The organism is Cupriavidus sp. WKF15, from assembly GCF_029278605.1.
Taxonomy (GTDB): Bacteria; Pseudomonadota; Gammaproteobacteria; order Burkholderiales; family Burkholderiaceae; genus Cupriavidus.
On the sequence record NZ_CP119574.1, the window covers coordinates 742078 to 904440 of the forward strand.

Sequence of the window (162363 nt, forward strand, 5' to 3'; positions counted from 1 at the left end):
TAGATGACAGAAAGGATTTCGTAAATTGCATTTTCGCTGTCGAACGGGCCAAGCCGGCAGATGCACGCCGTCGGGTCAACCTCCGCAAAGTACCAATTGCGGGGGCTGCCGTGATAAATGACGATGACGGTAGTGGGATAATCTGTTGGCATTTTCCTCACCTTTTCAAGAAGGCCGGTACGATACCCGGAAACCCCGGAAGAAATCACTTCAAATCGGCATAGAGGTCCAGTCAAAGAGACTGGCCAGTCACGCGATTAGTCCGGTCAATCCGGAAGGAAAATAACGGAGTGTCGCCGGCGAGAATGGGACGCGGATTCCCTGCGTTCAATCGGCAGCAAGCACTGCATCGGATTATGGCACGGACTGTGCGCTGGCGGACGGCGCCCGTCTCGAGTGTGAGCTATATATAACCTTGGCCGCCAATGCCGATGTAAATTCCCCGGATTGCTGGTTGAACAGTACATTGGTTTCGGTTTGCCCCAACAGCAACAGTATCAACAGAACAAGCAAGCCAACTGCCATCCATTTATCCCGTGAGAACCAGTAAGGCTTCGCAATGGCCCAGAATCGAGTCCACAGATGACGGCTGGAAGCGCCAATACTGTTCTCATACGCTGGACTGATCTCCATCACAAAGTGCATCTACATTCTGATCCTGGCGGTGCCGATCTATGCATTTTACTATTATGTTAGAAATAAACTCGGCATTCGCTGGAGGCGCTGGCTGACCAACCACTATCTGGACGGATATTTCAAGGACAGGATTTTCTACAAACTCAATTCAGATGCCACGATGGACAATCCGGATCAGCGGATGACGGAGGACATCAATACGTTTACGCAGCAGTCTCTATATTTTCTGTTGGTCAGCATGGGTGCGCTGCTGCAACTCATTGCATTTAGCAACGTCCTGTGGTCGATCTCCAGGTCGCTTGTTCTCTTTCTTGTTCTCTACGCCGTCGCTGGCACCTCGATATCGATATATTTCTTCGGGCGAGTCCTGATTGGTCTGAACTTTTATCAGTTAAAGCGGGAGGCGGATTTTCGATTCAGCCTGATCCGAATTCGTGAGAACGCTGAGTCTATTGCGTTCTATCGGGGTGAAGCTCAAGAGTCTTTTCATGTGCGGGGCCGTTTTGAACAGGCCTTCCGCAACTTCAACAAACTCATCAACTGGCAGCTGAATCTGAACTTGTTTCAGTATGGCTATGGCTTCCTGACCATCATGCTGCCCAGCGCCATTGTCGCTTCGCGCGTCCTTTCGGGCGAGCTCGAAGTCGGTCGCGCCATTCAGGCTGCCGGTGCGTTTGCGGCCATACTGAGCGCATTGGCCGTGATCGTTGACAATTTTGAAAACCTGAGCCGATTTGTGGCGGGGCTGGATCGACTGGACACATTCTCCATCTCCCTGACCAGGAAGGCGGCAGCCTCCCCGAATGCAGGGGGCACGATCAAAGCCATGCAGGACTCCCGCCTGGCGCTAGCACATGTCACCTTGCAGACGCCGAATCATGAGAGGACGCTGGTCAGGGACTTGACCGTGTCGATCAACCCGGGAGAGGGGCTGCTCATTGTCGGTGCCAGCGGAGGTGGGAAGAGTTCTCTGATGCGCGCGATCGCGGGCTTGTGGAGCTGCGGCACGGGATGCATCATGCGGCCCAAGCCGGACGAAATGTTGTTTTTGCCGCAACACCCTTACATGGTGGTCGGCAGCCTGCGCAACCAGCTGCTGTATCCGAACAACCATGATAGGGAGATATCCGACGAGGAACTCCTGCTGCTGTTGGAGATGGTCAACCTGCCGGATATCGTCGGCAGATTTGGCGGGCTGGACGCGGAGCTGGATTGGGGCAAAGTGTTGTCCGTTGGAGAGCAACAGCGCCTCACGATCGGGCGTGTACTCCTCGCAAAGCCGCGCTATGCCATGCTCGATGAGGCTACCAGCGCCTTAGATATTGGCAACGAGGAAGGTCTGTACTTGCAGCTGGCCCGTATGCCGACGACGCTTGTCAGCGTCAGTCATCGACCCACACTCCTTAAATATCACCACCAGGTTCTGGAGTTGCCCGGGGACGGGAGATGGCAACTGCATCCGACCAGAGACTACCGCTTTGACTGGTAGTGCCTCCCAAGGATCCGCTTCATCCGGCCAGGGCAAGCTGCGACGCGCAGACCCTGCAGACCGTACCACATGCCGCCTTGCCGCGCCGCCAGTCATCCAATGTGGTGTTGACCGCTACCGTACAGACGTTTCCGTGTCGTGTGTGACAAAGTGGCACTACCCCTGCGAATAGCCATGGGCACCTCGCATGGTATGTCCGCGCGGACAGATTCACATCGCGCCTGCAATTCATGCAGGGGAATAGTTCAAGGAGCGCATTATGAATAACATCATCTGGCTTGTCGGGGCCGTCGTCATCGTTTTGTTCGTGCTTGGATACTTCGGATTGAGATAGAGCTTTCTGGAGCTCGGACAGATCTTTGAGGCTTATCGACGCCGAAACTGTTGCGAAGGAGCCGGCGATGCACTTCGGTTTGCTTAGTCTCCCCTGGTGGGGTTACCCGCTTGTGACGCTGGGCTTGACCCACGTCACCATCGCGTCGGTCACGATTTTCCTGCACCGTCACCAGGCCCACCGCGCCCTCGATCTGCATCCCATCGCCAGCCATTTCCTGCGCTTCTGGCTGTGGCTGACCACCGGTATGGTGACCAGGGAGTGGGTGGCGATCCATCGCAAGCACCACGCCAAGTGCGAAACCCCGGAAGACCCGCACAGCCCGCAGTTCTACGGCATTTGGCGAGTGCTGTTGGAAGGTGCCGAACTCTATCGCAGTGAGGCCAGGAACGCTGCAACGCTGGAGAGGTATGGGCACGACACCCCCGATGACTGGATTGAGCGCAATCTTTATGCGAAGCACGTCGGGCTAGGGATCGGCATCATGCTGGTGATCGACCTGGTACTGTTCGGCCCGATCGGACTGAGCATCTGGGCTGTGCAGATGCTGTGGGTCCCGTTCTTCGCTGCGGGCGTGATCAACGGCATTGGGCACTACTGGGGCTACCGCACGTACGCGCCAAATGACACTTCCACGAATATCGTGCCGTGGGGCATTCTGATCGGCGGCGAGGAACTGCATAACAACCATCATGCCTACGTCAGCTCAGCCAGGCTGTCCAGCAAGTGGTGGGAAATTGACCTTGGTTGGGTGTACATCCGCTTGCTGGTGGCGCTCCGTCTTGCCAGGGTACGCAGGGTGGCGCCAAAGATCCGCTTCAATCGGGCCAGGACAGGCTGCGACGCGCAGACCCTGCAGGCCATCTCCACGCACCGCTACCACGTACTGGCCAAGTTCGCCAGCACCCTGCGGAAAACCGCATTGGGGGAAATCCGCACCCTGCGGGCTCGTGCCCTACTGGGTCTGAATGAGGCCAAGGCGAAGGAAGCGCTCAAGCACTGGCTACAAGGGGAGGCGGGCGCCCTACCGGCGCGTGAGCGCGCAGTCCTGCACCAGGCCCTGCATGCCAGTGCGTTGCTGCGCACCGTCTACGCGATGCGCCAAGACCTCACCGCGTTGTGGAGCCGCTCTGCCATCCCGGAGGAGCAACTGGTCAAGCAGCTGGAAGACTGGTGCCGGCGCGCCGACCAAAGCGGAATCCGCGCGTTGCAGGAGTTTTCCGGGAAGCTCCGCTGCTATGCCTGACTATTGGGAGACATGAAATGACATTGGGAACAATACTATTGATCGTGCTCATCTTACTGCTGATCGGCGCGTTTCCAGCCTGGCCGCACAGCCGGGGGTGGGGCTACGGTCCCAGCGGTGGTCTTGGGCTGGTGCTGGTAATCCTGCTCGTACTGTTGCTGATGGGCAAGATATAGCGCGTTGCGCCGAGGTCGCGCTACTGACGCCGTTCATGAGGCAGTGAGATCCACGTTCTCTTTTTTCAAGCAATAGAGCTTGCATTCGGGGGGATTCTCGAATCGGATCGAACTTCGAGAGGGATTTTCGCATTGTCATTCATCTGGAGGGCCTAGCCATGACATACCTAAACCGTCTTTCCACCTTTTTCCTAACCGTCCTGATGGCCTTTTCCCTGGGGTGCGCATCGACGCCCAAGCAAGAAGGGACTGGAGAGTATGTCGACGACACGGTCCTTACCACGAAAGTAAAGGCGGCAGTTTTCAATGAGCCGACCTTGAAGTCCGCCGAAATCAACGTCGAAACCTTCAAAGGTGTTGTCCAACTGAGCGGCTTTGTCAGGTCCCAGGCCGACGCCAGCAAGGCAGTCGAGGTTGCACGTGGCGTCAAGGGGGTGAGGTCGGTCAAGAATGACATGCGGATCAAATGACAGTCGCTGGCCGCGAGCGATTGCCGGTCTGCGCCTGCCGTCCACCGGTGAGTGCGCGGGTACCGTTGCCACGTGTAAGTGATCACGCGATGGATACGCCTCAAAGCAATTGCCTGACCGCAGGCAAGGTTGAACCGGTTCGTCGCAACCGAACGGGGGGCGTCGCGTAGATCGCGCTACACGGTGAGCTTGGTCGGAAGCGGGTGAGTGGGCCCTACCATGACGCAGTTGGCTGGTCGGACTCCGAGATATTTGCAATTGACGGAGGCAGCCTTGTTTCTTGAGTGGATTCACCGGTGCGATAGGCTGGGCAGGATTGCGGGATGGCTGGCGATCTCGCTTGCCGTCGCGGGCGGATGCAGCGTGTTGCCGACCATTGTCCCGGATATGAGGAGCCGCCCCGACCAGCCCGTCCAACTCGGGGGCGCGCACGGTCCGCTTTCGGCCCAGCAAAGCAAGGAGATTCTCAGCCGCCTCAAGAGCCACGGCGATGAAACCAATATCTTTGATCGGCATCTGGCGCTCGAAGCGGCCATCGTCGGCAGCCCGTTGGTGGTGGGTAACAAGGTGCTTCTGCTGCAGGACGGTCCAGCCACGTTTCAGGCCATGTTTGCCGCTATCCGCAGTGCGAAAGACCATATCAACATGGAAACCTACATTATCGAAGACGATGCGGTAGGGAATCGCTTTGCCGATGCGCTGATTGAGAAGCAGGCCCAGGGTGTACAGGTGAATCTCATCTACGATAGCGTGGGGGCGATCAACTCGCCGAAGGAATATTTCAAGCGCCTTTCCGACAGCGGCATCAAGGTGCTGGAGTTTAATCCGGTCAACCCGATGTCCGCAAAAAAGGGGTGGGAGGTCAATCAACGCGATCACCGCAAACTGTTGATTGTCGATGGTCGGATCGCGTTCCTTGGCGGGATCAACATCAGCAGCGTCTATTCCAGCGGATCGTTCAGGCCGAAATCCAGGCCTCGACCCGATGGAAGCCCGCCCTGGCGTGATACCCACCTGAAAGTGGAAGGGCCGGTGGTCCGCGAATTTCAGAAGCTGTTTCTGGCAACGTGGGGTAAGCAAAAAGGGGAACCGCTTGCGCCGAAGAATTATTTTCCACAACTCGGCAATACAGGAACGGAGGTCGTGCGCGCCATCGGCAGTTCGCCTGATGAGCCCTACAGTCTCATCTACGCGACACTGCTGTCGGCAATCGGCAGCGCGGTAACCAGCGTGTATTTGACTAACGCATATTTCGTTCCCGACCCGCAGTTGCTAGCCGCGCTCAAGGATGCCGCAGTTCGCGGTGTTGATGTCAAACTCATCCTCCCGAGCAAGACCGATTCGTGGCTGGTGTTCTTCGCCGGACGCTCCTTTTACGACGAGCTGTTGCGCTCCGGCGTAAAGCTCTACGAGCGGCGTGACGTCCTGTTGCATTCGAAGACAGCGGTTATCGACGGTGTCTGGTCCACCATCGGTTCGACCAACCTCGACTGGCGCAGCTTCTTGCACAACGACGAGGTCAACGCCGTCGTCCTGGGGCAGGAGTTCGGGGCGCAGATGCAAGCCATGTTCGAGGTGGACCTCGCCGCATCCAATCCCATCACGCTTGAACAATGGAACGACCGTTCGATCGGTATGCGTATGAAGGAGATGACCGCGCGCGTGTGGGCTTACTGGTTGTAGATTGCATGACTGGTATGCCCGAAAGATAGGGGCGGCAGCCCCTGGCCGGCACCGATGTGACACCGGGTCTCACGTCGTCATGTGTGCAGGCTATGCTCGGTCTGTGGGAGTTGTCCGACGCGAGTTTCGGAATTTGGATTCTGACGCCAGGCATGCAAGCGATGTAGTCTCTTTGCAGGGCCTTCGAAAAATCGCGGCTGGAAATGCCAATACGCAACGCTGAGAAGTCCTGCTACGGATAGGGAGTGCGACATGATGACTAAATGGCTATTCGCTGCCTTGTTTGGGATGATGGCTATCGCGCCGGGAGGAGCTGTACTGGCACTAACCGCGCCTGCCGCGGGTTCGAAGGCAGACTACGACGCCACAGTGAAACAGGCCGACGCTGACTACAAAGCCGCCAGCGCCAAATGCGGCGGCATGAAGGCCAACGCCAAGGACGTTTGCAAGGCGGAGGCCAAGCGCGATCGGGATGTCGCGAAGGCGAACGCCGAAGCCATGCGCGACGGCACAGCCCAGGCCCAGGCAAAGGCGCACAAGGTCAAGGCCGATCGAGACTACGACGTGGCTAAGGAAATGTGCGGCGACAAGAAGGGCAACGCCAAGGACGTTTGTGTGAAGGAAGCCAAGGTTACCCACGAGAAGGCGCTTGGAGCGGTCAAGGTCGAGAAGGCCGCCGACACCGGCACCAGCAAAGATGTCGCCGAGGCTCGCCGCGACGCCAAGAAGGACACCATGGACGCCAAGTACCAAGCCGACAAGGAGAAATGCGATGCCTTGTCCGGCGATGCCAAGGACAAGTGCACGGCCGACGTGAAGGCGAAGTACGGCAAGTGATCGGGCAGGGCTGGCGCCAGAATGCGAGCGCTGCGAGCAGCTTGGGCCGACATCATGGTTCTGATGTTGGCCCCTTTGGCTAGAGCACGCCAAGGAGTATGCAGGCGCAACAAGGGATGTGTTCACGGATGCCAGCAGCATCAAGGCGCCGCGCGATCCCTATACCGATGGTGGCAAGGCGGGTACGTTCGATTCATACACCGATGGCACGCGGATCGGCAAGGCTGACCCCGTTTACCGACGGTGCCTATGAAGGGTAACAAGATAAGATGCTCCGCCTCGACAACGCGGGTTGAACAACGATTGACGTGGGCACTGATTCGTGAAGACTGTTCTATTAGGAGGGCGTGACGGGCTCTGGTCCAAACCGGAGGCTCGGCTATTTTTACGAGCGCGAGCGCGCAATGAGTAAACTTAGACCCATCGACTGGTTCTTCAGCGGCCGCCAATTTGACCAAGAAATCAGTGTGATGTGCGTGCGTTGGTACCTGCGTTACAAGCTCAGCCTTCGAGACCTCGTTGACATGATGGCCGAGCGAGGTCTGTCGCTTGCGCACTCGGCGACCACGCGCTGCCTCAAGTGCTTCACGGCGGAGTTCGTCACGCGCTGGAATCGGTTTGCGAGCTCCGCTGTTCGTTCATGGCGTGTCGACGAGACGTATGTGAAGGTCCGTGACAAGTGGGTCTATCTTTACCGTGCGGTTAACCGAGCAGAAGAGACGGTCGATTTCAGGCTCAGCGCCAAGCGCGATGTCGCTGGCGGCAGGCCTTCTTCGCTAAGGTCATCAGGAGTCCAGGGGATCGTAGCCGCTTCGCATTCCAATTGCGACACAACTTGTCGACGAGCCCGCGATCCCAATCTCAAAAACCCTCCGCATTTTCGGGATGTTAGGTGGGCTGAAAAATAACCGCCCGCAGAGCGGTTCTGGCGCGTTCGTGGTCATCGTGGTCGATGCTGGACCGGCACGATCGGCCAGAGCATTGCCATGATTACTCCCTTGAACGCAGCTTTGAAGGTGTCGGCCTTTGGGAAGCCTCGGAAGACTCTCGCGTATCCAAGGCCGAACCACATGCCCGTTGCGACGGAGACGAGCGAGCTAGGCTCAAGGACGTATCCCAGCAGATGGTTCAGCCCACCGTGGACCACGAATACGGCGATGAGGGCACGAATGTATGGCATGTTCTTCTTCCTGGCAATTTGGAAAATTCTCGGCAAGCCAGAATGAGGCGTTTTCCTTGTTGCGCAGACGACGCGCCTATGTTTGGCCTTATACATCTCGTAATATCTGCCCAAGTCCTCAAAGGCGAACGTAGTGCGCGAAACGCGTCTGACGCTTTGCAATTGGCCACCGATATTGTCTGTCAAGAATGCTCAGGAAGGGCCGAGCATGAAACATGCATGAAGTTTAGGTAGACAAAGCTACAAAATCGATGTGCATACTCTGGCGCATCGAGGCGTGATGGTGGTGGCCTGCGCCGCCGGCGGTGTGGCTTTTTCGACTCCTTGTATGATCGTGCGGTGGGGACACCGGTGGCGTGGGTCGCAGCGAGACGATGCGACGTGTCTATCCCGGCGTCCTGCAAGTTGCTGCCTTCATGCCCATGAGCCTCGCGCGTCACGTTAACGCGTGACCCACTGCCACTGTGAGCGCGTGCATGGCGATGCGGCGAAAACGGCGACGAAAAGCTGGGCCAGTGGCGACGTGGATGAGTAGTCCGCCGGCGATTTGGGTGGGACCAGTTTGCCCTCGACGGTGCGCACCCTATTTGCCCCGGGGGCAACTGAGCATCAACACCAAAATTTGACCTCTCAGCAGGCCTGGTATCGGCTCATCATTGCTCGGTTCAGCGAGGTGCGCTCGCCATGGCGGGGCGTCTCCACAGGCACTAAAGTGAGCTTAGGTTGCCCATTGAGGGAATGGTGCGGCACTGCGACCGCAACATCGCCAACGGTCTGGTAGTGGCGAGGAAAATCATGATTGAATCAACTGATCCGAAGGCTGTGGCTTCCGTTGCAGGCAATATTCCCGTGAAGCGCACGCCGAAGACAGCTCGTTACGCAGCATTGTTTGCGGTACTGCTATGTTCAGCCTATCAATATCCCGCCTTTTCGCAATCGATTCATATACAGATTCTGGGCATTCGAAGCAGCACAGGCATGGTGGCTTGCACTCTTTTTGAATCGCCAGTCGGATTCCCCGCAGACTATCTGCATTCAGCGAGGAATATCATGTCAGTAAGGGTTAAGAGCAATCAGGCGCAATGCAATTTTGAAGGAATTCCACCGGGAACGTATGCCATAGCCGTCGCACATGATGAGAATATGAATGGTAAGCTGGATACAAATTCGCTTGGAATTCCTACCGAAGGATATGGTTTTTCAAATGATGCCGTAGGATGGCTCGGCGCACCGCCGTTTTCCGCTGCCAGCTTCTCCTACGTTGGGGGTGATTTGAGTTTGACGATTAGATTGCATTACTGAACACGCTTGTTAATACATAGCTTCTATGCAATCGAGTTTATCGATTAATGCCTTCCGGTCTCCATAAAAAGTTAGATACCATCCTGATTGACGTCAGGGTGGTAAGATCCAAAGATCAAACTGCCAGAACTAATTACGGCAATTGAATCAAATAATCAGAATTGATTCTGACCGGATATTCGCCAGAAAGCGGGTGAAATCGTACTCGTGCTTCCGCTGAGCACTACTTTTTTATCCACTGACCTTCAGGAGTCTTGACAAAGGATCCGGGCGCCGCCTTCTCTATGGCTTTCTGTCCTGCGAGGATCGCCACTTGCTCCAGAGTGGCGCCGTTCTTCTTGGCAATGGCGTCGTACGCCGCGCGGCGCTTCGCATTGATATCCGCGGCAAGTTCCACTGCGTCCGGGGTCGCCTTGACAACACCCAGATAACCATCTGGTTGCTCCCCCACGAGCCCCTGTGACTTGGCACTATCCAGGCCCAATGCCATGGCAAGCGTACTGCCAGACAGCAGTAGCACTGCCATCAATCGTGTCGCCATTTTCATGGTTGGCTCCTAGAACAATGTGCGGTCTTCACTGATGAGTTTATCGACATCTTTTTCCACCTTGAGGCGGATCTCGTGATCAATCTTCACATTCAGATTGATGGTGATCGGGTCTTTGGGGGCCTCAAGGGCGATCCGAGGCGTGCAGGCAGCCAGAGGCAGTAAAGCGACAAGTAAAACAGGTTTCATGGCGTGTCCTCCACGTCATCGCTGCGCGAGCCTTCTGCAGGCATCCGGTTCAGTACCCGCCGGGAGACATCATCCCCAATGCGCAAGCTGCGCAATAGCTCGAACACGTTCTCCCGGTGCGTGTAGTTTAGTACGATTGGCAAGCTGGTCTTCTGCGAGTTCTGGCCTTTGATGGTGACCGCGGCATCCAGCCAGCCGTCCGGTTTCATATTCAGACGCGCCTCGAATTCGTCAATCGCCAGATTGCTCAGGGCATCGAGCGCCAGTGCCACCGCGCGATTGGATTGGCCCATCGCGCTGACCCCGGCAGATGGCAAGACCTTGAGTAACAGGGGGCCCTCGTTGCTGACGCGACCCGACTGCAAGGCCAGGGAGTCCTTTGTCAGTTGTAGCGGCAGATTGCCGCCCACGCGGCCAGCGAGTTGAACGGTCGGGTTCGGATCGCTTTGCAGCGCGGCCACCTCTGCGAGGTTAATGCGGCTGATGGTCACGGCCTGAAACTGAGAGGACGGCCATTGCAAGGTGGCGGCGTGCATATGGCCTCCTAGCACGTCGGCGGAAACATCGACGGCGTGCCAGGTGGTCAAGTCAGATTGGAACGTCATGCGGATATTGCGCACCAGGGTGCCCACATCCAGTTCGGCGAGCATGATCGGGCCTATGCTTGTGAGCGTTACGCCATTTCTGTGCAGTTCAATATGCGCAGCCCCATTGCCACCCGTGGCCAGAATGCCTCCCCAGTCCAGCGCCAGCCCGGACACGAATATGTCGCCTTGCAGCCGCCAGTCATCCTGCCACTGCCAGTGGCCTTGGCCATGGAGCATGCCTTGCTTCAAAGTGAAGCCCAAGCTGCGGCTCATGGATGCAGACAGCGGTGTCCTGATCTCCATCATGCCCTTCGCTCCAGTGTTCCTTCCGCGGCCAGCCAGCTCTGCGGTCAGGGTCAGCTCGGATTGCCAGGCCGGCGCACGCAGCGTGGCCCTGCCTTGCTGCCCGGCGACGGCGATTTTCCCGGTGACGGCAGGCAGTACCCAGCGCGTCGCAACGACGCCCTCCGCCTTGACCTCCAGACTGCCGAATACGCCTTGGGGCCCGACGCGCAAAGGCGCTGTGGCGACCACGGCGATCGGCTTGATCAATGTCGTTCCGACCAGCCCGTCGGCTATCGTTGCGCGACTGCCAGTGCCCAGGTACCACTGCCCATCCTTGCCAAACCAGGATGCGACGAACTTCAGGCCCCCGCCCCGTGCATAGAAGGGGAGCCGCGAGTCGCCTTCAACCGTACCTTCCCAGCGCCCTCGTGCAAGGCTGGCGCTGAGCGCCCCCGTGAAGGGGGCGTTGCCATAGTGGCCATTGAACTCCGCGCGCGCGGTCCAGCCCGGCGCCTGGAAGCCGGTCACCGGCACGCGCACTGCCAGCAACAAATCTGGTCCTCCGACCGTGAGGCTGGCTGGTTCCCCCGCCAGCCCGGAGGCTTCGATGCGGCCTTGCCAAGACCCGGTCAGGTCGTATCCGGCGGTTTTGCCTGCCAGGTCAACCCGTCCTTGCCAGTTCCACTTGGCTTGCTGCCAGGCCAACCGGCTGTCGACGGTTTTGACTTCCAGATCGCGATACTGAAGCTCGGCCGAGATTGCGCTTTCACCGGCCAACGCCAGCGGCAGTGTCAAAGGCCGAGGCCAGCGCAGCAGAAGCCCCTCGGGGAGTTGTATCGACGCCGGCAACAGTTCCAATTCTTGCCGATTCCAGCGAATAGGCACTCTGCCAGCTAGCGAGGGCCCGGCCAGCGTCAGCATGCCCTGGCCGCGTGCTACGCCGGTGCCCTCGGTATCCAGGGTCAGCACTATGGTGCCTTGCGGGCCTGCCGCTCGCAGGTTCAGGCGCAGGGACTCCACCCCCTCCAGATTGCCGCTGGCCCGTAGCACTTGCCGGGCTTCCAGGCTCCAGTCACCGCCGAGCGTCAACGGTGCCCCCAGTTCGGCATTCAATTGCCATTTTTTCGCGGCGAGGCTGGCCTCGAGCCTCATGTCGGACCGTTGAGACTGGCCGCGATAACCCAGCTGTTGCCCCTGTGCCTGCAAATCGCCGTCCAGTCGGCTGGCTTGCCACAACCCATGGCCCGTGAAGGTCAGCGCGCCCATGAGCCTGGGCGCGATGTCAGCCACCTGAATCTGGCCCTGCGCGCTCCAGCGCCCGGAAATGCGGTCATAAGCAGCGGTCGCATTGCTGTGCTGATACTTTCCCCATACCTGCCAGCGCTGCTCGCGCTGGCGGACGGTGAGTGCTATCGGCGGCAAGCCGGGAATGGAAAGTGCATCGATGATGAGATCGAATGGCGGCGTCCATGGGGGAGGCCGTGTCTCGCCGCCAGCTTGGCAGTTGGCCAGGCTCACGCTGGCTACGGCGATCGTCACGGGCCGCCAGTCGGTGATCCGCAATCGTTCGCCGCGGGCCTGCACGCAGCCGTTTTGTATCCTTTGCCAATGCGCCAGCTCCAGTCCGCTCTGCCAACCGAGCCCCTGGACACGTACACCGAGCGCAAATGCCGTGATCACCACCGCCAACAACATCCACACTGGCAGCAGCGCCAGGATGATCAACCAGACATCGTTGCGACGCAAGAATGCAAGCGTTGGAGAATATTGCCGGGAGAGGAGCATGTCGCAGCCCATCTACGTTATTGAGCGGACACTGTGATTCTTCCCTTGCCTTGGCAAACAGGTTCTATGTTCCCACGTCGCCAGGAAGTAGCTCAGGATCGACCGCATTCTCGGTTCTGATTGTGGCCAGACATGCGTCAACCATACTCCGAACCGAAGTGGCATAGTGATTGGCGCCAATTGCGCTCTGGAGCGTTTCGCTCCACTGATCGGTATCACCTCTTGGCCAGAGGCCGACGACGATCCACGCATCTGGGAAGCGCTGCTGCACGCGCCGGACAAGGTAGCGCAAGTGGGACGGGATGCCTTCAATGTTCAAATAAAAAATACACACAATCGTCGGCGCGGTGACCACCATACCTTGCATCCGGGCGCGCGAGGCAGCGTCATGAGGGACAACCCTGCAATCCAGATCGTGCTTGCCGAGGAGCTGGACGAGAATGCTCGACGCCAGTTCGTCAAGCGGGCCCCGTCCCGCGATGCAAAGGACGTGGCCGTCGGCGCTACGCGCGGGTTGCGTTGCGATACCCGGCAAGGGGGGGCAGGGACCTGGCTGGTGCGAATCCTGTTCAGTGATGTACGGTGCCAACGTCGCCGCGTGGTCACCAGGCCCGCCTGGATTCGGTTCAATGTCGGCAATGCTCTCCAGACCTTCGACAAGATCGTTCAGCGTAGTTTCTATTCGCGCCAGTTGGGCGGCTGTTACCACGCCGCGCAACACGTCGCTGGCTGCAAGCTGCAATCCCTTGATGGCGACCTCATCGTAGTACGAGGAGAGGGATCGGTCGCGCAGCAGAACTTCGGCTTGCTCGAGTATCTCATCCGGATCGCCGGCCAGCGCTCGCTGGTAAAAGTTCTCAACTGGCGTGAGCGTCGGCTGGTCACCCAGCAGCACGTCGAGGATTTCGAGTCCGCCGACATGCCGGCCGAGGACTACCAGGCAGAGCGTCAGCGGGGTGGACAGGATAAGCCCGACCGGGCCCCATATCCAGCTCCAGAAGATCGCGACAACAACAACGGAAAACGGCGAAATGCCGGTGCTATGGCCATATAGCATCGGCTCGATGACTTGACCGGCCAGTAGTTCGACGATTACGAAAAGCGCCAGTGACCAGATCGCCATCGACCAATCAGGACTGACTGTTGCGGCGATGGCGGTAGCCAGAACCGCGACAATCCAGATTCCCACATAGGGCAAAAGGCGCAACAGTGCGGCCAACATGCCCCACAGCACCGGACTTGGTATGCCAATCAGGAAGAGCCCGGTCCCGATAGCAACGCCAACGCCAGCATTGACAGCGAATTGCGAAAGGAAGTACCGGCTGAGGCGCCGCGCAGCGTCATCCATCGCCGTGGTGGTCCGGTGCAAATCGCCCGACCCGAACAGCCGGATAGCCCGATCCCTGAGGTCATCGCGCTGTAGCAAGATGAAGATGCTCACGATGAATACGATGAAGGCGGTCTCAAGCGGCTCGACGACAGGGGAGAGCACTTGCCGTGCCAGATGAAAGGCGCTAGAAGCCGGCTCGATCGCCTCGACCGGACGCGCTGCGGGGCGCTGTGCCTGCGATGAGGCGGAGCGGGGCTCGCGAGCTACTTGTGGCAAATCAACGGTTACCTGCTGAAGCGCCCTGCCAGCGGTGCCGGCCATACTGCTGAGCTTTCCAATTGTCAGGCGATGCACGGTGTTGATTTTTTGTTCGATGGTGGCCTGATAGCGAGGCATGTCGACGGCGAGCGCCGTTATCTGGGCGACAATCACGCCGCCTAGCAAGACCAACACCGAAACCGAAATTGTCACGGCGACCAGAACCGAGACGATCCGGCCGAGCTTGATACGACAAAGGAAGCTGACCAGTGGCGTTACCAGGACACTGAGGAAGACCGCGAGCGTGATGGGGATCAGAACGTCTCGCCCAAGATAGAGCCCGGCGACAACGGTCACACCGATGGCGAGCCTGATCAGGCCATGCAGGCTGGGGGACTCGGAAACCTTAAGATGCGCCACTTGCCTCGCGGGGCGCGGTTCAGCCGGTTCAGGCATGATCACAGGCTCGCAGAAAATCTGCCACGCCGCATGTCACCCTGCCCGCCTGCACGCGTCAGGATGATGCGTGCAGGCGACCAGGTCGGGAAGGGTCAGGGAGACGATGCGGCTGGCCTCCTGGCCCGGTGCGGGTGATAGTCCGCTGCGAAACTGTTCAGGATGCGCTGCGCATGCCGCGATCAGAGATCCAGTTCCCGCTCGTGCCGGCCTGCCTTCCAGTACGGGGCGGCGCCATAGTACTCGTGGATACTGGTGGCCCATTGCTGATCCGCCATGCTCGGCCAATGATCGTGATCGAAGCCTGGTGCGGCTTCCAACTGCTCCCTGTCTATGCCCAGCACAAAGCTCTTGCGTACGGTGTCGAGTGTCAGCGCCGACCAAGGCACGGCGAACAGTTTGGTTCCTACGCCCAGAAAGCCACCGAATGACAGCACCGCATAAGCGATTTGCCCGCGGGGAACATCCAGCATGATGTGATTGATCTTGCCGAGCTTGTCGCCGCTCGGACCAAGAACCACATTCCCGTCTAGCGTGTCGGCCGCCATGATGACTGGGCCGGGGCCGGAGTTGTCGGACATGTCGTTGCCGACGATGGTGGCACGGGGGCCGCTGCTTTGATGTTCCATTTCATAAACGTTCATGGTGTGACTCCAGGTATGGTGGGTAGTAGCCCATCGGACAGGCGTTGGGCGCCGGCCCGGGCAATCGGTCAATGCGTACCGGTTTTGCCCTTGCGTTGTGCAGCCGGCCCGGCGCCCGAGGGTTGGCTTTGACTGCCGGCAGCCAGCTTCCAGTCTGTTTCGTCGCGCAGCGTACTGACCTGTCGTTCCGCGTGCATGGCGGCGCCCGGCGAGATGGGATCGCTCGCCGGAAAAGTCATCTCCAGCGATGCATCCACGGCGGCCTGATAGGTATTGCCCTCCTCGGGGGCAGGCTGTGAGGCGCAGCCACCGGGCTTTGGCTTGCGGTGCTGTGCGGAGGTAATTGCCCTGTGCATGATTGCTCCTGTGTTGGTGTGAACCGGCCAGTAGTCGTTACGACCACCGGCAAGGTACGACACAGCCTCTCCGGCCGAACGAGGCGTGCCAGGAACCCGCCAACCCGTCAGGACTTGTGGATGCCCAGATGGTTCTCCACCGACGTCACGCCGGATACGCCCTTGGCCACGTCGGTTGCCATCTGCCGTTCCGTCGTGGTTGGAACGCTGCCGGTCAGGCGTACCACGCCTTCGCGTGTGCGTACATGGATGTGCACCGAGCTCAGGTCCTTCCGATCAATCAGGCCGGCCTTGACCTTGGTCGTGATCGCCGTATCGGAAAGGCCCTCGCTGACGGTCTCATGCGTGGGGTTGGGGTTCGTGACCGAGGCAGGCGGTGCTGCCTGGCCGAGGGGAGCGTAGAAGCCGGCAGTGAGCGCAAGCAACGCTGCGCCGGTGGCAAACGCGATGGAGTGGGTGGATCTCATTTGAACTACCTCGATTGGGACGAAAATTAGTGATTGCAGGCGCGGAGTGTCCCCGGGGTATGCGAACCGCCCTGAACAGGCAGTCGCGCGCCGTGGCATCACGAAGGAAGCATTCCTTCATCACGCAGCCCCGACAGACCAAGGCTGAGGCCAATCGATGCTGAAGTCGGTACGCTGGCGGACAGGCAGGCGCTTCAGAGGCGCATCAGGCCAACGGCACGGGCCACCGCATCCCGGTACGGCACCGTACCGACAGGCGACAGGCGCATGCCTATCGTCGCAGCATTGGCGCATCGCCATGCCGTGCCTGATGACGGCACGCCGACGATCCTACGGAATGTGGAACGGGTGGGGAAAGTGAAAGAAGCCAGTCAAGTGCAGTGCTGAGGATTTCGCCCCGGCCTGCATAGGCACACTGGACGACAAGCCTGGCATTCCCAGCCATCGGCCGTGTGGCCGAGGGCTGGGAGCCGCCCACGAGTCACCAACGAGCCGCTCAATGACTCCGGCGCGGATGGCTGCGGCCTTCGCGCCTCGATTCCGCTTCCGTCGCTTCACAGGGGTGCAGATTCCAGGAGATCCAGATTGGACCCGATGATTTCCCCCGGCCTTCCTGCTACCGGTCTGGATGAGCTTTGCATCAACACCCTGCGCTTCCTGTCGGTGGACACCGTGCAGAACGCCAACAGCGGCCACCCGGGCATGCCGCTGGGTGCGGCACCGATGGCCTACCTGCTCTGGACCCGCTTTCTCAGACATCATCCGGACAACCCGCACTGGTTTGACCGCGACCGCTTCGTGCTGTCCGCGGGCCATGGCTCGGCCCTGCTGTACAGTCTGCTCCACCTCGCCGGATATGCACTGCCGCTCGAACAGTTGCGGCGCTTCCGGAAATGGGGAAGCGTCACGCCGGGTCACCCGGAGCGAGGCCTGACGCCAGGGGTAGAGGTCACGACCGGTCCGCTCGGGCAGGGCTTCGGCAACGGTGTGGGCATGGCCATCGCGGAGGCCAGCCTGGCGACGCGCTACAACCGCGACGGGTTCGACATCGTCAACCACTTCACCTATGGCATCGTGAGCGATGGCGACCTGATGGAGGGCGTAGCCTCCGAAGCGGCTTCGCTGGCGGGGCATCTGCAACTGGGCAAGCTGATCTACCTGTATGACGACAACGCCGTCACGCTCTCCGCCGGTACCGGCATGACCTTTACCGAAGATCGCGCGCAACGCTTCGCGGCCTATGGCTGGCACACCGAACGTGTGGAAGACGGCAATGACCTGGACGCGATCAGCCGGGCGCTGCATACCGCTCGCGCCGAGACGAGCCGGCCGTCACTGATTCTGGTGCGCACGCATCTTGGCTATGGGTCTCCCAACAAACAGGACAGTTTCGAGGCACATGGCTCGCCGCTTGGCGCGGAAGAAGTGCGGCTGACCAAGCTGAACCTTAACTGGCCGGAGGCACCTCCGTTCCATATCCCCGAGCCGGCGCGACTCCACTGGCGTGAAGCAGGGGCCCGAGGGAGACTTGCCGAAGCGGGATGGATCGAGAAATTCTCCGGCTACGAGCAGGCCTTCCCAGCGCTGGCGCGTGAACTGAAGCAGCGCATGCCCGGCGCGGCGGCTGGCGAGCCGGCGGGCTGGGAGGCAGGTTGGGAAGCTACGGTCCCACACTTTGACGCGGACGATAGCGGCATGGCTACGCGGACAGCGTCGGGAAAGGTCATGAATGCCATCGCTGCGCATTACCCTGCGCTGATCGGCGGCTCGGCTGACCTGGACCCATCGACCTACACGGCATTGAAAGGAGCCGGCGACTTCGAGCCGACCAGTCTCTGCGCGCTTGATCGCCAGGGTTCCAGCGGCGGGGGCTGGAGCCGCGCCGGGCGCAACCTGCATTTCGGCGTGCGCGAGCATGCAATGGGCGCGATCATGAACGGTATCGCCGCGCACGGCGGCGCGGTTCCCTTCGGCGCAACCTTCCTGATCTTCTCCGACTACATGCGCCCGTCCATCCGTCTGGCCGCGCACATGGGCCTGCATGTCATCTACGTTTTCACGCATGACAGCATCGCGCTGGGCGAGGACGGGCCTACGCACCAGCCGGTGGAGCAGCTTGCCAGCCTGCGCGCGATGCCTCGCCTGGTGGTGATCCGTCCCGCGGACGCCAATGAAACCGCCGTTGCCTGGCGCGTTGCGCTGGAATCCACCGATCATCCGGTGGCGCTGGTGCTCACACGGCAGAGCGTTCCCACGCTCGACCGCGCACGCTTTGCCGACGCGGACGGCTTGCGCCGCGGCGCCTATGTCCTGTCAGATGCCCCGAACGGCAAGCCGGAACTGATTCTGATCGGCACCGGTTCGGAAGTTTCACTGGTCCTTGCCGCGCAGCAGGACCTGGCGCAGCGGGGCGTCCAGGCGCGCGTCGTCTCCATGCCGAGCTGGGAGCTCTTCGACGCCCAGCAACGGTACTACCGCGAAGCGGTGCTGCCTCCCGCATTGCGCGCGAGGCTGGCGGTGGAGGCGGGCGTCTCGCAAGGCTGGGAGCGCTACGTTGGCGAGCACGGCGATGTAATCGCGGTGGACCGCTTTGGCGCTTCTGCGCCGGGCGCGGCGCTGATGAGCGAATACGGCTTCACGGTGGAGAACGTCTGCAGGCGCGCAACGCTGTTGCTGGGTGTGTAGCGGTCGGGCCTCAGCCCTTGAGTGCGGTATCGACGATGGCCTGGGCCGCTTCCACCACGCGGCGCAGATGTTCCTCGCCGCGAAAGCTCTCCGCATAGATCTTGTAGAGGTCCTCGGTGCCGGAAGGCCGCGCCGCGAACCAGCCGCTTTCGGCGATGACTTTCAGCCCGCCGATGGGCGCATCATTTCCCGGCGCCCGTACCAGGATGCGCTCGATGCTTTCACCCGCCAGTTCCGTGCTTTTCACCTGTTCCGGCGAGAGTTCAGACAGAATCGTCCTTTGCGCCAGCGTGGCGGGCGCCTCGACGCGGGTGGAGAGCGGATCGCCCAACTCCTGCGTGAGCTTGCGATAGATCTCGCCCGGATCGAGGTCAAGGCGTGCCATCATCTCGGCCGCGAGCAGGCATGGCGCGAGGCCGTCCTTGTCCGTCGTCCACACGGTACCGCCCAGGCGCAGGAAGGAGGCGCCCGCGCTTTCTTCCCCGCAGAAAGCCAGGCTGGCGTTCCGCAGCCCCTCGCAGAACCATTTGAAGCCGACCGGTACCTCGTAGACCTTGCGGCCAAGCCTGTCACAGACGCGATCGATCATCTGGCTGCTGACCACGGTCTTGCCCACGCCTGCGGCGTCGGGCCACATCGGCCGGTGCCGGAAGAGATAGTCGATGGACACCGCAAGATAGTGGTTCGACGCAAGCAGCCCCACGCTCTGCGTGACGATGCCATGCCGGTCGTGGTCGGTGTCGCAGGCGAAGGCGATGTCGAAGCGGCTCTTCAGTTCGAGGAGGCGCCGCATGGCATAGGGCGACGACGGATCCATGCGGATCTGGCCGTCCCGGTCGACTGACATGAAACGGAAGGTCGGGTCGACTTCGTCGTCAATCACCGTCAGATCCAGGCCATAGCGCTCGCCAATAGCGCCCCAGTAGTGGACGCCAGCGCCACCGAGCGGATCCACGCCAAGGCGGATGTTGGCGGCGCGAATGACCGCCATGTCGATGACCTTGCCGATTTCACTGACGTACGCATCGAGATAGTCGTACCGCCGCGTCGTGGGCAGGCGCATGGCGCGCTCGAAGGGCATCCGCCTGACGCCCCGCAACTCCCGCCGCAGCAGCTCGTTGGCCCTGGCTTCGATCCAGCTGGTGGCGGCGGCATCGGCGGGGCCGCCGTTGGGCGGGTTGTATTTGAAACCACCGTTGTCGGGCGGGTTGTGTGACGGTGTGACGACAATGCCGTCGGCCAGGCGGGTGGTGCGGCCGCGGTTGTGCGTAAGGATGGCGAGCGAGACCGCCGGCGTGGGTGTGTACTCGTCATGTTCTGCGAACATCACGTCCACGCCATTGCCCGCCAAGACCTCGAGCGCGCTGGCGCTGGCCGATCTCGACAGCGCATGTGTGTCGATGCCAAGAAAGAGCGGGCCATCGTAGCCTTCCCCGGCGCGGAACTCGCAGATGGCCTGGGTGATGGCGAGCACATGCCATTCGTTGAAGCTGCGCTCCAGTGACGAACCCCGGTGGCCCGAGGTGCCGAATGTCACGCGCTGCGTGGCGACGGACGGGTCTGGCACATCCGTGTAGTACGCAGTCATCAACTGGGGAATGTTTACCAGGACCGACGGCGGGGCCGGCTTTCCCGCAAGAGGGCTGATGTTCACGATATGGCCCCTTGGGTGGCGCCGCCAGCATCGCACCGTATGGGGCCGGTGTCGTGCAGGCTGGCGCGTTCAAATATTCCCACCCACTCGACATACTGCCGCGCGATGCGTGAAATGGCCTGCTGGCGCGAGATCGTCTTCATGCCGAAGTCGGCAACGGCATCCAAGAAAGTGGTGCGTCCCACTGCAAAGCCGATGAGGCCCGGCACCGGCGCGGCGGCTTCGAGCCAGTTCATGACCTTGTGTTCGTCGGCGCCCCGTCCCAGCACGATGCACCCGACCTGGCCTCGGCCATCGCGCCGGACCAGGTCGACCAACTCCTCGTAGTGCTTGCGGCAATCGAGTCCCTCGATCTTCCAGACGTCGGGCTCGATGCCGGCATCCTGCAGGACACGGATCGCCCCGCGCATTAGTGCCGGCCTGAGTTGCAGGTCGTAGACTGTCTTGTCGGCCTGCACCTCGTCCATCTGCTGCGTAGTGGCCGGCACCAGCAACTCGAGCATGAAGCGCTGCGCGGACTTGCGGCAGTAGTCAGTCAGTTGCCTCAGACGCGCGGTCTGCCGCCTGTTGAGCGCAGCGTTGCCTTCGGGGTTGTAGCGCACCAGCACCTTCGCGAAGGTGGGTCGGAACGCCTCAATATGCCGGGGAAATTCGCTTCCGTACTCGAATTCAAACTCGTCCGAGTCGCTTTTCTCCACCGATACCGCAGTGATATAGCCATCCCTGACCGCGTCGCGGAGGACCGCGGCGCCAAATTCTTCGTCGACGAGAATGCCAGCCCGGGATGCGGGCACACCGTTGTCGATCGCTTCCCCGAAGCCTTCGTAGATGAGCCGCTTGCTGTCGATGATGGTGTCGCGCTGCTCGGGTGTCAGCGGCGGCCGGAATCCGAACATGCCGCTCACATAAGACTGGCGATGGTCGAAAGGCAGCAGGTAGAGCGGTGTGTCATAGCCTAGTTTCATGATCTATTCTCCCGGAGTCGGCGATAGCGGCGAATCAGGGCGTTGGTGGAGCTGTCGTGCGTCAGCGTAGGGTTCTTGCCGTGGTCGAGTTCCGGCAGGATGCGCTGCGCAAGCAGTTTGCCGAGCTCCACCCCCCACTGATCGAATGAGTCGATGCTCCAGATCACGCCTTGCGTGAAGACGCTGTGTTCATACAGTGCGATCAGCGCGCCGAGGACCTCTGGTGTCAGCCGCCTGGCCAGAATGACATTGGTCGGCCGGTTGCCCTCGCAGACGCGATGCGGCACCAGCCAGGCCGGCGTGCCCGCGGCGCGGAGCTGTTCCGCGCTCCGCCCAAACGCCAGCGCCTCTGCCTGCGCGAAGAGGTTGGCCAGCAACATGTCATGGTGGCGGCCAATCGGGTTCAGCGGCTGGCAGAAGCCAATGAAGTCGCAGGGCACCACATGGCAGCCCTGGTGGAGGAACTGGTAGAACGAGTGCTGCCCGTTGGTTCCCGGTTCGCCCCAGTAGATCGGGCCCGTTGGCGCATCGACCGGCGTGCCGTCCTGCGTGACATGCTTGCCATTGCTCTCCATGGTCAGTTGCTGCAGATAGGCAGGCAGGCGCTTGAGGTACTGCTCGTAGGGCAACACTGCCACCGCCTGCGCACCAAGGAAGTCCGCGTTCCAGACCGCCAGGATGCCCATCAGCACCGGCAGGTTCAGCTCGAATGGTGTGTAGCGGAAATGCTGGTCCATGGCGTGGAAGCCGGAGAGCATCGCGCGAAAATTCCGCGCACCGACAGCGACCATGGTTGACAGGCCAATGGCGGACTCCATCGAGTAGCGCCCGCCGTCCCAGTCCCAGAAGCCGAACATGTTTGCCGTATTGATGCCGAACTCCGCTACACCCGCGGCATTGGTCGAGACGGCCACGAAATGCCGCTGCACCGCCAGCTCATCGCGCAGCGCATTCAGGCACCAACTGCGGGCGGATCTGGCATTTGCCAGCGTTTCGAGCGTGGTGAACGTCTTGGAACAGATGATGAACAGCGTTTGCGCGGGGTCGAGGTCGTGCGTGGCCTCGGCAAAATCGGTGCCGTCGATGTTGGAGACAAAGCGGAAGGTCATGTCGCGCCGGCTGTAGTGCCGCAGCGCCTCGAATGCCATGACGGGACCCAGGTCGGAGCCGCCGATGCCGATGCTAATGACATTGCGGATGGCAAGCCCGGTGTGGCCGCGCCAATTGCCGTTCCGCACGCTCTCGGAGAAGGCCGCCATATGCGCGAGCACTTCGTGCACGGCGGGCACCACGTTCTCGCCGCCGGTCTCGATCCGCTCGCTTGCCGGCGCGCGCAGCGCAACGTGGAGCACGGCCCTGCGCTCGCTGGTATTGATCCGCTTGCCGCCGAACATGGCTTCGATCTGCCCGGGCAGCCCGCATTGGGCGGCGAGTTGCAGCAACAGGCGCATGGTTTCAACGGTGGCGCGGTTCTTCGAGTAGTCGAGGTAGAGCCCGGCGCCTTCGGCAACCATGCGCTCGCCACGGCTCGGATCGTCGGCAAAGATCTGCCGCAGATGCAGGTTTTCCACTTGCTTGTGATGCACCGCCAGGGCTTGCCATGCCGGCAGCGTGGATAGTTTCGGAAATGAGGATACCTGCTCATGCATGACGGTGAACTCCGCAGGATTTGCCCTGTGCAGACGCGGCTCTGGCATCGGCCGCCCGTGCGGCGTCCCGCAGCGCCGGCAAGCCGTAGTGCAGCAGGTCGCCAATGCGCTCGATCGTCAGGTCAGGTGCAGGTGTGGCATTCCGGGCGTCCAGCGCATGCCGGTCGTTGGCATAGTGGCCCTGGCGTGGGAAGACAGTGACGACGCGGTCCCGCCATTCACGCTTCATGGTCGCCAAGATGCGTGGCTTGTCGTCAACCAGCACGTAATGCTGCGCCGGATGGCGTTGCTCGATGTCGTGCAGCTTCGTCTCCTTGTGCACATAAACCAGGACCCGCCCGCCCACCGCCTGCCACAGGCCGGAGCGTTTGAGCTTGTGTGGCTGGAGCACCACGTCGCCGTCGGTGAGCAGGACCGTGTTGCCCCATGCACCCAGATACTCGATGACATCCATGGCTGCCGGATACAGCCGGGCCGCAAACGGGTAGTCGAGCAGGAACGCGGACAACTGAAGCACGCCCATATCGTTGGCGACCTCGAAGCGCAGGCGCTGCACCGCGCCGAGGTAGTCGGCATAGCCAAGCTCGGTGCGCAGGGACTCAAAGATCTGCCAGTAGCGAATGCGGCCCGCGATGCCCAAGACGTGGTCGAGTTCCGCCTCCAGATCGGCTTGCAGCCGGTCGTTGTCGAACAGCGTGTTGTCGCAGTCCAGCAGGAAAACCGGTTTGGCCTCGTTCGTCATGGCAGCACCTCCTGCGCGGTGGGGTTGTGCCACTGGTCGCCGTGAGCCAGGAGATGGCTGGCTGACGGCGGTCCCCAGGTGGCCGGTTCGTAGGGGGTGAGCGGCACGGCGTCGTTGAGGATCGGGTCCACCACACGCCAGGCCGCCTCGATCATGTCGCCGCGCGTGAACAAGGCCGCGTCGCCGCGCAACGCGTCGCCAAGCAGGCGTTCGTAAGGTGTCATTCCGCCGCCGGCGTGGCAGCGTGCGACCAGTGCCGTTGCCGTGCCAGTCATCCGCTCGCCGGGAACCTTGGTGCGCGCGCCGATGGTGATCGCCACATCGGGGCTGAGGCGGAAGCGGAAGTAGCTCGACTGGCCGGCACGGGGGACGTCGAAGACGGCAGGCGAGGGCGGCCTGAGCTCGACCGTCACCTCGGTGCAGGTGACCGGCAGGCACTTGCCTGCGCGGATATAGAAGGGAACTCCGCTCCACCGCGCGTTGTCCACGTGCAGGCGCAACGCCGCAAACGTTTCTACCTGCGAATCGGCCCTGACGCCGGGCACCTCGCGATTGCCGCGGAACTGGCCGCGCACGGCTTCGCCCGGTGCGACAGGGCGCATGGCGCTCAGTGCGCGCAGCTTCTCGTCGCGAATGGCATCGGGGCCGCCATCCAGCGGCGGCTCCATGGTGAGCAGCGCCAACACCTGCAAGAGGTGGTTTTGCACGACGTCGCGTATCGTGCCCACCTCGTCGTAGAAGGCGCCGCGTCCCTGCACGCCGAATGCCTCCGCCATGGTGATCTGCACATTGGCGACATGGTCACGATGCCAGACGGGCTCGAGAAAGCTGTTGGCAAAGCGGAAATAGAGCAGGTTCTCGACCGCTTCCTTGCCGAGATAGTGATCGATGCGGAAGATCGCGTCTTCGGCAAGGCGAGCGAGCAGCGTGCGGTCGAGCATCTGTGCCGAAGCCAGGTCGCGCCCGAAGGGCTTCTCGACGATGACCCGCGCGCCTTCCGCGCAGGACGATGCGGCCAGGCCACGCGTAACGGGCTCGAACATGCCCGGCGGGATGGCGAGGTAGTGCAGCGGCCGGCTGGCATCGCCCAGGGCCCGGCGCAATTGTTCATAGGTGCTGCCGTCGTGGTAATCGCCGCTGATGTAGCGCAGCCGCGCTGCCAACCGCTCGAAGGTGGCAGCATCCACGGTGCCGTGTTGCGCCAGGCTGTCGCGCGCGCGCGCGCGGAACTGGTCCACGCTCCAGCCGGAGCGCGCCACGCCGATGACGGGAAGGTCGAGATGCCCGTCCCGGGTCATGGACTGCAGCGCGGGGAAGATCTGCCTGTAGGCCAGGTCGCCGGTGGCGCCGAAGAAGACGAAGGCGTCGGAACGGAGGGAAGTCAGCATCATTCGCCCCCCGCTTTGGCCGCTTTCTCGACATGGCCGCCAAAGCCGTAGCGCATGGCAGACAGCAGCTTGTTGGCAAAGTCCGCGTCCCCGCGCGAACTGAAGCGTTCGAACACCGCTGCGCTCAGGATCGGCACCGGCACGGCCTCGTCCAGCGCGGCGGCAATCGTCCATCGGCCTTCGCCCGAGTCCGCCACGCTGCCGTTGAACCCCGCGAGGTCCGGGGCTGCCTGCAGGGCTGTGGCGATGAGATCGAGCAACCAGGAACTGATCACGCTGCCGCGGCGCCAGAGTTCGGCGATCTCCGGAAGATCCAGTTCGTACTGATAGTCGGCCGGGTTGCGTATTGGCGTGGTTTCGGCATCCGTGCTGCTTGCGCGCTTGCCGATGTCGGCGTTGTGCAGGATGTTCAGCCCTTCCGCATAGGCGCCCATGATGCCGTACTCGATGCCGTTGTGGACCATCTTGACGAAGTGTCCGGCGCCATGCTGGCCGCAATGCAGGTAGCCCTGTCCCGCGGTGCTGTCCGGCGTCTGCCGGCTGGCAGTTGGGGGCGCCGCATCCGCGCCCGGGGCCAGCGCGGCGAAGATCGGGTCGAGATGGCGCACCACCTCTTTCTCGCCGCCGATCATCAGGCAGTAGCCGCGCCGGAATCCGGCCACACCGCCGCTGGTGCCGACGTCCACGTAGTGGATTTGCCGCGCGGTCAGCTCGGCGCCACGGCGGATGTCGTCGCGGTAGCAGGAATTGCCGCCGTCGATAAGGATGTCGCCGGGCTCAAGCAGCGGGGCCAGCAGCGCGAGGTCGTCATCGACGACACCGGCGGGCACCATCAGCCAGATCGCGCGGGGCTTCTGCAGCGCGGCCACCAGCGCCTCCAGGGACGAAGCGCCGACGATGCCGGGACGCACGGCAGCCTCGATCGCCTCCGCCCGCAGGTCATACACCACGCATGCGTGGCCGTGTTCCGCCAGACGCTGCGCCATGCTGGCGCCCATGCGCCCCAGTCCAATCATGCCGAGCTGCATCTTGGCTCTCCCTGGTTCAAAGGCTGGTTGCGGCCGCCGTCACGCGGAATACGGACCACTGCCACATGCGGCTTGCCGTCGTCCACCAGAGGAATTGCCGGTTCCTGCCGTTCGGTACCGTCAATGGTCAGTTCCGGGCCGCCGTCGGTGCTGTTCGGCAGGACGGTGATGCGATAAGGCGTCTCGCCAAAGCGGTAGTCCACTTCAAACGAAGTCCATGTAGCTGGTACGCATGGCGTCACATGCAGGCGGCCGGACACGAGTCGCAGGCCCAGAAGCGATTCCACGATGAACTGGTACATCCAGCCGGCCGCGCCCGTGTACCACGTCCAGCCGCCGCGCCCATCGTGCGGCGCGCAGGCGTAGACGTCCGATGCCATCACGTAGGGCTCTGTCCGATAAACGGCGATGGCGCCGGCCGACGCGGCGTGCCGGATCGGATTGAGCATTTCGCAAAGCTGCCAGGCCCGCCCGGCATCGCCCAGTGCGGCGAATGCCATCGCAACCCAGACCGCCGCGTGCGTGTACTGCCCGCCGTTCTCGCGAACACAGCGCGGGTAGCCCTGGATGTAGCCCGGATTGGGCGCGAAGCGTTCGAAGGCGGGGGCAAGCAGTTCGATCAGCGCGGCATCGCGCCGTACCAGATGCCGGTCGACGGCATCCATTGCCCGGCGCGCGCGCTGTGGGTCGGCGGCGCCGGACAGCACTGCCCAGCTCTGCGGGATCGAATCGATGCGGCATTCCGTGTTTTCGGCCGAACCCAGCGGCGAGCCGTCGTCGAACCAGGCTCGCCGATACCAGTCGCCGTCCCACGCGCAACGCTCGATGGCGGCGCTCAGGCGGGCGGATTCGTCAAGACAGCGGCGGGAGAACGCGGAGTCATCGTGCACCAGTGCGAGCTTGCTGAAGCGTGTCAGCACCGCGCAAAGGAAAAAGCCCAGCCAGACGCTCTCGCCCTTGCCGCCCGCGCCAACCAGGTTCATGCCATCGTTCCAGTCCCCGGAGCCCATCAGGGGCAGGCCGTGCGCGCCGAAGCGCAGGCCGTGCTCGACGGACCGCACGCAGTGCTGGTACAGGCTGCCCGCTTCCGCTGCTACTCGTGGCAGCTCGTAGCTGGAATCCTGACCGTCCTTCAGAGCGCTGCCTTCGAGAAATGAAACGGACTCGTCAAGCGCGCTGGTGTCTCCGGTAGCCTCCACGTAGCGACAGGTCGCCAACGGCAGCCACAGGTAGTCGTCCGAGCAGCGTGTGCGTAGTCCGCGCCCCGTCGGGGGGTGCCACCAGTGCTGGACATCGCCTTCGCGGAACTGGCGTGCGGCGCTGCGCAACAGGTGTTCGCGCAGCAGGTCCGGCCGGGTGTGGACCAGGGCCATCACGTCCTGCAACTGGTCCCGGAAGCCAAAGGCACCGCTTGACTGATAGAAGGCGGTACGCCCCCATAGCCGGCTGGCCAGCACCTGGTACATCAGCCAGCCGTTGGCGAGCACATTGAGCGCCCGATCCGGGGTCCGGACTTGTACGGCGCCCAGGTTATGCCGCCAGTGGCGCCTGGTCGCGGCGAGTGCGCGGCGCGCTTGCGGGGCGCCGCGCAGGCGCGCGATCAGGGCAAGGGCATCGCCCTGATCGTGCCCGGCACCAAGACGGAAGACAACCTGGTGAGCCTGCCCGTGGGCCAGCCCGAAGCCGATGCGGATCGCGGCGCAAGGGTCGAGCCCTGCACCCACTGCACCAGAGAGCGTCGGCTCGGACATCGCCGCGGGATGTCGCAGCGATCCGTTGCGGCCAAGAAAAGCCTTGCGGTCGCTGCAGAAGGACCGTTCTTCGATGCCGTCGGCATCGAAAAAGGCAGTGCGTCCGGCAAAGTCCGTGTTGTAGGTATTGCGGGCCAGCAGTACTCCACTGCCGGGTGCCAGGCTGGTGACGACGTGCATGCGTGTTTTCTCGCGCAGATCGCCGAGCACCCATTCCAGGTAGCCGGTGACGGAGAGGCGGCGTGCCCGCCCCGAACGATTGCGCACCGTCAGGCAGGCAAACTTGACCGGCTCGTCATGCGCAACGAAGACACACAGTTCGGATTCGATGCCGTGCTCGCTGTGGCTGAAGACGCAGTAGCCCATGCCGTGCCGAGTTTCATATGGCGTTTGCCCGCCGCATGGCAGCAGCGTGGCAGACCAGAAGCGGCCGTTTTCCTCGTCGCGCAGGTAATAGGCCTCGGTGTTCGCGTCGCCTACCGGGTCGTTCGACCATGGCGTGAGGCGGAATTCCTGGGCATTCTCGCACCAAGTGGTGGCACTGCCGCTCTCCGAAACCACGCTGCCAAACGTCGGGTTCGCCAGCACATTGATCCATGGCATGGGCGTGGGGCTCGCGGTGTCCACCGTGATCGCATACTCGCGTCCGTTGCGCGTAAAGCCACCCAGCCCGTTGGCGAACAGGCGTCCGTCGCAGTAGCGCGGGCGTTGTCGTGTCGGCCCGTTACGCGCGCCGGCGGCGGCGCTGGTTTCACGGCCCGATTCTTCCTCCGGTGTCGCATCGCGCGCCGGGACGGGGGACTCGATCTGCGAGGCTCTGGCGTCGTCGCTATTATCGATCACGACACGGGCGGCCGTTTGGAGCAGGATCATGTGTGCGTCGTCGATCGAACCAGCTGGCAACACGTAGATGCCGGCGGGCTGGCCGATGGCGTCGGGGCCACCGTGGGCGCCGGCAATGGCCGCGATTCGCTCCTTCAGCAAAGGCCCACGGCCATCACACTCCTCGCCGACGATAACGAGGTCGGTCGCCAGCCCGTGAAGCCGCCAGTAGCCATGCGCGGCGACAAGCCGGCTTGCCTGCGCGAGGTTCTGCGGCTCAGTCAGCCGCAGCAGGACGACCGGCAGGTCGCCAGAGATGGCATTGCCCCATAGGTCGGACTGGCCCAGGCGGTTGCTGGCGAGGATGTCCGGCGCGGCGCGCAGCGAGCCATCGCCATAGATCACCGAAGCGGCCAGGCGCAAGTAGAAACGGGCGTCGGCTTCGCTGGCATGGAGCCGGTTCAGGACATCGCGGCTATAGGCAGGGGCTGTGGCGAGGGCCGCGTCGCGGAACTGCAGCTCCTGGCATCTTGCGAGCAGCGCCATGCATGCCTGGCGGGTTGCCGCGACACCGCTGACCAGATCGACAATGACGGTCTCCCCCGGACCCGGGGCGATCGGGCAACGTATTGCGGCGACCGGGTCGAGCACGGAGCCGGCGCAGCCCGATAACGGCGCGTTCCCATGCATCGCACAAGGATCCGCGGCGTCGCGGGTGCGCCCGATGAAGCGCGCGCGATCGGTTTCGTAGCTGAGGTGGTGCGGGTTCGTCAGGCTCGCTGCGGCGGTGAGCAGGTGGAACATCCACGGCGTCGGCTCCCGCGGCGTGCGTTGCCGCCGGGTACACAGGATCGCCTGATGACCGGTGTCGATTTCCGTTTCGATGAACAGCTTGTTGAAGGCCGGATGATCTGCGTCTTCCGCCGATGCGGCCAGCGCGATTTCGGCGTAGCTCGTCAGGTCAAGTTCCCTGCGCAGAGCACTGTGGTTGGTGACGTGAATCCGGCGTACTTCCATGTCGTACTGCGCCGAGACGGCGATCTCGGTGGTTGTCTCGATGTCGCCGTCGCGGCGGTGGAAGATCGCGCGGCCCTCTGGGAAGCTGACTTTCCAGGTGTCCGCCCGTCCCGCGGTGGGCTGGTAGGTGCAGGACCAAAAGTGCCCGCTCGCCAAGTCGCGCACGTAGCAGAAGCTCCCTCGGTTGTCGCAGGTCGGATCGTCACGCCAGCGGGTCAGCGCGAAGCCATTCCAGCGGCTGTAGCCGCCGCCTGCGCTGCTGATCATCACGTGATATGTGCCGTTGGACAACAGTTGCACGGCAGGGGTCGGCGTGTCCGGCTCGTCAAGACTGCGGCACGCCGTTAGCGGACCTGGTGCGGTCGGCGCGAGAGCTTCGGAATATGGAGATCCGTCATCTACCTGGTTGGCCATGGTGATGCGCCTCGTTGCTTGGCCCGGGGCGCGCGAGCAGACAGCATGTAACAAGCAAGCTACTGCAATGAACGAAACGTTTCGGTCCGCTAACGTACCGTTGCAGAAGGGCCGTGCGAAATCTGTTGGAAAGGTCCGGGATGCGCGGACCCGGCGATCAGTCCAGCCATCCTCCGCTGAAGTCAGCGCGAAGCAGGCCGGCCTTGATATATGGACATTCCCGCATGAGTGCCCAGATTCTGCCGCTCAGATAGTTCTCGATCATGATGACCGTCGGACCTTCATTGATTCCGAAGTGATATTGCGACACCCATCCCGCCGCTCTAGCTGGCTCGCATGGGTAAGTCGGATTGAACGACGCCTTGAAGCCGTAGGGATTGGTTTCACAGAGCCGGAGCCGGCTGAAGTGCGCGATGGTCGGCAACACAATGTCGGGGGCAAAGGGCAGGGATGCCACCACGGCCCACGGCGCGAGGGTGCCGTCATCGGGGCCGTAGGGAACGCCGCGCGCAATGTAGTCGAAGAACGTGCGCGGCACGCCGTTGATCGTCCGGGTCACTGCGCCGGGGCCGTCGCTGGCGGTCGTGCCCCAGCAGAACTCGCCGTATTGTTCGAAATCCAGCGGATTGCGGATCGCGTACTGCTGCTGCACCAGGGTCGCGCGGCGGCTGTTCTCGAAGTAGTCGCATTGATGCCGCAGCATGAATGCATCGCGGATGCCGCGAAAGTCCACCCATGCGTGGGATAGCTGGTGGGTGAACAAAGGGCCGGCATACAGGTATTCGATGCCGTAGACCGTCTTCCAGCAATAGCTTGCGACCCACGCCAGATAGCTTTGCGCGGGAATGGGAAACGTCGGCGAACCAAGCGCGAGGAGGTACAGGATCAGCGCCTCGTCATAGCCTTCCCAGTGCCATTTCAGGAATCCGTGTTCGGGCGTCCAGCCATGGCACAGGAGCGGTTTGGCCCCGAGCATCCAGTGCCAGTCCACCCGTTTGTAAAGCATGTCGGCCAATCGCCTGATCTCGGCCTCGCCTGCGGTCTCCTCCTGGAAGAACGCGGCCGCTGTCAGGATGCCCGCCATCAGGATGGCGGTGTCCACGCTTGACAACTCGCACAGCCACGCCCGGCGGCCGGACGTCATGCTCAGAAAATGATAGTAAAAGCCCTTGTAACCGCTGGCATTGGGCGCGGTGCTCTGCTCGCAGCGGGCCAGGAAGTGCAGCGTTGCCAGCGTGCGCTGCATGGCGTGGTTGCGCGACATGAAATGGTGTTCGACGCCGATTGGGTAGACCGTAAGCGCCATGCCGATAGCCGCAATGCTGGCTGGCCACTCCAGGCACGTCTTGTCGAACACCATGCCATTTCGCGGGTTCGCCTCGTTCACGAAATATGCAAACGAATCCCTCTGCAACGCGTGCAGCATCTCGATTTCTGTCATCGTCCTGGCGACTTTGGCAGTTGTCATGGCCGGTTCTACCCCCATCAGGGCCCGGAACCAACGAAGCGGCATGCCTCGGAGGCTTCCCCGCGCCGAGCGCTGCTGCCGCAAGCTGTCCGAAGGATGTTCCTGTTTCGCTGTCTGTAACCTGTTCCGGGAAATCATGCGGTCCGGAGGCGTACAGTCCGCAGAATATTTCGTTGAATCACTGTCTCGCTGCGCTCAGGTGCTGGCGCCGGCTGGCAAGCGCGATGAAGGCTGTTCCGGACTGTCCGTCGTCGTACCGACAGGAGGAGATGCCGCGACTAGTCTTTCGTAGAGGCTGGCAGAGGCATGTCAGGTCCTCCTCAAGGAGCAACATCATGAACCAGGCGCAGATGCAGGTCCGCGTCGCGCGGGCAAAGAACATCGTAAGGGAAATCATCGCCAGAGAAGCACGCGGTGAGGCCGTGGATTCGGATGTCAAGTTCCAGCAACCCATCGTCTCCACGCTAGCCGCGCATGGCGATGCAAAGGAGGTGGCCGTGACACAGCGATCGCGTTTCATGTGGTACATGGGCCGGTAGCGTACAGACGCTGCCGGCATTGCGCAGGACCATGGTCAATGCCGGAAATTTCGGCTGCGCGACCTTCGATAACCACTGCATATGGGCGTATGGGCCCTGGAATATTGCCTGTGTTCTGAATCGCAGTGAGACCGCGCCACTTTCAATCTTGCGCCGCGGCAGCGAAGGGTCGTGCCGCATCGTGGTTTCAGAAGGAGACCAAGATGCGTGCCTTTCTCTGTATTTGCCTTGCTGTACTGTCCGCAACCCTGGCGAGTTGCTACTGGGGGCCGCCCCCGGGGGGGGAACGCGGCTACTGGAGTGGTGATGGCGGCCATCATGAGGCTGGCCGTGATGACGGTTGGCGGCGCGAAAGCCGCTACTAATCCCTCGGCAGGGCGTGTGAGCCGACTTTACGTGATGCTGTGATGCTGGCAAAGAGGCCGGTACTCGGGTACTACGCGCCTCTACCAGCAAAAGCGGTAATCCCGCGAAGTATGCAGCGCCCAATCCCCGTCTCCTTTCAGTTCCAGCACCTGCTTGTGATACTTGAGCAGGGTGGGGCGGTGGCTGACGCTCACGAGCGTTGTCGAAGCGGTCGACAACTGCAGGTAGAGGCGCTCTTCGTTGCTGATGTCCAGCGCGCTCGTGGCTTCATCCAGCATGGCGTAGCGCGGTCTGGCGAACAGCACACGGGCAAAGGTAAGGCGCTGTTGCTCCCCGACGGAGAGCACCTTGCTCCAGTCCAGATCCGAATCGAGTCCGCCAAACCTTCTCGCGATATCAGACAGATTGACCATCTCGAGCAATTGCAAGAGTTCATCGTCTGCAACCTTCCGATCCTTGTGGTTAGGGTACAGCAACTGGCTGCGCAGGCTCCCCAGCACCATATAGGGATGCTGCGGCAAGAACAGTATCTGCTCAGCTTCCGGCCGCACTATGCGTCCGGTTCCGCAATTCCACAGGCCTGCCATCGCGCGCATCAGCGAGCTTTTTCCACCTCCGCTCGCGCCCACGATCAGCAGTCCCTCGCCGGGGCGGATTGATACGGTGAGATCCTTGATGAGCGTCCTTTGGCGGTTTGGCGTCTGCAGGGTGACGTGCTCCAGTGCAAGGTGGACGTCTCGTTGCGCCTCGATTCTGCCTCCTGCTGGGCGAAGCTCTTCCGGCGGCTCATCGAGGGAGCTCGAGAATGTGTTCAGCCGGTCCATCCCGGCGATAAACCGGCTGAGGCTTTCGAAGTTGTCGACGATGACGGCCAGCGCAGTCAGGATCGCTGCAAATGCACCCGCGGCCTGGATTGCTCGCCCGACTTCAAGTTCTCCGGAAATGACACGTGACGCGACAATGGCGCTTGGCAACATGATGGTCAGAAATCCGTAACCATACTGAAACAGGTTAAGGTTGAATTGCCATCTGATCAGCTTGTTGAAGTTGGTGAACACATGATCGAATCGTCCTCTCACGTGCGAGGACTCATGCGCCTCGCCACGATGGAAGGTAATCGATTCTGCATTCTCGCGGATCCGGATCAGGCTGAAGCGGAAGTCTGCCTCTCTGCGTAGCTGGTAGAAGTTCAGTCCGATCAACACCTTTCCGAATACGAGCGCTGAAATCAGCGTCCCGGCTACTGCGTAGAGGGCCAGGAAGTAGACCAGCTCGCGGGAAATCGACCACAGGACGCCGCTGAAGAGCAAGAGCTGCAACAGTGCGCCAAGGATGAGCAGTGAAAAGTACAGAGACTGGCGCGTGAAGGTGTTGATATCCTCAGCGATTCTCTGATCCGGATTGTCAACTGCCGGATCATAGTTGAGCTTGTAGTAAGTGTGGTTTTCGAAGTATCTGTCGAGATATTGGTTCGTTAACCAGCGACGCCAGTGAACGCCAAGCTTGTCTCTGACGTAATAGTAGAAAGCGTAGACAGGCACAGCCGCGATCATGACCGTGAAGCACATTGCGATGGCGTGCCAGAACCTGACGGTATCCTTTGCCGCGAGTGCCGATGTGAACTCCCCGGTCTGGTTGTTGAACAGGACATTGACCATGGTCTGGGCAAACAACAGCAAGATCAACAGAACGAGGAAACTTCTGGCCTTCCATTTTTCCTGCGAGTACCAGTAAGGCCTCGCGATCTTCCAAAATCGAAGCCATAGGTTGCTGCCATCGATTTCCATGATGCCTTGCCCGGATGCAGTGGGCGCATGCCAGTCGGACGCCCACTGCCTTTTTCTCGGCGCCGGTGTTACCTGGTGCGGGCGTCGGGATTCCTGAACCCATTCCTTAACCAGTTCAGCTGACTTCAACGCGGAACAATGATCACGGTGCCGTCTGATGCAACGCCTCTGGTGCCTGGACTGCCGGTATTACCCTTTGAGCCGGTACTGCCGGTTGCGCCCGTATCGCCAGTCGCGCCGGTGTATCCGGTTGCGCCAGTGTCGCCAGTCGCCCCGGTCCGTCCGGTAGCCCCGGTGTAACCGGTAGCGCCCGTGTTGCCGGTGTTGCCAGTATTGCCTTGAGGTCCGGCCGGGCCCGTACATGCCATGACGGCGAGTGTCATCAGTGTTGTGACAATCAGATTTGCATATTTCATCACAGTTCCTTCCTCGTAGCTGACTTGAAGCGCCCGCGGGATTGCGGACAATCTTCCAGGCTGGATCGGCCTCAACGCGTAACATGCAGAGGCAGGCAACACACTCGGACGTCACCAGGCTTGTGGCCAGTGACAGGTTGCCTTTGCACGGTGCCCCGGAGGACCCAGGGATAGCGAACCGCCATCACATGTGACACTAGACTGAAGCTGTCTTAGTGTCGGTACGGTAACGGGCATGCACTGCAAGGAGTTCCATCGCAAGGAGCGTGACTTGTCCGCGAATGCGCGGTAGATCGTGGCGCTTGCGGCCTCGATCTTCCCAATCGGCTGAGATTTAGCACCGTGATCATGGAAGCCTGCGCCTGCACCGACCATATGGCGCACAACCTGGCCGCCGTCGGCCATTAGGTCAAACTCATCTAGTCGTAGTTCGTGCGGCCCTTCGTCAAGGCCAAAAAGAACGACTTCGTTGATGCTAGGCGATCTGCGAAGCGGCATCGCGCCGGTCCGTGCGTTGGTGTGCCCTGAGACGGAATCGCAGCAGACGCTCTCGGCGCTGCACCGAGTTCGTGAGTCCCTGATCCGCGACCGTACCAAGGAAGACCGCCGACGTCGCTGAACTCCTGCCCCGTCGCTGGTACGCTCTCGCTGCATAGCCCTGTCCAGAGGGGTTCAGATCGACCAAGCCCTTGGCGGGGGCCACCTCTATTTGGACTGCGAGTTTTCTCACTGCCGCCCTGCGGCGTATCAACGGAGAGTCGTTCGCCATGGCGCGTTGTTTGCGTACCGCAGGCTATGGCGGCATTGAGCCGAGATTGGAGAGGGTAATGGGACAGCAAACGCACAAACCGCAGCAAGGGCAGGATGTTCCTGATCTGCCGTCCGATGGGCAGTCTTCAGAAGAAGCACAGCCCATGCATGATGAAGGTTTGGGAAGGCCTCAAAGACAGCCCGGTCAGGTTGATATCGGTGTCCCTGCTAAAGGCGATGCAGGCAAGGACGCCTAGTCCAAGAGCGACCTTCGAAGCTCAATCGCCGGATGTCGCCTGATGGCGGCTTCCAACCGGCTGGGCACTTCCGCCGATTGGCAGTCGCCAGTGGAAAGTGGGTGCAGCGTTTCGAAGACGCCGCTGAGACCTTGTTAGCGAGTGTTGCTGCGCAGGTCATCGGAGAAGACGCTCTCCGCATATCGTTCTTTCAAGGAGCGAGTCTGAAATACAGTCGGAATCTTCAAGTGTAGTCCGCCGTGTCCGCTAGAAGTGCGCTTTGCAGCCCGATCGAGATGCCACTTTTCGGGCAAGCGATATGCCAGTTCCGCGGCGCAGGCGTGCGCGCCCAACTCGTGAAGATCATTCCTTCTTCTCCTCCTAGCGTATATTGGATCCCTGCCATTACGGCGCGTGAAACAGCAACTTCTGATGAACCGGCCTGAACGGGGTTGCCTATATGAACGAAGATCTCGCACAGCTACCAAGTGAACTCGCTGATCAGTTTACAGAGCCTCTACTGCGCTTCTTTCGCATTGAGGCGATGGCCGGCGCCATCCTGTTAGGTTGCGTGGTAGTTGCACTGTCGTTCGCCAATTCGAAGTGGTCGCCTCAGTACTTTGCACTCTGGGAGATGCGAATCGGGTTGTCGCTGGGGGACATTGAATTTTCTCGCTCGCTTCAGCACTGGATCAACGACGGTTTGATGACGCTCTTTTTCTTTGTCGTCGCACTTGAGCTCAAACGGGAAATAACTCTCGGGGAACTCCGTGACCCACGACTGACGATGTTGCCACTGGCCGGCGCGATCGGGGGAATGATAATACCCGTCGGACTGTATTTGCTACTTGTCGGGGGAGGGCCGAGCGCCGCGGGGTGGGGTACGGTCATGTCGACGGATACTGCCTTCGTCATCGGTTGCCTCGCATTGCTCGGTCGCCACGTGCCAGAAAGCCTGAGACTGTTCCTGCTGACACTTGCGATTTTTGACGACATTGCAGCGATTCTTGTAGTGGCCATTAGTTATGGAGATGCCTTACAGTGGATACCTCTAGCGATGGGGGGGCTGGGCGTTGCCGTCATAGCAGGCATTGGGTGGTTCGGTATCCGGAGCATTCCTCTTTATTTTACTGTTGGCCTCGGTGTCTGGGTAGCGCTAGACGCGTCGGGAATTCACGCGACCCTGACAGGCGTGATCTTGGGATTGATGGCACCCGCACACAGTTGGGTCAGCGATGATCGTCTGCATGCCATCTTCAACCGCGTGGTTGCCTATCCACCTGGAAAACACTGGGGTGGTGATACGGCCGGGCGACGCGATCTCCAACGGGCCGGGGTGGCAGCGCGAGAAGTGTTGTCGCCAATTGAGCGGCTCGAGATCATCCTTCACCCATGGATTGCCTTCGCGGTCATGCCGCTGTTTGCGCTGGCAAATGCGGGGGTAACGTTTGTTCCTGACAGGTTCGATTCTGCCCTCGCGATGGCTATCTTTGTCGGCTTCGTGGTTGGAAAGCCCGTTGGTATTGTAGTGCTGAGCGCTCTCGCCGTGAAACTGCGCGTGGCAAGGCGTCCCCACGACTTGCCTTGGCGGATTTTGACAGCCGGCAGCACTCTGGCGGGAATTGGTTTCACAATGGCGCTATTCATCGCGGGATTGGCATTCAGCTCGGAACTCCTTGGCTCCGTCAAGGTTGGCGTACTGGCGGCTTCGCTGGCTTCAGCCATTGCCGGTATGCTGGGTCTGATATGTTTGTCCACATCGAATCGGCGCTGAGACGATCGTTGCTGTGCGGCGCATCCGGCAAGGCGGTTTTCCCATGTATAAGCATCGACCTGGATGACATCGCCTTGCAGGCCGATGGCCTGCAAGGCGTTATTAAGGCTAGCGTTGAAGGTTTGTGACAGCCGGGCCAGGTTTTCCCCGCCGTCGGCCGAGGCGATGCCTTTTGGCGATAGTCCGACATTCGGGACATTGATTACTACGACATGCGTGGCGCCGTTCTGGACGATCTGTCCGACAAGTTGAGCCAAGGTCGTTGCCGCCGTCTGCACGGTCTGCGCCGCAGACGGCAGCGCTCCGGCGCGAAGCACGTCATTCGAGCCTGCCCAGACCAGCACCAGTTGGTTGGCCTTGAAGCTTCCGTGGGCGGCCATATAGCTCGATACCTGCTGGTTGACGGGCATTTCGATATTGCCGATCACGTCAACGAGAAAATCGTTCAGGTTGGCCGGCGTCTCCACCGTGGCGCCGCCCTCTGCATAGCCGAGGCCGCTTTGCGAGTCAGTTCGTGAGTGATGTCGATCGTAAACGCAGCGCTTAGCGTACCGCCGTAGTATTGCGCAATACTCTGAGTCCACACCTAGCCCGGATTGGTCGTGAAGCGACCCCCGCCGATCACACTGGCGATTGGTGCAAAGGTCCCGAGGTTCGACAGGCTGTCGCCGAACGACACAACTTGCAAACAAATTAATGCCGCCCTCCAGGGTTGTCGCGCCACTACCGATATTCGAGCCGCCGCCCCCGGCCGCAAGCGGTAAGCAGCAAGGTCACCGCAGCAAGAATTCAACAAGTACTTTGACATGGCTTCCTTGCATACTCCCCCTGGCCGGCCCGGCTCCGGCGAACGCCGGTTACAGACGTGCCGGGTCGCACTGCACACGCCTACGCGGCCGTCTTGAGGGGCATCACGGGTCCGGCCGGAGCTACCGCGTCGGCCAGTTCCGCGCTGGCCACCGCAAAGGCCAGCGGCGCCGGGTTCATGCTGTCGACCATCGAGCTCGGCATCAGGATAGTAACGCCGCGCTCCTTGGTAGTCTCGTAGATGATGTTCATCGCACGCAGTTGCAACGCCTGCGGATGGCCATCGTAGGTGCTGGCCGCTTCCACGAATTTGGCGGCGATGGCGGCCTCGGCGGAGCCGAGGATAACGCGGGCCTGCTTCTCGCGCTCGGCCTGCGCCTGGCGCGACATCGCATCCTGCAAGGCTTCCGGTATGGCGACGTCGCGGATCTCCACCGAGGTGACGGAGATGCCCCACGCGGCGGTCTTGGCGCCGATCTCGTCGCGCAGTTGCTGGTCGGCTGCGCGGCGGTCGGATAGTAATGCGGAGAGCATGGAAGAGCCGATCATCTCCCGCAACGAGGTCTGGGCAACCCGATCAATCGCCTGCAGGTAATCGGTGATGGCCAACGCGGCCTTCTCGGCGTCGGCCACGTGCCAGAAGATGATGGCATCGACGTTGACGGGCACAGTGTCCCTGGTCAGTGCCTGCTCGGCGTTGAAGGCGGTGGTCTGGATGCGCTCGTCGATGATAGCGGTGACGCTGTCCACCACCGGGATGATGAAGAACAGGCCGGGGCCCTTCACGCTTTGCAGTTTGCCTGCGCGCAGAATGACAAATTTCTGCCAAGTGTTGGCCATCTTCAGGGTAAAACCGATCAGTACCGCCGGCACGAGGAAGGCAATGCCGAACAGGGGATTCGCGAACGTACCGACCAGCACACCTGTGCCGAGACAGATCAGCACCAGGAAGGAGGTGATAGGGTTCATAAGAAGGGTGCGCCTCACGCTATGGATTAGATGCGCAGGCGGGCCATGGCGATGACGCCTTGTCCTGTGGCTGCGGCCGCATGTCCGGCGCCCGCCCGGGTGGCGGGCCGGACATGACGACAGCGTGGCCCGTCCGCCGCCGCGTGTCTGTACGCTGACGGACCGGCAACGTGGCAAACACGCGCGCCGTCTTGCGGCCTTCCTCCGCGCCACCGGTACGCCACCGTACCGACTCGCGCGCCTTGACCGCCCAGACTGATTTGGTCCGCTACCTTTTTTGCCGCCCTCCGGTCGGCGCTGGCAGTCTCCCGTGCGTGGGGTCGGATGTGGGGACGCTTTCCATCCGGCCACGCCGGCAAGGAGTCTCACCATGAACAAGCACGACGTGGTCATTGCAACCTTCGACGATCATCTCCACGCGGACGCCGCGGTGAAGAGGCTGATTCACGGTGGCTTCGACATGAAACACTTCAGCGTGGTCGGCAAGGGCTATCACTCGGAAGAGAAGATCGCGGGCTTCTACAACGTCGGCGACCGCATGAGATTCTGGGGGCGTTACGGTGCCTTCTGGGGTGGCCTGTGGGGCCTGCTGTTCGGCGGCGTGTTCCTGACCGTACCGGTACTGGGGCCGTTGGTCGTGCTCGGGCACCTGGCGACCATCGTGCTGTCGGTCATCGAGGGCGCGGTGGTGGTGGGCGGCTTCTCGGCCCTGGGCGCGGCGATTGCCAGTATGGGCATTCCGAAGGACAGCATTGTCAAGTATGAGACGGCCATCAAGTCAAACCACTTCCTGGTGATGGGCCATGGCAGCCCCGACGAGATGGCCCGGGCCAGGGCTGCGCTGGAAGGCTGCGACCCAGCCGATCTCGACCTGCACCAGGCACTGATGCCGCACGCAGTGGCACCGCAAGACGTTCCCGTCACACTCTGAATCTTGATTGGGTGCGTCGGAACGGGGCGGCAGCAAGCGCAAATGGCACCAGGCCAGTTGCTGATGATTGCCGGTTGCGACTCGCATTTTAAAGTATCCACGAAGCAGTTGATTCACGAACTGGGCGGTGTAAGCATCGACGAACACAACGACCTGATGCCGAACTTCAGGTGGGTGTGATTGCCTGGATTCCGGCTATCTACAACGACACGCCTTCGACTTCGTCGATTCCAGTCTCGATCTTTTGAAGGATGCCAAAGCGACCAGGAGATGAGCATGCAACGCACCACAGAGTACAGAGGTTTTGCGATACGCGTTAATTTGCTGAAGACCGCTGAGGGGATGTTTGATACGTGGTTCCAGATCAAGGGGCCAACTAGAGTTCGTGGTACAGGCTACGGGACGCGCCGCAAGGTGTCCGGCTCTCCGTTTTCACGCCGCTGGGCGCATTTGGTGGGCGAGCTCGCCGGACGGGCGTCCATAGATGAGATCCTGGATGTCGATGCATTTTGAAGAGGGGCGGGCGAGCGACCTGATGGTCTCGTCTTTCGCTCTGGCGACGTCCGGACCCCGCGAAAACGTCCTGCATCACGGGGCTCGTCAGCATCAATGTGCACGGATGCTGTGCCCAGCCGTTGGCGCTAAGGAAACGCTGCTAAATCAGTGCGCGAGTCATCGCGGCATTGAGTAAGTGCGTTGTCATAGGCATCCCATGATTCATGGTCCGGTGATGAAGCGACAGATCAGTTTTGCGGAAGCAGAAAGCCACGGCAAGAAGCGGGTGACGCGCCGTCAGCGCTTCCTGACGGAGATGGAAAACGTTGGCACTAGCACGCTTTGCTGCGCGGGTGACTTGACCGGCACGAACCACATGTGGGGGCGGCTCGCCGCTTCGCAGGTCGCTTCGGCATCGAGTAAGTCGTTCTTTACGTGAACGCCGCCTTTGCGGTAGGGGGCGACAAACTGCGGTGGAATCAGACGTGCGCGCGCAGCTTGCGTGCCCAGTAGTGCGCCGCGCTGCAAGCCTCCATCGCAACCAGGCACGGTTCCAGATTGGCAAACCAACTCACGAATCGCTCGCGCCGAATCGCTTTGTGCACCACGACACGCCCCGCGGCGTCGACCGCATGAATCTGCATGACGTTCTTGGCCAGATCCACGCCAACATGTGTAATCTTTTCCATGATTTCCCCCTTTCCACAAAAAGGTTGTGTAGCACTTGCCATGATGTCACCAGGCGGTGCCGATCTGGTGATTGGGAGGTCCTTACCAATTCAGTGGTTTCTGGGCCGCCTGCCGGGCGGGCATACCGAATGTGCAGAGCCGGGTTTCCAGGTGAGGGCCGGCGGTCTATGGTGACTAGGAGGCCGGAGAGGGCGAGCGGAGCCGGTGCGAGACCAAGCCAGGGCTTGCCCTCCGCCTCTCTCCCTATCTCTCTATTCGTTACACGACTACACAGGAGAACACCATGGATTCGTCAGCATCCCCGCGCCGTATCGTGATCACAGGCGCTGCCGGTGCGCTAGGCCGGGCCGTCACCCAGGCGTTCGCGGACGAGGGGGCCCGACTAGCCCTGATCGACCGGAGCGTGGACGTCCTGAGGGCGCAGGCACCGGTCCCCGAGGCTGCCGACTGGCATTTGCTGCTGGCGGCCGACGTGACCTCGCCGGACAGCATGGCGGTGGCGGCACGCACCATTCTCGATGCGTTCGGCGGTGTCGACGTACTGGTGCACGTGGCTGGCGGCTTCGAGTTGGGCGAGCCCGTCTCTGCGCTCAGCCGGGAGTCCTGGATGCGGATGATGGATCTCAACGCCTGGTCGCTGGTGGCCGTCACGCAGCACTTGGTGCCCGCCATGCTCGCCCAGCGCGCCGGCAAGGTGGTGGCGGTCACGGCGCGTGGCGCGGCCAGCGGGTCCGCCGCGATGGGCGCTTATTGCGCGTCCAAGAGCGCGCTGCAGCGTCTGGTGGAAAGCTTGTCGCACGAGGTGCGCAGGGGCGGCGTCAACGTCAACAGCATCGCGCCGAGCATCCTCGACACCCATGCTAACCGCGCGGCCATGCCGGCCGCCGACCCGAGCGACTGGGTCTCGACCGCAGCGGCGGCATGCGCCATTGCCTTCCTCGCATCGGACGCCGCGCAGGCTATCCATGGACAGCACCTGGTTCTGGACGGGTTGAGTTGATCCGCGGCCGGCACGTGGGCCGGCGCGGCACGAGGCTTCCCGCAGGGATTCCCTAGCCCCGGCAGGCGCAAGACCTGCGCGGGACGCTGCGTCCATGTTGCACAGGTAGGCAACTGCGAGACCGCGCCAAAACCAATGGGATGGACGCCCCACTCGAACGGCATCGGTGTGCCAAAGTGGAGTTGCATACCACGTAACCGTCAGCGGAACCCGTTTGGCGAGCGACGGTAAGCGGTTGGAGCTACAGATCGACGACCTTGCGCAGTAGCGCGAAGGAGACGCGCCACTGGCCTTCATTCGGGTCGCATTCGATGGAGGCGGTCTTCTGGTTGACGCGCACGATGGTGCCGATGCGCTCGCGCAGGTGCTGGTCAGTGAAGCTGACGGTGTCGCCGACCCGGAAGTCCGCACGCTGCGCCCGGGGCGGTGGTGGCGGTGAAGCGTGCGGCGGTTGCTGCGCAACAGTAGTGGGCTCGGCGAGCACGGCGGCGTAGGGCAGGATCCAGTGGCGGCCACTGCTGGTGTCCTGGACCACGGCCTGGGTCTGACGCAGCTCGAGGATGCGCCCATGGCGCACCGGCTGGGTGAGATCGTCGGCGACGTAGCCCACAGCCATACCGATATGCAGGTGCCTGCGAACCTCGAGGATACGCTTGGGGTCGTTGATCATCCGCCCGACGGTCAGATACAGGCGGTACAGGTCGGCACTTGGGGCCAGGCGCAGGGCGTCAAGGATATCCATGACGCGCAGTGTAGCGGTTAGCGCGCCAGCGGCAGCAGTTCGTGGACCTGGCTGATCGGGTGGGCCGGCAGGCGCTCCAGCGTGTCCTTGAGCCAGCCATAGGGCTCGATGCCGTTCAAGCGACAGGTGCCCAGCAACGAATACATCGTGGCTGCGGCGCGCCCGCCGCGCGGTGAGCCCGCGAACATCCAGCTCGCCCTGCCAAGGGCAAATCTACCTTCCAGTCATCATCGATTGAGCGCTTGGCAAACTGGGGGCGTCCATGTAGGAGGCTGACGACCGGACCTCTGCTGAGAGCCATTGACCCATTTACGGTCACGGCGATGCGGTTTGTTTCTCCCTTTGAACGGCGCTTGCCGAGGCCCAGAAATCTCACGGCCATTAGCGTCTCCAACCTTGCCCTCCAAACGGTCTTGCACGTAGTGGCGCACCCGTGCGTTAGCCACCAGTGTCGACGGTTTGCATCTGGCGCGATTCTTCCCAGCGCAGCCATGCGCGCATGGCGAACTGCTGGGTGCAGCGCGCCAGTTCGAAGGTGGGGTCGTTCTGGTCTGGCATGGTGGGACTCCTGTAGACAATCGGGGCGGCCTGCCACGGGGGCGCAGGCCAAAACAAGTCTAGGGGGGCCAGCCTGGCGGGTATTGACGTATTGGAGGTGACCCGCTTTTTCGGACAGTGCCTATCTTGAGTAAGCAGGAGGTGCACCATGCCGAAAACGCGCCCACCGTACAGTGCGGTCTTCCGTCAGCAAATGGTTGACTTGGTCCATGCAGGTCGCCGTCCGGAGGATCTGGCCAAGGAGTTCGAACCCACGGCCCAGACGATCTACAACTGGGTTGCCCAAGCGGATCGCGATGCCGGCGTTCGTCAGGACGGCCTGACCACGGCGGAGCGCCAGGAACTCACGCGGCTGCGCCGTGAGAACCGGCAACTCAAAATGGAGAGGGAGATACTTGCAAAAGCCGCGGCCTGGTTTGCCCGGGAGACCGACACGCTGCCCGACAAGGGTTCGAGTTCATGAAGGCAAATCAGGACCGCTTTCCGCTGTCCACCATGGCGCGGCTGCTTAAGGTCTCGCGCAGCGGCTTCCATGCATGGATGGAACGACGTCCGAGCGCTCATGCCGTGAGTGACAAGCTGTTGCTCGCGCAAATCCGTGAGATTCACGCCCGCTCGCGCGGTACCTATGGGATGCCACGTGTGCATGCCATGCTGCTGCGCCAAGGTATCCACGTCGGGCGCAAGCGCGTGGCGCGTCTGATGCGTGAGGCCGGCCTGCGCGGGGCTTGCCGGCCGCGCTTCATTTGCACCACCCACCGTGCGCCAGCGGGCAGACCCGCGCCCGATCTGGTGCAGCGACACTTCTCTGCCGATGCGCCAAATCAGCTGTGGGTCGCCGATGCGACATACATTCCGACCGTTGCCGGCTTTTACTATCTGGCTGTCGTGTTGGACGTGTACAGCCGGCGCATCGTAGGTTGGGCCATGGGTAGTCATCTGCGCACCGCACTGATGCTGCAAGCGCTGGACATGGCGCTGGCGCAGCGACATCCCAGCGCAGTGATTCACCATTCGGACCAGGGCTGCCAATACACGTCTGTTGCCTTCGGGCGACGTTGCCGCGAGGCCGGCGTTCAGCCTTCGATGGGCTCGGTGGGCGATGCCTACGACAACGCCATGTGCGAGTCCTTCTTCGCAACGCTCGAATGCGAGCTGCTGATGCGTTCGCGCTTCGCCACGCACGACGACGCCCGTCAGGCATTGTTCACCTGGATCGAGGGTTGGTACAACTCGCATCGCCTGCACAGCGCACTGGGATATCGGTCTCCGCAGGAGTTTGAAAAGCTTCCCGTCAATGGCATGAATCCGGCGCTACACCGGGCATACACTGCCCCATCACAAGGAGAAAACCCATCGACATAAAATTCCAATGCGAATCTGTCCGATGAAACGGGGCAACCCCATATCGCAAGCAGGGCGCAACGCGTCGGGCGGTACGGCATGGTCAAGTCGCGCCTGCGCGAGACGGCCAGCGAAACCAGGCCGATCAGGAGGCCGACGCTGAAGATGTGCTGCGCACAAGGCTGCGCTCGCAATGTCGGTGGATGGATTCAAACGTCAAGCCGAGAAGTATCAAGAGGAGATAACCGCGGAAGTCTTCTTGGAAATACGCACCAATCCAGCCAATGGCCGTGCTGTCGAACCGGCAGTCAGCCAGCCGTGGCTAGGATCCACCAAATTTGACATAACACCCGATCAAAGAAACATTCTTTGCCGTGATGTCAGAGGCGGAAGGTACCCGAGCGGCTGGCCGGCGCCGTCCCTGTCTCAGTCGTCCGCCGACGCGCCCGCGCCGGAAAGGGGAGCAAAGTCGAAATGGGCAGCGGCATATATGGCATTGCACGCCCAGACTTCGTCCCCGTGCTTATCGAAGATGACCCATTTGCCGTTGCTGACGCAGTGCGCGCCTGGGAAAACCTCGTCATAGCCGTTCTCACCGTCCAGCGGGAAGGGCGCGTGGGGCGTGGCCCAGTAGTGGCCGCTTCGTAGAGGTGCGATTGTCTTTGGCATGCTCGTCAGGCCCGGTGCGGGGCTACACAAGGCGCAGTTCCGACCCTGCTATGACGTAACGGAGGCGGTGTCAATCCCGCAACGGCGTAGCATCGTTTTGTGGCAGCTTCGTGTAATCTCGCCACGCATTACCTCCTGCTGGCCGTTGCAATTTCCATGGCACGATACCTTCAATTTGTGGCGCGGGCCTGCTGCGTCGGTGCCATCATTGTGATCGTCGCCATCGTCTCCCGGCAAGTCTATCTTCGTAGCGCCGTGGAAGCCGGCACAGCCGGCGGGGATGAGGAGCCCGCGGCTAAGATGTTGATCAGTTGCGAGACGGTGCACAACCGCCTTCACAACCGGCACAGTTCCCCGGACACGGCGGATGCTGACGAGCCACCACGAGCTCGTTGCAGGGAGTCTTGAAGCCAGTGCTCTCGCATTCCACCACTGCCCTTCAACGCCAGGGAAAACCACCGCGGCCGCGGGGGGCATTGTCACTGAGCTGTGTCGTCCCGCTTCGTGGGCACCACCCGTTCGTTCAGGCCCAACCGGTAGAGTGTTGCACCCACTTGCGTCAACAAGGCCCGTTCTTTCCCCGCGATCGTAGAATCGGCCAACAGCACGTAAAAGGCGTCGGCCAAAGCTTTCGCTCAAGCGCATCAACGGACGGTTTGTCCCACTCGTGTAGTAGAAGTGCGGGGTCGAGGTAGTCGATCTGTTGGGACACAGGCGCAGTCTGCGCGGCGATAGGACGCGCTGGTTCCAACCCGACGCGCTGAGCTCGGCGCAGCAGGCGTTCGCCGATCGCATCGAAGCGCTACGAAATGCGCTCAACCGCGACCTGTTTCTCGGCCTGATCGGCAGCGAATCACACTACGCGGTATATCGGCCAGGCGCCGCATATGCACGCCACCTCGACTGCCTGCGTAACAACGTCAGCCGCGTGATTTCCGCTGTGTTCTACCTCAACGAAGCCTGGCAGGACGCCGAGGGCGGTGCACTGCGGCTCTACCTTGCCGATCACGCATATCACGACGTCTTTCCGCACGCCGGAACGCTGCTGCTGTTTCTCTCGGCACAGTTTGAACACGAGGTGCTGCCCGCCACGCGCGATCGTATGAGCGTTGCATGCTGGATGAGGCAGCGGGTGTAACCCGAGGCGAGTGCGCAGCTACGATTAACGATCCATCATCACGCCCTGGCGGATCAGGTTGACGATAAGTTGTCGGATTTCGTTAGTGTCCCTATCAGCACGGTGCCGATGGCATATGTGCGAAGCCAACGCAGCTCGCGCTGCCTCACATCAAGGAAAAACGGCGGAAACGGGTCCTGGTTCCGTTCTCGCCAACCTTCCCAGGCTTCTATCTCTACTATCCAAGCCGGCGCAACCAGTCGACCAAGCTCAAAGCGCTGGTGGAGTACGTCAGTGGTCGACGCTCTTGATGCGACGGATTTCGTCACCAACTGCTCGAGGTTGCAAGCGTGCGCGCCTGATCTCTCCTGGCACAAGCTCGGACAGATGTGCGCTTCCCGTCGTGGGACCGCGACTGATTGCGGAAACACAATTATCTGCGCGAGACTGGCCGTACAGAGCAAGCAGCCGGGGATGATCATGACTTCTCGAAATATCCACGTCATGCCGGATCACGATCGAGGCTGGGCTGTAACCGTGGAAGGCCCGAACGGAGCCACCGTCCTGTACCCAACGGAAGCCGAGGCAATCGCTGCTGGTACGGACGCGGCGAAGCAGGACGGGGTCGAGCTCTTCATCCATGACCGTGATGGCCGGATCCGTGAGCGCAATTCCTTCGATCCTGTGAAGCATTGCCATTCATGACGACGCAGATCCTCTGGGTGAGCCGCGCCGCCTCCATGGCGCAGCCTTGTCCACTAGCAGGATCGGCCGATGCCTCGCCCGCGTCCGCGCTGGGGCGCGAGCGCCGCGAGGCGGAAGGGTCCAGTCGCGATGCTAGGAACAGGGACCCTCCCGCCTGCAGCCATACGAAGATATGGGTTGGACGAAATAGTTCCCTTTGCCGAAGACTAAGGATGCTCTGCACAATTAGCCGGCGGATGTGCTTGCAATGAATCGTCGAGCCAGCGAGCATGTAGCGCATGAAGCAAACTGACCTTGGACTGAACTTGTCGACCAAGCGCACCCGCAAGCGCGAATTTCTGGACGAGATGAACCGCGTGGTGCCGTGGGCCGATCTGGTGATGCTGATCGCTCCGTACGCCCCGGAGGGCAAGCGCGGCCGTCCCCCGTTCGCGGTCGAGGCAATGCTGCGCATCCACTTTCTTCAACAATGGTTCGGCCTGTCGGACCCGGCGATGGAAGAAGCGCTGCACGACGTGCCGCTGTATCGGGAGTTCGCCGGGCTGGACAACTGGACGGTGAGGCTGCCCGACGAGAGCACCATCCTGCGGTTCCGTCACCTGCTGGAGAGGCACAAGCTGGCCGCTCAGATTCTCGCGCTGGTAAACGACATCCTTCGCGACAAGGGATTGATGCTGCGCGCGGGCACGGTGGTGGACGCGACGCTGATCAGCGCACCGAGTTCGACCAAGAATGCGTCGGGCGAACGCGACCCGGAGATGCACCAGAGTAAGAAAGGAAACCAGTGGTATTTCGGCATGAAAGCGCACATTGGCGTGGACGCCGAAAGCGGGCTGGTGCACACGGTGCGGGGCACGGCTGGCAACATCAACGACGTGGTTGAGGCCAACAGCCTGCTGCATGGCGAGGAAACCGACGCGTTTGGCGATGCGGGTTATCAGGGCGTGGAGAAGCGTCCTGACGCGCGGGCGGACGTGAACTGGCACGTGGCGATGAAGCCAGGCAAACGTCGCGTTCTGGACCAAAGCAAACCGCTTGGCGCGCTCGTCGATCAAGTCGAGCGAATCAAGGCGGGCATCCGGGCCAAGGTCGAGCATCCGTTCCGGGTCATCAAGCGGCAGTTCGGCTACACCAAGGTCCGCTATCGAGGGCTGAGGAAGAACACCGCGCAAGTCATGACCTTGTTCGCGCTGTCCAACTTGTGGATGGCGCGCGGCAAACTGCTGGCTGCTGAGGCATGAGCGCGTTTCAGGCTCATGCCGATGCCTCGCGCGTAGCCCGCGAGTGCTGCTCCGCGCGTGCCAGACAGCTTCGCCCCGGGCTGACAGGTTGGCGTCGTGGCGCATTCAGCTTCCTGTTAAACGGCCAAGCACACTCGATTCGCGTTTGTGCAGAGCATCCCTAAGCGCGTATGCTTGGGTTGCCAACCGGCAATCAATGCAGCAGGAGTTTCTCATGGCAAAAAGCCAACTACGCGGCAACCGTGAAGCGAAAAAGCCGAAGCAACCCAAGAAGCCTTCCGTACCGGCAACCCCGTTCAGCACGGATCAGTCGCGGGTTCGGAACGACGGTCTCGACAAGAGGAAGTCGTAAGCCCCCCCGGCAAGGCGCAAAATTACCGCAGGGCGATACCTCTGCATTCAACGAATGCCGACCGATGAGGGAGGCACACCATGATCCACCCTGACACAGGCCCTACTTTCCGAGGCCTGCCACTTACCGCCGAGCAAGACTCGGAGGTTCGCCACTATCGGAACAGAAAAACGAGGCTTGGCAAGCCATGGGATACCCCGGAACTACGGGGGATGCTCGAAGACATGTTGCTGCCGCCGAAGGCCGAGGATGGTGATTGGGAGGATGTTCTTCTGGGGCCGTCGGCTGCCGCGGAACGCGCGGCATCGTTCGTTGACGAGGCCATGGAACCGATTGCGGCATACGAGGATTGGAACGCCGCCATGGAAATCGAAGGGATGAAAGGCGAAGCGCGCTGATGCCGCTTACCAGGTGGAGATGGCGCTTGTCGTTGCGAGCGGCAGGCCAATCCCGGCAGCCGGGTCGGCCATTGGCTGGATTTCGATAAAGGGCCGCTTCGACTCGACCTTGCCGAATATGGCGGCAAACGGAATGTCGGCGGCATCGCGGCCGGTGCCGATGCGCAGCAGGCCGGTCGGAATGGATACCCCCGAGGGGTCGAGCAGGTACCATCCGCCCGACAGGAACACTTCGACCACCGCGTGAAAGTCCGGCGCGCCCATGGCAGGGTCCGCGCCATAGTCCACGCTGCTGGACATACGGGCGGGAATACTCAGGGCGCGGCAGATCGCGATCATCAGGTGGGAAAAATCCCGGCAAACGCCGGTACGCTCGACAATCGTATCGATCGCCGAGGTGCACTCATTGGTGGATCGCGAAAGAAAGCGCACATGGTTGCGCACCCACTCCCGAATCGCATACACGCGCGAATAGCCGGGGCGCATGCCGCCAAACTCGCGCATGGCGAACTCCATCATGCGGTCGGATTCGCAATACCGGCTCGGCGCTAGGTACGAAAGGACATCGAAGGGGAGTTCGGCGACGGGTACCTCCGTGAGTGACATACCATCGTCCAGGCGATGATCGATGTCCACCACAGCTTCATAGCGGATGGCCAGCGGGCCCTTGTTCGCACGTATCCTGAGCAGGCGGTTGCATAGTGGATCCGTGTGGCGAGCGGCGTCAACCGGTGGCGTGAGCGTCAGACGCTCGGAGACAACGGACTGTCTTGCGGTCTTCGCAGCTTCGACAATCAACAGAAAGTCTCCTGTGGGATCCAGGATCTCATAGGACAGGTTCACCGAGTACCGAAGGCGGTTCATTGCTGACCTTGTGTCGACATGGAGGCGGAGACGGTGTCGGCCGCGTGAACGGCTCTGACCATCCATTTCAGTGTAGCGCTAGAAGCGGGCGACCCGTCCGCGCTAGCGGGCACCGCAGGTGCTTGGCGCAGCGTCTGCCTGACCAATTTGTAAGCGGGTTAGGACGGTGTGCATCGCCCCCCTATACTGCTAGTTGCAGCGTTTCAGAAGCCAGGTGCTTCTGGTTCGCTTATCACTCGTTTCCGGGCCTTCCCCCTCGATGACGTCTTAGGACTGGTGACTCCTGAAGTCACTCACGGGGATCCCTGGAAAATTCATGCAAGATGCCACGCGGCGACCGCCGTTCGCCCAGTCCCTCAGTAGTCAAGTCAGTCAGTCTTTCGCCGGGATCGATGCAACCGATGTCTGGCGAGGGAGACTCTTCTCCGCAAGACCGATCGCAAAGTTGGCCTCCGCCTTTACTGCTGCTCTTCCGCGTTTCAGGCTGGCGGAGCCGTGCTCTCATCGTGATGACGATGCCGTAACGATTTCCAGAAATGCGATATGGGTGGAAATGATTACCCGCTGGCAATGGAAGATCGGTGCCCACGACGGTGACAATTTTTCAACACTGCCGTCACTATGCCAGCCTCACAAGCGATGAAGGAAGATATCGTGCCGAAAGAATCTGCAGACACCACTTACCGGGACATACATGTCATACGCCTGCTACGCGACTGCCAGGTCGGCAGGCCGCCGAAGGGAAACACCCAGCGATTCGGCGTCATGCGATTGGCAGCGTCCAGATGGCGTCAGGCAATCACGCTGCTGATTGACTGGGATCGTGCTGTCAACGAAGGATGGCCAGACCTGCGGTCACCGTCCTGCACCCGAACCAGGGCCATCAGGAGCATCGGTCGCAGTCATCAAGCAAGCATCCGCCGGCTCGCCGGAAATGGAAACTGAGATTGCGTGAGGTAACTTCATGCGTACGCTGCTGTATTTCAATCTGAGAGACAACGCCACCGCGCGACTGGCACAAGCGCGATTGGGCGATTTGTCCGGCACCCCGACACTCGTCGCAGGGCCGTGGTTTGTCCAGCGCGACAATCAGCCCGTCGATGGATTGCCGACGATCGACGTCGGTCAGACTACGTACCGCGAAGAGGCGGCGATCACTGGAATTTTCATCGGCGCGATCGTCGGCGCGCTTGTCATCTTCAGATACGGCGTTTCCGCCGGCGCCGGTGCCACCGCCGTTGCGTATGTTGGTGCTGTCACGCTTGGCGCGATGATCGGATGGTGGGTCTCCGGATTGGTCGGCGGCAAGATCAGCCGCCTTGAACTGTGGCCGCAGAATGCGCAAATCGCACCGGGCCATTTGCTGATGATCGTCAGTTGCGATTCGCGATCGAAGGAAACCCTGAGGCAGATCATCAACGAACTGGGTGGCGTTGGGGTCGACGAGCATAGTGACCTAATGCCGAGTTTCAGATGGCTATGACCGCCGCTTCGGATCGACCGTGTCGATGCGCTACCGGAAACGTACGTTACGCGGGCTGAACGAGAAGGGGAAGCCCGAACTGCCTCCAGGAAGTTTGACGGCTAAATCACAAAGTGCCCATGGTTGGATCCTGCTGCTTTGGACTCACATCAACTTTAATTCCTACTTGGTCGAGCATTACGTTGAAAAACTCACAGCTGGAAGATTGAAGACGGCTATGGATCGCGTGACGGAGTATCGAGGGTTCGATATCCATGTCGATCTCCATATGGCATCCAGGGACATGTTCGACGTCTGGTTCCAGGTTGAGGGACCCATGAGTCCGCCAGGTGTCGCAGCGATTGGTAAGCGAATCAAAGTCTTTGGCGGGCCATACTCCAGACGTTGGGCTTACCTCGTGGCGGAGCTGGCTGGGCGGGCCGCCGTAGACGTTATTCTTGGACCGGATGAATGAACGGAGGCCGAGAGCGGAGGTTAGATATGCAAAAGAGATATGGGCGCTGAACCACGTTCGGCGCCCATTCGGCCTTGAACAGGCAGTGACCGCCGGCGCTACGGCGTTGTCAACTTGCCGAACAGGGAACGAGCTGTCGGCAGCAGGCGCCATCGCTCCGAAAGCAGTTGACGAATTTTGGGCCACTTTAGTGAATTCATGCCAGGCAGCGAGGTGTTTGCGATAGAGCGAGGCACGCAGCAGATTGACCCGTATGCAGTTCCCCAACGCGCCACGCGGGGAAGGCCATCATGCGCTGCAGAAATCTAACGGTGCGTTCAAGCGACTCAGGATCGGCACCCAAAAACCCCTTGGGCCGTACCTGCGAGCGCCGATGAACTGACTGACTTGGCGAGCTACTTGATCTCCGACAGGGGCGCGTCCATCAACGGCGGAATGATTGTCGATCCATCCCTGCGGGTGTGCGCCTGCATGCCCGGAACACTCTGCGCCTGAGGCTGCGCGCAGTGCGGCGTCGCATTTCATGTTCTTTGAGGAGAATCGTTTTGCGCATACGCAGCCAAAAGGACTTTGCCTCCGGCCTGATGTTTATTCTGGTCGGTCTGGGCTTTTCCTGGGTCGCACGCGGCTATTCCATGGGAACCGCCGCCAAGATGGGCCCGGGGTATTTCCCCTTTCTGCTCGGGCTGGTACTCGCCGTCCTCGGTGCGCTGGTGCTGATCGGCTCGCTGTCGAGCAAGGGTGAGGAAGACCACCTGGCCCGCTGGGACCTGAAAACCCTGATGTGGATCCTGGGATCGGTGGTGCTGTTCGGCCTGCTGCTCAAGCCGCTCGGCATGGTGCTGTCGGTCTTCCTGCTGGTACTGGTCTCCTCGATGGCCAGCCACGAATTTAGCTGGAAGGGTGCGCTTCTCAACGGCGTGGTGCTAGTGCTGATCAGCATGGGCGCCTTCGTGTACGGCATCAATCTGCAGATGCCGGTCTGGCCGGCTTTCATTACGGGTTAAGGAGACGGCCAAAAATGGAACTATTCGAACACCTGGCTCTTGGATTCTCCACGGCGCTAACGCTGCAGAACCTTGCCTACTGCTTCCTCGGCTGCGTGCTCGGTACGCTGATCGGCGTGCTGCCGGGCATCGGGCCGCTTGCCACCATTGCGATGCTGCTGCCGGTAACCTACACGTTGCCGCCGGTGGCCGCGCTCATCATGCTGGCCGGTATTTACTACGGCGCACAGTACGGCGGCTCCACGACCGCCATCCTGGTCAATTTGCCGGGTGAATCGTCATCGGTGGTCACCACTATCGACGGCTATCAGATGGCGCGGCGAGGACGAGCGGGGGTGGCGCTGGCCACAGCAGGCCTGGGCTCCTTCTTCGCCGGTTGCGTGTCCACGCTGATCCTGGCCGCGTTCGCCACGCCGCTGTCGGAACTGGCGTTCAAGTTCGGTCCCGCCGAATACTTCTCGCTTATGTGCCTGGGCCTGATCGGCGCCGTGGTGCTGGCCTCGGGCTCACTGCCCAAGGCGGTCGCGATGATCGTGCTGGGGCTGCTGCTGGGGCTGGTCGGTACCGACGTCAACTCGGGGGCCGCGCGCTTCAACTTCGATGTGCCGGAGTTGACTGATGGCGTCGATTTCGTCGCGCTGGCCATGGGCATGTTCGGTTTCGCGGAAATCATCGCTAACCTCGAACAGAAAGAAGACCGCGAGACCTTCACCGATCACGTCACTAACCTGTGGCCCTCCAAGGCGGACTTCAGGCGCATGGCGCCAGCAGTGCTGCGCGGTACCGCGCTAGGCTCCATTCTGGGCATCCTGCCCGGCGGTGGCGCGGCGCTCGCTTCGTTCGCAGCGTACTCGCTGGAAAAGAAGACCTCGAAGTACTCGCATGAGTTCGGCAAGGGCGCCATCGAAGGCGTGGCAGGTCCGGAATCGGCCAACAACGCCGCGGCGCAGACCTCTTTCATCCCGTTGCTGACGCTGGGCATCCCGCCCAACGCCGTGATGGCGCTGATGGTGGGCGCGATGACCATCCACAACATCCAGCCAGGCCCGCAGGTCATGACCAGCAACCCGGCGCTGTTCTGGGGCCTGATCGCCTCGATGTGGATCGGCAACCTGGTGCTGATCATCCTGAACCTGCCGCTGATCGGGATCTGGGTCAAGCTGCTGCAGGTACCTTACCGCTTCCTGTACCCGGCCATCCTGGTGTTCTGCTGCATCGGCGTCTTCTCCGTCAACAACCAGACCTTCGACGTCTTTACCGCGGCTGGGTTCGGTGTGATCGGCTACCTGTTCATCAAGCTTAAGTGCGAGCCGGCACCGCTGCTGCTGGGCTTCGTGCTCGGACCGATGATGGAGGAGAACTTCCGCCGGGCGCTGTTGCTGTCGCGGGGTAGGTTCACCGTGTTCGTGACCCGTCCGCTGTCGCTCGGCCTGCTGATCGCCGCGGCTATGCTGGTGGCCGTGGTGGCGCTGCCGTCGATCAAGGCCAAGCGCGAGGAAGCGTTCCAGGAAGAGTAGTGCCCAAGCGCTAAGGACCTGCGCCGGCCTGTGGTTCGCGGGTAGGCTGGTCGCTGATCTCGGCGCGGTTGTTCACGCGCGCGCTGGCCTTGACGAACACGTGCTGGACGTTGGCCAGCTCTGGGGGATCGGCCTTCGCGGCTGGGTAGCTGCGTACCTGGTCGGTGACAATCTTGCGCGGTGCCGGGCAAGATCGCAGCCCCGCTGGAAGAAGCGTTTGGCGGCGGCCTTGTCGCGCCGCTTCTGCAGCAGGAAATCCAGTTCGATGCCATGCTCGTCGAACGCCCGCCACCGCAAGTAGAGGGTCGGCCGGGATATGCCTGCTTCCAGGTGAGTATCCAATCGGGCAGGTAGTCCTATTTCACCCGCCGCCCCAATAGCACGCAGGATCTCATTCGGACTTATCGAAGATGCCGGCTTCGAGATCTTTCCTGAAATGCTGAACCCAATCGGTTTCATAGCCGATGGGGTATTCCCTTGTAACTTGTGTCGATCGTCTGGTTACCGTGACGTAGCCCTGTAAACCGAAGTTCTCGTCGCCTTTTGGGTCAGTCGTATCCGTTTCCAGGAGTTCGAAATCATCTGCTGCCAGACCATTATGCTGCAAGGTCGCAAGAAAGTCCTGTTGTTCATCCAATTCGATCAGTCGCATCGTCGGCCCCTCACTGGTCAAAGGGGGCGAAAACCGAAACTCTCTTCCAACGATTCGAGTTTCATGTCAGCCCTCTTATGTGTATGCAGCCATGGGTGATGCCTACGACCCGCTCGGCTTACATCACGCCACCTTGACCTCAATGCGGCTCGGTTGCGCGTATTCGGCTTTCGGGATGCGCAGCTTGAGTACGCCGTGGTTGAACTCGGCGACGACCTTTTCGGCATCTAGTTCCTTGGATAGCGTGAACACGCGCCCGTAACGGGGCAGGGAAACCTCCGCGTGACTGGCTTCCATGCCTGCCGGCAGATCCAGGACGACTTCGCCCTTGATGGTCAGGATATCGCCTTGCACCTGCACGACCAGCTTGTCCTTGGGTACACCCGGCAGATCGGCGTACAGGGTGATGCCTGCGGCGTCCTCGTACACATTCACTGGCGGCATCAGGGCCGCTTCAGTGCTGCCAGTGTCAGCTTGCTTGGTGACAGCAGCATTTTCGCTCATGGCCAGATCCTCCTCGCTCACTGGATGCTGATTTGGCGCGGCTGCGCGGCTTCGACGCGCTGGATGCTGATGTGCAGCACGCCGTCGCGGTACTTGGCCTCTACGGCATTGGGATTCACGTCGTTTGGCAGGCTCACCACACGGCGGAAGCGGCCGGCGAAGCGTTCATCGATATGCACGGAGGTTTGCTCGTCCTTGTCGGGGAGATCGGACTTGCGCTCGCCGACAATGGTCAGCACGTTCTTCACTAGCTGCACGTCCATGCTGGCCGGATCGACGCCAGGGGCAAAAGCGTAGATTTCCACCGAGTGGGGTGTGCCGCCTACATTCATGGCCGGAAAACTGACCCGACCGCGAATGCTGGGAGACAGCCCGAATGGCTGCTGCAACTCGCGCTGTAGGCGTTCCAGTTCTGAGAATACGTCACGGGGAAACAACGATCGATACAACATGTTTGCCTCCATTCGCTTTCGCGCGGGCGCCATAGTCTGACGCCCCCGGTTGCAATGGTAAGGCTTCGCCTGGGGATTTCAAGTTCTTGATTTGACTGATATTCGCCATCATTCTGGAGGTGACCCGCTTTTTCGGACAGTGCCTATCTTGAGTAAGCAGGAGGTGCACCATGCCGAAAACGCGCCCACCGTACAGTGCGGTCTTCCGTCAGCAAATGGTTGACTTGGTCCATGCAGGTCGCCGTCCGGAGGATCTGGCCAAGGAGTTCGAACCCACGGCCCAGACGATCTACAACTGGGTTGCCCAAGCGGATCGCGATGCCGGCGTTCGTCAGGACGGCCTGACCACGGCGGAGCGCCAGGAACTCACGCGGCTGCGCCGTGAGAACCGGCAACTCAAAATGGAGAGGGAGATACTTGCAAAAGCCGCGGCCTGGTTTGCCCGGGAGACCGACACGCTGCCCGACAAGGGTTCGAGTTCATGAAGGCAAATCAGGACCGCTTTCCGCTGTCCACCATGGCGCGGCTGCTTAAGGTCTCGCGCAGCGGCTTCCATGCATGGATGGAACGACGTCCGAGCGCTCATGCCGTGAGTGACAAGCTGTTGCTCGCGCAAATCCGTGAGATTCACGCCCGCTCGCGCGGTACCTATGGGATGCCACGTGTGCATGCCATGCTGCTGCGCCAAGGTATCCACGTCGGGCGCAAGCGCGTGGCGCGTCTGATGCGTGAGGCCGGCCTGCGCGGGGCTTGCCGGCCGCGCTTCATTTGCACCACCCACCGTGCGCCAGCGGGCAGACCCGCGCCCGATCTGGTGCAGCGACACTTCTCTGCCGATGCGCCAAATCAGCTGTGGGTCGCCGATGCGACATACATTCCGACCGTTGCCGGCTTTTACTATCTGGCTGTCGTGTTGGACGTGTACAGCCGGCGCATCGTAGGTTGGGCCATGGGTAGTCATCTGCGCACCGCACTGATGCTGCAAGCGCTGGACATGGCGCTGGCGCAGCGACATCCCAGCGCAGTGATTCACCATTCGGACCAGGGCTGCCAATACACGTCTGTTGCCTTCGGGCGACGTTGCCGCGAGGCCGGCGTTCAGCCTTCGATGGGCTCGGTGGGCGATGCCTACGACAACGCCATGTGCGAGTCCTTCTTCGCAACGCTCGAATGCGAGCTGCTGATGCGTTCGCGCTTCGCCACGCACGACGACGCCCGTCAGGCATTGTTCACCTGGATCGAGGGTTGGTACAACTCGCATCGCCTGCACAGCGCACTGGGATATCGGTCTCCGCAGGAGTTTGAAAAGCTTCCCGTCAATGGCATGAATCCGGCGCTACACCGGGCATACACTGCCCCATCACAAGGAGAAAACCCATCGACATAAAATTCCAATGCGAATCTGTCCGATGAAACGGGGCAACCCCATTCTTCCGAGGTGAAGAGCAGCGCGAGACCGGAAATGGGAACACGCATGGAGTTCCAGGACTACAAAACGCTGGGGGTGGCACGCGATGCCACGGCGGAGGAAATCAAGAAGGCGTTCCGCAAGCTCGCGCGCAAGTTCCATCCGGACGTTTCCAAAGAGTCGGATGCAGAACTGTGCATGAGGCAGCTCAACGAGGCCTACGCCGTGCTCTCCGACCCTGAAAAGCGCGCCGCGTACGCTCAATTGGAGCGAGGCTATCAGCCTGGCCAGGAGTTCCGTCCGCCGCCGGACTGGAACACCGGCTTCGACTTCTCCAGTTGGGGCTTCTCGCCCCAGGAAGAGGCCGATTTCAGTGACTTCTTCGCCGAGCTGTTTGGCCATGTCAGGGGCAGACACCGCGGCTTCCATGCGCACGGCGGCAGCTTCCAGTCACGCGGTGTGGATCACCACGCCAAGGTGCTGCTGGACCTGGAAGACGCCTTTACCGGCGTCACTCGTCAACTTTCGCTGCGGGTGCCAAGCATGGACGCCCAGGGCGTGGTGCAGCTCACGAGTCGGACCCTCAGCGTGAAAATTCCCAAAGGCGTGCGCGAAGGTCAGCTCATCCGTCTGGCCGGACAGGGAGCGCCGGGGATCGGCGGTTCGCCGGCAGGGGATCTTTTTCTGGGCGTGCATTTCAAACAGCATGACCAACTGAAAGTGAAGGGGCGAAATCTACACCTCACTCTGCCGGTGGCGCCATGGGAGGCGGCGCTGGAGCTGCGGCGGGCGGTCAATGCGGGGCAGAGTGTGTAGTTTTACCGGATCGAATAGCCCAGCCGGTTATCCGGGGGTACGTCCCCTCCCTGCGTCAGTGGGGTGTAGCCGCGCTCGCTGGCTTCGCTGGCACTCCAGGCGATAGAGGCGGCGGCTGATCCTCTGCTGGCTGTTGCGACATCCTAGGCGGCTCCGGCGCCGGCGGCAAGAGATGATGCGTTTGGCGCGTGGAACAACCTGCCAAGAGCAGCACGACAAGCACGGTCATCACGGCTGGACCGTTACGCACTTTTTGTTGGGACATGCAGGCGTACCTCCAGAGGCATGCGCTTCATCAAGCCTAGACTACCTCGAATTGGGGTATTTTCCCCATGGTGGGTGATTCCTTTATCGCTATTGCCAATGATTGGAAAGGCCCGTCAAACCCGGTGAGGAGGGCGGTGGGCGAATACCTGCCGGGCGCATCGGGGTCGTCTCATGCACGGAATGGGCGGTGGCGATGCGTAGTCTAACTGCTCAAAGGCGTCAGGAAGTGGCGATGAGCACATGTATCAGGAGCCTCACAATCGGTGCGGCCATGTTGCTGGCCGGGTGCGTGGTAGTTCCAGCTTATGATGGCTATGGCTATCCGGCCTACGGCACCTATTCCTACGAGCCTTACTATCCTGCTTACCCCTACGGGCCGTACTACAACTACGGCTGGTGGCCTGGCTTCTATGGAGGCGCAGTCTTCTTCGGTGGCGGTGGCCATGGCGGGAGACACCACGGCGGCAGCGGGGGGCACGGTCACTGAGCTGTGTCGCCTCGCTACTTGAGCACCGCAATCACCCGTTCATTCAGGCCCAACCGGTAGAGTGTCGCGCCCACTTGAGTCAACAAGGCCCGTTCCTTCCCCGCGATCGCCGGATCGGCCAACAGCACCGCCAAGCCGGAGCGTCTTCGACCTCCAATTCCGTCGCTTCGTCCAGCGCCAGGCGCTCGAAACGTCACCTGGGTCCATCGTGGTTCCATGCTGCTTCCTGCGCCAGTCTAGCCGACGAGGCGGTCGTCAGGCATGATACTGTGCATCCATACAGTATCAATCTGGCCGCACCATACTTCACGAACCCGATCCGCGGCCGCCTCCGCCACCGCCGGCGGTCTGCTACCGCAATGCCGAAGGGCTCAACAGGGACGGGCACGGCGAGATGCCTGCCTGGCTGCAGCGCACGGTCAATGCGGGGCAGAGCGTGGAGTTTTTCCGGATTGGATAGCTTCGACAGCGGATTGGCCTGGGGCGGTCGTCTGGTGATAGTGGATTTAGCATGGGCCCGAGGCCCACGCCAGGTAGGCGAGGGCGATGACCAGCAGGCAGGAGCGGCCAGTATCCCGTAGTACCGCGCTCTGTGGCATGGCTGCTCCGGGTGCCCCGGTAGGTGAAACAGCCAGTTCGCGTGGCGGTCAGCGCGTGCACATTCCATACTGGAAGTGATCGCCCCCGCCGGAATGCAGCGATGCTCGTGGGGACGAGTTTTCGTCTCCGCCTTCCGAAAGGAGGTATCCCATGTGCTACCGGATTCGTGATCTGGATCGCCCGCGAGAGAAAACGGCCCAGCAGCGGCATACCCCGACGAGCTTGTCGCCTCGCTCTCGCCTCAACGAGCGCTGGGCGGCGTTGATGGCGTGGCTGCGTCCGTCTCCAAAAACAACCAGCCCGGTGACGGCCACATCCTTGGAGCAGGCCGAGCCGGCTGAGGCCGCGGCGAAGCCGGTCCCTCGGCCCATTGACCAGGCTTGCACCGTCGCCAGCACCGCCCGCGAGCGGGAGGCCGAGACGGCGTAGCCCGTCACTGTGTTGCGTCACCCCATCGTCCAGACCAAGAAGGCCGAAACCGCGCCGTCGCCGATGATGAAGGAAGTGCAGCGCGAAGAAGCCCACAAGACCGCACTCCAGTCGCCCGCCGAAACCCCAGTAGCGGCCTGAGCATCAAGTAGTGTTGTGGCGCAGGCTTTCATGGCGGCCACGATCGGGCACAACGAGAGTCGTATTACTGTGGTTGGCCTGGGCTTCTCCGCACTGCGCTCACGCTTCGCACCTGGCCTGACCGCCGTGGGCTCGCAGGCGCCGCAACTGCAAGGCTCTCATCTTCCATATCGCTGATATGTAAGGCATCGGTAAGGGATCGAATCATGGCATTCATCAAACGTAGCGATAAAAAGAAGAAGCCTTTCAAAAAGGAAAGCTCGCTGTTCAAGCGCAAGCGCTATTGCCGCTTCACCGTGGCTGGCGTGGAACAGATCGACTACAAGGATCTGGACACCCTGAAGGACTTCATCGGCGACAATGCCAAGATCACGCCCGCTCGCCTGACTGGCACCAAGGCGCACTATCAGCGTCAGCTCGATACGGCCATCAAGCGCGCGCGCTTCCTCGCGCTGCTGCCCTACACGGACCTGCACAAGCACTGACTGCCCAGGCCGTTAAGGAAAATACGATGCAAGGAAGAAATTATCAGGCTGGGCTGCTTGGGTGACATCGTTCGCGTGAAGGACGGCTACGCCCGTAAGTTCTGATCCCGAACAAGAAGGCCCGCCGCGCTACGCAAACCGCCATCAGCGAGTTCGAAGTCAAGCGCGTCGAACTGGAAAAGGCTGCCGCCCAGAAGCTGGCCGCCCGTGCAGGCCGAAGGCGAGAAGCTGAACGGCCTGACCGGAAGTCCGATGTGGGCGTCTGCCAGTTCGATTCGGTCACCAACGCAGGCATCGCCGAAGCCCTGGGCACCCAAGGCTCATGGTCAAGAAGGCCCAGGTGCGCCTGCCCAACGGCCCGCTGAAGCTGGTGGGCGACCAGGTCAGCGTTGCGCTGGATACTGACGTGGCGGTCGACGTGACCGCGTCCGTCCTGGGCGAACACGTCTAAGCATTGGCATTGCCGCCGGCAAGGGCTCTCATTCCGGGGCGGTGGAGGGTGTCAGCGAGAGAAGGCAGAAGCGTTCGCTTCTGCCTTTTCTTTGGGTGCGCCCGGCAGGGCGCGCCCATGCCTGCGGCCGGGTTGGGGGCACTTGGCAGCGCGACTTCGCGGGATCGGGTGTGCATGACAGCAGCGACGCTCGTGCTTGAACCGATTTTGCAACTCAATACACCGAGGACGCCAGTAGGGAAGGGAGGGTGACTGCATCGATCGCCCGTGACACACGATGGCGCCCGAAGCGGGCGACTGAGGCCTCGTCCGCTACCGGCTCCTGCAACAGGCTTTCATCGGTAGCTTGTGTGAAACGTAAGGATACCTCTCATGGCAGGTGATTGCCGCGCCCTCAGGCTGCCATCTAGCGGCGTTTATCGTCGGTCCGTCCAGGGTCATGCGGGAATGGTCGTTATGGAACTTGTTGATGATGGGCCGGAGCTCTTCCTTGACATACTCACTGTAGCGATAAAAGAGAGGACCGAACCGACCTCTGCGCAGGTCGCTGTTGCCCAGCAACCAGTCGGTGACGGGAAAGGTGAGGTTCATGTACTTCATCCGGGCATGTTGCGCACGAATCAATTGTCGTGGACGTGACAGCAATAGTGGAAGGTCTCATAGACCAGGTACCGGGCCACCATTGTCAGAGGAGATGCTGGACGGCCCGCCGGGCGAGCCGAGCGCCGAGGTCCGCGTGCTGGCCGCGCCCGAACGGCAACTGGCGCGGTGGGCAAACTCAACGCGGGGCGCGAGATCGACGGCCACTGGCCGGTGGCCGTGGCGTCCGAAGCGGAGGCGCTGCTGTGCGGGGCCATGACAAAGCTGGGTTGGTCCGCCCGTTCGTACTTTTGAGTGCTAAAGATATCGCCCGCATCATTGCGGATCTCGACCGCGCCGCGATCCTGCAGGCCGCCAACGTGGCCGAAGCGATCAATACCGGCGCGCGCTGCGCTCCTCGTAGGATGGCGGCGGTACCGCCACTGGCGGTTCCGCCGGTGGTGGTGGATGCTCGATCGGCGGCAAGTCCGGCGGAATGCCCGGGGGCGGCGGCTCCTCGATCGGCGGCACTGTATGGGCCGGCCGGTGGCGGGACTGGGCAAGCGGCGTCAGGAAGGTGCGCATGGGATGTCTCCGCGATGGCGATCTGCCTTCATTGAAGCAAACCCGCCACCCGAGTGCCACCAGCACGCTCATGCCCCCGCATATAAACTCAGGCGGACTGCCTGCGCACGAAGAAGAGCGCGGCGCCTACCGGCACCAGCACGTTGCCGAAGACGCGGTTCTGCCGGCGCACCGCGCGCGCATTGCGGAATTGCCTCTGCATGCGCGAGGCCAGCACGGCGAGATAGCACGGTGTTCGCACTATGCTTATGCGGCGCGCATAGATGTGCTGGTGTTCGAGTCCCCGTCGATATCGGGCGGCTCGGCTCGCCGAGTTTCTTTTGAGATGAAGCGCTCGAACAGTAGTGCTTTCCGAGTCGGTCATGGCTTTCGACGCCGCGACGGCCGATGAGCCGGTCAATCCGCGCCAGGCCCGTCATCAGCCACTGGGCGAAGTCATTGAACTGCTCGCTCTTGTTCGTCGGCGCGTGAATCGTGCGACGCAGCTCCGACTCGTTCAGGTACTTCAGCAGGAACAGCGTGCGGACGACGCGGCCGAGTTCGCGGAATGCAAAGTACAGCTTGTTCTTGGCACTCGCTGAGCCCAGCCGCCGCAGGATGGTCGACGGGGTCATTGTTCCGGCTTTGATCGAGACCGCCACCCGCAGCATGTCGGGATAGCGGCGCTGAATCAGATTCCAGTCGATGGGCTGGCGGCAAAGGGACTCGATGTGAGCGCTTTTCCGGCGCTGGTCCGCCTTGAACAGCACCATTCCCTTGATATTGCGCATGCGCGGCATCAGGTTGATGCCCACCAGGTAAGACAGACCAAACACCGGCCCGCTTTGCGCCTGGGTGTCGCCATGAATGGTGACGGGTTGGATGTCGGAGCCATTGTGGATCAGCCCGTCCAGGATGTACACGGCCTCATGCACACCGCATGGAATGAAGTTGCTGAAGAGCGCGATGTACATAGCTTCGGTTCGATCCGGCAACACTTCGCGTTGAAACGGCACCTGCTGCGTGCTTTGCTCGCAAGCACCTCGCTGCGAGATTCGCTGCCTGGCACGAATTCACTGAAGTGGCCCAAAATCCATCCACTGCTTTCTGAGCAGTGGTCCGGCCGGCCACAGCCTTGCCTCGCTATCGGCAAGTTGACAACGCCGATGGCCTTGCAGACGTATGCGGGAAGTAGACTAAGCGCCATGCCGGCAGGCCGTCATGGCGCGGTTTGGCAGGCGGGGAGGGCGCCGGCTGGGCTCAGCGGCAGGCGAGGCGGCTCTGCACTTCGCGCGCGCCCAGCCTGGACATATCCTCGTTGATTTCCTCGAACACCACCTTTTGCACTTCCTTGCCAAGGTGCTCGCGCAGCATGCCGAGGAATTTCGGCGAGGCGGCGAGGCGCAGCTTGTCATAGCGCTGCTCCGTGCGTGCCTGTTCAAGATACTGGGTCAGCATGCGGGCGAACTCTTCACGCCCCTTCTCGGCCTGATCGACCCGCGTCGCCATCGAGTGCATGGGCTCACCCTTGCCGGCAAAGCGCCCCTGCGCATCGTCGCGCAGTTCGCTGTCCTTGGCCCGGCCAAGCGGATTGACAAAGTCCTGGATCTCTTCCATATCCCTTTCCATCCCATGCGCCTGGAAGATCCGCGCATGGCTGCCATCTGCGGCTAGCGTCCAGATTGTCGTCATCACTCGCTCCTTTCGTGGCGGCAGTAGCGATGTAACAAGGATAGGTTCGGGCCGGGCGATCGTCCCGGCGGCTTCGCAACGCCAAGGGGGATGTACGGTATCCCGTGCGGCCCCCCCGATGCCGCTATCCGCCGAGGATCGTGCGGGCCGCATTTCGCAGCGCCTGGTCTGAGCCGAGGGGCGCCGCTGGCTCAGTAGTTGTCCATCAGACACGCCCGATGGACAACGAGGGCATCCGTCCATGCCAGCGAGAAAATTCCTCGGTTTGCCACTTAGCCCTCACTTAGCCCCCGGTTTGGCGCGGTCTCCTGCCTGCTCCCTGTCTGGACGGCTTTCTGAGTGGCGTGGATGGCAGGGGGATGACATCGGGGGGAGGGGCGCGTTCATTCCATCTTTCTGAAAGGTAACCAGTTCAGAAGCGCACAATTGATGTCCTTGCGGGGCTTGGCTGACACGCGCACCATAGCGCCAAGAGAAGGGGATGGGGCGTTCTTTGGCCATGCTATGAGGCGAGAAGATGGATCTCCAAGGCTTCACGTACTACAGAGACCACTGGTATGAAGCGTCCGCAACATCTCCAGATGAGTCCGGACCATGGCAAGGCGAGGTGACGATCTGCACGAAAGCGACAGATGGAAAGCCGCTGAAAATCTTCGATCGCTATCCTGTCCCTGGCAGTTTCTTCAGCGAAGGGGAGGCGTGGCGGCACGCTACCGATTGGGCCAGGAAGCTGATTGACGAGCGCTGTGGCTAGCGCGCGCACTTCCGAGAGCTCGCAATGGAATACCGATACAGCGGCCGTGATATGAAAGACACAGCTTTCCTGGCCGCCCGAGGAACACGCAAATGGGTACCGAATCCCCCGCAGGCGATCTGGGCACCGCAGCGCCCAGGTTCTCGCTGCCCGCCACCGACGGCAGGACGCTTACGCTCGACGACGTGCGCGGCGAGCGTGGCGTCGTCGTGGTGTTCATGTGCAACCACTGCCCCTACGTAAAGAGCGCGCTGGCACGGCTGATCCGCGACGCGCGCGATCTCGCGCCGCTCGGCATCGGCATTGTGGGCATCAACGCGAACGACGCGCGCATCTATCCTGAGGACTCGTTCGACCGGATGGTCGCGTTCGCGGCAGACGCCGGCTTGCCGTTTCCCTATCTCTATGATGAGACGCAACAGACGGCCCGCGCATATGGTGCGGTCTGCACGCCCGAGTGCTTCGGCTTCGATGCGAACCTACGGCTGTGTTACCGGGGTCGCGTGGACGCGTCGCGCAAAGACCCGCTGGCCGGTGCGCCGCGCGACCTCTTCGAAGCGATGCGGCAGGTCGCGCAGACCGGCGAGGGTCCCGCGCAGCAACACCCGGCCTTTGGCTGTTCGATCAAGTGGAAGCTGGAAACCTGACGCCGCAGAAAGTCCAGGTGCGATACGGTCTGGCCGCTCGCGGCATTGGTGGACCGCCCGCGCAACGCATCGGTGCGGCGACGCGCGCATTCGACCTCGTGGCCGCTAAAGCGATGCGATGAACTCATTCCATGGAGTCCCTAGCAGGTGAGGTGCAGGACCGCGTTCGTGCCGCCGGGGTGCTTCTCGAGCGTCGCAATGGCCTTGGCGGTGGGCGCAATAACCAGTTTCACGTGGTGATTCTTGGCCTCCTGCTTCACCTCATCCATGACCGGCAATGCCCCGCTGCCTGTGCCAATCACTAGCCGGCTGCAGTTCCAGGGAATGTCTTCCCTGACCGACAGCGGCGTATGCCCGAAGGCCTCGTGGAATGGCTTGGATGGCCCCTTCTTGCGCTTGCGGACCTTGCCTTGGTCGATGACTACATCATGCTCGTACGTTATGCCATCAATGCGGATGGAGCCGAAGGAGAATGCCTCAAAGCGCATACGCACCTCCACAGTGGCCATGCCGAGCGACGGACCGGCACGATCCACGATTATTGTAGGTCGCCAGAACCCGCCGGACTCCGCCACTCTGCCAGATGCCGCCAGCCTGATTTGCACCTGGCATGATCGTCGCCAAGAATCATTAATGTCAGCGTCCCGTTTGCGCTAGGTTTTCGCTTGTTCTGACACTGACAGGATGGGCTGCAGCTCTATATTCGTACATGGACTCCCGCCTATGAGCAAGGGTGGTTTGCACTTTGAAGGTCACTACTGCGTCCGTACATTCGGCTTCTGACGTGTCGCGTGTGGACACGAGCCATCATGGAAATGTGCGCGCTTGCTCCTCATCGGCCTTCTGGCTTCGAAATGCAGCCGTCGGATAAATCAGGATCTGCAAGCGCCGGTCCGACCGGTTCGCCATGCTTGCCACTTCTTGCACAATCGCTAAGGAAGTGAAGCGTACTAACAACTAACAATGGCGCTGTCAACTTGGCGGTAGTGAGACAAGGCAGTGCCACGCGGGACCACTGATCAGAAAGCAGTTGACAGATTTTGGGCCACTTCAGTGAAATCACGCCAGGCAGCGAATCTCGCAGCGAGGTGTTTGCGATAGAGCGAAGCGCGCAGCAGATGCCGCTTGACGGCGAAGTGCTGGCGGATCGGACCGAAGCTCGAGAGGAAAGCCTGCGTACGATCAGCCAGCCGGAAACCGCGCATGCGCCGTTCGCGTTCGCGTGTTGGCTGGTGGCTGTTCTCGGCGCGGTTATTCACGCGAGCGCTGGCTTTGACGAACACATGTTTAACGTTCGCCAGTTCGGGAATCTCGGCTTTGGCTGCTGAGTAGCTGCGCAACTGGTCGGTGACAATCTTGCTCGGTGTCTCGGAACAAGCTGCCAGCACACTCTTGAAGAACCGTTTCGCACCAGCCTTGTCCCGGCGTTTCTGCAGCAAGATGTCGAGTTCGGCGCCATGCTGATCGACGGCACGCCACAGCTAGGTAGGGTGCCGCGCAGCGTCACGAACACCTCGTCGAGATGCCAGGTTGAGCCCGGCTTGCGGCGTGCGGATCTGACGCGATGCGCAAAGCCCGCGCCGAATTTGTCACACCAACGCCGGATCGTTTCATAGCTGACGACAACGCCACGCTCAAACAGCAATTCTTCGATATCGCGCAGGCTCAGTTGAAAGCGAAAGTACCAGCGCACCGCTTGGCTGATGACCGCCGCCGGAAATCGATGGCCGTAATAGAGCGACTTTGCGCCACCAGCCGTTCGTTCAGGCCCAACCGGTGGAGTGTTGCACCCACTAGGGTCAACAGGGTCCGTTCTTTCCCCGCGATTGCCGGATCGGCCAAAAGCACCGCCAAACCGGCAATCGCGTCGTCGACCTCCAATTCCGTTGTGTCATCCAGCGCGAGGTGCTCGAAATCTCGTATCACGTCATCTGGGTCCGTCGTGACTCCATATGGCTTTCTGTGCCAGTCTAGCCGACGACGCGGTCGTCAATGAGCGTGCGAAGCGATCCGCTAATGGCCACATGGCGGACGTGGAGGCTGGGCCGGCCCTCTTGCGAATCATGTTTGCTGGTTGCAGGCTCTGACGCTGCGCCGGCCGCGACGGCTCGAAGCGGGAAACGGGAGAGAATGGACCTCTGCAGGTCATGGTCGGTCCGGCGGCGGACCTCAGGCCGGCGCGGTCGTGCTCGCGGTGCATACGAACCAGCAGAGGTGGCCAGCTACTGCGGGCGGCAAGGGTGAACGCCGGCGTGAAGAGACGGCTGAGGGTCAGCGGAAAGCGCCAGCAGCGCGTACAGACGGCCAGCAGCAAGGACAAGGGCGAAGCGGCGGTAGGCCACCAACTGTGGCCATCCACGCTACCGGTACACCAGCACAGGGATCGCGCAATGCGTCAGCACCTTCTGCGTTTCACTGCCCACCAGCAGTCCCTCAAGGCCGCGACGTCCATGCGATGCCATGAAAATCACATCGCAGCCGTGCCGGTTGGCGGCCTCGATGATCTCTTTGTACGGCGTCGTCGTGATCGCCGTATCGGTGCTGCAGGCAACGCCAGCCGCCTGCGCGGCGGTCACGACCAGGTCGAGCCTCGCCCTTGCCTCGATCGCTGCATGCTCCTCGAACGCCTTGCGGGTCTGGTGGCCTGAGTCGGACGATGTCAGGAAGGGGTACTCATTCATGCAAGTGAACGCCGTAATCTTTGCGCCCATTGCCTTGGCAAACTCGATTGCAGCGGCAACGGCCTTCCCGGAAAGGTCAGAACCGTCGGTGGGTACCAGTACGTGCTTGAACATGGCTTCTTCCCTATGTTGTCCCAAGGTCAATTCTATCGACAGTTGCATGCTTGAGTTGGGAACCATAGTTGGTCGGCACTGCTTTCAGATGATCGGTGGCGTGCTTTTCCTGGACTGGACCTCCGTCACCCCCTTTGCCCGCTGGCTCCGCGTTAAGCAGGGCCCGGTGCCCCCCGTTCAGAGGATGAACTCATCTAGGCTATCAACCTATGATGCCAGCGGCGTCGTACCTTTAAGGGAGGGCAAAATTTGCCATGTATCGAATACACAGGTGGGCAGAACACATTGCAGCCGCAGCCCTTGCTCCGGGAGAGGCAACACGCATTCAGCGTGGCGTGCGCGACAACGTCAAACTCCGTCGGCAGTTGTGGCCGGCGACCTCCGTGCGGCCGGCTATATGGGCAGTGACACCACTGCAGGTGCAATAGCAGTCATTACGCGAGCGGATCTGGTCCACTTCTTGTCGAGCACGGCGACGACCATCAGCCCAAGCGACGGGCTCAGAATCAACGAGAAGATAAACCATACGGCGCCGGAGCGTCCCAGTGCGTTGGCAAAAAGGCCAACCGCGAAGGAGCAGGTGATCCAAGCAACAATTGCAAACATGGCGGTCCATGAGTCAAAGTGATCGCCACGCGAAACGGCGAGCCACCAGTATGGGCACTACTGCAATCAGTAGCACTTGGGGAAAGGCATTAAGGGAAAGCGCTAAATGGAGATTGCGCCAACGCGGGGGCAGACGACCGGGCTGCTACCGAGTGGCCAATAAGGCACCTACAAGGGCGATGGGCAGGCGTTGAACAATCCTCGAGGGAGGAAACCGCGGGTGCAGACTATTCGCTGGAAGCCGTAGCAAGTCGCCAGCCGACACCCAGAGCTGCGAACGAGCCGAAGCTACCGCGCTTCCTCGGTGTCAGTACTTGTCTGTCCTGCGTAACCAAATCGCTTGATGACAGATTTGCACCCGACCTGGGCCGTTAGAACGACTCCATCCAGTGCCCTCCGCTTGGGCCGGCACGCGACTGGCCATTTTCAAGAGCCGAACACCCGTGACCGACCCTGAGCCATATAAATGCGCAGTGCCGAAGGGCTGAGTCGGCCGAGATGCGGTCATCCGCTTTGTAAGTGTCGATGGCCGTATTCTGGCGATAAAAAGGGCCGACAGCGCAGACACTTCGCCCCAGGAAGGCGAAAAGAGCCACTTTGCCGCCAGTCAAGCCGGGGAGTTACTGCGCAGTCAAATCCCGACGTTAAACCCGGCACCACGGCCCTTGCATGGGACACCATTGGGCTCTAAGTTGGAGACATCCGCCCCTGTGATGGCAGGGCCGCAGTGTGCAACCGGAGACAATAATGACAACCCCGATTTCTGTCGTAAAAACAGCCTATGAAGCGTATGGGCGCGGCGACGTCAATACCATCCTCGATCTGGTGGCCGACCAGGTCGACTGGAAGATGGTAGGGCCACCTCAGATTCCCTACACGGGGCAGCGCAACAACAAAGCCGAAGTCGCCAGCTTCTTCGCGCAACTCGCACAGGCGGATGACACGGAAATCTTCGAACCACGCGAGTTTATCGAGTCAGGTGAGCATGTGGTTGTACTCGGCTTCCTACGAGGGACCACACGTCCTGAAGGTAAGCTGGTTGAAACCGAATGGCTGCACATCTTCACGGTCGTCGACGGCAAGATTCGGCGCTGGAAGGGTTTTGCCGATACGTCGCTCCGCTTTTTATAAGGTATGACTGGCAATCTTCCGCCAGCCGGCTGCCTACCTGAGATCGCATTTGGCTTTGCCATTTTCCTAGCTTCCGAGGACCCGCAACGAGAAATCGCATACGGGCTTTCGTGTCTTTCCCCCGAACACACCGGCCGATTCGTTGCGATGTATTTATGTCGCGAAATATGGCGCCAGGTGGTCGTCCGTTTGTCCTCGAAAGTCCGTTAGCTTGGCAGGAGTCGACATTCGAACGCCCGAGTGATCGCGGGACCAGCGACCCTTCATGGCCGTAGGGGGTTTTTGCCGGTCGAAGTGAGTCCGGCCGGCCTCATTGGCTCCAAAGCGAACCCATGACAAAGTAAGATATTTCCCACCCATGATGCTGCGGCCATGCACTTCAATGATGGCAGAATGGCGTGTGTCCGCTCTTCCGGTCACTGGATTGCCGCGAAGGCACGCCTCGCGAGGTTAATGACATTGTGCTGACCCTTACAGACGTCTCCAAGACATACAACGGTACTCGGCCACGCACCGTTCTCCGTGGAGTCAGTCTTGCGCTGGACGCCGGCGAATATGTCGCCGTCATGGGCGAATCGGGCGTCGGCAAGTCAACGCTGCTACACCTGATTGCCGGCCTGGATCGGCCCGACAGTGGCCACATCCAGTTCGACGGGCATGATCTGGGCACGCTGGGCGACGATGCAGCAACCTTGCTGAGGCGGCAAAAGATGGGCTTTGTGTTCCAAGCCTTTCACGTGCTGCCGAATTTGAGCGCTGCGCAGAACGTGGCTCTGCCGCTGTTATTGAATGGAATCGAGCGGGAAAACGCGGCGGCGCGCGTTGCCGAGATGCTCGCTGCGGTTGGGCTCGAGGGGCGCGAGGACAGTTTGCCGCGCGAGCTTTCCGGTGGGGAACTGCAGCGGGTTGCCATTGCGCGTGCCCTGGTGCACCGACCGATGCTGCTACTGGCAGATGAGCCGACTGGCAATCTTGATCACGATACGGCTGCGCGGGCCCTGAGCCTGCTGCGCGAACTGGTCAACGCAAACGGCACGGCCGCGATTATCGTCACGCACTCGGCGCTGGCTGCGGCGACCGCAGATCGCGTCTTGCAATTGACGCCAGGCGGATTGATGCCGCTGGGGGCACAGCCGCCCACGAACGCGGTCGCCTGAGCCATGCGAACGCCGCGCTCACTCGGCCTTGCACTGCTGCTCGGCGAATTGCACGCCCATCCCGGACGTGCCATCGTAGGCATCCTCGCCGTGGCCATCGGTGTGGCAATGGGCTATGGCGTGCATCTGGTCAACCACGCTGCGCTGGCGGAGTTTTCCCAGGCGGTGCGCTCCTTGATGGGGAGTGCTGATCTGGAGATCCGCGGGCCGCGCACGGGCTTCGACGAATCGCTCTATCCGCGTATCGCGCGCCTGCCGGAGGTGGCGGCGGCCAGCCCGGTGGTGGAGGTCGATGCGGGGGTGCCAGGGCGCACCGGTGCGCTAAAGCTGTTTGGCATTGATGTGTTCCGGGCGGCGCCCCTGGCACCCAATCTGATCGGGCGGCCGGTAGAAGAGCGCGCGGGCAAACTCGACGTTCTCGATCCCGACGCCGTGTTCCTTTCGCCGGCGGCGCTGAGCTGGCTCGATCTTAAGCCCGGGGACCCGCTCAACGTGCAAGTGGGGCTCACCCCGCTTACGCTGCGTATTGCCGGCACGCTGCCGGCGGCGGGCGAGGGCCTGCGACTGGGCGTGATGGATATCGGTGCGGCGCAATGGCGCCTCGACCGGCTTGGCCTGCTGCAGCGGATCGACGTCAAGCTAAGGCCGGGAGTGGACACCGACAACTTTGCGCAAGCGCTGGCCGCGCTGCTGCCGCCAGGCGTGGTGGCGGGTTCGCCCCAGGACAACGTGCGCCGAACATCCAGCCTGTCGCGCGCCTATCGGGTCAACCTGAACGTGCTTGCTCTGGTGGCATTGTTCACTGGCGCCTTCCTGGTGTTTACGATGCAGGCCGTATCAATGCTACGGCGGCGCTCTCAGCTGGCACTGCTGCGCGCCTTGGGGGTGACGCGCGCTGGTCTCCTGCGGCTGCTGCTGGCGGAAAGCGCGGCTCAAGGCGTATTCGGCGCGATACTCGGCCTGGCGCTTGGCTTCGCCCTCGCCGCTGCGGTGCTTGCTTATGCAGGCGGCGATCTGGGCGGTGGCTACTTTGAAGGTGTACGGCCCAAGGTCCGCTTCGATGCGCTGCCAGCACTGATCTTTTTCGCGCTCGGCCTGTCGGCGGCGGTACTCGGCAGTCTCGCGCCGGCATGGGAGGCCGCCCGCGCGCGGCCGGCGCAGGCGCTCAAGGCAGGCGATGAGGAGACAGCGCTCAAGCGGCTGCGCTCGCCGTGGGCCGGGCTTGCTGCGATGGCAGCCGGTTTTGCGTTGACCCCACTGCGGCCGGTGGCGGATCTGCCGGTCTTCGGTTATGCCGCGATCGCCCTGTTATTGGTGGGCGCAATCCTGCTGATGCCACGGCTGGCGCATCTCGTGTTCGGCTTGCTGCCTTCTTCGCAACGGGCTGTACCGCAGCTTGCCCTGACCCAACTTGCCGGAGCACCGGGCCGCGCGTCGATCGCCCTGGCCGGCATTGTCGCCAGTTTTAGCCTGATGGCCTCGATGGCGATGATGGTGACAAGCTTCCGCATCTCGGTGGACGATTGGCTTCAGAATGTCCTTCCGGCTGATCTCTATGTGCGTGCTTCGTCAGGCGGCGATAGCGCGTATTTCTCGCTTGACGACCAAGCGGCCATCGCCGGCGTTCGTGGCGTTGCGCGTGCCGAGTTTCTTCGTTCGAGCCAGATCCTGCTTGATCCCCAGCGTCCCCCCATAACGGTCATCGCCAGGCCAATCGATCCGCGCAATCCGGGCGCGCGGTTGCCGCTGACGGCCGCGCCCGTCGCGGGGCAGCCTAGTGATCCGCCTGCGGTATGGGTCAGCGAGGCGATGGTCGATCTCTATGGCTTTCGCCCGGGGCAACGTATCACGCTGCCGCTGCAGGGGCGGTCCGTCGCCTTCCTCGTAGGTGGCGTGTGGCGCGATTATGCACGCCAGTATGGTACGGTGGTGATCAGCCAGGATGTTTATCGGCTGCTCACGGACGATCGGCGCGTCACTGACGTTGCCTTGTGGCTGGAGCCGGGCACCGGCCCGGCACAGGTCAAGGAGAGGCTGCGCCAGCGCGTCGCCGGCGGTGATCACATTGTCTTCGCCGAGCCCGGCGAGATTCGTACCATCACTCTGAAAATCTTCGACCGCAGTTTTGCGGTGACCTACTTGCTGGAGGCCATCGCGGTTGCGATAGGCCTGTTCGGCATCGGCGCCAGCTTCAGCGCGCAGGGCTTGGCGCGCGCGCGCGAATTTGGCATGCTGCGTCATCTCGGCTTCATGCGTTGGCAGATCGGCGCGATGCTGGCGTTGGAGGGCGCGTTATTGGCTCTGCTTGGCGTGGTAGCCGGTCTTGCGTTGGGATGGGCTATCGCCTTGATCCTGGTTCACGTTGTCAACCCGCAGTCGTTCCACTGGACTATGAACTTGCATGTGCCTTGGGCATTTCTGGGCCAGGTGGCGAGCGCGGTGGTGGTGGCGGCCTCGCTGGCCGCGCTGGCGAGCGGTCGGCAGGCGATGTCGCGGAGCGCCGTGCGCGCGGTGCGGGAGGATTGGTGAAGCGGCGCTCATTCCTGCTGCTATTGCCGGGTTTCGGTGTGGCGGGTGTGGCGCCAGGTGCAGCGCCCGCTTATCCGCCCGTCGACGCAGGTCGAACCTTGACCTTCCCGCGCGACCACGGCGCGCACCCCGACTATCGTACCGAATGGTGGTATGCGACCGGCTGGCTGCAGACGCAGGCAGGAGCGCCGCTCGGCTTCCAGATTACGTTTTTCCGCACACGCCCGCAGTTCGATCAGGCCAACCCAAGCCGCTTCGCACCTAAGCAACTGCTGTTCGCCAATGTCGCACTGAGCGATCCCGTAGTCGGCAAGCTCCAACACGACCAACGCGCGGTGCGCAGCGGCTTTGGCCTTGCGCTTGCCGATACATCCGACACCGACGTGTACATCGACGACTGGTCGCTGCGCCGCGATATGGCGGGGCGCTACCGAGCCAGATTTCACGCACGGGATTTTGCGCTCGAGCTGTCAATGGAGCCAACCCAGCAGTTGATGCTACAGGGCGACCGGGGTTACAGCCGCAAGGGCCCTCTGGCGCGCCAGGCGAGCTACTACTACAGCCAGCCGGGACTCAAGGTGAGCGGCAGCTTGAAACAGGGCAGCCGGCAGGAAGCCGTGCGCGGTACTGCCTGGCTGGATCACGAATGGTCGTCGACCTTGCTGGCCGATGAGGCTGTCGGCTGGGACTGGCTCGGCCTCAACCTGGATGATGGCGGTGCGTTGATGGCCTTTCAGATCCGGGACAAGGCGGGGCGCAAGTTCTGGGGAGGCGGCACGCTGCGCGGCGGTGACGGCCGCGTGCAGGTACTCGCTCCTGAAAAAGTCAACTTCATGCCGGTGCGCCGTTGGCGCTCGCCGCGTACAGGCACCAGCTATCCAGTGGCCATGCGTTTGGAAGCAGGCGATCTCACGCTCGAACTGATACCGCTGATGGATGATCAGGAACTCGATAGCCGCGCCAGCACCGGCGCGGTTTATTGGGAGGGCGCGGTGACTGCGTTGCGGACGGGTAAGGCGGTGGGACGTGGCTATCTCGAATTGACCGGGTATTTCCAGCGGATCAATCTTTGACTTGAGGCACGTTCCCGGGCAAATTGAGCAGCCGGTTGGAGCACCCGCCGGCGGCACCGCTTGCAGTAAACCAGATGGCTCTGACCGACTGAGGCCGTGTGGAGACGTCTCTCGAGCCGCACAACGTGCGTCCCTTTCCTGGCTCTGCTGATCAAGCAAACACTTCGATCGCCATAGCCCAGCACGCCACATCGGATCACCCCGCGGTTTCCTCCCTCACAGCGTCGGGCCGAGCGCGCTGAAGCCGAAGCGGCATTCGTGTGCTAGTTGCTGGCAGAGTTGCGGGTGGGCGTCGCCTGAGCGAGACGGTGGTGCGGGGCGGCGCAAGGCCGGGCGCCGATCGGACATACGCTTGATGTACGAGATCACCTCGTCAGCCGACGAGAGGTCTGGATAGCGGCGGCCGACATCGCGAAGATTGTCCGGATGCGGTCCTTCCTCGATATCGCCCACGCAGGCCGGTACGAGAACCCCATTGGAAGCTGTCGATCGTCGACGCACGGATACAGCCGCTGGTATTGCAACCGGTGATGATTACGGTCTCGACGCCCTCACGGATGAAGTAAGGCACGACCGGCGGCTGATAGAAGATTGACGGGCCAGACTTGCAGACGACGATGTCTTAGTTCTTGTCGTGGCTTCTCGGACCCAGCTCCGAGCTGGGATGGTCCAGCCGGAATTGCTCTCGCACTGCCGAAATCTTCCAGTGAGGCATGTCGCGCTCGGACTTGTACGCGGTGAAGCAACTGGCGACAGGCATGTTGTGCTGGCGTGCGACGTCGAGCAGCCGTGCCGTGTTCTGCAGGCCGCGCATGACCAGTGGCACCGCCTAGTTCCGATCCTCGCGCAACATGGGCGTTTCACGGACTCGGGGCTAATGAGACGCCTGGACGGCCTGCGACCAAGATACGCCCAATCCGCTATCATAAGCCTCCCAGTTATGATGAATCCGTCTAACTGCGTATCTTCGATATAAGGAGGGCGATCGAGGCGTACCAAGGCTTTTTTGTGCTCAGCCGGGAGAATGGCTCGAAGGCAGAACAGGATGGATGGTCGGCTTTTGAAGGGTGGGGCAGCTATCGATGCCGCAAGCCTGTCACGCGTCGTCAGATGGTCGAAGAAGTTCTAGTGGGCGCAGCGCATGCACAGCGCGTTGGAGCACCCGTATCAAGTCTTCCAGTTCCTCCACAATGGTCTCGGCCTGCTCGACCAAGGTTGGATTCGTTGCTCCTGAGACGAGACTGGCACCATTGAGAACCGTATGGGCCATGCCATGTAACTGGAGTAAGTCGTCGCGAATACCTTCTGGCTCGCACAATCGGGTTCGAATCGTATCGACGAGGTCCACAATGCGCAGGATCTCGCGGGTGTCGAAACTGTCCTGCAGGCGACGTAAGGCCTCAGTGTCAATCGGGCCATAAGGGGTCTGCGTGTTAGGCATGGCGTGGTTTCCGAACGGAGAATGCTGGGGCAGCGAAAAGACTGTCGCGGATCCAGTCCTCAGGAGTCCGCTCAAGGTTTAGCTTGTAGTCGCCAAAGCGCTTGATGTTGCTGGTGAGATATGGGCTGAGGAAGCCGATATCGTCCACGTCGACCTTGATACCGTCCTTCTCCATGGCACGAAGCGCCTGCATCATGTCGGCGGTGTTCTGAAGGATCACTGCGGAGGCGATCAGATCGTTGTAGCGCAATCGCTTTTGCTGCTCGTCGGGATCGTTCACAGGCAGTACATCGCCGCCGAACGAGAACCACTTGGCAAAGCCATTGTAGGACTCGATCTTGTTGGTCGTCGCTGTGATTTCCTGGCGCAGCTCGCGGCTGCCGATCCACTCCAGCAGAAACACGGTGCGAACAACCTTGCCCAGTTCCTGGGCGGCCAGCAGGAGGCGATTCTTGCGACTATCCGATCCCAATCGGCGCAGCAGTAGGGGAGAGGATATGGTTCCGGCCTGGATCGACAACGCGACCTGCATCAGATCCTGCCAGTGAAGGGCGATCAGGTCCCAATCCACCGCGCCCGAAAAAAGGCGCTCAATATGACGATACTTGAAGGTGGGATCGGCTCGGAAAAGTTTCAGATCCTGCCAGTTACGAATCCGCGGCATCAGGTCGATGCCAAGCAGGTAGGTAAAGGCAAAAACGGCAGCTGACTGGCCCTGGGTGTCGGCATGCACCGTGTCTGCCTCCACGCTCAAGCCGGCCTTGAGCAAGCCCTCGATGACGTAGACAGCCTCCCACACGCCGGGCGGGATGAAGTGTCGGAATACGGCGATGTAGTTGTCTGCGACATGCCGGTAAGCCACCGCGCCCTTCTTGCGGTAACGGAAGTGGTAGCCCGTGAGCAGGTTATTGTCGTAGAAGTCGTATTGCGTGCCGTCAGCCGCCACGGTCTTACCGTCCCCCCAATGCTTGGGCAGGTCGAGCTGGAGATACAACTCGATCAGCTCGCGCTGCGCGGTTTCAAGCCGTTCCAGACTCATATGCCGCCGATTGACGAATGACATCATGTGCGGCGTCACCCGTTCGCCCATGTGGCGAGCTGCTTGCGTGGGTCCGAGATTGCAGCCCATCGCGAAGATCGTCAGCAAGTAGCGCTCGGCGGCGTGGCGGATCTTGGGATCGCTGCCTGAAAGCGGGCCGAAGTGGCGCGTGAAGTGGGTCCAATGCTCGATGTTGGCCAGGACGTCCAGCAGGTTGCGGTTCGGCATGTGGCGGATCAGCGTCTGCTGAAGCTCAAGCGCGCTGGCGGGGATTTCCTTGGCGACAGTCCTGCGGAGTACCGGCTCGCCGTTGCGGCCAATGGTGACGTGCTGACGCTTATCCGGAAAACTATCGTCCAGGTTCTGTGCCGTGGCGGCCAACCACTGACGTAGGTGTGCAACGAAATCCTGCGCGTTGGTCGGCATCTCCAGCTTGGCGCAGTAGTCAGGGAGGCGGCGCTCGCATTCACGCCAGGACAAAAGATGCAGCCGGTAGTCGGCATACGCGTCTGAGCCGACGACACAGAGGTCGCCAGAGCGCAATTCGCTGGCCATATGCGAAAGTACGCAGAGCTCCAGATGGCGCCGATTGATGCCTGGCGCCAGATTGTCGGAGCGATATACGAGCTTGCGCCAGCGCTCCGAGGCGAAGCTCAGATCGACGTCGGTGGCAAGCCACTCGCGGTGTAGAGCCGCATTCTTCAACACCACGGCCAGTGCGGCCAGCAGGGTGCACGACTGGCTGGTTGACTGCCACTTCAGCACTTCGGCCAGGCGCAACATTACCGAGCGGTGCGGGCGAAAATGCCGCCACAAAAGGGGCAAGTAGTTGTTCCCGCTGAAGGCGCGGACCTCGGCGCAGCTCTCGCGTAGAGGCTCCAAATCGCCTGAGGGGGCAAGAAGGCGCCGTACCTCTACGCCGATCTGAGCATCGTCCTCGCCCTCGGCGACGATCTCGACTACGCCATCGAGCAGCGCGACGAGCTTTTCCATTTGCGCGCGCCGGCGGGATTGGATTTGCTCCAATTCCTCCCGTGCCCGCTTGTGGATGGCGCTCATGCGCCGGATAAACATTTCGGCGAGATCGTCCCGTACCCGTACCCGCATTTGATTGAGCAGCGCCACCATCAGCGTATAGCGCTTCTCCGGCAAGGTCTCCTTGAGATTGGCCGCGTCCAGGCTCATGGCCTGGCTCGCCAAGGACCGCAGCTTCGAAGCCGGTACGTCCGCCACGGTCTTGGAAAAGTCGCCAATGGTGTCCAGCCAGGTCAGATGCTCGATCAGCAGAGTCAGGTGCTTGCGCGAGGGACGCAGCGCGTGGCGCTTGATGTTGTGATAAGAGGTCTGACGGGTCGCCAGGTCTCGGGTCAGCAGCCGGTCAAGCCGGTGCCGCTCGTCCTCGGACAGGCGTCGTGTGATACGGCGAAACAGGGCCGTTTGCGTGCGAGCGTGGACCTGCTCGACGATGGCGTCTAACGTGGAAAAAGATGGCAGTGGAGGTGACCCGCTTTTTCGGACAGTGCCTATCTTGAGTAAGCAGGAGGTGCACCATGCCGAAAACGCGCCCACCGTACAGTGCGGTCTTCCGTCAGCAAATGGTTGACTTGGTCCATGCAGGTCGCCGTCCGGAGGATCTGGCCAAGGAGTTCGAACCCACGGCCCAGACGATCTACAACTGGGTTGCCCAAGCGGATCGCGATGCCGGCGTTCGTCAGGACGGCCTGACCACGGCGGAGCGCCAGGAACTCACGCGGCTGCGCCGTGAGAACCGGCAACTCAAAATGGAGAGGGAGATACTTGCAAAAGCCGCGGCCTGGTTTGCCCGGGAGACCGACACGCTGCCCGACAAGGGTTCGAGTTCATGAAGGCAAATCAGGACCGCTTTCCGCTGTCCACCATGGCGCGGCTGCTTAAGGTCTCGCGCAGCGGCTTCCATGCATGGATGGAACGACGTCCGAGCGCTCATGCCGTGAGTGACAAGCTGTTGCTCGCGCAAATCCGTGAGATTCACGCCCGCTCGCGCGGTACCTATGGGATGCCACGTGTGCATGCCATGCTGCTGCGCCAAGGTATCCACGTCGGGCGCAAGCGCGTGGCGCGTCTGATGCGTGAGGCCGGCCTGCGCGGGGCTTGCCGGCCGCGCTTCATTTGCACCACCCACCGTGCGCCAGCGGGCAGACCCGCGCCCGATCTGGTGCAGCGACACTTCTCTGCCGATGCGCCAAATCAGCTGTGGGTCGCCGATGCGACATACATTCCGACCGTTGCCGGCTTTTACTATCTGGCTGTCGTGTTGGACGTGTACAGCCGGCGCATCGTAGGTTGGGCCATGGGTAGTCATCTGCGCACCGCACTGATGCTGCAAGCGCTGGACATGGCGCTGGCGCAGCGACATCCCAGCGCAGTGATTCACCATTCGGACCAGGGCTGCCAATACACGTCTGTTGCCTTCGGGCGACGTTGCCGCGAGGCCGGCGTTCAGCCTTCGATGGGCTCGGTGGGCGATGCCTACGACAACGCCATGTGCGAGTCCTTCTTCGCAACGCTCGAATGCGAGCTGCTGATGCGTTCGCGCTTCGCCACGCACGACGACGCCCGTCAGGCATTGTTCACCTGGATCGAGGGTTGGTACAACTCGCATCGCCTGCACAGCGCACTGGGATATCGGTCTCCGCAGGAGTTTGAAAAGCTTCCCGTCAATGGCATGAATCCGGCGCTACACCGGGCATACACTGCCCCATCACAAGGAGAAAACCCATCGACATAAAATTCCAATGCGAATCTGTCCGATGAAACGGGGCAACCCCACAGTTCGATCTGACGCAGGACCAGCGCATCGATCATCGCGTTGATGATATCTACCGGCTGGTCCATCGTTTCGGCGGCGTCGCGCGCCGCGCGAATAGTAACCTCGTTGGCATCGGTGCCGAGGTAGGCCTGGATCCCAAGGAACTCTCGCACGGCCCTGTAGTGCCGGAACAAGGTCGGCGACACCTTTCGGTCGTAGCCAAACTTCGTACCTGAGCTCAGGCCGGCGCTGATGCGCACCAGCTCCGTCACGCTGGCGGGAATCGTGTCAAGGTCCGGGAAGTGGTGTAGCTGCTGAAACACCTTCAGGAGCACCAGCAGACCAAGTCGGGATTCTTGCCCGCGTGTGGACCGGGTCGCCCAGTCCAGCTCTTCCGCGCTTGGTGTGTAGCAGGCCCGCAATTCCTTGAGGGAAAAGACCTTCGGGAAACGCGGGTAGGCGGTACGCTCGACGGTGGCCATACAGGATCTCGGCAATCGCTGAAAGGCCGGCCAGCCTAGCTGGGCTAGGTGACAGTTTGCTACTTATTTCCAAAAGTAATTATTATTTGTATTTATATAACCAGGAGGCTTATGATAGCCGTTTGGGCGTATCTTGGTCATAGGCCGGCAACGCACGTCGATATTGGCACGTGAGATCGAGCCAGGCCGGACGGCACACGTCCACCGCCGCGCGATACGCGTTCTATGGCACCACCCGAAAATGCTCGATTGACTGGCCCGCGCTTACGGCGCGCTGTAGCCAGTTTTGATTAAGGCGGCCGGCTGGCGCCACGTTGCCTAGTCTTTTCGCTGCTAAGCAGCGCGTAGACCGAATGTGGGGCCAGCGCCGACACTAGCGGTGTTTGTGTTTCCGTGCGGATCGATACGGTGAGATCCCACCCGCAGGGCGAATAGGGTGCCCCACTCGAAAGCGGCTAAGGCCGCTGACGGTCCTCTGCCTCCAGAGCGGGTGCCACGTGCGGCCAAGTCGAGTCGTGATTTGGTCGGGAAGACGATCGGACTAGACTCCCAAGACCGCAAGGTTCCGGTGTGAGTGCCCCCGTTATTGGTGGTCAAAACAAGCTTGCGACGACCTACCGCTCAGTCCAGACGACTCGCCTCCGCGCCCACACCCGCACCATGCGTAGAGCCGTTCCAAGACCCCTAAGCTTCCAACATAGAGGGGCGGGTTCTTCCAGTCGCTCGGCAAGAACGAAGACTGATACCGCGACCATCAGCGGCAGATGCACCTGTGATGGAACCAAGGGCAGCATCATGAGCGCCCAACACGCGGCTACGCACGACATACCGTAGGAAAGCCCATATCGCCACGCATCGCGATCGGCAGCGAGTCCAAAAGCGGCGAGCGCAGGCCGGCGATGGCAACGGTTGAGGCCCCATTGCTTGGCCGGCGATATCTGCCAGAAGGTCGCGATGCAGATAGCGACGATCAAGCCCGCCGCCTCAGAGCGGAATGCAAGGACCGCCGCCTGAGACAGGATGGATGGCAGCGGGGCCGCCAGCGTCCATGCTGCTGCGTACCCCACCAAGAAGAGTCCCATCGCACGCACCCTTCTCTTGGCAAAGCTGCGCGCACGGATGTGCTTCAGCGGCTCTGCGAGGAGAGGCCCCATCATGGCGGCAACCATGAGTGCCCAGGCACCTGCGCCGGCAACGACCTTCTCAAGAGCGAACCGCGACGGAGCAAGGGCTGCGAGCGAGCCCGCGCGAAACGCGTCGGACGAACAAACCAACCCCAGCTGAGGCTCTGTAGCGCCGAGCACCAGGATTGACGCCCAGGCTGTGGCGCTGAGCAACGCCACAGCGATTGCGCAATGGTCCGCGTGGCGCGCAACCGCCCCCATGACTGACCTCAGTTACCCTGCCTGAACACGCTCACCCGACCAACGGTCACATTCGCACTCTCCGGTACAGGATGCACTGGGACAAGTCGGACACTCAGCGCGCCGACAGGAAAGTTGCCCGCCAGGTGCATGGCGTCGATGATGTGGCTGATATCGAGCACGTAGGTAAGACCGTCTCCCGCGTGAGTGTCGTCAGCCACAGACGCGCTGCTCGCGCCGAACAACGCGATGCTGCCAGCCTGCAGTTCGGGATGCTGCGCAGGGTCAGCGCTGCTGGGCAAGTTGACGTACACCTTGAACGCCACCGCATCGTTGTTGGAGCGGACGTTCTCCAGATTCAGAAAAACACGGTCAGGAGCGCTCGGCGCTGCAGCCGCAATTGCCTGAAGGCTCGCAGCCACCTTCCCGCTGATCGATGCATCCAGCGCGACTGCGGTTTCTGCCTTTGAGCCAACAAGGCGGACAGCTTCCTTGTTGGCCCCGAGCAGTTCGGCCGTGGCTGATGCGGTCATGGTTTGGCTCCTTGCCAATGCATGGGCAGCCTCCGGCGACGCCCCGAGTCGCTCGAGACGCAGTGCCGGATGCGGCAGCCCGGTTGGGAGCGACGTGTCATCGTAAGCGTACCCTAGCTTGGCGATGTCGGTCATCTGTTCGGGCGTAAACGTCCAATCTGCCTCTTCGGACTTGGGAAGGACGAACGGATCCCTACCCGCGACTTCAGGTCCTTTGAGCCAGTTGGGAGAGGACGGATCCGCGTGGCTGGCAGAGGTTGTTCGCCAGACCTGCCACAGGCGGTCAATGTTGCAATGATGCAGCCAAAAGATGGGGTCGAGTCCAGCGGTGTCGGGCAAGGACATCAGGCCCTCGACACCCGACTGCGGGCTCGCACCGCCCACCAGCCCATGCACCCAATCGTGCGGCTGGCTTTCGATGCCTCCATGTGTCTTTCCCCCATGCATGAACCCAGTAACCACGCCGCCGAAGCCTGGGCTGATGCCGGTAGGCGGTCCTGCGAATTGAGAGTCACCCAATGCTGCTAGGGATGCTCTGCACAATTAGCCGGCGGATGTGCTTGCAATGAATCGTCGAGCCAGCGAGCATGTAGCGCATGAAGCAAACTGACCTTGGACTGAACTTGTCGACCAAGCGCACCCGCAAGCGCGAATTTCTGGACGAGATGAACCGCGTGGTGCCGTGGGCCGATCTGGTGATGCTGATCGCTCCGTACGCCCCGGAGGGCAAGCGCGGCCGTCCCCCGTTCGCGGTCGAGGCAATGCTGCGCATCCACTTTCTTCAACAATGGTTCGGCCTGTCGGACCCGGCGATGGAAGAAGCGCTGCACGACGTGCCGCTGTATCGGGAGTTCGCCGGGCTGGACAACTGGACGGTGAGGCTGCCCGACGAGAGCACCATCCTGCGGTTCCGTCACCTGCTGGAGAGGCACAAGCTGGCCGCTCAGATTCTCGCGCTGGTAAACGACATCCTTCGCGACAAGGGATTGATGCTGCGCGCGGGCACGGTGGTGGACGCGACGCTGATCAGCGCACCGAGTTCGACCAAGAATGCGTCGGGCGAACGCGACCCGGAGATGCACCAGAGTAAGAAAGGAAACCAGTGGTATTTCGGCATGAAAGCGCACATTGGCGTGGACGCCGAAAGCGGGCTGGTGCACACGGTGCGGGGCACGGCTGGCAACATCAACGACGTGGTTGAGGCCAACAGCCTGCTGCATGGCGAGGAAACCGACGCGTTTGGCGATGCGGGTTATCAGGGCGTGGAGAAGCGTCCTGACGCGCGGGCGGACGTGAACTGGCACGTGGCGATGAAGCCAGGCAAACGTCGCGTTCTGGACCAAAGCAAACCGCTTGGCGCGCTCGTCGATCAAGTCGAGCGAATCAAGGCGGGCATCCGGGCCAAGGTCGAGCATCCGTTCCGGGTCATCAAGCGGCGGTTCGGCTACACCAAGGTCCGCTATCGAGGGCTGAGGAAGAACACCGCGCAAGTCATGACCTTGTTCGCGCTGTCCAACTTGTGGATGGCGCGCGGCAAACTGCTGGCTGCTGAGGCATGAGCGCGTTTCAGGCTCATGCCGATGCCTCGCGCGTAGCCCGCGAGTGCTGCTCCGCGCGTGCCAGACAGCTTCGCCCCGGGCTGACAGGTTGGCGTCGTGGCGCATTCAGCTTCCTGTTAAACGGCCAAGCACACTCGATTCGCGTTTGTGCAGAGCATCCCTAGGTTGACCTCACTCAGCTCAACGAAGACCTTCCCATCATTATTGGGCCCGTAGCGCTCGGGAACGTAGAGGGGATTGTCACCGTTGCCGTCGGGCCAGTTCGGTGAGCTGAATGCGGGGGGCAGCTTGTCCTGACCAGTTTTGAAGTAGTTCCAGTAAGGCAGAGCCCACTGGGGATCTCCCCCAAGCCGAACGACATCAGCCCGGACGACCGCTTCAAAGGCGAGAACGTAGCCGCGATGCCACGGCAAGAAGAACCAGCTCCCATGCTGGCACTGCTTCCAGTACGGCGAAAAATCGACGGGGTCACCTTTCTTCCAATAGCCCACTCGCTCCCATTTCTTCTTGTCGATTCCGTGGGTTGCTGCCCAGAAGCGCCAACTCTTCTTGTCAGTGAAGGCACGCGCCTTCATGGATTTAACTGCCCTGCCGTACCAGAGGATGGGCTCCGCCCAATCTGAGCCTAGCTCCCATACGTTCTTGCGAGTGAATGACATGCTTGTCTCCCGGCGATTGCTTATTAGCGGCAAACTAACCCGACGCGGTTCACTCTTGGAGCACTTGAAGCAACGTCGAACCTATCGGCGTACCCAAGCCAGTGCATGCATCCCAGCCCACGGTTGCCGGATAGCCTTCGATCGTTTGCTTGATGCCGTTCGTTCCCACCTTAACATCGGTGAACGCCTGCGGATTCTGGTAGAGCTTCGGGTTCACGAACCCGAGGTTCTTGCCGTAGGCCTGATTGAGCTTGGCGATGAGGCAGGCCGCAAGCGGTGTCACGGCACTCGTCCCGCCGCTCGGGGCGTCGAGGCCTTGCACGCGGGTGCGGTAGTTGTCCGCAGTCATGGCAATATCCGGACAGCCGCGCCCGGCTATCGGTTTGCCGAGAATCTTCAGTCCCGTCTGATAGTCCGGCACGCCGAAGACAGTGCTGATACCACCGCCCCCCGCCCAGCCACCGCCGCCGAACACTTGCACATCGAACCGCGTGCCGTCATTCCAGACCACGTCGACGTTGCTGTCGATTTGTGTCCCACCGCAGCACAGCACCATCGGGTCAGAAGCGGGATGGTTCACGTGAATGCCTTTGTCCCAATGCGCCGCATCCAAGTCCGCAACTCCGTGATCACCGGAGGCAGCGCAAACAGTGACACCCAACACCGCTGCCGCAGCGAAAATCTCGCTGTAGGCCTCGATACTCTGCTGCGTCAGGAAGTCATCCGGTTCGCCCCAGCTGATCGACACGACGCTTGGCGTGCGCGCGTTGTCGTGCACGGCTGCTCGAATGGCGTCCTGAAAGCCGCTGTCACTATTCGGCGCAAAATATACCGCCAGCTTGGCACCCGGGGCCGCGACGCCCGCAACCTCGATATCGAGCATCACCTCGCCATCTGCCTGACCGTGCGGCGTTGGGTGGTTCACACCGTGATCGACCGACACTGCGACGACCTCCGGCATCGGTACGCCGGCATCTGAGAAGAAGATCTTCAGGTCATTGTGGCTATAGCCTCCTCCGAGTTCGATCAGAGCGATGCACTGACCCGCACCATCCAGCTTGGTCGAACCTGATGTCGTGGGGAATTTGTAGCGGTCGGCGAACACGCTGGCGAATTCGCCAAGGCTTGTCGCCGCGGCGCTACTGGTCGGCATCGACCTCCTCGGCGCCCGGTGCTTGGGGCGCGTGTCGAATCCGAAGATACCAGTCACCAAATCCTTGAGCTCCGCGGGCAGCAAGATCTCCCCGCGGCGCCCGCGATACACCCCGCTGGCATGCTGGTACATCTGAACGTCGGCACGGAAGGCCGAAAGTGCGTCCCGCAATGTGCCCTTTAGGACTACTCGCCGCGTGCCCTCATCGCGCTCCGCCACACGGAGGTGGTGCTTGTTCGCGTACAGCTCCACCTTGTCCAGGTCGTCAGCGTTGGCGCCGTAAGTCCTCGCCAGATCTTCGCGCGACATGTAGGTTCGCTCTTTCAGCGGCTGAGCGCTGATCTTCTTGATCTCTTCCGCAAGCTCAGCAAGGTTCCCTCGAGATCTCACTTTCACCGTTAGCGCGATGATCTGATTGAGGTCAGCAGCACCGACCGGTACAGAATTAGGGAGCAATTGTCTGGTACTCCCCTTCAACAGCACCCATTGCGCCGCGGGGCCTGATGGAGCGTTTGCCATGATGAGCCTCCAGGATCCGTTGTGCCCTGAATCAAAGCGAGATGGCAGGCAGCGAGCACGTGGTATCAGGGCACGGGAAACCCACGTCGAAACAACTGCCTTTAGCGAAAATAATCAACTATCAAGCATTGTGGTGGGTCCATAGCCGCCGTCGTGAAGTCCTCCGTGTTGTTGCTTACTCTATCAGTGAGATGCCGAGCCAGTTGCACCGTCACTTCACCACGGCACCTGCGGGAGCCCGCACATCGAAGGTGGCGTCGAAGAGGATTTCACAAGCGCACTCCCCAGTCTCAACAACGTTCGCCGAGTCAACGATCCCGCCGAGTTGTCGGGCGGCTTGCACCGGGTCGCCGCCAGCCGGGCTGTTGTCCACCGACTGCGTCACCACGACAACCGCCCACTTGCCGTCGGGCTCGTTCACTGGAAGAGGGAAGGTCGCGGTGTAGTAGGTCGACGAGCCTTTCCAGCGATCAATGTCGATACGGCGCTTGTCAACGCATACCTCAGCCAGATAGCACTCTTCCTGCTTCGCGTCGAGGATCACACGGATGATCTCGGGGCCGGCCAACTGCAGCACATGGACCACTCCCGCTGCGGCAGGCGAATCGGCCTGGTCAACCTCGTTGCCGTTTGCGCTCAAGGCAGTGGCACGAACGGGCTTGCCTCGATGGAAGATCTTGAGCTCCACATGCGTGCCAGGTGGACACGCGAAGGCCAAGGGACGCGGCGGCAGACGAAGGGCCGTCACACCCGAGGGATTCCCCGGTCCCGGGTCCAGCAGCACCGAGGCATCCTCGCCGATGAACACGAACGGAGGCGCGACGATCGGGAAATTAACTACTGCCAACCCCGCCACCGGGTGCGTAAAGCCGTGCAGGCATACAGGCGCGCCGTCCATACCGACCTCGAGGCGCTCGCAAATGGCGCCAGGAAGCAGCACGCGCTGCACCAAGCGAGCCGGGTCCTTGATCGGGAAACTGTGGGCCACGACGAATCGCTCACGATTGTGATTGCCTGCAGGGGTCCACACTTCGGCGCAGATTCGAATGGTGTCGCCGCCCGCGTAGACCGTTCGATTAGTGAAGACACGCTTGCCCACGAGGACATGCTGGTTTGGTAGCGCTTGTAAAGTGGACACGTTGGTGGATCCCGCGCTCGTCATCCGTGTGTAGTCCCACTTCGTGCGCGTCGTCCAGTGACGGCCTGGAAACGGAATGCGCGGCACGTCGGCTTCGATGAGGATCTGCTCGCGGTAGGTGGTCACCGCCGCGGCGGGTACCGCACTGACACGCTGACCCCAACGACTTGGGTCTTCCGCGTCCGAGGCGGCTGCAGCGGCCCAGGCGCCGGCGGCTGCGGCCGTGAGGATGCCTGTCAACGGCGAAGGTGCCGTCCAGAAGAACAGATGCGACAGCGGTCCGCCGCACGCCAGCCACTCAACGGCACCGCCGAGGTAGTCCGTGACCGGTGTGAAGGGTTGAATGGCGTCGTGCCCGGTATCACTTCCGTAGACATGTGCGTTGGATAGCGCCATCGATGCGCCGCTTGACAAGTCGAAGCAGATGCCACCCAGCGTGCCGTAGCTCGTGGGGAAGGACATGAAGCTGCCCAGGATGGAAGTCGAGGTTCCGCCCACGAGCGGGTCTTCTTCTCTAGATCCGCGGTCACCCGTGGGGCGGTGGCTGGACGGACATGTCGTGCGACGGGCCAATGTCAGGGGCAGAACGTCGGTCCTATAGCCCTCGACCTGCGGCGCGACCGGCTCGCTACCCATTTTGCGGACATCGGCGAGCGAGGTGAGCTTGGTGCGCACGTGGTATTGCAGGACAGCCTCGAGCGTGGGCTTGCCGCCGACAAGCTTGAGTCCATAGCCCACGGAGACAATATTGGGATCGTTTGCCAGCCGCCGGGACTCGGACGCGGCAACTTGCTCCAGAGGCACTCGTTTGGCGGTCGTCGCCATGGCTACCCCCTAGGCGAAACGTATGGACATGGCCGTCAGGACGTCCTCGATTCGGCACGCGATCGCATCCGCGCCGTCCGAGCCAGCATGATTGAGGCCAATCACGGCATGACTGCCCTTCTGAAACCACAGCGAGCCGGAGTCGCCTGGGCATGACAGGGCTGCTCCAGTCTCGTCGGGGTCGAACCTGAGCTGGTTGAGGAAGTAGATGGTGCTGCCATCGTCCTCCGGTCCACGGGGCTGCACGGGGACGACGCCAGACATGAGCAGGCCGGTGCTTGTGCCGCTGCGCGCGCCGGATTTGAACGCTCGCACGGCGTCTTGCGCTGCGGGATCGCCGGGATGATCGGCGAGATTCTGGAACACGGCGGCTATCTGCGCGTTGGAGAGGAATGTCCCGGGTGTATCAATGTGGCCCCCGAGGGCTACGATAGGCATTGCAGCGGCCTCTCCCGACGCGGCGTCAAGGGCCGAGAAGATTGCTGGCGTCAGTCCGCGATTCCCGTTCAGCGTCACCACCGCAGCGTCAACCGAGCCCGGATCGGACGCAAGCGGGGAGGTTGCTGGTTGAGACTTGAGCGCGTTGAGCACCGATCGAGTCAACGTGCCGATCACCCGGTCGTCGCTACGGTTCACGAGGTCGGCGCCCCCCGATACCGCTGCGGCGATCGAGAGAATGATCGCGATGATGATGAGCAGCACCTTCCACCATGGATCCTGGAACGGGATGGGTCCAAACTGGCCGGTGAACGGTTGCAGGTAGTCCACGGCGTAGTCGATATCCGCGGGCCACACGAAGAATCCCAATCCCTGATCGTTTCCACCTGTCCAGTCTCCGCCTCCGTCGCGCCCGCCACCATCGCCTCCAGTTCCGCCTGGGCAGCAGCACGCCATCAGACGCCACAGGGCACAAAGGTCAACGTCCTTGCCATCGAGGAAGGCACGCAACCGCTCACGCACCAGTTCCAGCGTGCGCCGATCGCAGCCGACAAATGAACCGGCGCCACCACCTGTCGCGCCGCCGCCCGGCGTTCCGACGCCCTGGTCTGACGTGCCTCCCAGACCCAGTCGTCGTGCAAGGTCGACGGCGCGCTTGAAGGTATTGAGATCGATCACCATCCGTTTGATCGACGCCGTGAGCTGTCCCTCGTCGCAGCGCGACACGAACGCCGACCGCGCGGAGTCGAAGGTCGTGCGCGATACCGACATGGGAGCTCGTGCGGCTTTGTTGATCAGGGCGATGTCCTCCGCCCCCTGATCGGTCAGGACCTGAAGCTCAACCCAGTGCTTGCGCACAATGGCCTGAGACACGTCGACCTTGAAGTAGATTCGCCGCGACTGCCAGAGGCCAAGGCCGCCTGCGGCAACGCGGCCACCGACCACTGACTGCTCGAGCGCTTCCTGGTCCTTGGTGGACCAAAGGTCGATCACGACAACGCCGGCTGCGGCAAGCCACGTACGGCAGCGGTCCGTCAAGCCCACGCGTGCACTGGGCGGCCATGGAAGCGTCCAGATGTTCTGAACTTGCACGGCCATGAGATATCGCCCCAGAGTGGCCTCGAACACACCTTCGGGGATGGCTTGAAGCGTGCCGGGCATGATGGCAAAGGGGGAAACCGGTTGTGCCGCCATACCCAGCTTGTCTAGGCTAACCACCAGGTCGTTGAAGTCGCGGTCGCTGGATGGGGTGGTGTTGTCCTCTGACTCGATGACCCACGAGTAGTGTGCCCCCGCGATGGATGAGGCGCCGCGCACCCAGCTTGGCTGCCAGCCATGCTGCCCATCGTTGTGCTCGACGGTGAGCGTCCACGGGGTCTGGCCGTTGCCGAATACGTCAAGCACTGCTCCGGGATTGCCAGCCAGTGTCTGCGTACCAGCCAATGTCCCTTGAACCGAAATTCGCTCGCCCCAGCTTGCATCGCGGCCAGTTACCGTGATGCGCCAGTCGCCGACAAACATCAGTTGCGTCGCATCCGCCATTCCATCCTCCATCGCAATGCGCCGTCGCTTGTCGCCGGAAGCGTTCAACGGCCGCTTTACAGCAACGATTGTCCGTCAGGGGTCGCAGACCTCCTACCGTTCGGCACACCTCTACCGGGGATTGTGCCCGTGCGGAATTAGCGAGGCCTTTATTCCTTTATTCCCGTTCACAGGTGCCGTTCGTCCAGTCAAATGCGACAATAACTGATTTGCCAAGCAGTTTTCGGCCAGGCCATTGACCTGGCAGAGGTCCCCCAACCTGTGGGCGGAACGGCAGCGTAGGAATCCGCCATCAGATCTTGGATGCCATGCTCCATAAGCCAGCGGCGGAGCCAGAAGCCACCGCGGCCGGCCCGCCTCATAGCAACCGCAGATTGGCACGTCCGTTCCCAGCCGGAAGTGTCCTTAGGTGTTTCATAAAGGCTTCGCCAATGCTCAGAAAGGACCTCATTCGATCAAGTTCACGCCGGAATATGCTTGGCTGTCCAACTCACGGAATCCAACGTCATGGTAGGGATTTGTGGCTTCTCCATTCTGGACGAGTACACCGAGGCATGTGCATTTTTCGAACTTCGATTCTTCTACTTCCGCGATGTACTGACCGGCCCACACTGCTCCATCCTCGGCCTCAGCATAGTAGTAGAACCATCTATTACTGGTTGGATTCGCTCGTGTCTCTGTCTCGCCAGGGTCTAGATTAATCCACCCAAGGACATCCCAGATGTCTCCGCAATCGTTACAAACAAAATCTCGGCGCATGTAAGCGACGTAGACTTTTTGATTGTAAGAATTAGTGAATGTTATTTCGGATCGCCCGGTTGACATGATTCCGCCTCATTGTCGAGACTTAATAAGTTTGGTAGCAAGTGTCTCTCGCGTGATTTTTTTTTCGGTCGTCCCGACGCAACCGTTGATCACCGTCGGTTTCAGTTTCTCGTTCCAATATCCCGTTATATTCGAAGCCTTGCTTGTGATGCGCAATATTTTCGCGCGCCCCAAAACCACCATTCCCTTCGTCGCCGGATTTTGTGCGCTTTGCATTTTTCATCTTGATCTCCTCTTGGGTACATTCACCACTCTTCGTCGGCTTCAGCGATGCCGACTGGGAGAATCTATGGATATTCCTCTGCAGGAGGCTGTATCACATCCGGGTGAAGGTTTCCGGCAGCGTCGGGAGTAATGCCCATCTCGCTTCCCCAATGTTATTCGGCGAATGGGGAAATGCAAGGGACAGTAAATCCGCTTCGTTATTGCAACGAATTTTTCTCCCCCCAATCGGGTGATACCGAACACCTGGATTCGGGTGTATCCAATGCAGAAGGCCGCGAGATATCCACATACTTTTGCTTCATTGGAAAGAAGCATTATTTTTGGAGCAAAAGTATTGCAATTGTTTTCGCCAGCCTCGGCGAGATTATAAATTCTAATAATAGATTTAAATAATATTTAATTTCATTGATGTAACAAATCATATGGTCACACACCGCAGGATCGAAGTCTCCCCCCACGATGTCCGCATCGATGACGAGAAGGTACGCTGGCCTCTCAGGGATTCGGAGTCGGTTGAGTAGGCCATACTGGCCAAAAACCGTCAGCAGCAACGCCTCGCCGGATGCCCTCGCCGAGCTTGTGGCTTAACGGGGGTAGCCAAGTCGGCAGCCACATCCGGGCTAATTGCCCTAACGGCACGGCTTCTTGTAAGGTGCGCAAGTGGCATAGACCACGCCGATCGCGTCCAGGCTGCCCCCGGAACGACCGATGCACGCAAAGTCGTTTCCGAATTAGTCCGAACGATCGTGCCGGCAACCACGAAATCCTTGCCCTTCGGATCCCGATGACCGGTTGCAGCGCTGAGCCGACGTCTGAACGTCCGACCGACGGCAGGGGGGATGTCGCATGATGGCCGGCTACTGCCGTCGCGCTTCTGCCATCTCTGGCGAGTCACGGTTTGCCGCAGCGCGAGGGGCGGGATGGACGTGAAGCGCCGGCTCTGCCGTGACCCCGTCGATAAGGCAGGATAACGGGGCCTTGCCGCTTGTCGCAGGGCGAGCAGGCAGCGCCCGAAGTGCATAATAGGGCGCATCGCATCGGATCTGAGGACGCCTTATGGGGACGTGCTCTATACTGCTCGGTTAGGCCTCCTTGCTGCCCTGCCATGGCTTCCTTACTTCTGCCGCCCGACTACATCGGTTGGCTCGCTTCGCTCAAATCTCGCATCGGGCGCGCCCAGCAACGCGCGGCTCTGGCGGTCAACAAGGCCTTGGTCGCCCTGTACTGGGATATTGGCAAGGAAATCCTTGAGCGGCAGTCGAGTCAGGGGTGGGGCGCCAAAGTAATCGAACGGCTGGCGCAAGACTTGCGGCACGCATTCCCCGACATGAGCGGGCTGTCGCGCTCCAACCTGATGGCAATGCGCGCATTCGCGGAGGCGTGGCCGGATGAAGCAATTGTCCAACAGCTTGTTGGACAATTGCCTTGGGGACACAACCAGGTGCTGTTGCAAAAGCTCAAGTCGGTTGAGCAGCGCGAGTGGTATGCACAGCAGGCACTGGCGCATGGCTGGTCCCGAGCGGTGCTACTTGCGCAGATCGAAACCCGGCTGATCGACCGCGCAGCGCAGGCGCCGAATAACTTCGCTGCTCAGTTGCCATCGCCACAGTCTGATTTGGCAAGGGATACGCTCAAGGATCCCTACGTCTTCGATTTTTTGAGCTTGCGTGCCGATGCGACCGAACGAGACCTGGAGGCGGCGCTGGTCGATCATATAACTCGTTTCCTTCTCGAGCTCGGGGCCGGCTTCGCCTATGTCGGCCGACAGGTTCACCTCGAAGTTGGAGGCGATGACTTCTATCTTGATCTACTGTTCTATCACCTCAAGCTGCGCTGCTATATCGTCATTGAACTAAAAACTGGCGCCTTTAAACCTGAGTATGCTGGTCAAATCAGTTTCTATCTGTCGGCAGTTGACGCACAGATGAAAAGCGAGGCGGATCATCCGACCATTGGGCTGCTCCTATGCCAAGAGCACAATCGGCTGGTAGTGGAATATGCGCTACGTGGCATGGGCAATCCGATCGGCGTAGCCCAGTACCAATTCGTTGCGGAACTCCCCGCCGAGTTGCAGGAAAGCCTGCCGAGCGTCGAAACATTGACGCAGGAATTGGAGCTAGACGTCCGGTCGGAGGAGGGCGATTCAGAGTGAGACTGCCTCCCCCGTTCAGGTGGAACGTCATAACGCCCGCACACCGATTTTGAAGTGGGTTGCTGGGCGAGTGATGTTGAATGGAAAGGGCGGACGCCTGTTGGCGCCGCTAGCCCCTCAGTCACCCGTCGACGTCCGGGACACTCGCAACGGCTGCAAAGTCGAAATGCGCGGCGGCAGCTGTACAGGCGCTGGAACTGCAACAGGCGCTGCGCTCCTCTGCGTTGCTCGCCCGCTTGGCCACGCGGGCGGAAGTGATCGCGCTCGGGCTGGAGATTTATCTCAGATTTGTTGCCGGAATGGAGGCGACCATCACCGTTGCTGAGAGCCAGGGGCGTCTTGTCGCGTAGGAAGATACTCGGCAATTCATGTTGCCCGTACTTGGCCGCCAGCAGTAAAGTGAGGAGGGCACGACGCCTGTCAAGAGGAAAGGCACCCCAGCAATGCCCTGTCAGATCGAGATGCGGTCAAAGTCGGACACCGCACGCCCCCATGCGAGAGCGCATCCATCCCCTCGGCCAGGGTTGTCTAACTGGAATATGGCCCTTCATGTCTCAGCTTGATCAACGTTGCGGCCTCGTCGCCAGCACTGACATACAGCAAAGCACCACGCAATTAGGGATCAGATGAAAGTGCCAGGGCCACCAGCTGCATCGTGCCACTGACACCGGCTATAGACTGCTGAGGAAGGACGTGTTTTTCGCCAGGATAGCCCTGCACGCGAGCCCGCTGATAGCTGGCTCGCGTGGTGAGGCCTCGCGTCCCTTGCGTCTTGTTCTGCTTCTCAAGCTTGGCCGCAAGATTGACCGTATCACCGATCACCGTGTACTCAAGGCGATTACCATGCCCGAGTATGCCGAACAGCACAGGGCCACTTGCCATGCCGGCGCCCACGTCAGGTGCAGGCTGACCGCTAGACTGTCGCCCGACCCGCCATTGGTCAACCGCTTCCAAGATGGCGTCGATCGCACGCAAGGCATTTGCCGCATGGCAATCGTCGGCAGTGACGGCGCCAAAGCTGGCAAGGATGCCGTCGCCCATGAACTTGTCGATGCTACCGCCATGCGCTTTGACAATCGGCACAACTAGGCTCTGGTATTCGCCCAGCAATTGGATAAGTGCGGACGGATGCAGCACGGCAGATGCCTGGGTGAACCCGCGCATATCGAGGAACACGACCGACGCCTCGCGCAACTCGGCGTGGCCGGCCATGACGTTAGCTTCGGAATGGGTGATGCGATGGACCACGGAATCATCAAAGAACAGCGACAGGTCCGCGACTGCCTGCTGGCCCCTGACGGCCTTGACCACAAAGCCGCGCGCCCTAGCCAGGGCCAATGCCAGCACGGCACTGACGATCAGGATCGAAAGCAGCTTGTCGAACTCCGCTCCGTAGTGGATCTGCATCGATCGCAATGCGGTGACATAGTCCCAGGTGACAGGGTTGCCGCTCGCGTGTGCCAGCGCGTAGTGCAGCAAAAAGAGCCAGCCCAACGTCGCCGTGAGGCCTGACAGCGCCACCCAGAGCGGTTCGAAGCGCAACGCGCGCAAGGCGATTAAGCTGAAGACATAAGCGAATTCGGTGGTTTTCAAGTACATCTGGGCTGGCTGCTCATACTGCAGGTGATAGGCCCAGATGACGAAGATCAGGACCGCCATTTCGGCCACCACGCTCAGTCCCACCATCCAGTTGGCCAGTTGCCGGGTCATGGCAAGATAGAGCCGGACCAACGCCAGCACTGCGAACAGCGAGATGCCGAGAGGTACCGCGCGTATGGGCGCATCGGGTGAGAAGCCCGGGGGCGTTCCAAGATAGAGGACCGCGAACAGGACCAGCACCAGCAGTTGCAGCAATGTCACCAGCAACTCGCTCAGATACTGTTCACGCTCCAACTCCCGCCGTACTCGTGGCGGCAACTGCATGCCCTGGCCCAACGCGGCGAGCTTCGCTGCTAGCCACGCAGCGATTTTCTGGGCCATGCTTGCCGCAATACGTTCGGACTTCTGCCGGTGCGGAGCCGACAGTGTCTGTCTTCCCTCTTTCATCGCGCTGTCCCGCCGCCACCGCTCAAGGCGCCACAGACCCGAGGCTGCCACCCGCGATCCGGGCGCAGGTGCCGGCGGGCAGCATCAGCCATTCATCGCCGGCGGCGTCGTGACGGGCGCGGCCCGCGCAAGCGTGCAGCGCGGTGCCGCAGTCGTTCCTGCCTGCCCTGGCTACGCCGAAGCATCGTTCACGGTCCAGGGCAAAGTGTGCCGGGGAACTGGCCAGCAGATGCGTGTTTTGCTTGACTGCAAGCCCGACGGCGGCGAGCGCGGTTGCGATTACCAGCGCGTTTCCGATACGGTGGCTCATGCTTCCTCCTTCGGTGTGTCAGCAGTGCAATACAAGGACTCCTAGCCCTGCCTATGGTTGCCGGGCGCCTGGTGTCGCATCGGCCTGGCCAAGCCGATGCTGAAGCCATTGCGCGAGCGCGATGGTGACGCACATCATCCCGAAGGCCACCCATGCATACGGCCACAACAGGGGCATGCCGACGAGCAACAGTCCATCGTTGCCGCCCGGAATCAGCATGCTGCCCCAGCCCATGATGGCACCACCCGTGAAGCACCGGAGACACTGCGCAATGGAAGTCGCGGGACCTTCGCGGCGGCCAGCACTCATCCCGCCGAGGATGGCACCGGCGAGCAGCCCCAGCGACAGCAATGCCCGTGGCGGCAGCATGGCAGCGCTACCACGTGCGAGTTCGGCCAGCACGTCGGTGTATGACCATGCGCCTGCCAGCAACAGGAGCAGCAAGAAGCTGAGACCGATCACCGTGGTGGCGTGGTGCGGTGACCAGATCCGGGCGCTGCGTGCGTACCACCTTTGCTTCAGGGTTGCAGGAGCATCATGATGTCGCTCCGGCTGCCAAAGACGGAGCAGCCGCCACGCGACGAACAGAAGGAAAAGCGCTGTCAGCAGCGGCGCGGCACCCCATACAGGCGAGACGGTCGCGAGCATCGGGCGCTCAGCTTGCGGCCACAACGCAAGCAGCCCCACGCAGCCAACGTAGTATCCGAGAGGCGTGGCGGCGTAAGCCCATTGCCCGCTGCCCAGCCGCGCGATGGCGCCAAATACGCATGCGCCATTGACGAAGGCGCCCAGCCCGAGCAGGGCGCCTCCCACGATGGTCAGGCTATCGACTGGATAGCCGGACGGCATGACTGGAAGCCAATGCAATTGTTTCGCGATCAGCAATCCGCCACACACGAACAGCGACGCTTCTGCCATGGCGAGAAGACGCCTGGCACTGCGCGATGACGTGATCTCGCTGACTGCGGCGACAGCGCAGGTTGCGCCGCGCTGGATGGAAAATCCCATCACGGCCGCGCAAAGCAGGGCGCCGGCAAAGGAGAGACTCAGCAGCATGAGTTTCATGGGCGTTTCCTACTCGAGCATGCGCAGAATGTCGTCCCCAGACCGGCTTACATGGTATGCGGGTCCATCTTCATCTCCTTCGGAAAGAGATCGGACGACAGCAAGACTGCGGGGCCGCTGCCTTCATTCTTCCACCAGTGGGAAGTCCCGTTCCTCTCCGCGGTCACGTCCCCCGCGCGGTGTACGATCGGGACCGCGCAGTTGCTCGCATATTCCACGATCTCGCCGGAGACGATATAGATGATTGCCGGACGGTTGTTGTGGCTGTGCCAAGGCACGATGCCACCGGGCTGCACGTCGAGCTGGCGCAAGCGCAACAGACGTCCCGCTACGGCTGCCGGCTCCTTCGAAAGATCGGTCGAGGCGCGCACCGTGTCGGTAACGCCCTTGGCTTCTGTCGCGCCAGGCCGCTGCCCCTGGCCATCCGCCACGCGCTTGTCGGCGGGGCACTGGCCGGCGTAGGCCATCACTGAGGCGAGGGACAGGGTGGCGGTGACGATCGCGCCGCGCACGACGCGATGCCAGACGGGTACGGCTTGCTTGGTAGTAGTCATGATTCTGATCTCCGTGGGTTGAGAAATCCGCGCCGACCGCTTCGGTGGCGCTACGTGGTGGATCAAAGAAATTCCTGATGCAGGTCGACGCTGCACCGTTCCCCGATTGCGCCGTAGTTCTGCTGCAACCAGCGTCCGGCCTCGTCCCTGCCCTGATCGCGCAGGTAGCAAAGGAAGTCCCAGTCGGCATTGAGCTTGCTCGAGACGCCTAGCGCCATCATGGTCTGGTCGGAGCGGATCGAGTGGATCAGCATCTCCTTCATCTCCCCCTGGTTGACCTTGCCATCCTGGATGAGCCTGGTGACGAAGCTGATGGCCCGCAGTTCGCGGATCAACGAGGAGTTGAAGCTGACCTCGTTGATCCGGTTAAGGATCTCCGCAGCGGTCTTCGGTACACCCTTGCGCACGATGGGGTTGATGTGGACGATTACCACGTCTCGCGCGCCACAGTTGTAGATCAGCGGAAAGATGGCTGGGTTGCCGACATAGCCGCCGTCCCAGTAGTGCTCGCCGTCGATTTCCACCGCCTGGAACAGGAACGGCAGGCAGGCCGAAGCCAGCACCGCCTTCAAAGAAATGTCGTCGCGCGAGAAAACCCGTACCTTGCCGGTCTCGACATTGGTCGCGCACAGGTAAAGGTGGATCGGGCAGTGCTGATTTAGCGCGTCGAAATCGACATGCCGGGCCAGGATGTCGCGCAGCGGGTTAAAGTTGAGCGGGTTGAACTGGTAGGGCGAAAGCACGCGCAGTATCATGTCGGTCAGCAGGTACATCGGCGAGTAGTCGAGCCCGTAGCCGTTGTGCAGCAAGTTCTCCCATGGCAGCTTGCGAAACGGACTGCTGGCGCGCGCGGCGATGGCAACGTCCCGCCAGAAGTCGTGCAGCGCGGTGCGGGCGCATGGCGGCCCGCCCTGGAGCAGGCCGTATGCGAGCACCGCGGCGTTCATCGCGCCGGCGCTGGTGGCACTGACCCCCTCGATTGCAAGCCGGCCATCTTCGAGCAGGCGGTCCAGCACACCCCATGCAAACGCTCCATGGGCACCCCCGCCTTGCAGTGCAAGCGTGACTGGCTTCACGGCCTGGCCAGCTTCGCTGGCATCTCCCATTCCAGGATTGGTCGACATGTCTCGCACCTCAGTGTTGAGTCCAGCCGCCGTCCATTGCGAGCGCAGTGGCGGTCATCGAGGCTGAATTGTCTGAGGCCAGAAACACGGCCAGGGCGGCCAGTTCGTCGATCCGCACGAACTCCTTGCGCGCCTGATGCACGAGCAGGACATCGCGCACGACATCGGTAGGCGAGATCTGGTGTGCGCGCGCTTGGTCAGCGATCTGCTGTTCCACCAGCGGCGTCTTGACATAGCCGGGGCAGATCGTATTGCTTGTAACGCCATACTCGGCCGTCTCCAGCGCCACAACTTTGGACAGCCCGATCAGCCCGTGCTTGGCGGCGACATAGGGCGCCTTGAAGGGCGACGCCACCAGGCCATGGGCGGAAGCGATATTGATGATACGGCCCCAGCGCCTGGCCTTCATGCCCGGCAGGACGGCCTTGATCAAGTGGAACGCCGACGACAGGTTGATGGCAACGATGGCGTCCCACTTGTCTTCCGGCATCTCTTCTGTCGGGGCGACATGCTGGATACCCGCGTTGTTCACGATGACATCAACTTTGCCGAACTCGGATACAGCCAGCTCGGCCATTTCACGAACCTGGCGAGGCTGGCTCATATCGGCCGGCGAATAGCGTATGCGCACGCCATGCTCGCGCTCCAGTTCTGCGCGCGTGGCTTCAATCTGCCCGGCATCGCCGAAGCCGTTCAGTAGGACATCGGCGCCATGGGCGGCAAAGGCGCGCGCAATACCAAGCCCGATACCGCTGCTGGAGCCGGTGACGATGGCGGATTTTCCTTCAAGCATGTTGATCTCCTGTTGGGGTTGGGGCGGCGGGAGTGGCGTAGGGCGCCCGCGGTATCCCGGAAAAGTCATGCGTTGCGATGCGGGTTGCCGATGCGCCCGACGCTACGGGGCGGTCGGGTGGCAGCGCTTCGGGTGGCGATTCGTCTGCCTCGCTGGTGCGTGTAAAGCGCAGATGGGTAATGTCAGTCGGGAAGAACATGGACCAGCTCCACTCGGCCCAGAGTCGCAGTTTGCGGCCGAGCGTCGGCATGCGCATCAGGTAGAGCGCACGCCAGGCTAGCCATGCCGGCAAGCCTGAGAAGCTGAAGCCATAGACGTGTGCAACGCCCTTCATATGCCCGATGCTGGCCATCGCGCCCTTGCTCTGGTACGAAAAGGGCTTGCATTCACGCTGATCCAGGTGGCCGGCAAGGTTATGGGCAAGCTGGCGCGCCTGGGCGACGGCAAACTGCGCGGTGGGTAGCGAATCCGCATCGGTGGCGGCGTTGGCCACTCGTGCGCAATCGCCGATGGCCCACAGTCCGGGCATGCCGCGCACCGACATATCCGGGTTGGTCTCGATTCGTCCGCGCTGAGTGGCCAAGCCGAGATTGCGCTCGAGGGTGGCGACCAGCGGATTCGGCTTGGTGCCGACGGTGCAGATCACCGTTGATCCCTCGATCGTTTCGCCGTTTGCCAGCACCACGGTGTCGGCTTCGAAGCGGGCGGCCCGGGTGCCGAGCTTGAGCCGGATGCCGCGCGTGGTCATCTGGCGTGCCGCAGCCAGGCCAAGCGAGGCGGGCAGCTCCGGAAGCAGTTGTCCGGTGTCATGGAGCAGCGTCACCGCCAGCTCGTCGTGCTTCACGCGCGGATAGAAGCGCCGAATGCTGCAAAGACAATCGGCGAGTTCCCCGGCAACCTCCACACCCGAGAAGCCCCCGCCCACCACCATGAAATGGCCAAGCCGGCGGCGCAGGACCGGGTCCGACTCCAGTTCCATGCGGGCCAAATGGCGTAGCACGCGGTTTCGGATAAACAGGGCATCGCCCACAAGCTTCAAGGGCAGGGCGTGTTCGGCCATGCCTGGTACCAGGTCGAGATTCGCCCGGGTGCCGAAGGCAAACACCAGATGGTCGAAGGGAATCTCGCGCAGGCCCGCCAGGGTCGTGCACAACAGTTTGCCCTGTGCGTAGTTGACGTCCTGCACGGTGCCCATGATGAACTGCGTGCGCCTTAGCATCTGGCGAATCGGCACGGTCACGTGTTCGGGGAAGACCGAGGCACCCACCACCTCGGCCAGCATCGGGTTGAAAGTGGTGTAGCTTTCGTCGCTGACGAGGATCAGCCGGTGAGCCATCGGCAGCAGCTTCTCCAACGTCTGAGCCAGCGTGGTGCCGGCGAATCCACCACCGACGATGACGATGTTGTTCTCTGCAAGCATGAGGATTCCTTTCGCCCTGGCATGGCGCCCCGGGGCTTTCGAGCTAGTGGCTACCCCTGCCGCGCAGCAGGAAGCGGTCGATCAGGTGGTCCAGCGATAGCCGTCCGGGGCCGTGCAGCAGCGTGACCAGCAGCAGGAGCCCCCAGTACTGGTGGTCCTTCAGGCCAACTTCGCCCAATCCCGGATACGAGATCACCGCGACAATGTTGAAGACGAACAACGCTAGCGCGGCTGCACGCGTACCGAGGCCGAGCACGAGGAACACCGGCAGGCACAGCTCCGCGGCGGTACCGAGATAGGCGGCCAGGGTAGGGCTCAACAGGGGGACGGCGTACTCGCTTTCAAACAGTGCAAGCGTGGTGGGCCAGCTGGCGAGCTTGGTCAGACCGGACTGGAAGAACACCAGGCCGATCAGGACGCGAATGCCCAGATCGAGCGCGGGAGCCAGCATTTCCAGCAGGCGGATCGCCGCTTGCCCGGCGGCAATGACACGCGAAGGCTTTGCGCCGGCCACAGGCAGTGGCGCGGACGACAAGGGGGTGGTGCATTTCATTTGGGCTACCTCGCGAAGCGGTCAGGGAGTTGGGGCGCGCCGGGCAGCCGTGACGCGGCCACGTATCACGGCGCTCCGTTGCAGGCTCGGGTACCGCTCAGGCCGCGTGGGCCGCCTTGGCGGCCGGGCTGAGCTCGCCGCTCTTGCCACCTGGCTTGGCAAACTCGGACGTCTGCAACCGGCCTCCGGCGATCTTTTCGCAGGTGCCCGCGGGAACCAGAATCCAGGCTTCCGCGTCGCGGTCCATTTTGGTCGTGGCGGCACAGGAGCTCTTGCTGGTGCCGCAGTCGTTCTTGCCGGCTTTGGCAATGCCCGCGCATTTTTCATTGCTGCCTGCCGCTGCCATGGCCTGGGAGGTCGCGCCGGCAATGCCAAGCGCCAGCATGCCTGCAATAGCGCCGCGGATGATTTGATCGCTGTTCATGATGCACACTCCGTATTCGGTTGGGTTCAGGACAGGAGAAATACCTGTCTCTGGACTGCAGTATGGAAAGGCGAGCTCACGCTTGTTTCGCTCAATTTTCAAATTTTCTTCACGAGCGCGCGGGTGCTGGCGGGCCGCAGCCATGGTGACGTCGGCGATGGGCTTTCCATCCACGAAATGCGTTCTAGAATGGTTCAGTGGCTCCCACGCCGCAAACCGGGCGGCAAGGACGGTCATGCCGGTATCCCGCGGGTTTCAAGATGAGGTAAAGCCATGTCGCGCCAGGTTCTGGTGATCGAGGACGACGCAGATATCGCCGAACTGGTACGGCTGCAGGTGAGCGGCCTGTCTTGCGACGTGAAGGTGGTCAACCATGGCAGGGCGGGACTGGAAGAGGCACTGAGCCGTCCCTATGACCTGGTCATCCTGGACCTGATGCTGCCGGGTGCCGATGGGCTGGAAATCTGCCGGCGTCTGCGCGCGGAAGCGCGCTATACCCCCATCCTCATGCTCACGGCACGCTCGACTGAACTGGACCGGGTGCTGGGACTGGAGATGGGCGCCGATGACTACCTGACCAAGCCCTTCAGCGTCCTGGAACTGACCGCACGGGTCAAGGCGATCTTCCGGCTGGTCGACACCCTGGCCAACCCGCCATCGGGTGGCCCCAGGGCAGTGCAGGTCAAAGCCCTGCACATCGATATCGACAAGCGGGAAGTGAGCGTGCGCGGCGCACCCATCTGCCTCACCGCCAAGGAGTTCCAACTGCTCCTCTACTTTGCCAGCAATCCGGGGCGCGTCTTCAGCCGCGCCCAGTTGCTGGATCAGGTCTGGGGCTATAGCCATAGCGGCTACGAGCACACGGTAAGTTCGCACATCAACCGGCTGCGCGCCAAGATCGAGCTCGACCCCAACGAGCCAGAGTACATCCAGACCGTCTGGGGCGTGGGCTACAAGTTCAGCAACGCGTAACGGGGGGCAAGGGACAGAAGGGGGGGAAAGGGGGCTGCATGTTGCAAACGCTGTACGGGAGACTGGCGGTGGTGCTGATGGCGGTGTTCATTGCCATCGGCGCGCTGATGATCCTTGCCTCCCAGAAGATGATTGAGACGCAGCGCCTGATCGAACTGGCGACCGACCTCATCATCGGTACGGTGGCCTTTAGCCTGGTGGCGGCGCTGATCGTATTTCGGTTGTTGACGGTCCGCCTGCGCGTGCTGTCGGAGGCGATCGAGACATTCCGGGCGGGCGATTTCTCCACGCCGGTGCGACTGGTGCAAGACGGCCGCGCGGACGACGAGATCCAGAAGCTCAGCACGGCCTTCGAGGAAATGTCCGAGCGTATCGTCACCCAGTTCGCCCAGCTCTCACAGGTCGACCAGCAGCGGCGCGAACTGCTCGCCAATGTCTCCCACGATCTGCGTACGCCCCTCGCATCGATGCAGGGTTACCTGGAAATGCTGCTGCTGAAGGCCGAAGAGCTGACGCCCGATGACCGCAATCGCTACCTGCAGGTAGCCACCAGGCATTGCGAGCGGCTTGGCAAGCTGGTGCAGGACCTGTTTGATCTGACCAAGCTGGAAGCGCGGGAGGTCCAGCCGCGACTGGAGAGCTTCCCGTTGTCGGAACTGGCGCAGGACGTGGTCCAGAAATTCACCCTGGCGGCAAACAAGCGCGGACTGGCCCTGCTGGCGACCTCGGGTCCCGGGTGCCCGCCAGTAAGCGCCGATATCGGCATGATCGAGCGCGTGCTGGAAAACCTGATCGAGAACGCCATGCGTTACACCCCTGCCGGCGGAGAAATCAGCGTCGATGTCCAGACCGCCGGCGAGCGCGTCGAACTGACTGTGCGCGATACCGGCCAGGGCATAGATGCGAGCCGGGTACAGGGTGTGTTCGACCGCTATTACCGGGTGGAGCGGACGGAGTCTGACAATGGCAGCAACGTCGGCCTCGGGCTGGCCATCAGCCGGCGCATCGTCCAGCTGCACGGCGGCGAGATCCGTGTGCGCAGCGCGCTCGGCAAGGGCACTGCCTTTACGATCGACCTGGCGCGAGGATAGGGCAGGCGGCGCGGGCGTCGAAGTCAATGATGGTCGCGTCCAGGATGCGTCGCTGGATGAAGTCGGCCAGCGCGAAGTCGGGCGCAGCCTGCAGCGCCCCCTGATATGCCGGCTCGAGCGCGGCGCCGCGATCCAGTGCTTCGAGCATGGTGTATTCGGCGACCGCCAGGGACTGCACTTCGACCTCAAAGCCGCTGCGCCTGACCAGCAGCCAGTCGCCGCCGATGTCGGCGTCGATCTCGGTATCCACCGCCGTATCCGGCTGGTTGGCCTGCCAGATATGCAGCACAGGAAACGGCGACGCAAGCAGGCGGCAGGCTGGATTCAGCATCAGGCGCAGGCCTGCGGCCTCGGCCTCGGCGAGCGCGCCCAGACGCTCCAGCGCGAGCGGCCCGGCATCTGCCGCATGGAACACCTCGTGCATGAGCCATTCGAGCCTTGCCACATCGGGCAAGTAGCGCAAGCCCGCGGCCGGCTCGAATCGCGCGAGGAAGTCGGGAAAACTCTTGCCAAAGCGCTGGATGTCGCCGCTGGTGGATGGGCAGGCCCGGATATACCGGCCCGCCGTGGCATCGAAGAAGGGCTCGCCCACCAAGCGCTCGATCACGGGGAAAACGGCGCGCAGGGCCTCGCTCAAGTTGTGGCGCACGTTGCTGGCATAGATGCCGAGGCACCGCTGCGCGCCAGCGGCGCCGCCGACGACGTGGCCGGACAGTGCGGCCACGTCCTGCTCGAGCACCGCGCGGGCAAAGCAAGCCTGGATTTCAAGCACTGAAGGCATTGTCGGTCTCCAGCATCTGGTCGGCCCTGCGGGCTTCTTCGAGAAGTACCTCGAACGGGGGAATCTCGGTATCCCACTCGATCAGGGTGGGAACCGGGCCAAAGCGGGCGAGCGCATGCTGATAGAGGCTCCACACCGGCTCCGCCACGCGTTGGCCATGGGTGTCGATCAGCATGTCGTCGCTTTGATCAAAGCCGGCCAGGTGGACCTCGTTCACGGCTCCCACGGGAATCGCATCGATATAGGCCGATGCATCGGTGCCGTGGTTGACGGCGTTGACGTAGATGTTGTTGACGTCAAGGAGGATGCCGCAACCGGTTCGCGCCACCAACTCCGCGATGAATTCAGGCTCGGGAATCGTCGAGTGGGTGAACCGGAGATAGCTGGTGATGTTTTCGACCAGCAACTGCTGTTGCAGGTAGTCCTGTACTTCCGCCACGTGCCCGCACACGAGGGCGAGCGATTCCTCGGTGTAGGGCAGGGGCAGCAGGTCGTTAAGGTAGTGGTCTCCGATGCGGCCCCAGCTCAGGTGTTCGGATACCAGCCCTGGCTGGAAGCGCCGGATCAGGGCAGCCAGACGCTGGAGGTGTGTGCGATCTGGCCGGTCCGTAGCGCCCAGGCACAGGCCGACCCCGTGCAGGCTCAGCGGGTAAGTGGCCCGCACCTGCGCGAGGTAGTGCAAGGGCTGACCGCCATCACCGAAGTAATTTTCACTATGGACTTCGAACCAGCCTGTGGACGGGGTTTCCGACACGACTTGCCGATAGTGTGGCGCGCGCAATCCGATCCCGGCTCGCGGCGGGACAGCGGCTCCCGGATTCGGATGGAGACTGGTGGTTGGCATTGGAGCTCCTGTCGGTGGCGATTGCGCTCAATGTCACTCTGGCCGACAAAGGTCACGAAACTCTCACGCGGCGTTCAATTAAGTCTGCTGATCAGCACCATGCGCAGGCACTGGCATGTTTGCGCGGCACTGGTTGGTGGCGGAATCGTGGGCTATGTTAGGAAGGGCTTGCGTCGGCATGTCACGCCGTGTGGCGTAGACGTGGCATGCCTTGATACGAGTCTGTACGGGCAAGGGCGGTACCGGGAAGGGATATCAAGATGGGCCTGAGAGGAAAGCTGCTGCTGCCGCCGGCATTGATCAGCGTGGTGCTGATTGGCTACCTCTTGCTTGGTTGGGTGCCTGGCGCAGGCCCACCCGGCACGCGCACGGGCATCGCGCTGGTCGCGGCAATCGGGCTGGCGCTGTTGCTTGGCGTCGTCGCACTTGCCATTCAAGTTTTTCTGGGACGTCCGCTCGGCGCCCTGTTGCGCAACTGTGCCGCGTCCGAGGCCACACGCGAAGATAGCGCCGGCCTCGGCACACCTGATGAATTCCATCAGATTCGCCAACTCGTCACGGACCTGCGTGCCCGTGTCGCGTCCGCGCAAAGCGAACTCGCATTGTCGGTGGAGCAGCGCCGACAGCAAGAAATCGCGCTGCGCTCCAGCGAAGAGCGCTACGCGCTGGCCATGCGCAGCGCCGATGACGGACTGTGGGAATGGAATTTCCAGACCAACCAAATCCACCTGTCGCAACGCTGGAAGGCCATGCTCGGCTTTGAGGAAGAGGAAATCCCGGACAGCCTGCAGGCCTGGAGGGAACGGGTGCATCCCGCCGATTTGCAAGCCGTCGAGCAAGCCTTGGCAAGGCATATCGAAGGGGCCAGCCCGCGTTATCAGCAGCAGTGCCGGCTGCTGCACAAGGATGGGCATTACCGGTGGGTCAATTCCCTGGGCAGCGCCATTCGCCATGCCAACGGCAAGGCTTTGCGGCTAGTCGGCCTGGACACCGATGTGACCCGGATCAAGCGAGTCGAGGACATTCTCAGGCACATCGTCGAAGGCACCGCCGGCACCTGTGGCGACGAATTCTTTCGTGCTCTGGTGCGCCACTTCGCCGCTGCCCTGGATGTTCCCTGCGCCTTTGTCACGGAGTGCACGGGGTGGCCACCGCGACGGGTCCACACACTGGCCTTCTGGTTCAAGGACGACTTTCGCGAAAACGTCGAATATGACCTCGCCGGTACACCCTGCGAAGCCGTTTTCGAGCAGGGCGCGCCGGTGTTCTATCCGGAAGGCATTGGCGCTCTGTTTCCGCGGGAGCAGGGCTTCGAATGCTATTACGGCTTGCCGATCCAGGACAGCCAAGGCAAGGTGATCGGGCATATGGCCTTCCTCAATATTCGAAAAATGAAAGAGGAAGAAGTCTTGATGGACTATGTCTACCGCATCTTCACCGCGCGCGCTGCCGCCGAGATAGAGCGCAAGGCCGTTCTCGAGCACCTGACCCGTGCGCAGGCGGCGCCGGGTGCCAGATAGCACCGCGCGGGCTACGCGCGAGCGCCGCTTGACGGCCACGCCATCTGTCGCCACCTGACGCGGCCATGGGTGGCGCCACAAGACCAGCCCGTCCTTCCGATGCTGCATTTCCGACCGCACACGATCGAGCATGACGTCTCGCGTCGCAAGACAGCGCAAGCGATTTGCTGGTGGCAAAACTGTGCGACGGAAGTGGGCTTTAGCCATCAGAGCGCGACGCGGCTAGCTTTATCGCTCCTGCATGGAAAGGGCGTAGCAACACTCAGTGGTGCGCCGTGATGAAAATTTGATCTTTGACGGATCAATGCGTGAGTTCTCTTGCGCACACTACAGCCAAGGACAAGCACTCAGCCTGTCTGAGCAAACCTTGCGGCGTCCCGGCTCAGCCCCGCAGCGCACAAGTCATAGTGAACGGAACCCTGTAACCACCTGAAAAGGAGTGGAAAATGCTGAAGAACGTCTTATTGCTCGTTGCGGCGAGTGCCGCGCTCGGTGCTGGAGTAGCCCATGCAGGCATCGGGATGCGGGACGTCTACACCGATGGCGCTGTGAAGGAGCAGGAGCCCTACACCAATGGTGGCAGAGCAAGCACCGATCGGTGGGATGTGTTTACGGACGGCGCGAGAATCACCAACCGCGATGGATATATCGAAGGGCGCTCAGAAAAGTAAGTGCCGACGGCTTGAAGAAGCCACCAAGTGATGGGCGCGACCTCTGTGCGACCATTTTAGCCCCCCGAGAGAATTTCTTTGCGGGGGCTTCTTATGGCGGTACACCGGGTCCTATAAGGCGCGCTTGACGACGCCGTCGCCACCTGGTGAGTGCTCGAAAATTTTTGTGAACCGCAGCGATGCTTTCCGACTCGGCTAGCCCTTGCATCGGGTTCGTCGAACCGGCCGCTAACCAGCTGAGCAGCAAGCCATTCGTCAAACGCCAACAGCTGTCAAACGTCAACAGCTGGCCTAGTGACCGCTTCACGCTCACGCACCGCGACAAATCCGGACGGCGGTGCTCAATGACCAACCCCGCTCATTCTGAACGGTGGTATTACTTCATAGGCGTCAGCCCTTGGCTAGGTGCGTTCACAAGCCGAGGCGGTAGCGGTCGCCGAGCCGGCGCAGCGCACGAAGCGGCTGCGACACCGATCATCATTAACCTCGACAACAAGGCCTGGATTGAACCCCGTGTCGGTCGCGACGACGCCATGAACGACCAGCGGGTCTACGACACTGAACCAGCTTATGGCATCGGATCGACACGTAGCCGATTAGGCGACCGGAAAGGTCATGTTCAAAGGTAAGAGCGATCGTTGAGGCCTGTTGCAAGCAGCGCATGGGTTGGCGGCCTATTCCACCAGAATGACAGCAAGGAACTAAGCACGCGCAGTATGCGCATGGGGTGGATGGCACATTGGCGGACCTGCTCGCTGCGGGCTTCGCCATACAGGCACCAGGTACAGAAATGCTCGCAGTTGTTACTAAGCAGCCGATAGCGGTTCTCTCCCAGGCGAGAGCGTGCCCGCCTAACCACCTCCTCGCTAGTAAAACGTGGAAGCAACCCGGTTCTTACCTCGACGTCATTGCCCGCGCCGAAGTGTTCCAGGCTCAGTTCTTCCACCGGCCCGGTGTGCAGCCCACGGCAAAGGCCCGCATAGTGCAACACGCGACCGTTGCCAACATAAATGCCGTGGTGGCAATAGCCGCGACGCGGCGTGACCAAGTGCGCGCCGATCGGCGGCTCGCGCGCCGCTTCGCACTGCGCGACCGACGCCTGCCAGCCCGTCTCGCTACCATGCGTCGCTTGCTCCTTAGCGCTTTTCCATCCTTGTACAACGCGCCCGCATGCCAATGGAGCTTGGAGGCAAGCTGTCAAAGCGGGACGAATGCAAAACCGTGCGCAATTGCGAGATTTGTTCAAATTCGCTTTGTCCATCGGCGCCAAGATGCACGGTGGAGCGTCATGGCCGCCCTTGGCTAAGGAGGCTGATGTCTCACTGAGTCGGCAGTCTTTCCTATAGGCCTTGGCGACGCCATCAAATTGCTCGCTATCGCTTGGCGCTGCAATGGCAGCCTCGGCGATATCCAGCGACAGCTTGGCTGCACGTGCACCGCTATTGATCTGTTTTCTCTTCATGATCTATACCCCGACGTGTGAATGGACAGGAGGGGTAGCTGTCTCTGCGCTGAAGTATGAGAAACAGGGCTCACACTTGCGTCGCACAATCCTCAAATTTTCTTCACGACGACCACGGCCCGCGGAACCTTCAGAGTGGGCGCTTCTGGCGGTTGCAGCGCAGTGGCACTTGGAGACTGCGCCAGAATGCAGATCAGCCGTCGACATTCGCCGGGGCGGGGGCAGCGCAACTATCCAGATCAGGATCTGAAGCAGGCGTTAGGGGCCGCCGGTGCGCTTGGCCTGATTATTGCCGACAGGCGATCCTCATCGCGCACCGGCACGACCTCATTGCGTTGTGCGAGCAGCGCATGTCGGACTATGCGAAGGCATAGGAGACGGGCCGTCTTCGGCGGCCGGTAGAGGGGGCTGGGTCGAGGTCCCCGGAAAGCTCGGCCCGTCAATGAGTCTGCATTATTGGCGGCTGACTCTACGATGAAGCCATGGAGGGCCTCCCGCCTGGCACGCGCAGGGAAGACATTCCGGATGACTGGCGCAGCCCCGGAATTCGACGTCGGCAAGGGAGACTTTGCAATCATGGTACGGTGACAGCCGACTACATTGGATCCCCCACAGCGCGGATATCCGCTGCAAGCCTGGGAGCAGGCGGACCGATCCGAAACCCCACAGTTGGTGGCGTTCCTGACCTTACCTCATAGCACACGAATTCTTACAGTTGCTATCTGTATCCAGCGGTATCCTCCCGGAAGTTTATCTATCCCCAGCAGAGAGAAAGTTGATGAGCCGCCCAGCCGTACTGACCCTTGCCGCCGCTTCGTTGCTGAGCGGTTGTGCCATTGCCCCATATGATGACGGGTACTACGGTGGCCAGGCTGCACCCTATTACGGTGGATATGCTGTACCCAGTTATGGTGGGGCGTACTTCAATTGGAGCAATGGCGGCTACTATGGCGGTAGTAGGGAATGGGACCGAGACCGCCACAACCGGGACGGGGGTGACCGCCGAGGCTGGGACCGGGGCGGGAACCAAGGCGAACGGCGAGGCTGGAGCTCTGGCAATCGAGGGGAAAGCCGTGACGGGAACAACGGCAACCGAGCAGAGGGCCGGGGCTGGGGGCGAGGTCAGGAGCGCGGCCAAGCCCAAAGGGACAACCACGGTGGTGACCGTGGCGAGAATCGTGGCCGGGGGCGTGGCGGCGATCGAGATGGCGGTTGAGTTGGCCCAACCTTGGTTCAAGATCAGAAGCAACTCCGAGCTCTTGCGCCAACCCTCCTTTACCGAATCGCCCTGAGCCGGGAATTCACCGCATTCACGTCGAATCCAGCCGGGTCGAAGATACCGCCGACCCAGGTTCGGTAGTCCAGATGTTCTTCATTTTCAGGGTCCGCTAACGCTTCCCGGAACCGGTCATACCCGGACACGCCTCCGACATCTTCAGGAGGGCAAGCGTTCTCACCAGCCAAGCACACCGGCAGTGTCAGAGCCAGGTCGGGCACGCCAATAGCCTCGACCACGATACGATGTTGCCAATTGTCTCCGAAGTCGTATTGGTATTCGAATTCGGTATCGGAGCCCAGCACTTTGCTCAGCCGCACGGCCTTCTCGGGCAGAGCGTGGTCGTCCGGAAATTCGTCGTCCAGTACACCGTATGACGTGCCGCCAATGTTAAACAGATGTAGGTCACTGTCTTCCCAGCCCATGACCGCCTGGATGATCTTATGGAGCTTCGGGAGTTGAATATTGACTGGCACGACGATGCGACGCCAGACCAAAGGTTTCACGTCAAGCAGTTCTATCCGTAGGATGGAAGCAGTCTTCGGCATGGGGCTGGACGGGTAGACCATGGATCGGGCGCCCATTGTATCGAAGAGGGGTGGCCGGGATTCTTAATCATGCTCCGTAGCAGATAACTGCGAATCCCGGTCGGCCCTCACACTGCGACGCAGGCCCGGCTCGAAGCGGGATGCAAGGAACTCGAAGCGAGTCGGCGCCAGTTGGAGGCATTGCGTACCCAATTCTCGACCGAGCTGGAGCCGGCCGGCGAGCAGGTGACGCTCGCGCAGGAGCGGGCCGAGGCCAGCGAGCGGCGCAGCTTGCGCGAGCCGGACCAGGGGCGCACGGTCCGCCAGAAGAGCGAGCGCACCGCCGTAGAGTTGCGTGGCGAATTGGTGGCGGCACGTAGCGAGGCCCGCGACGCCGCCGTGGCGCAAGCCGAGACCCGTGCCCGGCTCGATGCCCAGGTCGCGGCGTTGGCAGATCTGCTCGCGGCGGCGCAAAGGCTGCAGCTCGTTTTGAAAAGCAGGCCGCCAAGGACAAGGCGGCTGCAAAGAAGGCTAAGGCCACCGGCGCAAAGAAGGCAACGGCTGGCAAGGTGGCTGCGAAGAAGCTCGCTGAAAAAAAGGCGGTGCCCGAAAAAAAGGTCGCCGCGAAGAAGGCGGCTCCGGAAAAGGCAGTGAAAGCCGTCACGAAAAAGCGGGCTCCGGCAAAGAAGGCGGTTGCGCCGGTAGCCTCGCCTGAATCGGCGGCCTGATTTATTGCCTCGGCTGGCACGCGATGGTGCCACCCAGTTGATAGGCCGAAGATGCGGGCGCATTTCTCTACATTGCGCCCCGCATCGACTGGGAAAGTAAATGCTGCGCGTGGTGCCGACAGCGATTCCTCTCGTGGTTTTATTGGGCCTCTAGCTCATGCCTGGTTAGAGCAGCGGACCTTTCCGCTTCTTCTGCAGACCTATAGAACAGCGGCGGTGGAAAACTGTTCGCAAGAGGTCGCCTTCGGGTAACATCTCGCGCTCCACGCAAGGGCCGGAAGCTTAAGTGGTATAAGCCGTCGACTCATAATCGACTGATAGTGGGTTCGAGTCCCACCCGGCCCACCAATAATAGTGGTTCTCGGCATGCGAGGGATAGAGTGGGATACAACGCCGCCGTCGAGTACCCGCGCTTCCCGACAGCGGACTGTTCATTGTCGAAAGGACAGACCGCACCAGCTTACTCTGTCCAATGTGCATCCACCTCTCTCATCAAGTGCCCCGCGAGAATATAGTCCCCCAACCTCGCCGCCTTTGCCTCCAGGCACTCTAGCTCATCTGCCGGCAAGTCGTTGAGCTCAAACTGACAGTACAGATTCCGCTGCCGGAACGTTGTCTTTGGTCGCAATAGGCCGGCAACGAGCGCAGCCGGCGAGCGTACGACAATGTTTTCGTGCCCGCGATACTCGACGCATATCCCAACCTTCTGGCCGAGCCTGCCGAGTTCAACTGCATCCTGCCAACCTGACTCGTAGTCCAACTCGACCACCGTTACTCCCTCTGTTTCCAGGAGCTTCAGTGCCTCCCCTCTGGTTCCAGCTCGAGCTGTCGCCATTCTGTCCTCCGCGGCTTCCCTCGGCGGCCGTCGGCGTATTTGCCAGCCGCAAATATGGCGTGTGGCTATTTGTGCACTTCTTCGGCCATGGTCCTATATTGCACGGCAACATTGTAAGGGGCAGCTTCGTTTGCTGGATGCAGCCCTTCGCGCAGATAGGAATCCTTGCATAAGGCTGGGAAGACGCTGGGGGGCTATGTACCGCGAAGCGTGGTATCCGGGCAGGGCCCATCGACGGCTGTTGATGCGCGGTGCTCAGAGCTACCGATGCGGCTTCTCCGAAGGGGTCGCTATATGGTCGATATTTTATGACGTCGGGGCTCGCCGACTGCGTGGCGGAGTTCGCGGTATTCGATGATTCCTTCGCTGCATGCAGGGCACTGCATTGCCCTCAGCACAATAGTCTTGTTTGGCTCAGGAGCTTCTATCTCTAGCGTCGCTGCGGTCACGGGGCATTGCATGATGGCGGAGGGGGGTTGTAGCCAGGCGCGGATAGTCAAGAAAGCCTTTTGCGCCGCGGACTCGGCAAATTCAAGGCGTTTATGGCTTGGGGCCGGGCGTGCTCGCCATGCTTTGCAAGCCAATCATGGCACCGGACTCATCAGTGATTCGCGCGAGTTCGCGATAGGCATTTGCCTGAACGCGCTCCGGTAGGGGGACGAACTTTGCCCGTCGGGCCAAGTCGTCTCCGCGCAAGTATCCCCAAGTGACAAAGCGAAGCGCTGCTAGAGTTTGCTTTGCAGATTTACTGATTTCGGGCACGGCCACGAACGTGCCCATCGTAATGGGCCATGTGTCTCGGCCCGGGCGATTGACAAGACTACTGGAAAAATCGCCCTTTCTGTTCCAGTCGCTATTCAACACAGCCTCGCGGAAGCTGCTGACCTGAGCGGTAACGAAATTCCCTGCAGCGTTGCGTAACTGCACGGGGCTCAGGCCGGCGTCGAGCACGTAGTTGTAGTCGATGTAAGCGATGGTTCCAGGGGTGCTTCGGACCGCTCGGACGACCTCGTCGCTTCCTTTTGCAGTGAGAAAACCGACCGGCCAGGAGAGGGAAGACTTCGTGCCGAAGGCAATCTTCCAATCGTCGCTGACATTGCTCAAATAGTCCGTGAAGTGAAAAGTCGTGCCTGAACCGTCAGCGCGTACCACCGGTCGAATCTTCAGCTTTGGAAGCGAGATACCAGGATTCAGCGCTTGAATTTCGGTAGCATCCCACGCGTCAAGTTTCCCTAGGAATATCTTGGCCAGCACGTCGCCGGTAAGCCGCAATTGGCCCTGGGCAACAGAAGGAAGATTGACAACCGGAACAGCCGCAGTTACCACGGTTGGCACCAGTACCAAATGGACACGCTTTGCTTCCGACGCCGAAAGTGGCACATCCGACGCCCCAAAATCGATGCCTCCATCGCGTACGCGCTTCATGCCCTCGCTCGAGCCCACCGCTTCGTACGCGATATTTACGCCTGTGGACGCTTTGTAGGATTCCGCCCAAATCTGGTAGACGGGTGCCGCGGCGGTTGAGCCTGCCCCACGAACCTGCGCGCTCGCAAGAGGAGAGATAAATGGCATCAGAGCGGCAAGGGCGAGTGCAGCTTTATATGGCATGGACGGTAGGAGGAAGTTTTGGCCCGATTGTACTTGTTTACGCTTGAAGCCATGCGCTGCCGGCGCAGGAGGCGAGGGAGGCAAGAACGCGAACGTAGCCATTTGCGCGAGCCACGGATGAGGTAATTGGCCGCACGTGCAGGCCATGCGTGGATGGGGAAGGTTATCGGCCGGGACCCGGGCCATACGTTAATACAGACAGTCATTTCGATTGAACGGATTACAAAGTTCCGTCTGAGGGTACCAACGACTATCTTGCCGACCGACTTGAGAATGCGTATAAATTAAACGTGCCTGAAAAATTGGAGACAAGAATGGCAACGTATCAGGAATTGTTGGCGCAGAAGCAAGCGTTGGAAGCCAAAATCGAAGAGGTGCGTTCGACTGAGGTCGCGGGCGTCATCGAACAGATTCGCGAGCTGATGGCTCGATATGGTCTGTCGCCGGAAGACGTGGCGCCGCGTCGTCGTCGGGGCCGGCCCGCAAGTACAGCGACCGCGGCCACCGAGAAAGCACCGCTGCCGCCGAAGTACATGGATCCCAAAACCGGCAAGACCTGGTCGGGACGTGGCCGGACGCCGGCGTGGCTGGGCAAGCGGCCCGAGCGTTTCCTTATCCAGCAGGAATGATCGATTGCACGCGTGTCGTCCCTTGAACGACGACGTCTCAATCGACTCTTCACGAGACTGTACGTGTCAATGTGACCGGGCAGGCGACAGCCCTATCTGCGGGTTGCCGTAGAACCTGACTTTGACGGTGGAGAGGATGAGCCGGCGGGAACGATGTTGGTCCGCTGTGAGGCGATGCATACTCGCCCGCAAAATCGGCAAGTTTCCAAAAAAGCCATGGATCCTGCCGAGGCGTCACGCCCCCTATGCAGGGAGTCCTGAAAAGACCAACCAGTCTGCAGTTGACGTTTCGTGTATCTCGCGATGGCAGGGAGTTGCCCTACATTAACTTCTGACCCGATGTCGCTGAATTCGGGTGGCATTACATCGAATTGACCTTAAACTATCGTCTCTCAGACCTCGACTAGAAAGGAAACTCATATGGCATCCTATAAGGAACTCATGTCCCAGAAGCAGGCCCTCGAAGCCCAACTGGAAGAGGTACGCGCGAATGAAGTAGCAGGCGTCATCGAGAAGATTCAGACCCTGATGGCGGAGTATGGCTTGACTGTCGAAGACATCTCCAAGCGCCGTCGCGGCCGTCCAGCAGGTAGCGGTGCAAGCAAGCCGAAGTCCGAACTGCCCCCCAAGTACCGCGACCCCAAGACAGGGAAGACTTGGTCCGGCCGTGGTCGCCAACCGGCCTGGCTTGGTAAGAACCCAAAGAGATTCCTGATTGCAGAAGAAGCCTAAACTTCGGCTTCTGCACCCCGCGAGAGAATAAATTTCGCCCCTGCCCGCAATGCAGGGGTTTTGTTTTTTTAGCACTGCTGCCATGTCCTTTGAAGCGATTCATGCCGAGATCATGCTTGCCCGGCCATACCTGATTCCTCGCGAGCGCACAGAGAAAGGGATAAGGAATGGGTATTCTTATTGGCTGCGGGTTCCGCCCAGCAAGGAGCTGAGAGTCATCCGTCTTTCGCAAGAGGGTAGTGGCTACGAGCTCGTGCGTTCGGCCAGCGAGGGCAAAACACGAGGGACGGTACGACAGCGCTTCTCCGGCTCAGTAGCCGAGCTTTTGGCCATCATCGATGAGCAGGTGGAAATTATCCGGAAACACGAATTAGTCAGTTTCCCCGGTTAGTACCGACGCAGCGGTTCGGCCAAGGGCTCATCCCTCCGCATTGTTCAGCCATTGCCGCATCGACGTGCTGTGACTAACGCTGATCGCCGCGGCCAAAGAATCAGTCATTCCACCGACCAGGTCACCGCAGCGGTGTTGCATCGATCTTTGGCACTGCAGCAATAGCTGCCCGACCTATAGTGAAACTCTGGTACGCTCCCCGCACCCGGCTAGGTACCGGGGCCGCAGACCCTGCCCAGCGTACTTTCTTGGAGACCTCCATGCTCTACCGGTTCATGGAGTATCAGCGCGCAATGTTCGCGCCATTCGCTGTGTGGGCAGCGAACGCGGCGAGCGCGTTTTCCGATCATGGGAACCCCCTGTCGCAGATACCGGGCGCTCCCGCCTTTGCCGCAGGTTACGAAATGCTGTACCGTCTGGGACAAGCCCCCAACAAGCCGGAATTTGGTATCGCAGCCGTCGAGCAAAAAGGCTGCGTCATTCCCGTGGTCGAGCAAGTCGTCCTGGAGAGGGCATTTTGCCGCCTTTTGCGCTTCGCACCTGATCCGGTTGCACTTGGCGCCGCCGCGTCGCATCCAAGACCTGCTGTGCTGGTCTGTGCACCGCTGGCTGGGCATCACGCCGTCATGCTTCGCGAGGTCATCGAAACCTTATTGGCCGAGCATATCGTCTATGTGACGGACTGGTCTGATGCGCGCTGTGTGCCCCTGGTGGCTGGGCCATTTCACTTGGATGACTATGTCACCGAACTGCAGGCGTTTATCCGTCAGATTGGCGCGGAAGATCCGCTGCACGTGATTGCCATCTGTCAGGCCACCGTGCCAGCCCTGGCGGCTATTTCCCTGTTGGCCAGCGCGGATGAGCCGACTCCCAGGAGCCTGGTCCTCATGGGCGGGCCGATTGATGCGCGTCGCAGCCCCACCGCGGTGGGAAAATTGGCCGCAGACCACTCCCTCATGTGGTTTCAACAGAATTTGATCTATACAGTGCCCGATCGCTACGCCGGTGCCGGTCGCAAGGTGTGCCCGAACTTCCTGCAGCTTGCCGGCTTGATGGCAGCACAGCCAGGTCTTTTGATGACGTCGCACTGGAACTACTATTTGGAGCTCGCGCTAGGCGACTACGAGCGTGCTGAAGCCCTCCGGCGCGTTTGCGATGCGCATCATGCTGTGCTCGACATGGCGGCCGAGTTCTACCTGGATACCATCCAGATCGTGTTTCAGGAATTCCGTCTGGCACGCGGCAATTGGTTCGTGAACGGCCAGCCTGTGCGTCCGCAAGACATCCGCGCTACTACACTACTGACCATAGAAGGCGACCGCGACGCCATTTCCGGCTGCGGGCAGACTCAGGCAGCGCACGGTCTGTGCCGAGGCATTGCAGCACGCGACAAGCGGCACGTGACGGCGCGCCGGTGCGGCCACTATGATCTTTTCTCTGGCCCCCGGTGGCACTCCGAGATGTACCCTGGCATCCGCGCCCTGACTCGACAAGATACCTAGCCGCAGTGCCCGCGCCGATCATGCAAACACCACAGTTGGCATCATCTGCAAGCGGTAGTCGCAAGAATTCGATGTCGGCCGTCCACGATGACGTTGCTCCACTGGGCCTAGCAATATCGCTGTCCCAACGAAGCAATGGTGATCGGCGGCATTCGGCGTTAGCCATCCTTCACGACAAATAGGTCTCAACGTGATAGGGGCCTCTCGATACCTCATACAACTCGTCTCGAGTCATGGAGGTGGTGCCAAGAACGAGGATCGCGCCGCCCGCCGCACGAGCCGTGTTACGAAATGCGGCGCAGGGCTTCAAGCATAGAAGCCCCTTGACTCGTCAAGCGAGGGTGGGCACTACCGCTACCATGGCCATGCTCCATCGTCACCAGTTTGTGGATCAGCAATCCGTCCAGTTGTTCTGGTTCGAGATCGTCGATGTCTTGGGCATCGCCAAGCAGTAACAGCGCGGCGATTTCATGCGGACTGAGCATGTCAGGCTCCTTTGTCTGGATCGGAAAAAGGAACTACGACTGCAGGTCTGTGGATGGAGTTCCACGGGGGATTGTAGGAACGGGGCTGAGTGAACTCGGTGCGAGGACGCGCTGAATACGCGCACACCGAGCGTTCACGCTAAACCGTTTTGTCAGCAGAATCAAGCTCTACACGTGCTGCGATGCAGCGGAGCAATGCCGAGACACATCGGATTGTTGGTTGATGTGACCGTGGGCCAGTCACGATCACAGTGGCCTTTCACCGGCGTTAAAGGCATTCAAGCTGCCGGACCAGCCACGCGGAGCTGTGTCCGATAGTCCGCCAGCGATTGCTGCTGGGCGTCAAGCCGTCCGGTGACCTTGGCTAGCTCGTCCACTTGCTGCTGTACCGCGGAGCGTAGGGCATCGCGCTTGGCATCCGCGCGGGTCTGATCGACGCGGGCTTGATTCCGCCCGGCACCCGCACATCGGGGAAGATCTCGATTCTTGCTACACCGCACGCCGCTGCGGTGCCACCTCAAGCACGCTGTCTTGATACAGGTCGATCGGAAAGCTCATGATGCCCCGGAAATTCACATGCGCGAAATGCGCAGGCCCCATGCGGCGCAGCCACTCGTCTTCAATCCGTTGCCCTTTGCGGCGCCAAGCCGCCCTTGAACCGATCAGTGGCGAAGCTCGCCAAGGAAACGGGTGTCACGACAGTGAGCCTGCGCACCTGGCGCCACGAGGCTCGAGAACAAGGAAAGGTTGTGCCAGGCAACGGCAAGCAGAGTGACAAATGGTCCAGCGCGGACAAGTTCCGGGTGGTGCTCGAAACAGCGCCTCTGAGTGAAGCGGAGTTGTCCGAATACTGCCGCAGGAAGGGCATTCAACCCGAGCAGATCCGGCAGTGGCGTGCTGCCTGCGAGCAGGCCAATGCGCCTGAGCGGGTCAGGTTGAGCCTGGCGCAGCGCCGCGAGGAACAAGCCGCCAAGAAGCAGATCCGGGACCTGGAGCGCGAACTCAAGCGCAAGGATGCGGCACTGGCTGAGACCGCGGCGCTGCTGGTTCTCAGAAAAAAAGCCGAGGCGATCTGGGGAAGGGACGAGGAGGACTGATCAACGTCTCGGATCGCCGCGAAGCCATTGCGTTGATCGATGAAGCGGTGGGCAGCGGTGCGCGCCAGTCCAACGCCTGCAAGGAACTGGGCTTGAACGAGCGCACCTTGCAGCGCTGGCGCCATACGCCGGAGGATGGCCGCCCGGGCGCGCAGCGCCCGGTGCCGGCCAACAAGCTCAGCGAGGGTGAGCGGCAGGCCGCGCTGGCCGTCGCTAACAGCCCCGGCTACGAGAGTCTGACGCCGCACCAGATCGTGCCGAAGCTGGCCGACGAGGGGCGCTACCTGGCCTTGGAATCGACGTTTTACCGCGTGCTTAAGGCCGAAGGTCAAGCGCACCGGCGCGGGCGCACCCACAACGCCAAGTCCCGTGCGCCGACCACGTACCGTGCCGATGACCGCAACCAGGTGTGGTGCTGGGATATCACGTGGATGCCCACCACGGTGAAGGGCCGCTTCTTCTACTGGTACATGATGCAGGACATCTACAGCCGCAAGCTGGTGGTCAATGAAGTGCATGAAAGCGAGTCGGAGGAACATGCCAAGCGGCTGCTCGAACTGGGCCGTCTGCGCGAGCAGACGGCTGGCCGGCCGCTGGTGCTGCACTCGGACAATGGCAGCGTCATGAAGGGGCTGAGTATGCGCGCTGCGATGCACGAATTGGGCGTGGTGCCCTCATACAGTCGTCCGCGCGTGAGCAACGACAACGCTTACGCCGAAGCGTTGTTCCGCACGGCCAAGTACTGTCCGCTATGGCCTGAGCGGCCGTTCGACACGTTGGAGCAGGCGCGCGACTGGGTATATCGGTTCGTGCGTTGGTACAACGAGGAACACCGCCACAGCGGGCTGAAATACGTCACGCCGAACCAGCGGCACAGTGGAGAAGCGAAGCCCCTGCTGGCGCGACGCATGATGGTGTATCAGGCCGCCCGTGCCCGGCATCCGCAGCGCTGGTCGGGAGGGATCCGGGATTGGGAGTTGGATCCTGCGGTCTATCTAAACCCGGAACGGGCCGAGCAGGAACCTAAGGAGTACAAAAAGGCAGCATAGCGGCGGACGCGACAACTACCTTGACACACACCGGCGCCTTGTAAAGAAAGGCTTTGCGGGGAAACCGTAAGATTCTGCACAAAAAGGACGACTACCCCTGGATGAGCAACCTTTGTTGCCGATTTGCACTCCTTATCGAATCTCTCGCCTGCTCCCGATGCGTCCCCGAAGCCCGTGCGTTGGGCTGTCAAGGACAGGCTGACTGCGGCCGTGACTTTTCGTCAGCGGTGCGCTACGAATGCAGTTCCACCACGTCTGCATCGGCGACCGGGTAATCGGCGCCCACCTGCTGGCCGCTGAACTTGCCACTCCCCCAAATGCGCGCGAACTTGAACGTGCTTGCGAGATCGGGATGCACCCGCATGGCGACATCCAGCACGGTGTCGCCGCGGCGCATCGTAAAGGGCCGATTCTGGTCGATGGGTTTCCCGGGCGCCTTGGTGTAGACGCGCACGATCCCCAGAGCCCTGAAGAGGAACGGGCCGATTTCGGCCAGCCCTCGCCCGCTGGTCGCGGAGGTTGTGAGCGCCGGAAAGCGTACGCCGAGCAGATCTTCGAGGACGGCCGCGTCTTCCGGGTTGGCAAGATCCGTCTTGTTGGCCAGCAGCAGCGTAGGGAGGTACACACTGAATGAATCAGCTGGCGCTAATTCCGCCGTCGCCGGCCAGCGCTCCGTCAGGATGATTTTTCCCGCGGCAAGCTGCCGCAGAATCCGCTCCAACTGTTCCGTGCAGTCTGGCGCGCTCAGGTCGACCACGAGCAGTGCGCCGTCTGTCGACCGCAACAGGCTGGTGAGCTCAGGCTGCAGGAATTCGACTGAAACGGGCGGCAGGTCGACCAGTTGAAAAGCGATGTCCTCGAATGGCAACATGCCGGGAATCGGTAGTCTGGTCGGGCGGGGGTAGGGCCCGACCCCGTTGTGCGATCCTGTGAGCCTCGCGTGCAGGCTGGATTTTCCCGCGCCGGGCGGGCCGATCAGACAGAGCTGGGCCGCGCCGTCGGGATGCACCGCATGTGACGGCCCTCTGTGACCAGCCTTCCCGTGGCTGGCAGATTCCTGGGTGAGTTCCCTGATCCGTGACTTGATATCGGCTTGCAGACGCTCCGTGCCCTTGTGCTTCGGGATGGCACGGAGCATCTCCTTCAGGCATTCGAGCTGCTCACGCGGCTGGCGTGCCAGCCGATAGGCTTGCTCGGCCCGCTTGTACTCGGGGGAAAGGTTTGCTGGCATGGGACATGCACGTGCAATAGCCAGGTCGGCCCTGGCAAGTACAAGATACGCTGAAGTCACGATTTTTGCTTCCCTCGCCTTACCCGCTCCAGGTATTTGCCTGAAGCGACCTCGATTCGCACCGTGGCACCGTGGATGAGACGCCGTTGAAGCTATCCGACCCGGAAAAACTCCGCGCTCTGCCCCGCATTGACCGCCCGCGCAGCCAGGCCGGCATCTCACCCTGCCCGTCCCACGTGAGCCCCTCGGCGTTGCGGTAGCAGACCGCGGGAGGCGGGTGGCGGTGGCGGATCGAAGCACCCCGCCGCCGCCAGCTCCTCCATGGTCAGCCCGTAGTCGGCCATCTGCGTCTGGATCCAGCGCATCGCGTCCACCCGCTCATTTTTCACCGTCATCGTTGCCGTCATTCGGGTTGAGAAGGGCTGCGGGCGTGTCAGTCCAGGAGGCAAATTGACAGTTTCGCGATGGGCAAAACCCCCGCCGAACTTGTCACACCGGCGGCGAATCGCCTTGTGGCTGGCAATAACTCCGCGCTCGAACGGCAGCTCCTCGATGTCGGGGTGATCGTGCTTTCCGTGTAAATTGATACGGGTGGGATGCGAGACTTCCTATGCCATCAACGACTTACGGCACAGGAAAGAACAGCACTGCGAGGGCTATTACAAGTCATTGATGTAGCGAAACATTTCCTCTTCAACGGTATCAATTTGCACGCGAAGATTAGCCCTAGCAGGGCGACTTCGGGCTCGCGCAGTCTCTCGCCATCGGCAATCACGCACAAGCCGTGGCCGTCCGGCCCCGTCAGCGTGCGATGCGGCAGCAGCCCAAGCAGGTCAGTGTTCCGCAGCAATTCGGCAATCGGGACCCCAGAGCCCGTCCATTCCACCGAGACGCGCGGCGGCGGCAGGCCGAGTTCGGCGAACTGGTGGCCCAACACTTGATAAAGGCTCGACGAGGTCTGCGGCGCTCGTTGGCAAGGTCGGCCAATGTCCTGAAGGTCGGTCTCCGCGGGTCGACAAGGCTGAGCGGGCGATCGTCGGCCACGGCGCTGATGGACGTCATCAACGCCAGGCTGGATATCAGCGGACGCAGAAACGGCCGATGCATTGGGGCATCTCCATGGCGGCTGTTCGTACGATCAGTGCGAAATCATGCCTGCGCTAGTTGATTACAGAGGCGTTCGATCTCGTTGACGACCGGCCACGCCTCGGTCTGTCCATCGGGGATGGTCGGGCTTCATAGCGCAATTTACGCCGGTGCGCCTGCCGCGGTCGAAGCCTTCCGTAGTGCCCGGGATGCCATAGTTGCCACAGCCCGCCGTGGTGATGTGTGCTTGCGCGCTGCCGCTCACCGGGTTACCGTGGTGTCGGCGGCCGGCATATGGGTCGCGACCTGGTCGAGCACCACTTCCGGCTCGTCGGCCTCAATGTCCGACTCGTCATCAAGCCTGCGGTGCATCCGCTCGATATCGAGGTCGCCGGTCCATTTCGCCACTACCACCGTGGCCACGCCGTTGCCGATGAGGTTGGTCAGGGCACGCGCCTCCGACATGAAGCGGTCAATGCCGAGGATCAGGGCCAGCCCCGCCACAGGAACATGCCCCACCGCCGAAAGCGTGGCCGCCAGCACGATGAAGCCACTCCCGGTGACACCGGCGGCGCCCTTGGAGGTCAGTAGCAGCACGGCGAGCAGGGTGAGTTGTTGCATCAGGGTCATGTCGGTGTTGGTCGCCTGGGCGATGAACACCGCCGCCATGGTCAGGTAGATGGAGGTGCCATCCAGATTGAAGGAGTAGCCAGTCGGGATCACCAGTCCGACGACGGACTTGCGGGCGCCCAGGTTCTCCAGCTTGGCCATCATCCGCGGCAACACGGATTCCGACGACGACGTGCCCAGCACGATCAGCAGTTCCTCCTTGATGTACTTGATGAACTTCCAGATCGAGAAGCCATGCAGCCGCGCGATGGTGCCTAGCACGACGAAGATGAAAAGCAGGCAGGTGGTGTAGAAGGTCGCCATCAACTGGCCAAGCTGCAGCAGCGAGCTCACGCCGTACTTTCCGATGGTGAAGGCCATGGCGCCGAAGGCGCCAATCGGCGCGACCTTCATTATGTAGCCGACGATGGTGAACAGCACGTGCGAAAACTTCTCGATAAAATCGAACACCAGCGTGCCGCGGCCACCGAACCTGTGCAGCGCGAAACCGAACATCACCGCGAACAGCAGCACCTGGAGGATCTCACCCTTGGCAAAGGCATCCACCACCGTGTTCGGGATCACGTGCAGCAGGAAATCGACCGTGCCTTGCATCTTGCCGGGCTCGGTGTAGGCGGCGATGCCCTTCGTGTCGAGGGTGGATGCGTCGACGTTCATGCCGGCGCCGGGCTTGACGATGTTGATGATCAACAGGCCGACCAACAGCGCAATGCTGCTCACGATCTCAAAGTACAGCAGCGCCAGCCCGCCGGTCTTGCCAACCTTCTTCATGTCCTCCATGCCGGCGATGCCCACCACGACCGTGCAGAAGATGATCGGCGCGATGATCATCTTGATCAGCTTGATGAAGCCATCACCCAACGGCTTCATCGCCTCGCCGGCCAGCGGATAGAAATGGCCGAGGATGACGCCGATGACAATTGCGGTGATGACCTGGAAGTAGAGTGATCTGTAGAATGGCTTCGGGTGATTGTCTTTTTCCATTGTCGTCTCCATTGCTGGTTCACTGTCGGCATCCTGACGCCCGGCCGGGTCAATCGAGTGTACGTGCCTGAGCGCGCTGCGCGTTGGCATCAACCGACTCCTCCGTTGTCTTGCTGGCGATGCGGCGAACGGTCGGGGACGATGTCAGTATATGCACGGGGCGCACGGCGCCAAGAAGGATGCCGCCCACCGTGATGCCCCAGAAGGGAGACTTCATGCGGGCGATGGTCTCGATCAGCGCGCCGGTGTCCTGCGGCTGGGCTCGTCGCTCCAATGTTCAGATCCTCACCGAAAATCCAGAGCACCAGCAAGCCAAGGAAGATTGCCGCCATGATGATCTCCTTGGCGGAGATCGGACCCATGGCTGCTAGCTCTCTCCGGGCCAAGGCCGTCGCATCGGGTGTTTGGCGAATGCGCGGCGGGGCAATCCACAGCATGGCTATTGGAATGATGGCCAGACACAGCAAACCGGGGACAGACGCTGCCACCGCCCAGTCGAGCCAACTGATTGAGACGCCTTGGTCTGCGGCAAGCTTGACCGCAAGGGGATTACCCGCCATCGCCGTGATGAACATGCCCGCGGTGATGATGTTCGCGTGGAAGGCGCAGAGGATCAGATAGCTTCCCACCTTGCCGCGGGATGCCGGGTCATCGGCATGGCTGCCGAGGACTTCCGCTATCGATCGGGTAATCGGGGGCGTGCCAGGATAAAGCCGGAAATGACACATATACCCAGAAGTAATAAAGATCCCGGCCTTTATGTCTTCGAGCCGGCCTACGGGCGTCGGCTGGGTCGGGTTTCTGCCGGCGATTGCCAACAGCATCGTGCGGTATCTTGTGGACATGTTCCGCCGCATCCGGTCCAGAGAAAGTTCGTTACATCGCTGCCGTTCGCCCAACTGGATCAGGTTGAGAAGGCATCACCTGTTATTTCCCGCCGACGAAGCGCGCCGGCCGCGCTGCCTGACTCCAACCTAGCGTGATGACCAGGCAGCGCCGCAGGCTTGGTCTTCTGGCATCGACAACATATTCTGGTCAGTTTGAGCGAGCTCCACGCGACCTCGCAAAGCGCTTTCCGAACAAGTCCGCCTATCCCGATTGGGAGCCCCTTGCCATGGCCAGCATCGAACGAACTGCCTATCCTCGGTTTCCGCGTACCCTCACGCTGAAGGATCTGCAGACCTCGTTCACCCCGCGCCCAGAGGAAATTGAGTGGGCGCAAGGCTTCGCACGCACCGCTGAGCGGCGCCTCGCGCTTCTGGTCAACCTGAAGTGTTTCCAGTTCCTGCGCCATTTTCCGGCTGTGGAGGCGGTACCCGCCGAATTCATCGAGCACGTGTCGGCCTGGTTGGGCATGCCGCCGGTTCAGCGCATTACTTATCCCGCCGCGCATACCGTGCTCTATCGGCATCACAAGGTGATCCGCTCCTTGTTGGGTATCAAGCCGTACACCGATGCCCAGACGCGCCTCGTCGCGATACGACTTGCCGAGGAAGCCGCCGGCGTGGACATCTCTTGAGCGCCACCACCACCCGTTCGTTCAGGCCCAACCGGTAGAGTGTTGCACCCACTTGGGTCAACAACGCCCGTTCTTTCCCCGCGATCGCAGGATCGGCCAACAGCACGTAATAAGCGTCGGCCAAAGGTTTCGCTCAAGCATCAACGGACGGTTTGTCCCACTCGTGTAGACTGCGCCTGTGTTCCAACAGATCGACTACCTCGACCCCGCTCTTCCTCCTGGGTCTGGCGAGTGTCAATGCCCGCGTTCGACGCGACCCCTCCAACGCTCGATGGTTTTGGTTTTGGCCGGCTTGTAGCAGACTCGAGCGAGTACTCGATCGCGCCGCGAGAGGAAGAGCAGATAAAATGAGATGAGTTTCTGGAACGCCACCTGATTGAAGCGGAAATCGAACTGTTGGTTGATTGCCCGATCGGCGACGCCGCTCCGGACGAGGCAATCGATGTCTCGACGAATTCCCGACCCAGCGAATATGACATCGCGACACGCGCGCTTGCCGTTAATGGCTGGTGTGTCGTGTCGAGCTTTTTGTCAAAGGCCCAGACGCAGGCCTTATCGACCGAATGCATGGCCATGGACGACGCGCAGCTACTTACACCGGCCCGTGTAGGGGCCAATCGCGCTACCACGCTTTTGCGCGGCGATAGCACACGCTGGTTCCAACCCGACGCGCTGAGCGCGGCGCAGCAGGCGTTCGCCGATCGCATCGAAGCGCTACGGAATGCGCTCAACCGCGACCTGTTTCTCGGCCTGATCGACAGCGAATCACACTACGCGGTATATCGGCCAGGCGCCGCATATGCGCGCCACCTCGACTGCCTGCGTAACAACGTCAGCCGTGTGATTTCCGCTGTGTTCTACCTCAACGAAGCTTGGCAGGAGGCCGAGGGCGGTGCACTGCGGCTCTACCTTGCCGATCAGTCATATCACGACGTCTTTCCGCGCGCCGGAACGCTGCTGCTGTTTCTCTCGGCACAATTTGAACACGAGGTGCTGCCCGCCACGCGCGATCGTATGAGCATTGCATGCTGGATGAGGCAGCGGGTGTAACCCGAGGCGAGTGCGCAGCTGCGATTAACGATCCATCATCACGCCCTGGCCGCACGGTGCCGATGGCATACGTGCGAAGCCAATGCCGAGTCGCGACATTGCACAACTGCCGATAATTACGGGGCAGGAACCGTCTACCACGGAAGCTTGCCGTGTACTGAGTTGCGACTATCGACCCCAAATGTCCGTTGCCGTGAACGAGGCGACGTTCGAGTGTCCGTTGAATGCATTGGACGAATGGACGAATGGCTGAATGTGGCCGGCTACGACCTAATGTCGATGGCCAGCGAACTGTTCGGGATGCGCACGTTGTGCAGTACCCCTGGAATGCGTGGGGCCGCTGCTGGGGGCGTTCTCAAGAATCCTTAGTCCCGACCTCGCACCGGTCGGGATCAGAGCACCGCCTTGCCGCTTAATCGGCCCCCGGTTTGGCGCGGTCTCCCTTTATAAAACCATGGCACGGCAATTGATTTTTAATCCGCGCCCGGATAGGAGAGCCTGACCCATGTCTGATGATGACGTTCTGATTGGCTGCCTGATGGAAGATGCTTGGCTGACTCTGGAGCAAGTGGCGGTAGCCTGCATGGTAGAACCAGATTGGCTCAGACGGCATGTAGATGAGGGCTTGTTCCCCCATGCCGTAAGTGTCGCTGGCGTCTGGCGGTTTTCCAGCGCCAGCCTGCTACGGGCGCGATGGCCACTGAACACGCGCGGGCGGACGGGATCCGCTGGATCCAGGCCCAGATGGCCGAGTACGGGCTGACGATGGAAGAATTGGCGGGGTTATCCGGGGGTACGTCCCCTCCCTGCGTCAGCGGGGTGTAGCCGCGCTCGCTGGCTTCGCTGGCACTCCAGGCGATAGAGGCGGCGGCTGATCCTCTGCTGGCTGTTGCGACATCCTAGGCGGCTCCGGCGCCGGCGGCAAGAGATGATGCGTTTGGCGCGTGGAACAACCTGCCAAGAGCAGCACGACAAGCACGGTCATCTCGGCTGGACTGTTACGCACTTTTTGTTGGGACATGTAGGCGTACCTCCAGAGGCATGCGCTTCATCAAGCCTAGACTACCTCGAATTGGGGTATTTCCCCATGGTGGGTGATTCCTTTACCGCTATTGCCGATGATTGGAAAGGCCCGTCAAACCCGGTGAGGAGCGCGGCGGGCGAATACCTGCCGGGCGCATCGGGGTCGTCTCGTGCACGGAATGGGCGGTGGCGATGCGTAGTCTAACTGCTCAAAGGGTCAGGAAGTGGCGATGAGCACATGTATCAGGAGCCTCACAATCGGTGCGGCCATGTTGCTGGCCGGGTGCGTGGTAGTGCCAGCTTATGATGGCTATGGCTATCCGGCCTACGGCACCTATTCCTACGAGCCTTACTATCCCGCTTACCCCTACGGGGCGTACTACAACTACGGCTGGTGGCCTGGCTTCTATGGAGGCGCAGTCTTCTTCGGTGGTGGTGGCCATGGCGGGACACACCACGGCGGCAGCGGGGGGCACGGTCACTGAGCTGTGTCGCCTCGCTACTTGAGCGCCGCAATCCCCCGTTCATTCAGGCCCAACCGGTAGAGTGTCGCGCCCACTTGAGTCAACAAGGCCCGTTCCTTCCCCGCGATCGCCGGATCGGCCAACAGCACCGCCAAGCCGGAGCGTCGTCGACCTCCTATTCCGTCGCTTCGTCCAGCGCCAGGCGCTCGAAATCTCGTATCACGTCACCTGGGCCCATCGTGGTTCCATGCGGCTTCCTGCGCAAGTCTAGCCGACGAGGCGGTCGTCAGGCATGAGACTGTGCATCCATACAGTATCAATCTGGCCGCACCATACTTCCCGAACCCGCTAAGGGCCGGGCGTGTCAGCGGCGCCCCTCAGCCCTGGATGGCAGCAATGATGGCAACGAAAAATGAGCGGGCGAACGCGATCCGCTGGATCCAGGCCCGGATGGCCGAGTATGGGCTGACGATAGAGGAACTGGCGGCGGCGGGGTGCTTTGATCCGCGGCCGCCTCCGCCACCGCCGGTCTGGCACCGCAACGCCGAGGGGCTCACCAGGGACGGGCACGGCGAGATGCCCGCCTGGCTGCAGCGCGCGGTCAATGCGGGGCAGAGCGTGGAGTTTTCCGGATTGGATAGCTTCGACAGCGGATTGGCCTGGGGCGGTCGTCTGGTGATAGTGGATTTAGCATGGGCCCGAGGCCCACGCCAGGTAGGCGAGGGCGATGACCAGCAGGCAGGAGCGGCCAGTATCCCGTAGTACCGCGCTCTGTGGCATGGCTGCTCCGGGTGCCCCGGTAGGTGAAACAGCCAGTTCGCGTGGCGGTCAGCGCGTGCACATTCCATACTGGAAGTGATCGCCCCCGCCGGAATGCAGCGATGCTCGTGGGGACGAGTTTTCGTCTCCGCCTTCCGAAAGGAGGTATCCCATGTGCTACCGGATTCGTGATCTGGATCGCCCGCGAGAGAAAACGGCCCAGCAGCGGCATACCCCGACGAGCTTGTCGCCTCGCTCTCGCCTCAACGAGCGCTGGGCGGCGTTGATGGCGTGGCTGCGTCCGTCTCCAAAAACAACCAGCCCGGTGACGGCCACATCCTTGGAGCAGGCCGAGCCGGCTGAGGCCGCGGCGAAGCCGGTCCCTCGGCCCATTGACCAGGCTTGCACCGTCGCCAGCACCGCCCGCGAGCGGGAGGCCGAGACGGCGTAGCCCGTCACTGTGTTGCGTCACCCCATCGTCCAGACCAAGAAGGCCGAAACCGCGCCGTCGCCGATGATGAAGGAAGTGCAGCGCGAAGAAGCCCACAAGACCGCACTCCAGTCGCCCGCCGAAACCCCAGTAGCGGCCTGAGCATCAAGCAGTCTTTGGCGCAGGCTTTCATGGCGGCCACGATCGGGCACAATGAGAGTCGTATTACTGTAGTTGGCCTGGGCTTCCCTCACGCTTCGCACCTAACCTGACCGCCGCGGGCTCGCAGGCGCCGCAACGGCAAGGCTCTCATCCTCCATATCGCTGATATGGAAGGCATCGGTAAGGGATCGAATCATGGCATTCATCAAACGTAGCGGTGTGTGTCAAGGTAGTTGTCGCGTCCGCCGCTATGCTGCCTTTTTGTACTCCGTAGGTTCCTGCTCGGCCCGTTCCGGGTTTAGATAGACCACGGGATCCAACTCCCAATTCCGGATCCCTCGCGACCAGCGCTGCGGATGCCGGGCACGGGCGGCCTGATACACCATCATGCGTCGTGCCAGCAGGGGCTTCGCTTCTCCACTGTGCCGCTGGTTCGGCGTGACGTATTTCAGCCCGCTGTGGCGGTGTTCCTCGTTGTACCAACGCACGAACCGATATACCCAGTCGCGCGCCTGCTCCAACGTGTCGAACGGCCGCTCAGGCCATAGCGGACAGTACTTGGCCGTGCGGAACAACGCTTCGGCGTAAGCGTTGTCGTTGCTCACGCGCGGACGACTGTATGAGGGCACCACGCCCAATTCGTGCATCGCAGCGCGCATACTCAGCCCCTTCATGACGCTGCCATTGTCCGAGTGCAGCACCAGCGGCCGGCCAGCCGTTTGCTCGCGCAGACAGCCCAGTTCGAGCAGCCGCTTGGCATGTTCCTCCGACTCGCTTTCATGCACTTCATTGACCACCAGCTTGCGGCTGTAGATGTCCTGCATCATGTACCAGTAGAAGAAGCGGCCCTTCACCGTGGTGGGCATCCACGTGATATCCCAGCACCACACCTGGTTGCGGTCATCGGCACGGTGCGTGGTCGGCGCACGGGACTTGGCGTTGTGGGTGCGCCCGCGCCGGTGCGCTTGGCCTTCGGCCTTAAGCACGCGGTAAAACGTCGATTCCGAGGCCAGGTAGCGCCCCTCGTCGGCCAGCTTTGGCACGATCTGGTGCGGCGTCAGACTCTCGTAGCCGGGACTGTTAGCGGCGGCCAGCACGGCCTGCCGCTCGCCCTCGCTGAGCTTGTTGGCCGGCACCGGGCGCTGCGCGCCCGGGCGGCCATCCTCCGGCGTATGGCGCCAGCGCTGCAAGGTGCGCTCGTTCAAGCCCAGTTCCTTGCAGGCGTTGGACTGGCGCGCACCGCCGCCCACCGCTTCATCGATCAACGCAATGGCTTCGCGGCGATCCGAGACGTTGATCAGTCCTCCTCGTCCCTTCCCCAGATCGCCTCGGCTTTTTTTCTGAGAACCAGCAGCGCCGCGGTCTCAGCCAGTGCCGCATCCTTGCGCTTGAGTTCGCGCTCCAGGTCCCGAATCTGCTTCTTGGCGGCTTGTTCCTCGCGGCGCTGCGCCAGGCTCAACCTGACCCGCTCAGGCGCATTGGCCTGCTCGCAGGCAGCACGCCACTGCCGGATCTGCTCGGGTTGAATGCCCTTCCTGCGGCAGTATTCGGACAACTCCGCTTCACTCAGAGGCGCTGTTTCGAGCACCACCCGGAACTTGTCCGCGCTGGACCATTTGTCACTCTGCTTGCCGTTGCCTGGCACAACTTTTCCTTGTTCTCGAGCCTCGTGGCGCCAAGTGCGCAGGCTCACTGTCGTGACACCCGTTTCCTTGGCTAGCTCCGCCACTGATCGGTTCAAGGGCGGCATCATCTGCTCGACCACCAACTCCTTGAACTCGTCCGAATAGCGCTTCATTACCCAAAACCGCTTCCGCCCTCCATTGTCCTTCATCGAAAGGCGGCGAGGCGACAACTATCCTGACATGGAGGGGTAGCGATAAAAAGAAGAAGCCTTTCAAAAAGGAAAGCTCACTGTTCAAGCGCAAGCGCTATTGCCGCTTCACCGTGGCTGGCGTGGAACAGATCGACTACAAGGATCTGGACACCCTGAAGGACTTCATCGGCGACAATGCCAAGATCACGCCCGCTCGCCTGACTGGCACCAAGGCGCACTATCAGCGTCAGCTCGATACGGCCATCAAGCGCGCGCGCTTCCTCGCGCTGCTGCCCTACACGGACCTGCACAAGCACTGATTGCCCAGGCCGTTAAGGAAAATACGATGCAAGGAAAAAATTATCAGCCTGGGCTGCTTGGGTGACATCGTTCGCGTGAAGGACGGCTACGTCCGCTTCTGATCCCGAACAAGAAGGCCCGCTGCGCTACGAAACCGCCATCAGCGAGTTCGAAGTCAAGCGCGTCGAACTGGAAAAGGCTGCCGCCCAAAAGCTGGCCGCCCGTGCGGGCCGAAGGCGAGAAGCTGAACGGCCTGACCGGAAGTCCGGTGTGGGCGTCTGCCAGTTCGATTCAGTCATCAACGCAGGCATCGCCGAAGCCCTGGGCACCCAAGGCTCATGGTCAAGAAGGCCCAGGTGCGCCTGCAAAGCTGGGTTGGTCCGCCCGTTCGTACTTTTGAGTGCTAAAGATCGCCGGCATCATTGCGGATCTCGACCGCGCCGCGATCCTGCAGGCCGCCAATGTGGCCGAAGCGATTCAATAGCGGCGCGCGCTGCGCTCCTCGTAGGATGGCGGCGGTACCGCCACTGGCGGTTCCGCCGGTGGCGGTGGATGTTCGATCGGCGGCAAGTCCGGCGGAATGCCCGGGGGCGGCGGGTCCTCGATCGGCGGCACTGTATGGGCCGGCCGGTGGCGGGACTGGGCAAGCGGGGTCAGGAAGGTGCGCATGGGACGTCTCCGCGATGGCGATCTGCCTTCATTGAAGCAAACCCGCCACCCGAGTGCCACCAGCACGCTCAAGCCCCAGCATATAAACTCAGGCGGACTGCCTGCGCACGAAGAAGAGCGCGGCGCCTAGCGGGACCAGCACTTTGCCGAAGACGCGGTTCTGCCGGCGCACCGCGCGCGCTTTGCGGAATTGCCTCTGCATGCGCGAGGCCAGCACGGCGAGATAGCACGGTGTCCGCACTATGCTTACACTGAAGTGGCCCAAAATCCGTCCACTGCTTTCTGAGCAGTGGTCCGGCGGGCCACAGCCTTGACGCGCTATCGGCAAGTTGACAACGCCGATGGCCTTGCAGACCTACGTGGGAAGTAGACTAAGCGCCATGCCGGCAGGCCGCCATGGCGCGGCTTGGCAGGCGGGGAGGGCGCCGGCCGGGCTCAGCGGCAGGCGAGGCGGCTCTGTACTTCGCGCGCGCCCAGCCTGGACATATCCTCGTTGATTTCCTCGAACACCACCTTTTGCACTTCCTTGCCAAGGTGCTCGCGCAGCATGCCGAGGAATTTCGGCGAGGCGGCGAGGCGCAGCTTGTCATAGCGCTGCTCCGTGCGTGCCTGTTCAAGATACTGGGTCAGCATGCGGGCGAACTCTTCACGCTCCTTCTCGGCCTGATCGACCCGCGTCGCCATCGAGTGCATGGGCTCACCCTTGCCGGCAAAGCGCCCCTGCGCATCGTCGCGCAGTTCGCTGTCCTTGGCCCGGCCAAGCGGATTGACAAAGTCCTGGATCTCTTCCATATCCCTTTCCATCCCATGCGCCTGGAAGATCCGCGCATGGCTGCCATCTGCGGCTAGCGTCCAGATTGTCGTCATCACTCGCTCCTTTCGTGGCGGCAGTAGCGATGTAACAAGGATAGGTTCGGGCCGGGCGATCGTCCTGGCGGCTTCACAACGCCAAGGGGGGGATGGACGGTATCCCGTGCGGCCCCCCCCGATGCCGCTATCCGCCGAGGATCGTGCGGGCCGCATTTCGCAGCGCCTGGTCTGAGCCGAGGGGCGCCGCTGGCTCAGTAGTTGTCCATCAGACACGCCCGATGGACAACGAGGGCATCCGTCCATGCCAGTGAAAAAATTCCTCGGTTTGCCACTTATCCCTCACTTAGCCCCCGGTTTGGCGCGGTCTCCTGCCTGCTCCCTGTCTGGACGGCTTTCTGAGTGGCGTGGATGGCAGGGGGATGACATCGGGGGGAGGGGCGCGTTCATTCCATCTTTCTGAAAGGTAACCAGTTCAGAAGCGCACAATTGATGTCCTTGCGGGGCTTGGCTGACACGCGCACCATAGCGCCAAGAGAAGGGGATGGGGCGTTCTTTGGCCATGCTATGAGGCGAGAAGATGGATCTCCAAGGCTTCACGTACTACAGAGACCACTGGTATGAAGCGTCCGCAACATCTCCAGATGAGTCCGGACCATGGCAAGGCGAGGTGACGATCTGCACGAAAGCGACAGATGGAAAGCCGCTGAAAATCTTCGATCGCTATCCTGTCCCTGGCAGTTTCTTCAGCGAAGGGGAGGCGTGGCGGCACGCTACCGATTGGGCCAGGAAGCTGATTGACGAGCGCTGTGGCTAGCGCGCGCACTTCCGAGAGCTCGCAATGGAATACCGATACAGCGGCCGTGACGTGAAAGACACAGCTTTCCTGGCCGCCCGAGGAGCACGCAAATGGGTACCGAATCCCCCGCAGGCGATCTGGGCACCGCAGCGCCCGGTTCTCGCTGCCCGCCACCGACGGCAGGAGGCTTACGCTCGACGACGTGCGCGGCGAGCGTGGCGTCGTCGTGGTGTTCATGTGCAACCACTGCCCCTACGTAAAGGGCGCGCTGGCACGGCTGATCCGCGACGCGCGCGATCTCGCGCCGCTCGGCATCGGCATGGTGGGCATCAACGCGAACGACGCGCGCATCTATCCTGAGGACTCGTTCGACCGGATGGTCGCGTTCGCGGCAGACGCCGGCTTGCCGTTTCCCTATCTCTATGATGAGACGCAACAGACGGCCCGCGCATATGGTGCGGTCTGCACGCCGGAGTGCTTCGGCTTCGATGCGAACCTACGGCTGTGTTACCGGGGTCGCGTGGACGCGTCGCGCAAAGACCCGCTGGCCGGTGTGCCGCGCGACCTCTTCGAAGCGATGCGGCAGGTCGCGCAGACCGGCGAGCGTCCCGCGCAGCAACACCCGGCCTTTGGCTGTTCGATCAAGTGGAAGCTGGAAACCTGACGCCGCAGAAAGTCCAGGTGCGATGCGGGCTGGCCGCTCGCGGCATCGGTGGACCGCCCGCGCAACGCATCGGTGCGGCGACGCGCGCATTCGACCTCGTGGCCGCTAAAGCGATGCGATGAACTCATTCCACGGAGTCCCTTGCAGGGTTTCTGTACCTGCTAGCCGCGCAAGGCGCGGCTAGTGCGCTGAATCAGAAGAATTGGCGGTGATACGCCGTGTCGGATCGGCGTAGATCCACTTCAATGGCTTGGGGTCCTTGTTGTACTGGCGGATATAGCGCATGAGCTTCTTGTCGAGGTCTTTGACCGAAGTGAAGACGCCAACGACACCAGGCCGGCCAGCCCCTGCGCCTCATACGCCGACGTCCATCGCGAGATGAATCCGTCGTTGCAGGCAAGCTTGGAGCGAATATCAACCCGGCGCTCTCCATCGGCCCAAAGCAAGACACAGCGTGCGCGTCGTGCAAGGGCCGCATTACCGTGGCGCTTGCGCATTACGGCATCCAGGTCGCTACGTTGTTCGCTCGTCAGCATCGTTCTTTGCATGCCCAAGCATATGGGGACGACACATCCAATTTCAATGATTCAGTGGACTAGCAGGTGAGGTGCAGGACCGCGTTCGTGCCGCCGGGGTGCTTCTCCAGCGTCGCAATGGCCTTGGCGGTGGGCGCAATAACCAGTTTCACGTGGCGATCCTTGGCCTCCTGCTTCACCTCATCCATGACCGGCAATGCCCCGCTGCCGGTGCCAATCACCAGCCGGCTGCAGTTCCAGGGAATGTCTTCCCTGATCGACAGCGGCGTATGCCCAAAGGCCTCGCGGAATGGCTTGGATGGTCCCTTCTTGCGCTTGCGGACCTTGCCTTGGTCGATGACCACATCATGCTCGTACGTTATGCCATCAATGCAGATGGAGCCGAAGGAGAATGCCTCAAAGCGCATACGCACCTCCACAGTGGCCATGCCGAGCGACGGACCGGCACGATGCACGATTATTGTAGGTCGCCAGAACCCGCCGGACTCCGCCACTCTGCCAGATGCCGCCAGCCTGATTTGCACCTGGCATGATCGTCGCCAAGAATCATTAATGTCCCCTCAACTGTTCGCAGCAGCATTAGCCATGCCAGAGACCAGGATCACGGCGCAACTGCCGATCATCGATATTGAACTCATGCACCGCGAACTCACCGAGCAGAACGCGGAGCTGATAACGGCGCAAATCAGGGCAACGCCCTCTTTCGAGGCGATGGAGCGTTGGCTGGTGCAATCCGCCGCATTCGCGCCCGGGCAGCCCTTCGCATTGCAGTTATGGACCGACATCCTGTGCCGGGCGTGGCTGCCATGGCTGGCCATGAATCCCGCGCTGGTGCTGTTCGTGCCGCGCGCCACCGAGGGCGGTTAAAGGCGTGCACAGTCTTTAGGGTCACGAACCACCATATCAGCACGCCCTGCACACGGCGTATCGAGGTACTGCCACACCCGTCATGCCATGGCTGGGTAGTAAGATGGCAGCGGAGCTTCCAGGTCGGATGCCGGACAGATGATGCCGTCGAAAACCTGGTTGAATAGGACCGGCATGCCGAACACGCGTCAGTGGGTGGTAGTGTTAATTGGAGCGGATGCCTGAAGTAGATGCTGCGTGGCTTCCATTTGGCGCCAAAAATGAGTGTCAGCACACGATACAACACGCCAACTATCAGCTAGGTAGATTGGCGCAGCGACCCGGCAGGGCCGACAAGCGCCTCTTGCCGGACCATCACTATGTTGCTGCCTTACTGGATATATTGAGTGACTGGCGCGGGCGCAAGAGACGGATGGTTCCCCACGGGCGACGTTGCCACCATCGACGCCGACGGTTACCTGCAGATCACCGACCGCAGCAAGGACGTGATCAAGTCCGGCGGTGAGTGGATCAGTTCCATCGCCATCGAGAACATCGCGATGGCGCACCCTGCGGTTGCCATGGCAGCCTGCATCGGCGTGAAGCATCCCAAGTGGGACGAACGCCCCATCGTCGCGGTAGTACGCAAGCCAGGCGCCGAGGTCACGCGCGACGAGTTGCTCCAGTTCTACGCCGGCAAGAACGTGGCCAAGTGGCAGCGGCCCGACGATGTCGTCTTTGTCGACGCGATCCCGCTGGGCGCAACCGGCAAGATGCTTAAGACCCGTCTGCGCGAACAGCTTAAGGACTACCGGCTGGCGGACACCGCGGCCTGATGCCTAGCAGGCCGCGATATCGACGAAACGCCGGTTTGCAACGTCGTCGAGCTGCTCGTGAGAACCCATGTGGCGCACTCCCGCCGCGTTCATGAGGTTTTGACTGCGGCAGCCTCAGGGACGTGGTTCCTTAATCGAAGCGGCGGAGGTCGTTGAGCGCTGCGGGGTAAATGCCGAGCTCGGACATGCAGGTCCACCTGGCAAGAAGTCCCAGCGCTCGCTGGATCAGAACGATATGTTGGAAGCGCTAAAACGCTTACAGCAGCAACCGTGGCCGCTTAACGGAACCGAGAACTGATCACATTCCCGGGAATTCAAATCCGCCTTGCTGGAATGACAGCCTTACCCTGAGCTGGACTCTATCGTGTCAGGCCAGCACCACCGCCCTACAGGAACCCCAAAAGACTAAACAAACAAGCCGAAAGACACTGGACAACCGGACATTTGAACTTTTCTGGAGCCCGGACATTTCAACTTTGCCTGGACATGCAGCGGGTTGCTGGGAAGGTGATCGGGGAGGGCGGACGTCTGGCGGCACCGCCAGCCCCTCAGTAGGCCGTCGACCCGATGGCCCCCGGAAGGGGCGTGACCGCGATGATGGACTAGGTCCTTCATGCCTCGCGCGAGCAGAGCACCGGCATTGGCCAGGTCAACCAGGCGATCGCGCAGATGGACCAGGTCACGCAGCAGAACGCGGCGCTGGTGGAAGAGGCTGCAGCCGCCGCACAGTCGCCGCAGTAACAGGCGCAGCATATGCAGCGCGCGATGGCGGTGTTCAGGACGGAGGCCGCCGGCTGAAAGGGCATGCCCGGTGTCTGCGGGCATCGGGCATGCCAGACCCCGGGGGGATGGTCAATGGTCGTTCAGCCTGCCGGCCGCGGCGCCCTGAGAAGCGACCCGTCGGCGCGCAGCGTCTCGCCCTTGCGCTCGACAATCATGCCGTAGGCGTGCGGTTGCCGGTGCAGGTCGAAGTTGAAGGTGGTCCGCTTGTACAGCGCGCAGAAATCGAGATCGCAGCGGGCGATGGCCACCTCATCGCTTTTGGTAATGCAACTGGCAACCACTTCGCCCGATGGCGCAATGATGCAGCTGCCGCCGATGCTGTCTACGCCTTCCTCGACTCCGGCCTTGGCCACGCCGACCACCCACGTGCCGTTCTGGTAGGCGCCAGCCTGCATCGAAAGCCGGTTGTGGAACAGCGACAGGTCGTCGTGCGCCGGGGCCGGCGCGTTGTGGACCGGCGTGTTGTAGCCGATCAGCACCATCTCCACGCCTTGCAGGCCCATGACCCGATACGTTTCTGCCCAGCGCCGGTCGTTGCAGATCGCCATGCCGATCTTGCCGCCAAAGGCCTCGGTAACGCCGAACCTGTCTCCGGGCGTGAAGTAGCGCTTTTCTAGATGCTGGAAGCGGCGCCACGGCTCGTGCTCGCGGTGCCCTGGCAGATGTACCTTGCGGTACTTGCCAACGATGGCACCTGTGCGGTCGACCAGGATCGAAGTGTTGTAGCGGACGTCGCGGCAGTTCTCGCTGGCCAGCTCCGCATAGCCGAGGTAGAAACCGACGCCGAGCCGGCGAGACAGATCGAACAGCGGCATCGTGTCGGCGCCCGGCATCTCGCACTCGAAGAAGCTGTTGATCTCTTCGTCGCTTTCCATGTACCACCGGGGGAAGAACGTGGTCAGCGCAAGCTCGGGATAGACAATCAGGTGGGCGCCGCAGGCATGGGCTTCGCGCATCATCTCGCATAGCCGGGCAACCACCTGTGCGCGCGTATCGGCACGTGCGATTGGGCCGAGCTGACCAAGGGCGACATGTACGAATCGGGACAAGGTTGACTCCTGGAATTCGGGGGAAGAAGGGTTGGGGGCGTGGATATGTTGTCGAAGGGCAGGGGTGGCACGCAGGCTCAGGGGCGATTGGCAAGGCTGACGACGACACGCATCAGCAGCTGTGCGCCCCGGACCAGGTCATCCGGCTCAGTGAACTCGCGCTCGTTATGGCTCAGGCCGCCTACGCTGGGAACGAAGATCATGCCGGACGGGCAAGCGCGCGCCAGCATCTGGGCGTCGTGGCCCGCGCCGCTGGGCATGCGCAGGCTTGACAGGCCGAGTGTGTCGCTGTGCTGCTGGACGAGGTCGATCACCCGGGTATCGAATGCCACCGGCTCGAAGCGCGCCAGCGAGCGGTGGCGCAGCGCGACGCCTTGCGCGGCGCACGCGTGCCGTGCGAAATCGAGTACCTCTGCCTCGGCCCGCGCGAGTGCCGCGCCGTCGGTGTTGCGCAGGTCGACGGTAAATGTGGCACGATTCGGGATCACGTTGACGAGGTTCGGCTCGAAGCGGATGGCGCCGACCGTGCCGATCTGGCGGCCGCCGTAGCGCAGCGCCAGATCGTGCACGAAGGTGGCGATGCGCGCGGCGCAGTAGCCGGCGTCATGCCGCAACGCCATGGGCGTGGTCCCGGCGTGGTTGGAGACCCCTTCCAGCACGAACTCCGTCCAGCTGATCCCTTGCACGCCTTCGACCACGCCGATCTGCACGCCCATGCGGTCCAGCACCGGGCCTTGTTCGATATGCAGTTCGACGAAGCTGTCGACCTCGGGCCGGCCGACCGGTGCATGGCCGCGGTAGCCGATGCGCTCCAACTCCGCGCCGACGGTGCTCCCGTCGATCCCGACGGCGGCCAGCGCCTCGTCGAGCGGCATGCCGCCCACATAGACCAGCGAGCCCATCATGTCCGGCTGGAACCGGGCCCCTTCCTCGTTGGTGAAGAATGCCACCGCCACCGGCCGGCGCAGCCGCATCCCGGCATCCCGCAATGCAGCGACCACCTCCAGTCCGGCCATGACGCCATAGTTGCCGTCGTAGCGTCCGCCTGTGCGGACCGTATCGATGTGCGAGCCCACCATGACCGGCGGCAGGTCTTCCCGGCCGGCATAGCGCGCGATGCCGTTGCCGATCGCATCGATGGTGACTGTCATGCCGAGCTCCCGCATCTGCGCGACAGTCCAGTCGCGGCCGGCCCGGTCGGCGTCGGTGAGCGCGAGCCGGCACACTCCGCCGCCGTCGATGCCGCCGTGCGCATTCAGCGCGTCGAGCCGGTGCAGCAACCGCGTGCCATCGATCTCTGGAAACACGTCGTTATCCGGTACCGGGCGGGTGTCCGGGCAGGTGCCGGCCGTCATGCCCGGGCTCCGTTGCGCACGGCGTCCGCGCTGCGCCCCACCAGTCTTGCATAGAGCTCCGCATCGGTGTCCGCCTCGCTGCCGATAAACAGCAGGCGGCTGTCGGCGCCCAGTCCGAGCGCCGAGCGCGCCTGGGGATCCTGCATTGCCGCGATCGCGGCGGCCAGGCCGGCGACGGCCGACTCGCCGGCGACGATGGTGGGATCGCCGGCGGCCGGATTGGCAAGCAGGCGCATCGTTGCAACAGCGGCCGTGTCGTCGATGGTGCAGTACGCATCGGCGCCCTGGGCCAGTATCTCCCACGCCAGCAGCGAAACTTCCCCGCAGGCCAGGCCCGCCATCAGCGTGTCGAGTTCGCCGGTCACCGCCGTCACGCGGCCGGCGCGCGCGCTGCGGGACAGACAATCGGCCGCCTGCGGCTCGACAACCACGAACACCGGGCGCCTGGCCATATCGCGCTCCCAGAAATAGCCGCAGACCGCGGCGGCGAAGCCGCCCACGCCGGCTTGGACAAAGACGTGCGTTGGCCACTCGGTCAGCGCGCCTACCGCTTCGTCGATCATGACCTGGTAGCCCTGCATGACATCGCGCGGGACATCCATGTAGCCCGGATACGAGGTGTCGGAGATCACGTGCCAGCCGTATTCCCCGGCATCGCGATCCGCCTGCCGGACGGCATCGTCGTAGTTGCCGGTCGTGCGCGCCACGGTGGCGCCAAACTGCTCGATCGCAGCCTTGCGTCCCTCGCTGACGGTGGCGTGAATGTAGATCACGCAGTTGGCGCCGAACTGGCGCGCGCCCCATGCGACCGAACGCCCGTGATTGCCATCCGTGGCACAGGTGACCGTATAGTCGGCGCACAGCTTGCGCAGATCCGGCGCGCCAAGGTCGGCCGGGCTCAGGTCGCGGCCGACCCGCTTGCCGATCTCGCGTGCGAGCAGCCGGCCCACGGCATAGGCGCCACCCAGCGCCTTGAAGCTGCCCAACCCGAAGCGCGTGCCCTCATCCTTGTAATGGACCGCACCGACGCCCAGCATCGTGGCCAGCGCCGGCAGCGCGTGAAGCGGCGTGACCTGGTAGCCGTCCCAGGCGGTAATGGCCTGCTGCGCGGCGGCCAGTGCGGCTGCCCCGAGGATGGTTTCGCGTACGCCCCCATAGGGTTCGCTGCGCGAGCGCGCGGGATTGACGAAGAGATCGAGCTTGAGTTGCGGTAGCGTTGGCATGGAACTTCCGGTGCTTGTGAGAATGGATCGTGGAGCAGGAGCCGACGGTGTGGGCGTGTGCAGCTTATGACTCCAGGTCGAGGTCGTCGAGCAGTTCATGCGCACGTTCGATCCGCGCCATCCGGGCACGCGAAGGGGTGCGCGCGCGCCCGGCCATCGCGGTCGCGAGATAGTTGACGAGGCTGACCGCGGCAACATACGAGTCGAATATCTGGTCGCCGTGGTGCGAGCAGCGCAGCACGGCGGTCGCGTGGGTGGACAACGCGGATACCGGCGTGTCGCTGAGCAGGATCACCTTGGCGCCCGCTTCGGCGGCCAGCGTGACAACAGGCGCAAGCCAGCGGACGCGGCGCCGGAAGTCGACGGCGAGCAGTACGTCCTTCCCGTCGACTTCCGCGATCAGCTCAGCATCCTTGCCGGCCTGCTCGTTGAGCAGATAGACCTCCGGTCGTACCTGGGACAGTAAGGCATTGGCATAGAAGGCCAGCATGAAGCTGTTGCGGTAGCCGACGACCCAGACGCGGCGCGCATCGGCGAGTTCGCTCAGCGTGACGTCGAGCGCGCGTTCGCTGACCTGCCCAAGCAGGTCGGTGAGCCGGCTGGCGTCGCCCTGGACATGTGCCTGCAGCCCGGCCAGCGCAGGCATTCCCACCCCCGCGCGCGCGCCATGCATGAGATCGGAGCGATCCATCTTGGCAAGCGGCGACTGGCTGGCGCGCTGATCGCGCAGTTCCTGCCGGAACGCACCGAAATCGGCGTAGCCGAGCCGCCGGAAAAACCGCGCGGCGCTTGCTTTGGACACGCGGGCAAGCTCCGCCAGTTCCGTTGCTGAGTACCCGAGCAGTTCGGATTTGCGTGTGAGCAGTACGTCGGCGAGCTTCTTGTCGGCGCCGGAGAACTCGTTGTAGCGCTGGGCGATCTGCGCCTCAAGCGTGTCGTAAACGGTCATGTCGGAATGATGCATGGCAATGACGGGGATGACGCCGCACCAGTTTGGCGTCATCTCGCACAATGATGAAACCACAGTTTCTTTTTGTGGTGCGTATGAAATAGAAATTTCATGATTGCTGCTGGCCTATGCAAGCGCGATGCCAACGCCTCTCCGAAGCGGTCCAAGGCCACGTAATGAACTGATTTGAAAGGGGTTCTTGTCCTCGTGTCGGGTGCATCCGGCATCCTGTGCGCTCGTGGCATGCGTCTTGCGCTTTGCCTTGCTCCGACCCGACTGAAGAGAAAGGTGTTTTATGAAACGCAGACAGTTCACCGCCGTTGCCACGATCCTTGCCACCGCCATCATGTTTGCCGTGGCGCCGGCCAGGGCTGACGATTCCCTCAACGCGGTGATGGCGAAGAAGTCGATCGCAATCGGCATTCCGGTCGACTTTGCACCGTATGGGTTCATGGGCCCGGACCTGAAGCCGCAGGGCCTCGATGTGGCGGTCGCGCAGATGATTGCCGACAAGATGGGCGTCAAGGCGGAACTGGTGCCGGTCAGCACGCCGAACCGCATTCCATTCCTGCAGACCAGGAAGATCGACCTGATCGTGTCGGCACTGGGCAAGAACGCCGAGCGTGCCAAGGTGATCGACTTCACCGTTGCCTACGCGCCGTTCTACCAGGCAGTGTTCGGTCCGAAGAGCCTGAGCATCAAGAGTTTCGCCGACCTAGGCGGCAAGACCATTGCCGTGACGCGTGGCACTATCCAGGACGACGTGCTGCAGCAGGTGGCGCCGCCCACGCTGAAGATCCAGCGATTCGAGGATGACAATTCCACGGTGGCCGCGTTCGTGTCGCAGCAGACTCAGCTGGTTGCCACCGGGGCCGCGGTGGCCGCCGCCGCGATCCAGAAATATCCGAAGGTGGATGCGGAATACAAGCTGCTGCTGAAGGACTCGCCGAACTTTATCGGCGTGCGCAAGGGCGATGCCGCGCTGCTGAACAAGGTCAACGAGATTCTGCGCCAGGCCAAGGCCGATGGCACGCTGGGCAACTACGCGCAGCGCTGGCTTGGCCGCGGCACAGGCGAGTTGCCGGAGTAACCCATCGGTCAGGCACCAGTCCGCGGCGGCATGTGCTGCCGCGGGTCCCACCATCGGCTTCGTCAGGCTGTTTCGCATGATTTCCTTCGACTTCTGGCCCGTCCTTTCCCAGTGGCAGTTCCTGCTGCAAGGCCTCTGGCTGACTGTCTTGCTGACAGCATTCTCGGCGGCCGCCGGTACCTTGCTCGGTACCGGCTGCGCCTGGGCGCGCCTGCACGCGCCGGTATGGATCCGCGTAATCGTCGGTGGCTACGTCGAGGTGATTCGCAACACGCCTTACATCATCCAGTTGTTCTTCGTCTTCTTTGGCCTGCCGTCGATTGGCGTGCGGCTTGCGCCGGAGGTCGCATGCGTGCTGTCGATGACACTGAACCTGGGTGCCTACGCCTGCGAGATCGTACGCGCCGGCCTTGCGTCGACACCGCGCGGCCAGATCGAGGCCGCACAGAGCCTGGCGCTCGATCGCTGGCAGATCTTCACGCGCGTGGTGCTGCCGCCCGCGCTCAAGCGCGTCTGGCCCGCGCTCGTCGGCCAAGTCATCATCGTGATGCTGGGCTCGTCGGTGTGCAGCCAGATCTCGGCGGAGGAGGTGTCCTATGCCGCGAACCTGATCGCCAGCCGCACTTTCCGGAACTTCGAGTCATATATCGTCGTCACTGCCGCGTACCTTGCACTGGCGGTGCTGGTGCGCCAGGCCCTGAACTGGGTCGGGCCGCGGTTCGTGTTTGGCCGCTGAGAGAGGAGGAGGCCATGATCGAGTTTTCCTTGTGGGACATCTTCCGCAACCTGTTACTGGCGCTGCGCTGGACGGTCGGTCTATCGCTGATTGCCTTTGCGGGCGGCGGTATTGTTGGGTTTCTGCTACTGGTGGCGCGTATCGCAGAAGTGCCTGGCGCCCGGCGCGGCATTGCCCTGTACGTTCAGCTGTTCCAGGGCACGCCGCTGCTGATGCAGCTTTTCCTGACCTATTTTGGGCTGGCCCTGATCGGCATCGAGACCTCGGCGCTGCTTGCTGCTGCGCTGTGCCTGACGTTCTACGCCAGTGCTTACCTGACGGAGATCTGGCGCGGGTGCGTTGACGCGCTTCCACGCGGGCAGTGGGAGGCATCGGCCAGTCTTGCCATGAACCTGCGCGAGCAATTGCGCTACGTGATCCTTCCGCAGGCGGCGCGCATTGCGGTGGCGCCGACGGTGGGATTCATGGTGCAGGTCATCAAGGGAACGGCGCTGGCCTCAGTCATCGGCTTCGTCGAGGTGACCAAGGCCGGGCAAATGATCTCGAACGCGACCTTCCAGCCCTTTCTGGTCTACAGCTGCGTCGCGCTGATGTATTTCGCCCTGTGCTTTCCCATGTCGGTCTGGAGCCGCAGGCTCGAACGCCGGCTGCAGCCTCACGCCTGAGCTGGCGGGACAACCGTTGCCGGACCTCTCGCGGACCCAAAATCGCCAACCAGCCCCAATCAATCATCCATGTCCAAGTCACACGCGACTCCCGAGCATTTTGCCCTCGTCAATATCGAGGGGCTGCGCAAGCAGTACGGCGACAATGAAGTCCTGAAAGGTATTGACCTCAGGATCGGCCGACGCGAAGTCGTCTGCATCATCGGACGCAGCGGATCCGGCAAGAGTACGCTGCTGCGCTGCCTGAACGGGCTCGAGCATTTTCAGCAAGGCAAGTTGTCGATCGACGGCCAAGCGCTGCGCCACGGCGACGCGACGGCTATGCGCGAACTGCGCCATAGCGTCGGCATGATCTTCCAGAATTTCAACCTGTTTCCGCATCTGACCGCTTGCCAGAACGTGATGCTCGCGCCGACCCTCGTCAAGGGGGTGCCGAAGGCGGAGGCATACCGGCGGGCTCAGGCCTTGCTGCGGCGCGTCGGCCTGGGTGAAAAGGGCGAAAGCTATCCCGACCAGCTCAGCGGCGGGCAGCAGCAGCGGGTCGCGATTGCACGCGCGTTGGCCATGGATCCCTCGGTGCTGCTGTGCGACGAGATCACGTCCGCACTGGACCCGGAACTCGTGGGCGAGGTGCTAAGCGTTGTCGAGTCGCTCGCCGCCGACGGCATGACGCTGATCATGGTCACGCACGAGATGAACTTTGCGCGCAAGGTCAGTGACCGCATTGTCTTTATGCATCAGGGCAAGGTGCACGAGACCGGTACGCCGGAGCAGATCTTCAGCCAGCCGCGAACGCCCGAACTGCAGCAGTTCCTGTCAGCCATGCATGGCTGACAGGACAGCGCCAGCACCAGTCGGATTCAGCCCAGTTCCTGCCCCACCATCATCCGGTGGCCATCCGGCGTGGCCAGTGCCATCTCACGCATTCCCCAGGGCTTGTCGGCGGGTGGCTGCACAATGATGGCTCCGCGCGATGCCGGTTCGGCATGCAGCGCGTCGATGTCGTCCACGTGGAATTAGGGGTGCTTTCGGCGCGAACTGACACGGTTTCAACAAGAAAGCCGTTCTGTATCAACAAGTTGCGCAGAGAGCCTTTTGTGGAAAAGTCGTTGTGTGCAAATTGTTGATTTCAAAGAGGATTTCGTGCGCCGGCGTATCATTTTGCAGCGAAAGCACGATCACCCCTGACTGGCGACTGGAACCCAGTCTAGGAACGGCCTGCCGATTCAGGAACACGAAAGCCGTCCCTTGCTTGTGCAGATTTGCACGACCATGATGGAAAGCAGTTGCAACTATTCTTGCTCCGGCCATGAAGCTGAACCAGGTGAGTTGGGATGATTTGCGCGTGTTCCTCGCGGTAGCGCGCGCCGGGAATCTGCCAAGGCCGCGGGCGTGCTCGGCATCGATCACGCCATCGTCGGCCGCCGCATCGCAGCGCTGAGCGGTGCGCTGGCTCGATGACGTCATCGCCACGCCGGCCATCGGCTTTCACTCCACCAGCATGCTCTCGCAGATGTTCGCCGCCGCGGCCGGCGCCGGCATCGTCAGTTGCCGGCCTTGCCCGGGCTGAGCGGCTCGGTCCCCGGCTGATCCTACCCGGCGAAATCCATGTGCAGCGCAATGCATGGTTGAGCTCGCACCGGTATCTGCGGAGTGTGCCGCGCATACGACGGGTCGCAGCCTTCCTGGCCGAGGTCATTGGCCGCGACTATCCGGTACCGTCGGCAGATGACGAATGACGGGCCGCCGGCGCCTGCGTCAGACGATGTCGACGACGACCTTGGTTCGCGCTGTACCGCCAGTGACCAGCTCGTAGGCGGCTTCCGCCGAACCCAGATCGAAGCGGCGCGGGTCAACCACCGGCCTCAGCTTGCCAGCCTCGGCCAGCCGGGCGGCCTCGCGCAGCATCTCGCCGTGGTGCGCGCGCAGCTTGCCGGTCAGCAGGGGGTAAAGCGTGAATACGCCGGAATAGGTGGCCTCGCGGAACGACAGCGGTGCCAGCGCATGCGTACCCCAGCCGAGCGCGCTGACGACGTGGCCGAAGTGCTTCACCGCCGCGAATGACGCATCGAGCGTCGCGCCGCCAACTGTATCGACCACCAGGTCGAAGCCTTCGCCCTGCGTATGGGCCGCGACATAGTCCTCCACGGACTGCGCGCGGTAGTCGATCGGCGTGGCGCCGAGTTGCCGAACCAGCTCCAGGTCTTTTTCGCTGGCGGTGGCGAAGACGTGCGCGCCGAGCGCATGCGCCAGTTGCACAGCCACGTGGCCAACGCCGCCAGCACCACCCTGCACGAGTACCGTCTTCCCGGCTTGCAGGTGCGCGCGATCCACGATTCCCGCGTAGGCTGTGATGAAAGCGAGCGGCAACGCGGCCGCTTCGCGCATCGACAGACTGGCGGGCTTGTGCGCCAGTAGGTCCGCATCGACTGCCGCGTACTGGGCCAGTGATCCCTGGATGCCGCCGACGCCACCGGTCATGCCATACACCTCGTCTCCCGGCCGGAAGGTGGTGATGCCGTCGCCGACGGCATCGACCGTGCCCGCCATGTCGATGCCCAGCACCAGCGGCGGCGGGTGTTCCGCATGCGCCGCGCTGCCAGAACGGATTTTGGTATCGAGCGGATTCAGTCCGCTTGCCACTATGCGTACCAGCACCTGACCGGCAGCGGGTTCGGGACGCGGGACGGTAGTGAGTTCGAGGGGGCCGTTGTGTTGCTTCAGCACCAGCGCCTGCATGGACATATTGTGATCTCCTTTCTCCCCCGGGACGTGGGATGGGCGTAACGATGGAATCATCATTGTTCATGCGGAATCGCATGTAAATTGACAATACTGAATAGTCGGCAATCAAAAATGCATGAAGAAAGCCCAGATTGGAGCGACCTGCGCATCTTCCTGGCCATCGCGCGTGCGGGAACCCTAGGCGCGGCGGCGAGGAAGGTCGGCCTGACCCAGCCGACGATGGGGCGGCGCCTGCGTACGCTGGAGGCGTCGGTCGGCCACATGCTGTTCCATCGCACCAGCGACGGATTCATCCTGACCGAAGAGGGGAACGCGGTACTCGCCTACGCGGAAAGGATGGAGGAAGAGGCACTTGGCCTGACGCGCGCCCTGGCTGGAACGGACAATGCGCTGACCGGCCTGCTGCGTGTGACGTCGTCGGACTGGTTCGGGATCCATGTGCTGACCCCGGTCTTTGCGCGTTTCCTGGCGCAGCACCCACGCGTGTCAGTGGAACTCGTGACGGATTCCCGGCAGTACAGCCTCGCCCGTCGCGAGACCGACCTGGCGTTCCGCATCACGCCGTTCGAGGAGCCCGATGTCATTCAGCGCAAGCTGATGCACATGGAGTATGCGCTGTACGGTCATGTTGACGTCGAGACGCCACGTGCACGGGATTGCGATGGTATTGCACTCATCAGCATGGACAGTGCTTTTGGCGAGTTGCCCGATGTAGCGTGGACCACACGGATGTTGCCCGGGGCGCGCATTGCGTTCCGCAGCAACAACAGGGGCGTGCAGGCGCGCATGTGTGCTGAACGCGGAGGCTTTGCCGTACTGCCTTGCCCGCTTGGCGATGCCACGCCGGGGTTGCGGCGCATCGACCTGGGCGACGCGCCGCCGGGCCGCGATGTTTGGCTAGGATGCCATCGGGACCTGCGGCGGCTGGCGCGGCTGCGCGCGCTCATGGCGTTGACGGTCGAGTGCCTCGGGGGGCGATGAGCGGGCATGCCAGCCCACGGAGTCGGCCTGTTGGGGCTGCGGGGTATCAGGAAGCCTTGCTGCGTTGATCTCGGTGATGGCGCCGGTATGCGCCCGGCTCAACGCAGAAATGCTGCGTGAACGCACGCCCGAACGCGGCCTGCGAGGCGTAGCCGCATCGCTCGCCCACCGCGGCGGTAGACAGTTCATCCGGCCGCAACAGCCGCGCGGCGCGCTCCATGCGCAGCGTGTTGACCAGTTCCAGGGGCGTGATACCCCCCAGTTGCGCAAAGCGCCTTGCCAACGCGGCTTCCTGGTGATTTACCGGATATCCGCTAGGAGAAGGCATCACCTGTTATTTCCCGCGGACGATGCGCGACAGCCACTACCCGCCAGCCTGGTGCCGCTGCGGCGGGGTGGCTTCGATCCGCCCCCACCTCCACCACCCCGCCGCCGCCGGTGGTCTGCTACCGCAACGCGGAAGGCCTGACCTGGCAAACACCACTTGGCCCGTGCATGACTACCACGTGTCATTGCCATGCCGGCGTCGCAGGCACAATTGCTTAACGGTGGCTGGCAGCCAGCGCGACCATAGCGCCTGTGGTGGCCGCAATGGCCGCCACGGTCCCCATACTTTGCCATGGATGCTCATGGACATAGCGATCGGTCGTTGTCGCCCACTCGGAGACTTTGGCGCGGCTCTCTTCGCGCAACGCAACGAGGCGGTCCTGCAGTGCGCGCTGCCTGGCTTTGAGTACGTGGCGCTCAAGGCTAGTCCCTACCCCGGTTTCGGCTTTGACATCATGAAGAAGCGCCTGCACGTCGGCCATCAGCGTATCGACGTCGCGGACCAATGCGTCCTTGCGCACGGAGAAATCAGATTGGATGTCGTTCATCTTTCCCTCCTGTTACGAAATCATCGTGGTGCGTCGCGCACCACGACTGGCACTGTGTCAAATATAGGCCGGGGTTGACAGCCCGGCATGGCAAACGGCAAGCCACGACGAAGTATCCCGGAAGGGGGGGCCGTGGAATCCATGCGTCGGAAGTCGGTATTGGATGAGCGCGCCACCGGCATCGACGTGGGCAGCGAGAAGCTGCACATATCCATCGGAGGGGACACGCCCCGGGTCTTTGGCACCATGACCCGGGACGTGTCCTCGCTGATCGAGTGGCTGCGCGACGAAGACGTGCGCTCGGTGGCCATGGAGCCATCCTGACCGGGCGGCGCGATCCCGCTTACCTGCTCACGCTGTGCGATGTGCAAATCCGCAAGCACAAGGCCGATCGGGTCAAGGAATCGCTACGCGGGATGTGGAAGGACGAACACCTGCTTGCCTTGCGCCAGGCCTTCGAGGGCTGGCAGTTCTACCAACGCCAGATCGGCGAATGCGATCGCGCCATCGAGCAGGTGCTGCGAGAACTGGGCGGGCCGCCCCATGATGACGGCCCGATCTCACCGGCCAAGCCCGGCGGCACCCATACGCCCAGGATCGACGGCCTGCACCGCATGCTGCTGCAGCTGTGCGGCGGCAACGACCCCACGCAACTGCCGGGGCTCGCCGACTACTCGCTGCTGCTCGTGATCGGCGATGTCGGTCCTTGCGACCGTCGGTGCGGATGCCCAGCGCCAGATAAACCGCCTTGTTCTTGACCGTGCCTTCATCGCGGATCTTCAGTCGTAGCGCGTCAAAGTACACGATCGGATACATGGCCTCGAGCGGGCGTTGCTGCCATTGCTCGACGTCAGCCAGCACCTCGTCGGTGACTGTGGAAATCAGATTGGGCGATACCTGCAGCCCATACAACTCCAGCAGATGGCCCTGAATCTCGCGCACGCTCATGCCGCGCGCATACATGCTGACGACGTGGTCGTCGAAGCCAGGCAGCCGGCGTTGATACTTGCCGACCAATTGGGGCTCGAACGTCGCCTGCCGATCGCGCGGAATATCCAGATTCAGCTCGCCGTTGGGCGCCAGGACCGTTTTGAGGCTGGTGCCGTTGCGGTGATTACCGGTCTCGCCTTGCCCGCCTCGTTATCCAGATGGTGACTCTACTCGGCGGCCAGCATACGCTCGGCCAACTGCTGCTTGAGTTGGCCGGCCAAGCTCGATTCGCCCAGGATCGACTCGGCATCCTTGCTCTGCACCTGGGACAGCAGTTGATCGATCAGTTCATCGGGGAACAGCTTCGGTGCCTTCGGGTTCTTGCTCTGTTTGTTCACTGTTGTGTCGGTCATTGGACGTTTCCGTAATCGTCTCATGACCTCGGCACACTAAAAATCTGACAGGCTCGCCCGCCACAAGACCATGACGCTCACGGCGGACGAGTTCATCCGCCGCTTCCTGCTGCACGTGCTGCCCGACGGCGTCAAGCGCATCCGCAGCTACGGGTGGCTCGCCAACTGCCACCTGGCGGCGCGCCTGGCCACACGCCGGCGGCTGCTCGGTGTCGAGCCGCCCGCCGCTGCGTCACCCCCCATCGCAGAAGACTACCGTGACCGTTACCAGCGGCTCACCGGCAAGTCACTGCGCGATTGCCCCGTCTGCGGCAAGGGCCACATGGTCCGCATCGAAGGTGGTGTGCCTGGCATCCTTCCGCGGGCTCCACCTGACCCCAGTCATGGGGACTGACCGGCATCACCACCACCCCGAGCACGTTGGTCTTTCCTCACGCGGCCAACGCGAACCCACTCGTGCTTTGACGTCATCGCACCGTCACAATGCCGCGAAACTGCGCACTATCTGCCCATTGACCCTCGCATTCTCACTGTCTTCGTGCGTCCATCTGGCGCAATAGTGTCACTTGAATCGACTGGGCCGAGTCAGTCGGTCTCGTCCAACGGCACGGATTTGCGTCTGGAGCACTATTGCGCATTCAAGCGACTCTGACCGAGATGGTCGAGCGTCATCGCCGTCTGGGCAGCGGACCTTGTGACGGATGCGTTGACGATGGCGTGGTTCCGCAAGCCTGCACCCGGCGCGCTGTATCACTCGGACCGTGGCAGCCCAGTACGCGAGCCAGGAATTCCAGCACAAGTTGGCCTGATATGGCATGCGCTGCTCGATGAGTCGCAAGGGAAATTGTTGGGACAACGCGCCGACGGAGAGCTTCTTCAACAGTTTGAAGAACGAACGAGTTCATTCCACGCGGTATCGAACGCAGCGTGAAGCCGCTGCGGACTTGTGGATGGGAGCCGCCAAGCGGTTTGCGAAAACCTCGTTTCCGATCTATCAGTCGGGCCATTGTGCGGGGCCCGTGTCAAGGCAGAGAACTGCGTCAACGCTCTCCAGAATGGCTGTGGCCTGTCGTTTGCCAGCCCGAACATCATCACTGCACCGGTGACGCAGGTCGACTTCTCTACCCATACCATGCTCAGCAAGGTCGGCGGCATCGCGGGTGCGGCGCAAGTCTGACGGTCACCATCGCCGTAGCGGGGCCTGACCGTGCGCCTGACCCGCCGGAAATGCCCCCGCCATACCGCCTTTGTGGGGCGCGCCGTTGGCGGGGCATCTCCGACACTAGCCGACCCTTCAAAGGTAGCCCGTGTCAACGCCCGTTTTTACCTATCCCTTAACTCAGGATTCAATTTTCTGCATCACGAGATCATCCACTTGGCTGAGATGCTCCGCCCGAGCGTTGCCTATTCTTCAGATTAGTCCGAAAAGTTTCAGGCACGGCCCGGAAACTGATGGCGGCGGTCACCGATGTGTGTTCTGGTCCGACGGAAACCTCGCAGCACTTTCACGGTCCAGCGCGCGCAGCAGTCCGCCGATTGCTGCGCCGTGACCCAATGGCCTTTGGAAATGGGAGGGTGCGATGCCAGACGCCCTAGCCGGAACCATCGATGTCATCATCGACATCAACCATGACAACCACTTCAATGCCGTCAAGGCAAAGAACGCTGGGGTCAGGGCAGTTATCCACAAGGCCAGCGAGGGTGCGACCTTCCAGGATCCTACATACAGAAAGCGGCGGGATGAGGCACTGTCCGCGGGACTACTGTGGGGCGCATACCACTTCTCCAGTTCCCGGGACGCTATCGCGCAGGCGGACAATTTCCTGGCCGCCACGCAGTGGGGCGACCCGGCGGTAGATAATTCCATGACGCTCTTCTGCCTCGATTTCGAACCCAGTTCAAGCGGACCGGACATGACGCTAGATCAGGCCCACGAGTTCGTCGCCAGGGTGAAGGAGAAGACCGGACGCTGGCCCATGGTCTATGGCGGCAACATGCTCCGCGATGCCGTGCAGGCACATGGTGCGGACCCCATCCTCAAGAATTGCCCGCTCTGGTATGCCCGGTACCGAAGCCAGCCTGTTGGCATCCCGACGGACACCTGGCCGCACTTTATCCTCTGGCAGTACACCGACGGCAAGTTAGGGCCGTTACCCCATGCGTTTGCGGGGATGGATCCCAGCGATCGGGATTGCTATGCCGGAACCGAAGCGCAACTGAAGGCGGCATGGCCGTTTGCTGACTATTTCATGACAGCACCGAGGTCGACCGATCAGAATGCCTAGGTGCCAGGCGCCTTCGCACCTAGCCCAGGACAGATGAAAGCCGACGCCGCCAGTGCGGCACAACCCTGCGCGATACATATCCTGCAATGGCTTTCTACAGCCTTGCTGATAGGGGGCCTCTTTGCATGCGCGCCGAACGGCGCGTATCGCCCCCATCTCGTCGACCTCGACAAGGACACAAGCTGTCAGCGTGCAAGCGCCAATATGCACGATGACCCCAGGCAAGTGTGCGGTAGCGTGACACCGGAAAGTGTACGAGGGCTCTATGAATTGCATTTCGTCGAGTTCGACGATCAGGGCTGGCTGTTTCCGAGTACGCCCGCTTCCGCAGACGCACTGGCGACCAACCCCTCGAACCAGATCGATAACCTGATGGATCGGCTGAAGTCCCTCCTTGCCAAAGGCGAAGACCTGAGCATCGTTGTTTTTGTTCACGGTTGGAAGCACAACGCACAGGCCGCCGACGCTAATGTGGAGGAATTCCGTGCTTTGCTCGAAGCCGCAGGCGCCGAGGAACGTGACCGGGCTGGACCGGGTGGCACACCGAGAAAGGTCGTGGGCGTCTATGTGGCATGGCGAGGCAAGTCGTGGACAGTGCCCGATCCGCTACTGAGTCTTACTTTCTGGGCGCGCAAGGAGGCCGCGCGACGCGTCTCGATCGGATCGTCGCGTGAGCTGTTCGCCCGACTGCGATCCCTCCGAACTCACTACAGCCAAGCGCAGTCGGCCGGCGCGCTCCAGACGGGCGCCGCTTCCGAAAAAGCGGGCGCGCGTCCGCGCATCCGCACGCTGATGATAGGTCATAGCTTTGGTGGTCTGATCCTTTATGCCGCCATGTCCGGATCGCTGATCGAGTCGCTGGCCGCGCAGCGAGATCTGGCCGGAACGGGCAAGGGAACGGAACTGGCGGAAAGACCGGCGGACATGATATTGCTGATCAATCCGGCCTTCGAGGCATCGCGCTACGAGGCGCTCTACCGCGTGTCGCTCAGGTATCAGTCGACACGGTTTCAGCCGCCGCTGCTGGTGTCCGTCACGTCGATCAAGGACTGGGCAACTGGAATCGCATTTCCGATTGGCCGCTCGGTCAACACGCTCTTCGAGCGTGAGACCACCAGTGAACAGGGTACGGCCATGAAGAAGACCCCAGGCCACATCGATCATTACCTGACGCACCGACTCTACGCTCACGCGCCCGGCGAGGCGCCGGGCGGGGGCAACGCCATGCCTGGCGACGGCGCCCGCTGTTCAGGATGGAGGTCAGAGGCGGAGCTCAAAGATTTACACGGTGAGGAACTGGGCGAGGCAGTGCGTCAGAACAAGAAGCTCGAGGCAGAAGACGCTGCTGAGTTCTTTCGCAAGAACCTCACGCCAGGCTATCTGCTCAAGCCAAACTGGGCACGTACCTTCTGCGGCGGCAGCTTTCTGACGACGGTGGGTGGCGCTGATGGGGTCGCGGCGGCGAATGCAGTGATCTGGAACGTCGAGGTGGACGGCGATGTCATCAAGAACCACGACGACGTGATGAATCCTGTGTTTCGAGCGTTCATGCGGCAGCTATATGGGGATGTCTCCACGCATCCCTGATCACCGCGGGAACCTCCTGATGGGCTCTCTGATCCGCAACCCGTCGTTCCCGACAGGCGGCCGGCCCGCCTCGTTCCCCGAAGCGGCGCGCGGCGTGTATGCGGTGACGCGCCACCCTATGATGTGGTCGTTCGCACTCTGGGGCCTGTGCCACGTCGCAGTGTTCCCGGTGGCCAAGAACATCATAGTCGCAGCGGCTATTGTCGTCCTCGCACTCGTCGGCGCCGCATTGCAGGACCGGAAGAAGGAGCAACTGCAGCCGGATCTCTGGCCCACATGGGAGTCGAAGACGAGCTACTTGCCATTCACGGCGATTCTCGCTGGCCGTGCCCGGCTGGGCGGCTTTGGCTTGCATGCACTTCTGGGCGGCCTCGTCTTCTGGCTCGTAGCGACTTGGGCACATACCCCAGTCACCGGTCGGGCGGCGGGCATCTGGCATTGGCTGTAGCCGCAGGACGAGCTGTCACGCCATGGAGCAGTAGCGAGTCGCCAGCCGACACCGCGAGCCGCGAACGGCTGAAGCTACCGCGCTTCCTCGCTCTGTCATCCTGCTGGCCGACCATATGTCAGGCCTTATAGGTCTGTACTTGTCTGTCCTGCGTAACCGAATCGCCTTGATGACAGACTTGCCCGGCCTAGGTCATTCGAACGACTCTAGCCAGTGCCCTCCGTTTGGGCCGGCACGCGACGGCCATTTTCTAGAGCCGACCGACCGTTCCCGACCCCTTGCAGCCGGTGGAGATGTTCGCGCTGAACGGCTGGTGATCGTCGAACTCCGGCCGTTGGAACGCGTCCTGTACGATTCCGATGGTACCGGTCAATTTCTGCAGCGAATGAAGCTACTCGAATAGGGACCTGTTCTGCTGTCAGCACAGGATCTTCGGAAGCGGCGTGCTGTCCGCCGCCTTCTATAGTGCCTTTCGCCTCATCTCAAGATTTGCGCAAGCATTGATCTCGGTCGTCAATGGTGCGGTTCGGCACACGATCGTACCGGTGCTTCGTCTTCCAATTCGCTACCGGAGCGGAGGGGCGTCATCTACCGATAGATATTGACGTACCGCTTGCCGTCAGCCTGAATGACGCCGCGATACATCCCTTCGGTGTTGAACGGCATCGAAACGCGTCCCTCGGCATCGACGGCGATGAGTCCTCCACTGCCACGTTGCCTCGGAATCATCTCGTTGATGACCGTGCGCGCGGCCTCATCGGCCGTCGCATGACCGTACTTCATCCGCGCTGCGACGTCATAGGCCGCGACAGCGCGGATAAGCGCCTCTCCCGTTCCCGTCGTGGACACGGCTACGCGCGTGTCGGCAAAAGTGCCGCATCCGATGAGCGGGGAATCGCCAATGCGGCCGTGGCGCTTGTTCGTCAAGCCGCCGGTGGACGTCGCGGCGGCAAGATGACCGTTTGCATCGAGCGCGACGGCGCCGACCGTGCCGAACTTGTGCTGCGGCGACGACAGCATCGACGCTCGATCCGCCAGCTCTCAGAACTTGATGGCCCGCCTCGAGCGTTGCTCATTTAATAAATTAGCCCGACGAATTCACGAGAGCACGGATCCGCCTTCGAAAGGCCACCGATCGATGCTGACCGTTCGCTTGAATGACAGCGTGACTGCGACGGCGAAGGGCTGCAGTTGGTCCGGTCTCGGTCGGATGCCCGCCGCGAAACTGCGCGCGCCTCAGGCTCCGCCAGTCGGATCGCCATCGTCCACCACGCGTGCGGTGCGGATGAACAGTGCCCGCACCTTGTTCCAGAATTCACCGCCGAGCACGAAGACGCTGGCGACCAGCATCACGTCGCCGAGCAATTGTGCTTCCCATAGCTTCGGCCGCAGGTCTGGCCAGATCGCGTCTACGTAAGGCTCCAGCATCGCCGAGAGAAGCGGCAGGCAGAACATCGCGAGACCGAGCGCATGGCGAACCGGTCCAATAGGGTCGCCGGAAGCGGCGCGCCTCAGGTACCGGAGCACGATTGCTTTCACCCGCATGAATCCCGGCTTGCCCATCACGGCGACGCTGGCCAGCAGCATGATCTTGTTGGCCACCACGATGGCGCCGGTCAGCGTGGCAACCTGCGTGGGGGAAGCACCTGCCGTGGCCGCCACCGGCACCGCCAGCCATGCCCCATACGCCAGGACCAGAAGGCCGATGCCGGCGCGCAGGCGCCAGGTGGCGGATGCAAGAGATCCGGCCTGGGTATAAGGATCTGCCATGCTCGCGCTCCTCCTCCGGACGGCGTGCTCCACATACTATCGCGTGGTCACTCTAGAAGCTGACGCCCAGCGACAGGATCGCGACCTGCTCATGCGAGCCTGGGTTGAACCAGTAGAGACCAGCGGTGACCTTGCGCACAGTGACCTGGAAAAAGCCAGCCCCGCTGGAGATCGCGGTCGCCGCCGTAAATCCGCGTGCAGGTTGCACCCCCAGGGCGGCATGCAGCATGGTGTGACTGGCGTTCGGCCCGCCCGTGCCGCTCGCCACCGCGCCGACAAAGGTGAGCGCCATGAACAGGCCGAAACACATTTCGGAGACGCGGTCCACTACGTCCAGCACCGGCTCTCGCATCTCCGCGTCCTCCGGCTTGACCGTCGTGCATGCGCCGATTGTCGTCTTGGGTGTATTTGCCACAGAGAGCTCCCGGTAACTGCATCGATGGTCGGACAGGGCAATAGGGGGCAGCTAGCCAGCCCTCCCGGCACGAACAAGGCTCCCCGCGGGCCGACAGGACATCGCCGCGTAGCGATGCCTTCCTGAAAGGCAAGGGGTTCAGAAGCGAAACACCACGCTCATCATGGGCCCTTTAAGTGTCAGCTTTTGCACCAGGTCGCTGTCTCCGAGCTGATAGGTCAGGTAGCGGTAGGTCAGTTGCACATCTCCCCACTTTGCCGCATATGCCGCGCCTCCGGATGCTTGCATCCGTATATCTTGACGAGCCGGTTCCAATGTCGAAGTAGTAGGGCAGGTACCATCTGTCAGAGTCGCCAAGACGGATGCGCCCGCGGACACCGATTATGCCGTCGACGATATTCGCGGTCTGCGACAGGCTCCCTTCTCTCGCCAGCGTCGCGCCTTGCGCCGTGAACGTGGCCGACAGTGTCCAGTTCGCGTTCGCACTCAGGTTCAGGTACCGAAGCCCGCCGAGTGGTTCGATGGTGCCCCAGGGCACATGCAAGGCCGTATAGGCCGCGGCAAGTCCGAACAGGCCGCCGCGCAGGCTGCTGCCTGCTCCGCTTTCCACGTCGCGCGGTATGCCAACCGCGGCACCGTTCCCGGCGCCGACCGCATTGATGGTGGTCTCCTGGTGACTGAAATCCAGATACGCTGCGTCGGCCAGGATTGTCCAGTTCCCCTTGCTGGCCTCGGCTTGCCACATGAGCAGGAACTGCAAGTTCTGGAGATAGCTGTCCGGTCCCGTTCCCACATCGAGTCTGCCACCTCCGGTCGATGACGATCCGGAGAATCGCAGGGCTCCGCTCACGTTGGGTAACCAGAGATATGGACCAATCGCGAATCTCCACCCGTTCGCATCCCGCGATTCCGCGTGAGCCGAGGCGGCCGCGATCGCAAGGACGATCGTGACACCCAGACGGTTCCAGCCAGGCTTCGCGGGCCGGTGCTCGCCATTTCTCGCGTCGAGCCGGCTGACTTGTCGCGTGTTTCCCATCCTTTACGCCTCCGCTCTTCCAGTGGAGCCGGGCGCCACCCGTATCCATACGTTGTCAGTTGCTTGACCGTGAATCCACGCCTGTCCGTCCAAGCATCCGGGTGTGCCGCAGGTTGAACGGTCGCTAGTGCCGTTCCGTGATCTGTCTTATTCGTCTCTCGATGACAACCCGACGTCCGCGCTAAGTCACATTCCGCCGAATTCGCCATATGACCATAGGGCAGGGATTCCTCGAGTGCAACCGTGCCGCCGAACAGTTAGGGCGTGCAGCCTCAAGCCATCAAGCCGACGCCGGAACGTCCCGGCCGGCAGAATGGACGAATGTCGTGTTATGGCGCCCGTCTCGAACAGACCATGGATCGAAGGCATCCGCCGTCGAGCGGATCCATCTTCGGATGGCCCTGTCTCTACTAATTCATGAGGTAGGTTGCAATTACTTCACACCCGCTCTATGGTCAGAGGGCGTATGAGGCGGACGACGTCTGCTTCCTGACACGGATATCGCCTGGGAAGTGCGGATATCGGCATGTATTCATGCATGTCCATCGATCGAGGGGCGCAGCCATGTTTCCACGTAGCAAGCGGTGGGTTCGGACGCTCTGTGTGTGGGTCATCGCGGGGCTGGGTCTGGCGTCGGGCGTTGTCGGGGCTCAGGCCCCCGCGGCACCTGCTTTCAAGCCGGAGGAAATTGAAGCGCTGGTTGCGCCCATCGCGCTCTACTCCGATTCGGTGCTTTCCCAGGTGCTGATGGCTTCGACGTATCCGCTGGAGATCGTGTACGCCGCGCGCTGGGTCAAGGCCCACCCGAATCTCAAGGGTGACGACGCGGTCCAGGCGGTGCAAAACGAATCGTGGGATGTCAGCGTCAAGTCGCTGGTCGCCTTTCCGCAGATCCTCGAGCCGATGAATGACAAGATCGACTGGACCCAGAAGCTCGGTGACGCGGTCCTCGCCCAGGAAAAGGACGTGCTGGCAGCAATACAGCGACTGCGCGCGCGGGCGCGGGATTCAGGACATCTTCAGTCCAACGAGCAGCAGCGCGTGACAGTCGAACAGGCAACCACGGCCGATGCCATCACGCCAACGATTGTGCGTATAGAACCGGCCAACCCCGACGTCATCTACGTGCCCGCCTATGATCCCGCCGTCGTCTATGGCGGATGGGCGTACCCGGCATACCCCTATTACTACTGGCCCCCTTACCCCGCCTATTATCCCGGCGGCGCGTTCCTCAGTGGCTTTGCCTGGGGCATCGGCTTCGCGGCCGCCGGCGCGATCTTCGGCAACTGCAACTGGGGCGGGGGTAACATCAATATCGATATCAACCGTGGTGCCCATGTCGATCACCGTCTTGACAGCAGCAAGTTCCAGGGCGGGCGCTGGCAGCACGATGCGAGTCACCGCAAGGGTGTTGCCTACCGGGATAGTGCGTCGCGCGAAAAGTTCGGCCGCAATGTGGCTGGCGCCGACCGGCGCGGCGACTTTCGTGGCCGCGAATCCGGCGCCGGCGGCCGCACCAGCGTGGCCGATCGGGCCGGGGTTGCCAACCGTGCCGGCATCAGCGATCGGGCTGGCGTGGGTGATCGCGCCAGCGGCGCCGGCAGGGTCGGCACTTCCGACCGCGCCGGGGCTGGGAACAGGGTCGCCACATCGGATCGGGCCCGGGCCGCGGACCGGTACAGCGCCGGTTTCGGTGGCCGCGACAACGCCTTCCAGGGGGTCAACCGCAACGTTGCGCCACGCGATGTGAATCGGGGGCAGTCTAGTATCCAGTCGTCCGGCTTCAACCGGTCCGGGGGCGGTGCGCATGGATATGGCGGGGGCTATAGCGGCGGCGGGCGTGGCAGTGGCGGAGGGTTCGCCGGTGGCGGCGGACGCGGCGGCGGTGGCGGACGTGGTGGCGGTCGGCGCTAGGGAGGCACAGGCATGTACTCACCAGGGATCTCTCGCCGGAGGCAACCGAGCCTGATGGCTTACTATGCGGCCGCCGCGTTGCTGCTGGGGCTGGGGAGTGTCGCTGCCGCGCACGCGAACCAGGTTTTCGCCACGCCCGAAGCGGCGATGACTGCGTTTGGCGATGCCGTTCTCAACGATGACGAGGCGGCCATGAAGCGCCTGCTGGGCGCGAACTATCGTGACCTGATACCGCCCGTCGGTGCCGACGTCCGGTACCAGTTCCTCGCGGCCTGGGGCAAGTCGCATACAGTGAAGCAGACTGACCGCCGCGCCGAAATAGCAGTCGGCGACGATGGCTGGACGCTACCCATTCCGCTGGAAAAGTCGGGGTCGGGAAAGGGCTGGCAGTTCGACACGCGTGCCGGCGCGGAGGAAATGCGCGTGCGACGGATCGGACGAAACGAGTTGGCCGTCATTCAGACCATGCTGGCCATCCACGATGCCCAGAACGAATATGCCCAGACTCCCCATGACGGGAGCCACATGCTTGCCTATGCGTCCAAATTGTCGAGTGCCCCGGGCAGGCACGACGGACTGTACTGGCCGACCCGCCCCGGCGAGCCGGAAAGTCCGCTTGGCCCGGGTTTCAACGGCGCCGGCACGCGCCATGCCAGCAAGGACGGCTACTACGGCTATCACTACAAGCTCCTCACTTCGCAAGGCCCGCATGCGCCCGGCGGGGCGTTCGACTACCTCCTGAATGGCAAGCTGTTCGGCGGCTTTGCGGTCATTGCCTGGCCCGTCCGTTACCAGGACACAGGCGTGATGAGCTTCATGGTGAGCCACGATGGCCAGGTCTACGAGCGTGACCTGGGCGCCAATGGTGCCGCGAAAGCGGAGGCGACAAAGTCTTTTGATCCCGACCAGGGCTGGCGAAAAGTCGCTCCATGAGGCTGTGCGATGAGTCATGAGGAAGACGGCACGCCATCGGGAACGACGAGCGGCGCTTAGATGCGAAGCCACTCACCGGTCGTCGCCCCCCTTCAACGCCTCCCCGAACTTCACCCTTGTAATTTCTTATTTTTTTCTTCGAAAAGATTCACTTCTGCTCGCGAAGTCCGTCGTTCAGGAATTCAGAGTGGGGAAAGAGTGCCACGCCGCCGGGAGGCGCAGTGGGCATCGAAAGACGCGAGAGCTTCGGCCGTACTTGTTCACCGCGTCCTTTTCGAGGAGGTTCGGAGATGCTCGCAAAGATCGTCGCGATCTATCGCTATTTCATGGGTGGTGCCGTTCCGGCTGACGCCGGCCATAATCAGTACGGTCGTGCTGGTCACGCTGCTGCTGATGCCCCCGCCGGCGGGCCTGAAGGAAAACGCCTGGGATCTGGTGGTCATCTTCCTAACCACGATCGTCGCGATTATTCTCAAGGTGATGCCGATCGGTGTGATGGCGATGATGGCAATCGTGATCGCGTCATGCTGGTGCCCGGCCTTCTCTGCCTGCTGCTGATGCCGCTTGTCATTTACGTAATCAGTCCGCCCGAACTGAAGGCGACGCCCAACGCGATCGATTACGCCAAAGGCGAGCTTGCCCGCATGGGGCCGCTAAGTGGCAAGGAGCGGGTCATGATGGGTGTCTTCGCCGTGATGCCGGTTCTGTGGGCCAATCTGCCGGCGATGATCTGAGACGATGCATATACCCTCGACCCGACCGCGGTCGCCTTTCTCTGCCTGTTCGCGTTGATCATTACCGGCACGATCGACTCGGACGACGTGCTATCGGAAAAGAGCGCATGGGACACCCTGATCTGGTTCAGCGCCTTGGTCATGCTCGCGGAGCAGCTCAACAAGCTTGGCGTGATCGCATGGTTCTCCGCGGATATGCGCGATGCCATCGCCGCCAGCGGGATGGGCTGGCTCTCGATTGCCGCCGTGCTGGTGCTGGCGTTTGTGTTCTCCCACTACCTGTTCGCGAGTACGACCGCTCACCTGGCTATCTCGAATCGAATCACTGGAACCAGCGCCTGATTAAAGGCCTGCTGACAGGGCTTGCATCGTTCGATATTGCACCGGATGTCGCT

General features: G+C 61.8%; 136 protein-coding genes, 1 tRNA gene and 38 pseudogenes (1 of these 175 only partly in view). 85 read left to right on the forward strand and 90 right to left on the reverse strand.

The features are described 5' to 3' along the window. Positions 1-152, reverse strand: partial view of a hypothetical protein gene (locus CupriaWKF_RS33490; protein ID WP_140950810.1) — the beginning only. The gene continues 217 nt to the left of window position 1, outside the view; only the first 152 of its 369 coding nucleotides appear in the window; it begins with the start codon at positions 150-152; its stop codon lies off the left edge, out of view. 476 nt (positions 153-628) lie between these two features. Between CupriaWKF_RS33490 and CupriaWKF_RS33495 the strand changes: the two are divergent. From CupriaWKF_RS33495 to CupriaWKF_RS33530, 8 genes and pseudogenes are all read left to right on the forward strand, one after another. Continuing rightward, positions 629-2125 (forward strand): annotated as a pseudogene (locus CupriaWKF_RS33495) (ATP-binding cassette domain-containing protein); the annotation flags it as partial. Between the two features lie 359 nt (positions 2126-2484). Next, positions 2485-3705, forward strand: a complete 1221-nt coding sequence (locus CupriaWKF_RS33500) for a fatty acid desaturase (RefSeq protein WP_276103594.1) — start codon at positions 2485-2487, stop codon at positions 3703-3705. A 17-nt stretch (positions 3706-3722) separates the two neighbouring features. After that, the gene (locus CupriaWKF_RS33505; protein WP_039008227.1) at positions 3723-3881 is read left to right on the forward strand and encodes a DUF3309 family protein; all 159 of its coding nucleotides are present in this window, start codon (positions 3723-3725) and stop codon (positions 3879-3881) included. A gap of 158 nt (positions 3882-4039) precedes the next feature. Continuing rightward, positions 4040-4351: a BON domain-containing protein gene (locus CupriaWKF_RS33510; protein WP_140950811.1), complete on the forward strand. Its 312-nt coding sequence runs from the start codon at positions 4040-4042 to the stop codon at positions 4349-4351. Between the two features lie 387 nt (positions 4352-4738). Continuing rightward, positions 4739-6034 carry a cardiolipin synthase gene (gene cls / locus CupriaWKF_RS33515; protein ID WP_140950815.1) on the forward strand — a complete coding sequence of 432 codons (1296 nt, stop codon included), beginning with the start codon at positions 4739-4741 and terminating at the stop codon, positions 6032-6034. 252 nt (positions 6035-6286) lie between these two features. Then, positions 6287-6871, forward strand: coding sequence for a hypothetical protein (locus CupriaWKF_RS33520; protein ID WP_140950812.1), 585 nt, complete (start codon positions 6287-6289; stop codon positions 6869-6871). A 404-nt stretch (positions 6872-7275) separates the two neighbouring features. Further along, positions 7276-7629: pseudogene (locus CupriaWKF_RS33525) on the forward strand (DDE-type integrase/transposase/recombinase); the annotation flags it as partial. A gap of 1217 nt (positions 7630-8846) precedes the next feature. Then, the gene (locus tag CupriaWKF_RS33530) at positions 8847-9353 is read left to right on the forward strand and encodes a DUF2141 domain-containing protein (RefSeq protein ID WP_258234587.1); all 507 of its coding nucleotides are present in this window, start codon (positions 8847-8849) and stop codon (positions 9351-9353) included. Positions 9354-9576: 223 nt separating this feature from the next. On the opposite strand, the gene CupriaWKF_RS33535 is transcribed toward CupriaWKF_RS33530, so the two are convergent. The 7 genes from CupriaWKF_RS33535 to CupriaWKF_RS33565 form a co-directional block, all read right to left on the reverse strand. Continuing rightward, positions 9577-9900 (reverse strand): YdbL family protein, encoded by a 324-nt coding sequence (locus CupriaWKF_RS33535; RefSeq protein ID WP_140950656.1) that lies wholly within the window; start codon positions 9898-9900, stop codon positions 9577-9579. A gap of 9 nt (positions 9901-9909) precedes the next feature. Beyond that, on the reverse strand, positions 9910-10089 hold the full coding sequence (locus CupriaWKF_RS33540; protein WP_039008218.1) for a YnbE family lipoprotein: 180 nt from the start codon (positions 10087-10089) through the stop codon (positions 9910-9912). Beyond that, on the reverse strand, positions 10086-12707 hold the full coding sequence (locus CupriaWKF_RS33545; RefSeq protein ID WP_258234586.1) for a YdbH domain-containing protein: 2622 nt from the start codon (positions 12705-12707) through the stop codon (positions 10086-10088). The genes CupriaWKF_RS33540 and CupriaWKF_RS33545 overlap by 4 nt, the downstream gene beginning before the upstream one ends. Before the next feature lie 103 nt (positions 12708-12810). Next, positions 12811-14790, reverse strand: coding sequence for an AI-2E family transporter (locus tag CupriaWKF_RS33550; RefSeq protein ID WP_140950654.1), 1980 nt, complete (start codon positions 14788-14790; stop codon positions 12811-12813). A gap of 182 nt (positions 14791-14972) precedes the next feature. Further along, positions 14973-15434: a PRC-barrel domain-containing protein gene (locus CupriaWKF_RS33555; RefSeq protein WP_140950653.1), complete on the reverse strand. Its 462-nt coding sequence runs from the start codon at positions 15432-15434 to the stop codon at positions 14973-14975. 68 nt (positions 15435-15502) lie between these two features. Continuing rightward, positions 15503-15853, reverse strand: a complete 351-nt coding sequence (locus tag CupriaWKF_RS33560; RefSeq protein ID WP_258234585.1) for a hypothetical protein — start codon at positions 15851-15853, stop codon at positions 15503-15505. A gap of 44 nt (positions 15854-15897) precedes the next feature. Next, positions 15898-16257 carry a BON domain-containing protein gene (locus CupriaWKF_RS33565; RefSeq protein WP_181184449.1) on the reverse strand — a complete coding sequence of 120 codons (360 nt, stop codon included), beginning with the start codon at positions 16255-16257 and terminating at the stop codon, positions 15898-15900. 594 nt (positions 16258-16851) lie between these two features. On the opposite strand from CupriaWKF_RS33565, the gene tkt reads away from it, so the two are divergent. Then, positions 16852-18942 (forward strand): transketolase, encoded by a 2091-nt coding sequence (gene tkt, locus CupriaWKF_RS33570; protein WP_140950661.1) that lies wholly within the window; start codon positions 16852-16854, stop codon positions 18940-18942. A 10-nt stretch (positions 18943-18952) separates the two neighbouring features. Here the strand turns inward: tkt and pgm are convergent, their stop codons facing one another. The 8 genes from pgm to CupriaWKF_RS33610 all read right to left on the reverse strand — a co-directional run bounded on the left by pgm (position 18953) and on the right by CupriaWKF_RS33610 (position 31924). Then, positions 18953-20596: a phosphoglucomutase (alpha-D-glucose-1,6-bisphosphate-dependent) gene (gene pgm, locus CupriaWKF_RS33575; RefSeq protein ID WP_140950651.1), complete on the reverse strand. Its 1644-nt coding sequence runs from the start codon at positions 20594-20596 to the stop codon at positions 18953-18955. Next, a complete protein-coding gene (locus CupriaWKF_RS33580; protein WP_140950650.1) occupies positions 20593-21561 on the reverse strand; it encodes a DUF2090 domain-containing protein in 969 nt (322 codons plus the stop codon). The genes pgm and CupriaWKF_RS33580 overlap by 4 nt, the downstream gene beginning before the upstream one ends. Beyond that, positions 21558-23210 (reverse strand): glucose-6-phosphate isomerase, encoded by a 1653-nt coding sequence (gene pgi / locus CupriaWKF_RS33585; RefSeq protein WP_140950649.1) that lies wholly within the window; start codon positions 23208-23210, stop codon positions 21558-21560. The genes CupriaWKF_RS33580 and pgi overlap by 4 nt, the downstream gene beginning before the upstream one ends. Further along, positions 23203-23952 carry an HAD family hydrolase gene (locus tag CupriaWKF_RS33590; RefSeq protein ID WP_258234584.1) on the reverse strand — a complete coding sequence of 250 codons (750 nt, stop codon included), beginning with the start codon at positions 23950-23952 and terminating at the stop codon, positions 23203-23205. Before CupriaWKF_RS33590 ends, pgi begins: the two co-directional genes overlap by 8 nt. Continuing rightward, positions 23949-25343: a glucose-6-phosphate dehydrogenase gene (gene zwf, locus CupriaWKF_RS33595; protein ID WP_219916606.1), complete on the reverse strand. Its 1395-nt coding sequence runs from the start codon at positions 25341-25343 to the stop codon at positions 23949-23951. Before zwf ends, CupriaWKF_RS33590 begins: the two co-directional genes overlap by 4 nt. Further along, a complete protein-coding gene (gnd, locus tag CupriaWKF_RS33600) occupies positions 25340-26368 on the reverse strand; it encodes a phosphogluconate dehydrogenase (NAD(+)-dependent, decarboxylating) (protein ID WP_276103597.1) in 1029 nt (342 codons plus the stop codon). Before gnd ends, zwf begins: the two co-directional genes overlap by 4 nt. Continuing rightward, positions 26353-30258, reverse strand: coding sequence for a hypothetical protein (locus CupriaWKF_RS33605; protein WP_276103598.1), 3906 nt, complete (start codon positions 30256-30258; stop codon positions 26353-26355). Before CupriaWKF_RS33605 ends, gnd begins: the two co-directional genes overlap by 16 nt. Positions 30259-30529: 271 nt before the next feature. Further along, entirely contained in the window at positions 30530-31924 is a 1395-nt protein-coding gene (locus CupriaWKF_RS33610; RefSeq protein ID WP_346348636.1) for a glucoamylase family protein, read from the reverse strand. A gap of 251 nt (positions 31925-32175) precedes the next feature. On the opposite strand from CupriaWKF_RS33610, the gene CupriaWKF_RS33615 reads away from it, so the two are divergent. Then, positions 32176-32379: a hypothetical protein gene (locus tag CupriaWKF_RS33615; RefSeq protein ID WP_140950645.1), complete on the forward strand. Its 204-nt coding sequence runs from the start codon at positions 32176-32178 to the stop codon at positions 32377-32379. 446 nt (positions 32380-32825) lie between these two features. Here CupriaWKF_RS33615 and CupriaWKF_RS33620 read toward each other — a convergent pair whose 3' ends face one another. Beyond that, the gene (locus CupriaWKF_RS33620) at positions 32826-34532 is read right to left on the reverse strand and encodes an ABC transporter ATP-binding protein/permease (RefSeq protein ID WP_140950644.1); all 1707 of its coding nucleotides are present in this window, start codon (positions 34530-34532) and stop codon (positions 32826-32828) included. Between the two features lie 755 nt (positions 34533-35287). Between CupriaWKF_RS33620 and CupriaWKF_RS33625 the strand changes: the two are divergent. From CupriaWKF_RS33625 to nhaA, 3 genes and pseudogenes are all read left to right on the forward strand, one after another. Continuing rightward, positions 35288-35546: pseudogene (locus CupriaWKF_RS33625) on the forward strand (transposase); the annotation flags it as partial. Between the two features lie 229 nt (positions 35547-35775). Further along, positions 35776-35955, forward strand: a complete 180-nt coding sequence (locus tag CupriaWKF_RS33630; RefSeq protein ID WP_140950643.1) for a hypothetical protein — start codon at positions 35776-35778, stop codon at positions 35953-35955. A gap of 439 nt (positions 35956-36394) precedes the next feature. After that, positions 36395-37708, forward strand: coding sequence for a Na+/H+ antiporter NhaA (nhaA, locus tag CupriaWKF_RS33635; protein WP_140950642.1), 1314 nt, complete (start codon positions 36395-36397; stop codon positions 37706-37708). 29 nt (positions 37709-37737) lie between these two features. On the opposite strand, the pseudogene CupriaWKF_RS33640 reads toward nhaA, so the two are convergent. Together CupriaWKF_RS33640 and CupriaWKF_RS33645 are read right to left on the reverse strand one after the other, a co-directional pair. Beyond that, positions 37738-38485: pseudogene (locus tag CupriaWKF_RS33640) on the reverse strand (SGNH/GDSL hydrolase family protein); the annotation flags it as partial. A 111-nt stretch (positions 38486-38596) separates the two neighbouring features. Further along, positions 38597-39484 (reverse strand): slipin family protein, encoded by an 888-nt coding sequence (locus CupriaWKF_RS33645; RefSeq protein ID WP_140950658.1) that lies wholly within the window; start codon positions 39482-39484, stop codon positions 38597-38599. A gap of 370 nt (positions 39485-39854) precedes the next feature. Between CupriaWKF_RS33645 and CupriaWKF_RS33650 the strand changes: the two genes are divergently transcribed. From CupriaWKF_RS33650 to CupriaWKF_RS33660, 3 genes are all read left to right on the forward strand, one after another. Then, positions 39855-40415, forward strand: a complete 561-nt coding sequence (locus CupriaWKF_RS33650) for a DUF1269 domain-containing protein (protein WP_140950641.1) — start codon at positions 39855-39857, stop codon at positions 40413-40415. A 42-nt stretch (positions 40416-40457) separates the two neighbouring features. Then, positions 40458-40595, forward strand: coding sequence for a hypothetical protein (locus CupriaWKF_RS33655; protein WP_181184450.1), 138 nt, complete (start codon positions 40458-40460; stop codon positions 40593-40595). A 96-nt stretch (positions 40596-40691) separates the two neighbouring features. Then, on the forward strand, positions 40692-40928 hold the full coding sequence (locus CupriaWKF_RS33660) for a hypothetical protein (RefSeq protein ID WP_276103599.1): 237 nt from the start codon (positions 40692-40694) through the stop codon (positions 40926-40928). A 315-nt stretch (positions 40929-41243) separates the two neighbouring features. Here the strand turns inward: CupriaWKF_RS33660 and CupriaWKF_RS33665 are convergent. Beyond that, positions 41244-41599: pseudogene (locus CupriaWKF_RS33665) on the reverse strand (IS110 family transposase); the annotation flags it as partial. 284 nt (positions 41600-41883) lie between these two features. On the opposite strand from CupriaWKF_RS33665, the gene CupriaWKF_RS33670 reads away from it, so the two are divergent. Continuing rightward, positions 41884-42600, forward strand: a complete 717-nt coding sequence (locus CupriaWKF_RS33670) for an SDR family oxidoreductase (RefSeq protein WP_140950094.1) — start codon at positions 41884-41886, stop codon at positions 42598-42600. A 241-nt stretch (positions 42601-42841) separates the two neighbouring features. On the opposite strand, the gene CupriaWKF_RS33675 is transcribed toward CupriaWKF_RS33670, so the two are convergent. The 3 genes and pseudogenes from CupriaWKF_RS33675 to CupriaWKF_RS33685 all read right to left on the reverse strand — a co-directional run. Then, the gene (locus CupriaWKF_RS33675; RefSeq protein ID WP_140950093.1) at positions 42842-43342 is read right to left on the reverse strand and encodes a hypothetical protein; all 501 of its coding nucleotides are present in this window, start codon (positions 43340-43342) and stop codon (positions 42842-42844) included. Positions 43343-43359: 17 nt separating this feature from the next. Further along, on the reverse strand, positions 43360-43488 hold the full coding sequence (locus tag CupriaWKF_RS33680; protein WP_253074908.1) for a transposase domain-containing protein: 129 nt from the start codon (positions 43486-43488) through the stop codon (positions 43360-43362). Positions 43489-43638: 150 nt separating this feature from the next. Beyond that, positions 43639-43809: pseudogene (locus CupriaWKF_RS33685) on the reverse strand (IS30 family transposase); the annotation flags it as partial. 239 nt (positions 43810-44048) lie between these two features. Here CupriaWKF_RS33685 and CupriaWKF_RS33690 point away from each other — a divergent pair. Continuing rightward, positions 44049-45187 (forward strand): annotated as a pseudogene (locus tag CupriaWKF_RS33690) (IS3 family transposase); the annotation flags it as partial. 483 nt (positions 45188-45670) lie between these two features. Here the strand turns inward: CupriaWKF_RS33690 and CupriaWKF_RS33695 are convergent. Beyond that, positions 45671-45913: a hypothetical protein gene (locus CupriaWKF_RS33695; RefSeq protein ID WP_276103600.1), complete on the reverse strand. Its 243-nt coding sequence runs from the start codon at positions 45911-45913 to the stop codon at positions 45671-45673. 703 nt (positions 45914-46616) lie between these two features. On the opposite strand from CupriaWKF_RS33695, the gene CupriaWKF_RS33700 reads away from it, so the two are divergent. The 5 genes from CupriaWKF_RS33700 to CupriaWKF_RS33720 all read left to right on the forward strand — a co-directional run bounded on the left by CupriaWKF_RS33700 (position 46617) and on the right by CupriaWKF_RS33720 (position 49726). Then, complete coding sequence (locus CupriaWKF_RS33700) at positions 46617-47051, forward strand: 2OG-Fe(II) oxygenase (protein WP_276103602.1); 435 nt, start codon at positions 46617-46619, stop codon at positions 47049-47051. 273 nt (positions 47052-47324) lie between these two features. Next, positions 47325-47735 carry a DUF2188 domain-containing protein gene (locus CupriaWKF_RS34455; RefSeq protein ID WP_346348637.1) on the forward strand — a complete coding sequence of 137 codons (411 nt, stop codon included), beginning with the start codon at positions 47325-47327 and terminating at the stop codon, positions 47733-47735. Between the two features lie 278 nt (positions 47736-48013). Continuing rightward, positions 48014-48976 (forward strand): IS5 family transposase, encoded by a 963-nt coding sequence (locus CupriaWKF_RS33710; protein ID WP_276099037.1) that lies wholly within the window; start codon positions 48014-48016, stop codon positions 48974-48976. A 214-nt stretch (positions 48977-49190) separates the two neighbouring features. Next, on the forward strand, positions 49191-49328 hold the full coding sequence (locus CupriaWKF_RS33715) for a hypothetical protein (RefSeq protein ID WP_276103603.1): 138 nt from the start codon (positions 49191-49193) through the stop codon (positions 49326-49328). An 80-nt stretch (positions 49329-49408) separates the two neighbouring features. Continuing rightward, positions 49409-49726: a hypothetical protein gene (locus tag CupriaWKF_RS33720; protein ID WP_276103604.1), complete on the forward strand. Its 318-nt coding sequence runs from the start codon at positions 49409-49411 to the stop codon at positions 49724-49726. A 6-nt stretch (positions 49727-49732) separates the two neighbouring features. Here CupriaWKF_RS33720 and CupriaWKF_RS33725 read toward each other — a convergent pair whose 3' ends face one another. Then, positions 49733-50590 (reverse strand): transglutaminase family protein, encoded by an 858-nt coding sequence (locus CupriaWKF_RS33725; protein ID WP_276103605.1) that lies wholly within the window; start codon positions 50588-50590, stop codon positions 49733-49735. Between the two features lie 316 nt (positions 50591-50906). Between CupriaWKF_RS33725 and CupriaWKF_RS33730 the strand changes: the two genes are divergently transcribed. The 5 genes from CupriaWKF_RS33730 to CupriaWKF_RS33750 all read left to right on the forward strand — a co-directional run bounded on the left by CupriaWKF_RS33730 (position 50907) and on the right by CupriaWKF_RS33750 (position 55051). Further along, positions 50907-51233 carry a hypothetical protein gene (locus CupriaWKF_RS33730; protein WP_276103606.1) on the forward strand — a complete coding sequence of 109 codons (327 nt, stop codon included), beginning with the start codon at positions 50907-50909 and terminating at the stop codon, positions 51231-51233. Between the two features lie 321 nt (positions 51234-51554). Beyond that, positions 51555-52073, forward strand: a complete 519-nt coding sequence (locus tag CupriaWKF_RS33735) for a hypothetical protein (protein WP_276103607.1) — start codon at positions 51555-51557, stop codon at positions 52071-52073. 217 nt (positions 52074-52290) lie between these two features. Beyond that, positions 52291-52527, forward strand: coding sequence for a hypothetical protein (locus tag CupriaWKF_RS33740; protein ID WP_276104110.1), 237 nt, complete (start codon positions 52291-52293; stop codon positions 52525-52527). Between the two features lie 545 nt (positions 52528-53072). Beyond that, positions 53073-53534: a tripartite tricarboxylate transporter TctB family protein gene (locus tag CupriaWKF_RS33745; protein ID WP_276103608.1), complete on the forward strand. Its 462-nt coding sequence runs from the start codon at positions 53073-53075 to the stop codon at positions 53532-53534. 14 nt (positions 53535-53548) lie between these two features. Beyond that, positions 53549-55051, forward strand: coding sequence for a tripartite tricarboxylate transporter permease (locus CupriaWKF_RS33750; protein ID WP_276103609.1), 1503 nt, complete (start codon positions 53549-53551; stop codon positions 55049-55051). A 34-nt stretch (positions 55052-55085) separates the two neighbouring features. Here CupriaWKF_RS33750 and CupriaWKF_RS33755 read toward each other — a convergent pair. From CupriaWKF_RS33755 to CupriaWKF_RS33770, 4 genes and pseudogenes are all read right to left on the reverse strand, one after another. Further along, positions 55086-55351: pseudogene (locus tag CupriaWKF_RS33755) on the reverse strand (DDE-type integrase/transposase/recombinase); the annotation flags it as partial. Between the two features lie 91 nt (positions 55352-55442). Next, complete coding sequence (locus CupriaWKF_RS33760) at positions 55443-55703, reverse strand: transcriptional regulator (protein ID WP_276103611.1); 261 nt, start codon at positions 55701-55703, stop codon at positions 55443-55445. A 123-nt stretch (positions 55704-55826) separates the two neighbouring features. Further along, on the reverse strand, positions 55827-56207 hold the full coding sequence (locus CupriaWKF_RS33765) for an Hsp20/alpha crystallin family protein (RefSeq protein WP_276104111.1): 381 nt from the start codon (positions 56205-56207) through the stop codon (positions 55827-55829). Between the two features lie 17 nt (positions 56208-56224). Beyond that, positions 56225-56659: an Hsp20/alpha crystallin family protein gene (locus CupriaWKF_RS33770; RefSeq protein ID WP_276104113.1), complete on the reverse strand. Its 435-nt coding sequence runs from the start codon at positions 56657-56659 to the stop codon at positions 56225-56227. Positions 56660-56829: 170 nt separating this feature from the next. On the opposite strand from CupriaWKF_RS33770, the pseudogene CupriaWKF_RS33775 reads away from it, so the two are divergent. The 7 genes and pseudogenes from CupriaWKF_RS33775 to rplI form a co-directional block, all read left to right on the forward strand. Continuing rightward, a pseudogene (locus CupriaWKF_RS33775) lies at positions 56830-57968 on the forward strand (IS3 family transposase); the annotation flags it as partial. Positions 57969-58133: 165 nt separating this feature from the next. Further along, a complete protein-coding gene (locus CupriaWKF_RS33780) occupies positions 58134-58883 on the forward strand; it encodes a DnaJ C-terminal domain-containing protein (RefSeq protein WP_276103612.1) in 750 nt (249 codons plus the stop codon). Positions 58884-59382: 499 nt separating this feature from the next. Further along, the gene (locus CupriaWKF_RS33785; protein ID WP_276103613.1) at positions 59383-59637 is read left to right on the forward strand and encodes a hypothetical protein; all 255 of its coding nucleotides are present in this window, start codon (positions 59383-59385) and stop codon (positions 59635-59637) included. A 313-nt stretch (positions 59638-59950) separates the two neighbouring features. Continuing rightward, positions 59951-60097, forward strand: a pseudogene (locus CupriaWKF_RS33790) (H-NS histone family protein); the annotation flags it as partial. A 578-nt stretch (positions 60098-60675) separates the two neighbouring features. Further along, positions 60676-60807, forward strand: a pseudogene (locus tag CupriaWKF_RS33795) (30S ribosomal protein S6); the annotation flags it as partial. 206 nt (positions 60808-61013) lie between these two features. Further along, positions 61014-61292 (forward strand): 30S ribosomal protein S18, encoded by a 279-nt coding sequence (rpsR, locus tag CupriaWKF_RS33800; protein WP_039015607.1) that lies wholly within the window; start codon positions 61014-61016, stop codon positions 61290-61292. A 21-nt stretch (positions 61293-61313) separates the two neighbouring features. Further along, positions 61314-61743: pseudogene (rplI, locus tag CupriaWKF_RS33805) on the forward strand (50S ribosomal protein L9). 312 nt (positions 61744-62055) lie between these two features. Here rplI and CupriaWKF_RS33810 read toward each other — a convergent pair. Continuing rightward, positions 62056-62432: pseudogene (locus CupriaWKF_RS33810) on the reverse strand (hypothetical protein); the annotation flags it as partial. Positions 62433-62511: 79 nt separating this feature from the next. Between CupriaWKF_RS33810 and CupriaWKF_RS33815 the strand changes: the two are divergent. After that, positions 62512-62637, forward strand: coding sequence for a hypothetical protein (locus CupriaWKF_RS33815; RefSeq protein WP_276104147.1), 126 nt, complete (start codon positions 62512-62514; stop codon positions 62635-62637). Positions 62638-62715: 78 nt separating this feature from the next. On the opposite strand, the gene CupriaWKF_RS33820 is transcribed toward CupriaWKF_RS33815, so the two are convergent. The 3 genes and pseudogenes from CupriaWKF_RS33820 to CupriaWKF_RS33830 all read right to left on the reverse strand — a co-directional run. Next, positions 62716-62907 carry a hypothetical protein gene (locus CupriaWKF_RS33820; protein ID WP_276103614.1) on the reverse strand — a complete coding sequence of 64 codons (192 nt, stop codon included), beginning with the start codon at positions 62905-62907 and terminating at the stop codon, positions 62716-62718. Between the two features lie 88 nt (positions 62908-62995). Next, positions 62996-63127 (reverse strand): annotated as a pseudogene (locus CupriaWKF_RS33825) (lysine transporter LysE); the annotation flags it as partial. 202 nt (positions 63128-63329) lie between these two features. After that, positions 63330-63857, reverse strand: a pseudogene (locus CupriaWKF_RS33830) (Tn3 family transposase); the annotation flags it as partial. On the opposite strand from CupriaWKF_RS33830, the pseudogene CupriaWKF_RS33835 reads away from it, so the two are divergent. Then, positions 63855-63997, forward strand: a pseudogene (locus CupriaWKF_RS33835) (IS6 family transposase); the annotation flags it as partial. The pseudogenes CupriaWKF_RS33830 and CupriaWKF_RS33835 sit on opposite strands and share 3 nt — an antisense overlap. 149 nt (positions 63998-64146) lie before the next feature. On the opposite strand, the gene CupriaWKF_RS33840 reads toward CupriaWKF_RS33835, so the two are convergent. Next, complete coding sequence (locus tag CupriaWKF_RS33840; RefSeq protein ID WP_276103616.1) at positions 64147-64578, reverse strand: host attachment protein; 432 nt, start codon at positions 64576-64578, stop codon at positions 64147-64149. A 517-nt stretch (positions 64579-65095) separates the two neighbouring features. Between CupriaWKF_RS33840 and CupriaWKF_RS33845 the strand changes: the two genes are divergently transcribed. Beyond that, positions 65096-65332 (forward strand): hypothetical protein, encoded by a 237-nt coding sequence (locus CupriaWKF_RS33845; RefSeq protein ID WP_276103617.1) that lies wholly within the window; start codon positions 65096-65098, stop codon positions 65330-65332. 92 nt (positions 65333-65424) lie between these two features. Continuing rightward, positions 65425-65979, forward strand: a complete 555-nt coding sequence (locus tag CupriaWKF_RS33850) for a thioredoxin family protein (RefSeq protein ID WP_276103619.1) — start codon at positions 65425-65427, stop codon at positions 65977-65979. A gap of 140 nt (positions 65980-66119) precedes the next feature. On the opposite strand, the gene CupriaWKF_RS33855 is transcribed toward CupriaWKF_RS33850, so the two are convergent. The 5 genes and pseudogenes from CupriaWKF_RS33855 to CupriaWKF_RS33875 form a co-directional block, all read right to left on the reverse strand. Further along, a complete protein-coding gene (locus CupriaWKF_RS33855) occupies positions 66120-66467 on the reverse strand; it encodes an MTH938/NDUFAF3 family protein (RefSeq protein WP_276103620.1) in 348 nt (115 codons plus the stop codon). Between the two features lie 531 nt (positions 66468-66998). Continuing rightward, a pseudogene (locus CupriaWKF_RS33860) lies at positions 66999-67684 on the reverse strand (IS6 family transposase). Next, positions 67645-67905, reverse strand: coding sequence for a hypothetical protein (locus tag CupriaWKF_RS33865; RefSeq protein ID WP_276103621.1), 261 nt, complete (start codon positions 67903-67905; stop codon positions 67645-67647). Before CupriaWKF_RS33865 ends, CupriaWKF_RS33860 begins: the two are co-directional and overlap by 40 nt. A 434-nt stretch (positions 67906-68339) precedes the next feature. Beyond that, positions 68340-68774: a universal stress protein gene (locus CupriaWKF_RS33870; protein ID WP_276104114.1), complete on the reverse strand. Its 435-nt coding sequence runs from the start codon at positions 68772-68774 to the stop codon at positions 68340-68342. A 393-nt stretch (positions 68775-69167) separates the two neighbouring features. Continuing rightward, positions 69168-69380, reverse strand: a complete 213-nt coding sequence (locus CupriaWKF_RS33875; protein WP_276103622.1) for a hypothetical protein — start codon at positions 69378-69380, stop codon at positions 69168-69170. A 747-nt stretch (positions 69381-70127) separates the two neighbouring features. On the opposite strand from CupriaWKF_RS33875, the gene CupriaWKF_RS33880 reads away from it, so the two are divergent. From CupriaWKF_RS33880 to CupriaWKF_RS33895, 4 genes are all read left to right on the forward strand, one after another. Then, entirely contained in the window at positions 70128-70511 is a 384-nt protein-coding gene (locus CupriaWKF_RS33880) for a nuclear transport factor 2 family protein (RefSeq protein WP_276103623.1), read from the forward strand. 461 nt (positions 70512-70972) lie between these two features. Continuing rightward, positions 70973-71668, forward strand: a complete 696-nt coding sequence (locus tag CupriaWKF_RS33885; protein WP_276104115.1) for an ABC transporter ATP-binding protein — start codon at positions 70973-70975, stop codon at positions 71666-71668. Between the two features lie 3 nt (positions 71669-71671). Next, positions 71672-74197, forward strand: coding sequence for an ABC transporter permease (locus CupriaWKF_RS33890; protein ID WP_276103624.1), 2526 nt, complete (start codon positions 71672-71674; stop codon positions 74195-74197). Next, on the forward strand, positions 74194-75270 hold the full coding sequence (locus CupriaWKF_RS33895; RefSeq protein WP_276103625.1) for a carotenoid 1,2-hydratase: 1077 nt from the start codon (positions 74194-74196) through the stop codon (positions 75268-75270). The genes CupriaWKF_RS33890 and CupriaWKF_RS33895 overlap by 4 nt, the downstream gene beginning before the upstream one ends. Positions 75271-75892: 622 nt before the next feature. Here the strand turns inward: CupriaWKF_RS33895 and CupriaWKF_RS33900 are convergent. From CupriaWKF_RS33900 to CupriaWKF_RS33910, 3 genes and pseudogenes are all read right to left on the reverse strand, one after another. Continuing rightward, on the reverse strand, positions 75893-76096 hold the full coding sequence (locus tag CupriaWKF_RS33900; RefSeq protein WP_276103626.1) for a hypothetical protein: 204 nt from the start codon (positions 76094-76096) through the stop codon (positions 75893-75895). A 270-nt stretch (positions 76097-76366) separates the two neighbouring features. Further along, entirely contained in the window at positions 76367-76711 is a 345-nt protein-coding gene (gene tnpC / locus CupriaWKF_RS33905; protein ID WP_276103627.1) for a Tn3 family transposase post-transcriptional regulator TnpC, read from the reverse strand. After that, a pseudogene (locus CupriaWKF_RS33910) lies at positions 76704-79244 on the reverse strand (Tn3 family transposase); the annotation flags it as partial. The pseudogene CupriaWKF_RS33910 and the gene tnpC, both read right to left, overlap by 8 nt. A 56-nt stretch (positions 79245-79300) precedes the next feature. Here CupriaWKF_RS33910 and CupriaWKF_RS33915 point away from each other — a divergent pair. After that, a pseudogene (locus tag CupriaWKF_RS33915) lies at positions 79301-80439 on the forward strand (IS3 family transposase); the annotation flags it as partial. 119 nt (positions 80440-80558) lie between these two features. Here the strand turns inward: CupriaWKF_RS33915 and CupriaWKF_RS33920 are convergent. From CupriaWKF_RS33920 to CupriaWKF_RS33930, 3 genes and pseudogenes are all read right to left on the reverse strand, one after another. Beyond that, a pseudogene (locus tag CupriaWKF_RS33920) lies at positions 80559-81020 on the reverse strand (DUF4158 domain-containing protein); the annotation flags it as partial. Positions 81021-81634: 614 nt separating this feature from the next. Then, a complete protein-coding gene (locus CupriaWKF_RS33925) occupies positions 81635-82189 on the reverse strand; it encodes a DUF2182 domain-containing protein (RefSeq protein ID WP_276103629.1) in 555 nt (184 codons plus the stop codon). A gap of 224 nt (positions 82190-82413) precedes the next feature. Then, on the reverse strand, positions 82414-83364 hold the full coding sequence (locus CupriaWKF_RS33930; protein WP_276103631.1) for a tyrosinase family protein: 951 nt from the start codon (positions 83362-83364) through the stop codon (positions 82414-82416). A 149-nt stretch (positions 83365-83513) separates the two neighbouring features. On the opposite strand from CupriaWKF_RS33930, the gene CupriaWKF_RS33935 reads away from it, so the two are divergent. Then, positions 83514-84476 carry an IS5 family transposase gene (locus CupriaWKF_RS33935; protein ID WP_276103632.1) on the forward strand — a complete coding sequence of 321 codons (963 nt, stop codon included), beginning with the start codon at positions 83514-83516 and terminating at the stop codon, positions 84474-84476. Between the two features lie 116 nt (positions 84477-84592). Here CupriaWKF_RS33935 and CupriaWKF_RS33940 read toward each other — a convergent pair whose 3' ends face one another. From CupriaWKF_RS33940 to CupriaWKF_RS33960, 5 genes are all read right to left on the reverse strand, one after another. Then, positions 84593-85135 carry a tyrosinase family protein gene (locus tag CupriaWKF_RS33940; protein ID WP_276103633.1) on the reverse strand — a complete coding sequence of 181 codons (543 nt, stop codon included), beginning with the start codon at positions 85133-85135 and terminating at the stop codon, positions 84593-84595. Between the two features lie 49 nt (positions 85136-85184). Continuing rightward, positions 85185-86807: a S53 family peptidase gene (locus CupriaWKF_RS33945; protein ID WP_276103634.1), complete on the reverse strand. Its 1623-nt coding sequence runs from the start codon at positions 86805-86807 to the stop codon at positions 85185-85187. A 211-nt stretch (positions 86808-87018) separates the two neighbouring features. Next, positions 87019-88770 (reverse strand): hypothetical protein, encoded by a 1752-nt coding sequence (locus tag CupriaWKF_RS33950; RefSeq protein ID WP_276103635.1) that lies wholly within the window; start codon positions 88768-88770, stop codon positions 87019-87021. 9 nt (positions 88771-88779) lie between these two features. Then, positions 88780-90750 (reverse strand): hypothetical protein, encoded by a 1971-nt coding sequence (locus CupriaWKF_RS33955; protein ID WP_276103636.1) that lies wholly within the window; start codon positions 90748-90750, stop codon positions 88780-88782. 847 nt (positions 90751-91597) lie between these two features. Next, positions 91598-91798: a hypothetical protein gene (locus CupriaWKF_RS33960; protein ID WP_276103637.1), complete on the reverse strand. Its 201-nt coding sequence runs from the start codon at positions 91796-91798 to the stop codon at positions 91598-91600. 1107 nt (positions 91799-92905) lie between these two features. Between CupriaWKF_RS33960 and CupriaWKF_RS33965 the strand changes: the two genes are divergently transcribed. Next, positions 92906-93952, forward strand: a complete 1047-nt coding sequence (locus CupriaWKF_RS33965) for a PDDEXK nuclease domain-containing protein (RefSeq protein WP_276103638.1) — start codon at positions 92906-92908, stop codon at positions 93950-93952. Positions 93953-94567: 615 nt separating this feature from the next. Here CupriaWKF_RS33965 and CupriaWKF_RS33970 read toward each other — a convergent pair. From CupriaWKF_RS33970 to CupriaWKF_RS34010, 9 genes are all read right to left on the reverse strand, one after another. Next, entirely contained in the window at positions 94568-95998 is a 1431-nt protein-coding gene (locus CupriaWKF_RS33970) for an adenylate/guanylate cyclase domain-containing protein (protein WP_276103639.1), read from the reverse strand. A gap of 22 nt (positions 95999-96020) precedes the next feature. Then, positions 96021-96308 carry a DUF2282 domain-containing protein gene (locus CupriaWKF_RS33975; protein ID WP_276103641.1) on the reverse strand — a complete coding sequence of 96 codons (288 nt, stop codon included), beginning with the start codon at positions 96306-96308 and terminating at the stop codon, positions 96021-96023. Between the two features lie 51 nt (positions 96309-96359). Then, complete coding sequence (locus tag CupriaWKF_RS33980) at positions 96360-97373, reverse strand: YeeE/YedE family protein (protein WP_276103642.1); 1014 nt, start codon at positions 97371-97373, stop codon at positions 96360-96362. Positions 97374-97420: 47 nt separating this feature from the next. Continuing rightward, on the reverse strand, positions 97421-97927 hold the full coding sequence (locus CupriaWKF_RS33985; RefSeq protein WP_276103643.1) for a cupin domain-containing protein: 507 nt from the start codon (positions 97925-97927) through the stop codon (positions 97421-97423). A gap of 62 nt (positions 97928-97989) precedes the next feature. Continuing rightward, positions 97990-99051: a patatin-like phospholipase family protein gene (locus tag CupriaWKF_RS33990; protein ID WP_276103644.1), complete on the reverse strand. Its 1062-nt coding sequence runs from the start codon at positions 99049-99051 to the stop codon at positions 97990-97992. A gap of 10 nt (positions 99052-99061) precedes the next feature. Beyond that, a complete protein-coding gene (locus tag CupriaWKF_RS33995) occupies positions 99062-99844 on the reverse strand; it encodes a 3-hydroxybutyrate dehydrogenase (RefSeq protein ID WP_276103645.1) in 783 nt (260 codons plus the stop codon). Next, positions 99837-101264: an NAD(P)/FAD-dependent oxidoreductase gene (locus CupriaWKF_RS34000; RefSeq protein WP_276103646.1), complete on the reverse strand. Its 1428-nt coding sequence runs from the start codon at positions 101262-101264 to the stop codon at positions 99837-99839. The genes CupriaWKF_RS33995 and CupriaWKF_RS34000 overlap by 8 nt, the downstream gene beginning before the upstream one ends. Positions 101265-101307: 43 nt before the next feature. Then, a complete protein-coding gene (locus CupriaWKF_RS34005; RefSeq protein WP_276103647.1) occupies positions 101308-101817 on the reverse strand; it encodes a DoxX family protein in 510 nt (169 codons plus the stop codon). 97 nt (positions 101818-101914) lie between these two features. Then, complete coding sequence (locus CupriaWKF_RS34010) at positions 101915-102478, reverse strand: DUF2282 domain-containing protein (RefSeq protein ID WP_276103648.1); 564 nt, start codon at positions 102476-102478, stop codon at positions 101915-101917. A 36-nt stretch (positions 102479-102514) separates the two neighbouring features. On the opposite strand from CupriaWKF_RS34010, the gene CupriaWKF_RS34015 reads away from it, so the two are divergent. After that, positions 102515-103213, forward strand: a complete 699-nt coding sequence (locus CupriaWKF_RS34015; RefSeq protein ID WP_276103649.1) for a response regulator transcription factor — start codon at positions 102515-102517, stop codon at positions 103211-103213. A 38-nt stretch (positions 103214-103251) separates the two neighbouring features. Next, entirely contained in the window at positions 103252-104304 is a 1053-nt protein-coding gene (locus CupriaWKF_RS34020; RefSeq protein WP_276103650.1) for an ATP-binding protein, read from the forward strand. Here the strand turns inward: CupriaWKF_RS34020 and CupriaWKF_RS34025 are convergent. Further along, positions 104279-105085, reverse strand: a complete 807-nt coding sequence (locus tag CupriaWKF_RS34025) for a DNA-binding domain-containing protein (RefSeq protein ID WP_276103651.1) — start codon at positions 105083-105085, stop codon at positions 104279-104281. The genes CupriaWKF_RS34020 and CupriaWKF_RS34025 overlap by 26 nt on opposite strands. Beyond that, complete coding sequence (locus CupriaWKF_RS34030; protein WP_276103652.1) at positions 105069-105929, reverse strand: DUF692 domain-containing protein; 861 nt, start codon at positions 105927-105929, stop codon at positions 105069-105071. The genes CupriaWKF_RS34025 and CupriaWKF_RS34030 overlap by 17 nt, the downstream gene beginning before the upstream one ends. Positions 105930-106189: 260 nt before the next feature. Between CupriaWKF_RS34030 and CupriaWKF_RS34035 the strand changes: the two genes are divergently transcribed. Further along, a complete protein-coding gene (locus CupriaWKF_RS34035) occupies positions 106190-107449 on the forward strand; it encodes a PAS domain-containing protein (RefSeq protein WP_276103653.1) in 1260 nt (419 codons plus the stop codon). A 446-nt stretch (positions 107450-107895) separates the two neighbouring features. Next, complete coding sequence (locus tag CupriaWKF_RS34040) at positions 107896-108120, forward strand: hypothetical protein (protein ID WP_276103654.1); 225 nt, start codon at positions 107896-107898, stop codon at positions 108118-108120. Between the two features lie 619 nt (positions 108121-108739). Here the strand turns inward: CupriaWKF_RS34040 and CupriaWKF_RS34045 are convergent. Both CupriaWKF_RS34045 and CupriaWKF_RS34050 read right to left on the reverse strand, forming a co-directional pair. After that, a complete protein-coding gene (locus CupriaWKF_RS34045; protein WP_276104117.1) occupies positions 108740-109180 on the reverse strand; it encodes a lecithin retinol acyltransferase family protein in 441 nt (146 codons plus the stop codon). Positions 109181-110857: 1677 nt separating this feature from the next. Then, entirely contained in the window at positions 110858-111427 is a 570-nt protein-coding gene (locus CupriaWKF_RS34050; protein WP_276103655.1) for a plasmid pRiA4b ORF-3 family protein, read from the reverse strand. Positions 111428-111514: 87 nt separating this feature from the next. Here CupriaWKF_RS34050 and CupriaWKF_RS34055 point away from each other — a divergent pair. Together CupriaWKF_RS34055 and CupriaWKF_RS34060 are read left to right on the forward strand one after the other, a co-directional pair. Continuing rightward, a pseudogene (locus tag CupriaWKF_RS34055) lies at positions 111515-112113 on the forward strand (KfrA protein); the annotation flags it as partial. 271 nt (positions 112114-112384) lie between these two features. Then, positions 112385-112461, forward strand: a tRNA-Ile gene (locus CupriaWKF_RS34060). A gap of 112 nt (positions 112462-112573) precedes the next feature. On the opposite strand, the gene CupriaWKF_RS34065 is transcribed toward CupriaWKF_RS34060, so the two are convergent. Together CupriaWKF_RS34065 and pstS are read right to left on the reverse strand one after the other, a co-directional pair. Then, a complete protein-coding gene (locus CupriaWKF_RS34065; protein ID WP_276103656.1) occupies positions 112574-112948 on the reverse strand; it encodes a PHA-granule associated protein 4 in 375 nt (124 codons plus the stop codon). Positions 112949-113488: 540 nt separating this feature from the next. Beyond that, complete coding sequence (gene pstS / locus CupriaWKF_RS34070; protein WP_276104118.1) at positions 113489-114556, reverse strand: phosphate ABC transporter substrate-binding protein PstS; 1068 nt, start codon at positions 114554-114556, stop codon at positions 113489-113491. A gap of 314 nt (positions 114557-114870) precedes the next feature. Here pstS and CupriaWKF_RS34075 point away from each other — a divergent pair, with 314 nt between their 5' ends. The 4 genes from CupriaWKF_RS34075 (at position 114871) to phaZ (ending at position 117810) form a co-directional block, all read left to right on the forward strand. Further along, on the forward strand, positions 114871-115185 hold the full coding sequence (locus CupriaWKF_RS34075) for an H-NS histone family protein (RefSeq protein ID WP_276103657.1): 315 nt from the start codon (positions 114871-114873) through the stop codon (positions 115183-115185). A gap of 420 nt (positions 115186-115605) precedes the next feature. Further along, positions 115606-115917 (forward strand): H-NS histone family protein, encoded by a 312-nt coding sequence (locus tag CupriaWKF_RS34080; RefSeq protein WP_114135866.1) that lies wholly within the window; start codon positions 115606-115608, stop codon positions 115915-115917. Positions 115918-115999: 82 nt separating this feature from the next. Then, positions 116000-116308 (forward strand): hypothetical protein, encoded by a 309-nt coding sequence (locus CupriaWKF_RS34085; RefSeq protein WP_276103658.1) that lies wholly within the window; start codon positions 116000-116002, stop codon positions 116306-116308. Positions 116309-116568: 260 nt separating this feature from the next. Continuing rightward, the gene (gene phaZ, locus CupriaWKF_RS34090) at positions 116569-117810 is read left to right on the forward strand and encodes a polyhydroxyalkanoate depolymerase (protein WP_276103659.1); all 1242 of its coding nucleotides are present in this window, start codon (positions 116569-116571) and stop codon (positions 117808-117810) included. Between the two features lie 284 nt (positions 117811-118094). On the opposite strand, the gene CupriaWKF_RS34095 is transcribed toward phaZ, so the two are convergent. Continuing rightward, positions 118095-118295 carry a hypothetical protein gene (locus CupriaWKF_RS34095; protein WP_276103660.1) on the reverse strand — a complete coding sequence of 67 codons (201 nt, stop codon included), beginning with the start codon at positions 118293-118295 and terminating at the stop codon, positions 118095-118097. Positions 118296-118948: 653 nt separating this feature from the next. Between CupriaWKF_RS34095 and CupriaWKF_RS34100 the strand changes: the two genes are divergently transcribed. Next, a protein-coding gene (locus tag CupriaWKF_RS34100) for an IS3 family transposase (RefSeq protein WP_276103661.1) occupies positions 118949-120441 on the forward strand; the annotation gives its coding sequence in 2 pieces (ribosomal slippage) (positions 118949-119360 and positions 119360-120441; 1494 coding nt in all). Positions 120442-120673: 232 nt separating this feature from the next. Here the strand turns inward: CupriaWKF_RS34100 and CupriaWKF_RS34105 are convergent. The 3 genes and pseudogenes from CupriaWKF_RS34105 to CupriaWKF_RS34115 all read right to left on the reverse strand — a co-directional run. Continuing rightward, on the reverse strand, positions 120674-121672 hold the full coding sequence (locus CupriaWKF_RS34105; protein ID WP_276103662.1) for a TGS domain-containing protein: 999 nt from the start codon (positions 121670-121672) through the stop codon (positions 120674-120676). A gap of 152 nt (positions 121673-121824) precedes the next feature. After that, positions 121825-122067: pseudogene (locus CupriaWKF_RS34110) on the reverse strand (H-NS family nucleoid-associated regulatory protein). Positions 122068-122133: 66 nt separating this feature from the next. Beyond that, positions 122134-122229, reverse strand: a pseudogene (locus CupriaWKF_RS34115) (IS6 family transposase); the annotation flags it as partial. A 671-nt stretch (positions 122230-122900) separates the two neighbouring features. On the opposite strand from CupriaWKF_RS34115, the pseudogene CupriaWKF_RS34120 reads away from it, so the two are divergent. After that, a pseudogene (locus tag CupriaWKF_RS34120) lies at positions 122901-122975 on the forward strand (4-carboxymuconolactone decarboxylase); the annotation flags it as partial. A gap of 44 nt (positions 122976-123019) precedes the next feature. Here the strand turns inward: CupriaWKF_RS34120 and CupriaWKF_RS34125 are convergent. Beyond that, positions 123020-124372, reverse strand: a complete 1353-nt coding sequence (locus tag CupriaWKF_RS34125; RefSeq protein ID WP_276103663.1) for a dicarboxylate/amino acid:cation symporter — start codon at positions 124370-124372, stop codon at positions 123020-123022. Between the two features lie 320 nt (positions 124373-124692). Further along, positions 124693-125229 (reverse strand): annotated as a pseudogene (locus CupriaWKF_RS34130) (anion permease); the annotation flags it as partial. Between the two features lie 257 nt (positions 125230-125486). Here CupriaWKF_RS34130 and CupriaWKF_RS34135 point away from each other — a divergent pair. The 5 genes and pseudogenes from CupriaWKF_RS34135 to CupriaWKF_RS34155 all read left to right on the forward strand — a co-directional run. Further along, positions 125487-125891, forward strand: a complete 405-nt coding sequence (locus CupriaWKF_RS34135) for a DUF4158 domain-containing protein (RefSeq protein WP_276103664.1) — start codon at positions 125487-125489, stop codon at positions 125889-125891. Positions 125892-126287: 396 nt separating this feature from the next. Beyond that, on the forward strand, positions 126288-126941 hold the full coding sequence (locus tag CupriaWKF_RS34140) for a 2OG-Fe(II) oxygenase (RefSeq protein ID WP_276103665.1): 654 nt from the start codon (positions 126288-126290) through the stop codon (positions 126939-126941). A 1253-nt stretch (positions 126942-128194) separates the two neighbouring features. Next, positions 128195-128449, forward strand: a complete 255-nt coding sequence (locus CupriaWKF_RS34145; protein WP_276103666.1) for a hypothetical protein — start codon at positions 128195-128197, stop codon at positions 128447-128449. 378 nt (positions 128450-128827) lie between these two features. Next, positions 128828-129055 (forward strand): annotated as a pseudogene (locus CupriaWKF_RS34150) (H-NS family nucleoid-associated regulatory protein); the annotation flags it as partial. 592 nt (positions 129056-129647) lie between these two features. Continuing rightward, a pseudogene (locus CupriaWKF_RS34155) lies at positions 129648-129779 on the forward strand (30S ribosomal protein S6); the annotation flags it as partial. 248 nt (positions 129780-130027) lie between these two features. Here the strand turns inward: CupriaWKF_RS34155 and CupriaWKF_RS34160 are convergent. Next, positions 130028-131577 (reverse strand): IS3 family transposase gene (locus CupriaWKF_RS34160; RefSeq protein ID WP_276100043.1). Its coding sequence is split into 2 segments (ribosomal slippage): positions 130028-131109 and positions 131109-131577, totalling 1551 coding nucleotides; the frame shifts between segments, so codons are not numbered across the junction. Positions 131578-131636: 59 nt separating this feature from the next. Here CupriaWKF_RS34160 and rpsR (CupriaWKF_RS34165) point away from each other — a divergent pair. Both rpsR (CupriaWKF_RS34165) and CupriaWKF_RS34170 read left to right on the forward strand, forming a co-directional pair. Further along, positions 131637-131915 carry a 30S ribosomal protein S18 gene (rpsR, locus tag CupriaWKF_RS34165; protein WP_276104119.1) on the forward strand — a complete coding sequence of 93 codons (279 nt, stop codon included), beginning with the start codon at positions 131637-131639 and terminating at the stop codon, positions 131913-131915. A gap of 21 nt (positions 131916-131936) precedes the next feature. Further along, positions 131937-132278 (forward strand): annotated as a pseudogene (locus tag CupriaWKF_RS34170) (50S ribosomal protein L9); the annotation flags it as partial. Positions 132279-132372: 94 nt separating this feature from the next. Here the strand turns inward: CupriaWKF_RS34170 and CupriaWKF_RS34175 are convergent. The 3 genes and pseudogenes from CupriaWKF_RS34175 to CupriaWKF_RS34185 all read right to left on the reverse strand — a co-directional run bounded on the left by CupriaWKF_RS34175 (position 132373) and on the right by CupriaWKF_RS34185 (position 133431). Next, positions 132373-132564: a hypothetical protein gene (locus tag CupriaWKF_RS34175; protein WP_276103667.1), complete on the reverse strand. Its 192-nt coding sequence runs from the start codon at positions 132562-132564 to the stop codon at positions 132373-132375. Positions 132565-132652: 88 nt separating this feature from the next. Next, a pseudogene (locus tag CupriaWKF_RS34180) lies at positions 132653-132790 on the reverse strand (lysine transporter LysE); the annotation flags it as partial. A 209-nt stretch (positions 132791-132999) separates the two neighbouring features. Beyond that, positions 133000-133431, reverse strand: a complete 432-nt coding sequence (locus CupriaWKF_RS34185) for a host attachment protein (RefSeq protein ID WP_276103668.1) — start codon at positions 133429-133431, stop codon at positions 133000-133002. Between the two features lie 520 nt (positions 133432-133951). On the opposite strand from CupriaWKF_RS34185, the gene CupriaWKF_RS34190 reads away from it, so the two are divergent. Next, positions 133952-134188 (forward strand): hypothetical protein, encoded by a 237-nt coding sequence (locus CupriaWKF_RS34190; protein ID WP_276103617.1) that lies wholly within the window; start codon positions 133952-133954, stop codon positions 134186-134188. Positions 134189-134372: 184 nt separating this feature from the next. Beyond that, positions 134373-134834 (forward strand): thioredoxin family protein, encoded by a 462-nt coding sequence (locus CupriaWKF_RS34195; protein WP_276103669.1) that lies wholly within the window; start codon positions 134373-134375, stop codon positions 134832-134834. Positions 134835-135429: 595 nt separating this feature from the next. On the opposite strand, the gene CupriaWKF_RS34205 is transcribed toward CupriaWKF_RS34195, so the two are convergent. Then, entirely contained in the window at positions 135430-135777 is a 348-nt protein-coding gene (locus CupriaWKF_RS34205; RefSeq protein ID WP_276103670.1) for an MTH938/NDUFAF3 family protein, read from the reverse strand. Between the two features lie 145 nt (positions 135778-135922). Between CupriaWKF_RS34205 and CupriaWKF_RS34210 the strand changes: the two genes are divergently transcribed. From CupriaWKF_RS34210 to CupriaWKF_RS34220, 3 genes and pseudogenes are all read left to right on the forward strand, one after another. Further along, complete coding sequence (locus CupriaWKF_RS34210) at positions 135923-136237, forward strand: hypothetical protein (protein ID WP_276103671.1); 315 nt, start codon at positions 135923-135925, stop codon at positions 136235-136237. 410 nt (positions 136238-136647) lie between these two features. Further along, positions 136648-137052: pseudogene (locus CupriaWKF_RS34215) on the forward strand (long-chain fatty acid--CoA ligase); the annotation flags it as partial. A 579-nt stretch (positions 137053-137631) separates the two neighbouring features. Beyond that, positions 137632-137941, forward strand: a pseudogene (locus CupriaWKF_RS34220) (chemotaxis protein); the annotation flags it as partial. On the opposite strand, the gene CupriaWKF_RS34225 reads toward CupriaWKF_RS34220, so the two are convergent. The 4 genes from CupriaWKF_RS34225 to CupriaWKF_RS34240 all read right to left on the reverse strand — a co-directional run bounded on the left by CupriaWKF_RS34225 (position 137916) and on the right by CupriaWKF_RS34240 (position 142465). Further along, entirely contained in the window at positions 137916-138884 is a 969-nt protein-coding gene (locus CupriaWKF_RS34225; protein ID WP_276103672.1) for an N-carbamoyl-D-amino-acid hydrolase, read from the reverse strand. The pseudogene CupriaWKF_RS34220 and the gene CupriaWKF_RS34225 sit on opposite strands and share 26 nt — an antisense overlap. Before the next feature lie 77 nt (positions 138885-138961). Continuing rightward, complete coding sequence (locus CupriaWKF_RS34230) at positions 138962-140239, reverse strand: Zn-dependent hydrolase (RefSeq protein WP_276103673.1); 1278 nt, start codon at positions 140237-140239, stop codon at positions 138962-138964. Continuing rightward, a complete protein-coding gene (locus tag CupriaWKF_RS34235; RefSeq protein ID WP_276103674.1) occupies positions 140236-141462 on the reverse strand; it encodes a diaminopropionate ammonia-lyase in 1227 nt (408 codons plus the stop codon). The genes CupriaWKF_RS34230 and CupriaWKF_RS34235 overlap by 4 nt, the downstream gene beginning before the upstream one ends. 64 nt (positions 141463-141526) lie before the next feature. After that, on the reverse strand, positions 141527-142465 hold the full coding sequence (locus tag CupriaWKF_RS34240; RefSeq protein WP_276103675.1) for a MurR/RpiR family transcriptional regulator: 939 nt from the start codon (positions 142463-142465) through the stop codon (positions 141527-141529). A gap of 241 nt (positions 142466-142706) precedes the next feature. Between CupriaWKF_RS34240 and CupriaWKF_RS34245 the strand changes: the two genes are divergently transcribed. The 4 genes from CupriaWKF_RS34245 (at position 142707) to CupriaWKF_RS34260 (ending at position 145736) form a co-directional block, all read left to right on the forward strand. Further along, positions 142707-143501, forward strand: a complete 795-nt coding sequence (locus CupriaWKF_RS34245; RefSeq protein WP_276103676.1) for a transporter substrate-binding domain-containing protein — start codon at positions 142707-142709, stop codon at positions 143499-143501. Between the two features lie 76 nt (positions 143502-143577). Beyond that, the gene (locus tag CupriaWKF_RS34250; protein WP_276103677.1) at positions 143578-144237 is read left to right on the forward strand and encodes an amino acid ABC transporter permease; all 660 of its coding nucleotides are present in this window, start codon (positions 143578-143580) and stop codon (positions 144235-144237) included. Between the two features lie 14 nt (positions 144238-144251). After that, positions 144252-144902 (forward strand): amino acid ABC transporter permease, encoded by a 651-nt coding sequence (locus CupriaWKF_RS34255; RefSeq protein ID WP_276103678.1) that lies wholly within the window; start codon positions 144252-144254, stop codon positions 144900-144902. A gap of 69 nt (positions 144903-144971) precedes the next feature. Beyond that, positions 144972-145736 carry an amino acid ABC transporter ATP-binding protein gene (locus CupriaWKF_RS34260; RefSeq protein ID WP_276103679.1) on the forward strand — a complete coding sequence of 255 codons (765 nt, stop codon included), beginning with the start codon at positions 144972-144974 and terminating at the stop codon, positions 145734-145736. 26 nt (positions 145737-145762) lie between these two features. On the opposite strand, the gene CupriaWKF_RS34265 is transcribed toward CupriaWKF_RS34260, so the two are convergent. From CupriaWKF_RS34265 to CupriaWKF_RS34275, 3 genes are all read right to left on the reverse strand, one after another. Continuing rightward, the gene (locus CupriaWKF_RS34265; protein WP_276103680.1) at positions 145763-145912 is read right to left on the reverse strand and encodes a VOC family protein; all 150 of its coding nucleotides are present in this window, start codon (positions 145910-145912) and stop codon (positions 145763-145765) included. Positions 145913-145973: 61 nt separating this feature from the next. After that, complete coding sequence (locus tag CupriaWKF_RS34270; RefSeq protein WP_276103681.1) at positions 145974-146384, reverse strand: hypothetical protein; 411 nt, start codon at positions 146382-146384, stop codon at positions 145974-145976. Between the two features lie 276 nt (positions 146385-146660). After that, positions 146661-147647, reverse strand: coding sequence for a zinc-dependent alcohol dehydrogenase family protein (locus tag CupriaWKF_RS34275; protein ID WP_276103682.1), 987 nt, complete (start codon positions 147645-147647; stop codon positions 146661-146663). Positions 147648-147758: 111 nt separating this feature from the next. On the opposite strand from CupriaWKF_RS34275, the gene CupriaWKF_RS34280 reads away from it, so the two are divergent. Further along, positions 147759-148628, forward strand: a complete 870-nt coding sequence (locus tag CupriaWKF_RS34280) for a LysR family transcriptional regulator (protein ID WP_276103683.1) — start codon at positions 147759-147761, stop codon at positions 148626-148628. A gap of 46 nt (positions 148629-148674) precedes the next feature. Here the strand turns inward: CupriaWKF_RS34280 and CupriaWKF_RS34285 are convergent, their stop codons facing one another. Then, complete coding sequence (locus tag CupriaWKF_RS34285) at positions 148675-148956, reverse strand: helix-turn-helix transcriptional regulator (RefSeq protein ID WP_276103684.1); 282 nt, start codon at positions 148954-148956, stop codon at positions 148675-148677. A gap of 214 nt (positions 148957-149170) precedes the next feature. After that, positions 149171-149503, reverse strand: coding sequence for a DUF883 domain-containing protein (locus CupriaWKF_RS34290; protein ID WP_276103685.1), 333 nt, complete (start codon positions 149501-149503; stop codon positions 149171-149173). Positions 149504-149644: 141 nt separating this feature from the next. Here CupriaWKF_RS34290 and CupriaWKF_RS34295 point away from each other — a divergent pair, with 141 nt between their 5' ends. After that, the gene (locus tag CupriaWKF_RS34295; protein WP_276103687.1) at positions 149645-149827 is read left to right on the forward strand and encodes a hypothetical protein; all 183 of its coding nucleotides are present in this window, start codon (positions 149645-149647) and stop codon (positions 149825-149827) included. Next, positions 149779-150261, forward strand: a complete 483-nt coding sequence (locus tag CupriaWKF_RS34300) for a hypothetical protein (RefSeq protein ID WP_276104148.1) — start codon at positions 149779-149781, stop codon at positions 150259-150261. The genes CupriaWKF_RS34295 and CupriaWKF_RS34300 overlap by 49 nt, the downstream gene beginning before the upstream one ends. Here the strand turns inward: CupriaWKF_RS34300 and CupriaWKF_RS34305 are convergent. Next, a pseudogene (locus CupriaWKF_RS34305) lies at positions 150206-150846 on the reverse strand (transposase); the annotation flags it as partial. The gene CupriaWKF_RS34300 and the pseudogene CupriaWKF_RS34305 sit on opposite strands and share 56 nt — an antisense overlap. Before the next feature lie 64 nt (positions 150847-150910). On the opposite strand from CupriaWKF_RS34305, the pseudogene CupriaWKF_RS34310 reads away from it, so the two are divergent. The 5 genes and pseudogenes from CupriaWKF_RS34310 to CupriaWKF_RS34330 form a co-directional block, all read left to right on the forward strand. Further along, positions 150911-151240 (forward strand): annotated as a pseudogene (locus CupriaWKF_RS34310) (transposase); the annotation flags it as partial. Between the two features lie 291 nt (positions 151241-151531). Beyond that, positions 151532-151796, forward strand: a pseudogene (locus tag CupriaWKF_RS34315) (DDE-type integrase/transposase/recombinase); the annotation flags it as partial. Between the two features lie 630 nt (positions 151797-152426). After that, positions 152427-153131 (forward strand): glycoside hydrolase family 25 protein, encoded by a 705-nt coding sequence (locus CupriaWKF_RS34320; RefSeq protein WP_276103688.1) that lies wholly within the window; start codon positions 152427-152429, stop codon positions 153129-153131. Positions 153132-153164: 33 nt separating this feature from the next. Next, positions 153165-154718, forward strand: coding sequence for a hypothetical protein (locus tag CupriaWKF_RS34325; protein WP_276103689.1), 1554 nt, complete (start codon positions 153165-153167; stop codon positions 154716-154718). Positions 154719-154731: 13 nt separating this feature from the next. After that, a pseudogene (locus tag CupriaWKF_RS34330) lies at positions 154732-155166 on the forward strand (NnrU family protein); the annotation flags it as partial. Between the two features lie 588 nt (positions 155167-155754). Here the strand turns inward: CupriaWKF_RS34330 and CupriaWKF_RS34335 are convergent. The 4 genes and pseudogenes from CupriaWKF_RS34335 to CupriaWKF_RS34350 all read right to left on the reverse strand — a co-directional run. Beyond that, positions 155755-156165 (reverse strand): annotated as a pseudogene (locus CupriaWKF_RS34335) (isoaspartyl peptidase/L-asparaginase); the annotation flags it as partial. Positions 156166-156402: 237 nt separating this feature from the next. Continuing rightward, positions 156403-156936 carry a transporter suffix domain-containing protein gene (locus CupriaWKF_RS34340; protein ID WP_276103691.1) on the reverse strand — a complete coding sequence of 178 codons (534 nt, stop codon included), beginning with the start codon at positions 156934-156936 and terminating at the stop codon, positions 156403-156405. Between the two features lie 208 nt (positions 156937-157144). Next, positions 157145-157351: pseudogene (locus CupriaWKF_RS34345) on the reverse strand (hypothetical protein); the annotation flags it as partial. Between the two features lie 172 nt (positions 157352-157523). Then, positions 157524-158387 carry a hypothetical protein gene (locus tag CupriaWKF_RS34350; protein ID WP_276103692.1) on the reverse strand — a complete coding sequence of 288 codons (864 nt, stop codon included), beginning with the start codon at positions 158385-158387 and terminating at the stop codon, positions 157524-157526. A gap of 564 nt (positions 158388-158951) precedes the next feature. On the opposite strand from CupriaWKF_RS34350, the gene CupriaWKF_RS34355 reads away from it, so the two are divergent. The 3 genes and pseudogenes from CupriaWKF_RS34355 to CupriaWKF_RS34365 form a co-directional block, all read left to right on the forward strand. Beyond that, complete coding sequence (locus tag CupriaWKF_RS34355; protein WP_276103694.1) at positions 158952-160301, forward strand: DUF3300 domain-containing protein; 1350 nt, start codon at positions 158952-158954, stop codon at positions 160299-160301. Between the two features lie 54 nt (positions 160302-160355). Continuing rightward, entirely contained in the window at positions 160356-161234 is an 879-nt protein-coding gene (locus CupriaWKF_RS34360) for a DUF2950 domain-containing protein (RefSeq protein ID WP_276103695.1), read from the forward strand. Between the two features lie 290 nt (positions 161235-161524). After that, positions 161525-162277, forward strand: a pseudogene (locus CupriaWKF_RS34365) (anion permease); the annotation flags it as partial. Positions 162278-162363: the final 86 nt, after the last annotated feature.

Excerpts from the sequence above, each read along its gene's own strand:
- CupriaWKF_RS33505 (WP_039008227.1), top strand. The coding sequence starts at position 3,723 with ATGACATTGGGAACAATACTATTGATCGTGCTCATCTTACTGCTGATC.
- CupriaWKF_RS33510 (WP_140950811.1), top strand. The coding sequence starts at position 4,040 with ATGACATACCTAAACCGTCTTTCCACCTTTTTCCTAACCGTCCTGATG.
- cls (WP_140950815.1), top strand. The coding sequence starts at position 4,739 with ATGAGGAGCCGCCCCGACCAGCCCGTCCAACTCGGGGGCGCGCACGGT.
- CupriaWKF_RS33520 (WP_140950812.1), top strand. The coding sequence starts at position 6,287 with ATGATGACTAAATGGCTATTCGCTGCCTTGTTTGGGATGATGGCTATC.
- CupriaWKF_RS33530 (WP_258234587.1), top strand. The coding sequence starts at position 8,847 with ATGATTGAATCAACTGATCCGAAGGCTGTGGCTTCCGTTGCAGGCAAT.
- CupriaWKF_RS33535 (WP_140950656.1), bottom strand. The coding sequence starts at position 9,900 with ATGAAAATGGCGACACGATTGATGGCAGTGCTACTGCTGTCTGGCAGT.
- CupriaWKF_RS33540 (WP_039008218.1), bottom strand. The coding sequence starts at position 10,089 with ATGAAACCTGTTTTACTTGTCGCTTTACTGCCTCTGGCTGCCTGCACG.
- CupriaWKF_RS33550 (WP_140950654.1), bottom strand. The coding sequence starts at position 14,790 with ATGCCTGAACCGGCTGAACCGCGCCCCGCGAGGCAAGTGGCGCATCTT.
- CupriaWKF_RS33555 (WP_140950653.1), bottom strand. The coding sequence starts at position 15,434 with ATGAACGTTTATGAAATGGAACATCAAAGCAGCGGCCCCCGTGCCACC.
- CupriaWKF_RS33565 (WP_181184449.1), bottom strand. The coding sequence starts at position 16,257 with ATGAGATCCACCCACTCCATCGCGTTTGCCACCGGCGCAGCGTTGCTT.
- tkt (WP_140950661.1), top strand. The coding sequence starts at position 16,852 with ATGATTTCCCCCGGCCTTCCTGCTACCGGTCTGGATGAGCTTTGCATC.
- CupriaWKF_RS33580 (WP_140950650.1), bottom strand. The coding sequence starts at position 21,561 with ATGAAACTAGGCTATGACACACCGCTCTACCTGCTGCCTTTCGACCAT.
- pgi (WP_140950649.1), bottom strand. The coding sequence starts at position 23,210 with ATGCATGAGCAGGTATCCTCATTTCCGAAACTATCCACGCTGCCGGCA.
- CupriaWKF_RS33590 (WP_258234584.1), bottom strand. The coding sequence starts at position 23,952 with ATGACGAACGAGGCCAAACCGGTTTTCCTGCTGGACTGCGACAACACG.
- zwf (WP_219916606.1), bottom strand. The coding sequence starts at position 25,343 with ATGATGCTGACTTCCCTCCGTTCCGACGCCTTCGTCTTCTTCGGCGCC.
- gnd (WP_276103597.1), bottom strand. The coding sequence starts at position 26,368 with ATGCAGCTCGGCATGATTGGACTGGGGCGCATGGGCGCCAGCATGGCG.
- CupriaWKF_RS33615 (WP_140950645.1), top strand. The coding sequence starts at position 32,176 with ATGAACCAGGCGCAGATGCAGGTCCGCGTCGCGCGGGCAAAGAACATC.
- CupriaWKF_RS33620 (WP_140950644.1), bottom strand. The coding sequence starts at position 34,532 with ATGGAAATCGATGGCAGCAACCTATGGCTTCGATTTTGGAAGATCGCG.
- CupriaWKF_RS33630 (WP_140950643.1), top strand. The coding sequence starts at position 35,776 with ATGGGACAGCAAACGCACAAACCGCAGCAAGGGCAGGATGTTCCTGAT.
- nhaA (WP_140950642.1), top strand. The coding sequence starts at position 36,395 with ATGAACGAAGATCTCGCACAGCTACCAAGTGAACTCGCTGATCAGTTT.
- CupriaWKF_RS33645 (WP_140950658.1), bottom strand. The coding sequence starts at position 39,484 with ATGAACCCTATCACCTCCTTCCTGGTGCTGATCTGTCTCGGCACAGGT.
- CupriaWKF_RS33650 (WP_140950641.1), top strand. The coding sequence starts at position 39,855 with ATGAACAAGCACGACGTGGTCATTGCAACCTTCGACGATCATCTCCAC.
- CupriaWKF_RS33655 (WP_181184450.1), top strand. The coding sequence starts at position 40,458 with ATGGCACCAGGCCAGTTGCTGATGATTGCCGGTTGCGACTCGCATTTT.
- CupriaWKF_RS33660 (WP_276103599.1), top strand. The coding sequence starts at position 40,692 with ATGCAACGCACCACAGAGTACAGAGGTTTTGCGATACGCGTTAATTTG.
- CupriaWKF_RS33670 (WP_140950094.1), top strand. The coding sequence starts at position 41,884 with ATGGATTCGTCAGCATCCCCGCGCCGTATCGTGATCACAGGCGCTGCC.
- CupriaWKF_RS33675 (WP_140950093.1), bottom strand. The coding sequence starts at position 43,342 with ATGGATATCCTTGACGCCCTGCGCCTGGCCCCAAGTGCCGACCTGTAC.
- CupriaWKF_RS33680 (WP_253074908.1), bottom strand. The coding sequence starts at position 43,488 with ATGTATTCGTTGCTGGGCACCTGTCGCTTGAACGGCATCGAGCCCTAT.
- CupriaWKF_RS33695 (WP_276103600.1), bottom strand. The coding sequence starts at position 45,913 with ATGCCAAAGACAATCGCACCTCTACGAAGCGGCCACTACTGGGCCACG.
- CupriaWKF_RS33710 (WP_276099037.1), top strand. The coding sequence starts at position 48,014 with ATGAAGCAAACTGACCTTGGACTGAACTTGTCGACCAAGCGCACCCGC.
- CupriaWKF_RS33715 (WP_276103603.1), top strand. The coding sequence starts at position 49,191 with ATGGCAAAAAGCCAACTACGCGGCAACCGTGAAGCGAAAAAGCCGAAG.
- CupriaWKF_RS33720 (WP_276103604.1), top strand. The coding sequence starts at position 49,409 with ATGATCCACCCTGACACAGGCCCTACTTTCCGAGGCCTGCCACTTACC.
- CupriaWKF_RS33725 (WP_276103605.1), bottom strand. The coding sequence starts at position 50,590 with ATGAACCGCCTTCGGTACTCGGTGAACCTGTCCTATGAGATCCTGGAT.
- CupriaWKF_RS33730 (WP_276103606.1), top strand. The coding sequence starts at position 50,907 with ATGCAAGATGCCACGCGGCGACCGCCGTTCGCCCAGTCCCTCAGTAGT.
- CupriaWKF_RS33735 (WP_276103607.1), top strand. The coding sequence starts at position 51,555 with ATGCGTACGCTGCTGTATTTCAATCTGAGAGACAACGCCACCGCGCGA.
- CupriaWKF_RS33740 (WP_276104110.1), top strand. The coding sequence starts at position 52,291 with ATGGATCGCGTGACGGAGTATCGAGGGTTCGATATCCATGTCGATCTC.
- CupriaWKF_RS33750 (WP_276103609.1), top strand. The coding sequence starts at position 53,549 with ATGGAACTATTCGAACACCTGGCTCTTGGATTCTCCACGGCGCTAACG.
- CupriaWKF_RS33760 (WP_276103611.1), bottom strand. The coding sequence starts at position 55,703 with ATGCGACTGATCGAATTGGATGAACAACAGGACTTTCTTGCGACCTTG.
- CupriaWKF_RS33765 (WP_276104111.1), bottom strand. The coding sequence starts at position 56,207 with ATGAGCGAAAATGCTGCTGTCACCAAGCAAGCTGACACTGGCAGCACT.
- CupriaWKF_RS33770 (WP_276104113.1), bottom strand. The coding sequence starts at position 56,659 with ATGTTGTATCGATCGTTGTTTCCCCGTGACGTATTCTCAGAACTGGAA.
- CupriaWKF_RS33780 (WP_276103612.1), top strand. The coding sequence starts at position 58,134 with ATGGAGTTCCAGGACTACAAAACGCTGGGGGTGGCACGCGATGCCACG.
- CupriaWKF_RS33785 (WP_276103613.1), top strand. The coding sequence starts at position 59,383 with ATGAGCACATGTATCAGGAGCCTCACAATCGGTGCGGCCATGTTGCTG.
- rpsR (WP_039015607.1), top strand. The coding sequence starts at position 61,014 with ATGGCATTCATCAAACGTAGCGATAAAAAGAAGAAGCCTTTCAAAAAG.
- CupriaWKF_RS33820 (WP_276103614.1), bottom strand. The coding sequence starts at position 62,907 with ATGCGCACCTTCCTGACGCCGCTTGCCCAGTCCCGCCACCGGCCGGCC.
- CupriaWKF_RS33840 (WP_276103616.1), bottom strand. The coding sequence starts at position 64,578 with ATGACGACAATCTGGACGCTAGCCGCAGATGGCAGCCATGCGCGGATC.
- CupriaWKF_RS33845 (WP_276103617.1), top strand. The coding sequence starts at position 65,096 with ATGGATCTCCAAGGCTTCACGTACTACAGAGACCACTGGTATGAAGCG.
- CupriaWKF_RS33850 (WP_276103619.1), top strand. The coding sequence starts at position 65,425 with ATGGGTACCGAATCCCCCGCAGGCGATCTGGGCACCGCAGCGCCCAGG.
- CupriaWKF_RS33855 (WP_276103620.1), bottom strand. The coding sequence starts at position 66,467 with ATGCGCTTTGAGGCATTCTCCTTCGGCTCCATCCGCATTGATGGCATA.
- CupriaWKF_RS33870 (WP_276104114.1), bottom strand. The coding sequence starts at position 68,774 with ATGTTCAAGCACGTACTGGTACCCACCGACGGTTCTGACCTTTCCGGG.
- CupriaWKF_RS33875 (WP_276103622.1), bottom strand. The coding sequence starts at position 69,380 with ATGTTTGCAATTGTTGCTTGGATCACCTGCTCCTTCGCGGTTGGCCTT.
- CupriaWKF_RS33880 (WP_276103623.1), top strand. The coding sequence starts at position 70,128 with ATGACAACCCCGATTTCTGTCGTAAAAACAGCCTATGAAGCGTATGGG.
- CupriaWKF_RS33890 (WP_276103624.1), top strand. The coding sequence starts at position 71,672 with ATGCGAACGCCGCGCTCACTCGGCCTTGCACTGCTGCTCGGCGAATTG.
- tnpC (WP_276103627.1), bottom strand. The coding sequence starts at position 76,711 with ATGCCTAACACGCAGACCCCTTATGGCCCGATTGACACTGAGGCCTTA.
- CupriaWKF_RS33925 (WP_276103629.1), bottom strand. The coding sequence starts at position 82,189 with ATGGTTGCCGCCATGATGGGGCCTCTCCTCGCAGAGCCGCTGAAGCAC.
- CupriaWKF_RS33930 (WP_276103631.1), bottom strand. The coding sequence starts at position 83,364 with ATGCATGGGGGAAAGACACATGGAGGCATCGAAAGCCAGCCGCACGAT.
- CupriaWKF_RS33935 (WP_276103632.1), top strand. The coding sequence starts at position 83,514 with ATGAAGCAAACTGACCTTGGACTGAACTTGTCGACCAAGCGCACCCGC.
- CupriaWKF_RS33940 (WP_276103633.1), bottom strand. The coding sequence starts at position 85,135 with ATGTCATTCACTCGCAAGAACGTATGGGAGCTAGGCTCAGATTGGGCG.
- CupriaWKF_RS33945 (WP_276103634.1), bottom strand. The coding sequence starts at position 86,807 with ATGGCAAACGCTCCATCAGGCCCCGCGGCGCAATGGGTGCTGTTGAAG.
- CupriaWKF_RS33950 (WP_276103635.1), bottom strand. The coding sequence starts at position 88,770 with ATGGCGACGACCGCCAAACGAGTGCCTCTGGAGCAAGTTGCCGCGTCC.
- CupriaWKF_RS33955 (WP_276103636.1), bottom strand. The coding sequence starts at position 90,750 with ATGGCGGATGCGACGCAACTGATGTTTGTCGGCGACTGGCGCATCACG.
- CupriaWKF_RS33960 (WP_276103637.1), bottom strand. The coding sequence starts at position 91,798 with ATGAAAAATGCAAAGCGCACAAAATCCGGCGACGAAGGGAATGGTGGT.
- CupriaWKF_RS33965 (WP_276103638.1), top strand. The coding sequence starts at position 92,906 with ATGGCTTCCTTACTTCTGCCGCCCGACTACATCGGTTGGCTCGCTTCG.
- CupriaWKF_RS33970 (WP_276103639.1), bottom strand. The coding sequence starts at position 95,998 with ATGAAAGAGGGAAGACAGACACTGTCGGCTCCGCACCGGCAGAAGTCC.
- CupriaWKF_RS33975 (WP_276103641.1), bottom strand. The coding sequence starts at position 96,308 with ATGAGCCACCGTATCGGAAACGCGCTGGTAATCGCAACCGCGCTCGCC.
- CupriaWKF_RS33980 (WP_276103642.1), bottom strand. The coding sequence starts at position 97,373 with ATGAAACTCATGCTGCTGAGTCTCTCCTTTGCCGGCGCCCTGCTTTGC.
- CupriaWKF_RS33985 (WP_276103643.1), bottom strand. The coding sequence starts at position 97,927 with ATGACTACTACCAAGCAAGCCGTACCCGTCTGGCATCGCGTCGTGCGC.
- CupriaWKF_RS33990 (WP_276103644.1), bottom strand. The coding sequence starts at position 99,051 with ATGTCGACCAATCCTGGAATGGGAGATGCCAGCGAAGCTGGCCAGGCC.
- CupriaWKF_RS33995 (WP_276103645.1), bottom strand. The coding sequence starts at position 99,844 with ATGCTTGAAGGAAAATCCGCCATCGTCACCGGCTCCAGCAGCGGTATC.
- CupriaWKF_RS34000 (WP_276103646.1), bottom strand. The coding sequence starts at position 101,264 with ATGCTTGCAGAGAACAACATCGTCATCGTCGGTGGTGGATTCGCCGGC.
- CupriaWKF_RS34005 (WP_276103647.1), bottom strand. The coding sequence starts at position 101,817 with ATGAAATGCACCACCCCCTTGTCGTCCGCGCCACTGCCTGTGGCCGGC.
- CupriaWKF_RS34010 (WP_276103648.1), bottom strand. The coding sequence starts at position 102,478 with ATGACCGTCCTTGCCGCCCGGTTTGCGGCGTGGGAGCCACTGAACCAT.
- CupriaWKF_RS34015 (WP_276103649.1), top strand. The coding sequence starts at position 102,515 with ATGTCGCGCCAGGTTCTGGTGATCGAGGACGACGCAGATATCGCCGAA.
- CupriaWKF_RS34020 (WP_276103650.1), top strand. The coding sequence starts at position 103,252 with ATGTTGCAAACGCTGTACGGGAGACTGGCGGTGGTGCTGATGGCGGTG.
- CupriaWKF_RS34025 (WP_276103651.1), bottom strand. The coding sequence starts at position 105,085 with ATGCCTTCAGTGCTTGAAATCCAGGCTTGCTTTGCCCGCGCGGTGCTC.
- CupriaWKF_RS34030 (WP_276103652.1), bottom strand. The coding sequence starts at position 105,929 with ATGCCAACCACCAGTCTCCATCCGAATCCGGGAGCCGCTGTCCCGCCG.
- CupriaWKF_RS34035 (WP_276103653.1), top strand. The coding sequence starts at position 106,190 with ATGGGCCTGAGAGGAAAGCTGCTGCTGCCGCCGGCATTGATCAGCGTG.
- CupriaWKF_RS34040 (WP_276103654.1), top strand. The coding sequence starts at position 107,896 with ATGCTGAAGAACGTCTTATTGCTCGTTGCGGCGAGTGCCGCGCTCGGT.
- CupriaWKF_RS34050 (WP_276103655.1), bottom strand. The coding sequence starts at position 111,427 with ATGGTCTACCCGTCCAGCCCCATGCCGAAGACTGCTTCCATCCTACGG.
- CupriaWKF_RS34065 (WP_276103656.1), bottom strand. The coding sequence starts at position 112,948 with ATGGCGACAGCTCGAGCTGGAACCAGAGGGGAGGCACTGAAGCTCCTG.
- pstS (WP_276104118.1), bottom strand. The coding sequence starts at position 114,556 with ATGCCATATAAAGCTGCACTCGCCCTTGCCGCTCTGATGCCATTTATC.
- CupriaWKF_RS34075 (WP_276103657.1), top strand. The coding sequence starts at position 114,871 with ATGGCAACGTATCAGGAATTGTTGGCGCAGAAGCAAGCGTTGGAAGCC.
- CupriaWKF_RS34080 (WP_114135866.1), top strand. The coding sequence starts at position 115,606 with ATGGCATCCTATAAGGAACTCATGTCCCAGAAGCAGGCCCTCGAAGCC.
- CupriaWKF_RS34085 (WP_276103658.1), top strand. The coding sequence starts at position 116,000 with ATGTCCTTTGAAGCGATTCATGCCGAGATCATGCTTGCCCGGCCATAC.
- phaZ (WP_276103659.1), top strand. The coding sequence starts at position 116,569 with ATGCTCTACCGGTTCATGGAGTATCAGCGCGCAATGTTCGCGCCATTC.
- CupriaWKF_RS34095 (WP_276103660.1), bottom strand. The coding sequence starts at position 118,295 with ATGCTCAGTCCGCATGAAATCGCCGCGCTGTTACTGCTTGGCGATGCC.
- CupriaWKF_RS34105 (WP_276103662.1), bottom strand. The coding sequence starts at position 121,672 with ATGCCAGCAAACCTTTCCCCCGAGTACAAGCGGGCCGAGCAAGCCTAT.
- CupriaWKF_RS34125 (WP_276103663.1), bottom strand. The coding sequence starts at position 124,372 with ATGGAAAAAGACAATCACCCGAAGCCATTCTACAGATCACTCTACTTC.
- CupriaWKF_RS34135 (WP_276103664.1), top strand. The coding sequence starts at position 125,487 with ATGGCCAGCATCGAACGAACTGCCTATCCTCGGTTTCCGCGTACCCTC.
- CupriaWKF_RS34145 (WP_276103666.1), top strand. The coding sequence starts at position 128,195 with ATGAGCACATGTATCAGGAGCCTCACAATCGGTGCGGCCATGTTGCTG.
- CupriaWKF_RS34175 (WP_276103667.1), bottom strand. The coding sequence starts at position 132,564 with ATGCGCACCTTCCTGACCCCGCTTGCCCAGTCCCGCCACCGGCCGGCC.
- CupriaWKF_RS34185 (WP_276103668.1), bottom strand. The coding sequence starts at position 133,431 with ATGACGACAATCTGGACGCTAGCCGCAGATGGCAGCCATGCGCGGATC.
- CupriaWKF_RS34190 (WP_276103617.1), top strand. The coding sequence starts at position 133,952 with ATGGATCTCCAAGGCTTCACGTACTACAGAGACCACTGGTATGAAGCG.
- CupriaWKF_RS34205 (WP_276103670.1), bottom strand. The coding sequence starts at position 135,777 with ATGCGCTTTGAGGCATTCTCCTTCGGCTCCATCTGCATTGATGGCATA.
- CupriaWKF_RS34210 (WP_276103671.1), top strand. The coding sequence starts at position 135,923 with ATGTCCCCTCAACTGTTCGCAGCAGCATTAGCCATGCCAGAGACCAGG.
- CupriaWKF_RS34230 (WP_276103673.1), bottom strand. The coding sequence starts at position 140,239 with ATGACGGCCGGCACCTGCCCGGACACCCGCCCGGTACCGGATAACGAC.
- CupriaWKF_RS34235 (WP_276103674.1), bottom strand. The coding sequence starts at position 141,462 with ATGCCAACGCTACCGCAACTCAAGCTCGATCTCTTCGTCAATCCCGCG.
- CupriaWKF_RS34240 (WP_276103675.1), bottom strand. The coding sequence starts at position 142,465 with ATGACGCCAAACTGGTGCGGCGTCATCCCCGTCATTGCCATGCATCAT.
- CupriaWKF_RS34245 (WP_276103676.1), top strand. The coding sequence starts at position 142,707 with ATGAAACGCAGACAGTTCACCGCCGTTGCCACGATCCTTGCCACCGCC.
- CupriaWKF_RS34250 (WP_276103677.1), top strand. The coding sequence starts at position 143,578 with ATGATTTCCTTCGACTTCTGGCCCGTCCTTTCCCAGTGGCAGTTCCTG.
- CupriaWKF_RS34255 (WP_276103678.1), top strand. The coding sequence starts at position 144,252 with ATGATCGAGTTTTCCTTGTGGGACATCTTCCGCAACCTGTTACTGGCG.
- CupriaWKF_RS34260 (WP_276103679.1), top strand. The coding sequence starts at position 144,972 with ATGTCCAAGTCACACGCGACTCCCGAGCATTTTGCCCTCGTCAATATC.
- CupriaWKF_RS34270 (WP_276103681.1), bottom strand. The coding sequence starts at position 146,384 with ATGGCCGGCGTGGCGATGACGTCATCGAGCCAGCGCACCGCTCAGCGC.
- CupriaWKF_RS34275 (WP_276103682.1), bottom strand. The coding sequence starts at position 147,647 with ATGTCCATGCAGGCGCTGGTGCTGAAGCAACACAACGGCCCCCTCGAA.
- CupriaWKF_RS34280 (WP_276103683.1), top strand. The coding sequence starts at position 147,759 with ATGCATGAAGAAAGCCCAGATTGGAGCGACCTGCGCATCTTCCTGGCC.
- CupriaWKF_RS34285 (WP_276103684.1), bottom strand. The coding sequence starts at position 148,956 with ATGCCTTCTCCTAGCGGATATCCGGTAAATCACCAGGAAGCCGCGTTG.
- CupriaWKF_RS34290 (WP_276103685.1), bottom strand. The coding sequence starts at position 149,503 with ATGAACGACATCCAATCTGATTTCTCCGTGCGCAAGGACGCATTGGTC.
- CupriaWKF_RS34295 (WP_276103687.1), top strand. The coding sequence starts at position 149,645 with ATGCGTCGGAAGTCGGTATTGGATGAGCGCGCCACCGGCATCGACGTG.
- CupriaWKF_RS34320 (WP_276103688.1), top strand. The coding sequence starts at position 152,427 with ATGCCAGACGCCCTAGCCGGAACCATCGATGTCATCATCGACATCAAC.
- CupriaWKF_RS34325 (WP_276103689.1), top strand. The coding sequence starts at position 153,165 with ATGAAAGCCGACGCCGCCAGTGCGGCACAACCCTGCGCGATACATATC.
- CupriaWKF_RS34340 (WP_276103691.1), bottom strand. The coding sequence starts at position 156,936 with ATGGCAGATCCTTATACCCAGGCCGGATCTCTTGCATCCGCCACCTGG.
- CupriaWKF_RS34350 (WP_276103692.1), bottom strand. The coding sequence starts at position 158,387 with ATGGGAAACACGCGACAAGTCAGCCGGCTCGACGCGAGAAATGGCGAG.
- CupriaWKF_RS34355 (WP_276103694.1), top strand. The coding sequence starts at position 158,952 with ATGTTTCCACGTAGCAAGCGGTGGGTTCGGACGCTCTGTGTGTGGGTC.
- CupriaWKF_RS34360 (WP_276103695.1), top strand. The coding sequence starts at position 160,356 with ATGGCTTACTATGCGGCCGCCGCGTTGCTGCTGGGGCTGGGGAGTGTC.